Origin of the sequence: Gardnerella sp. KA01000, assembly GCF_049244035.1 — a bacterium.
Classification (GTDB): domain Bacteria; phylum Actinomycetota; class Actinomycetes; order Actinomycetales; family Bifidobacteriaceae; genus Bifidobacterium; species Bifidobacterium leopoldii.
The window spans coordinates 1,268,770-1,499,455 of the sequence record NZ_CP058367.1 but is presented as its reverse complement, the minus strand read 5'-3'; the positions used below and the strand labels follow the sequence as shown (position 1 = coordinate 1,499,455).

Sequence of the window (230,686 nt, the reverse complement as noted above, 5' to 3'; positions counted from 1 at the left end):
CTGAATACAGGAGCATTAGTTATGAAGAGGACATTTCAGCCGAATAATCGTCGTCGTCACATGAAGCACGGCTTCCGCGTTCGCATGCGTACGCGTGCAGGTCGCGCAGTAATCAATCGTCGTCGTGCCAAGGGCCGCAAGTCACTGTCTGCCTGAGTTAAGGTAGCGTCGTAAGGCATGGAAAGGCTGAAAAGCCACCGTGATTTTGTTGCGGTGCTAAAAAAACGGCGCAAGGTGAGTTCCCGGGATATCGTCGCGCATTACATTATGCGTGACGATATAGCCGTGCAGAGCACACTTAACGAAGATAGAAGTGCAAGTTTAGATTATATTGCCACGGGTTTTGAAAGTGATACTCCCGCGGCATTTTCTGGTACCTTCTTACATGATCAAAAATTTGAACATGTAAAGAGGCTAGGTCTTGCTGTATCTAAATCAGTGGGGAAAGCTGTAGTTCGCAATAAGGTAAAAAGACGTCTACGAGTAATCGCAAAAAATTATGAATCTTTATTACCTGCAGGTTGTGATGTGGTGCTAAGAGCAAAACCTTCTGCAGCTCAATCTTCATTTGATTCATTACAATGCCAGATACAAAAGCTTTTTGGCAAAATTAGTGCAGATTTATGTTCTACACAAAATTGCAAAATGCATGAGAATAATCAGAATCAAGGATAATTGAAATATATTATTTTGAGTAAATGGTGGTTATTGTTATGCGTAGTAAAAAAAGTTTAAGCTCTAAGTTTGTAATTAGTGCAATTAGATGGTATCAGCGCACGATTTCTGCAAATAGACCAGCTTGCTGTAGATACTATCCTACGTGTTCGCGTTATGCTATTGAAGCAATTGCTAGATATGGCACGTTCAGAGGTGGTATTCTTGCATTATTACGCCTTCTACGCTGTAGACCTTGGACAAGCTGCAGTATTGATGATGTGCCACGCAAATATTCAATTTTTTACAGATGTGCTTGGTCTAAGGCACATGAAGAGCCACGGCTAACTCCCTTGGCTGAAGAAGACAAGGAAAACTAATGTTTAATCAAGATAACTTCATACTTGATAATGGATTCTTGGGATGGTTTTATAAAATCTTGACGCCAGTTGAGTGGCTTATGACTCAAATTATGTCATTATTCCACAAGTTATTAACTCTTCTTGGAATGAATGAAATTGGCTTTTCATGGGTTTTTTCCATCGTATTCTTGGTATTAGTTGTGCATGCGTGCATTTTCCCTGCATTTATTAAAAGCATTAAAGGCATGCGCAAAATGCAAGCTATTGCGCCTAAGGTTAAGAAAATACAGCAGAAATATAAAGGTAAAAATGACCCTGCAAGTAAAGAAGCTATGCAGCGTGAAATGATGAAGCTTTATCAAGATAACAAAGCTAATCCTGCTGGTTCGTGCTTGCCTATGATGATTCAGGGTCCTGCATTTATGAGTATTTGGTATACGCTTTCCGTTATTCCTTTTATTGCTCGTGGTAAGCATGCAGCTCTTGGTGCCTTTGATATTGCAACAGCACAGCAATTCGTTAAAACTCGCGTATTTGGGGTTGGTGTTGCAGATACTTTTATGACAACTGCTGGCGCAGGTAAAATTGTTATAGTTATATTTGTTGTACTTATGTGTGCTGCAATGTGGTACATGCAATTCAATAATATTCGTAAGAATCTTCCGCCTGAGTCTAAGCAGGGTAGCCAATATACTGTACAAAAGCTCATGATGTGGGGATTCCCGTTGATTTACGTTTTCTCTGCGTTTGCTATGCCGTTTGCAATGTTGGTTTACTGGTTAGTAAACAATGTTATAAATATGCTGCGTTCAATTTGGCAGGTTTATGCATTCCCAACTCCTGGATCTCCTGCAGCTGAAGAAAAAGAAAAGCGTGATTATCAAAAAGAAACTGCTCGGCGCGAGCGCGAAGGTTTGCCTTCTATTGAAGAAGAGAATCTTCAAAAAGCTCGTGAAGAAGCTGAGCGTAGAGAGATTGAGGGATTCCAACGCAAGCAGCCGCAACGTAAGCGTAAGGTGGCAAAGCGCTAATATTTAGATACATTTTGCGGATATATAAAGTCATTTTTATGACTTTAAAATAAGTTAGTAACTTGGCTTTATTATCCGCTAAACTAGACTTCAGAAATTTTTAAAACGTGAATTTTCTCACGATAAGGAGTAATTAATGGTACAAGATGAGAAGAGGACGGTTGATCAACTCAATGAAGAAGCTGATATTGCCGCAGATTATTTAGAAGGCTTACTCGATATTGCTGATTATGAGGGTGATATTGAGATGGGTGTGCGCAATAATCGCCCAATGATTCAGATTGTTGCAGATGATGACACTGATATTAAGAATTTAATTGGTCGCAATGGTGAGGTTGTCGATGCCTTGCAGCAATTGAGCCGTCTTGCTGTTCAGCAAAAAACCGGTGATCGTTCGCATCTTATAGTTGATGTAGATGGATTCTTAAAGCGTAAGCGCCAGCATTTGCGCGATATTGCGTTAGATGCTGTTGATGAGGTGCGTGAAACTGGTGAACCTGTGAATTTGAAGCCAATGAATTCTTTTGAACGCAAAGTTGTTCATGATACTGTACGTGACGAAGGTTTGCGTTCCCGTTCACATGGTGAAGAACCACACCGCTATGTAACTGTTTACATGCCTTCAGTTGCTTCTGAAGATGAAAATATTGACGAAATTGACGATGTAGACGGCGAATATTCTGAAGAATAATTAATTTTTATTTAATTGTTTCTTTTCAAAGGAAAAGAGAAATAAAATGAAAAGTAACACAATGAAACAAAAAATGTTTTGTTGTGTTACTTTTTATTTATTTTTTATTATATTTCTTTTATTTGTTTTGGGGAAAATATGGAAGCTAGTTTAGATAAAAAATATGAGGAAGATGCACAAAAAGTAGCGGACGAATTAGAAGGATCCCCATTGTTAAGTGAAGTTTTAGGTGAAGCATTAGAAAAGTGCAAGCTGTTTCACGTGAAACTTCAGCAAGAAGGATTAGTAAGAGGTCTTATCGGTCCTAGAGATATGAATATTCTTTGGGAAAGGCATATATTAAATTCTGCAGCAGTTGTTCCTTTTATTAAAGAAGCAGTAGTTGGTAGGAAAAATAAAAGAGTTGCAGATGTAGGTAGTGGCGGAGGTTTTCCTGGTCTAGTTTTAGCTGCGTGCTTACCTGATTATGACGTTACTTTGATTGAACCTATGGAGCGTCGTGTTGATTGGTTGTGTGAGTGCGTTGCTCTTATGAAATTAAAAAATGTTACTATATTTCACGGCAGATCAGATGAAGTTATTGACAAAATTAAGTCACATGAAATTCCAGCGTTTGATGTAGTAACATGCAGAGCCGTAGCTCCTATGACGAAATTAGCTGGATGGACTATTCCTCTATTGAATAAGCACGGGAAATTAATAGCATTAAAAGGTAAATCTGCTCAAGCAGAAGTAGAAAAAGCTGTAAAAATGATTCGAAAAGCTGGTGGCACAAATCCTCGCATTCTTGAAGCGCCAGTTGCATCTGGTTTGCAGCCGACTACAGTCGTATTAATCGATAAGGCCTAATTTTTAATTAAAATTTGTGTTTGCGCGAGTTATCGTTTAATGTGGCGCGAGTTTTGGGCTGGTGTTTGGCTGGCGGGTTTCTGAAGTGGCTGTGTGAGATAGGAATTACTAGCGCGACGACCTGCTTTCGCGCTCAGAGCGTAGCGCGCGAAAGCAACTCGGAGCGTGAGCTTGTTCAGACGGAAAGTCCAGTGGACTTTCCGTGCAAGCTCAGCCGAATGGCGATTAGCCATGAGGACAGCGCTCCGCTCTTATACCTTATTTGGACTTAGCGGTTGTGTAGTTAAGTTTAGTTTTTTTTACTTACTTTTTCTGCAAAAATAGTATTCGTCAATAAGATTATTACTATCGTTCCGCTTTTATATTGCTCGACAAGCAATTCCTATCTCCCATACGTTAATTCCAATCACAGTTGTTTTTGGTACGGTAGGAGTGCCTGGTATGGCGTGTGCAGCAGCAATGGCGCTAGTGTTCTTTGGACAGTAAGAAATCAACGTCTGCAGAGCAATACTGTTAAAGCTCACTAAGCAACAAATAATCGCTGTTAGCAAAGCATTACTGCAAAGCTTCATGAACATGCAAGATTTAATCAGTGCGAAAAATCGAAAAAATACGTAGTTAGTTATGGAATAAGGTGTTGATGTTTCATGTGAAACATCAAAAAAATTTGTGCTTTTTATGTCCATAGAAACGACGAAACTTAAAACACGATATTTTATTTTAAGAGTTTCGCATATTTAATTGGGGGTGATACATCGTGGAATCAGCTGCTGAAACGATTCAACGAATTTTTGGAGATTCGAAATCCTCCCTAGGTATTGAATTGGCAGATTTGACATCTCGTTTTCATTCCATTGAACAGGCGAAATATCCTAAGCCTAAGCAAACGCGTTTTATTGCTGTTGCTAATCAAAAAGGTGGAGTAGGAAAAACAAGTTCTGCTGTAAATCTTGCTGCAGCTATGGCTGTGAGTGGATCAAAAGTACTTCTTATTGATATGGATCCACAGGGGAATGCATCAACTGCATTAAATGCTCCTCATGCTTCTGGTAATTTGTCGGTTTACGATGTTCTTGAAGGGCGAAAAAGTATCGCTGAAGTAAAACATGCTTGTCCAGATATTGAGGGACTTGATGTTGTTCCAGCATCTATTGATTTAAGCGGTGCTGAATTAGAGCTTGCAGATATGGATAATCGTAATAATCTGTTAAAGGATGCCTTGCAAGAATATCTTGATAATAGCAGCGAACACTATGATTATGTTTTTATCGATTGTCCTCCGTCGCTTGGCTTATTAGTTATTAATGCAATGTGTGCAGCACGTGAAATGCTTATACCAATTCAAGCTGAGTATTATGCTCTTGAAGGTTTAGGACAGCTTATAAGAACTATTGGTTTGGTCCAGCAACATTACAATCCAATTTTAGTTGTTTCTACAATGCTTGTTACTATGTTTGACAAGCGAACTTTATTAGGCAGAGAAGTTTTCCAAGAAGTTAAAAAACATTATCCAAATATTGTGCTTGAGACTACGATCCCTCGTACTGTGAAAATACCTGAAGCGCCAAGTTTTAACCAAAGTGTTATTACTTATGATCCTCATGGATCAGGAGCGATTTCTTATCGCGAAGCTGCGTTGGAAATTGCGAAAAGATCTAAGACTGTATTATCTGTTATTGCAGCAAAGCAAGATGCTAATCGACAAGAACAACAACAGGAGAATAAATAATGAGTGGAAATAAGTCTCGCCTGGGTAAAGGTTTAGGCGCTTTGTTCCCAGCTTTGCCTGGCGAGGATGCGCTTGCCGATGCGTCTAATAATTTGCAATTTAATGTTTCGCATGAAACAGAAAAATCCGAATCTGTGGATAGTCAATTAGAAAAACAAGCAAAAGTTTCACGTGAAACGTTACATAAAGATAATAATCAATCAAAAAATGTTTCACATGAAACAAAGGTCCCTAGTATGAGCAATTCAATTGCTCCTCATGTGGATAAGAATAATAACAAAATAAAGAATGTTTCACGTGAAACCGTGCCGTCAATTCATACTAACAAGCATTCTCACAAACGTTCAACTATGCCATCTCTTGGAGATGTCACTAGACCTATGGATTTCTTTTTTGGAGATTCAGCATCGACTACATTTATGTCATCTAAGACAAAAAATAATGAAGAAAATGCTTTTGGCGAAAAAAATAAAGCTGTTGAAAAATCGAATAAAACCGCAAAAAATGAGCCTTTGAAGCCAGTAAAAGGCGGATATTTAGCTTATCTTAAGCCGCTAGATATTGTTCCTAATGCGCATCAACCGCGAACAATTTTTGATGAAGATGAGCTGCGAGAACTTGCATCATCTATTAAAGAAGTTGGCGTTTTACAGCCTATAGTTGTGCGACCTATTGTTGATGCCGATAAAAATGATGAACAAATTGCACATTATGAACTTATTATGGGTGAAAGAAGATGGCGTGCTTCTCAGCTAGCTGAACTTGATACAGTTCCAGCGATTGTGCGCACAACTGCTGATGAAAATATGTTAAGAGATGCATTGCTTGAAAATCTTCATCGCGTTGCTCTTAATCCTCTTGAAGAAGCGGCAGCATATTCTCAGATGATAGATGATTTTGGTTTAACACAGATTCAGCTTTCTCAGTCTGTATCAAAATCACGTCCACAAATTGCTAATACTTTAAGACTTCTCAATCTTCCTGCTAGCGTGCAAAAACATGTCGCCTCAGGCGTGCTTTCTGCAGGTCACGCACGAGCACTACTTGGCTTGGAAAATCCAGAAGATATGGAAAGTCTAGCTAAGCGCATTATTGCAGAAGGATTGTCAGTTCGTAGTACTGAAGAGATTGTTTCGTTGAAGAATGAAGATACATCTCATGGAGCAGTACGTACGCGTGTGCGTCGCAATAATCAGTGGTCTTCTTCGCCTGTGCGCAAGCAGCTTGAGGAGCATTTTGCTACCAAAGTTTCTATTAAGGGCACAGAAAATCATGGTCGCATTGAAATCGTATTTTCTTCTCCTGAAGAAATGCAACGAATTATTGGTTTACTTGTTGATGGGAATGGTAAAAACTAGAACCAGATTTGAAGAGCATGTAGCACAAAATATAACAGTAAGTAAATTGCGCTAATATTCCTATCTCCGCAGTTTATGGACGGAATAAATTTATGCAATGAGTAATTGCATCTCTGTCAAGAACTATTAAGAAATAAATATCGGAGTGTGCAAATAAGTTGCTCAGTAGTAGCAACGTAATTAGGATGGCATGTATAAGAATAGCATGTGAAGTAAGTAAAATAGGAATATCAAATCCAATATTATGCATAATGCTTGATTTTTGATCGGTTCGTATATAGCCTAATGTTTAGTGTTATCCGATATTTAAAACAGATAACGCTCATTCGCATAAATGGTGAATAATATTTGCAAAAATGCATATATAGAAGAAAGGGAAAGATATGTTAAATAAGAAAGTTGCTAAAACTTTTGCTTTTAGTGTAAGCGTGGTTTGTGGGCTAGTTGTTTCTGGATTATTTGCATCCAGTGCTCATGCATGTGTTTTTGATGATGTTGATCATAGTGTTTATACCAATCCTTCTAGTTCTTACCTGAGTAGTTTAGACTCATTTGATAATCTTTATTCAGGTAAAAAGGTTTCAGTTGAATTATTGAACAAGTGTGATTATATGACTGGTGGAGATTGTGCTCCGCTTCCGCCTTATGCTTCTATTCTTGACGGTGTCGATTCTGATACCTATGTCAATCCTTCTTCTTATCACTTGGGTGATTTAGACTCATTTGATAATCTTTATTCAGGTAAAAAGGCTTCAGTTGAATTATTGAATATGGGTGATTATACAACTGGTGGGGATTACACTTCGCTTCCATCTTATGATTTTACTTTTGACGGTGTCAATCTCGATACTTATGCTAATCCTGGCAACACTAACATAGATGATGACATCAGATTGGATGAAGTAAATGCTTACGACACGATCAGCTCGGATTCAGAAATTGAAAATGAGTTGCTAGAGAAACATAAAGAATTAGTCGAGGCAAAGTTGAATGCTAAGATTGCTCTTCCTGTGCCAGGTTCTCAGCATAACTAAATGCTAACTAATATATCTATTAGATAAAATCGTTTTTCGGCTGAGCTTGTTTCACGTGAAACTTACTCAGCCGAAAATACTTTAATAATATTTTAATAATAAAATTTAGTAATTTAACAAATATAAAAGCTGGAGTTTATATTATGATGCTTAGCTATATTTTTCGTTGAGATAAGTTTGAGCATCAAGAGCTGCTCTGCATCCCATTCCTGCTGCAGAAATTGCTTGACGATACATGTTGTCGACAACATCTCCAGCAGCAAAAACGCCTTCAACAGAAGTGCGAGTAGTTGCGCCATCAACAACAATCGTTCCATCTTCATTAAGCTTTAATTGGCCGTTTAAGAACTTTGTTGCAGGAGTGTGACCAATTGCCACAAACAATCCGGCTGACTCAACTTCTTGAGTTTCTCCCGTAATAACATTGCGAACAGTGAGTGAAGTAGCTTCTACATCGTTGCCGTGCACTTCATCTACAACGCTATTTGTAATAAATTTGATTTTTTCGTTCTCTTTTGCTCTGTCAACCATAATCTTTGAAGCGCGGAACTCATCTCTGCGGTGAATTAAAGTAACAGAAGAACCAAATCGTGTGAGGAACAATGCTTCTTCAAAAGCAGAATCTCCCCCACCAACTACAGTAATTGGTTTTCCTCGGAAAAAGAAGCCGTCGCAAGTTGCGCAATAAGATACACCTCTGCCGGAGTACTCGAGTTCTCTCGGAACGCCCAATTTGCGCACTTGCGAGCCCGTAGAGACAATAACTGCGTCGGACCCATAAGTTATACCGTCATCGGTAGTAACGAGCTTTACAGCGCTCTTAAAGTCTACAGAAGTGACATTGTTCAACAATACTTCTGCGCCAAACTTTTCAGCTTGTTTTTGCATAGATTCCATTAAGTCAGGGCCTAAAATACCTTCTGGGAATCCTGGATAATTCTCTACTTCCGTTGTGTTCATCAATTGACCGCCTGGAGTAAGAGCTCCAGCAATAACAAGTGGTTTGTACCCAGCGCGACCCAAATATATTGCAGCAGTGTATCCTGCAGGTCCGGATCCAATTATGATAACTTTTCGAAGTTTATTTTCCATTACTTATTTCCTTAAAGCACTTATTATAAGAGATTCAGTACAGTTTTACAGAATTGATGTACAAACTGTTCTTAGGCATGCTATCTTTTGGAACCCATAGCATGAAATCTTGAGATTTTACAATCTTCTTAAGTTTTACATCTGTTGTTCCACTTTCGTCGAATGTAAATTCTGCTACTTGAGTTCCCTTAGTTGGATTATCTTTAGTATCTGCCAACAAATATGCGTGACCTCCAGAGGAACGTATCGAAACAACGAAGCGATACACAGTTTGTGGTTCGGTTAAGTGAATATAGTATCCATATCCAGCTTGATTAGCTGGGAAGCTTAAGAATTGATAACGATCAGCTTCGTAAGCAACGTTATTAGTAGGAATTTTAGGCTTAGGCACAGGTTTTACTTGCTTACGACCCATATTTTTCTTAGCAGGTTGTTTTTCTTGAGGAAGAATACCTTGGCTGCCAAACGGAACATTTTCTAGACTAGTGCTATCCCATGAGCCGTTGTTTCCGAAGCTATCTGTGCTTTCATGATTTCCAAATAAACCATGTAATGCCAAAGCTAATCCAGCTACAAGGAGTAACGAAACAGCACCGATAGCAATAACTTTGGTTGAAAGACCCCACCAAATTTTAGCATCTGCAATAGTGTTGTTATTTTGTGTATTCTGCTTTTGTTTGTGCAAAGTAGCAGCTTGTTCCAGAGGCTGGAAGCTTGGCGGCAAAGAAGGTGCTCCATTTTCTTGGATATCGTCGTTTTGGTCACTGTTTATTTCGTCTCTAAGTGCTCTTGCTGATTCCTCTCCAGGAGCTACAAATCTTCCGTGAGAATCAACAACAGGAACGCGACCAGTAGATTCGCCTTCTGAAGTTAAGTTTTGTGGTCTTGACATTAATTCTGTGTGCTGATTATTTTCAGTAAGAAGATGCCCAAAATCAAAACTACTAACTACGCCTGTTTCGTTAATAGTATTTTTGGAAGTTTGATTTCTCGTATTTTCAACGTGATCAAAAATATTTTTAGACGTAGCAGTATCAGGAAAATGTTTATATGAAGCAGACAATGTTGGGAAAAGAGCATCGTCTGTATCAAGTTCTGTAGGAGCGAGAATGCTAGCCATTTCTGCTGCTGCAATATCATGAAAATCTATATCTGTATTAGTGTTAGTTTCGTCACTAAAACTATTGTTACCAATGCCTTCAGAATCTGAGTTAGTGTTGCTTCTTTTAAGAAGAGATCCTAATGTTCTCCCAGCATTTTTGAAACTATTACTTAATTTAGCGGATCCATTTGTATTGTTTGAAATAGTGTTGGCTGAATTAGTTGAAGAAAAATCGTTAGAATCCTGATTATTTCTTTGCATTAATTGTGCATCAAATTCTTCTTCACTTTGTGAAAGACCTTCAGGCAAAGGTAATATAAAATCATCTTTTGCTTCGCGAAGTCGAACATTGCTAATAGAAGCAGCACTTGTTTTACCATCAAGCACAATATCTTTTGTTGTGAGCTTCGATAAAGGCGTGTATGAACCTAATAATGCTACTAATTCTGCAATAGACGCCATAGGTATTACGTTGTTATTTTTATTTGGAGCTAGGCTTCTTGTGCAAATCATCCTAAATTCTGAAGGAGTATTATCTGGCAGAAGAGACGCATCAAAACGAGCTTGTATTCGAGAAGAAGTTTTAGTAATCAAAGTGTATAACAATGACGCAAGTTGCTTAGTTGCAATATGTTCAACATTTTGCCTTGGAATTTGATCATCATCTTTTTGAGTCACATCTTCCAAAAGAGGACTTACTGGAGTATCTGCTAACTCAATTCCTGAAGAACTTATGCGAACAGTGTCACTAGAAACAGCGTGGTGAGTGATATTGCTAGCAAGTAATCTGCTTAAAGCTTGTGCAGTTTCTGCAACAATAGTTCTTATTGCTTCGTAGCTTAAAGGTGCTTTTTTAAGAGCCAAATAATCATTGATAGTAATACCGCGATCTAAAGCTGTAACAATAATTGCAACAGAATCATGATGCCGTAATTGAAGTACTTGCGTAAACTTGCGGCTATGCGATAAAGCCAAGGTTGATGCAATTGTATTTACTTGCGGCAAAAAACGTGAATCTCGTACAATAAAAAGCTGGCAATCCTGCGTAAGTATGCGGTCATTAGCTTGCCATACTTGCAAGCCTGCTTCGTTGCGCAAAAGCGATACTAATACGTATCGATTTAGTACAATATCTCCTAACCGAGGTTCCATTTGTTCCTCATCTTCCTACGCATGTGCAATAAGTAACTTAACATTTTTTACTAACACATAATTGTACTGGTGAGCCGTCATGTTATGTACAGCATTTTGCTGTTATTGAAATAATTTCCCAAATAATCACATATTTTAAGGAAAAGCTCAATATGAAACTACGCTCTTAGAAGTTTTTGCCGTTAGAAGAATCATGATATTTTGCATCGGATTGTATTCTACGTGGAATTCTAAGATTTTTCTGTTCGCGTTGTGATTGACTTTTTGCAGTTTCTTCAAAAATTTTAGCAAGAGGAATAAGAGCAGGAATCTTTTGGGCAAGCTTACTAATTATTGGAGCAGACAAATCTACAAGTTCTCTGGTCCTCAAAAGTAAGAGTGCTGACAGATAAACAACAGCAATAATAATTGTTGTTATTGCGCAAATAAGTATTGCGTATACCCACCTTAATACTCCATGCATATGTGGGGAATTGAAGTTTAAAACATGCAATAGCGGTTTACTCACTAAGAAACCAACAACAATAGATACTATTGAAGCAATAATAATTTTTATATGCGTAATTATAAGATTTCGATCATCTAAGTCATTGTTGAAACGATTTCGAAGCATATGAACAAGTGATGGGAAAGTCAAGAAGTAGCTTATTGAAACTGATGAGCCTAAAGCTGTAACCCAATAAGTAGGTGACAGTACATTAATGCAACCGATAAAAGCGAAAAGCTCAGTAAAAAGTTGCGCTGCTGCGAAAATAAAAGGACTTTTACCGTCTTCAAAAGCAAAGAATGTGCGTTGAATAATCAAATAGCTACTAGTTAAAGGCAAGCCAAAAGCTAGCATCATTAGAGGTGCGGACATAAGGTTTGCTTCTTGAACACTTATTGATGGTATTAAAGCTAACGAAATAGGTGTTGGAATAACAATAAAAATGACTGTAAAGAAGCACATAATTATGCTTACATGCCTGAGTGCTTCACTTAAGTCATTGCGCGCGCTATGTAAATCGTGAGATGCAATAGAGCGTGAAATTTTAGGGAAAATTGCTGTTGCAACAGATACTGCAACTAAAGAGTATGGCAATAGGAACATTGTGTAAGCGTTTTGATAAGTAGCATTACCTGCTACTTCAAACTGATCTAATCCTAAACGTTTTTCAGCAACAAATGGGACGCTTGTTGTTATATGCGTAGTAATCATTACAACTATTTGTGTAACAATAACAATGCCCATGCTCCATGCAGCAACAGGGCCCATTGATCTTAAACCGATATCTCGTATACCAAAACTTGGCTTGTAGTGTATTCCGCATTTTATAAGAGGTAGGAATAACACTAAAGCTTGTGCTGCTACGCCGATAGTCCAGAATCCTGCAGTGAGCAAAAGAGTATTGCCATTCCAAAAACTTAGTGGCATCCTATTTGCTTTACCAAAGATGATGATAAAAACGCCAAAGCCTAGGCAACTAATAATATTTGCTGCAACTGAACTCCACGCGTACATGGCAAAATGCTCTTTTGCTGCCAAAACTTGCCCAAGTACTGTATAAATACCGTAAAAGAAAATTTGAGGCATGCACCATAAAGTAAATGAACAAGTTAATGTTTGCATTTCGGCGCTTCCGCCGGCGTATAGCATAGTGAGCACAGGTGTTGCTATAGACATAAGAACTGTTAGCGCGAGAAGCAGAAGAATTGCAAATGTAATAAGTTTATTTAAGCGTTCCTCGGCATTTTTCTTTTCGAGAGTGCGAACAATTTGCGGTACTAATACAGCGTTGAAAATTCCACCTGAAACAAGCGTATATATTAGCTGTGGAATCATAGATCCAGCTTGATATGCGTTTGCTGCCAAACCTGTTGTTCCAAGGGCTGCTGCTAATAAGATAGTACGTATTTGACCTGTAATGCGTGATGCGGCTGTTCCGCTAGCCATAATTACAGAATTTCGACCTACTGAACTCATTCGTCTGGATCCTTCTTACGGTGGAATTGCCTCCAAAGGCCAAGAAGACCAAGAATGAAAGCAAATACTATAATAATCGTACCGCTTTTATCACTAATTTGCAGTGTACTAGTAATAAGTGTGCTCTGTTCTTTTGCAAATACGCGATGCTGATTGTCTTCAAGCACAAAAGTAGCTTTTGTGTGAATTGATGTAGTAATTCTCAACGGTAAAGTTACTTGAGTTTCGCTATTAGCTGGAATTTTTACTAAAGTTTTACGGCGTGTAACAATTTCCATAGCATGAGTATTTGCAGATAAATACACTTGCACAGGGTAAGAGTATGTGTTGCTTATCGTAATAGGCATGCTTGCTGTTTCGCTTACGGCAGTAATATCATGCGGTGGGATTATGCGAATGCCATTCATCAGTGTATTTGCAAAAGTCTTAGCAGTATTTTTACTTATACAAGACTTGTTATTTTTCTTGCTGTGTGCAGTAGTTTTAGCTGAATTTTGCTGCTTGATTGTATTATTGGTAAATTCATGCAACGAAATATCGTCGTATAAGCGTAATAGATACTTTTCTAAGTCTTTTATGCTAATAAGTTTTTTTGTTTTGGCTGTTTGCTTTGCAAGTGCTTGAGCGTCACCTTCAGTATTATGAGGATGCTTAGCGGCACTATAGTCGAGAATATTCTTAGTAAAACGTAAAACGTCTTTCCTTGAATGTGACAAATCGTTTAGGCAAGAGCGTCTTGTTTTAGTAATATTCGCGCTTATAGAGCTGTTGCGAGATATTTCACGCATTATGGAATTTTTCTTCCAGTCAGGCAAGGCATTTTGCTTCGTATTTGCCATTGTTTGCAAGTCGCTTAACGACAGCCAAGGAGATTGTTCTAATGCGTTCATAACAGCATCAATATTTGAATTAGATGCATTATTCGAAAAAGTAATAAGAATATGCCTATCAACATACGGCTGTTCCATTTGGTAGAACGCGCTTTGTGCCACTAAACGATTAATGCGCCCAGCCTGAGTTCGTTCGCTTGTTGCGTTATCGCTTGTAGGCTTTCCATTTGCTAGAAGAGTAAGCACTGATTGAGGTGACAAAACTCGCACATTCCCTGCAGGCGTATCTATATCGTATATGCCATTTCTAACAGCAAACTGTGAAGCATTATTGTCAAATTCGTCTGTTGCAATAACAGTTTCATATCCATTACGTTTTGCTTGCTCTAGTGCATGAATAGTCCACTTGCCATATGTTTGCCATGCATAAGCTTTATTTAAATTATGATTAGCTGAGTCGGTTTGTTTTGAATTATTTGCTTTAGTAATATTTTTCTGCGATTGCGAATTTTTTGCAGACCATTTTTCTTTAGTAATTCCTGCCGATTTATACAAATCGTCATTATTGTCATCTGCATAAGCACTGATATCAAAACCAGATTGTTGCATATAAGCGCTTGGTTTGAGTGTTAAATGCGATGCTTGTATTGTGCTTAAATCTGCGATTGTTTGTAATTTTGAGTGTTTATTTGCTAAATCAGCTTTCCCAATAATGTTGTGAATACTATCTTTGTCGGCTCTAAGTAGCGTTTCTAAATGATCGCTAGGCTGAATGTTATTAGTTTTAAAATTGCGTAAATCGTTTTGTGTACGAATTAATATTGGCATAAGCGCAGTAAGTTTCATCGCTGGTAAGCTAGCTGAGTGCATGCCAATATTTGCTCTTGTCAAAAAAGAATGTATCGATTTGTATTTTGAATAATTTTGTGAGAAATACGTAATTTTTAGTGGTTTTGGACCCCAATTCAGGATGGAACGTAATTCTTGTTTATCTGCGGGTATGTTAAAGCTAAGAGTGCACGTGTGACCGGAAGCTAAACTTGGAGTTTTTACGGAATCTAAAATTTGAGGAGTTGGTATAAGAGATTCCTCTTGCGACCAATTTTGCACGTCCGTGCGCGAAACAAAAGTGTAATTGGAATTTATAGAAAGTTGTAAAGTGCCTTCTGGAAGTGCCGTTTTTACGGCTTTTAGTGTTGCAGTAAGGTGGTATCCGCTTTTATCTGTTACTACAGGCGTTGCTTGAGTTATATCTATTTCAATGCCCTTGCTATGCGGATTCTCATACGTAGATTGTTTTTTATTTTGCCTTGTAGAAGTTTTGTCAGATAAATCTGCTTTTTTCGTGTTTGCATATGCATAATTTACTAATCCTGCATATTTTGCTGTTGGAAAAGCAAAAATCGTTGCAAATACTACGAATAATATAAAAATAAAACGTGCAGAAATTAAGCAAGTCTGTAACGTAATTCGTAATAAAGAAAATACGTATGAAAGTGATTTCTGCTTTAGAGCAGTAGACGCATTTGTGGTCTGATGTTTACGCGTGAGTTTCTTCACTGTTAGACCGCCTATGTGCTTTTTTGGCATAAAGCCATGCAATTTTACGTTCATTTGGATAGCTTAATATTGCATTAAGTTCTTTAAAATTCACCCATATTGCATCTTCTGCTTCGTGATCAGGATCTCCTAATACAGATAAGTCGCCACTTACATAACGTAACGCAAAATGGTGCACTAGCTTGTGTACTCTATGCGTTGTGCCTGTAAACCAATAGTCGATTGTGGCAATCGAATCTACTACTTCGCCAACTATACCCGTTTCCTCATGAATTTCGCGAACTGCTGTTTCTTGAGGTGTTTCACCTTTTTCTATATGTCCTTTTGGTAGACACCATTCAAGGTGTCCGCTTCTCGAATGACGAGCAATAATTGCGACACGCCCAAGAGAGTCAAATACTAAACCGCCTGCGGAATATTCTCGAATAATTGGCAAGTCTTGCGCATCTAAAGAAGCAAAAGTTGTAGGAGTATCTGCCTGTCTACGTGGTGGCATAAGTGCTGGAGATACGCCTGAGAAAGAAGATGTTTTTTGAAGATTATCTTCCGGCGATTCTGAGTCTTGCGCAGTACCGTCATCCTTAGAAAACAGCGGAATATCAACAACATTTTGCTCTTCGCAACTGTCTTGTTGCCAAGACTTTTTTCTATGCATTTTAGCTAAATCAAGTGGTGTAATAACAGGAGCAGCTTGATTTTGGGCATGATTATCCGCAAGCTTGGCGAGTGTACGTCGTAAATCTGCAGGAGTAATCATATAGTCAACATTACTCAATCCGCTGTGCATTGGGGTAACGGTATGCTGGAATATAGATTGATTTTTGCTGAAAGGGTGTCGGTAAGGGTGACTGAGAACTTCGAAGTTTGGCCTGAAGCTATAGAGTTGGGGCGACTTTTTGCTGAGCGTCATTATGAACTTGCATTAGTTGGTGGTCCTGTGAGAGATATGCTACTGCATCGCGTGTCGCATGATCTTGATTTTTGTACATCAGCTCGACCTGAAGAGTTTGAACCTATTTTGCGTCGTTGGGGACATGATGGTTTTTGGGATATGGGTCGTAAATTTGGCACGTTGGGAGCTATGCGTCGGCGTGCTGATGGTACAGAAGTAAAAGTTGAAATTACTACATATCGTTCTGATGTGTACGATCCAGATTCTCGTAAACCTGAAGTGCAATATGGCGATACTTTAGAAGGTGATCTTTCTAGGCGTGATTTTACTGTCAACGCAATGGCGTTGCGCGTGCCAGATTTAGAGTTTGTGGATCCTTTTGGCGGTGCTAGTGATTTAGCTAAAGGCGTGTTGCGAACCCCGGTTGATCCTCGTCAATCTTTTGATGACGATCCTTTGCGTATGATGCGTGCAATTCGTTTTGTTGCGCAACTTGGGTTTAGTATCGAAGCAAATACTGCTGAAGCGATTGTAGACATGGCAGATAGGTTAGATATTGTTTCTGCTGAAAGAATTCGCGACGAAATTACTAAAATGTTACTTTCGGACAGACCTCGTAAAGGATTAGAAGCTCTTGTTGAATCTGGTATAGCTCAGCGTGTTCTTCCGGAAATTCCAGCTTTACAGCTTGAAATTGACGAGCATCATCGTCATAAGGACGTTTTTGAACACACAATGATGGTTCTTGAGCGCGCTATAGCTTTGGAAACAGATCAAGAAGGTCCAGTGCCGTCTCCAGATTTAACATTGCGCCTAGCTGCTTTATTGCATGACATTGGGAAGCCAAAAACTCGAAAATTTGAAGATGGAGGGAAAGTTAGTTTCCACCACCATGATGTTGTTGGCGCAAAAATGACTCGTAAACGTTTGAAAGCACTGCATTTTGATCATCATCTTATCGACGATGTTACTGAATTAGTGAATTTGCATTTGCGTTTTCATGGGTATGTTGATGAACCGTGGACTGATTCTGCAGTTCGTCGTTACGTAAAAGATTCAGGACATCTGTATGAGCGGTTGAATCGACTTACTAGAGCAGATGCAACCACTCAGAATCGTCGCAAATCGTTAATGTTTGAGCATGCGATGGACGAGATGGAAGAGCGCGTAAAAGAGCTTAAAAAGCAGGAAGATTTTAACGCTATTAGACCTGATGTAGACGGTAATGAAATAATGCAATTATTGCATTTGCAACCAGGTCCAATAGTTGGTGAGGCTTATAAGCATATGCTTGATTACCGTCTCGATAATGGTCCGGTAGACCATGATATTGCTGTAGAAGAATTACAGCGATGGTATGAGGAAACGTACAAAAAGTAAAAGTTTCTTCACTTAAATAAAAGAGTAGCAGTAAAATATTTTATACTGCTACTCTTTTTTATCTAACTTCCTTATGCTGATCTGCCTTAGGAATGTTTTTCATAAGGTCAGCTCTTATACATCCTTGCACTTCATGTATTGCTGCGCCTGCTGCTGGAACATCTACTTTAGGGCGAAGATTATTAAAAGTAGAGCCAAGCACAATATCGACGAGCTTATCTTTTCTATCATCCATTCGCATAATTGCATCGGTAAAATTAGCGTTTACTGTATAAGCTTCATTAATAGCGTTTTTTCCAAAGTAAATGATTGTTCGTTTAATATTACTTGATTTGTTATTGTTAACCTCTGTTAAGTTAAATCCACGAGCGTTTAAAGCTTCGCCAACAGCGCGAGCAAAACCGCGGAACTTTGTGCCGTTTAGAACTCTGATTGCTACAGCTCTATTATCTACGTAAGGGGCTTTGGCTCCTTCTTTTCCTATTATTGCGCATGGAGCTGGAACACCATAATTTGGGTTATCTTTTGGAGCACGCACAGAATTTATACCAAAAGCGTGGAATTGCACAAGTAAAGCAAATATAAAGGTGACGCCTAGGCCTACGCCCACTGTGGTGAGTACAGATCTTTTTCTTTGATACATGAAAGCTTTACGAGCAATACGTTCGTCGTATTCTTGCGTCATGTTCACTTCCGATCTGTGGTTTGTAACTTTGTTAGCAGCAAGTTTACACAAGCTGCAGAATATACGTAATATTTCATTGCGTAATATTTTATTTTGCATATTTATTCAACGAATAAATATGCGTTTTATTTATAGTTGACAATCTTTGCATGCGCGATACAAAGCAATAAATTCATCGCAAGTAAGCGTCTCGCCGCGTCTAGTTGGGTCAATTCCAGAATTTTTATATGCTTCTTCTGGAACTTGATTTTTAAGAGCTGCGTGCAATGTCTTACGTCGTTGCTGGAAGGCTGCATCAATGAAAGCGAATACTCCCTCACGCTCATTGTTGTCACCTTTGCTTGTGCAATCGCGAGTAAAAGAAACTAATGCTGAATCAACGTTTGGCGATGGCCAAAACACATTACGACCGATAAGCCCTGCGCGCTGGGCTTTGCCGTACCACGCCAACTTAACACTTGGTGTGCCATATACTTTATTCCCAGGTTGTGCGCATAAACGATCTGCTACCTCTTTTTGAACCATAACTAGAAAATTCTGTAAGTTGCTAAATTTTTCTAGCAAAGTAAGAATAATAGGCGTCGCAACATTGTATGGCAGGTTTGCAACAAGAGTAAATTTTTTAGCCTGTGCAATTTGTGGAACATCATCGGCATTTACTGTTAAAGCATCTTTTAGAATGACATTAAACTTTTGCATTGCTTTAGGCATAAATTCTTCTACAGTATGCGGCAATCGTCGAGCTAGCGGAGGGTCTATTTCTACTGCAGTAAGCTGTGCTCCTGTTTGCAATATTGCAAGAGTAAGAGAACCAAGACCAGGCCCTACCTCCATAACGATATCGCCAGATTTAACGCCAGCTGCCGCTACTATTTTTCGCACTGTACCAGGATCAATAACGAAATTTTGACCAAACTTTTTGGTAGGAGTAATGCCTTCCTCGGCAGCAATACGTCTAATATCTGCTGCACCTAAAAGCTGACCTTCATTTTCAATGCTGATTTCTGTCAAAGTTTTACCATCCAAATTTCGTAACAATTAATCTGTTGCACCAAAGTGCGTTAAAACACGCTGCTGCCTTTTAATACCAGCCAATTTCGCGCGAATGCTTTACTGCTCCACTAGGTGTTTTATATTTGCCCTTAATGTAACTTAGACCCCAGCTAATTTGTATTGCGGCATCTTCATGCCAATTAGCTCCTGCGCTGCTCATTTTATTTCCAGGAAGAGCTTGAGGAATGCCATAAGCGTGTGAGCTAGGATTTTCTGCGTTCCATCTCCATCCAGATTCCTTATTCCATAACCATAAAAGATCTTCCCATTCTTTACCGGTCCAACCCATTTGCGCAGCCGCGCCCTGAGCAAATAGTTTAGCTTGTTCTGGAGTAGCATGTACAAGGCTATCGGGATTAGAGCTTGGAGCGGGTGCAGGTGGATTAGCTGCAGGTGCGGGGGCAGCAGATGCGGTTTGTTGTTGAGTTTGTGATGTTTGCGCACCATTGTTACCATTCTGGTCTTTGCTTTGAGCCTGATTTTGCGTTTTCTGATTTTGTTGAGTTTGCTGTTGGCTGTTTTTCTTCTCCTGTTTTGCAGGCTGCTCAGTATTCTGCTTTTTGTGTTGAGAGTTTGTTTGTTGTTTGGATTGTTTTGACTTTTGTGTATTTGTATTATTTTTGTGAATTGGTGCGGGAGCAGCCTTACCTACAGCAATAACTTGATTAACTGCAGGCTTTACCAAATTTTGCGAAACTAGAGTTGCGCTTTCTGCTTTGCCATCTACGTATGTAACGTTATAAACATCTTCCCGCTCACCATTCACGCCAACTTGTTGTACAACGCGAGAATTTGCTGGAAGTTTAGGATCTACTACAGTTTGTGTGGCAAAAGGTAATGAAACCGTACGAGTTTCTTTGCCATGAGTAACTCGAGAAACACGTAAAACAGTATTTCCATCATCTTCTTCTACGCTTACGCGATCTTCCTTGCCGAGCACTATACCTTGAGAATCAAGAATTGCGCTCGCAGGTAAGTCTCCATTTTGCACAACGCGTGTTTTCCCGTCAGCGATAACGCTAATTGGACCTTTTTTATTAATCGATAAGCCGCAAGTTAGTTTATCGTAAATATTTTGCAAATTTACTGTAATTCGTGAAGCGTTCTTAGCATTAGCTTTAAAAAAGCCGATTAATTGATCGACACTAGTTGCAACAGTCCAGAACGGTATAGTTACTCCATCTACAGTGATAGAAGTTTGATAAGCACTGCGAACTGTTACAGTAGAATGATTTGTGAGAATATCTCCAGAAGAAGAAATAATTTGATCGTGAGTTTTTACTGGCACGTGTTGTTCTTCCAATAAACGTATTGGATTTGTTGAATAAGTGCTTACAATACGCGTTTTTCCATTTACGATCATTGCAACAGATTTTTTAGCTGTAAATATAAACAAGCTTGTTGCTGTGAGTGATATAGATAAAACGCAGGCGATTATTCTTGCACGACGCATCACTATTAATCGTCTAGGCGTCCATCGACGTGCCATACAATCACTCCCTTCGCAATAATGCTAACTTTTCTATTATACCTTCAGTTTGGCATTCAAAATCGAATGCAAAACAAAATAAAAGTGGGGGCGGGAGAGAAGGGGATATTCCCGCCCCCTATGAGGTGGAGCTGGTTGGGGGACGCTCCACTCTCACCTCGGAAACCCTGAGTTGGGGGAAGGTTCCCGAGTTCTTACTCGCGAAAAGTTTTTTGTTATAAAGATGATCATGTGCGCAGATATAGATTTGTCATTTTCATAATACGCCATAATTGGCACTGTATATGAAAAATAGAAATCTTTTCTATTTTTGAATAGTTAATTAGCCACTATCCCCTCTGCTTTAATCATTTCACGTCATTATATGTGATACGAAAGATAACAAAACTATAGTTCTGGAATATGTGAACAAAAAATAAGAAATACTCACGAAACGAGTGGAATAAAAATGGAGCCTCCTGCCGGGATCGAACCGGCGACCTGCCGCTTACAAGGCGGCCGCTCTGGCCATCTGAGCTAAGGAGGCGATGTTTTCTCGTTAGCATAACAAATCATGCTAAGTAGAACAATTGATTAGTGTACCATATGCCACGTCATTACAAAATTACGGCGATGTTGAATATAGAAACGGCGTGTTTTTTGTTGTTTATATTTGTGTATTTGGCAATATAAGGCATTAACATAATGCAGTATGGAAGATACAAGCATGTTCGATTTGCAGCCAGGGAATAATGTAGGCGGATACACGCTTATTTCTAGGCTTGGCGGCGGCGCAATGGGGTCAGTTTGGCGCGTTAATGACGATGGCGGCAATCAATATGCTATGAAAATATTACGTGCTTCTGTTCGTACAAAACAGAGTGAAGATGAGGATTCTGAGCAGGAACGTGCTCGAATGCGTTTAAAACGTGAAGCTTTGGCTTTGCAGAGGATTCATCATCCAGGTGTTTGCGCGATAGTGGATATGGAATTAGATGCTTCAATCGCTTTTATTGTGACAGAATTGATTGAAGGACATAATTTGCGCGAAGACGTGGATGAGAATGGGCCCTATATTGCAGATGATTTAGAGCGTCTTGCGCATAAGCTTATTGAAGCTGTTAAGGCAGTTCATGAAGCTGGTATTGTTCATCGTGATATTAAACCAACTAATGTAATGATTTCTGCTACTGGACCAGTATTAGTAGATTTTGGTATTGCGATGGGTGAAGGTGAAAGCCATGTTACTCGCACGGGATTAGTGATGGGCACTCCTGGTTTTATTGCTCCAGAAATTATTGAAGGCGGAGATTCAGATGAACTTACAGATTGGTGGTCTGTTGCTGCTGTGCTTGCATTTGCGGCTACCGGTAAGCCTGTTTTTGGCACAAAGCCTATGATGGCGGTTTTGGAGCGTGCTGCCTCAGGCAATGCAGATTTAACTGGGTTGCCTCCTAGAACAATGGCTGCTTTTCGTAAGGCGTTGAATCCGATTCGAGAACAGCGTTGCATGCTATCTGATTTAGAAAATGCAATTAGTCAAGATGCTATGGATCCTTTAGCCTGGCCGGAGGTGAACCGCCCTTTTGACCGTAATGCCACTAACATAACTATGCGTAAAATGTGGCGTGAAACGAGTCGTGAAACAAAAGAAAAAACTGCTATACTAACAAATTCTCGTACCTGCGATGCAGCTGGTACAGCTGGCATAACAAATCTTAACTCTGATGGAGAAACGCCAACCGTAACTGTTCGTTCTACTACTGTTATGCCGCATTCATTAGATAGTGAAGACGATAAAACATTTTGTGTAGATGAAAAAACACGAATTAATGCGTTAAACGATGTCGATTTACAGCATATACAGAACGACAATTCAAACAATTCACGTATTGCACAATCTTCAAAACTTATTCATGCTTCTAATAACGTTTTTGATAATGACAATATTGAAAATGAAGCAGGCGATTCCCTTCATGTTAAAAGTGATGAAGTGCCTTCTGTTGATCATACTCTTAATCAACATGATTATGTGCGTAAAGGAACATGGATACTGCTGATTTGTATAATTCTTCATTTAGCCATTGCTTGCTTAAGCATTCTCGATTCTATTGGTTTTGCGATGGTTTTTATGTGGATTAGTGCAACATCCGGCTACAGTATTTCATCAAGCTTGCGAAGATGGCAACTTAACGATGGAATAATTCCTCGTCATGATTCTGTAGTGCGTATTGCAACTTTGCCATGGCATATTATTCGAGGATTCGTCTACATGCTTCCACGAGTTATAGCTATTGTGATTTCTGGAGGTATTGGAGCTGTTATATATCCATTTCTCTGTGGTGATAATCCTGAATTACTTTCTATAGATGTTGGATCCTTGCGTATTCTTTTGCCAGCTTACTCACCTAATATTTTTTCAAATACTGCATTTGGATATACTCTAGGATTTATTGTTGCATGGGTTGTTTTTGCTGTAGTTAAATGGACTACAAAATTCCGTTTAGGATTAGGTGCGTTATTTTATTCTGGAAAATCATTTGAAAAATAAAAATAGTACGATACGTAATGTGTATTTTCCGTTGATGCCATCTACTAAACTGTGGTGAGGTTATTATTTCATTAGCAAGAATGCTGCTAGGAACTAGTCTTAGCATGCGAAATAAAGGGTTGAAGGATAACAATGCCTAAAATTCAGATGCGTGATAATAAGCAGGGAGATTCATCTGCTACTCGCCTACAAAGAACCATAGAAAATCGCGAACGTGCCGCGCGTGAGCGTCGTCAGCAAGCAATTATCGGCGTTATTGTAGTAATTATTGTTGCGGCTATGTTGGCTGCTGTAGGCATTACTGCGTATCAGGCAGCTTACGTTCAGCCTCAGAAAAAAGTAGAGCAATCTGCAAAATCTAATCATAATTTGGATAATATTGATCCAAGTATTCGTCCAAGCGGTGTTAATTCTAAGAATGGAATTCTTCTTAGCAAGGATGGGTACGGTAAGCAAGCTGCTGGTGCTCCTACAGTTGCTACTTATTTTGATCCTTTGTGCCCTGGCTGTGGAAACTTTAATCGTACTGTTGATGAAACTTTAATTAAAATGGTTGAAGCAGGTCAAATTAACCTAGAACTTCACCCAATGTCATTCTTGGATGGACTTTCTACTGACCATTACTCGACTCGTGTTTCTAGTGCTATTGCTTATATCGCTTCATATGATAACGATCCAAAGCATTTGCTTCAGTTTATCAATGGTATTTTTAACGAAAAATTCCAGCCGGAAGAAGGCGAGGGATATAAGCCTGTAAGCAATAAAGAATTGATTAAACTGGCTAAGAAATCTGGAATTCCAAACGAAATTGCAAGTAAAGCTTTTAACCGCCAATATTTGAAGTGGCAGCTGCTAGTTAATAAATACACTCCTGATCGTAAGGAATTGTGGAATGTCAGCGGTTCAAATAAAGGATCTATGACAACTCCAACAGTAACTATTAACGATAAATTGCTTGATATGAATGCCATTAATGAGAAAAAAATGAAGGTGCTTGATGCTCTGCTTCATTGCATTGGCTTGGATAAAAAGCAAGTTGGAGTTGCAGGTCAGATGCCTAAAGTGTCTGACACTAGTTCCCCTATTGCATTGTAAATAAGCTAAATTATAGAAATATAAATTATTAAATAAAAACGGACGTTGAGTGTATTCTTAACGTCCGTTTTAGTATAGAAATTACTTAATTTTATTTATAAATCAAGCGGCTTGCTCTTATATGTAACTTTTGGCATATGGCCAGATTTGCCAACATGTTCTTTATCGATTCCCAAAGACTTTAATATAGCTTCCAAAGGATCCATCTGCTTTTCAGAAGCTGCATTGAGATCTACTAGCTTACCATTAATTGTTACTGTTGGAGTTGTCATAGCGCCTTTATTAGAGCCAGAAACATTCCATAAAGCTTTTTCTTCTGGAGTATTCTCATTAATAACTTCTTGCCACTTAACATAGTGTAGGTTAAAGGCTTCATTCGCAATCTTATTTGCAACTCCAGCATCTTCAGCTAAATCAATAAGAGCTTTATTCGGTGTTGCTTGGTATCCATCGCCTTCTTCCGGCTGGAATCTTTCACTAAAGATGCTATTGATAAACTGAAGCAAATGCTTTGGATCGTTATCATATGAGGCGATATAAGCAATACCGCTTGAGACGCGATAAGAATATTGATCTGAGCTAAAACGATTTAAGAATGACATAGGGTGAAGTTCTAGGTTAATTTGACCTGCTTCAACCATTTTAATTAAAGTTTCATCAACAGTACGATTAAAGGATCCGCAACCAGGGCACAAAGGATCAAAATAAGTAGCAACTGTAGGAGCACCAGCAGCTTGCTTGCCGTACCCATCCTTGCTAAGAAGAATTCCGCCTTGTAAATTAGATGCCGGTGGGATGTCAGAAGAAGGCAGTTTTTTAATCTCTTTGGCTATTTGGGAGTTTGCTGTATCCTCAATTTGTGTATCTGGCTTATTGGTTGTTGGATTTTCAATTTTTACTTGTGGTTTATTGATTGAATTGTAATAAGTCATAAACCCAGCTCCTGCAGCGAATGCAAGAATAACTAGTGCTATTACGATGCCAATTAAGCTTTTACTATAAGGGGTATTTGATTTTTGCATTTCATTATTTGTTGTTTCTTGTTGTTGATCCATAGTTATTCTCCTTTTGTGCGTCTTACTCGACACGCCGAGTTTATGCAAAATACTGATTTTTTGCTGTTTTTCTAAGATAAACATGATATATTAAGGCATGGCTCAACGAAGAGAACCTTCAATGGACCAGGTAAGTAAACTGTGGACGATTGATACCCGCCGATGTAGGAATTGGGGTCATGAGTGCACACCCTTCACTACGGATCGTTCGGCACGTACCTGCCGATGAAAGGACATATCATGGCAGAAGTTGTATTTGATCATGTGACTCGTATATACCCGGGCAACGATAAGCCTTCGGTTGATGACTTGAACATGACTATTAAAGATGGTGAGTTCCTCGTACTCGTTGGTCCATCTGGTTGCGGTAAGTCAACTACTTTGCGTATGTTGGCAGGTCTTGAAGAGGTTAACAAAGGACGTATCCTCATCGGCGGTCAAGATGTTACTACAATGCAGCCAAAGGATCGCGATATTGCAATGGTCTTCCAGAATTATGCACTGTATCCACACATGACAGTTGCTGATAACATGGGCTTTGCTTTGAAGATTGCTGGTGTTCCTAAGGAAGAAATTCGCAAGCGTGTTGAAAAAGCTGCAGAAGTGTTGGATTTGACAGAGTATTTGGATCGTAAGCCAAAGGCTTTGTCTGGTGGTCAGCGTCAGCGTGTTGCTATGGGTCGCGCAATTGTTCGTGAACCAAAAGTCTTCCTCATGGATGAGCCTCTTTCCAACCTCGATGCTAAGCTCCGCGTTCAGACTCGTACTCAGATTGCTGCTTTGCAGCGTCAGCTTGGTGTTACTACTCTGTACGTTACCCACGATCAGACTGAAGCTTTGACCATGGGCGATCGCATTGCAGTGATTAAGCTTGGCGTATTGCAGCAGGTTGGAGCTCCTACTGAGCTTTATGACCGCCCTGCAAATGTATTCGTTGCAGGCTTCATTGGCTCGCCATCCATGAATATCAATCAGCACCCAGTTGTAAACGGTCGAGCTCAGATCGGTGAGGATTCTATAGTTCTTCCAGCTGAGGCTGTTGACAAGCTCACTGCAGAAGATAACGGACAGATTATTGTTGGCTTCCGTCCAGAAGATGCAAGCTTGGCAACATCCGATGATCCAAATGCGTTCTCCTTGAAGGTAATGAACGTGGAAGATCTCGGTTCCGATGGCTATATCTACGGCAATATCATCACCGATGGTTCTCCTGAGGAAGCGTCTACGATGATGTCTGATCAAAACAAGCTCACGACTATTCGCGTGAACCCACGTGCTCTTCCAAAGGTTGGCGACACTGTGAAGATCAAGATCGATCCATCTAAGATGCATCTGTTCGCACCTTCTACGGAGTTGCGTTTGAACTAAAAGTGTTGGTTTGCCTGCTTATATGAGCTAGTAAGCAAACTTTCGGTATAAGGTATAGCGGGGTTCGCAGTATGACGCGAACCCCGTTTTTGGCACAAAAAAGCAGCATAATAAGTGTGCAATAATACATCATTACAATGCATCGCTTATTATATATAGTTGTTATCAATAATTCGTCGGTGGTTGAGCTGTGTTTATCTGGAATGCAGTGATATCGTTGGCATGAGCTTGATTGGTAAATAAACTTTATGGAATGGAATGACGCTCCTCAATTAGACCCGCGTGCTGTGCAAGCAACTTCGGTATCTGCACAGGACGAGAATGCGTCGTCTCAAGAGCCGCAGGCACTGAAGATTACTGCGGCTAGTTCAGATCCAAAAATGTTTACACTGCCTTGGGAATTACCACTTTCTCAATGGCCTGCTGATTTATTCGTGAATTTGCCGCGTGGTATTTCTCGTCACGTTGTGCGATTTGTTCACGTTGGCGATGAAGTGTATGCAATGAAGGAAATTACTCGTCAAGTTGCAGAACGTGAGTATGAGCTTTTGCGTAGGCTTCGTAAACTTGAGTTGCCTACAGTTACTCCTATAGCTGTTGTTGCAGGACGCCATGACGCTAATGGTGAAAAGCTTGAGGCAATGTTAGTTACGAAACATTTAAAGTTCTCACTACCATATCGTGCATTATTTGCTCGTACGTTGCGTCCGGATACTGCAGAGCGCCTTATCGATGCGCTTGCTGTTCTTATGGTGCGCTTGCATCTTTCTGGCTTCTATTGGGGCGATGTATCGCTTTCCAACGTGCTGTTTTTGCGAGATGCAGATGCTTTTTCTGCATTCCTAGTTGACGCAGAAACTGGTGATTTGCATGGAAGTTTAACAGAAGGTCAACGAGAATACGATATCGATTTAGCTCGAACCAACATTATTGGTGAGCTTATGGATTTGAGCTCCGGTCAGCTTTTACCGACAGAAGTAGATGAAATCAGTATAGGCAATCGTCTAGTAGATCGCTATCATTCGCTTTGGAGTACGCTTACTGACGTTGATAAGTTCAGTCCTGATGAGATGTGGCGAATTGAACGTCGTGTTAATCGTCTAAATGAGCTTGGTTTCGATGTTGATGAGTTGGAGATGAAGACTTCAGAAGATGGTCGAAGGGTTTTGGTTCGACCTCGCGTTGTGGATGCTGGTTATGCTTCCCGCAAGCTTCTTCGTCTTACTGGATTGGACGTTCAAGAGAATCAGGCTCGAAGGCTTCTGAACGATTTGGATGCGTATCGCACTTCTACATGGCGTCAAGGTGAAGAGCTGGAAATCGTCGCAACTGATTGGATGCGTGAAATTTTCGAGCCAACAGTTCGTATGATTCCTCCTGAGTTCCGTTCGCAAATTGAACCAGCTCAGTTCTTCCATGAAGTGTTGGATCATCGTTGGTTTATGGCAGAAAAAGTTGGCCATGACGTTGCTATGCAAGATGCTGTAACTAGCTATATTAAGAACGTATTACCACAGTACAAAATGGATAAGCATGTTCTTGCTGCTATTAATGCAGATGCTGATTCTGGCGTTGTGGATGATGAATACACGTATTCTTCTCCAGCACCTGTAGGTCACGATATAGTTGAAGATGATCAAGATGCTAGTGTTTGGGCGAGTTGAGTATTGCGTTATATAAGTAATTAGCTAATTCTCAACAAGTATGGCATTGATTGTCGTTTTTGATCTTAAGTGAATTTTTCGTAGGGGGAGCTTCGACTCCCCCGTTTTTTATTGCAGTTTACTCGCTTACCCTAAATTTGGATATAAAAAAGTGCCCCCTGTGGGACTCGAACCCACAACCCAAGACTTAAAAGGACTCTGCTCTGCCAATTGAGCTAAAGGGGCAACAAATGCCAAGTATACTACATTCAATCGACGAAGTGAATATCGTGTGAACTTATGCGTGTTATATATATTTATTGCAGTATTCCGAGTGACTCCAGTTTTGCTTTTATTTGTGTTGCAGATGGCTCAACCATAAAAGTATTATCCGCAAAAGTAACAACTGGAATGTGCTTTTGATTGCTAATTTCAATCGCTTTTTCTTCAGCACCTTCTTCTGTTTCAATATCGTGCCAAACGAATGCCACACCATACTGGGTTAGCGCAGCTTTTGCACGTTTGCAATCTCCACACCAATCTGCACCGTATACATTTACGGTAGGCTGATCTGACATAAAATCCTCCTTAATGATTTTGTGAATTCAAATTTTGCGTAATAATAGCTCGTGCTATTTATTACTACTTTTATTAGTGTAATAGATGCAGATGTACTTAAGCATATTGACGTTGAAGTGTGACAAAGATGAGAAAAAATAGTGAAATGTATTGCTAGTGTCCCTTGACTTTCATAGTCTTGATGTCATGAATATGGTTATGGATATGAACATGCTAATTTGGTTTGCGGCTGCGGCTGTTGTTATTGCCATCTTATTAGTAACAGTTGCAGTGATTTTGCGCATTCACAGCAATAGTCATGGACCAGTAATTCCTGAAAGCGTTGATAGTTCAATCGATACAGGCAAAACTAAAGCGCGTGGAACAAAAAAATCTGGAAAACAGATAGAAAGTAACATAGCTGTTATACCTAATGAAGAAGTAAAGTCTGAATTATTGCCAGAAAGTACTTCTTCGCGTATTAAACGTCTTCGCGAACGTTTGGCTCATAGTGCAAATCCATTTGGTCGTGCATTGTTTAATATCATAAGCAAGGACCATCTTTCGGAAGAAGATTGGGAAGATGTAGAAGATACTCTTCTTATGGCCGATGTTGGCTCTCGAGCTAGTGAAGAATTAGTAGAAGATCTACGCAAAGATGCACGCATTGCTGGTACTTCTAGTTCAGAAGATGTGCATTCAGCATTGCGTACGAAACTATTGAAAATAGTAGATGAAGACGCTGATCGACGCTTAAATGCAGATAAATCAGATGCGCATCATCCTAGCGTTATTATGATGGTCGGCGTTAATGGCACCGGTAAAACCACTACTGCTGGTAAATTAGCGCGATTGTTTATTGCCCAAAAACGTTCAGTAATGTTTGCTGCAGCAGATACTTTTCGTGCGGCTGCAGCTGATCAACTTGAAACTTGGGCGTCTGCAGTAAGCGTGCCAGTTGTTCGTGCAGATAAAGATGGTGCTGATCCTGCTTCTGTTGCTTTTATTGCTGCGAATAAGGCAAAAGAAGAACAAACTGATTTATTGATTGTAGATACTGCTGGTCGTTTGCAGAATAAAGCAAATTTAATGGAAGAGCTTGGCAAAATTCGTAGGGTTATAGAAAAAACTATGCCTGTTGATGAAGTATTGCTGGTATTGGATGCTACTACTGGTCAAAATGGCATGTCTCAAGCAAAAGTATTTGCTGAAGCTATTGGCATTACGGGCGTAGTCCTTACTAAGCTTGATGGTTCCGCTAAAGGTGGAATTGTTATAGCTGTACAGCGTGAACTTGGTGTGCCGGTTAAGCTAGTAGGTCTTGGCGAAGGACCAGATGATTTGGTCCCGTTTGATGCTCAAAGCTTCGTAGACGGTCTGCTCGCTTAATGCTGAGCATTGATGTAGCTGCATGAGTGGTAGTTTTTAATCTTCCGCTAAAGTCTTTATGAGTTTTGGCTATAAGAGTTTCTCGGTACAATAGTTATATAAAGTAATACTTAAGCTGCAATGATGTTATTGTTGCGCTGTTTCAAATAATTGAGGTGAAAAATGACCACAATGGATCCGCAATGGGCATTGTTGGCTGGCGCGTTGGTGTTTATTATTACGCCGGGTATTGCCCTGTTCTATGGAGGCCGTGAACGCGCTACTTCCATGGTGAATATGATGATGCTTTCAGCTGGCGCTATTGCTGTAACTACACTGGTTTGGACGCTGTGGGGATGGTCGTTAGCTTTTGCTGGCAAAGATATGGCTGGTGGTGTTATAGGTGATCCATTGAGTGGTTTGCTATTCCGTGATTCGATGGTGGCAGATCATGGTGTGTTTACGTCTATGGACGCAAATTCCGGATTATCTGGCGGCATTCCTGCAGCTTTTCGCTTAGCATGTGCTGTTGTTGCAGTAGCGCTTATTACTGGAGCTCTAGCCGGTCGAGTGCGTTACGCTATTTGGCTTATTTTCGTAGCTGTGTGGATTACTTTAGTATTCGCTCCGTTAGCGCATATGGTGTGCGGTGGTGGATTGCTTTCGCCTAATGGTGCTATTTCACAGGCGTTAGGTATTTCAGTGCATGACTTCGCGGGTGGCTCTATATTGCATATTGCTGCGGCTGTTTCGGCTTTTGCGATTGTTATGATCATTGGCGGACATGCTCACTTCCCTCTTAAGCGTTTTGTTTTGCATATTAAGAATGTTGCGCATACGAGTGGCAACGCTAATTCTGGAGCTACTAATTCGCGTAATCCTAAAAGTCGTTTATCGCGCGCATTGTGGGCTGATGTTGAGCATGCTAAAAATGCCGCTAGTGAGACTGTTGTCTCTCCAGTTGCTACAGTAACTGAAGTTGCTGCAGAATCCACTGCAACGCAGTCAGCAGTTGAAAATGGTGTTGCTGCTCGCCAACCGCATAATGTTCCTTTCGTTATGCTTGGCGTTTTCTTGATTTGGTTCGGTTGGCTTGGGTTAATGATTGGTTCTTCTGCAGGCGTTCCTGGAGTTGCAGGTTATGCTTGGGTGAGTTCCACAATAACTGCTTCTGCTTCAATGCTTGCCTGGGGTGTGACTGAACGTTTACACTCTGGATGCTTTACTGCTTTGGGAGCTGCGTCTGGTGTTATGGCTGGATTAGCTGCAAGTGCTGCAGCCGCGGATGTTATTGCTCCATTGTGGGCTTTAGTTTTGGGTGTTCTTTCTGGTGTTATTACTTCTCTAGTGACTCACTCTCGTACTTTTGTGCGCTACGATGGTGCCTTGCATGTAGTTAGCGTGAATGGTGTTGCTGCGCTTATTGGTGTGCTTGCAGTAGGCTTATTTGCTGATGGCTCTGGATTACTCGCTGTTGGTGATTGGCATCAGTTAGTTGCACAACTGTGCTTGATTGGGATTACGGTGCTTTATGCAGGTGCTGTAACTGCAGTGCTAGCTTTTGTTCTTGAAAAGCTTTTTGGATGGCGAATCTCGGAAGCTAAGGAACGTAAGGGCGTTGATTTAGCTGATCAAGGAGAGCGTGCTTACGATTTTTCTTCTATTGCACAAAGTCATGATGGCGCTGTAGTTGCTGTTGCAGATGATGATGCAAATAAAACTCAAATGGCTGTTCTTACTTCTGTTGATATTGATATGGGTGAAAACGAGGTTGAACAATCTGATTTTATGGTTGATCAATCTGAGGCAAATCCTGAGCAAGGCGATTCTGAGGTTGATGATACTAAATCTGAAGTTGAGCAGAAAGAGTCTTCTTCTGAAAAAGAGTCTGAAACTGTAGAAAAAGATAAATCAGCGCAGAATAATAAGAAAATAGGAAAACGAAATAATAGTGCTAAAGAATAGAAGCATGTGCGTAAGCGCTATTGTTTAGCAACAAGTTCTAGTTATTTTGATATAAACCGCATGTCTTATCTAAGATATGCGGTTTTGTTATTTTTGCTAATTTAAAATCAAGTTTTTAATTAATAAGTTATTTTTAATGAATAAGTTATTCATATGACACGCACGAATTGCTTGATGTGGATAAAAAAGATAAGTTATCCACATTTTAGGCGTGTCTACGTGGATATCACACAAATTTATCCACATAGTGGGGATAACATTGTGGATATCCTGCGGATAACTTTTTAAAATAATATTTTTATTTGCGATTTACGCATATTTGTGTTACTTCACTTGCAATTGTTTTTGCATAAAATTGTTAGCAATTGCAATCTTCTTTTATACAAGCGTGACAAAGTAGCGGTAGAATGAAGCATTATGACAAATCAAAAGTTGGACAACCAGAACAAAAAAGACGTACTGCGCAATATTTGGCTACTAGCCGTACCAACTTTTGGACAGCTCATATCTGAGCCAGCATTTGTACTTATTGACACTGCTATTATTGGCCACATTGGCAAAAGTGCTCTAGCAGGTCTTTCTATTGGATCAACGGTACTTCTTACTACTACAGGTCTTTGCTTATTTTTGGCTTACAATACAACTTCACAGGTTGCGCGTCTTTTAGGCGCAGGTAAGCGTCGAGAAGGTTTTAGCATTGGCATGGATGGGTTGTGGCTTGCATTATTGCTTGGCATAATTCTTACAGTCATACTTATTTTTGCCGCTGAACCGTTATGCTACGCAATAGGCGCGCATGGCTCTACGTTGCAAAATGCTATTGTGTACACACAAATGGTTATGCCTGGATTGCCTGCGATGCTACTCGTATATGCAGCAAATGGCATATTTCGCGGTCTTTGCAACGTGCGCATAACATTATTTGCTGCTGTAAGTGGAGCTGTTCTAAATACAATTCTCGATATAATCGCAGTATTTGGTCTCAACATGGGAATTGCTGGCTCTGGTATTGCAACAATGATTGCGCAATGGTATATGGGACTTGTTCTCACTATTCCTGCAATTATTTGGGCTACTCAAAGTGGTGCGCGTCTCAAACCGCATTTCCAGCATATTCTACATTCTGCTGGAACTGGTATGCCTTTGTTTGTTCGTACACTTGCATTGCGCGTGTGCATGGTAGCTACGGTTGTTACTGCGACTCATCTCGGTACCAATACTCTCGCTGCGTATCAGGTTGCTAATTCTTGCTGGAATTTTGTTATGAATATTTTAGATGCAATTGGTATTGCTGCGCAGACTATTGTTGCTGCAGCGCTAGGTGCAGGCTGTCGTAAGCGCGCAGGAATGATTACGCGTATTTGTGCTCAAGTGGGAGCTGTAAGCAGCGTAGGAGTCGGTTTATTCATGATTTTCGTGGGTTGGAGTTGCGCGCCACTATTTAGTCAGCATACAGATATTCAGTTTTTAATTTCTGTAGGTATGACAATATTAGGATTGTTCTTGCCTCTTGCTGGATGGATGTGGGCACTAGATGGCGTATTGATTGGCGCAGGTGATCATCGCTACTTGGCAAAAGCTTGCTCAGTAATGGCTGTCGTATATTTAACATTTTTGGCGCTCACAAGCGTTTTTGATGTCATCGTTGATGCTAATGACGTGATAAGAACTATTACTTTGTGGGTTGTTTTAAATGCTGTTTATATTGGGGGGCGTGCAATAGGCAATAGTTTGCGCATAAGAAATGATACGTGGATGGATTCTGCGCTAAAAATGTAGATAAAGTTTTGTGTTAATACATTTACGTTTTTCATAATACGTGCGCGCGTTTATACTCGTTTTTATGGCAGATAATGATATGTGGCAATCTACTAAAGGCAATGTTATCCGCGCAGGTAGCAATCATGGTGGCAATGGTGACGCCTCTGCATATGGTTCTGGCGTTGCAAATCGTGGTGCCGAAGTAGGTGCTACATTGTTTGATCGTGTGCCTCCTCACGATGTTGATGCAGAAATGGCTGTGCTTGGCGGAATGCTCATGAGCAAAGATGCTATTGGCGAAGTGTCTCAATTACTTGAAACATCAGATTTTTATTTACCGCAACACCAAACAATTTACGATGCTATTCTTACGCTTTTCGCTGGCTCACAGCCTGTTGACGTTGTGCTTGTAGCTAACGAATTAATGAAAGATGGAAATCTCGATAAAGTTGGCGGAGCTGACTATTTGCACAGCCTAGTAGCTTCTGTGCCAACAGCCGCAAACGCAATGTACTACGCAGATATTGTGCATCAAAATGCTGTTCTTCGTAACGTTATTACTGCTGGCACAAAAATTGCACAAATGGGCTATTCTGCTTCCGGAGCGCAAGCAGAAGATATTGTAAATCTTGCGCAATCAGAAGTGTATGAAATGAGCGCCGGTAAAGTGCGTCAAGATTACGTTGCTATTGGTCCAGTTTTGCAAAATACACTTGATCAGTTAGATAAAATGCAAAATCATGAACTTGAACAAGGTGTGCCGACTGGATTTAGAGATATTGACGAAGTTACGCAGGGTTTGCAGCCTGGTCAAATGATTGTTGTTGCTGGTCGTCCGGCTATGGGTAAGTCAACACTTGGCATTGATTTTGCGCGCTCAGCAGCACTACACCACAATATGACGTCTATTGTGTTCTCTCTAGAAATGAGCAAAGTGGAATTAGCTCAGCGCATTATTGCTGCAGAAACTAATATTCCGCTCGCTGCTATGCGAAGAGCGGAAGATATTACTCCAGATCGTTGGAATACTCTTAATACTTTTTGGACAAAAATGCAAAACGCCCCGCTTTTTATTGATGACAGTCCAAATATGAGCTTGATGGAGATTCGCGCAAAATGCCGCCGTTTGAAGCAAACAAATGATTTGAAGCTAGTAGTTATCGATTACCTTCAGCTGATGAGTTCTGGCAAGCGTGTGGAAAGTCGTCAGCAGGAAGTTTCGGAATTCTCGCGTGCGCTGAAGCTTCTTGCTAAAGAGCTTGAAGTGCCAGTTGTGGCTTTGAGCCAGCTTAATCGTGGACCGGAAATGCGAAACGACAAGAAACCACAGCTTTCAGATTTGCGCGAATCTGGTTCTATTGAGCAGGATGCTGACGTTGTGTTCCTAGTGCATCGCCCTGATTTTTACAATAAGGAAGATCGCCCAGGCGAAGCAGATATTATTATGGCAAAGCATCGTAACGGCCCTACTGACACGTTTAATCTTGCCTTCTTGGGTGCAACTTCCAAGTTCATGGATATGCCGCAAGACTACCAGCAATAAGGGGTGTGATTTAGTATGTCAAGCCGCGACCATGAATCGCATAAAAAGTTGCGCCAAAATTTGCATAAGCATTGGTACAGTTTTGCCATGCCTGCTGTAGGAAAGCTTGTTTGCGCTCTTTCTAGGGTGCTTCACCATGGCGGAAGCGCATTGCCTGGGAAAGTTATTGAGAGCCTCGATTCTGGCTTTTTAGCGCGCACTCTTGCCGCATTGCCGTACGGAATAGTGTTGATTTCTGGCACCAATGGCAAAACTACCACAACGCGTATGGTAACTTCTATGCTGCGCGACGCAGGACTTAACGTATTTACTAATCCAACCGGTTCAAACTTTACTAGAGGAGTAGTGGCAGCCCTTGCAAAAACAATGCCTGCTTTTGGCACAAAACTAAATGCGGATATTGCAGTTTTAGAGCTCGACGAAGCGTACGCAGTGCATTTTGTAAATCAAATCAAGCCTCGCTACTCTTTATTGCTAAACGTTATGCGAGATCAGCTTGACCGATTCGGCGAAATTGACACAACTGCAAAACTATTAAGCAACGTGGCTGAAGCAACCGAAGGAACGGTAGTGCTAAACCGTGAGGATCCACGTATTTGCGCGCTTGCAAAAGTTGTTCCTTCCGGGACTTGTGTGCGGTATTTTGGTTTGGATGACGCTGTAAAAAGCATGTTCCCGACGGATGATGATTTGCACAATAGTTCCGAAAAAAGCGAAAATTGCGAAGATGCTGCAGAAAGCAAGGCTAACAATCTTCCTAAAGCAGACGTTGTGCTTTCAAAAGTTGGAGACCATGAGGCTGAGTTTATACTTGATGGCAAGCGTAAAACCACATCTGTAAAACTTGACGGTGCTTACAATATTTTCAACGCTGCTGCTGCAGCAACAGTAGTTCGCGCTATCTTGGCGGACGCTGCAAAACAAAATTCTGCGCTGCAAAAATTTGATGACGATGCGCTTATGGAAGCGATTTCGCACGTAACTCCTGCTTTTGGTAGAGGCGAAGTAATTGAAGTTAATGGTGCTCCTGTTGAGCTTGTTTTAGTGAAGAATCCTATTGGTTTTAGGCTTGCAATCGCTTCGGATCATCCGCAAAATCACGATACTATGATTGCAATTTGTGACGAATATGCGGACGGTAGAGACATGAGCTGGCTGTGGGACGTTGATTTTGCAAGCTTTAGCGGCACTGGAGTTGAGTGCGTTTCTGGTACTCGCGCATGGGATATGGCTTTGCGTCTGCAATACGATAAAGTCTCGGCTCGCAATGTGAATACGGATTTGGAAGAAGATGCTAAAGCTTTTGTAAACGGCGATTTTAGTGGCAACGCTAAAAATGCTAAACGCATATATTGCACATATACTGCCATGCTTCGCGTGCGCGCGGCTTTAGCGCAACTTGCGGAAGTTAAAGACGTTGGAGTTGGGAAGTAATTGTCATGAATGGTTCCAGTGATATTAGTAAAGCAAATGCTACTTTTGAAAACGAAAATCGCGTGCTACATATTGTGTCGCTATATCCAAAAGACATGAATATTTACGGCGACTACGGCAATGTGCTTACGATTATGCGCCGAGCGGAATTGTACGGTTACAAGCCAGTGCTTCACGAGTACAACGTTGGCGATTTATGGCCAGAGCGCGTGGATATGATTCTTGGCGGCGGTGGTCAAGATCATGGGCAAAGCAGAGTTACTGAAGATTTATTTGCGCGCGCGGACGCGATTCGTGAGCTTGCAAAAGATGGCGTTCCAATGCTTATGATTTGTGGACTTTACCAGCTTTTTGGAGAGTATTTTGAAACCGTTGAGGGTCAAAAGCTTAAAGGAATTGGAATACTTGGTGAGCATACGGTTGGTCAAGATGTGCGCATGATTGGAAATCTTGTGGAACATAGCGACGATTTTGGCGATATTGTGGGCTATGAGAACCATTCTGGACGAACAAGCTTGGAGGGTGATACTCAGCCACTTGGCTCGGTTGATAGTGAAAATTGCGGTAATAATGGCAAGGATCACACGGAAGGAGCGCGCAAATACAATGTTATTGGCACTTATATGCACGGCTCAGTTTTGCCAAAAAATCCGCGTCTGGCTGACTTTTTAATCCGTACTGCTGCGCAAAATCGTTACGGCGAATTTTCGCCAAAGCAGACTGATTCTCAACGCGCGGAAATTGCTAAACTAGACGAATTAGCAGAGCGCGCTCGCGAAGTGGCCGTAACTCGTCCGCGGTAAAGAGATTTATCTGCGCAAAATTTGTCAACGCTAAACACAAAAGCCTGCTGAACTTGCAAAGTGTTGCAAAATCAGCAGGCTTTTTGTAGTTTTTGATTCTAGCTTTCGCTTGATTTGGTTAGTAACTATTAGTCAATCAAGCCATACAAGCGATCGCCGGCGTCGCCAAGACCTGGAACGATATAAGCTTTGTCGTTCAAATGCTCATCAACAGCGCAAACAACAACCTTAAAGTCAATAGAAGGATCAATCTCCTTCTCCAGGCGTTCCAAGCCTTCTGGAGCTGCCAAAATGTTAATAGCAGTAACGTCCTTAGCACCGCGCTCAGCCAAATAGTGTGTAGCAGCAATAAGAGTGCCACCAGTGGCAAGCATTGGGTCAAGAAGGAAGCACTGACGGCCAGTTAAATCTTCTGGTAAACGGTTGGCATAAGTGATGATATCGAGCGTCTGCTCGTCGCGCTTCATGCCAAGGAATCCAACCTCAGCGGTTGGAAGAAGGCGAGTCATGCCGTCGAGCATGCCAAGACCAGCGCGCAAAACCGGCACAACCATTGGGCGTGGGCGGTTCAAATGCTTGCCAGTCATCTTGCAAATAGGAGTTTCAATCTCGCGATCGCTAACTTCCAAATTGCGGGTTGCTTCGTATGCTTCGAGGGTTACCAATTCGGAAACCAACTCGCGGAAAATGTTAGAAGGTGTATTCTTATCTCGCAAAACGGTGAGCTTGTGGTCCACCAGCGGATGATGTAAAACATGAAGATCCATACCTTCTAGATTAGTGCAAGCATTGCACGTTAAGCTAGCGGCGTGCCGTTATTTTTGCGCGAAATATAAACAAATGTTGAGTAAAAATATATTTTATTTAAACTTATCTAACAAAATTAAAATCTAAAATTCAAAAACAGAAACGATACTGACTTGCGAAAGCGCCTGTCGGCGCAAACGCCGCTCGCAGCGGCAAAAAATGGAGCCCGGGGCTTAAGCACAAGCCAGCATCATTTTGAGTATACCTTGTTTTCTGTTTTCACGCGCCGCACAATTTTAATCGAAAATAATTTATTCCAACTTTCCTGCGCGCCACAATTTCGCTCCATGAGCAAAAGATAACGAGAGTGCGTGCATATTAGCGGATACGTGCAAAACTTTTGCAATTTTCTGCGTATGTATTGTATTTGCTTGCTCGTCTAACTTTTCTGCGTAAACTCGCATTCCGCGTGCAATAATCGAAGTAAAAGCTGAAGATCTGTAAAGCGCTACAGCAAAATCGCCTGTAAAAGCACCGGAAAGAATAGAATCTGCAAGTCGTGCAATATCCTCTCCTGTAGGAGCTTCGTCAATTCCTGTAATAGCTGAAGCGCTCGTTGCTTCAGGCTCGCCAAGGCGCCAATACTCAGCGTAAGCTTCGCGCTGTTTTCGTAGCGACATGCGCAATAAATACAGTCGCCACAACATTCCAGGAAGAGACTCAGCTTCCGCGTGACTCCACAAATCTGCAATAACTTCAATTCCTTCATTCTCAACCAAATTCAGCACGCGCTCAACGATTTCCGGCGACTGCGTTCTATGAACGCGGTTAAGTAAAACAGCGGCTGAAGTGTGGCTAATTTCGTTTACAACCTGCGGATCTGTGCCGCCTTCAATCTGCGCGAGCATCGCAGGATCCATTTGTGCAGGTCTGCTAGGACGGGCGGCTCCTGTGGGGCTTGGCATAAAAGCAGATCTGCTTGAATGAATAGAACTCGATTGCGAATTTAAACTAGTAGACACTTGGAAGAACCTTTTCAATATCGATAATGCGAGCGCCTTTAGGAGTATTAATGATGTGCAAAACTATTGCGCTTCCTGTAGGCATGTATGGAGATTTTTGGCTGAGTATGCGTTTGTGTGCTCTAGGTTTTGTTATTTCGCATAAATAATCGAAGAAAGTGCCGATAACTGGGCGGTGCAAGCACATGACGGTTGCGTTGTTGACTGTGCTTGCATTTTGTTCATTTTGCTCAATATTTTGTATTTCTCTTATAAGCACAGACAATGTAGATTTTGGTTTTTTCTCGTGACAATCTTCTGTAAGTTCCGCAACCTGTTCGATAGAAAGCGAAGAGTCGTGCGCAAAAGCCGCAACTGTTTCTAAGCAACGCTTCCAAGGAGACGATATGATTTTATTCGGCGTGTAGCAGGCAAGCTCGCGGCCTAAAGCGTATGAAGCGGCAGCACCTAGAGGCGTGATTGGTCGAGTCGCTTCGCTTCCTTGCCAAGTTTTTCGAGACTCAGCTTTTCCGTGACGCACTAAAAGCAACGTGCTATATTCTGCTTGACCTTCGTGTAGCTTCTCTAAGAAAGCATCTAGCACTTCGCGGTCACTATCGTGCGTAAGCTTTTTTCGTGCTTGAGAAGGAGTAAGCCATAACACATTGCCGATTTCAGTGGGTTTAGCAGGCTTAATTGGTCCGAAAGCAGGAAGACGCTTTGCTGCGGTTGGCTTATCGATTAAGCGCATCATCCAGTAGTGGATTCGCTTTATGACTTCCGGCTGGGGATTGCGATTTTGGTTGCTATTTGATGAGCTGTTCTTGGAAGATTTTTTGCCTTCGCGTTCAAGCGGATACTCTATTTTGGCGATGTGCGGGCCGAGTACGACTGAATATCCTGTTTCTTCTCCAACTTCGCGCACAGCTGTGTGACGATGCGATTCTTTTGGCTCGTTCTTTCCTTTCGGCCAGCTCCAATCGTCATATTTAGGACGGTAGACTAGGCAAAGTTCAAAATCGTCGTCGCTAAACTTTATTGCGTCGCTGCTTGTTTTTGCCTCTCCACTTGCATTTGAGCTGTTGGTAATATTGCGCTTGCGATAGATTATTCCGCCAGCTGCTTCAACGTATTGCGTCGTTACTGCACTCATATTCACTATTTTAGCGGTTTTCTTTCACAACTTTTAGTTGTGCCGTAATCTTTTACTTTTGTCACAGTCATAACAGTAACAAATTGTTTTATAATCCTTAAATTTGCCAAAACTGATAAATAATTACTTAAAAAACTTCCTAAAACTGGCAAATGGTGCTGTAGAAGATTTCGACTATTGCTGGAACGCTTGAGATTTAGTCAGATTAGAAGTGGTAATAAACACAAAAAGAGCCAGAAACATGTTACTGAATCTGGCTCTTACTTATCGTTTATTTAGTTGCTTGCGATTAGTTCGCGCCGCGAGGCTTACGCGTGTGAGTATGAATCAAGTAAGCCTGGCTGTCAACGAGCGGACGACCTTCCTTATCGCGAGAATGCAAGGTATACGTGCCGTCACCATCCATCCACCACGAAACAGTAGAATCAGCCATTTGCAAATCAATGTACTGGATTAAAGCTTCAACCTGATCAGGCGCACTGATACGAACCAGCGTCTCAACGCGGCGGTCAAGATTGCGGTGCATTAAATCAGCCGAACCAATCCACACTTCTGGGCCGCTTGCAGGACCGTCGCCAATCTGCGGACCGCAAGAGTTAGCAAAAGCGTAAATGCGGCTGTGCTCAAGGAATCGGCCAAGAATAGAACGAACGCGAATATTGTCGCTCAATCCTTCAATGCCAGGCTTAAGCGAGCAGATACCACGCTCAACAATATCAATCTTTACTCCAGCTTGCGAAGCTCGATACAAAGCGTCAATAGTCCGCTCGTCAACTACAGAATTGACCTTAATCTTAATCCATGCTTCTTTACCAGCAAGAGCTGCAGCTTCCTCGCGCTGAATTCGCGCAATAATACCTGTGCGAACTGTACGAGGGGCAACAAGCAGGCGGTGGAAACTAGACTTCGGCGCGTAACCAGAAAGCTGGTTAAACAAGCGAGTCAAATCCTGGCCGACTACAGGATCGCAAGTAAGCAATCCCAAATCCGTGTACAAGCGAGCAGTCTTAGGATTGTAATTACCTGTACCAACGTGGCAGTAGCGGCGCAATCCTTCTGCTTCCTGACGAACCACGAGCGAAAGCTTGCAGTGAGTTTTCAAACCAACAATGCCGTACACAACGTGAACGCCTGCGCGCTCAAGCTTACGAGCCCAAGCAATATTTGCGTCCTCGTCAAATCGTGCCTTAATTTCAACCAGCGCAAGTACCTGTTTGCCAGCGTGAGCTGCGTCAACAAGAGCGTCAATAATTGGCGAATTGCTAGACGTACGGTACAAAGTTTGCTTAATTGCAAGCACTTTTGGATCCGCAGCAGCCTGCGCGAGGAATGCCTGTACAGAAGTAGAGAACGAATCGTAAGGATGATGCAACAAAATGTCATGCTCGCGAATAGAAGCGAAAATATCTTGCGCGTGGCTAGTTTCAACTTCCGCAATCTGACGGTTTGTAGTAGGAATGAACGGACGATACTTCAAATCAGGGCGGTCAAGCGCTTGCAATTCAAACAGTACCGTCATATCAAGCGGCGAAGGCAAGCGATATACTTCCTCAGGGCTTACGCGAAGCTGATTTGCAAGAAGCTGAGAAAGGAATGGGCTGGCCTCGTTAGAAATTTCCAAACGAATTGGCGGTCCAAAGCGGCGGCGAAGAAGTTCCTTCTCCATAGCGTTGAGCAAGTTTTCTGCGTCATCTTCCTCAACGTCAATATCTTCGTTACGCGTAACTCGGAATGAGCGGGCTTCCTTAATAATCATGCCTGGGAAAAGCGATTCCAAGTGTGCTGCAATCAGCTTTTCCATAGTAATGAAGCCGTAACGCTCTTCGCGACCTTCCTCGTCTGTTAAATCGTCAACTGGTACAAGGCGATTCAAATTATCTGGAATCTTTACACGAGCAAAATGCGACTTTCCAGAATTTGGATTTTCGACGATAACAGCCAAGTTAATAGACTTGCCGGAAATGTACGGGAATGGGTGCGCAGGATCCACTGCAAGAGGCGTAAGAACAGGGAAAACTTGCTTTTTGTAGTAATCAGACAAACGTGCTTTTTCTGATTCTGTAAGCTTATCCCAGCTGAGCAAAACAATGCGCTGTTTGGCAAGCTCAGGAAGAATGTGCTCAATAACATAGTGAGCGTGCTCATCTTGACGGCGGTGAGTTACCTCACTAATAGCGCGCAACTGCTGGCGAGGGCTTAAGCCGGATGCTGCAGTTACTGCTATTCCAGAATCTATTCTGCGCTTTAATCCTGCAACTCTAACCATAAAGAATTCGTCGAGATTTGACGCAAATATAGCAGCAAAATTAGCGCGTTCAAGAAGTGGCAAATCTGTATTCTGAGCCAACTCAAGCACGCGACGATTGAACTTCAACCAGCTTAATTCTCGGTCGAAGAAACGATCTTTTGGCAACGGTAGCTCACCCTCACGAGCTTCACGCTTTTCTGCCTTTTCATCTTCGGCGATATGCTCTGCAATTTGACCGCGCAGAATCGCCTTTGAGGGAGCGTCAAAAATTTGTACCATATTCTGTAATTGTATGCGTTGTAAGGGAAGTGCGCGAATGAGTGTCGATTTTATTTGCTTGCTTCGCGCTCGAAAAATATCTTGCGACACGCCGGAGTGTGTCTCATGCGAACGTAATTTAACATGATAACCTTTGCATGTTCACAAAAGGCCGCAAGAGTTACGATTTTTCGTGTGCAATTGAACAGTAGTGACAATATGTTAACAAAGGCTAATTTGCTCTTTACTATTAGGTAAAAAACGATGATAATAATAATTACAAAAACAAAAAAGAGATAGCGGTAACCCACAAAAGTGTATGGATATGAAATCCGTGGACGTTGGACGGGATATTTAAGACTTTAACCGTTGCAACGAGGATGTTGTGAAGATGAAACCGCAGATATTGTTTTTGTAGATAAGAGGCTCGCCAAAGTGGCGGGCCTCTTTTGATGTGAGGGCGATTTTACTATTTACGCAGACTGTCGCGCGTATAAGGGAAACTATCAAAGAATAAATGTTGGAATTCATTTTCTTAGCTTCTTTGAAAATGAGAATATATTGTGTTCCATGCTGTGCTAATCGCAATTGCGAGTTGTTGGACGATTGTTAAGTGACGAGTCGTTATTTATGCGCGTGATTACGTGTGTGGAGTTTGAAACAGGTAAGAAGGATCGAAGGACCATGCAACATTCGTTTATGGCAATGTTGGCTGCAGAATTTATTGGCACTGCTATTCTCATGATTTTCGGAAACGGTGCTGTAGCAAACGTTGAATTAAAAAATACTAAAGGGCACCATGCTGGCTGGCTAAATATTGCTATGGGCTACGGTTTTGGTGTTATGTTCCCAGTGCTCATGTTTGGCGGAATTTCCCACGCGCATATCAATCCTGCTATGACAATTGCGCAAGCTGTAAACGGCATGTTCCCATGGGCTAACGTTGTGCCTTATATTGTAGCTCAGCTTTTAGGTGCGCTGGTTGGTCAGCTTATTGTGTACGTAACGTATTTGCCACACTACAACGAAACTGAGGAGCCAGAAGCAATTCTTGGCACTTTCTGCACTACGGATGCGTATAACAACAAGCTTAACTACTTCCTTAACGAGTTCTTCGGCACACTTGTGCTTGTTCTGGCTGCTCTTTGCTGCCTTACCTCTCCATGGGGTGAGAAGAATTTGGCTGGCGCTTCAATCGTTGTCGGCTTCGTGGTTTGGGGTTTGGTGACTTCTATGGGCGGACCAACTGGTCCTGCTTTGAATCCTGCTCGTGATCTTATGCCGCGTTTGCTTCACGCAATTTTGCCAATTCCGCACAAGGGATCTTCTCGCTGGGGTGAAGCGTGGATTCCAGTTATTGCTCCTATTGCCGGCGCAATCTTGGGTGTGGTTATGTATAAGTCGTTATTTGCATAAAGTAGTTGCTTTTAGCTGTGCTTGATTGCGATTGTAAGAAGCGCGTAATGCTAGTATGAATGCGTTACGCGCTTTTTATTTTGTAAGCTTATGCTTTGCAAGTTTATGCTTATTAATTAAAGATATTAAGAAAGACTAAATCATGTTTTCGAAGTCAACTATTGCAATTGGTCGTTTTGCGCCTACTCCTTCCGGGCGTATGCATATTGGCAATATGGTAGCAATGTTGGCTGCGTGGCTCTCTGCAAAATCGCAAGGCGGACACATGCTTTTACGTCTGGAAGATCTTGATATTGCGCGCATGCCAAAGGATGCTAGCGCGCGAGTTATTGACGATTTGAAGTGGGCTGGGCTTGATTGGGTCGGCGAGCCGACTTATCAGCATGAACGCACTGCAATTTACCAAGAAGCTCTTGATGCGTTAGAATCTTTGCAAGACGAAGACGGGAATTCTCTAATCTACCCATGTTTTTGCTCGCGTTCCGATATTCGCGCAATCGCAGCTCCGCAGGAAGGCGACGGTTTTATACGCTACCCGGGTACGTGCAGAAATCTTCGTAAAAACGCGGAAGGTCTGGCACAAATCGAAAAGCGTTTGCAAAATAATCAGCAACATTCTTTAAGGCTTGCTGTTCCCTCGGCTGATTCGCCGCAAGCAAATGTGAGTTTTGAAGATGCGATTTTTGGTGCGCAATCGTTTAACATTAATCGCGATTTGGGTGACATGGTGATTCGCCGCGCGGATGGCGTTTTTTCGTACCAGCTTGCGGTTGTTGTTGACGATGTTCTGAGCGGAGTAAACGACATTGTGCGCGGCCGCGATTTGCTTCGTTCTGCGGCGCTTCAAATTTGGATTGGTGAGCTGCTTGAAAAATCAGGATTTTTTGCGGCTCACGGTACGCATTATGTGCGTCCGCAATTTGCGCACTTGCCGCTAATTGATAACGCTCAAGGTGAGCGGCTTGCAAAAAGTAAGCACTCGCTAGACGTCGGTGCGCTTCGAGAATCTGGCTGGAGTGCCGAGCGCATGATTGGCTATTGTATGTATCTTCTGGGATACAAAAAGCATGGTCAAAATCAATCGGTAGATATGAGTGCTGCCGATGCGCTTGCGTTGTTTGAAAGCCTTGACACGCCGTGGGATTCTGTTCGCGCAAACCTAGCCGACAAATCCGTGCCCTTCCTTGACTAAACTATGTAGTTAGGTTTGATAGATTGGGGCATAAATGGCATATATGACGCAAAAAGATTTAGCGAATACTGAAGTCGATTGTGTTCGTGCGTGTCAAATTGCCGACGGCGTGCACAGCGTGCAAGACGCCATTGCTCAAGCCGAATTGCATTATGGTCGCAAAGCTGAGTCGGTTACGCTACTTGCCGCAACTAAAACGCGAGATGTTGGCGAAATCATGGCAGCGCTTAAAGCTGGAGTGCGAGTAGTTGGGGAAAATCGCCCACAAGAAATCGTTGCAAAAGCCGAGATTTTACGCGCACAAGCTGCTAGAGAAGGTTTAAGCGTTGGAGTGAACGGTGAAATTCCACTCTACTTAATCGGTCAGCTGCAAAGCAATAAAATAAATAAAGTTTTACCACTTGCAAATGGTATTCAGTCGGTTGACGGCATTGAACTTGCGCAAAAAATATCTACGCGCGCGCAAAATTTGGGACTTTGCACAGACGTTATGTTGGAAGTGAATGTTTCGGGAGAAGCTACGAAATCGGGATGCGCGCCAGAACGTGCGATTGATGAAGCGCTCGCTATATCTAGTCTTCCGGCGCTTAATTTGCACGGATTTATGACGCTCGGAGCGCGCGTGGATGATGAAAAAATAGTGAGAAGTGGTTTCGCAAAATTGCGAGAAATTCGAGATTGTGTAAGTGGACAACTCGCGCAAGATTATGATGGAAACTCTGCAAAATTAGAGCTTTCGATGGGAATGTCCGGCGATTTTGCGTGGGCGATTGCCGAAGGCTCGACGATGGTTCGAATCGGTTCGGCAATCTTTGGCCCACGCGCATTTGTGTAGTTTTAAGTCAAAGTTTAAGCCAAATTGATGATTGTAGTTACGCATGCACAATCACATTGCGCAGCGAACCGATGCCATCTACGTGTACAATCGCTTCGTCACCCGCGCGTAAAGTCCCAGCCGGGTATGGGGTTCCTGTCAAAATCACGTCTCCTGGAAGAAGCGTTGAGAAGCTTGAAATCGCTGCAATTTGCTCAGGAATACTGTGAATAAGTCGAGCTGTAGTGCCGTCAGCTTCCGGCACATTTTCACCATTAAGCGTAAATGAAATATGTGCATCGCGCCAATTTAGCTCGGTCGTAATCCAAGGTCCAAGTGGGCAAGAAGTGTCGAAACCTTTTGCGCGCGTCCACATTGGGTCGCTTCCTGCGCAATCTCGTAAAGTTACGTCATTTACACAAGTAAAGCCAAAAACGTAATTCATTGCGGTAGCTGCAGTCACATTTTTGGCGATTTTGCCCATAACAACTGCCACTTCTGGCTCAAAATTCATGTCGTTTGAGCAAGCAGGAATCACAATCGGATCGTCCGGACCAATTACAGAAGTGCTCGGCTTTGTAAAAATAACCATATCTGCAGCGGTATGCGAAGAAGCCGCAGGAGAAGTAGCGCGCTCGTCATCGGAACGCGTATCGTAATTTTTTGCCAATCCGTAAACTTTTGAAGGAATTACAGGCACAAGCAAGCGCACGCCATCCGCATCCAACGCGTAACGTTTACCAGTTGGCTTAACTCCTTGCGGGCTTAAAGGATGCCCTTCAAGTGCTACTAAATAATCTTTACCGTCGGTTTCGTCTTTTTGAACGAAAGCGTATTGCGGAACTTCATTATACGAAAAACGTGCAATTCTCATGCTTTTAAGATTACGACATATTTGCTACTTAATTAAGCATTGCTTGATACTTAACTAAACTTTGCTTGCTGCTTAATTAAATTATTTGCGTAAATTATTTGCGATTGAAAGTTCTTGAAAACAAAACTTGAGTCTAGTACACTCAAGTTTTAGGAATAAAGTTATAGGAAAATCTGTTATACGTATCAGATACATGAAAGTGAAAGCTCGTTAGAACTCAAAAGTATCGTCAAAAAGCTTGAAATTGCAATAAAAGTTGCAGCGATTTGACTTAACTGAAATGTGTTTTAGAGCTTTCGTGGAAATGAGGTAGATATGGAACAAAAGTTTACAACCTTAGCGCAAGACGCATTAAGCGACGCTGTGCAAAGTGCAGCGGCTGCTGGCAATGCGCAAGTTGACACTCTGCATTTGGCGGATGCTTTACTCCGCCAAGAGCAGGGCGTCGTTCGCGCGCTTATTGCTCAGGCGGGGGCGGACGCGCAACAAATCGGTGCTGAAATTCGTAACGCATTAGTGGCATTGCCTTCATCTACTGGCTCAACTACAACTAAGCCAGATGCAAGTCGTCAGCTTTTGGCTGCGCTAAGCCAGGCAGAAAAAGAAATGCGCGCAATGGGAGACGAATACGTTTCTACGGAACACATGCTTATTGGCATGGTTGCTAGCGAACCAAACGCTGTTGCGGATATTTTCAAAAAGCACAACGTTTCCGCAGACGTGTTGCGTAAGGCTGTGCCAACTGTGCGCGGTGGCGCAAAAGTGACAAGTCCGGATGCTGAAGGCAACTACAAAGCGCTCGAAAAGTATTCTGTTGATATGACTGCGCGCGCTCGCGAAGGAAAGCTCGACCCAGTAATTGGGCGCGATCAGGAAATTCGTCGCGTGATTCAGATTCTTTCTCGCCGCACGAAGAACAATCCTGTGCTAATTGGCGAGCCGGGCGTTGGAAAAACGGCAGTTGTAGAAGGATTGGCTCAGCGAATTGTGGCAGGAGATGTGCCTACGACTTTGCAAAACAAGCGTCTTATAAGCCTCGATTTGGCTTCGATGGTTGCAGGTTCGAAGTATCGCGGCGAGTTTGAGGAACGCTTAAAGGCAGTGTTGAAGGAAATTCAGCAATCGGACGGTCAAATTATTACGTTTATTGACGAAATTCACACTGTTGTTGGCGCAGGATCTGCAGAAGGTTCAATGGATGCTGGGAATATGCTTAAGCCAATGCTTGCGCGCGGTGAGCTGCGCTTGGTTGGTGCAACTACGCTTAACGAGTATCGCGAGCATATTGAAAAGGATTCCGCGCTTGAACGCAGATTCCAGCAAGTGTTTGTTGGCGAGCCATCTGTTGAAGATACGGTGACGATTTTGCGTGGACTTAAGCAACGTTACGAAGCGCACCACAAGGTGACGATTAGTGACGATGCAATCGTAGCTGCAGCAACGCTTTCAAACCGCTATATTACTGGCAGACAGCTTCCAGATAAGGCGATTGATTTGGTGGATGAAGCGGCAGCTCACTTGCGTATGGAACTTGATTCTCAGCCAGAAGAGATCGACGAATTGCAGCGCAAAGTTACGCGTCTTGAAATGGAAGAAATGCAATTAAAGAAAGCGGAAGATGCTGCTGCGCGCGAACGCTTAGAAAAGTTGCAGGAAGAATTAGCTAACTCGCGCGAAAAGCTTTCTGGATTGAAAGCGCGTTGGGATGCGGAAAAGGCTGGCCATAACAAGGTTGGTGATTTGCGAGCGCAACTCGACGCTAAGCGCGTAGAAGCCGACAAATTCACACGTGAAGGCAACTTGGAACAAGCAAGCCGTATTTTGTATGGTGAAATCCCAAGCATTCAAAAAGCTTTGGAAGAAGCGGAGTCTGAGGCCGCTAATGCTAAAAGTGAAGCGAAAGAGCCAATGGTTCCGGATCAGGTTGATGCTGATTCTATTGCAGGAGTCGTTAGCGAATGGACGGGCATTCCTGTTGGTCGCTTGATGCAAGGCGAAAATGAGAAGCTGCTCAACATGGAAAAGGAGCTTTCTAAGCGTGTGGTTGGTCAAAGTGAAGCAATTCAGGCTATAGCAGATGCTGTGCGCAGAAGCCGTGCTGGAATTGCAGACCCGAATCGCCCAACTGGTTCCTTCTTGTTCTTGGGTCCTACTGGCGTTGGTAAGACGGAGCTTGCTAAGGCTCTTGCTGACTTTTTGTTTGACGACGAGCGTGCAATGGTTCGCATTGATATGAGCGAGTACATGGAAAAGGCTTCCGTTTCGCGTCTAATCGGTGCTGCTCCTGGTTACATTGGCTACGAGGAAGGCGGCCAGCTTACTGAAGCTGTGCGTAGACGTCCGTATTCTGTAGTGCTTTTTGACGAAGTTGAGAAGGCGCATCCAGAAGTATTCGACGTTTTGTTGCAGGTTTTGGACGATGGTCGTTTGACTGACGGTCAGGGTAGAACGGTTGATTTTACGAATACGATTTTGATTATGACATCAAACTTGGGTTCGCAATTCCTTGTGCAAGAGGGCTTGGACGATGCTGCTAAACGTAAGGCTGTTATGAACGCTGTTCACGCTGAGTTTAAGCCAGAGTTCATCAACCGTTTGGATGAGCTTGTTATGTTCCATCCGTTGAGCCGCGAAGAGCTTGGTGGAATTGTGGATATTCAAGTTCGTCAAGTGGCTGCACGCTTGAGCGACCGCCGCATTAGCTTGGATGTGAGCGGTTCTGCTCGCGCTTGGCTTGCGGAGCATGGCTATGATCCAGTTTATGGTGCTCGTCCGTTGCGTAGATTGGTTCAAACGGAAATTGGCGATCAGCTTGCTCGATTGCTGCTTTCTGGCGATGTGCATGATGGCGCTCGCGTAGTTGCGGATTGTGAGAATACTAGCGACCATGTGACCCTAAAGATTGCGTAGTTCCTGCATTCTTCAATGTAGTCAAATAAAAAAGCGTGCTGTTTATTGGATTATTTTCCAGTAGACAGCACGCTATTTTGTATTAGGTAATGCACGTGTTTAATTATGTTTCAAAAGTCAACTCAATAGTGTTTAATAGAACGTATGTTCGATAATATTGTGATGTTTGTTTTAATGGTGGTTGCTGTTGTAATAACCGCCATTGTTGTGCTGGCTATTGTTAAGCGCAACTCTGGAACGCAAGGCGCTAATGGCGTAAACCAGCGCGAATTTAACGAATTGCGCTCGCAGTATGAACAAGCGCGCGCTCAAGCTCAAGAAAATGGTAATCAGGCTATACGGTATCGCACGCAAGCAGAGCAGCTTGCTGAACGATTAAAGTTTGTTGAAGCAGAACTTGCTAAAGCGCAGCAAGCAGAGCAATTGCGAGTGAATCGCGAAGAGCAATTGCGCGCAGAGCGAGAAGAACGCGAACGGTTAAATCGTGAGAAAACTTTGAAAGAACAAGGTAAAGTTTTGGAAGCGCTTGCTCCAGTAAAAGACAATCTCGAAGCATTGAAGAATAAAGTTTCGCAGATTGAAGAAGGGCGTAAACAAGAAATGGGTGTGCTGAGCACTCAGCTTAAAGGCTTAAGTGAGCAGCAAACAAGGCTTGACCGCGAAACAAGTTCGCTTTCTGCAGCATTGCGAAATAATAAGGTTCGCGGAGCTTGGGGCGAGGCTCAACTAAAGAATATTGTTGAATCTGCAGGCTTGCTTGAGCATGTTGATTTTGATACGCAGGTTGTTGTAACTGGAGTAAATGGCGAACAGCAGAGGCCAGATATGGTTGTGCATCTGCCAGGAGGCAAAACAATTCCAGTTGATGCAAAAGTTCCGTATGCGGATTATCAGCGTGCTTGTGAAATCCCAGATAACGCAAGTGACGAAGAATTAGCTAGAAGGAGCGAGCTTCTAAAAGCGCACGCTAAGGCTTTGCGAGAGCATGTTAGAGTATTAGGAGCTAAAGCGTATTGGCAGGCTTTTGAAACAGCACCAGACTTTGTAGTTGCATTTATTCCAAACGAAGCATTGCTTCAGGCGGCTCTTGAAGCGGATCCAACGCTTATGGATGATGCTTTTGCACAAAAAGTAGCACTCACTTCACCAGTTACTTTGTGGGCTGTGCTTAAGTCTGTTGCGTACGCATGGCAGCAGCAAAGTCTTACAGATGATGCAAAAGAACTTTTCGATTTATCTAGAGAATTGTACGATCGCTTTGCGGTTCTTGGAGAAAATGCTTCAAAACTTGGCGTATCTTTGGCAAGAACAGTTGCAGCTTACAATAAGTTTGCTTCCTCACTTGAGTCTAGAGTGTTGGTAACAGCGCGTAAACTTCAGAAGTTAGATCAAAGTAAGGTTATTGCTTCAATAGATCTTATAGATTCCGATAAAGCTGATGTTAAAGAGCTGAGCGCTCCAGAAGTATCAGTAGAAGATCGTTAAGCATAAAAACATCAAAGCGTCAAAAATTGAACAGCTCTAAACGCTAAGGAGTGCAAAAATGGCAGAATTACAAGAGGAACGCGCGGAACTTAAGCGCATGCTTTGTGCGGATATGAGTGCGAAACCATTTAGCGAACTGTTTTCTGTTACATTTGCTCAGCGCGGCTCTAAGCTGGTTGGAGATGTTCTTTTTGATGCAATTGAGAAAGCTGGGTATTCGTTAGAACGCGATGTTGACGCTATTGGTGCGTTAACTGCTGCTGCAGTGCCGATGGTTTTTGCGCTTATTCATGCTGCAGAACGTAAAGGAATTGCACTCGACGGCTTTGTTATGGATTTTGTTTTTCCTGCAACAAAAGGTCCGTCAGTTAAAGGCAAGCGAGTATTATTGCTTGACTCTTGGCTTTCTGAAAAATCGTATGTTCAAACTTCTTCGCTTGTGACTTTACGACACGGCAATGAATTAAGTCTTGATTTTGGCATTGTTAATCAGCAAGGCGCGCAAATTCTTGCTATAGTTGCATTAATTGGTGGTGTTGACGCCGACGAACAAGGCATGAGGCATCTTCAATTAGTAAATCCAATAAGTGAGGAGAGTACTAAAATGGCATTTGTTCAAGCTTTCGATGAAGAAGAATTACGTGCAGATGCAGATCACGAAGATTGCTGCAACGACAACTGCTGCGGTGGTCATTGTGAGGTTAAATGCACTGGCGATTGCGCTAACGATGGTTGCACTGAGCCTTGCTGCGAGGATAACTGCTGCGGTGGTCACTGCAAGGTAGAGTGCACGGGTGATTGTGCTCATGACGGCTGCACAGAGCCATGCTGTGAAGATAATTGCTGCGGCGGCCATTGCAAAGTAGAGTGCACTGGCGATTGTGCTCATGACGGCTGCACTGAGCCATGCTGCGAGGACAACTGCTGCAGAGGCCACTGCAAGTCAGGTTGCACAGGAGATTGCGCAACTGACGGCTGCCAAGACTAGCTGCAATTACTAGCTGCCAATACTAAGCAAAAGTATTAAACGGAGCAAAACTCACACATGCACGAACCGAATCCAATTACTTTGGCTGCAAAAGCTTCCGATGAGCCAGAATTTCGACCTATAGGAGTTGGCCCATGGGAAGAAGAACATCCAGGTGAGCCTCGTCCAGATAATCCAGAATCGCCAAATTACGATGCGCGGTTTAGCACTGAATTACTAGACGAAGGCGACCAGCGCAATGTTCTAGACCGCTACCGATACTGGAAAGTAGAAGCTATAAAAGCGGATCTCGATTCTAAAGGACGCCACGAGTTTGAAGTAGCTGTAGAAAATTGGACTCACGATTTCAACATAGGCTCTATGGTTCGCACTGCAAACGCGTTTACTGCGAAAAAAGTGTATATCGTAGGGCCTCATAAATGGAATCGCAAAGGCTCGTTAATGACTGAGCTTTACCAATACGTTGAATGCTGCCCAACTATTGAAACTCTAGTAACTAATTGGCGCGAAAATATAGCTCGAGAAACAGAAGAAGCGCATCAACTTTTGCTTAAAGCACAAGCAGAAGGCAATAAAGAAGCAGAAAAAATCGCAAATATTAAGGAACAAGACGCTAAAAACGCGCGCGTTATAGCGCTAGATATTATTCCAGGCGCAGTCGCTATGGAAAACTACAAGTTCCCTAAACGTTGCCTTATGCTTTTTGGTGCGGAAGGTCCAGGTCTTTCTAAAAAAGCACTAGAAATGGCGGATGACGTTGTTTACATTTCGCAATTTGGCTCTGTTCGCTCGCTAAACGCAGGAGCAGCCGCAGCTGTTTCCATGCACGCGTGGATTGCGCAACATGCAGCACCAAATTGCTGAATCTTAATAAGCGATTAATTAAAATTTCAGCAGCAAGATCTCAACAAAAATATTAATAAAAATGCAATAGCATGTACTCATAAACACTTACATTTTAGGTGTATTTTTTTATTTGTGATATTGTTAATTTATGTTAGAATTTCAACATATTACAAAGCGTTTCGGCGCAAAAACAACGCTTAACGACGTTTCTTTCGTCGCCGAAGACGGTAAAGTCACGGGCTTTTTAGGTCCTAACGGCGCTGGTAAATCTACCACCATGCGTTGTGCGTTAAATCTTATTCATGCCAATAGTGGCACTTCTCTTATTGACGGCAAACCTTACGCAAAAATCGCCTCTCCAATGACGGAAGTTGGAGCAGTTCTTGATGCAAAGTCTGCTCACAGGGGCCGTACGGCTTACAATCACCTGTATTCATTGGCTTTAACTCATGGAATATCAAAAAAGCGCGTTGACGAAGTGATTGATATTACTGGATTATCAAGTGTTAAAACCCGCAAAGCAGGATCTTTCTCGCTTGGTATGAGCCAGCGTCTTTCCATTGCGGCGGCACTTTTAGCAAATCCACACAATCTCATTTTGGACGAGCCAATTAACGGCTTAGACCCAGAGGGCGTTAAGTGGGTTCGCGAATTATGCAAGTATTACGCGAGCGAAGGCCGAGCAATACTACTTAGTTCGCACTTAATGAGCGAAGTTGCACTAACTGCAGATAACCTTGTGATTATTGCTCATGGCGAAATTTTGGAGCGCACAACAGTACAAGATTTTGTTGACGCACATTCTCAGCACGCTGTGCGACTTGTAACTCCAGAAGGCGAAAAACTAAAGTCTGTGCTTGCTCAAAACAATCCTGAATGCAAGATTTTGCAAGATACTCGCACTCCTCAAGACGTTCAAGAAGGCGAGCTTTTTAGAATAACAGGATGTGAGCTTAATCAGCTTGCTCGCGAAATTGCGGATAATCAAATTTTGGTATATCAGCTAAATCAAGAGCACGCATCACTTGAGGAAGCATATTTGGCTCTTACGCATGGCCAGGAGCAGTACGTTACTAAGACTGTTCCTAGCAGCGATTTAAAGCCAGACAGCAAGCAGCATGCAGAGCAATCTAACAATAAGGAGAGTGCAAAATGAGTGAGCAAGTAGCAAATCAACAAGTGCAATCTTCTGAGTCCAACGCACGCCAATCCAACGCGTACAAAACAGGCCGCAGCATGAACGCTCAGCACTTACGCCTTACATTCATGCACACGCTTAAATCTGAGATTGTTAAGTTGCGCGGACTTTCATCCACCTGGTGGTGCATGGCATTAGCTATTGTTTTGCCAGTAATCTTTAGCTTTATTATCGCGATTGTGCAAAAAGCAATGTCTAAAGTTGACATTAAGAATGGAGCAAATCAAGGTAGATCAAGCGCTGCAATTACTGTTGGGCCGAGCAATAAAAGTGACCTTATTGCATCTCAAGAAAGCATTTTCCGCTTAGTTATTAGTTTTGCTTCTGTATTTTTGATTGTTTTGTCGATTTTTGCAGTGCTCGCTGTAACCGCGGAGCATTCTACAACTTCGATTCAGGCTTCTCTTACTGCTGTACCTAGAAGGGGTATGTTTTTTACGGCTAAGTTTATTGCTGTTGCAATCTACGTTTTTGTGGTTCAACTTATTGCAATGGCAGTTTCGTTAGCTGCTGCAGAATTAGCTTTTATAGGAGACAGCACTTCTGGATTATCTGGAAGCAACGCGTGGAAATTGCCTCTTACGCTGTTCCTTGGCTCTCCTGCAATTATGGTTGTTGTAGCAGCAATGGCGTACGGTTTTGGCATGATTTGCAAGTCAACTGCTGGCGGAATTATGTGCGTTATTGGAGCCGTGATGATTTTGCCTAGTGTTCTTAGCATTATTATGTTTGCAAGCAATTTCGCGAAGTGGAATTCAATACTTATACAGCTTTTGCCAGCCACAGCGGTGGGGAAATTCTTGGGCGGCTCACCTAATTCGGGTGCACAGCTTCCACCAAACGCATATATTTTCACATGGTGGCAATCAGGCTTGGTGGTTCTCGCTTGGGGCGTAGTCATGTATGCAATTGGCCACGTTGTTGAAAAGCATCGCGATATTTAAACATAGTAAGTATAAATAAAAAATAAGCCCCGTTCGATTGCAATCATTACTGAGCAAACGAGCGGGGTTTATTTATTGCAACTTTTGCCGATACTAGTTTTAATTCTTTTTGCTAGAAGTAAAGCGCCCACTGCAAATAGCATAACGCCCCGAGCAACCATAGCAATAATAGATGGCACTAATTCTGGCACTAAGCTCATTGTGCATTTTCTTGAGAATCCTGATCGTTTTGTTTCTTTTTAGCAAATTGAGGATGAGCATACTCTGGCCCAATATATGAAGTATCAGGCAATGGTAGCTCGGTAGTAGGCTTAGCATACTGAGGTTGCGCATACTGCTGTTCACAATGCTGTGGTTCAGGATACTGATCTTGTTGCGCATACTGCTGCTCATAGTATGGTTGCTGACTGTATTGCGGATTGTAATATTGTGGCTGCGCGTACGGCTGTTGTCCGTACGGCTGTTGTGCATACGGCTGACCGTATTGGATTTGTTGCGGTTGCTCATATTGTTGTTGCGCATACTGATTTTGTTGCGCGTATGATTGTTGTGCGTACGGCTGCTGTGCGTACGGTTGTTGAGCGTACTGTTGTTGAGCGTACTGTTGATCGTATTGGATTTGTTGTGGCTGTTGAGCGTACGGTTGTTGCTCATATTGAGCATACGGTTGCTGTGCGTACGGCTGCTGAGCATACTGATTTTGTAAGTATTGTGGAGTCTCCTGCTGCGGTTGAATAGGTTGTGCCTTTTGAGCTGGCAAGTCAGTTTGAGAGGCTTCCTCTATTACGTTGGCGTGTAGCACAGGTGCAGGTTGTGGTTCAGTCTCAGGCTTGGCTTGAGGCTCAGGCTTGGCTTGAGGCTCAGGCTTGGCTTGTGGTTCAGGTTCAGGTTCAGGTTCAGGTTCAGGTTGTGGCTCAGGTGTTACTTGCACAGCAGGCTCAGGCGCTACCTTTGTTTCATGCTCTGTCATTTGCTGCGTATCAAGCTCAGGAAATACCTGTGCTTCAGGCTCAGTAGTCACATGCGTTTCAACCGCAATTGTTGCCTGAGGTTCAACTGCCTTAGGTTCTGCAACTGCTTGAGGTTCTTCCGCCAGCTGAGGCTTTACTTCTTCCTTTACCGCTGTCTTTACTTCTTCCTTTACTGCTGTCTCTACTTCTGCCTCCACAGTTGTATTCTCTGTTGTTAGTTGAGGTTCAGGAGTCAATTGTGGCTCAGGCTCATTTAACAATTGAGTATCTACTGCCGCATCTTGCGTTAATTGTTGTATTGAATTTAGCTGAGTCGTTTCATTGTTGACATTATTAGGGATGTGTTCCTGAGCATATGCTTCTGTAGAATTTTGGTATTTTTGTACATTGTTATAAACATATGGAGGTTTGGACACATATGCTGCGTTGTCTCCTATTGCCGCCATATACGCATCTTCGAGTGAAACGCATTCTTTACTCAACTGATATGTAAGTAATTGTTTATCGTTAAAGAATTGCGCCAAATCTGCAATATTTGCATTATTTATAACGAAAGCTGCGCCTTCCTGCACGTCTTCGTTTTTGTGCTCAACTTGCATAATAGAGCATTCACTATGCTGCGATTGCATAATGTCAAATAGCTTTTCTGGTTCAGGAGTAACAACTCGTACAGTGTTCTGAGAATATGCAGTAAGCAAATCTGTCACGCTTGTTTTTTGTAGAATTTTACCATGTGCAATAATAACAAGATCGTCTGCAATAAGAGAAAGCTCACTAATGTTATTAGTGCTGATAAGTACCGCACCACCGCGTTCTGCATAGTATTTGCAGATATCGCGCATCCATCTAACTCCTTCAACGTCTAAGCCATAGAATGGATTATCGAGAATAAGATTATGAGGATCTGCGAGAAGTGCTGCAGCAATCTCAAGTCGTTTGCGCATGCCGGTTGACATTTCTTTAATTTTCATATTTTGTATAGAGCTGATTCCGGCAATATCCATAATCTCCGATACGCGCGTTTTTGGAATTTTGCAATACTTCGCGACGAATGTGAGCTTTTTTATAGCACTAGTATTTCTATAATTAGCTTTTAAATCTAATACTGTGCCGACTGTTTCTATTGGGGAATTGAGTTTTTTGTATGGGACGCCGTCGAATAATGCTTCACCTCCATTGGCTTTTATGAGTCCCAATGCGCAATATAGTGCAGTTGATTTTCCGGAACCGTTAGGTCCAACAAAACCTGTAACTTTACCATCTTCTGCTACAAAAGAAATATTATTTAGTACTTGCTGTTTTTTATAGTACTTAGATATATTTTGTATCTCTAACATAACTAAATCCTACTGCTAAAAATGTAATAAAAAAATCCTATTTGTGTAAAAAATTAAGGACTTCATCTCATAACTGGCTATAAGATAAAGTCCTTAATTTTTCAGTTTTATTTATTTATGCTCAATTGCAATATGAGTTCAGTCATTCTTTACAGTTTCAGCAACGCGAGGCCACAAGGTTGTGCCCCAGTTCTTGATTGTGCGCTGGCGAACCAACGGCAAATCAGTACGGTTGTACACTGTACGCCATGGTTCCCATACTAAGCCGGTCTTTTCTTCCAACTTAATGCGAAGATTGCGCACATTGCCCTTGAACTGAATCGTTGTGCTGAAGTGAGCGGTACGATACTTGCCGTTTCCTTCCCAAGCGCGAGAACGTACGTATGGAGTTCCGTCGATATCAGTGCCGTACTCATCCCAGTAGACGTAGTAGCGAGCTACATAAGCTCCACGGTGATCCAAGGTCAAATAACCGTCACGGTAAGCAGAAACCTTAGTCTCAACATAATCGCTGTTGCTCTGGAGAGTTGCTACTTCGTTATCTTTTACGAAGGAAGTAGTGTAAGCGATTGGAACAGCTGGGCTAGAGGTGCTCAAATTTGCACCTTCCTGAATCAAAGCCTTTAGCGTATCGATATTGCCGGTAATAACCTTTGCTGCACCGTTAGCGCTGCCGCCGAGAATCACTGCAGTAACAGAAGTATTCTGGAGAATGCGATGGAATTCGGTGTTTGGCTTGATTTCTACGCCCTTAATTGCTGCTTCTACTGCAGCCTGGAAATCAGTGCTCTTGCTGGTGGTATCGAACTTTACGTACATTGAGCGACCATAAGCTACGTTTGACACGTAAACTGGTGGGCGTTTGCTGTCAACGCCACGGTTCTTCAAGCTTTCTGGCGTGGTGCATGGAGCAAAGAAATCTGCTGGGCTATCTGGAGCGTCGACGCTTACTGTGTAGTAAGTTTGCTTGAAGTTCACAATTTGAGTCTGCTTCTCACCCTTGTGTACCGCATCGAAATCAATCTTCAGCGGTACGCCAATCTTTGCAAAATCAGCACCAAACTTAGCCTTGAGCTGGTTCATGCTTTGTGCGCTTGCGGAATCATACTGCATACGAGCTGCTACATGATGGCTTGCTGCATATTGTGCATTCCATTTAGAAACTAAACCGTTAACTGCTGAAGTAACGGAGCTCTTGGTTGGATGTTGCACAGTTACAGCACTCTCGCCGCCGTGGAAGCCTGGCAAATCAATGCTCAAAGTTAATGGTGCGCGATTTGCTGAAATCAAGCTTGGCATGTTATCCATCAAATTCTGGTCAGCGCGGAATAATGCACCAGGATACACGCGATCATTGTTGGCCGAAGTTACCGACAAGTTTGACGTTGTATTGGTGATGTTCTTCTTCTGATGCTCAACAACAACGAATTCGCCGTTCTTGTTGAAGCTGTCGCTGGAGAATTTATTGTTAATTGTTTCGCCGTGACGTGCGAGAATATTTGTTTTATCGTAATGCAAATCCCACAAGTAGTTGTTCAGCGAGTCCTTGCTAGCTGCGCAAGATGCAGCTGGTGCAGAAGGCTTTGCGGAAGAATCTGCCATTGCTGGAACTGCTAAGCATTGTGGAATAATAGTCGCGCCCGCGAGCAACAACATTGCTGCATTACGGTAGAACTTTGTGCTCTTCATATGTATCCTTCGATTTTTATTAGATTTTATTTCAAATTATTTTTCAGTGAGATGCCGCAAAATACGTGCTTCAGTGCATATATATGCTTCAGTGCATCAGCTTCAGCTTCTCACATCACATGATTATTACACACTTTTTATTTATGCGATAATTGTTTAAAATAATTTTTTTAAGTTTCAAACAAAAGTTTAAATAATGCTGAAATACCAACACTTTTTGGTTACGTCAGTTTTGTTGTTTCGGCGTGTTGACAGATAAAATGAACGGATTTTACGTATTTTGATTCGTGATAATTTTGTGAAAATATATGCAAAATATTTGTGCAAGTATTATTTAGTGTTACGCATGCGCAATTTTTAATTGCTGCAGTCTCAAAAAATTAATTCCTAACACTTTCTCAATAAAACAAAAATAATCAACAAATAACTCTCATAAAGCTTTTATCCACATTGCTTTTTTCTACTAACGAAGGTCACGTATCACACATATAGTTGAGGTTATGCCTACATTCACACGCGAAGAAATTGAGCATTTGGGCGTTTTGTCCCAGATTGCTTTAAGCGACGAAGAAATCAGTCGCTTGCAAGGCGAATTAAACGTCATTGCAGAATCTATTAATAAAGTGCAGGAAGTTGCTGGCGAAGATGTGCCACCTACTGCAAATCCAGTGCCTTTGGAAGCTTATTTGCGTCCAGATGAGCCTGCTACACCTTTGACTCAAGAAGAAGCTCTTTCGGATGCTCCTAGAAGTGAGTCTGGCATGTTTGTAGCGCCTCGAATTTTGGGGGAGGAATAAAACATGACTAATACTCAAGATTTGGTAAAACTTTCTGCTGCCGATATGGCAAAGGCTGTAAAAGCTAAAGAAGTTTCTAGCCGTGAACTTGTTGAAGCTCACTTGGCAGTCATTGAATCTGCAGAGCCAGAAATTAAGGCATTTTTGCATGTTTCTGCAGATATTGCTCTTGAGCAGGCAGATGCTTTTGATGCTAAGAACGCTAAGGGTGAGACTGAAGGATTGCCTGAGTTGGCTGGTGTGCCGATTGCCATTAAAGACATGATTGTCACTAAGGGCATTCCTACTACTGCAGCATCGAAGATCCTCGAAGGCTGGGTTCCACCTTACGATGCTACTGTTATTGAAAAGCTCAAAGCAGCTGGCATGCCAATTCTCGGCAAGACTAATTTGGATGAGTTTGCTCAAGGTTCTTCTACAGAACATTCTGCTTATCAAACTACTTGCAATCCTTGGGATACTGAGCGTGTTCCTGGTGGTTCCGGCGGCGGTTCAGCTGCAGCTGTTGCTGCATTCGAAGCTCCTATTGCTTTGGGTACAGATACTGGTGGTTCTATTCGTCAGCCAGGTGCTTTAACTGGTACAGTCGGCGCAAAGCCAACTTATGGCGGTGTTAGCCGTTTTGGTGCAATCGCTATGGCAAGCTCTCTCGACCAAATTGGACCTGTTTCTCGTACCGTTCTTGATTCTGCGCTTTTGCAGGAAATTATCGGCGGTAACGATAGGCGCGATTCTACTTCTATTCCAGCTCCTGTTCCTCCAATGGCTCAAGCTGCTCGTGAGGGCGCTCGCCGTGATTTGAAGGGCTTGAAGGTTGGTTTAGTTAAGGAGCTTAGCGGTGAAGGCTTCCAGCCAGGCGTTGAAGCACGCTTTAATGAAGCTGTGCAATTGCTTAAGGATATGGGCGCAGAGGTTACGGAAGTTTCTTGCCCTCACTTCCCTTACTCTTTGGCTGCTTATTACATTATTATGCCTTCAGAAGTTAGCTCTAATTTGGCTCGCTACGACGGTATGCGCTACGGTTTGCGCGTCATGCCACCAGCAGACAAGCCTCAGACTGCTGCAAATATGATGGCTGCAACTCGTGAAGCTGGTTTCGGTGACGAAGTAAAGCGTCGTATTATTCTCGGCACTTACGCACTTTCCGCTGGCTACTACGATGCTTGGTATGGCTCTGCACAAAAAGTTCGTACGCTTATTATTCGCGATTTTGAAGAAGCGTTTAAGAAAGTAGATGTTCTTGTTTCTCCAACAAGCCCTACAACGGCATTTAAGTTTGGCGAGAAGATGGATGATCCACTTTCTATGTACATGAACGATATTGCTACAATTCCTGCAAACATGGCTGGAGTTCCTGCTTTGAGCCTCCCAGCTGGCTTAAGCGACGACGGTTTGCCTGTTGGCATTCAGATTATTGCTCCGCAATGCCACGATGAAAAGATGTACAAGCCTGCAGCAGCGTTGGAAGCAGCGCTCGAAGAGCAGTGGGGCGGTCCAATTTGGAAGTCGCTTAAAGCTGGTTGGCTCGATTCATTGGCTAAGTAAAGTGAAGTAAAGCTTAAGTAAGAAGGATATCTAATGGCTGAAAAACTTATGAAATATGCCGATGCTGTTGAGCAATTCGATCCAGTATTCGGTTTGGAAACTCACGTTGAGCTTTGCACTCGTACGAAGCTGTTCTGCCCAGCAGAAGTATCTTTTGGCGGTGAGCCAAATACTCAGCTAACTCCTGTAAGCCTTGGTTTGCCAGGCTCTTTGCCAGTTGTAAACAAGACTGCAGTTGATTATGCAATTAAGCTTGGTTTGGCTTTACATTGCGAAATTGCTGAGTGGAGCCAGTTCGCTCGTAAGAACTACTTCTACCCAGATATGCCTCGCGATTATCAGATCTCCCAGTACGATAAGCCTACTAATGGCAACGGTTACTTGGATGTTGAGCTGGAAGACGGCACCGTGTTCCGTGTGCCGATTGAACGTGCTCACATTGAGGATGATGCTGGTAAGAATACTCACGTTGGCGGCGCTGACGGCCGTATTGAAGGCGCAAATCACTCTTTGGTTGATTACAATCGTGCAGGTGTGCCTTTAATCGAGATTGTAACTAAGCCAATCGAAGGTGCAGGTAGCCGCGCTCCAGAAATTGCTGGTGCTTATATGCGTGCTATTCGCGATATTGTTCGCGCTCTCAACATCTCTCACGCTCGTATGGAGCAGGGCAATATGCGTGCTGACGTGAACGTTTCGCTCCGTCGCAAGCCAACCGATCCATTTGGTACGCGTTCAGAAACTAAGAATGTGAACACATTCCGCGGTATTGAAAAGACGCTCCAATATGAGATTCGTCGTCAGGCTGCTATTTTGAGCGAAGGCGGCGAGATTTTGCAGGAAACTCGTCACTGGGATGAGGCAACTCAGACCACTGCTGGTGGTCGTGTGAAGTCGGATGCTGACGATTATCGCTACTTCCCAGATCCTGATTTGGTTATGCTTCACATCACTAAAGAGCATATTGAGCGAATGAAGGCGCAAATGCCGGAAATGCCTCGTGAGCGCCGTAACCGTTTGCAAAGCGAATGGGGTATTAGCGATCTTGAAATGCGCGATATTTTGAACGCAGATGCTCTTGATTTGGTTGAAGAAACCGTTAAGGCTGGCGCAAGTGCGGCAGGTGCTAAGAAGTGGTGGCTTGGTGAGCTTGCTCGCGAAGCAAACACTCGTGGCGTGACTTTGGAAGAATTGCCTATTACTCCGCAAGATGTGGCTGAAGTTGAAAAGCTAATTGCAGACGGCAATCTTAACGATAAGCTCGCTAAGCAAACTGTTGCATGCGTTTTGGCTGGCGAGGGTAAGCCTGATGAAGTTGTTAAGAAGCACGGATTTAAGGTTATGAACGACGACGGTGCTTTGGAAGCTGCTGTTGACGCTGCTCTTGCTGCTGATCCTGAAGTTGCAGAAAAGCTTAAGGCTGGAAATATGAAGCCGATGGGTGCAATTATTGGTGCTGTTATGCGTGCAACTAAAGGTCAGGCTGATGCTAAGGCTGTTACTAAGATTGTGATGGCAAAAATCAAAGGCTGAAAAGTGCCGTAAAGGCTGAAAAATTTAATATTTGATAACGCTAATGTATAAACGTAAAAGCGTAATCAATATTCAAAAGTAAGTGCTGCGTACTTGCTGCATACTCAAATCAGATTTGTTTGTGTAGCAGGTGCGCAGAATTTACTATTTATCAACATTGCGAGGCATTTTTCGTCTTCTGGATTATCATATATTATGCGATGTGAGAATTATGCGAAGGGCTTAATTTTCAAAGGCACAATACAAGTAGGTGACTATGCAACAAACCAATGATGGTGTTATTAACTCTCGCGAGTTACCAAAATCTATAGTAATTCCTCAAATTCGTGGAGAGATGGCGCACCTTCGTCCAGCTACGTGCGATGATTTTCAAAGAATGGATGATTTGTGCGCATTTGATGGTGCTGCAGTTATTACTGGAAAGGATGCTAATTCAGAGCGTTCTATGGTTCATTCGTGGGTTGAAAGCTCAATGCAATGGACTAAAGATAGTCTTATTGGTGAAAATCCTTCTGAATCTTGTCGTTTTGCTGGCGATGTTCAATTGCGTCACACTATTGCGTGGGCGATTGTTCCTGATGTTTTGGATGATTCAAATAACGCTTCTGGTGACATTATTGGCATGATTTTCCTTATAGATATTGACGGATGGTCTCGCAGTGCTCGAATTCAAGTTGTTTTAGGCAAAAATTATCGAGGAAGAGGCTATTCGCGCGACGCAATGCCTAGAGTTATGACTTATGCTTTTGCATCAGAGCCGACTGGTCTAGGGTTGCATAGAATTTGGGTTGGAGTTCCGGCAACTAATACTCGCTCACTTTCTGTGTATCAATCTCTTGGATTTGTAAAAACCGGCACTGCGCGAGACGCATTATGGGATGCTCAAAATCAAAAATATCAAGATTTTGTTGTAATGGACACTCTTGTAGATGAATATGATGCCATTCGTTCGCTGGATGCGTTTGGTCTACACGTTATTGAAGAAAATCCTGGTGTAATCGAAGCTTTGAGCGCGCATGAACATTCTGTGGCTATACCTGTGCATCGTGATAATCTTGATGAAGCATGGCCGTACAATGCAAACGTCTCTGAAGGAAGTTCATCAAAAAAAGCTTGGTGGCGCATTATAGGTCGTGGACGCAAACGTAATACGGAAGGTAAGTAATGAGCGCCGAAGATCTCGACAACTATGAAACCGATGCAGAACTTGCGTTATATAAAGAATACCGTGATGTTATTAAGCTTTTTACTTATGTCGTAGAAACAGAGCGACGATTTTATTTAGCCAATAAAGTCGATTTTAATGTGCGTTCAGCAGGTCAGGATGTTTATTTTGATGTTCAACTTACAGACGCTTGGGTATGGGATGTTTACCGCCCTTCGCGTTTTGTTAAAAATGTCCGAATAGTAACTTTTAAAGATGTAAATGTTGAAGAAGTACAGAAAACAGACATTGACATTCCTGAATCTATCGCGTGATGCGCGTATGCTCAATAAGGATATATAGAAATTGCTTACCTAGCACGCAAAGTGTTTTCGTAAAAATTTGATGTATTAAGATGGAGGACAAGTGACGGATACACAATCCCCAAAGGAATCTGTGGTAATTATTGGTGGCGGTCCGGCAGGGTTGACGGCAGCCTGGGAACTCGTTAAGGATGGTGGATCTAGCCGCTACGACGTAACAGTGCTCGAAGCCACGCGTGAATTTGGCGGTATTTCGCGTACTGTGAAGTATAACGGCAATCGTATGGACATCGGCGGTCATCGTTTCTTCTCAAAAGATGACCGTATTATGCAATGGTGGCGTGAAATGCTGCCTCTCCAGGGTGCGCCTTCATATGATGATAAAAAGCTTGGTCGTCATCACGATTTGGAAGCAGGTGGACCTGATCCTGAAGTTGAAGATGAAGTGATGTTGAAGCGTCATCGCGTTTCTCGTATTTTCTGGAATCATCATTTCTTTGATTATCCAATTTCTCTTTCTGCAGCAACCTTGCGCTCTATGGGCTTTATTTTGACAATGAAAGTTGGCTTCAGCTATTTGTGGTCTATGATTCACAAATTGCCAGAAACTAATCTTGAGAATTTCTACATTAATCGTTTCGGCAAGAAACTTTATTCCATGTTCTTTGAGGGCTATACAGAGAAGCTTTGGGGTAGGCATCCAAGCCAGATTTCTGCCGATTGGGGTGCTCAGCGCGTTAAGGGTTTGAGCATTGTGGAAGTGTTGAAGAATGCTTTTTCCAAGCTTTTCCCTAAGAAAAAAGGCAAGAAGAAGGAAGTAGAGACCTCATTAATTGAGGAATTCTGGTATCCAAAGCTTGGTCCTGGTCAGTTATGGGAAACAGTTGAGCGCCGTTGCCGCGAAAACGGTGCTACTGTGCGCACAGACGCAAAGGTAGTTGCTATTAAGCAAGCAGACGGAAAGATTTCCAGTGTTGTAGTTGAAGATGCAAATGGAGAGCGTTCAGAATTGCACGCCGACCAGTTTATATCTTCTATGCCAATTAAGGATTTGGTAGCTGCTCTTGAGCAGGGTGCAGATGGTGACGAAAAGGCTGAAGTTCCAGCAGAAATGCAACGCGTTGCCAAGGGTTTGCCTTATCGCGATTTTGTGACTGTAGGCTTGCTTGTTAAGCGCGTGCGTCTGCGTAATACTACCACTATTCCAACGCTTGGTAATCCTCCTATTGTTCCTGATTGCTGGATTTACGTGCAGGATCCTGGATATAAAGTCGGACGTTTGCAAATCTTCAACAACTGGAGCCCATATCTCGTTAAGGATGTTGATAACACTGTTTGGATCGGTCTTGAGTACTTCTGCGAAGAAGGCGACGACTTCTGGAATATGAGTGATGATGATGCTCGTAAGATGGCTATTGACGAGTTGACTCGTATGCAGGTTATCAATGGTGAGGAAGACGTTCTTGATTCTCATCGTGAGCGAGTGCCAAAGGCATATCCTGCTTACTTTGACACATACGCTCAGATGCCTGAATTGATTGATTATCTTGATGGCTTCGGCAATTTGTATTGTGTTGGTCGCAATGGACAGCATCGTTATAATAACCAAGATCATTCAATGGCAACTGCTATTGAGGCTGTAGAAGATATCCGAACTGGAGAAACTTCTAAGAAGAACGTGTGGTCTGTTAACACTGAAAAGTCGTATCACGAAAAGAAGTAGTAATTAATTCTCGTATAAATTTGAGCGTTTGATTTTAAAGCGCAAATAATTTAGCGATATAGCGTCAATAATACTGGGTGTTACCCATATTATTGGCGCTTTTTGTTTATTCTAATATCGCTTTAAAAGCTTTATAAAAATTGTAATAAAAAATACTAAATACTATGGCGCGTCGCGTTGTACAGCGTCGTATAGCTGTAGTAGCATACATAATGTTCGTTGTTATGTACATATGAATTGTTATGAAATGGCAGCGAGTTCGTGACGGATTTTTCCGTAATCTTCCATGTAAAGACTTGCCGGGGCTCTATTCCGTGTGAGTTAAGGAAAGGTAAAATTGTGGCAACAGGCCAGAATCTTGAAAAAATGAAGCTTTCAGAATTGAAAGATCTTGCAAAACAGATGGGTTTGCGCGGAACATCTACAATGCGTAAGCCTGAGTTGGTGGCTACACTGACGGCTGCTCGTAATGGGGGAGAAGCGCCTGCAGGTGTAAGTGTTCGTGTTCCTCGTGATGTTGTAAATCCTAATAAAACTGCAGATACTAGTACAGATATAGAAGATGCTGGATCATCGAAAGACAATAGTGATTTAGAAGCATTAGAAGTTTTGGTTCCCAATGCTACTTCAGATCGTCGCTATAGAGACGAAGAAGATTTTGGGAATAAAAATTATCGACGCGATGCGAATCGTAATAATACATTCCAGCGTCGTCGTTCCTCAGAAGATCGTAATGATAATCGCGATCGTAGAGAAGATGGTATGGACTCGCATGAGTTGGATCAAATTTTGGCAACATTGCCTGGTGAAGATTCTCATGCAGAGGGTGAACCGCGTCGTCAGCGTGTAGCTTCTCGTGACTTTGATAGAGAAGAACAACAAAATCGTGCTGATCGTTTCCAGCGTCGTATGCGCGGTCGTGCACGTGATTACGATGAGTCTCGTTCAGATTATTCAGATCGGCAGAATCGTTCAGAACGCATGGATCGAGTAGAACGTGAAGATCGTGATGAACGTCGTGCTGAGCGTGGAGAACGTCAAGATCGTAACGATCGCAATGTTCGTCTTGATCGCGATGCACGTGATGCGCGCGATGCTCGCGAAGAGCATGATTTACGCGAGCCTCGTCGTGAAGAGCCTCAGGAAGAGCTCGTGCCAGTAGCTGGAATTGTTGATGTCTTAGAATCTTACGCATTCGTGCGCACTTCTGGTTATTTGCCTGGTCCTAACGATGTTTATGTTTCAATGAGCCAAATTAAAAAATATGGCTTACGTAAGGGTGATGCAGTTCAAGGCTCCATTCGTGCTCCTCGCGAAGGCGATCGTCGAAATCAGCGCCAAAAGTTTGTTCCTTTGCAAACAATCGATAGCATTAATGGAATGAGCGTTGAAGAAGCTCAGTCTCGACCGCAATTTGCTAAGTTGACGCCGTTATATCCGCAGGAGCGTTTGAAGCAAGAAACTACTCCGAATCGCATGTTGGGACGTGTTATTGATTTAGTTGCCCCAATTGGTAAAGGCCAGCGCGGTTTGATTGTGTCGCCACCAAAGGCTGGTAAAACCATTACTCTTCAGAATATTGCAAATGCAATTACTACAAATAATCCTGAAGTGCATCTTATGGTTGTGCTTGTAGATGAGCGCCCAGAAGAAGTTACCGACATGGAACGTACTGTGCAAGGCGAAGTGATTTCTTCTACATTCGATCGTCCTGCAACAGATCACACTACTGTTGCTGAGCTTGCTATTGAGCGCGCTAAGCGTTTGGTTGAGCTTGGCCAGGATGTTGTGGTTTTGCTTGATTCTATGACTCGTTTGGCTAGAGCTTACAATATTGCAGCTCCTGCTTCTGGTCGTATTCTTTCCGGTGGTGTTGATGCTCAAGCGTTGTACCCACCAAAGAAGTTCTTCGGTGCTGCTCGAAATATTGAAGACGGCGGCTCTTTGACGATTATTTCTTCTGCATTGGTTGAAACTGGCTCTAAGATGGATGAAGTAATCTTCGAAGAGTTTAAGGGCACTGGAAATATGGAATTGCGCTTGAGTAGAGATTTGGCTGATAAGCGTCTCTTCCCAGCGGTAGATATTAATGCTTCTGGAACTCGTCGCGAGGAGTTAATTACTCCAGCTGCAGATTTGCCAGTTATTTATCGTTTGCGCCGTCTCTTTGGTGGTCTTGAGGCAGAGCAAGCGTATCAGACTTTGATTCCTCGATTGAAGAAAACTGCTTCAAACCGTGATTTCTTAGCTGCTATAACTCAACAAACTGGCACTGCTACGAATAATTCTTCTTCTACGACTATTGCGTAGTTCTTATTTCGTAAGGAATTAAAATTATTGCCCTTTGGATTATCTACCAAGGGGCAATAATTTTATTTATATTTATATTTATTAATAACTAATATTTTATGCAGCATGTAAAGCTTGTTGCGCAAGTGCAAATTTGCTTATGCGCGCTACGCCTTCTTTAAGTTCTTCTGCTCTTCCAGCGTAAGATAGTCGCACGAATCCGCTTCCTTCTGCGCCAAAGGCTTCTCCTGGTACAACAGCAACTTTTTCTTCATCTAAAAGTTTTTTGCTAAATTCTTCTGAACTTAAACCAGTTGGTCGAACGTCAACAAAAACGTAGAATGCACCTTGAGGCTCTATAAGACGCAATGCATTGCAATTTGCCAATCCGTCTATAACAAGCTGACGTTTTGCGCGATATTCTTCTCTCATTTCGCGCACGTGATCTTGCGGACCTGTTAATGCAGCTACGCCGCCATATTGTGCGGTAGAATTTACAGAAGAATGCATCATTTCTGCAATTTTGCTGGTTTGCTCAATAACTTGACTTGGTGCAAGAATATATCCAATTCTCCAGCCTGTCATGGCGTAAGTTTTCGATAAACTTTCTACAATAATGGTTCGTTCGTGCATTCCTTCAGCTGCTGCAATAGATGGTGCTACAGCATTTCTGCAAGGTTCAGTTTCTGGATTGCTTGCGAATACGAATGGATGGTAGACTTCGTCAGAAATTACCCAAAGATCAAATTCTTGGCATAATTTTGCAATTTTTTCGAGTTCTTCTGCGGTTGTTACTGCACCGGTTGGGTTGCATGGAGAATTGATAATGATGGCTTTAGTGCGTGGTGATATAGCTTTGCGTATTTCTTCTGCATTAATATGCATTCCATGTTCTGGCTTAAGGGCTACAGTTACTGGAATTCCTTCGCACATTAGCACTTCTGCATCGTATGATGTGAAGTATGGAGATGGAATAATAACCTCATCTCCCGGATCTATTACTGATTTAATAGCTAAATATAATCCAATAGTAGCGCCGTCAACGGCTTGAATTTCTGTGTCTGCGTTGTAGTTTAAACCTTTTACTCTATTCGTATAATTTGCAGCTGCCTCGCGGAATTCTGGTATGCCTAAAACGTCTGTGTATTTTGTTTTTCCCTCTCGTAATGAGTTGCACGCGGCTTCAACAATGTGTGAGGAAGCAGTTTCGCCTGGTTCTCCTAGGCATAGTGAAATAGCGTCTGGTATTTGTTCTACACGGTCAAATACATCTCTAATACCTGAACGAGGTATTGAAATTGCATGTTTCGCTACTTTTGCCATGCTGTGCTCCTTTTTGATTGTTGGTTTTGATTTTATAAGAATAATCTTTAAAGGTTATAGGTTTCGTTTATACGCTTATTATGCGAATTGTACAACACTATTACGGCTGATGTTAAAAGAAAAAATTATTTTTAACGTAATAATTTGTATTTTTTATTATTTTTTGAATAAATTTGTTCTTTTTCTGTAAAAAATACTGTACCATAAAAGAGACTGCAATGTGGCGCTACATAGATTCGTTTTAGATTCTCAATTCAGCGTCGACTGGAGAATGGAGGACGTATGGCTGGAAATCCTCATAAAGCTGAAACTAGTATAGCTATGGATTCAACTGATGCAATCATTGTTGATATTCTCGAGCATGATGGCCGAGCGACGTTAACTCGTTTGGCTAAGGCTTCGGGTTTGTCTGTTTCTGCGGTTCAATCTCGAGTGCAAAAGCTTGAGCGTAAAGGTGTTATTACCGGTTATCGCGCGTTAATTGACTATGAGCGTCGTGGTTTACCTGTAAGTGCATTTGTGTCTGTTACGCCACTTGATTTTGGGCAGGAAGCTACAATACCTAACAAATTGCGTGATATTTCTGGTATTGAAGCTTGCTATTCGATTACTGGTAGTCCAAGTTTTATGCTGGTAGTGCGTGTTGCTACGCCAAGCAAATTGGAAGAACTTATTAATACCATTCATCGCATAGTCCCTGTCAGTACAGAAACAACTATGGTTCTGCAAACATATTTCGATTAAATAATATGTGTGATTTTTCTGAAACAACGGTTGACGCGCGCGATACATCTCTTACGACATGTTGCAAAGTTGCTGCCGAGGAGATTATTGTGTTGCGTCAATCTGTTGATAATTTTGATAATGCAATAATTGCGCTGCTTGCTGAGCGGTTTAAAACTACGAAACGAATTGGTGAGTTGAAGGCTGAAGCTGGATTTGCTCCTGAGGATTCTAAAAGAGAGCAGCAGCAAATAGAAAGTTTGCTAAATATTGCGGAAAATGCCGGATTAGATTCTTCGATTGCGTTGAAATATCACGAGTTTGTTGTTACTGAGGCTAAAAAACGTCATCAGCAAATGCAGTTTTGAGATTAGATGTTTCTGTTATTTTAATTGAGCTGAACTATAGAATCACAATCAGTTTGTAGATTTTGAAGATAGATTTTCGCATACCAGTATGTAATGTTTTTGTGCATATGCATAGCTATCTGAGTAATAAAGGCGGATAATACAAGTATGACTATTGCAACTGTTGAACGTTATGCGCATATGCTTGATGCTGCAAGTCGAGGTGGCTACGCATACCCTGCTATCAATGTTACTAGTACGCAAACTCTTAATGCAGCTTTGCAGGGGTTCGCTCAAGCTGAATCTGATGGCATTATTCAAGTTTCTGTCGGTGGTTCTGCTTATTTTTCAGGTCAATCTCTCAATAATCGTGTTGTTGGTTCAATAGCATTTGCAAAGTTTGCGCACGAAGTGGCAGCTCAATACCCTAATATTACTATTGCGCTTCATACAGATCATTGTGCTGAGCGATATTTAGATGGTTGGATTAAACCACTAATTTCTTATGAAACAGAACAAGTCAAAAAAGGCGAAGAGCCGTTATTCCAGTCGCATATGTGGGATGGTTCAACAGTGCCTTTGCAACATAATCTAGACGTTGCAGAACAGTTGCTTGACGCTTCGCAAAAATCTCGCACAATTCTTGAAATTGAGATTGGTGCTGTTGGTGGAGAAGAAGACGGGCATCGTGCTGATATTGACGAGAGATTGTATTCTACGTCTGAAGATGCTTTGCGTGTTGTAGATAAGCTTGGCTTGGGTGAACGTGGCAGGTATATGGCAGCGTTTACTTTTGGCAACGTTCATGGAGCCTATAAGCCTGGCGTTGTAAAACTGCATCCTAAATTATTGCAAGAAATCCAAAAAACTGTATATCAGAACTATCAAAATATTTGTGATACTCGCACCTTTGGCGCTTCTAAAAAGCCGTTCCTGCTGGTATTTCATGGCGGATCTGGTTCTACTGCTCAAGAAATTGCTGAAGCTGTGCGCTACGGCGTAATTAAAATGAATATAGATACTGACACTCAATATGCTTTTACTCGTGCAATTGCTGGTCACATGTTCAGTAATTATGACTCTGTTCTTAAAATAGACGGAGAAGTTGGCGAAAAGAAGTTATATGATCCTCGATCTTGGGGTCGTGAAGCCGAAAAAGCCATGGCTCAGCGTGTAGTAGAAGCTTGTGTGCAGTTAGGTTCTGCTGGTAAAGCACTGAAATAGTAAATTTTTTAATTTTATATATTTCTTTTTCTTATTCGGTAGTGGCATAGAGATAGTCTTAACAGGTAAGAATTGTGCTTATTTGAGCAGCGTTAGCTCAAAAATGGAGGTGCGGCATGCCTGGTATTGTGCTTATTGGAGCTCAATGGGGTGACGAAGGTAAAGGCAAAGCAACAGATTTAATTGGTTCAAAGGTTGATATTGTCGCACGTTTTAATGGCGGTAATAATGCCGGACACACTGTTGTTGTTGGCGATAAATCTTATGCATTACATTTACTTCCAAGCGGAATTATCAGCCCTAATGTTACGCCTGTAATTGGTAATGGTGTTGTTGTTGACCCAGAGGTATTGCTTGAAGAAATTGACGCTTTGGAATCTCGCGGTGTAGATTGCTCGCGCTTGCTTGTGAGCGAAGCCGCGCATGTTATTACTCCGTATCATCGAGTTATTGATAAAGTAACTGAGCGTTTCCTTGGTAAACACAAGATCGGCACGACTGGTCGTGGTATTGGACCTACTTACGCGGATAAAATTAATCGTGTTGGTATTCGAGTGCATGATTTATTTAATGCTGATCACTTGCGCGACAAAGTTGAAGCAAGTTTGCATCAAAAGAATCAAATGCTTGTAAAACTTTATAATCAACATCCTATTGATATTGATGCAGTTACCGCTCAACTTGTGGAGCTTGGCAAACGCTTGAAGAAATATGTTGCTGATACTTCATTAGTATTGAATGAAGCAATGGATGAAGGCAAAACTGTGCTGTTTGAAGGTGGACAAGCCACAATGCTTGACGTCGATCATGGCACTTATCCGTTTGTAACTTCTTCAAACCCTACTGCTGGTGGCGCTTGCACGGGTACTGGTGTTGGTCCTACTCGTATTACGCGCGTAATTGGAGTAGCGAAAGCGTATATTACTCGTGTTGGTGAAGGTCCATTCCCAACTGAACTTTTGGATGAGCAGGGTGACTGGTTGCGTGAGCAAGGCCATGAATATGGTGTTACAACTGGTCGTCCTCGTCGTTGTGGATGGTTTGATTCTGTAGTAAGCCGTTATGCAACTCGCGTAAATGGTTTGACGGATATTGTTCTTACTAAGCTTGACGTTTTGACTGGTTTGAAGGAAATCCCAGTTTGCGTGGCTTATGATGTGGCTTTGTCTGATGGAACAGTTCAGCGTATGGAAGAAATGCCTGTAGATCAATCACTATTTGCTTCTGCGAAACCAGTATACGAGATGCTTCCAGGCTGGAATGAGGATATTTCTCAAATCCATAAGTTTGAAGATTTGCCTCAAAATACGCAAAGTTATGTAAAGCGTTTGGAAGAGCTTTCTCATTGCCGTATTTCTGCTATTGGAACTGGTCCGCAGCGTGATCATATCATTAGTGTTCACTCACTAACTGACTGAAATTGTTTATTATTTTATGATCAACTTAGCAAAACGGCACTTCTCGATTGGGAGTGTCGTTTTGGTTTATGACGATAATTTCAAAAAGAGTGAAAATGAGTAAAATAAGCGGAAAAAATAAAAAAAATAATTGTCGATTATACTTTTTAGTTTTTATTGGTGGTACATGTGGAGCTTTCGTGCGCGCAGTAATTTCTTCTTATGCGCACACGATTCACCAAGTAGACGGACAATCATTTATATTTGGCCAGCTTACTTTAGGGACTTTTTTGTCAAATATGATTGCATGCTTTATTTTTGCTCTTGTTACTGCAATATCTGTTAAAGCTTTAACGCAAGAAAAGCAAACTTTGTATAAATATGCGCTAGGAACAGGCTTTTGTGGCGGATTGTCGACTATGTCTACTTTCGCGTTTGAAAGTGCAATGTCTTTCATGGCTCCACGCATGACGCTTGTTGTTTTGGGCATGCTTTTTTCGCTGCTTTTTGGCGTTTTTATGGCTTTTGTTGGTAATTGGGTTGGAGCAGGAATTGCGAATTGCATGAATAAAAAGCAAAGTCGATCTGTTGCAGAAGCTAATACTAAGGTGATGAAGTGATGAATTCTTTATACGTTTTTATTATGTTTATTTTGCCTTGCTTTTTTGGCGGTTTAGGTGCTGTTTTAAGATGCGCAATGACTAAAAAAATTTCAGCTGCTCATAAAAGCGAAGTTCCAGTTGCAACGCTATTTATCAATTGCGTTGCTTCATTTGCTATAGGTGTTGTGTCTAATGTTTTCATGGTTGCAGCTGCAATATGTGGAGTACGTTTTGCTTATTTGATGATTTTGGGATTTTTGGGTGGATTTTCCACGTTTTCTACTGCAATTTTTGAAGGTGTGGATCTTATTCAAAGAAAGCGCATAAAAGATGGAGTGTTCTTGCTTTTTGCAGAACTTATTGTTCCATTCTTTGCTGCTTCTGTTGGGTATATTGTTTCGCAAATATTGTTACTGCACGTAATTTAGTATTTAGAAGTTAAGTGTTGTGCGCAGAATCGAGTTGTAGTGAAGTTTAAGAATGCATTGAGCTTTTTAAGCAATAAGTTAAAGCAAATATCAAAAACTTTTTGCCAGCTTCGTTGGAAAGTAATATTAGCTGGGATATTTGTCGGCGCTGTTTCTGGTTCATTAGTAGCTTCTTACAGGCTTGGTATTGAATACGGTACGGATTTTGCGCGTTGGATGTATTTACAAATCCGGCATAACGCATGGTGGATTTTGCCATGTTTAATTTTTGCTGTAATTGCAGGTCTAATTATTGGCTGGATGAGTCGTAAAGAAAGTATGGCTTCTGGAAGTGGTATTCCTCAAGTCGTGGGGTATGTTAATCGCGGTTTGAATATGCGATGGCACACGATTCTGCCAGTGCGTTTTGTTGGCGGTTTACTTGGTTCTTTATTTGGATTGTCTCTTGGACGTGAAGGTCCATCTATTCAAATAGGTGCATGTGGTGCTCAGATGTTGTCTCGAATTTTCCGTAAAGGTAGGCGTGACGATATTAAAGAGCATTATGTGGTAACTGCTGGAGCTGCAGCCGGCTTATCTGCTGCGTTTTCTGCGCCACTTTCTGGAGTTATGTTTGCTATGGAGGAGATTCAGCACGGCTTAACTTCAATTGTTCTTATAGGAGCTGCTGCAGCTGCTTTATGTGCTGATTTTGTTTCGCAAACTTGTTTCGGATTGCGTCCAGTTCTTGATTTTGGTCAGATTCCAGATTTGCCGATGAACTTGCATATTTGGATTATTCCTCTTGGTATTTTTGCAGGTTTTGTAGGCTCGATAATGAATCGTTCGTTACTTGGTTTGCAAACATTATACGGATATTTGCCAAAGTGGATGCCTGTTGCTATTGCTTGCTTAATTGCAATACCAGTTGGCTTGTTCCTGCCTGAAGTTCTTGGTGGCGGATCTAATTTAGTGCGACTTTCTGAATATGGAAAAGCAAGTCTTGCAATGCTTTGTTTGCTATTTGTGGCAAAAATGTTGTTTACTTCTACAAGTTTTGGCTGTGGTGCTCCTGGCGGTATTTTTATGCCTATTCTTGCAGTAGGTGCGCTCGCAGGTGGTGTTGCTGCGCGCTGGATTACTAGCGTTTCAGCATTTGGCATTGATACAAAATTTGTATCTGTGTTTGCAGTTTGCGTTATGGCTGGTACGTTGTCTGCATCTGTAAAAGCTCCACTCACTTCGATTTTGCTTACTGTTGAAATGTCTGGAACTATGATTCATACGCTCCCAGTTGCAGCTTCTGCATTTATCGCATTGCTTATTTCAGATATTCTAAAAACTAAGCCAATTTATGGTGAGTTACTTGAACGCTATATGAAAGTTAATAAAGATTTAGTATTGCCATCTGTAAATTCTGTAAAATAGATGTTTTTATAGATAATTTTTGTGCAATATTTGCTTATTCTTAATATTTCCTGAGCTTTTAACCACATTGCATGAATATTGTTGAAAACTCATTGCTATATGCGTTTCAATAGGCGCATGAGTATGAATATGAGTGTAAACAATAAATCAATTGGCGTTAAGCAGATTGATAAGAATTATAACAATGGCGAAGCTGTAGGCGCATTTAGAGATGTTAAACGTTATGTTTATCCTCCTCAAGTTGCAGATAAATCTATATACGAATCTGTGTCTAATGGTGTAAAAATTGCGCCATGTATAGCTGACGATCATACTGTTATGACTCTTTTGCCTAAGAGTTCTCAAGATGTGGAGAGTTTTCAAAATACTGAACGCTCGCAAGATATTTCTATTAAGCATAAATCTCGTGTGTTTAATAATGCTGAAGAAGATAATCTTATTGCGCGTGATTCTTTAGATCCATTGCCTAAAAATATTTTGGTTGGAATGTCTGCTGCAGATGGCATTGGGCTAAGCACTTCTCTATCTATTCTTTCTCGCTATATAAGTGAACAAGGCCATAGTGTTGCTCTTGTAGATGCTGATTTGACTCATGGCGGTTTAGACGTTCTGCTTGGTTTGGAATCAGATGAAGGTCGCAGGTTGCAAGAAGTTGATGCTCCCTTAGGTAGATGCGATGGCTATGTGTTGCGCAATGAGCTATTGCATTGGGATAATGTGGATGTTTTAGCATTTTCTCCATGGCATGGTAAATATCCTGAACCTTGGGTTTTAGAGGCTGCTATTAGAGGTCTAGCTGATGCTGTTGATGTAGTTATTGTAGATATAGGTTCTGGCGAGACTGCTATGAAGTCTTACCGTAATATTCCGCAATTTATTGACAGTGCGACTCTTGCTGCGGTTGAGCTATCTGTGCTTGATTTAGCAAGGTTTAGAGCGTTGCTACAAAAATTAGATACTTTGTGTGATTCTGGCGTAAAGTTCAACAAATTTGCTGTTGTGGGATTGCCTCCTCGTGGTTTAACGCAAAAATCTTATGTTTTAAGTATCGATGAAGCTTCTGAATATCTATCAACTACATTTCTTGGTTCTTTGCAACACGATGCTCGCATGTACACCGACATTATAGGGGGCTACGGTATTCGAAATGTGCCATCTTCAATGAAGGAAACCATGAAACGCATAAATAATTGGCTTATCGGAGATGTTATATCAAATACAAAAAATGCTGTAACTAAATATCGTCGTTCGCAATATCGTCGTTCGAAATACTCAAGAGGTAAATATGATCGTAAATAATATTCGTGATATCGATTTTGGAATTCTGCAGGAATTTGCCAATGACGTAAGAGTCACAGACATGGTTGTAAGCGAGTCTGGTCGTGTGTGGGTAGATTGTGGACAAGGTCTTAAGGAACGCGCAACTCGAGTTCCGCTTAACAACCCTGCTTTGTTAAGAGAATATGCTGTATGGCTTTGTGCACAATTAGGCAAAAGACTGGATGATGCGTGTCCTATTGCTGATGCTTCAAGTACTTCTGGCATTCGCATACATGCTGTTTTAGCGCCACTTGTATCTCAAGGAGCAGCATTGTCAATTCGTTTTCCTTCAATTAATCGTTATGATCTTGTTTCTTTGAGTGATCAAGGCATGTTTCCAAAAGAATTGTCTTGTATTCTAAGCGTTCTAGTTAAAAAGCGAGCAAATATAATGATCACTGGAAGTACTGGATCTGGGAAAACCACACTTATGAAGGCTTTGTTGGCTGCTGCTGATTGCGAAGATCGTATTGTATCTGTTGAAGAAATTAGAGAGCTTGGCGAGTTGACACAAAATCATGTTTCGTTAAGTGCGCGAGAAGCTAATGTAGAAGGTGTAGGAGAAATTGGCTTATCTCAATTAGTAAAAGCAACATTAAGAATGCGTCCGGATCGCATTATTCTTGGTGAATGTCGTGGGGAAGAAATTGCTGATTTGTTGAGAGTATTTACTTCTGGTCATAAGGGTGGAATGACAACTCTTCATGCAGATGAAATAGAGAAAGTTCCCGCTCGTCTTATGGCATTAGGGTTATTGGCTGGGTTGGAGCCTGCAGCTTTATGTGCTTTAGCTGCTGGAGCATTCGATGTTGTTATTCATGTAGAGAGATCCTCTAACGGGTGTCGAATGATCAAAGAACTCGGTATTTTGCAATACGTTTCTAGCGCTTCGTTGCTGTGTGGCGTTCCAGTTTTGCAATTATCTTGTGGAATTGACGGCAGTATTGTCATGAAATTTTTGCCTGCATGGGTTAAGTTTTCAAATTATTGGAATCTGCCCGAAAATATGGCCAGCATATGTGTTGACAGTTCAAATAATTAGTAGTCGATTGTGTTGCTTGGAGCATAAAAATGGATATTGAAGAAGTTCTTGCTGGAATGATTGCTGCATTACGTTCTGGTTCTACTTTTGCAATGATTGTTCACAGTGACTCTAAGTCTCAACAATGTATTTGCAGTAGTGCAGTTAATACAAAAATTATTTATAAATGGCTTTATGAACGTTGTTTTCCAAAGAAGCGCAATATGAATAAGACTCAACGTCGTCAGCTTGAAAAACATATGCATACTGTTTCTGAAAGTCTTATGGCTTCATATGAATTGAGTAATACTCTTGGTTGCGCTATGGCAGAATGTGTGGAAGCTACGGCAGCGTCATATCATGCTCAGAAGCGTGCAGAAGATTTACGTGCTGACGTAGCTGCAATGCCAAAAGCAACAATAAAATTACTTACTGCTCTACCTATTTTGGCTCTTTTTGCTGGTGAATTACTAGGTGGGCACCCTATTTTGATGTTAATTACAACAGTAAATGGATGGATTTTATTAACAATAGGTGGAATATGTTATGGATTGGGTTTGGCGTGGGTTAGTTCTATGTTGCAAATATCTCAGCATGCAATGGATGCTGCTTCTCTGGAAGGATGATTTATGGAGTCCACAAAGCAGCTTTTGTTTATTGTTCCATTGTTTGTTGTAATTGTTTGGCAATGGGTGAGTTTGAAATTAGAGTGCGATTCATTAGATAATCGTATGCGCTTTAACAGTAAAATTATGCTATTTAAATACGAATGGCGTAATTCAAAAGTTTCATATGTAGATCCTCTTCTTGGTTTACATATGATTATTGTTTCACTTCGTAGTGGTGTTGCTATTACTAGGGCTCTTAGTGCTGTTGGGCAAGTGTTTCCTTGCGGTCAAGGCATGTGGCTTTGCTCTGTTTCCAATGCTTTACTTGCAGGAGATACGTGGCATGAAGCATGGTCTTCTACTTATACTAGACAAGATAATTTTGAATTAGAAAATAAATCAAAATTTACTAATCGTAAAAACTTAGATTCTTCAGAAATATTAGCTAGATGGTTAATGACATCTTTAAAAGAATCATGGTGTTATGGTTCATCTCCAGTTCCTGTATTGTCTGCACTTGCTCAACATTATGAGAGAAATATGGCCAATATTGCTAGACAAGAAAGTTCTAGGTTGTCTGTGCGATTGCTGCTTCCTGTTGGATTATGTTTTTTGCCGTCTTTTATATGCATAGGAATTTTGCCAACAGTTATGTCGCTTATGCGCTAGCTTTTTAAAAATAAATTTCTAGAAAAATAAATTAGCTTTTATCCACAATGCAATTTTTTTATTTTCATTCGCAAAACAAGTTGTAATAATATTTCTATCCGAAAATTTCGGATAGTTTGAAGTGAAAGGTACAAGATGATGGTTGGGATAATGCAAAAACTTGTTGCACGATGCTCTGTGTCTATGCTTCAAGTAAATGAACAATTAGTGAATATTGAGTCATGTTTGTGTCAAAAAAGAAAATTGTACGCTGACGGTCTTAAAAATAAGGATTCTGGAGCTGTAACAGCTGAATATGCAGTAGTTATTATTGCTGCCACTGGTTTTGCTGCACTGCTAGTTGCTATTTTGAAATCAGATACGGTTCGCACAACGTTGACAGATTTAGTTAAAAAAGCATTGAAAATCGGCTAACGGCATGCTTTAGCGGATGAAATGAGCTTATGATGCGGAAAGTTATTGTGTGCAAAAGGTTGTTGCGCAAAATTAGTGATTATGACAGAGGGACGGTAACTGCTGAATTTTCTATTGTTTTACCTTGTGCATTAATACTGTTATTTGTATTGATTGGCATAGGTAGAGCAGTTGTATGTACTATGAATTGTCATGATGCTGCTGCGCAAGTTGCGTATTATCTTGTGACTCATAAGGACGATAAAGCTGCCGCAAGTATCGTGCAGTCGGTCGCAGGTCAAGGAGCGTCGGTGAAAATAAGTCGTAGCAATAATATGGCGAATATTGTTGTTAAATGTCCTCTTATTCCTGATCCTCTTCATATTTTGCCGCCTCTAGTGGAAAGTCATGTAAGCCAGGTTTTAGTATGAGTAGGCGCAAGAATTTTGTGAAGCATTCAATAAATTTCATTCATAAGCGATGTAAGGGCATCGACTGCGGTTCTGGCACTATGCTTGGCATTATGCTAGTGATCGCAGTCTGCTCAATACTAGTGCTTTCTGCTATTTTATGTAATGTTCTCGGAGCTAAACATCAAGCTTATGCTGTTGCAACTTCTGCTGCTTTATCCGGTGCTTCTGCGTTGCAAAGGATGGAGGATAATGCGTGTGAGGTTGTTGCGCGTACTGTTGCTTCAAGCAATGCTTTTTTGAAATCTTGCAACTCTACTAGTAATGATGTAACTGTTCGTGTTTCTGTTGGGCTGAATATTCCATTTGCTTCTAACGTGGAAGTTTCTGCTAGAGCAGGACTAGAAGATTGCAATAAGTAGTAAGTAGCAAAAACGAATATAAATATCAGCAGTCGGGTGGCGGCTGCTGATAGTCTTAACTAAGATATATCGGGGAAATAGTTAGGTCGCGGTAGGTTAGGAAACATGGCACTTGCACTGTATCGTAGATATCGTCCTGACACGTTTGATGGTGTTATTGGGCAGGATCAGGTTACCATACCTTTGTCTAGAGCATTAGACCAAGGGAAAATAACGCATGCATATTTATTTTCTGGACCACGTGGATGCGGTAAAACAAGTTCTGCGCGAATTTTAGCTCGCTGCATTAATTGCGAAAAAGGACCAACTTCGCACCCATGCGGAGAGTGCCAAAGCTGTAAAGATTTAGCTACTGGCGGTGCAGGTTCTATCGACGTTGTAGAGATTGATGCTGCAAGCCATAACGGTGTCGATGATGCTAGAGAGTTGCGTGAGCGTGCTGGTTTCGCTCCTGCTCGTGACCGTTATAAGATTTTCATTCTCGACGAAGCTCATATGGTTACACAGCAAGGTTTTAATGCTTTGCTTAAGATTGTAGAAGAGCCGCCTGAGCATGTAATGTTTATTTTTGCTACCACTGAGCCGGATAAAGTTATTGGCACTATTCGCTCGCGTACACACCATTATCCTTTCAGACTTGTGCCTCCAGAGGTAATGTCTCCATATCTTGAAGATATTTGCAAAAAGGAAGGTATTCTGCCGCAGCCGGGAGTTCTTCGCCTTGTTATGCGCGCTGGTGCGGGATCAATGCGAGATACGTTATCTGTGCTCGATCAGCTTATGGTGGGTGCTGTTGATGGTTCAATTTCTTTGGATTCTGCGGTTGCTTTATTAGGTTTTACGCCTAATTCATTGATTAGCGAATTCATTGACGATCTTATTAATCATGATGGTGCTTCGATATACGATGTAGTTCGTCGCGTTATTGTTGGAGGTTACGATACTCGTAAGTTTGTAGAAGATTTATTAGGTAGAGTTCGTGATTTGTTGCTTATGGTATCTGCAGGTCCTAAAGCGGCTTCAAGCTTACTTAATGATGTTTCTCCAGAAGATTTGGAAATATTGAATAAGCAATCTGCAAGCATGACATTGCATGATTTAGCACGTATGGCTCAAACAATTAATGATGCTTTAAGTGCAATGGCTAGTGCAATTTCTCCTCGCATGAATTTGGAAATTTTAGTTGCTCGTTTGCTTGCAGACAGCGAAACTTCAAATACTGTTGCAACTAATTTGCGCATCAATAACGTGCAACAACAAAATATTTCCACTTCTACGCAGAATATTCAAAATAAAGTATCTTCTGGTGCTCATTTCGTAGGTTCTACAAGCAATAAGAAATATGTTTCTGCAGATAGTGAGAATAATAGTACTTCAAATTCTTCACTACCTTCTGAAACTACAGCATCTCCTATTGCTAAAGCAGAAACGCAATCTGCTACAAACACAAAAGAAACGGAATCTAAAAAAGTGTTTTTGAACGATGCGCATAATGCTAATTCAAAGAATGATTCCATGGATACTGATGCAATGTGGGATAAAGTAGTTTCAATATTGCCTGATGACGTACGTGAGTATGTAACTCGTGAGTATGTTCCTACAGTGCAACTTACTTCAGCACAATCAGGTCGACAGCGTCTTATTTTGACTTTTAATGAGCCTATGAGTCAACATGCGTTTGCGCTCGCAGTATGCACTACTTCTCCATATGATGGACAAAAAGTGCCAAAAGTAGTAATGAATGAAGTGCATGAGATATTTGGCACGCAAGTAATGATTGCTCCTGCACCAGTTGCTGCTAATGGTGAACAAGTAGAATCTGTTGCTCGAATGGATCCGCAGAAGCTTGCAAAAGTTAAGCGCGATATTTTATTGCGTAAAACAGGTATATCTGCTGGTTTTAGTAATAAAACTGATTCTGATAGCAGCGGAATAAATAAAAATCCTACTAAAAAAGAATCTTCGGGTTTTAGTGGCGCTGATGGCTCCGCAGCATCAGTAGCTTCTGAAAATACTGCGGATGAGTTAAGTGATGTTGCGAATGCGGATGATGATGTTTGGGCAGACATGTCGTCTATGCCTATGTCGGATGTGATTGCAATGCCAGAAAACTCTTCTTCTGAAGAGTCTTCTTCTAAAGGCTCTTCTATTGAAGATGAGCCTATGAATCATGATGACGAGATTACAATACAGAAGAGTTCGCATTCTCATAACCAAGATGAAGCTATTTCTGGTGTCTTGGATCAAGATAAACTACAGTCTCAAGTTCAGAATGCAACTAATACTTCAGAATTGTCTGCTGAATCAATTCAGACTACTGTTTCTCCTACGAATGGAGCTACTGCTGACGAATGTTCAATGGACGATGCTTCATTAGAATCAGCAACATCTGTAAGCACTGATGAGCTTAAACAAATTTTTGAAGTTAAATCTGTTGAAGAATTTGCTTCCACTGATCCTAAAAATCCTAAAAATGCGATTATGAGCGTTAAGAAAAAGCAAGAGGAGTAGTTTACAGTGCATAATTCATCGTCATATGATGGAGCAATTGGTCGCTTAATTGAAGCATTTTCAAAGCTTCCAGGGATTGGACCTAAAGGCGCTCAGCGTATTGCGTTTTACTTACTTTCTTCCTCGGATAAAGATGTTCAAGAGCTAATAGACGCAATTAATAACATGAAAGAAAGTGTGCGTTTTTGTGATGTATGCGGAAACGTATGTGAGCAGAGTCCTTGCATAGTATGCGCAGATCCTCGGCGTGATCATAGCAAAATTTGCGTAGTTGAAGAACCTAAAGACATTATGAGTATTGAGCGAACTCATGAGTATTCAGGTGTTTATCATGTTCTTGGTGGTGCAATTAACCCAATGGCAAATGTTGGGCCTGGGGACTTAGCAATTACGCAATTACTTGAACGTCTTAAAGATGCAAAAGTTCAAGAAATTATTCTTGCGCTTGATCCTGATATAGAAGGTGAAGCGACTGTTACGTATTTGGCTCGATTGCTCGATCCTCTAGGAATTAAAGTTACTCGCTTGGCAAGTGGATTGCCTGTTGGTGGAGATTTAGAGTATGCGGATGAGATCACTTTAGGTCGTGCATTTTCTGGCCGTCAATCTGTGTAATTTTGAATATTGTTTTTATGTGCACAAATTATTATCAATAAATAGGGCATAGTTGGTAGTCTGATATCGAAGCCATTATTCGGCATATCCTGTGCGTTTATCAATATTGACATGAGCAAGGGGTAAAAATTGGCGCTTATCGTACAGAAATACGGTGGTTCTTCTGTAGCGGATACGGATTCCATACAACGTGTTGCCAAACGCATTCTTTCTACAAAAGCAGAAGGCAATGATGTTGCTGTTGTAGTTTCAGCGATGGGAGATACAACTGACGATTTAATTGATCAAGCAATGAGTGTAAATACTCATCCTCCTGCTCGCGAAATGGATATGCTTATGACAGCAGGCGAACGAATTTCTATGAGTTTGCTTGCAATGGCTATTCATGCTCAAGGATCTCATGCTTATTCTTTTACTGGTTCTCAAGCTGGATTTATGACAGATACTCAGTTCGGAGCTGCGCATATTCGTGCGGTTAAGCCTGATCGTGTCAGAAGAGCTCTTAGCAAAGGCAGTGTTGCAATTGTTGCCGGGTTCCAAGGAATTAACGAAGTTGGAGATGACACGACTCTCGGTAGAGGTGGTTCGGATACTTCAGCTGTAGCTCTTGCGGTTGCTTTAGGTGCTGATATATGTGAGATTTACACGGATGTAGATGGAGTATTTACTGCAGACCCACGTATTGTGCCAACTGCAAAACGTATTCCTGTAATCGATTATGATTCGATGCTTGAAATGTCATCTTGTGGTTCGCGCGTACTTGCGTTGCGTTGTGTTGAGTACGCTCAGCGTTTTGGTATGCCTCTTCATGTTAGAAGTTCATTCTCACATAGGAACGGAACGCTTATAGTTCCAAATAATATTAATCCGAACGATTTGCCTAATCTGAGTTAGAAAATACGAAACTAAATATTAATAGATAATGTCAAATAATCTTCGAGCTTAAAGGCGGTAACAATGGTAAACCACGATATTCTTTCGACTATGGGCGATTTATTTCCTGATTTAGGTCCGGAAACTCCTGTTATTTCTGGCGTTGCTCATGATCGCAGTGAGGCAATGATTACGGTTCGCGGTATTCCAGATATTCCTGGTATGGCTGCGAAAGTATTTACAACTCTTGCAAAAGCAAATGTAAATATTGACATGATTGCGCAAGCAAGTGCTTCTACTGGTACAGCAGATATTTCTATTACTGCTCCAGGAGCGTCAATGGAAGCAGTCCGTAAAGTTCTAGAAGAAGCGCATGATGAATTGAAATTTACTTCTATGGATGTCGTTCCAGTAGTAGGAAAAGTAGCTGTTGTTGGCGTTGGTATGAAAACACATTCAGGTCTAGCTGCTACCTTCTTCACTGCGCTAAGTGAACATGGTATAAATACTTTGATGATTTCTACTTCGGAAATTCGTATTGCTGCCATGGTTCCTGTTGAACAAATTGATGAAGCTGTTCGTGCTTTGCATACTGCTTACGGTTTGGACGCAAGCCAAGTTGAAGCAGTGGTGTACGGTGGAAGCGGGCGCTGAAGCAATTTAAATTATTAAATTATTAAATTATTAAATTAACTAAATTGTAGAATTGTAAAAACTGTAGAAATTATACGTACTTACTTTTAGGGGAGTCTCGATGACAATTATCAACGAAAAAGGCGTGAACGTGGCAGTGCTCGGCGCAACTGGCCAAGTTGGTATGGTAATGCGTCGAGTGCTTGACGAGCGCGATTTTTCAATAAAAGATTTACGTTTTATGGCTTCCGCTCATTCTGCTGGCACAGTTTTGCAATATCGTGGCAAAGACGTAGTCGTAGAAGATGTAGAAAAAGCAGATTTGCACGGAATTGACATAGCTATTTTTTCTGCAGGCGGCGGAACTTCAAAAATTTGGGCTCCGAAATTCGCTGAAGCTGGCGCAATTGTAGTAGATAATTCTTCGCAATGGCGTATGCATAACGATGTGCCTTTGGTAGTTGCGGAAGTAAACCCTGAAGATTTAGATACTATTCCAAGAGGAATAGTAGCAAATCCAAATTGCACAACTATGGCTTGCATGCCTGTATTAAAGCCGCTTGCTGATGCTTTTGGATTAAAACGTTTAATAGTTTCGTCTTATCAAGCTGTTTCTGGCGCCGGTCGAGCAGGTGCTTTGCAACTCATGAATGAGGCTCAAGCTGCATTAAACCAAGGAGCAGATAAACTCGTTTTCGACGGTAGTGCAATAGATTTCCCTGAACCTACAAAAGTTGCTCGTACTATTGCTTTTAATGTAGTGCCTTTTATTGGTTCAATAGTTGATGACGGTTCTGAAGAAACTGACGAAGAACAAAAATTGCGCAATGAAAGCCGTAAGATTTTGCATTTGCCAAATCTTGCAGCCTCATGTACTTGTGTGCGCGTAGGTGTTTTCACTGGTCACGGCATGAGTGTAAACGCTGAGTTTGAGCATGATGTAACTCCAGACATGGCTCGCGAAGTATTAAGCAAGGCTGAAGGAGTTGAGCTTAACGATATTCCTACTCCTCAGCTAGCGGCAGGAAAGTCTGCAAGTTATGTTGGTAGAATTAGGCAAGACCAAGCGATCGATGGAAATAAGGGATTGGCACTTTTCATCACTAACGATAATTTGCGAAAAGGTGCTGCACTAAATGCTGTGCAATTGGCTGAAATTATTGCTAAAAAGCGTAATTTCCTAAACTAATTATGGTTATATTGCGCTCGCGATTATGTAAGATTTTGCGTAAACTGGAATTATGTCAATAGCATCTGAAGAAATACAGCAGCAACTCGATCGTATAGTGGCACTTGGGTATCCAGATGTGGCTGATATGAGTGCCGATGCTTTTCGTAAGTTGGCAAATCCTATATTGTGTGCGCTTGAAAATAGTAGTTTAGGTGCGAATATTTTATTGGTTCCTACGCGTGAATTAGTTTCGCCTGAATCGTTGATTTCTCGTACGAGTATTAATCGCATGGCTGGATTCACCACTATGCCTCCGCGAGATATCATAAGTTTTCTTCCCAAAGACGGGTATGAGTTTCCTAAAGGCCCGTTCTATATAGTCGTCGATCCACATACTGGCTCATCGTATTTGAATCGAGAGCCTGATGTCGCTCGTAAGCTTATTGATTCTGATGAACGTTTGCCTCTTACTCTTGAGGAAGGGCTTGCTATTGCAACACAGCATCCAGATTGGCTTGAAAGCAAGAATGGATTTAATTTGCTTGGTTCGCAAAGCGCAGATGGGCGTGTGCCAAGTATATGGATGAGTCAGTGTGCTCCGCGTTTAGGTGCTGTTTGGCCAAATTCTCGTCATACTTGGCTTGGTAATGCATATTGCATGGAAAGATGTGGAGTGTCGTCGCTGAAGTAAGTTAGCGAATTTTGCGCTCATTTAGTAAAATAGTACGAAATATAACGGTAGATAATACAAATAAAGAGAAGTTGAATTTTTATAGTTTCTCATATTGTGAAGGTGCATTGTGGCATATATAACTTTTGATCATGTAGTGAAAGAATACCCATCAGGTTCTGGTGCTGTGCGAGCTTTAGATGATGCCAGTTTTACTGCACAAAGCGGTGAGCTTACAGTAATCTTAGGTGCATCTGGCGCTGGAAAAACTACAGCATTAAATATTTTGGGCGGTATGGATACTGCGACAAGCGGTCGTGTTGTTGTTGGCGATTGCGATGTTACTAAGCTAAAAGGTCGTAATTTGGTTCGCTACCGCAGAGAAGACATTGGTTTTGTTTTTCAATTTTATAATTTAGTTCCAAATTTAACTGCTCTTGAAAACGTAGAGCTAGCTTCGCAAATTTGTGCAGATCATTTTGACCCTGCTCAAACGCTTATTGATGTTGGCTTGAAAGAAAGGCTTCATAATTTCCCAGCGCAACTTTCTGGCGGTGAGCAGCAACGCGTATCTATTGCGCGCGCTCTTGCTAAAAAACCTAAACTATTGCTATGTGACGAGCCTACTGGTGCTTTGGATTATGAAACAGGTAAGGCAGTATTGCAATTATTGCAAGATATTTGCCGAACTGAAGGCATGACAGTGCTGATTATTACTCATAATGCTGCCATTGCTCCGATGGCTCACAAAGTTGTTCGTTTCCGTTCTGGAAAAGTTGTAGACGAAACTGTGCAAGAACATCCTATGGCTATAGCCGATATTGAGTGGTGATTAGGTGGTTGTTATGCGGAAAGTAGCAGCAGTTTCAAAGCAATCTGATAATAAAAATGCCAATAATGGTGGTGAAGTTAAGCGCATGCATTCGTTGCTGCCAATAGTATTTATTAGCGCAATTAGAATGTGGGTTCGCGAATGGCGCCGCTTTTGCGTTCTTGCGGTTATTGCAATGCTTGGCGTTGCTGTTATGACTGGTATTTATGCAGGATGCAACGACATGTTTCTCGCTACTAACGATATGTATGCGAAATTGCATGCTTATGATTTGCAAATCGTATCTACTCTTGGTTTAACTAAAGACGATGTTGCAGCATTACGCGCGTTGCCAAGTGTGAGTGAAGTTGAAGCAGAGCGTTCTTGGAAAGCAACAGCGCACGCAACAGATGATGCAAAGTCTTCATACGCAATGAATTTCGTGCATTATGTAGAATCACAAAAAATCTTAATCGCTTGCATTTGCTTAAGGGCAACATGCCTAAAAATAATAGTGAAGCTGTTGTAACTCAGCGATTTTTACACGATAGTGGATTGAGCATTGGCAATGTGATAGTAGTCAACGTGCAGCAAAATGCGGGCGTTGGAAGTCTTGGTTCTTCTAATTCAAAGTCTAAAACTTATCGTTTGCGCATAACTGGTAGCGTGCTAGATAGCAACGATTTAAACAATCCTGATGGCTATCAATCTAAAGCATTTCGTAACTCTGTGACGTCTAGATACCCAATATTTACTTCTGCTGCTCCTGATAACGTGACTAGCTTGCCGTATACAGCAATGTCGGTGCGTTTGAATGATGCTCAACGTGTCAATGTTTTTTCTAAAGATTATCGTGGCATTGTTGACGATGCATCTGAACAGATTCAGGAACTCGTGCAATCTAAACGCGAAAAAGCTCGACGTAATCAAATTATCGACAAACAAGTTAATTTAGAATTAAAAAATATTATTGCAAATGATCCTAGGCTTCAGCGCGCTCCAAATTTTGTTAAAGAGCAAGCAAAAAAGCAAATTTGTAAACAAATTAAGTCAGAGATTCAAAAACGTGTTCCTCAAGCTCAATGGCATATATCTACTCGCATAGCTAACGATAGTTATGCAAGTTTGCGTTCTGACGTTGCTTCAATACAGTCACTTGGATACGCTTTCCCAGCGGTATTTCTTGTTGTAGCAATGATGATGAGTTTAACTGCTATGGCTCGTATGGTTGAAGAAGAGCGAGGGCTTATTGGTACATACTTAAGTTTGGGATACGGTCGTTCTACTGCAGTAACAAGACATGCTTTCTTCGCGATATTTGCGTGCTTTGTTGGCGGCGGAATTGGCGATATTATGGGTTTTCTTGCAATCCCTTCACTTTTACTAAAAATCTTGCGTGGTTTATACGCTGTGCCAGACGTTAGGTTGAAGTATGACTGGCTATATGGCTCTTTGTGTGTGCTAGCATTTGTGATTCCTGTTGCAATATGCACAATCGTTGTTAGTTGGCGAGAAACAAAGCAAGTTCCTGCAGCTTTGTTAAGACCAAAAGCTCCAAAAGCTGGTTCTCGCGTTCTTCTTGAAAGGTTGCCTTGGATTTGGAAGCGAATGAGTTTCTTAAATAAGGTTACCGTTCGCAATTTGGCGCGATTTAAAGGCAGATTGTGCATGACTATTGGTGGAGTTGCTGGTTGCACAGCGCTTATTGTTTGCGGTCTTGCTTTGAACGATACTGTTGCGACCTTGGGTATTCGCCAATACGAGGGAATTTATCGATACGATATGATTTCTATCTCGGCTCCAGGATCTTTCCAAAATATGAAGAAAAGCGTTGAGCAAGACAAGTCAAACAATAAAGTAGAAACTATACTTCCGGCTTATGTGGGCTCTGGAGAAATAGCTAAAAGCCAATCAAATAAGTCGAATAGTCGTCATGTTGAGGATGCGGAAAGCGTGCAGTTGATTGTTGTAAAAGACACAAAAGCTTTGTCTCATCTTGTAAATTTGCAGGATGTGAACAATAATTTGCAAACTATTAAACTTACGGATGAAGGTCCGTTGCTTTCTCAAAGCGCTGCTGCATCTCTGGACATTACTCGTGGTAGCGAAATTAATGTGACGAATACTAGTTTTAAACGTGCGAAGGTTAAAGTTAAAGCTATTGTTCGTAATCTTATCGGTTCTAATATTTACATGACTGAACGTTGCTACGAACGCTTATTTAATGGTGAAAACAGTAAGCTTCTGAAACATAATGCGTTAATTTTGCGTTTGCGCGGTAGCGATAATAATAAAATTAAATATGCTGACAAGGTTTCTGAACGTGACGGTGTGCTTGCTGTTATGAATATTACGCGTATGAAGCATGCTTTTAGTTTTGATCTTATGAATGCTGTTGTTGCTTTAATCGTAACTTTGGCTGCTGGCTTAGCTTTAGCTGTGCTTTTTACTCTTGCAAGTACTAATATTTCGGAACGTACTCGCGAAATGGCTACGCTGAAAGTTCTTGGTTTTTATCGTAGAGAAGTTCATTCCTATGTGCATAAAGAAATGCTTACCTTAACTGTTATCGGTATTGCAGTTGGATTGCCATTAGGAAGGCTTATTGCAGGATTGTTGACTAGCGCGCTTCGTATGCCGTCTTTGTATTTTGAAGTTGAAGTAGCTCCTTTAAGCTATTGCATTGCTGGCGTTGCAACACTAATTTTTGCGTTAATTGTGCAATGGGCTACCAACCCAGCTTTGGATCGCATAGATCCAGTAAGCTCACTTAAAAGTGTGGAATAGTTGCGCGAATTGTGGAATGCGTAATGAATAGTTAAGGGTTCCTATAAAATTAGAAATTCGTGGCTATTAAGGAACGGAGTTGTAATAATGAGTGAGACTGTGAATAGTGACATTAATGTAGGTTCTAAACAAACAGAATCTACAGAGACGCACAATAGCACATCTTCTCATAATCAATCTTCTAGCGTATCTGCGCAAGAAAATGCAAGTAGCAATACAAACCAAATGGAGCGTAGTCTTACCAAGCGTCATGTGCAATTTATTGCTATTGGCGGCACAATTGGAACAGGTTTGTTCCTTGGTTCTGGAAAATCAATTAGCTTAACAGGTCCGAGTATTGTATTCGTTTACATTATTGTGGGCTTGATTATGTTCCTGCTGATGCGTGGTATTGGTGAGCTAATGTACAAGGATCCAAACCAGCATACTTTTATTAGTTTTATTACGCGTTATCTTGGCAGAGGTTGGGGTAATTTTGCTGGATGGTCGTATTGGTTTGTGCTTGTACTTATTGGTATGAGCGAAATTACGGCAGTTAGTACGTATTGCGTCACATTCTTCCAAACTTTCGATATTGACGTAAGTCATTGGAAATGGCTTATAGAAGTAGTATTTTTAGCGGCTTTAGTGTGCATAAATTTGGTAGCTGTAAAGCTATTTGGGGAAACTGAGTTTTGGTTCTCAATGATTAAAATCACGCTAATTGTTGCTCTTATTGTTACAGCCGTAGTTATGGCTTTAGTTGGTTACCATTACTCTGCAGCTCCTTTGCATGGTGGCGTAATAAGTCCTGCTGGTCACGCTGGATTAGATAATATTTTCAACAATTTTTCGCTTATGCCAAACGGATGGCTTTCTTTCTTAATGAGCTTCCAAATGGTGTTTTATGCGTACCAGCTTATTGAGTTTGTTGGTGTGACTGTTTCGGAAACTAAGAATCCTCGTCAGGTTTTACCAAAGGCTATTAACGAGATTATTGTGCGCGTACTAGTTTTCTATGTTGGCGCTCTTATAGCGATTATGCTTATCGTGCCGTGGCAACAGTTTAAAGCTACGAATGCGGAAGGCGTATTTATGTCACCATTCATTATGGTGTTCCAATACGCAGGATTGCATTGGGCTTCTGCGCTTGTGTTCTTTGTGGTTATTACAGCTGCTTCTTCTGCGCTTAATTCTTTGCTGTATTCTGCTGGTCGCCACATGTATCAGATTGCGCTTGAGTCACCTTCGCCTCTTTTGGGTAAGTTGCGTAAGGTTTCACGCACGAAGGTTCCTGCTCGCGCGATTTTGTTCTCGTCTGCTTTGATTCTTCTTTCGCCAATTATTAATTCGATCCCTGGCATTCATGGTGCGTTTATTTTGTTTGCTTCGGCTTCTTCTGCAGTGATAATCATGATTTATATTTTGATTATGGTTACGCATCGTAAGTACCGTGAATCTGCTGATTTTATGCCAGACGGTTTCGTTATGCCGCATTATAAGCTTTTGAATTCTATTACTATAGCGTTCTTTGCTTTTGTGTATGTGACTTTGTTTATTAGTGACGATACACGAGCTTCTGCAATTGGTGGACTAGTGTGGCTCGTATTGTTCGGCGGATACTGCGCCTTACATCAGCATTGGCAGAATCGCGATTTAGCTGAAGCTTTGGGGAAGTAGGGTACTTCTTTACTTGATTTCTGTTATGCTTGCTGTGTGCGAATTATTGTTGCAGATTGCAGTGCAGAGTATACAGGTAGGTTAAATGCCACGCTTCCTTTAGCTAAGCGAGTGTTGCTTATTAAAGCAGATGGCAGCGTACTTATTTTTTCTGAGCTTGGTGCGTATAAACCTCTTAATTGGATGGTAGCTCCTTGTACTATGCGTGTTTTACGTAAAGAAGATAGCGGCGAATCCGATGCTGGCATTGTTGTAGATGGCTGTATTTTGCGTGTTGCTGCTGCTAAAAGCGATGATTTGCTTATGATTTCGCTTGAGCATGTTTATAGTGATAATACTTACGATTTGGGTGAGGATCCTGGCTTAGTTAAAGATGGTGTTGAGGATCATTTGCAACGTTACTTGGCTGAGCAGATTGAACGAATCGGCGATGGTGCCACGTTGGTGCGCCGTGAATATCCTACGGCTATCGGCCCAGTGGATATTATGGCTCAGGACGCGGATGGTGTACATGTCGCTATTGAGATTAAGCGGCATGGCGGTATCGACGGCGTTGAGCAACTTACGCGTTATTGTGAGTTGCTGAATAGAGATCCGTTACTTAAGCCGGTTAGAGGTATTTTTGCTGCGCAAACTATTAGTCCACAAGCCCGTGTTTTGGCTGAGGATCGTGGATTTACTTGCTTAATATTGGATTACGATGAAATGCGTGGAGTCGAGTCCAACGATCTTCGTCTGTTCTAAATATGTGTTCTAAATATGTAAAAACCCCTCGGGAAGGAGGGGTTTATTATTTATGAATCGCTAGTTAATTTTGTAACAGTTTGCAAAATTACAAATCTCACGAAGCATAAAGAATATCGACTACAAAGTACAGTGTGGCATTTGCAGGAATAGTTACGTTTCCGCGCGCATCCTTCTTTTCTTCTTTACCATAGCCATCTTCTGGTGGAATTACCAAAAGAACTTGGGAACCAACTTTCTTTCCAGTTAAGCCTTTAGTCCAACCAGGGATTACTCCTCCAGCAAGTTGGAAGTCTGCAGGTATGCCACGAAGCCAAGAAGAATCAAACTGATGAAGTTTGCCGTCTTTATCGGCAGTCCAACCAGTGTAATGAGCGGAAACTGTGTCTTTTGCAGTTACTTTTTTGCCGGTTCCTTCAATCAAAGTCTGAGAAACAAGCTTTCCGTCTGGAACGTAGTTATTTTTATCTAAGGTTGGTGCTCCAGATTTATCAAGAGTTACCTTCGGCAAATTTGCGGGAATATTCGTAACAGCTTTGCCTGTTGCTCTAGTTAGAGATTTTGATCGCGAAACCATTGTAAGAACCATAATATATGAAGGATTTTTGGCTCCTCCGCTTACGCCCAAAGCAATAGTCGTATTAATTTTTTTGCCCTTAATTAAAGCGTAATATGGTCGGCTTGTAGAGTTTTTATTAATGGAAATTGAGCAATCAACTTTGCCTTCTTTCCAAGTATTCATAAGCTCTTTGCCGGTTTTGGAGTCGAACACAATGCCCTGAGAGCATACGCGATCGCCTTCTTTAATTGTTTCTCCGTTGCCTCGTTGCAAAACGGCATAAGTATTTTGCTTTACTTTTACAGGCGTTTTCAGCGTTATTTTAGGCTTTTTGCCCAGCTCTCCCGATGCGCTTACGCCTTCCAGCAACTGCATTCCAGCTTTTTGAGCGTTTTCATCAGTTAAATTGTTATTGTCAGAATTTTCTCCGCATGAAGCAAGCACTACGCACATTGCTACTGCGCTAATAGTTGCGAAAGCGCGAAGTAAAAGAGATTTTTGTCCTAATGTTTTGATTTTTTTCATAGCCTCACATTACCGCTTGACGCTGATTTTTACATCAAAACATGCAAGTAATATTAAAAGACTGTAGAATGGTATCGTTATGACAAATATAGAAGATGCTTCTGATACAGAAGGACGACCAATGCGACGACCAATGCGACGGCTCACTTTGCGCAGTAAAATCATGCGCGGCGTTGTAGCTCCATTTTTTGCTTTGCTTGCAGTATTAAGTGTTGTTCTTGGTGTTGCCAACTCAACATTTTGGAAGCCTAGTAATGTGGTTATTGCGTACGCTAAAGTATCTGGAACTCGTTATATTGTCACTGATCCTGGTGTTTTGAATCTTGTAGATAACAGGGTTCGTATTAGTGTCGCTGCTTTGCATACGCGTAAGCCTATTTGTGTTGCTGTAGGTTTAACGAAAGACGTAAGAGGCTGGGTGGCAGGTTCTCCAGTACAAAGAATTACTGGTTTGCGTGATTGGAATAATCTTTCAGTTTCTGAAGTGTCTGGTAGAACCTCTGTGCAAGCGGGTGACTCTGTGGACATTAAGGATCCTGACGTAAAATTCCAAGAATCTAATTTATGGCCTATAGTTACATGCCAGCTTGGTTTAGCGAAATTGGCAATAAATACTGCAGATTATGTTCAATCTTCTGGTTCTGCGTCATACGATCATGCTGTTGCAAACGGCACAATGTCTAAATCAGGCACTCGCTCTAGTAAGTCAAATAGCTCTGATACTGCTTCTTCTGCACTGCGTTCGCAGGCTGCTAGACGTGTTTTGCTAATTGATTTGGGGGATAATGTACCGGAAGCTTCCATAGAATTGCGGTGGCGTCGTAATCAAATTCCAGATTTTGCAACGCCTTTATATTTTGTAGGAGCACTTTTTGCAGTATTAGCTATACTTTCTGCAACTATTTTTGCAATGGCTCCGCATCGTCGTCGTAATAAGCAATTAATAGCTAGCCGTTCAGGAGCGTTGGCAGTAAAGTCTGCACAGCGTGACGAAGTCACCTTTGCTGAGGCGATTTCTGGAACCATGTCTGGTATTTTTGGTCACAAACGACACAAGAAGGATTCTGGAAGTCACGCAAGGCATGGGGGTCATGCACGTCGTCGCAAAGATTCAATGCAAAGCGGCGACTCAAATGGTATGCAAACTCGAATTGCGTCTGCTTCTACAGCGGTTGCATCTACTGATTCTTTGGCTGAAACTACTGTTATTGCACAAGATGAAATGCTTGCGTTTGCCGCGCGCTTTATGCAGCAACATGACGATAATTCTTATTTAGATGACTTAGGCAATGTTGATGATGAATTTAATGATTTGCACAATCAGGATGCTGCGGCAAACGGGGAAGATTTAGCAAATGCGGAAGATATAGGAAATGCGAAATATTCTGGAAATTCAGCAGAATCAGCAAATTCAGAAAATAAGCAATATAAGCGGAATTCTCAGAATATTAAGACTCCGCGAAATAAGAAAAAATCTTACGAAAGCGCGTCGGATGGCAATAGTCTGAACGATCATAAGGATAAGCATCAGCAGCAAAATAAGTATGCACAGCAGAATAACAAGAGGCGTAACCGTCAGAACGATAGAAACAATGCTAATAATTCTGAAAAGTTTGCAAAGAAACGTTTAGAAACGGTCAAGCCTTCAGATAGTAATAGCAAGATTTCACATGAATCTAGTAAGAAAAAGCTTAATGATCACGAAAACTATCGCAACTCAGAATCAAACAAACGTCAAAATTCGTCTAAAAATAGCAACGATAAGCAGTCTCACATGAAACGAAATGGGTTTAGAGGAGACGGTGGTAACGGTCGTTACAGAAAAAATGGGAAAGGCTACCGCGGTAATTCTTCAAGTGAGCGAGGAAATGAGTAAAATGCGTAATACTAATGTCGATATTCACCGCGTAAACAGTAAAAATAGAGGCGTATTGCGCAACAACATAGTCACATTAATAGCATGTGTTGTATCAACGGTTATGGTAACCGGATTATCTGCTTGCGATGGGCAGGTGCCGAAACCTGCTGAAGCGCGTAGTAATCAAGAGTTGCCTAATGTGACTATGCTGCAAGAAAAAGATATCCGCTTGGGGTTGCTTCGCACTCTAGAAAAGGCAAACGACGAAAAAGATGTGGATTCATTATCTCAAGCAGTTTCTGGACCTGCTCTCGATATTCGCACGAGCGAGCTTACGATTGCAAACAAAACTGGAAACTTAGATCCTAAGACCACTATTCCGCGTGAAGCCGCGCAAACTATTGTGCCAACTAATTCTGGTTGGCCAAGAGATTTAATGACTATTACAACTACTACTAAAGATCAACAGTCAAAACGTTTGCTGGTTTTACGTCAACAGAGAGCGCGTTCGAATTATAAACTTTGGGCTGTTGCGCGCTTATTCCCTGGAGTGCATCTTCCTAAATTTGCTGTGCCAAGTATTGGTTCTTCAATGGGTAAATCTAATGATACTGGTTTGGTGATGACTCCAGATGAAGCGGTAGCTGCGTATGCAGACGTTTTACAAAATGGTGAAAACAGCAAGTACGCGAAGCATTTTGCTGACGATTATTTGCGTAAAAAGTTAGTTGAACTTTCTAAAGCAGTGCAAGCTGGAATGGAGCGAAATAAAGGCTCTCAAGAACAAATCTTTACACCAAATCTCAAACAAATAAGCATTATGCGTTCAAGCGATGGAAGCGATTTGGTTGTTGCGCGCATAGATTCTGTGTGGACTCGTAAAGCTGGTGAAGGGCGTGAATCTCGTCCTGCTTCTGATGAAGAAAAAGCATTATTTGGCGATGGTAAAGCAAAAGGTACTATGCGAGTAACTTACGTAAATGTTATTGCTCTAGTAGTTCCTCCAGCTAGTTCTCATATGAAGATTATTCCTGTTGGTGCTGAGCGTCAGCCTATTAAGGTAGAAGCTTTATAAATTTTGTAAGTACAATTTAGTGTGCTTGGAAAAGAGGAAAAATGGTGAGTAGTAAAGCGCAAGGCATGAATCCTGGCGGATTTTCGCTTGCTGGGGCTGTAGATTTAGAAGGCGTAAAGCGTCGCGTAGAAGCTCAAGCTAAGCAAGCTGCTAAAGCTGCATCGGGCTCTACTGGTTCTTCTGCTCCAAAAGCTGGCGGCTATGTAATCGATGTTAATGAGCAGTCTTTTCAGGCGATGGTGCAAACGTCTGTAAGTTTCCCAATTGTTATTTTGCTTTGGCAAGCTAATGACGAGGCCTATTATGATGTGGCACAGAAATTAGCGGATGCTGTTAACGCGCTTGACGGTCGTATGCAGTTAGCTCGTATCGACTCTGATGAAAGCCCAAGTATTGCTCAAGCATTGCAAGCGCAGCAGCTTCCTGCAATTTACGGTTTAATTGGCGGACGTCCTATGCCTATTGCGCAAGGTTTACCTAGCGACGAGGAATTACAGCAGATTTGTGGCACTATTTTGCCGCAATTGGTTCAGGTTGCTGAACGCTCTGGTGTTGCTGGAACTGCTCCTTTTGTGGAATCCTCGGTTGAGAAAAAGTCTGAAATGTCTAAAGACTCAGATCAAGATAGTTCCGGGAATAACTCTGTTGAGAATGTTCCGCCTGCTCATGAGCAAGCTCATTCGCTTGCTATGAAGGGTGATTATGAAGGTGCTGCACGCGAGTATGCAAAAGTAATGGAAGCAGATCCTCATGATGTGCTTGCATCGCGTGAACATGCAAAAGCTTTGTTGCTTTCGCGTAATACTAATACTGATGTTGCTGCGGTTAGAAAGGCTGCTGGCGATAATAAGGATGATTTAGATTCGCAGCTTGCAGTAGCAGATGTAGATATGATTGACGGTCATATTGATGACGCTTTTGGGCGACTGCTTGACTTCCTTGCATCTGGTCATAAGAGTGATGCGGATGCTATTCGTTCTCGTATGCTTGAGTATTTTGCCATACTTCCTGCAGATGATGAGCGTCTTGCGCGCGCTCGTCGCCGTCTTGCAATTCTTCTTTATTGATTATTGCGCGATGACGCTTTTGGGCGACTTATGTAGTATTAAACAAAAAAGCCAAGAACCACAACAATCGTGAGAAATTTGTGTGATTCTTGGCTTTAGTAGCGGGGCATGGATTTGAACCATGGACCTCTGGGTTATGAGCCCAGCGAGCTACCGAGCTGCTCCACCCCGCGTCGGCTACTTTTAGCAGCTCTATCTACGATAGGTGCAAATTTAAATTTGTCAACTTTCGGGCGTGTCTCGCTGTATTTGGTTAGAATTTTACGATTCGTGCACATGAGTGGCATAGACACAATAAACATAAACAAGTGTGGGGTATAATAAACACATGCCTATTAAGATTCCTGAAGGATTGCCAGCGCGAAGCATATTAGATGCTGAGCGAATTTTTGCATTGGAACGCCCAGAAGCAGAACAGCAGGATGTTCGACCACTTCGTTTGTTGATTTTGAATCTTATGCCCAAAAAAATCGAGACAGAAACTCAGCTTTTGAGACTCATCTCTAAGTCTCCTTTGCAAGTCGACGTCGATTTTATGAAAACTTCTACGCATGTATCGACACACGTTAGCGCTGATCATTTAGTAAAATTCTATGAAAATCTTGACGCACTTCGTAACAACTACTACGACGGATTTGTTGTGACGGGCGCTCCTGTTGAGCATATGGAATTTGAGGATGTCGATTACTGGCACGAATTTACGCAAATTCTTGACTGGGCATCAACACACGTCTTCTCAACAATGTATTTGTGCTGGGGCGCAATGGGTGCGCTTTACTATCGATATGGCGTAAAAAAGCATATTCTCAGCAAAAAAGTTTTTGGCGTGTTCCCGCAATATTTGCAGGATGAGTACTGTTTTCTTACAAATGGTTTTGATGAAATCGCTTTACAACCGCATTCTAGAATAGCGAGTGTTGATGTTGACAGCATTTCTGCAGATCAGCGTTTACAAATTCTTACGTATGGTCCCGAATCTGGTCCGGGCTTAGTTGCTACGCGTGATTTTTCTGAAGTTTTTGTGCTAGGACATTGGGAATATGGCAAAATGACTCTTGCGCAGGAATATGAGCGTGACATGTTAAAAGGTTTGAGCAACGTGCCATTCCCTTACAACTATTTCCCTCATGACGATCCAAAATTAGAGCCACTATTTTCTTGGCGTGCGCACGCGAATTTGCTTTGGCGCAACTGGCTTAATTGGGTGTACGAAACTACGCCTTACAATCTTTCTGATATTCCTCATTTAAGAGCTGCTGGAAGGCTTGGAACTGAACGTTCTATAAGGCATGAGCCGGCTTCTCCGCGCTCCGATAATTTTTATCCATTTGACGGCATTAAGTACGGTATGAACAAATAAATTTTGAAGTTGCGTAATTATGTACAAGCAAAGAGTACAATCAGCAATTAGATATATTTTTCGTTTCGTGCCCCGCGCCTTACGAAATATGAAACATATGATCTAGTTGATATATATGCCGCGAGAATGATTGAATTGAGTATGTGAGTGAGCGGCACTGAATTGAGGCGTGTGAACGGATTGCTATAAGGAGGCACTTATGGATGTGATGGTTGATGTTTTACAGAAGACCACGACTGTAGCTTCTACTGTAGCTTCGAATAAACCAGAGCTACCTGATATTAGTGAGTTTTTGCCTCCAGAGATTTTGTTCCAAGGCACTCCATTTGCCATGAACCGAATTGTTATGGTGCGTATTATTATGGCCGTAATCGTTATGATTATTTTTGGCATTGGAGCAGCTCGCGCAAAAGTGGTTCCAGGAAGATTCCAAAGCGTGCTAGAAATTCTAATGGACTTTGTGCGATTTAACATTGTGTACGAAATGATTGGCGAAGAGCGCGGCAAGCGTTATGTGCCAATGATAACAACTCTTTTTATAACAATATTTTTCTTTAATCTTTGCTCAGTTATTCCAGGCTTAAATATGGCTGCAACAGCAACTATTACAGGGCCATTAGTGTTTGCTCTTTGGGTTGTATGCCAATACTTAATAACTGGAATTAGAGAAAAAGGATTCCTAACGTTCTTCCGCGAATCCTTGTTCCCAGCAGGCGTGCCATGGCCAATTTACTTTATTCTTACGCCATTGCAGCTTCTGGAATTGTTGATTGTGCGACCACTTTCGCTTACAATCCGTTTGTTTGCGAATATGATTGCTGGCCATTTGCTGGTGGCCACTTGTCTAGTATTCACCAACTTCTTTGTGGTGGATTCCAGCAATAAACTCCTTGCCTTAGGCGGTGCATTATGGCTGCTTGGTGGCATTCTGTTTACAGTATTCGAAGTAATAGTCGCAGGCTTGCAGGCGTTTATTTTTACCGTTCTTGCATCTGTGTATATTTCGGAAAGTTACCCCGAGAAAGAAGAAAAATCTGCTGTTGCTATTGCATAAATAGGTAAAACTAATTAAAGCTAGTTAAAGCAAACAGATAGAACAGGTTTAATAATCTTAGGGTTTATAACTGGTTACTGTTCCTAAAGAAAGGAAACCAATGAATAGTATCATCGCTCTCGCAGGATTGACGGGCAACCTTAGCATTCTCGGCTTTGCCGTTGCTACTCTTTCCCCTGCTATCGGAATGGCAATGGTTGTATCCAAGGCTATGGAATCCACTGCACGCCAGCCAGAAGTCGGCAACCGTATTCAGTTGTTCATGTTTATTGGCTTGGCATTCATTGAGGTTCTGGGCTTGCTCGGATTCGTTGCCTACATTATGGGAAGCTGAACCGAACGAAACAACTCGTTCCAACGCATACAAGTGTTGAAAGAATAGAAAGGACAAGCCATGGCATATGCAGCCGAAACTAATAAACTGGCGTTGTTCTTGCCGGAGCCTTACGACGTTATATGGTCGCTGGTTGTTTTAGTTGTTCTTGCAGTGTTTTTCTACAAGTTCGTTATGCCTAAATTCCAGGCAATTCTTGATGAGCGTGCAGAAAAAATTGAAGGTGGAATGGCTAAGGCTGCTAATGTTCAGCGTGAAGCAGACGAGTTAAAGAGCCAGATTGAAAACGAACTTTCTCAAGCTCAAACTGATGCTGCAAATACTCGTGAAGAGGCTCGGTCGGAAGCTTCAAAAATTATTGGCGAAGCTAGACAACGCGCTGAAAAGGATGCTGCGAAGATTATCAGTGAAGCACAGCATTCTATTGAGGCTCAGCATAAGCATGCCATGTCCAGCCTCCAAGGAGAAGTATCGGTTCTTGCAGCAGCTTTAGCTGGCAAGATTCTTGCATCCAAATTGGATGACGATACCGTCAGTTCCAAGATTATTGATCATGTGATCGATGAAGTTGGAGACACTAAAAATTCGGATCAAAGCAAGTAAAGTAATGTGCAAAACTGAATAATCGCAAAATAAAATTACGGTTATTTCATTTTGTATTATTTGCGTTACTTCGTTTTTACAGAAACGAGGAGGTAAGAATGCCAGAAAAGGCAGCGCGAGTAAACGATAGTTTGTCGCGTTCTTCGCTTGCTCAGGCCATCTCAGATGCGCACGATGAAGCGCAGCGCATTTCGGACGAGCTTTCGTCAATGATGGACATGATTGATAAGTATCCTGAGCTTTCTGATGCGATTACTGATCCGAATAGGTCTTCGGAAGATAAGTCTCGTCTTATTGACGAGCTTATTGGAGGTAAGGCGCACCCTGTTGTATTGCGCATTATGCATTATCTAGTAGGAACTTGGCACGGAGGTGCCGAAAGCGGTAAAACAGGTAGCTTCGGCGGCGCTTGGTCAGGATTTGAGCGTGAAGCTGGAGAAACATTGGTTACAGTCACTACTGCTCAGCCGCTTACAGATAAGCAAATTAAGCGTTTGATTGAAATCTACAGCGATAAGTTGGGTCATCGTGCATACATTAACCCAATTGTGGATCCAAACGTGCTTGGTGGCATGCGTATACAAATCGGTGATCAAATAACCGATCGCACCATGTTGATGCAGCTTAAGCAGTTGCAGCGTTCTGCGCGAAATGGTGCTTGGACACAGGCAGTGAAGTAGTAAATTAAGGAGAATTATGGCGGAACTATCTATTGATCCCGCCCTGATACGCAAGGCACTCGACGGGTTCGTTGACTCGTATAAGCCTGCAGACATGCCAACGCAAGAAGTTGGCTATGTTGTTACGGCTGGTGACGGCATTGCGCACGTAGCTGGATTGTCCGGCTGCATGGCAAACGAGCTGCTCACATTCGAGAACGATACCTTGGGTCTTGCGTTCAACCTTGATGCACACGAAATCGGCGTTGTTATTCTCGGCGATTTTACAGGCATTGAGGAAGGGCAGGAAGTATACCGCACAGGCGAGGTGTTGTCTGTGCCGGTTGGTGACGCTTATCTTGGTCGTACCGTTGATCCGTTGGGTAATCCAATCGATGGTTTGGGTGCGATTGAGTGCAATGAGCGTCGTATTCTTGAAGCCCAGGCTCCAGACGTTATTCACCGTCATCCAGTCGATGAACCATTGTCTACTGGTTTGAAGGCTATTGACGCAATGACGCCAATAGGTCGTGGTCAGCGCCAGTTGATTATTGGTGATCGTCAAACAGGTAAGACTGCAATCGCAATAGATACGATTATTAACCAGCGGGCTAACTGGGAAACTGGAGATCCAAAGAAACAGGTTCGCTGCATTTATGTAGCAATCGGTCAAAAGGGTTCCACTATTGCTTCAGTGCGTCAAAGCCTTGAAGAAGCAGGAGCTATGAAGTACACCACAATCGTGGCAAGCCCAGCTTCTGATTCTGCAGGTTTTAAATACATTGCACCTTACACTGGTTCTGCAATCGGTCAGCACTGGATGTACAACGGCAAACACGTTTTGATTGTTTTCGATGATTTGTCGAAACAAGCAGAAGCATACCGTTCAATTTCCCTGCTTTTGCGTCGTCCACCTGGGCGTGAAGCTTACCCAGGCGACGTGTTCTACTTGCACTCTCGTCTGCTTGAACGTTGTGCTAAGCTTTCTGACGATTTGGGTGGCGGTTCTATGACCGGTCTTCCAATTATCGAAACTAAGGCAAACGATGTTTCTGCATACATTCCAACCAACGTGATTTCTATCACCGATGGTCAGATCTTCTTGCAGTCTGATTTGTTCAACGCAGGTCAGCGTCCAGCAGTAGACGTTGGTATTTCCGTGTCTCGTGTTGGTGGCGCAGCTCAGGCTAAGGCTTTGAAGAAAGTCTCCGGCATGTTGAAGATTTCCTTGGCTCGTTACAAGTCTTTGGAATCCTTCGCAATGTTCGCTTCTGATTTGGATGCAGCCTCAAAGGCACAGCTTACTCGCGGTGCTCGTTTGACTGAGCTACTTAAGCAGAAGCAGTTCTCTCCTCGAGCAATGGAGCAAGAAGTTGTTTCTGTGTGGGCTGGTACTCATGGCAAGCTTGACGATATTCCTGTGAAGGATGTGTTGCGTTTCGAAAGCGAATTGTTGGATTACTTGGATAAAGGAACCGACATTTTGCAAGTAATTCGCGATACTGAAGACTTCACTAAGGAAACTGAAGCTAAGCTTGATGCAGCCATTGATGATTTCCGTAGGACGTTTAAGACATCTGCTGGCAAACCTTTGATTGTAAAGGATTCTTTGCCGCCGGCTGAAAACCCTGCTCCTGTTGAGAAGGAACAGCTTGTAGCTAAGCCAAAAGCAGACAGTCGCGAGCCTGAGGGGAAGTAGCGTATGTCCTCCCAACTTGCATTGAAATCGAGAATTATTTCCACACAGTCTTTGGGTAAAATCTTTAAGGCTCAGGAAATGATTGCGTCTTCTCATATCGCTAAAGCGCGAGATATTGCGCTTAATGCTAAGCCTTATAGTGACGCAATTTTCGATGCCGTGCAGGCGTTGGTAGCTCATCACGAAGCAAATATTAAGCATCCTATTTTTGGTAAAGAGCATGCCGGCAATCGCGTAGCAGTTTTGGCTCTTACTTCTGATCGTGGTATGGCAGGTGCGTTTACGTCTTCGATTATTCGTGAGACTGAAGCACTTCTTGCAAAACTCGATGCAGAAGGTAAGCATGCAGAACTGTACGTGTACGGTCGACGTGGTGCAACTTACTACAAGTATCGCAATCGCGATGTGGCAGGTACTTGGGAAGGTTCTACTGACCATCCTGACGTTACTATTGCTGAAAAGATTTCCGATACTTTAATGGACGCTTATATGACGCCGGAAGCGGAAGGCGGAGTTTCGGAACTGTATATTGTGTTCACTGAATTTATAAATATGGTGAGGCAAAAAGTTCGTACGTTACGCATGCTGCCAGTTGAGCTGGTTCCTTTGAAGGACGGTGAAGAGTTTTCTATGCATCGTCCTGACTATGAAGCAGCATCTGGTCCTTCAGCAGCGTTGTCGTCTACGAGCGCAGTTTCGGCTCGTGAAGAAGCAGTTAGCCGCAGTAATCCAGAAGCTGTGGAGTATTGCTTCGAACCAAGCCCGGATGAAGTATTGGATGCTGTTTTGCCGAAGTATATTCAGTCTCGTATTCACGAGTGCTTACTTACTTCTGCTGCTTCCGAAACGGCAAGCAGACAGAACGCTATGCATACGGCTACAGATAACGCCCGCAATTTGGTGGATGATTTGACAAGAAAGCTTAATGCTTCTCGTCAGGCATCCATTACTCAAGAACTTACCGAGATTATCGGCAGCGCTGATGCGCTGAATAATGAGGAGGATTAGGAGCATATGGCTGAAAATCAGACCACAGCGCCTCCAGAAGCTGAGCAGGAGGTCGATCCAACAGCTGGTCGCGTAACCCGCGTTCAGGGTTCCGTGATTGACGTTGAATTCCCGGTCGGCTATCTGCCGGATATTTACAATGCTCTCAAAGTCGATATTGCTACCGTTGGTAACACGGAAGGTGATACCGTTCACGAGATCACGCTGGAAGTTGAGCAGCACCTTGGTGATTCGACTGTGCGTGCAGTTGCGTTGAAGCCTACTGACGGTTTGGTTCGTGGTGCTTTAGTGCGAGATACTGGCGGTCCAATCTCTGTACCTGTTGGTGACGTTACTAAGGGTCACGTGTTCGATGTTACAGGCAACATTTTGAATGCTAAGCCTGGCGAGCACATTGAAGTAACTGAGCGTTGGCCAATTCACCGTAACCCACCTGCTTTTGATCAGCTTGAGTCTAAGACTCAGATGTTCGAAACTGGTATTAAGGTTATCGATTTGCTTACCCCTTACGTTCAGGGCGGTAAAATTGGTTTGTTCGGTGGTGCAGGCGTTGGTAAAACTGTGTTGATTCAGGAAATGATTCAGCGCGTTGCACAGAATCACGGTGGTGTGTCTGTGTTTGCTGGCGTTGGCGAACGTACCCGTGAAGGTAACGATTTGATTGGCGAAATGGCTGATGCTGGCGTTTTGGAGAAAACAGCGCTTGTCTTTGGTCAGATGGATGAGCCTCCTGGGACTCGTCTTCGTGTGCCTCTTACCGCTTTGACTATGGCTGAGTACTTCCGCGATGTGCAGAATCAGGATGTGTTGCTGTTCATCGATAACATATTCCGCTTTACTCAGGCTGGTTCTGAGGTGTCCACTTTGCTGGGTCGTATGCCTTCCGCAGTTGGTTACCAGCCAAACTTGGCAGATGAAATGGGTGCATTGCAGGAGCGTATTACTTCTACGCGCGGTCATTCCATTACGTCACTTCAGGCTATTTACGTGCCTGCAGATGATTACACCGATCCTGCACCTGCAACAACCTTTACGCACTTGGATGCAACTACTGAGCTTTCACGTGATATTGCAGCTAAGGGTATTTACCCAGCTGTGGATCCTTTGACTTCTACTTCTAGAATTTTGGATCCGCGTTACGTTGGTCAGGCTCATTATGATTGTGCAAACCGCGTTAAGGCTATTTTGCAGCGTAACAAGGAGCTTCAGGACATCATCGCTTTGATTGGTATCGATGAGCTTGGTGAGGAAGATAAGACTACTGTGAGCCGCGCTCGTAAGATTGAGCAGTTCCTTGGTCAGAACTTCTATGTGGCTGAAAAGTTCACTGGTCGTCCAGGTTCTTATGTGCCAGCAGACGAAACCATTGAGGCATTCACTCGCATTTGCGATGGTGTTTACGATGAGATTCCTGAGCAGGCATTCTCTGGTATTGGCGGCATTGATGATCTTGAGCGTCGTTGGCACGATATGCAGCAAGAGTTTGGTGCGTGATTATGTCGGAGAAGCAAGTAAAATCGCTGCACGTTAGTGTGGTGGCAGCCAGGCATCCTGTTTGGGAAGGTGACGCCAAGTTCGTGGTTATTCCTTCTGTGAATGGCGCTATGGGCGTGCTTCCTGGACATGAGGCTGTGCTTGCGTTGATTGATCACGGTTTTGTTAAGGTTGACGATTTGAAGGGTGTGCGTCACGTTTTTAAAGTGACAGACGGCTTCTTCTCTGTTGATTCTGATCATATTACTATTGCTGTTGAGCATAGTTGTAACGTTGATAAAGACGGCAACGTGCTGCCTAACGCTAAGGTGATTTAAGGTTGCTTTTGTTGCTTATGTAAAGTTTGTAAACTTGCGCAAGTTAAGTAATCTCTTTCAGGGCAGGAGTTTGGATATCCAAGCTCCTGTCTTTTGTTTTTGGCGCGCTTGTAAAGTTTCTGCCGTTTTTCTGCTATTTCGCGACTGTTTCTTTACATGACTGTAAAGTTTCTGCCGTTTTTTGGCGCGCAAACGACTTTTTCTTTACATGACTGTAAAGTTTCTGACGTTTTACAGCCTTAATCCGACCGAAACTTTACTGCGTTGTAAAGTTTCTGCCGCGCAGGGGCGCAAGGTTTGTTAGGATCTTTGGCTTTTTTGGTTTGAGCCTTGGTTTCGGTTTGAGCTTTGGTTTGAGTTTAGGCTTTGGTTTGGGTTTTGGGATTGTGTTGGCGATAGTAGCAGTATCGCGCTCCAATTTGGGATCATCGTTAATTTTGTTTTCAGAATCGCAGTATGCAGTATTTTTCACTTTTGAAAATAGATGCGTATTTTCACTTTCAAAACTGTAATATTTTTTCACTTTTGAAAGTGAGTGCCTATTTGCGTTCGCGTTCGCTTATTTGTTTTCTTGCTTGCGTTCGCGCGAAGGCTCTTTTCTTTATGCATTTTCCGATTGCGTTCTGTTTTTTGTGTTTTGCGGCTTGTGCAAATATCATCTGACTTCGCAAAATTAAAAAATTTTCAAATTTGCGAAGTGGGATTTGCTTAGTTTTAAAGTGCGTAAATCATGTTGCACCGAAACTAGTGGCGTTATGTTGCCGATGCTGGATTCGTCAAATCGCAAAATGTGCTGTAAGTAAAATGTGTTGTAATTGAATATGCTGTAATCAAAATGTATTGCACATAGTAAAATAGTTAATAGTTGTTTTTGATTTGGGTGCGTGTGTTGGCAGGGAGAAGAAATGATTGATAAAGAAACGCAACGTAGGCGTCAAGAAAATTTGGGTCTTGCAATAGCTTCAGGCAGACTTGAAGGCAATTCGCCTTCAAAAGAGTTTCTTTATGACGCAAATCAATATGCTAAAGGTCTTATAACCAGTGACGAATTTGTTGCTAGAATGCGTTCTAGATATGGCGTAATGGATTAAGTTATTGGGTTGTGTGCGTCGTGGAAACAGTTTTTGACCCTTATCTTATTCCTCACACAAGGGTATTGAAGAACAAATCTAATATAAATAATCAGATTGAATTAGATAAATATGAGAACGATGCTGTTCTCACAAGATGTTCTATTTTGTACGAAAATTTGCCGCATGCTGAAGGAACTGTTAAGCAATTGCAGTGGATTCATCATTATCTTTTCCAGGATGTTTACGATTGGGCTGGTCAGATTCGCACTATTGACATGTCTAAAGGCGGTGGCGAGCCGTTTCATCCGCTTGAATATATGGGCGTTGGAATTCGCTACTGCGAGCAAACGCTTAAAAATGATAATTTATTACAAGGTTTATCTATTGACGAGTTTATTAGTAAGCTAAGCGTAAATTACAATAATTTTAATGTTTTACACCCATTTCGTGAGGGCAATGGTAGAACGCAACGCGTTTTTTGGGATATAGTTGCGCGAGATGCTGGATACCATTTCGATTGGGGATTAATAACGCAGCGTGTTAACGACGAAGCTTCGATCCAGGCTAAAGATACTAACAAGACAAAGCTTCTTGAAGATATGTTCCACATTATTACAAAGCCTTTGCAGGTTGAGCTTTTAGCTCAACAGCAGTTTGCTCATCTTGTTGAAGAAGAATACGAATACGCGCCGAATGTGGCTAGTGTTTTGCAAGATAAGGATTACGCTGCGTATAAAACGCGTTATGGTATAGATTGAATCTAGCAATTATGTATCGCTATAGTGTGCAATCTAAACTTGCAAAAATACAAAGTTTGAGTTATCAATAACTTAAACTCACGAAAAAGAAAAGTTTAGGTCATGAATGACTTAAACTTGTAAAAGGTGGATTTTGTTGCGACTTCTGCTTGCGAAAAGCTTTATATTCAAGTAACTGAAAGCATGATGGATGAGTCTATGCGCGAGCGAGAGTTAAAGCCGCTTCGGAAGATTCAGAATAATTATGAAAAGCTGGTTATTACTTTGAGTAAGGCTTTAGATGATGATTACGACGGCATTCGTGTTGAAAACATTGTTGATTGGTTGCTTAAGTAGCGTTGTTTATTTGTTTCTTAGCTAGTTGTTATGGGTATTCATTAAAACGCGTAAATCGTGCTACGCAGAAACGAGTTGCGTTATGTTGCCAGTGCCGTAAATATTTCTATAATGCGTTTTTGCAAAAATTTTGGTATAGATGAATATTTTTTGCACGCTATGCCTTCATTTTGCCAGAATGTAGGTATAGGCGAATGTTTTTGTGTGCTATGCTGCTATTTTTTAAAAATGTCGGTATAGAATGAGACTGTCTGTAAACTATGTCGACATTTTGCTGTTTTTGTTGTTTTGTTGCGGATTTTGACGAGTAACAGAGAGTTTTGACTTAGGGATTGAAGCAAGCGATGTTTAGGAATGTTGTTGCGATTGAGCGCGCGCTTGGAACGGGGATTATTATTTCCAGTAGCAAGCCGATTCCGCAGGGTGTTGAGCAGCGGATTCACGCTTTTGTTGAAGAGTATGAGCGCACTCTTTCGCGCTTTCGTGAAGATTCGCTTGTTTCGCGTATGGCTTGTGCGGAGCATGGCGGCGATTTTGAGTTTCCGTCGTGGGCTGGGTCGCTTTTTGCAATTTACGACGAGTTTTACGATGCCACTCGCGGAGCTTTCGACGCTTGTATTGGCGCGGATCTGCTTGCGCTTGGCTACGATAATTCTGTGCAATTCGTTCCGGAATCTACTGTTAGCGCGAGCGAGAATAGTGGCAGTGTCAGCGGCAGCTGGAGCAAATATCGCCGCGCTTTGCCAGTTAAGTGGGCAGATATTTCTCGAGATGACAGCGGCACAACGCTTCACACAAATCAGCCAGTGCAGCTTGATTTTGGGGCAGCTGGGAAGGGTTATTTTGTAGATCTTGTAACGAATATTCTTAAAGACGAGCTTGGTGACGATTCGCTTTCGGATTGCGATTTTTTGGTAAATGCCGGCGGTGATATGCGCGCTTGCTTTAGCGATGAAGATTACCAAATAAAAGTTGCGCTGGAAAATCCTTTTGATACAACGCAAGCAGTTGGAGTGGCATCAATTGCAAGCGGAGCGTTGTGTGCTTCGTCTGCTGCAAGAAAGCGTTGGAAAGTAAAAGACGCAAATTGCCTTGCAGACAATGCTTTTGAATCTAATTTAATTGCAACTCATCTGATTAACGCTTTAGACGGCGTTCCTTCGCAAAAACTTTCTGCAAGCTGGGCGTATATTCCTGCTAAAACTTGCGCTTTTCCAACTGCTTATGCCGACGCGCTCGCAACTGCGCTTTTTGTTTCGCAAGAAAACGATTTGCAAAAAATTATGCAAACTGCCGGCGCTGAGTTTGCTGTAATCTCGCCAAATTATGCGCTTCGCAAAACGGCCGCCTTTCCAGCGCACTTTTTTGCTGCATAATCGCAAAAAGATTGATAATTATCGTTATCAATATCATTTTTGTAATATTTGCGTGTTTTTTGCGTAGAACTATATCAATCTACATGATATGTCGATATTATGTACCTGTGGGGCCTTTGTAATGGCAAGTTTTAGTTGGGTGCGCTCAATTTGGGGTAGAGCGCGTAGATATGCAGAAATGCGTTAACGCAAAAGGCGTAAAACGCGTGAGAAGTGCGGAATCGCAAGAAGACGCGGAAGAACGCGAGGAGATGTTATGCGCGCGTATGTAAAAGTGCGCCGAATTATTCGTGACTCGGCTGCGCTGATTCTGGCTGTGTGCATGTTGGTAGGTTGTATAGTGAGTTCGTTCGCTACAACTATTCCAGCTTTTGCAACAGATGCGGATCGTTCATATACTAGCTGGACAGAAGTTTCTAAAGCAATTAATAAAGAATTGCTACAAGGTCAATCAGAATACAATAGTGGCAATAATTCTGGAGCTGCAACTCGATTTGAAGCAGCATACAATTCCGTTTATGTTGCTTCTAACATGATTACGGTTGTGCGAGATGCAATCGGGCAGAATAAAGTTCAGGCACAAACTGATCAATTCCAGCAGCTACAAACGCTTGTATACCAGCAAAATCAAGGTTCGCAAATAAGTGCTGTTTCAACGGCTCTTTCAGTGGATGTTGCACAAACTGCATCTAGTCTCGATGCCAACTTAAAAGTGGATAAGCCAAATGTTTATGCACAAAAGTTGCGTGCGCAAATTAAAGCAGAGCGCAAAAAGCTTGATGCTGCAAAAAAGAAAAACCTCGGGCGCAATGGTCGTACGTGGGGTCAAGTTGCTCGAGAAATGAACGTTATTCTCGACAAGTCTGTTGCAAAATACAAGTCTGCAAAAGGTAATAAAACTCAAGTAGCATCTGCAGTTGATTTAATTAACGAAGCCTATTACCAGTATTACGAAAAGCTTGGTTTCGAGAAGAACGTGATGAATGCAATAAGCGGAAGTCGCGTTTCGACTGTCGAGTATCAATTCAAAGAGTGCCGCCAAACAATGAACAACGGCGGAACTATTGAGCAAGCTAAAAAGTTCGTAACGGATCTTAAAGCGATGCTTATTGAAGACGCAGCAAAATTAGACAAAGGCGCATCTTCAAGCGCAAATCCATTTATGCAATTCATAACTAGCTCATTCGGTCAGGCTTTCGTAATTTTGCTTCGTGAAGGTTTGGAAGCGTTGCTAGTTGTTGCAGCAATTATTGCTTACCTTGTTAAATCTGGTCACAAGAATATGGTGAAGTATATTTACCTAGGTATTGCGGCTGGAATTGTGGCATCTCTTGCTGTAGCTGCACTATTCGGCTTGCTATTTAATGGTTCTGGTCCGCAGCAGGAGATTACAGAAGGCGTTGTTGCATTGTTCGCAATGCTTATGCTGCTTTACACGAGTAATTGGATGATTTCTAGATCTTCAGTGCAAGCATGGAATAAGTATATTAGTGAGCAAACAACGGCAGCAGTTTCTAAGGGAAGTTTGGTTTCTTTAGCGTTATTGAGTTTCCTTGCGGTGTTCCGCGAAGGTGCTGAAACTGTAATCTTCTATCAAGCAATCTTTGCAGTTTCAAACGGAGCTGACTCTATGATTTGGGGAGGCTTCATTTCCGCTGCTGCAGTTCTTGTAGTGATATTCTTGCTGATTCGTTTCGCATCTGTGCACATACCAATTCGCCCATTCTTTACTGGAACAAGTGCTCTTATGTCTGTTCTCGTAGTGATTTTTGCAGGCGGTGGTGTGCACGCGTTAATCGAGGGCGATGCTCTCGAAGGAATGTATATTCAAGGCTTGCCAACTAACGATTGGCTTGGGTTCTATCCGTATGTTGAGACGATTGTTGCTCAAATTGTGGCAGCAATTGTTGTGATTTCACTGCTTTGCGTATCTATTGCGCGAAGTCGTGGGAAACGCGCGATAGAAAATAAATAAGCAAAACAACAAATAACCAACTAATAAATAATTAATAAACAACCAATAACAACAATTAAATAAAAATAACTAACAACAAACACAGAAGGTTAGATATGAAGAATAATAAAATGACAGCAATTGCAGCTTTAGCTCTTGCTGGACTGCTTGCGCTCGCTGGATGCGGTTCCAATGGCAATTCAGCTAAAACTGATGCTAAGTCACAAGCAACCGAGCAGAAGTCTGATAACAAGTCTGATGACAAGGGCGGCGATAAGGGCTTTGAGGAGGTTCCAGTTGGTCCTCACCAAGATCAGAACATTGGACCTCTTACTATTGGTGCCGTGTACTTCCAGCCAGTTGATATGCTCCCAGCCGGTATGGGTTTGAAGGCAAGTGAAGCAAGCTTCCACCTTGAAGCCGATATCCACGCTAACCAAAAAGGTACAAAGCTTGGCTACGGTAAGGGCGAGTTCATTCCAGATTTGACTGTGAATTATGAGATTGTCGATAAGGCAAGCGGTGAATCCGTTGGCAAGGGTACTTTTATGCAGATGAACGCTTCCGATGGCCCTCACTACGGTGCAAACGTTAAGCTTGACAAGGCTGGAAATTACAAGCTCGTGCTTTCTATTGAATCCCCAGAAAAGAAGGGTTGGATGCTTCATGTCGATCCTGCTACTGGCGTAACCGGTCGCTTCTGGACTGAGCCAATTAAGGCAACCTTCGACGATTGGAAGTACACTCCTCGTCAGTGGTAGTGATGGCTAGTTAATAATTAGCGATTAATTAATAATTTTAGTAAATAATAAGTAATAGCAAAGGAGGGAGTTATGCTCAGACTGTTTGTGGCAGTTATGCCTGGGCTGCTCCCTCTTGCGCTACTCACAATGGGATTAAGCACATCGCTTACTGTTGGCGAGGGGCGAGATAAGCCTCTAAGCGCACGCTGGAGATTGTATGGGCTGTCTGCAGGCACAGTTGCAGCTCTTATTTTTGCTATACTTCGCGCATCTGTGGTAATTAATCAGCGAAACTTTGTTAATATGCCGGCGTTGTGCATTGCTGTTCCGTTTGATATTGCTGCAATTATTGTGGTTATCTTTTCACACAAAATAGTAAGAAATTGGCGTAATTGCCCGCTTTTAATGCACATAAGTAACGTGATTGGTGCATGTTGTTTAGCGTTTACTGTGTTTTATGCTTTACCAGATGTTATTTTGCAGCTTACTATTTTCGTAGATTCAAGCACTCCGCCTTTTACATCAGACATGTTGCTTCGCGCGCTTGGTTTTGTACTTGGCGTTATTGCTGCTATTTGCTTAAGCCTTATGGTTCGTTCTTTGCGCACTACATCTGACGCTATTTGCTTCAAAATTGCTGTAGTTTTGAGCATGATTATTTTGCTAGTGCAACACATAACTTCACTTTTGCAGATTATGCAAGGAAGCATTCTGCTTTATATGGATGACTTTTCTTTCAGCGTGCTTGTTTGGCTAATTAATAACGCTCCGTTAATGATTATGGCGCAAATTAGCGTGTTTATGATTCCTGCTGCTGCATCCGTAATAATCGGCTTTAAAACGGCTGTAGTTGGTGAAAATGCTGCAGAAATTCGCGCGAAGCGAGCGTTTAAAAGGAAATCTCGAAAGTCTGCGCTCGCAGCTCTTTTGGCTGCTATCACAGTAATACTTACGCTTACTGTAGGCGTATCTATTATGAATATTAAACCAACTCTTACGCCTCCAGAACCGTACGAATTGCACGATGGTGTTGCGACTATTAATTACGTTCAAGTTTCAGATGGTCATTTGCATCGCTTCCAATACAAAGCAAAAGACGGCACTGTTATGCGCTTTATAATCATTAAAAAGAATGGTGGAGCGTATGGCGTTGGCTTGGATGCTTGCGAAAACTGTGGAGATGCAGGCTACTATGAAAAAGACGGTAAGATTATTTGCCGTAAATGTGACGTAGCAATTAATTTGGCAACTATCGGTTTTAAAGGTGGTTGCAATCCGATTCCGTTCCCGTATAAGGCTGGGCATGGCAAAATCACAATTCATACTGCTGATTTAGACGTGCTCAGTTCGCATTTTAAGTAAGGGAGAGTTGCTATGTTTATGATGCGCATGGTTGCTCGATCTCTTGTGCGGCAATTGAAAAAGCGTGTGTTAATTGCGCTCGTAGTGTGCTTAAGCGCGTGCGTTAGTGTGTCAATGCTTAGCGTTGTGTATGACGTTGGAGACAAAATTAACGCAGAGCTTAGTTCATATGGTTCAAATATTGTGGTTCAGCCAAAATCTAGCGCTGTTGTAAATGATTTGTATGCTTCTCGAGAGCAGATTGATACTAATGGTTCTGGGAGTTTAAAGGCTGCGGAAAGTCACGAGTCTACTGCTTCGCTAAAAGAATCTGATGCTGCAAAAATAAAAATGATTTTCTGGGCGTTTAATATCACTAATTTTGCGCCGAAAATAAAAGTTCACGCAAATCTTGAAGCGAAATCTTCTGGCGATTTGGTAGTGCCTATTATTGGAACTTGGTTTAATCGTAAGCTTGCGCTCGCTTCCGGGGAAACAACGGTTGTTGGTGTTAGGGGTTTGCGCTCTTGGTGGAAGATTAATGCAGGTCGTTGGGCAAAAGATAATAAATCTGAAGCAATGGTAGGTGCGCAGCTAGCTGAGCGTTTGCACTTAAAAATTGGTCAGCGTTTGCGTTTGATTCGTGACGGGCGCGAGGTTTCGTTGCGCTTGGTTGGCATATACGATTCTGGCGACGACGATAATAACGCAATCTACGCAAGTTCTAGCGATGCTCAAAGCCTTGCAAATAAGCCGAATAAGGTTGATTCGATTGAAGTAAAGGCGCTTACTACTCCTGAAAATGATTTAGCGCGCAAGGCTGCTAAAAATCCGGCAGCGCTCAGCCAGGAAGAGTGGGAAACTTGGTATTGCACGGCTTACCCGAGTTCGATTACTTACCAAATTGAGGAGGTAATTCCTGGAGCTGTTGCAAAGCAGGTTCGTCAAGTTGCAGCTCTTCAGGGTAACGTATTAAATAAGACGCGAGCTGTTATGGTTTTGATGACTGCGTTGAGTTTAATTGCTGCGGCTGTTGCTGTGGCGAATCTTATGGCTGCTTCAATTTCTGAGCGTTCCGGTGAGCTTGCATTGCTTAAGGCTTTGGGTGCGCGTGATGGTGCTGTTGCTCGTCTTATGCTTATGGAAACTGCGGTTATTGCGTTTGGTGGAGCGTTACTCGGCATGGCTTTGGGATTTGCAGTGGCGCAGATTATTGGTTTTACAGTGTTCGACTCTGCGATTTTGTTCCGACCGATGGTATTTGTTCTGGTGTTCGTGCTGCTTGCGTTGACTGTGCTTGCTGCTGCAGGCTCGTCGATTCGTTCGATTTTGAGTGTGCGTCCTGCGGAGGTGCTTCATGGCAGGTAAATCTTATATGACTTCCAACAATTCTATGTTTATTACCATGCTATTTAGCGCGGTATTTCGTAGAAAATCGCGTGCTTTGATGGCTGTTATTGCAACGCTTGTTGGTGCTGCCACGCTGTTTTGTTTAGCTGCAATCTGCCTTGTTGTGCCTCAGCAAATGAGCGATGAAATGCGTGCGTATGGAGCGAATATTATCGTAACTCCAATTGAGGGCGAGTGGAAAAACGGTATTGATCGCGCAATGGTTTTGCACACAAATGATATGGTTCTTGCAAAAGGTGCTATGCGCTCTGCTACGTATCGTTACGAAAACGTGCGTATTAACGCAGCTCCGTATGTTTTAGCAGGAATAGACGTTCGTCCAGTAAAGTCGCTTAATAAGCATTGGAATGTAGACGGCTCTTGGCCTAGCAGTGGAAATGTTATGGTTGGGCGAGATGTAGCTCTTGCGATGGGCTTAAAAATAGGTTCTCGAATTGCGATTGCGTATAGATCCTCGGATAATACTGCCGGCTCGCATAAGCCAGCAGAGAAGTCTGAAAATAAGGCTGCAAATAAATCTGCAGATAAACCAGCGCAAAATTCTGTTGCAAATTCTTCAGAAGAATCTGCACAAAATTCATCTCAACAAAAGCTCGTTGAAGGCAGAGTCTCAACAGATATTATGGATACTCACGGCACAACTTTCCGAGTTTGTGGCATTTTGGACACAGGCGGCGCAGAGGATTCCATGTTATATGCGCTAAACGCAGATGTAAATTCTCTTACAGGAGTTAAGCGTGGTACGGATGTTATTGCTTACTCGTCTTCTGCTCCTAGTGTTGATGCTGTTGTGAGAAGTATTAACGACATGACTTCTATGCGTGTGCGTGCTCAGCAAGTTACTAAAGTTACTGCTGCTGACACTGGTATTATCACTATGCTTCGCAGCCTGTTCTGCATTGTATCGCTAGTTGTTCTAGTGTTGATGATGGTTGGTGTGAGCACTACTATTTCTTCGATTGTGCAGCAGCGTCGAAATGAAATTGGTTTGCGCAAAGCTTTGGGTGCGAGCGCACGGAGTATTGGCGTGGAGTTTACTGCTGAAGCTGGATTATATGGCTTCGTTGGTGGCGTTGCTGGTACCGCAGTAGGGTATGTGTTTGCTCGTTTGCTTGCAGCAATGGTGTTCTCTAGAGATTTGGGCGTGAATTGGTGGCTTGTTGCGTTCTCGGTGGCGTTTAGCATTATTGCATCTTGCGTTGCTGCGTTGCCGCCTGTTTTGCGCGCTTCAAAGATCGATCCTGCGATTGTGCTTCGAGAAGAATAATTTTAAGCGTAAATTTAGAGATTGTTTAAGATTTGAGTTAAGGATTTAATATGACAGAGAATATAGAAAATAAGTTGGAAGGCGCGGAGTCTAAGCCAAAAATGCTGTTGACTTTGGATCATATTTCCAAGATTTACGGATCTCTTCGCGCGGTTGACGATTTGTCGCTTACTGTGCCAGAAGGTGAGTGGCTTTCTATTGTTGGCTCGAGTGGTTCTGGCAAAACAACGCTAATGAACATTATTGGCTGCATGGATTCTCCGTCCAAGGGTTCCGTGTCTTTGCAAGGTCGCAAACTTGAGGATTTGAACGCAGGTCAGCTTGCTGACGTTCGTAAAAACGTAATCGGTTTAGTTTTTCAAAAGTTTTATCTTGTGCCGCATTTAACGGCAGTTGAAAACGTGATGGTTGCGCAATACTATCATTCTGTTGTTGACGAAGCTCAAGCAATGGACGCTTTGGATCGCGTGGGCTTGAAGGATCGCGCTCATCATTTGCCAAGCCAGCTTTCTGGCGGCGAGCAGCAGCGTGTCTGCGTTGCTCGCGCGCTTATTAACTGTCCGAAGTTGCTGCTTGCGGATGAGCCGACTGGTAATTTGGATGAAAAAAATGAGCAGATTGTGCTCGATTTGTTTAAGCAGCTGCACAATCAAGGGACTACGATTATTGTTGTAACTCACGATTCTCTGGTTGCTCAATGCGCGGATCGCGAAATTATGCTTAATCACGGTGTGCTTGTTGGTGAGCGTTGGAATAATGAGAGTGCGCGCAAAGCGTACGAGGCGATTGGTGGCAAGCCTGCGTTTACGAGTGCTCACGTTGATGAAAGTGTTGTGGAAGCTTTGCAAGACCATGAGCCTACTAAGTCGCCTAAATTAGCGAATTTAGATGATTAGTTGCGCAAGATTTTAAAATATACAAGATTTAAAGGCGATGATTTTATGATTTCAGATAATATGTTTCACGATGTTTCACGCGATGATTTGAAATCCAAAAAAGTTGCAAAAACCGTTGCTACGCTTGCAATTGTAGCTGCATCTTCTGCTATGTTGTCGGCTTGCGGTGAACCTAGTGCTGTGCCAATGAATGATGAGTTTGCAGGAAACTCTGGTCAAAGCTCGGATGATGGTGGTAATCCTTCTGGAAAGTACGATGCTGGCGCTCAGCAATCTAAGTCTTCAGCTCAAAGTGAAGATTCTGGGGATTCTAAAAACCAGTCTAAAACTGATACTGGCAATTACAAAGATGGTGACTACAAAATCAAATCCACGTATGGTCCGGTTTCAGAAGACAGTTTTGATGTACGCTTAAGCGTTGCAAATGGAAATGTTAGCGATGTGCAAATAACGCCTCATCCGTTTACGCCGATTTCAAGAGGTCATATGGATGCATTTTCAAAGGCTATACCTGGAAAAATTGTTGGAAAGTCGTTGAAAAATTTGCATATTTCGGTTGTTGCTGGAGCAAGTTGGACTAGCGATGCCTTCAACAAAGCGCTTGATGTTGCTCGCCAAGAGGCCTCAATTCAATCCGTGCAATAAATGTACTCAAAAGTTAGTGCTCAACGTAATGGTAGATTGCCAATAAGTTTAAATCCTTAAAAATCGCTTTTATCCGTAGGGTGACCTTGTGGGCGCTTTATGACTCGACACAAAATCACTAATGCTAAGACACCATTTGCAATTCCGTAGTAATAAATCCAAGGAACGTGAATAAGCCCACAAATAAAGCATGTAATAATATTTGTTAAATTATTTGAGTAATTGTTAAGTATTTGCTTATTTTGCAATTCGACTTTTTTGCGTTTTAGTGCGACAACTTTGTTTTCTTCGGCACTTTCGCTTTTGTCGTTTTCTGAGCCGTAGCTGTTTTTAACATTGTTGTCATAGTTATCGCAATTATCGCAGCTATCGTAATTTTCAGTATCGCAAGCCTTTTTGCTGCCTGTGCTCTTAAGTTCACTATCTCTACTTATACTGTTAGTGTTATCGCTATCAAGCTCAGCTATATTATTTGTGTTACTTGCATTTTCGCCTTCAAGAACATTCTTGCGCAAGAAAAAATATGCATAAGAATACATTGCAACAGAAAGAAGTCCTAAAACAAGCCACAAAACAAAAAAGCCAAAACTACGCATAAAAGCAGCTGCCGAGGCAAACGCCATCGCAGCTACTTCTGCGGAGTGCAATACTACTAATCGTTTTGTCATATAATCCTGCTGCAATCATTATTGAAAATGAGTTTTCAACGCAACCAAAAGTCGCATACTGTCACTTATTATAATCACATTTGACTTACATGCATTACTTGTAATCATTTCTTGCTACACAATTTGCTCTATTTTGTGCGCACTTATAAAGTAAAATATAAGAAAAGTAGCGTGAAATTGCAAGAAAGCCATTATGCCAAAAACGTATGCAATAGTAGATAACGATCCATTAGTTTTAGCGGTTATGCGAAACGTGCTCAGCAAGCTTTTGCCAAGCGAGTACGCGTGCAAATGGTGCGTAAAATCTGGAGCGCAAGCTTTGGAATACTGCCAAGTAGCAAAAACTACTCCGGATTATATTTTGATTGATATGTCAATGAAAGACATGTCTGGAGTAGACGTAATACGCGCAATTCGTGAGAAAAACAATAGCATTATTTTAATTGGTATGACTTCGTATGACTGCAGATCCTATGCTTCGTCAGTAGCGCAAGTTGGTGGGCAGGCAATGGTTGCTAAAGACAATTTCAAAGGTTTGGCAGAAGCTTTGCAATATTGCGATAATCAGCACGTGTATGGCTGCCGTTGCGTTAAAGACGTTGCTTACGATTTTGCTACACCGCAAGAATCTTTTATTAGGCTTTCTAAATCAAGATCGCGTAGCGTTTTGCCGCCTCAAGAACTAAAAATCATGGATCTGCTTGCTAAAGGCTACACAACGAATCAGATTGCGGCTCAACTTGGTCTTATGCCAAACACTATTAACACGCATATTCATAGAATTTACAAAAAATTGCATGTTTCTAACCGAGTGCAAGCAATATCCGCATTTGCTGCAATGCAAAATCGTGAGCAAAATAGCAATCTGTCGTATGCTTATAATTCGCCGCAGAATCATCCGAATTTTTTGCAAGAAACGGATAGTGCATGTTAATGAACACATTTTCGCGCGTTATTGAGTTGGTTAAAAGCTGGAAAATTCAGCGAACTTTATTCATAATATTGGCGATTCTTGTAGTATCAATGGACGTGCAATCTTGCAATACAGCTGGTTTGTGGCACAATCCATTACAATCTGCGTGCCAATACGTTTGGATGTTTGCAACTTTTCTTATGATTGCTTTTCCGCGTCAAATATCACTCGTAACTCCGATTTTTTATTGCGTAACGTTAGCAGTACCAGGCGTAAATGCAACTTGTGTGCTTTTTGCGCTGCTCGCTGGCATGCTTGTTGCAGGCTTTTACGATTCGTGGAAGTATTTGCTTTGCGCTTACATAGTTTCGCTTAATATTATGTACTTTGCAAAAATGGCGTACATTCCGCTTACTTTTCCTTGTTTTGTTCTTATTTCTATGATTTGTGGCTACGCTTTGCACAAATATTTGAACATGTTGGAAGAAAATAATCGCGCAAAAATGGATATTGTACGAAGTAAGTTCCAGTCTTATATTGCGTCTGTTGCGTTGCAATTGCATGACGATGTGAACAATGAGATTACTGATATTACGTTGCTTGCGACAGATGCTTTATATGTTGAGAACAATGAACATACAAAAGAATCGTTAGAGCAGATTATTGAACATTCGCGTAATGCACTTTCCAAAGCGAGACTTGTTATCAGCCTGCTTGAGCAAGCTGAACAAAAGTATGATGATTCTTTAGATTCAAATATTGCTAGTACGCAGTTTGTTTATGGTTCTAATAGCAATGATTGCATGAATTTGACTGATTTTTTATGCAATATTCGTGCGCGTTTACAGGCTGAACGGCAAATTTGTGAGCAGCTTGGGTACTATGGCTCTTTAATAGTGGTTGATAAAAGTTCGGGGAGTGGTGATTTTGCTGCATCTGCAACTGTTAGTACTGAAAAAGCTCAATGTGCTATTCGCATGTGCAGTGAGTTGCTTACTAATATTCGTAAGCATTGCAGTACTAGCGTTGACTTTTCTATGAACGTTACTGTTGATGAGCGAGAATGCAAAATAATGTGCATGAATTCGTTGTCGAATAAGTTTGGTGGAAGGCTTGTTTTTGGCAAAGGGTTACTATTCCACAAAAAATCTGTGGAACGTTTAGGTGGATCTTTAAACGCGCAAAAAGATGATGACACTTGGCTGGTCAATGTTGTTATTCCACTAAACTAGCAGCACTTAAACTCTCGAGTTATCGTGGCAGTTTTTGCGAATTTTGCAATTTTTGCCACGATAACGTGTGATTTTTGTGTTTTATAAGTCTTGTAATACAATTCTTTTATCTTCTGCAGACTGCTTAGATGACTTATCGTCTTTCTTAAGAGAATGCGCATATCGAATAAGACTTCTTGCAATAAAGAACACTAATACGCATATAACAAGTGCAATAAGAATGTCAATTATTGGACCAAATAATGCATAGCTCATGATTCATCCTTTCTTTTTCTATATTCGTTTATGAGTGTTCGAGCTGTGTCAACATCGTATTTATCGTCAATAGCAAGACTCTTTACTAAAAGAACGAACGGGTCTTCTGGTTCATTGTCGCTTATGCGCAGCTTTTCAATGAGTCGGTTAAGCCTGATTCTCATCGTTGGGTAAGAGACTTGATACATTTGCGACATTTCTTTTAACGATCCAGACGATAATACAAAGTTCTTTATAAACGACATATCTTCGTCTGTGAGATTAGCCATCCATTTTGGAATATGATCCATATCACCCCTTTCGTCAACCTATAAAACTTTAATTAAATTAAACTTTTATTAAAAATATTAAAGTTGTTGTATGAGTTTGTCAAGAATAAACATGAGAGATATGACACAAAGCGGCATTTTTATGTCGCCAAAATTGTCGCTTTGTCGCCAATGGATACAAAATTTAGTCATTTTGCTTAGAGCTAAGAACGTTCAATAAGTTTATAATTTCATCAAGTTCGCTTGAAAATGTTATTCCTTTTGTATAACTATATTTTTTAAGCAAGTTATCGTGGCAAAAATTGCAAATCTAACAAAAACTGCCACGATAACGTGTATGACATAGCAACGAAACAGCATTCTGCATTGCAAATTAACCGCTTACTTGCATCTTCTGTGCAAAGCTTCGTCCAAATACTCGATTAAAACGTGTCCAAATACTCGATTAAAGCGCAAGAAAGCACAATGACTATTTCTCTACATGAAGTGGAACATGTACATTAATAATCCACGAATCGCCATCTTCAATAACTTTAAAAGTTCCGCCAACTCGTTCCGCAAGCATCTTATGAAAACGCAGTCCATATCCTAATTGCAAGTTAGCAAGAACGCCTCGTTGCGCACTATTTATACACGTAATATGACATTCATGGTCATTAAGCATTACATTCATGGCGTATTCTTTAGGTTTTGCAGCATGCTTTTTTACATTCGCAAGCAGTTCTCGGCAAATATACTCAATCTGAGCACATTCTTCAAAAGGCAAATGTGCTGATCTCGAATTTTCAGTAGCTAAATCACTACTCAAATCAATGGAACCAATATAGCCAAGCTTTTCAAATGACTTTTGTTCACCGTCAAATAAAACACGTAAGCCTGTGCAAAAATCTTTATAACATGTAGTCGATTGCATAACATCGCCAGTGCCTGCAGTTGCAGCATTGTCAAGAAGAGAAATAATATTACGTGCTCTATGAACAGTTGTAGTAGCACGTTGAAGAATCTCTCGCGAATTTTCATGCTCTTGTTCATGAGTTGTTTGAGGTTCAATAGATTGTTGAGCCATCATCATAATGCTGGAAAGCTCATTAGTTACTTCATCGTGCATGCGAATTGCTGCAATAGTGGCATATTTTTGAAAAACGTTGTAACGCTGTGCAAATAACTGTTCCTGCTGTTGGTGAATAGTGGAAATATAGTATTTTACGATTGCGCTAGAAATAAGAGTGATAAGAAGCCACCACGCTAACACATAAGCGTTTTGAAAATCGCAGATAATAAAGAACCATGAAGAAACTCCGCAAGAAGAAAGCACAGTGTACCAAGGTTGAGTAATTACAGCTATTGCTAAACAAATCAATATGGTAAGCATCATAGATGAGTAGTTGATATTTGGCGCAATAATTACCAACGGCATCCAAATAAGCACAATAAAAGATGCTTTACGAGGCCATATTGCAATACATAAGCAGATTACAATCCATACTATTTCAACCGTAATTGCATGCCAATTAGAGTAGTAATGAAGATTATTATAGGAACAAATTTCAAGAATCAAAGTACAACTTATGATTGCGCCAATTCCAATTTTCTGCCAGGCATCATGCGGCAAAAAATTGATCATACGCGTTAATAATTTCATAACTACCTACTTTTACATGTTAATTTCTTACACGTTATATGTCATGCGAATATTTTGCGAGCGCAGCGAGCGCTTGCATACGACTTTTAACTTGAAGTTTTCCATAAATACGCCGTAAGTGCGTGTTGACTGTTGAAACTTTCACATTAAGCTGATCTGCAATCTCTTTCGTAGAAGATCCCTGTTTGCACAAGCGCATAATTTCCGATTCTTGAGGAGACAAAACTGAAGTCTTCGGAAGTTGAGAAATCATATTGAATGATTCTTGCGGAGTGTGAAAATAGTCAATATATTGTGGCAATTCTGGGCAACCGTAGCTTGTTGTGCGCGATTGAATAGCTGCAACTATGTCTGCTAAATTGTCTTTATGTACTAGCGCTTGACCACCCGACTTAGCAACTTGCAATACGTATTCATCCAGCATGTAGGAAGTAATGCCAATCAAAACAATATTGCTATTGCGCTCGCGAATTGCCTTAATTACATCAACACCACTCATTTCTCTCATTGACATATCTACTAAAAGTATGTCAGGAGTATTTTCTGTAACGCAACGATGAATAGCTTGTTTTGCAGAAAAACACATCCATGCACAAACAAAGTTTTCAGGCAAACGACTTTTCAGAAGAAGTTGCATATATCGCAATACAAGCGTGTCATTATCAACAATTGCGTAAGTAGTGTTCATACAATATATGGTATCTTGTTTTGGAATCCGCTTATCAAGAGATGTGCGATTGTATTGTTTTTCTCAAATTATCAAGATTGTACACATTAAAGTGCCATACGCTAGCACTTTCCGTTGGCACACTCCATTCTTCGGTTTTACCATTCGCAGTAAAGCGAATTATTTGAGTTGTTGGCTTATTTATAACTTCAAAATTAGTGAGTTGATTCCACGGAATGCGATGAAGATGCTTATCGTCTAATTTAGCTAGATTACCCGAGCCTAAAATGGTATTCGGATTAACAACAATAAACTCATTATTAGTGGCAGCAACAATACGCGCATCAACACTTTGCGCTACATAGAATAATTTAGGTAACAAAAATAGTTTGAGTAAATCTTTCCACCAAGGGTCGTATTTCATGGTAAATACATACGTCTTATCAACTGAAAGATTGTGATCTTTAAAGTACTTGACGATATCTTCTTCTCGTATACCGCGCAAAGGATTGGTCATAATAAGCACCTCCTTGTGATTCTTGTTTTGTAAATTACCAACATACTAACGTTCAAATTTTATCTACACAAATAGGCGTACTTATTTTTAACGATAGCGTTTTTAGAAAACTTTTTAAAACTTTTACGATTAGCAGTTTGTATGTTCTCAACAATCAACATTTAAGAACATTTCCGTTTTGGAACCATTCTTAAATAAAGACATATTTATGGAGTTATCGTGGCAAAAATTGCAAATCTAACAAAAACTGACACGATAACGGATGTGTTTGGGTTGATTTTTGCAGCATAAAAATTTCTACTGAGCCCAAAAATAACAATCACAAGTATTGCCAATTTTACTGTGTCACTAAATATAGTTACAGCTGATTACATGACAGTATTTTTTTATTACACTGAGAGCCATTGCACAATTTATTTGTACAGCAAAATAACGTTTTAAGGAAAGGAATTATGCGGTGAAGCGCTTAGCAAAGACAGTGTTAAAGAAACTCGGTGGTTCTGTTGGTATTGCATTTCAATTGGGTATTGCGCATGGCAATGTCGTGACCAGTGGGGTAGGTGAATCATTATGAAAAAGCAAATTTTGGCTTATTTTAAGCGACTTATCAAACGAGAAGCTACTTATATGCCGTTGACATTTATTGGCTTGCTTGGAATTTTTGCAATATTTAGTGGCAATACAATTGCTTACATTTCATCTCCAAATAGGTGGATTGAAACATTTGTTTTTACACTTATTGTTGCTTTTGCACGTGCCTTCATACCTGATGATCGTTATTGAACAATTTATTTCATAAAGATTAGCGAAATGCACACAGCACTTCGCTAATCTTCTATTTCATATTTTCTAAGTTATATTACGGTAGATTTTAATCCTATTTAGTTGTTTTTTATTTATCAGTAACTTTTTGGTTGCTGTCTAGGATGCTAATATGCAATATTCATAGATTACATTAAGAAGAAGGAATATCATGAGTCAAGATTTTGGAGTAAAAAATTGGAATCCATCTGCTGCAGCAAATACTAGTGACGATGACGATGAGCTTTCTGAAGAAGATTTTGATAAATTGGCTGCAGAGCTTGAGCAATTCTTTACCAAGTATGTAGTGTTAGAAAATAATAAGTTTGTAGTTCATGACGATGCGATTATTGCCGATGGTTATGGAGAATATTTAGAAGGCTTTCACATCTTAGCAGAAAAATTCACTGCTGGTCTTGAAGAGGACAGATAGCGTAAATTAACCACGATAACGCGTATAACATAGCGACTGTGCAATTAAAGTTATACGATACAGTCGCGTAATCAGTTAAAAAATATTGCCTGTTCATCAACGATATTGATTAACAGGCAATATTTTCAAAACAACAAAATTTGGCAAATAGCCTAAATTTTGTGGCTAAACCATTTACTATTTTGTTACGTCAAGAACTACTAAACGTTGTCCGCCATAAGTTCTGGCATCAAGACAGGTTTGAATAAAGTAAGCAGATTTAGGGAATTGCTCAACATATCCTTTGAACTGGCTTAACAATTTATCCGCGCTGCCTCCTCCTTCAAAGTCTTTATAATCTGCCACTTTATAGTCTTTGCCGTTTAATTTAACTGGTGTGCCCTTTTGAAGTTTCTTTAATAACATTCCTGAAGTATTTAAACGGTCGACGACCATGTAGTGACCAGTAATGACTTGGAACCAGTCGTCTTGAAGTGTCCAATGATAAAAAGCATCTTTCACGTAGGCCAACTTATCAGGATAAGCGTCCCAAATAACGGGTTTAGTTTCACCTAGTGCTTCAAAAGTTCCTTTTTCGCCTTTCACAAAAGCCTCAGGAACGTTCTTTTCTGAAGGTTTTTTGATTGATTTTGAATGTTTTTTAGTTGACTGATGGGTTATTTTCGTAGACGCTGAATTGTTTGCTTTGGAGCTACCGCAGGCCGCTAGCCCCACCAGCGAACTGAATAGCACTACAACACAAAGTACTTTTTTATAAGTCATTTTCCCCATAACTGACCTTCTTTCTTCGTATAGATGTGACTAACAACTGCTAGGCATCCTTATCAATTTGGATTCCAAACTTGAGCGCCTGCTCAGTTCAGCCCAAAACGCTTAGTTTAAACGGAGGATGAATTGATAGTCACTGCTGATTTTTGCATAAAGGGATTAACAAAACCAGTTTCTTTTCCATAGTGTACCATAAAGGCTGAGGGGGCTCATGTTACTTTCTAATTTTTCAGTTTTTATGTATACGATATTTTGGTTCAATAATTGACTTAGATAAATTAAATTGGTTAACTAATTAAATTAATTAGTTAACCAATCGAACAGTCAGTTAATCAAATAAACAATCAATTATGCGACTAGAAGTCCCAATCGTCGTCGTCGGTTTCAACAGACTTTCCCATGATGTAGCTGGAGCCAGAGCCGGAGAAGAAGTCGTGATTTTCGTCGGCAGCAGGAGATAGAGCTGCGAGAATTTCTGGGCTTACGTGAGTTTCTTCTTCGCTGTACTTAGCAGGATAGCCAAGATTCATCAAAGCCTTGTTAGCGTTATAACGAACGAAGTCAAAAACGTCATCGTGGAAGTCAAATCCTTCGTAAATCTGACCAGAATACTCAACTTCCAAATCGTACAAAGTATCGAGCAAGTTCATAGTGAACTTTTCAAGATTCTTCTTATCGTTCTCGCTTCTAAGCTCCAAACCGCGCTGGAACTTGTAACCAGAATAATAGCCGTGAATCGCCTTATCGCGCAAAATCAAACGAATCATATCGGCAGTGTTCATCATCTTTCCGCGAGAAGCAAAATAAAGCGGAAGGTAGAATCCCGCGTAAAGAAGAAGTGAAGAAAGCATAGTTGCAGCAATCTTGCGTTTAAGCGGATCTTCGCTCTCGTACTCGCAAAGCACAGTGGTGACGCGCTGCTGCAAAACATCGTTGCCAACAGCCCAACGGTAAGCTTCGTCAATTTCCTCGCTAGAGCAAAGAGTAGAGAAAATAGAGGAGTAGGAGCGCGCGTGAATCGACTGCATAAAAGCAATATTCGTGTAAATAGCCTGCTCGTGCTCAGTGCGAGCGTGCTCAATCTGGCAAAGCTCGCCAATAGTTGCCTGGCTAGTATCAAGCAAAGTCAAGCCCGTAAAAACGCGAGTAGTGGTCTTGCGTTCAAGATCGGTGAGGGAACGCCAAGAAGGAATATCGTTGCTCAGCGGCACTTTTTCAGGAAGCCAGAAGTTAGCAATAAGACGATTCCAAACGTCCAAATCCTTGTCGTCAACAATATTATTCCAATTAACTGGGCGTACACGCGATCCGTGATGGTAGCGGTACTGAGATGGTGTGATAGAAGCTGCCATCATAGCGTCATCTGCGATTACGCGATTTGTGCCGAAAGGCTTATCGAGGCTACTGCGCAATGCTGTTGGATCGAGCGCAGTTGTATCGAGTTCTGTCATAATTACTCCTGATCTTGTGTTTACGTTTTACAAAATTTTTAAGTTTTTTTATTTAATTTGGAAATATCTACGTAGCTAAAATTTTTATCACTACTACTTATAGTGTGCAGCTTACGCAACCTTCAATTTCCGTACCTTCCAAAGCTTTCTGGCGAATACGAATGTAGTAAAGAGTCTTAATGCCCTTGCGCCATGCGTAAATCTGAGCCTTATTCAAATCGCGAGTAGTCGTAGTGTCTGGGAAGAACAAAGTAAGCGACAATCCCTGATCCACATGCTGAGTTGCTTCAGCGTAAGTATCAATAATTGCCTTCCAGCCAATCTCGTAAGCATCCTTAAAGTACTGCATATTGTCGTTCGTCATGTATGCTGCAGGGTAGTAGACGCGACCAACTTTGCCCTCTTTACGAATCTCAATGCGAGAAGCAATTGGGTGGATTGAACTCGTGGAATGGTTGATGTAAGAGATTGAGCCAGTTGGAGGAACAGCCTGCAAATACTCGTTGTAAATGCCGTCGCGCAAAATCTCGTCGCGCAGTTGCTCCCAGTCTGAAACACTTGGAATCGCAACATTGAAACGAGCAAACAAATCGCGAACCGCTTGAGTGCGAGGCTCAAGAGAACGACTTCCATCAGTGTATTTATCGAAATAGTTGCCTTTTCCTGCAGGCTTAGCGTAGGCACTCGTTTTAAAGCTTGCAAAAGCGTGTCCGCGCTCTACAGCCAAAGCGTGAGAAGCCTTATAAGCGTGGTAAGCAACAGTCATAAAGTACATGTCTGTAAAGTCAAGAGCTTCCTCGCTTCCGTACTGCATGTGCTCGCGAGCAAGGAAACCGTGCAAATTCATTTGACCCAAGCCAATAGCGTGACCTTCTGCGTTTCCGCGACGAATCGAAGGTACAGAATCAATCGAAGTATGCTCAGAAACAGAAGTGAGCGCACGTACCGCCAAATCAACGCTTGCACCCAAGTCACCATCCATTGCCTTAGCAATATTAAGAGAGCCGAGATTGCAAGAAATGTCGCGGCCAACGTGACTATAAGATAAGTCAGCGTTATAAGTGCTTGCTTCCTGAGTTTGCAAAATCTCGGAGCACAAGTTGCTCATAGTAATGCGACCCTTAATAGGATTTGTGCGATTCACAGTATCCTCAAACAAAATGTAAGGGTAGCCAGACTCAAACTGAATTTCCGCAAGTGTCATAAAGAATTCGCGAGCGTCGATGTACTTCTTGTGAATGCGAGGATTTGCAACCATCTCGTCGTAATGTTCAGTAACAGAAATGTCTGCAAAAGGCTTGCCATATTCGCGCTCAACATCGTAAGGGCTAAACAAAGCCATCTTTTCTTTGCGCTTAGCAAGCTCAAAAGTAATATCTGGAATAACAACGCCTAAAGAAAGCGACTTAATACGAATCTTCTCGTCCGCGTTCTCGCGCTTAGTGTCGAGGAAACGCATAATATCTGGGTGGTGAGCGCTAATATACACAGCACCAGCGCCCTGACGAGCGCCAAGCTGATTAGCGTAAGAGAATGAATCTTCCAAAAGCTTCATAACAGGTACAACGCCACTCGACTGATTTTCGATGCGCTTAATAGGAGCGCCAAGCTCGCGCAAATTCGTAAGCAAAAGAGCCACGCCGCCGCCTCGTTTAGAAAGTTGCAAAGCAGAATTAATTCCGCGCGCAATAGACTCCATATTATCTTCCAAACGCACGAGGAAGCAGCTCACAGCCTCTCCGCGCTGAGCTTTACCAAGATTCAAGAACGTTGGAGTGGCTGGCTGGAAGCGACCTGCAAGCATTTCGTCCAAATAGTTGAGCGCTGCTTTTTCGTCGCCGTCTGCGAGTTCCAAAGCGACTGCAGCTGCGCGTTGAGCGAAGTTTTCCAAATACTGTTTGCCGTCGAAAGTCTTTAAAGCGTAAGAAGTGTAGAACTTAAAAGCACCTAAGAATGTGCCAAAAGTGTGGTGAGCGGCTTCTGCATGCTCGTAGAATTTATCGAGAAACTCATCGCTGTATTTGTTGAACACGTTGCCGTTGTAGTAATAGTTGTCAATCAAATAGTTCAAGCGTTCGCGAGTTGAAGCAAACTTCATGCTGTGTTCTTGCACGTAATCCGAAACGTAAAGCTTTTCTGCTTCCTGATCTTTATCAAACTGAATGCCTTTTTCTGGGTCAAAAAGACCGAGCATAGCGTTAAGAACGTGGTAGTCGCGGCTGTTGCGAATGCGCTCTGCTGTTGTGCTGGCAGTTGTGCTTGCAGAATCAGTGTGATCAAGATTAAGCGAAGTAGATTCGTTCATCGGATCTGTGCTATTCATGGGGTTTGTTCCTTTCTTCATGCGTTATTTTTGTTTTTCAAACGCTGTTTGTTTTGTTTCTTTTACTTATTTCGTTTATTTCGTTTGTTCTGTTTCTTTGAGTTGTTTTAAAAATCTCGGTATCCCATGCGCTACTTTTTCTATATCTTCTGCAGTTCCCGTGAGTTCAAACGAGTACATATTTGGGATTTTGCACTTTCCTGCAATTTGACCGCCTGCAGCGCAATATGCTTCTCCAAAATTTGTATTTCCGGAAGAAATTACCCCGCGAATAAACGAACGATTTTCGCGATTATTTAAGAATTTGCGAACTTGCATTGGTATTGCTTTCGCAATATTTCCACCGCCGTAAGTTGGAACAATCAAAACGTACGGTTCGCGCACGTTTAATTCCGGCTCTTTAGGGCGAAGTGGTATGCGGTACACGTTTACGTTATTGCTTGGAAAATCGCAATTTTGCACAAATCTTAACGTGTTTTCGGAAACTGAGGAAAAGTAGACTACAGCTCCGATTGATTCGCCTTGTGCGCGCGATTCAGGCTCGCTTTGTTGTGTTATATTTTCTTGCTCACACATTTCTTATGCTTCTTTTGCTGCCTCTGCGGAAGTTCCGAGTTTATCCGCAATTTGCGCAATTAGATCTGGACGGTACCCACTCCAGGATGCGTCGGGAGCAATGACTACTGGAGCTTGACGGTATCCGGCATTTCTTAACTGTTCGAGTGATTCAGGGCTTTTTGACAAGTCTACTGTTTCAAAGTTCACGCCAAGTTTTGTGAACTGTCGCTTAGTTGCATCACACTGTGGGCAATGAGGTTTAGTAAACACTGTGATAGTCATTTCAATCTCCTCTGGTGATGGGGGAATTTTGCAATTCCGTGTTGTATCGACAAAAGCCAAGTAGTTAGCTTACTCTGAATAAGCACTATTTATAGTGGTGTGTCGACTGTGTAAACACTATATATAGTTATTATTTAAAATAGCTAAAAATAGCGTGTTTGTAAGCGTGTCGTGTTTTATGAAGTGAATATGAGCTTAGTTTTAACGATTAAAAATGTAATCTATTTCACAGAATTTATATTTGGAACTACTTAACTTGCATATTGTTAAGCCTTGTGCATATCCGCCTATAAAATTATTAAGTGCGTTTCTTGAAGGGGCGTAACGCAAAATAAAAAGTTGTGCATTTTGTAGATAATGCAGATTGCTTGGGTGCGCAAAGCATGCGTGCAAATAACAAAACAAGTACAAGATAAGAGGTGTCATTATGACTCAAGCTCAGGCAAATATTGGTGTTGTTGGTTTGGCTGCCATGGGTTCGAATTTAGCGCGTAATCTTGCGCATCATGGAAATACAGTAGCTGTTTATAATCGTCATTATTCGCGCACTGAAACTTTAATGAATGAGCATGGCAGTGAAGGTGCTTTTGTGCCTTCAAAAACTGTTGAAGAATTTGTGGCTTCTCTAAAGCGTCCGCGCACCGCAATAATTATGGTAAAAGCTGGTGCTCCTACTGATGCTGTGATTGAAGAACTTGCAAATGCTATGGAGCCTGGAGATATTATCGTCGACGGCGGAAACTCTTATTTTGAAGATACGATTCGCAGAGAGCGTGACATTCGCGCGCGTGGTCTTCATTACGTTGGTTGCGGTGTTTCTGGCGGCGAAGAAGGTGCTTTGCGTGGTCCTTCGATGATGCCTGGTGGCACTGAGGAATCTTGGAAGACTCTTGGTCCTATTTTGAAGTCTATTGCTGCTGTTGCTGAAGGTGAGCCTTGCGTAACACATATTGGTACTGACGGCGCTGGTCATTTTGTGAAGATGGTTCACAATGGCATCGAGTACTCGGATATGCAGCTTATTGCCGAAAGCTACGATTTAATGCTTCGCGGCTTGGGCATGAAATCCGACGAAATTGCAGACGTGTTTAGCGAGTGGAATAAGGGCGAACTTGATTCTTATTTGATTGAGATTACGGCTGATGTGCTTCGCCAGAAGGATGCTAAAACTGGTAAGCCTTTGGTTGAGATGATGGTGGATCACGCTGGCATGAAGGGCACTGGTACTTGGACTGTACAGTCTGCGCTTTCTCTCGGAATACCAGTTACCGGTATTGCTGAAGCCGTGTTTGCTCGCGGACTTTCCAGCCAGGTTGCTTTGCGAGAAGCTGCTGAAAGCCAAGGTTTGACTGGTCCGGATGTGCATTTTGATTTGAACGATGCTGAGCGTAAGGCGTTTATTGAGGATATTCGCCAAGCTTTGTACGCTTCTAAGATTGTTTCTTATGCTCAGGGATTCGACGAGATTGCTGCTGCTGCAATTGAGCATGATTGGAAGATTGACCAGGCTGCGGTTGCTCGCATTTGGCGTGGTGGATGCATTATTCGCGCTCAGTTCTTGAACCGCGTTTCTGAGGCTTTTGAGTCCGGTGAAGCGAGCGTTTCTTTGCTTTTTGCACCGTACTTTAAGGATGCTATTGAAAAGTCGCAGGCTGCTTGGCGTCGTGTTATTGCGCGTGCAGTTGAGCACGGGGTTCCTGTGCCAGCATTCTCTAGCTTGCTTGCATACTACGATGGATTGCGTTCCAAGCGTTTGCCAGCTTCGCTTATTCAGGCTCAGCGTGATTTCTTCGGCGCTCACACTTACGGTCGCATTGACGAGCCAGGCGTATTCCACACTTTGTGGGCAGAGCCTAATCGCCCAGAAGTAAAGCAAGATTAAAACAAATAATATTTAGAGATAACAGACCTTTGCATTATTATGCAGAGGTCTGTTATTTATTGTTCTGAGTATTATGCATGTTGCTAGAAAGCTATACAAGTTACTTAATAGCAGCTTGCAAAGTTTCCGCGGTGGTTAGCCAAGAGATTTCGTCAGTTCCGTTTGCAAAAGACGCAGGATATTCTGGATTATTATCACCAGAAAGTACATTCATTAAAGCAGCGCCTTTTTCTACTCCGGCAGTCAAGAACCAAGTGCGGTGGCTGTGAGCCAGCACAGGAACTGTAAGAGACAATCGCATTGGCGGAAGTTTAGGGGAGTGATTTACTCCAACAACAATGCGATCGCGATTATTAACCTGCGGTAATCCTGGGAAAAGTGAAGCCATATGCGCATCCGGCCCCATGCCAAGAATTGCTAGATCAAACACTGGCTCTTTGCCAAGTATGCTCACGATTTCTTCCTCATAGTCGCGCGCTGCAGCGTCTAAAATAGCGTCATTTTCAGCGTCGCTGGCTGCTACAATTTCCTCCGCATTACGCTCATCTGCAGGCATTTCGTGAATATGAGATTCTGTCAAAGCTTTGTTAGAAGTAAGTAAGTTAAGAAACATTTCGCGAGCCTTGCGCGCATTGCGATCCTCGCTATCATAAGCTACGAAACGCTCATCTGCCCACCAAATATGCACTAAATTCCAATTAATTGCTGGTAAAAGCGGGTTATTAGCAAGCATTTGGAACATGCGTATTGAATCTGTGCCACCAGTAAGTAATAAATGAAATGGTTTATTGAGATTTTGCACATCATTCTGTGATTCCATAATAAGCGTTACTAGACGTTGGGCTGCAACGGCTGCAAGCACATCGCGATTATCGTATCCGTAAATACTTGCGTTATGTGCAAAAGTAACTTCATTATTTGTCATAGTTGTTCCTTTTATGCAATTAAAAATATTTCACGAATTGTTTCACGTAATGTTTCACGCATTTTCTGAAGGATTATCTCGCACCAGCTGCGCATAAATTTCGTCAGGATCAATGCGTCGCAATTCTTCGCTTAAGCAATCATCCAGAGTGCGAATAGGAAGCGCAATAGGTTGTGCAGCCTGTCCAGGCAGGCTAATCAAAGCTTGATCTCCGCCAGCAGGGCGAGTGAGTGACAATGTGCCATCCTTGCGTTCTAAAGTTACGGAAGTAATAGCTTGAGCTTCAGGATTTTCAACTATTTCTACAGGAACGTGCAAGCTACTCTTAATCCAAGCTGCTAGTAAATGCAGAGATACGTAATGAGTAGGACCCACAACCTTCGCGCTAAGAATAGGCAAATGTGGAGGTTGATCGAGCATAGAAGCAAGTAACGCGCGCCAAGGAGTTAAACGCGTCCAAGACAAATCTGCATCTTGCGGAGACCAGTTTTTACGCAAGTTTTGCACAGTTTTAAGAGTATCGTCTGCTCGCTGTGCGTCAGTAATTCTGCTACTTGCCATAGCTCCAAGCAAATCGTGAGCAGGATCTTCCGGAGCGTTTGTTGGCCACCATGCAACAACCGGTGCATCTGGCACAAGTAGTGGAATGACAAGCGTATCCGGATGACGAACTAAACCGTTGTGCGGATACAAAATAATAATTTCGCCAGCTCCAGCATCTGCCCCAAAACGTACTTGAGCATCGAGATTCGGCACAACCTCACCGCGCTCAGCAGCGTGCTCGCTAGACCAATCTCGAACCATTGCAATAACTCGGCAAGGATGCTCGCGGCTAGCTGTGTTTGCTGCATCAAGTGCATGCTCTAACTCTTTAAGAGTTGTATCAATAAGCAAAGTGAGCACTCGACCAGTAGCAGATTCGCCGTGCTCTTCGTGCAATTCGTCGATTTTTGCTGCAATTTTGCTTGTATTAGTATCAGGAAGGTTGATAATCATGGCAGCCTCCAATGGCGATTATCTCGAGCAAGCATAGCATCAGCTTCTGCTGGACCCCATGTTCCAGCGCGATATGGTTGCGGTTGTGTGCCAAGCGAACTCCAGAATTCCTCAATAGGGTCAAGAATTTTCCAACTTAAATCTACTTCTTGCGTAGTTGGGAATAGCGGTGGTTCGCCAAGAAGTACGTCAAGAATCAAGCGCTCGTAAGCTTCAGGGGAACTTTCAGTAAAAGAGCGTCCGTAACTAAAGTCCATAGAAACGTCTCGAACTTCCATAGCAGTTCCGCCAGGGACTTTCGCACCAAAGCGCATAGTAACGCCCTCGTCTGGTTGCACTCGAATCACAATAGCATTGCTACCAAGCTCTCGAACTGCAGTAGACTCAAACGGCAAATGCGGAGCACGCTTAAAAATAACAGCAATTTCCGTAACGCGCTTGCCTAAACGTTTTCCGGTTCGCAAGTAGAACGGAACTCCAGCCCAACGGCGAGTATCAACGTCAAGTCGCACTGCAGCGTACGTTTCAGTAGTGCTTTTAGGGTCGATTCCTTGCTCTTCCAAGTATCCAACAGCTTTGTAAGAGCCTTGCCATCCTGCTGCATACTGTCCTCGAGCAGTATTGGCAGCCAAGTCTTGAGGTAGTCGGATTGCGGATAGAACTTTCGTTTTTTCAGCAGTCAAATCGCTAGCGCGGAAACTTACAGGCTCTTCCATAGCAGTAAGCGCCATAAGTTGAAGCAAATGGTTCTGAATCACGTCACGTGCAGCACCGATTCCGTCGTAGTATCCGGCTCTTCCGCCAATGCCAATATCTTCAGCCATCGTAATTTGCACGTGATCGACGTAATTTGCGTTCCAAATCGGCTCATACATTGCGTTAGCAAAGCGGAAAGCCAGCAAATTTTGCACAGTTTCCTTGCCTAAATAATGGTCAATTCGGAACACAGAATTAGGATCAAAAACTTCAGAAACGACGCGATCCAATTCTCGTGCGCTCGCTAAATCGTGGCCAAAAGGCTTTTCAATAATTACGCGTCGCCAAGCATGCTCAGAAGAGTGCGAAAGACCTGATGCTGCAAGCTGTTGGGCAACAACTGGGAAGCTGGAAGGCGGAATAGACATGTAAAAAGCGTGATTTCCGCGAGTACCTCTGTCTCGATCAAGTTCGTTCACTGTTTTGCTTAAACGCTCAAACGCGGACGCATCGTCAAAGGTGCCGCGTACGAAACGTATGCCTTTAGCGAGATTAATCCAAGTTGACTCACGAAATGGCGTTCTGCAATGCTGCTCAATATTTTCGCGCACAAAGTTTACGAAATGTTCATCCGTCCAATCGCGTCTCGCAAAACCAGTTAAACCAAATCCTGGAGGCAAAAGCCCGCGATTAGCTAAATCATATACTGCTGGCATAAGTTTTTTGCGTGCTAAATCGCCAGTAATGCCAAAAATTACTAGGCTGCACGGACCCGCAATGCGAGCTAAACGCAAATCACGTGGATCGCGCAAAGGATTCGTCCAAGTAGATACGCTTTCCCCAGCGTCTTGCAAATCACGTAGTGTCCTCAACTCAGTCATAGATACTATCGTAATATTTCGTAGCTATTTTCACCACGCAAAACACAATTTATTATGCTTAATAACAGTATTAAAAAGTTTTAGCGCGTTATAACTCTAATTTTCAGCCGCCGCATACAGCTAAACGAATCATCTTCGCGTATTGTGGACCGCCAATTGGAGTTAAGTGAACTCCATCGTCAGTCAAATATTCCGAGTGACCATTACTCAAACCATGCCAGTCTATAATGCCAACATTATGATGAGTTGCTGCGAACTTGCGTAAGCTATCGTTCGTTGCATCCTGCCAAGGTTGCGGAACTCGTGTGGTAACGAAATAAACAGGTCTACCTTTTGCGACATCAACCATGTGTTGAAGCACGCTATCGTCATGAGGAGGACCGTTGGTTCCAAGAGCGAAAATCACCACATCTCCAGCGTGTTTTGCCGAAATATCTTTCTCGTATTCATCAGCTCCGTGGAAAATTTGTCTACTCACTTTTCCATCTATATAAGCGTTAGGCATAACTTGCATCAAATATGGTTTAGCGCCTTCAGTAATGGAATCTCCAACCATAGTTAAGTTTACGGAACAAGTATTGCGTCGTTTGTCGATCCGCGTATGAGTAGTAACAAGATTTCGTGGAACTTTTTCTGCAATAGGGAAGAGAATACGATACTTCGATGGTGTAGGTGGAAGAGACTGTTTTACTACATTCTTTTGCACACCTTTTGGAACTGCTTTTTCTTTTGTTTCTTGCTTAGAATTAGTTTTGTCAAAAGCAGTAGGTTTTTTATTTGACGATGAAGATTGCTCTACTTGTGCTGTCAATTCTGGGCGAAGCTGCATTGACCTATGCTTGGCTATATCCTGCCAATTTACTGGCAAGATAATTAACGACACAATAATTATGCAGCACAAAGTTAGTGAGACAGAGCGAATAAGCTTAAATAATTGTTGATCTTTTATTGGCTTTTCAAATAACTGATACAAGCATTCTGCAAGTGCAACTATTACTAGTGCTTGCAAGATTTGCTCTCCTGTAGAAATAGCAGTTGTTCTATTTGCTGGGTTGAATAATTCAAGAACAGGGAAGTGAACTAAATAAATTGCAAAAGAGCGTCTGCCGATATAGGCGAGTGGAGTCCATGCAAATATTCTTGAGCAAATATTATCAGTTTGCGTGCAAGACCATAGTATTAGTGTGCAAGCGGCTGCTGTTATTGTGTATCCGCCAAAAACAAATACTGAAGATGTGCCTTCTGCATACACGAAGCAGTAGCACAACACAATTGTTGCCAATAACCCAACGCAAGATCGCTGCCATGCACGAAGTGGATTATAAAAAACAGTTTTTGGCTTATTGAATGCGTTATTTGGAAGTTCTTGTATATCTGGAGTTACGCCATTATCTGATAAATCAATTTGTAATCCTTTACGCAAGTCAGCAGGTATTCCATCTTCAATAAACTCTTTTTCTTTATTTGCGCAGGATTTATCTGATTTTTTCGTTAGTGCTGAATTATCTACACTACTGTCTAACTTAACTGATGAAGCTAAGCTGACCGATATGTTCTTTTTGCCCATTAGCAAATGTAATGCATGAATAAGCCACGCGTGGAATGAATGTTTGACAAACCAAGCACCGTACATTGCTAGCATTGCACCCATTAAGAATTCTGATGCTCTCGTATCTAGAGAATAGTAGACGCGAGCTGGAGTTGTGTAATTGTTAAATAAGTAGGCAAAAGTAAAAGTAAGAATAGAAGAAAGTATGGCTAAGCCTGCTGTGATATACATGCGTATTAGCTTGCTACGCACGAATTTAATAAGTGCAGCAAGGATAATAGGCCATATAACAAAAGCCTGCATTAAAAGTCCGAGATACCAAAGATGTTTGATAGGAGAAGGTAGTCCGGACTGTTCAAAATATGAAAGTTTACGGGCAACATACATTATATTGCTAAAGAATCCGGAGCCTGAAAGAGCATCCGCTTGTAACTTTGGTAGTAGACTTGGCGAAAAAAGCCACATAATTGGTGCTGTTATAGCGATAATTCCAAGTGTTGACGGCCAAATTCTTTTTACGCGCTTTAGTAAATACTCCCAGTAATGCTTGATTCCTTGAGTATTTTTATTATTATCTCCGATATTTTTTGTATTTTTTGCGTTTTCATCTGCGTTTAAATAGCGCAGAACTGATCTCGTACAAAAATATCCTGCCAATACCAAAAATAGTGTTACTCCAAGGAATCCTCCCATAAGAAGGCTTGGACGCATATGAAAGCATACAATACCAATAATTGCTAAAGCTCTTAAACCGTCTATTGCTTTATTTCGCTTCGAAACAGTATTTGTAGGTAAAGTAGATGATTGTTTATTTTCAGCTTTTGCGCTATGAATAGTTTTTTCTACGGTATTATTTGCGTTTGCTGAAAGATTAGTTGAGGTCGTTTTACTAGCATTTTTTTCTGCAGGAACCTTCTTTGTTTTGAAGGATTGATCTGCTTGTGAAGCAGTGGAAGTGTTCACGCATCTCTTTTTTGTCATCTTGCCTACGCTTCGGTAACCATACTGGTATGTATGCAACATATCGTGTGTAAAACGTAGCAATAGTAACTGTGTATTAAGACACTTTTATAGCTTAAAGCGTGTCTTGTTGCTATGCCTAGGATGTGCTAGAAATATGTGATTTTATGCTACTTCTGTAAGTGATACAAAACGTTTATCATTTAACGAAATTTGTTAACAAAATTTTGTTTTATATGCTCTATTGCTGTCGTTCGTCGGTGCGCGCTAAAGTGAGATAGAACAGTTATATGAATTGTTATTAAAGTTATCAAAGGAGCCAATATGGCAGAAACTTTTAACGTTGTGGTAGAGATTCCACGCGGTTCTAAGAACAAGTATGAAGTGGATCACGAAACTGGTCGCGTATTCTTGGATCGCACCCTTTTCACAGCTATGGGTTATCCAGATGATTACGGTTATATTGATGGCACTTTGGGCGAAGATGGCGATCCACTTGACGCTCTTGTTATGATTCCAAATTCTGTGTTCCCAGGATGCGTTGTTGAGTGCCGCGCCGTTGGCTTGTATCACATGGTTGATGAAGCTGGCGGAGACGACAAGGTTTTGTGCGTTCCAGCAGACGTTCGTTTTGACGACATCAAGGATATCGATGACGTGAACGAGTATCATAAAGCTGAAATCAAGCACTTCTTCGAGCAGTACAAGGCTTTGGAGCCAGGTAAGGAAGTTCTTCCTGGTGACTTCTGGGCTGGTGTAGAGCAGGCTGAGAAGGAAATCGTCGCAGCTCGCAAGCGCTTGGAAGAAAGCGAAAAATAAGTTTCGCTTTTAATGAGTAAAACAATAAAGATTAAAAGCTAATAAATAAAACGTCGAAGACACATACCGTGTTTTTCGACGTTTTTATGTAAGTGCGTGCTGCTTTCAAAAGTAAATTAAAATGTAACGTTGCATACGCTTTTAAATAATTTTAAGCAGCTACTAGCATTCCAAGGCCTGCAATATACACGAGCATTCCTGAAAGCATTATTGGCAATATAGAAATGGCGATATCGTGCGAAACTATTCCAGTTTCGTATTCTTCATAATTGTTGCGAACCCACAAATATGAAAGTCCTGATAGCGCGATTAGCATAAATATGCACAGTACTATAACGAGTATTCCACCGTCTAAATTGCGAAGCGATGGCATAAAGCTAATAATTGACGGCAAAAATAGCCAACCCGGAAGTGCTGCACAAGCAATACTTGCAGTAAGCGTGTGCGAAAGATTTCGTACTAAATTTGTGCGATTCTCGCGCAGCATTTGCCTCAAGAATGTTACAAATGTTGCTGCTACAAGAATTAGAGCAAAAGATACAGCCCAGCGTTCGTAAGGGTGAATTGCAGCAATGAACTTACTCATCGACACAGTTTCGTTATCAATAATGACGCTTTTTGGTAGCCATCCCTTTAATACTCCGGTTGCAAACCATGTAGAAGCAATTCCTGCGCATAATGCAATAGCTCGGTCAATTACATTTCCGTGCAGTGGCCACAACGCTATAAATGTAAGCATTATGATAAGGCATAATATAAGTGTTATTTTTGCTGTTGCGATTGGCAATATTGCTGCAATTGCGAGAAGTACTACAACAAAAATTTGGCTTACAAACATCGCTAATGCGTTCATGCTAGGTATACGGGTATGTTTTTGAACATTTACGCAAGAATTATCATTTTTCTGCATCTTATTATTGCAGATACGTGTTTCATTGCTCATACACACTCCCTAGTGCTGTAAGTTTTATATTTATAAAGCGTAATATGTTCATAAAATATTAACAAATTACTTTGTTTATTTACTAATGTAGCCTATAACCTGCACTGCGCTTTATTGTGTTGATATTTTTTATCTTTAGAAGATGCAAGTGTTGCAGTTGTCGCTATTTTTCGCAGTATGGTTTACAATTCCTGTAAAGGCTGAATTTGCTACTACATCAATTGTTTGTTGGAGGCATCATATGACTGATATCACATTGATGACTTCGTGTGCTTCTCCTTCTTCAGTTTTACCTTCACTTACTTTGTTATCTCATAAAGTGCGTTTACTTTCTTTGGATACGTCAAGTTTGGCAAAACTGCCCGCACAAACCATTCTTTTGCTTGATGCGCGTGAGGATTTAGCTCTCGCTAAATCAATGTGTTCTTCTCTGCGTGTTGCAAATATTACGGTTCCTGTCATATTAGTTATAACTGAGGGTGGTTTTACTGTAGTAAATCCTTCGTGGAACATTTCTGATGTTGTGCTTACTAATGCTTCTCCGGCAGAAGTAGAGGGTCGTTTGCGTTTGGCTTCTTTGCAACACGGATCTTCTGATGATTTGTTTGTGCATTCGCAAGGCTCTGAAATTGATGATTCTTTCAATTCAGACAATGGAACTATGCGTTCTGGAGATCTTGTTGTAGATATGCGTAGCTACACAGTGAGTTTGCATGGTCATCCTGTTGATTTAGCTTATAAAGAATTTGAATTGCTGAAATACTTTGTGCAGCATCCGCGCAGGGTGTTTACTCGTGCTCATTTGTTGCAAGAAGTATGGGGTTACGACTACTACGGTGGCACTCGTACTGTAGACGTTCATATTCGTAGGCTTCGTGCAAAACTTGGTGTTGAATATGAACATCTAATTGGCACAGTGCGTAATGTTGGCTATCGCTTTGATCCTTCGGAGTCTGATGAGAATAGCGAAATTTCCGAAAGCAGTGTTGAAGATGATTCTGAAAATGATGCAGATAAGCAGTCTGCGCAATAATGATTTATCGAAGCTCTAATATGCGAGAATCAAAACAAGCGAAATTAGCTCGTATTTATGCAGAGTACGATTTATTGTGCAAAGAAATACCGGAGCCGAAGTGTGCATTAAATTTCAAAAATCCATTTGAGCTACTAATCGCTACTGTATTAAGCGCGCAAACTACGGATAAGCGCGTGAATATCGTGACGCCTGAACTCTTTTCTATTTTTCCCAACGCGAGTTCCTTAGCTGCTGCTCCTGTATCTCAAGTTGAGTCAATTATTTACCCTCTCGGATTTTATAGAGTAAAAGCACAGAATATTATTTCATTATCTGCATGTTTGCTTAATAATTTTTCTGGTATAGTGCCATCAAATATGGAAGATTTAATATCGTTGCCGGGTGTTGGTCGTAAAACTGCCAATGTTGTTCTTGGCAACGCATTTGGATTACCGGGGTTTCCTGTAGATACTCACGTAATACGTGTTACAGGTCGTCTTGGTTGGCGTAAGGTTCAGAATCGTCCAAATCCTGTTGCTATTGAGCGCGAAATAACTGCTTATTTTGCTCCTAAAGAGTGGACTAATCTTTCTCATAGACTTATTTTGCATGGCAGAAAAATTTGCACTGCTCGGAATCCAAAATGTGTTTCATGCCCTTTAAATACAACATGTCCGTCGGCAATTATTTAAAGCGTGTTGTTTCCAATTCAGATATTGATATAGACTGTAGGTTATGTCAAGAACAGGCAAATATGCGTATCGCACTTCCAGGTCAGCTCATGCTCGCACTAATGCAGACTGGATGCCATGGGTTGTGTTTGTAGTTGTGTCTGTAATAATGAGCGGCATTTTGTGGTGTGGATGGCAAATATACCAGGGTCATTCGCCTTTTGCTGCAATAATGCATCCAGCTAGTAACTCAGTGCTAAAAGTTGGTTTACGTACTGCTCCTGAATCTCTTGATATTAGAAACGACGACAGTGACGCTTTACAGCAAGCTTTAATTGGTAATGTTTACGAAACTCTTGTTAAACGTGGCGATGATAATAGTTTGCAACCAGGTCTCGCGAAGTCATGGGATATTTCGAAAGACGGCTTAACATATCGTTTTAATTTGCGTCAAGGTGTGCGTTTCTCTAACGGTAGTGAGATGACTTCGACTTCCGTATTACAATCTTTGAAACAAGGCATCACAAATAATTATCCTGGTTATAGCGCACTTACAAATATTAAAACTGTTAATAATCCGGATGATTACACTTTAGTAATTACACTTAATAATCCAGATGCGTTACTTTTACGTCGTCTTGCTGGACGTGTTGGCATTGTCTATGACACAAAATCGATGATCGACTATGCAAGTGCTGCTCTTGGCACAGGTCCTTTCACTGTAAGTGACTACAATAAAGGCAATTCTTTAGTATTACTTCGCAACGATAAATACTGGGGAACCCCTGCTTCTTGTGCAAGTATTACTTTGCAATATTTCAATAGCGATACTGCTCTAGCTGAGGCAATGGAAAAGGGCAATATTCAAATGGCAGTTCCGCTTGAAGGTAACGAAAATAAGCGTCTTGCTGCTGTTGCTAATACGCAAATGGTAGAGGGTCAGAGCACAAGAGTGCGATTTATTGCAATAAATACAACAGTTTCATCGATTTTCTGCGATGAGCAGGCTCGTAAAGCTGCGAGATACGCTTTGAATGCGCAAACTGTACTTGCAGCTGATGGCAATGGTGGTGTTCCAGTAGGAGGACCTATTGATCCTCTTTCAACTGGTTATGAAGATTTAAATGGATTGTATCCTTATAATCCAGGCAAAGCTGCTCCCTTGTTCCATTACTTTAGCGCAAGCTATTTAGGAACTATTAATTTTCTTGTTCCACAGGGCGAAGGTGGAGTTGGGCGCGAGCTTTCAAAACAGATTAGTTCCGTGAGCGGTTTTAAGGTCAATCTTGAAGAAGTTGATCAACAAACTATGCGTAAGCGTATTAGTGAAGGTAAGTATGATCTTGCGCTTACTACGAGCAATCGTACTTTAGATGAAGGCATGTTTGCAGAAAGCGGTTCTCCGTTCGTTTTGCAAGACGCGCGTGCTCAACAAGCTTGGGCCGATGCGGTTCATTCTAAGAATGCAAACGAATATGAGGCAAATGCTCGTGCATATGCGCGCGAAGTAAGCAATAATGCTGCAGCTCACTGGTTATATGCTCGAAAGAGCATTATGGCTGTAAAGTCTAATGTAAGCGGCTATACGAAAAATATGACGGATCAGCTTCTGCCATTGCAGAGCGTAGTGGTGAAATAGAAAAGCGTAAGATTTGCGTTGTCGCGCTGAGTTTCTAATATTCAGTTCATGAGTGAACAGGATAATAACACAGTAAAGCACGCACATTTAACGCCTCTTCCTAACAAAGTTGGCGTTGATGGTCTTGAAGACAAGTGGCGTAGCAATTGGGACGAAGCTAAAACTTACGCATTCCATAATTCTCGCGACCGTAAGGCCGTATATTCTATCGATACTCCACCTCCAACCGTTAGTGGCCACTTGCACGTAGGTCACGTATTCTCTTACACGCATACGGATGTCATTGCGCGATATAAGCGCATGCAAGGCTTTGACGTGTTCTACCCAATGGGTTGGGATGATAACGGCTTGCCAACAGAGCGCCGCGTACAAAATTATTACGGTGTGCGAGTGGATACTTCGTTGAAGTATGACCCTGATTTTAAGCCGCCTTTTGAAGGCACTGAAGGTAAGAAGATTGAAGCTAAAGATCAGGTTCCTGTAAGCCGACAGAACTTTATTGAGCTTTGTGAGCGTTTGACTTCTCAAGATGAGAAGCTTTTTGAAGCATTATGGCGCAGACTCGGCCTTTCTGTAGACTGGTCGCAAACTTATCACACTATTGGCGAGCAGCCTCGCCGAGTTGCACAAAAAGCATTCTTGCGCAATCTTGCTCGCGGAGAGGCTTATCAGAAGGATGCTCCTGGTTTGTGGGATGTGACTTTCCAGACTGCAGTTGCACAAGCAGAGCTTGAATCACGCGAATATCCTGGTTTCTATCATAAGATTGCGTTCCGTTTTGAAGATGGTACGCCAATTTATATTGAAACTACGCGTCCAGAATTGCTTGCTGCATGCACTTCTTTAATTGCAAATCCAGAAGATGAGCGTTACAAGAAGTACTTTGGTCAGGAAGTTTATTCGCCACTGTTTAAGGTGAAGGTTCCGATTTTGGCGCATTCTGCTGCTCAAATGGACAAGGGTGCTGGCATTGCAATGTGCTGTACTTTTGGTGACGTAACAGACGTTGAGTGGTGGCGCGATTTGAATTTGCCAACTCGACCAATTATTCAGCGTAACGGTCGCATCGTTATGACGACTCCTGATTGGATTACAGATGAATCCGGCCGTGAAATGTTCGAGAAAATTGCCGGCAAAACCACGTTCTCTGCTCGTAAGGAAATTGTTGAAGCTTTGCAAGCAGCTGGAGACATGGAAGGCGATCCAAAGCCAACAAAGCGTATGACGAACTTCTACGAAAAGGGCGATAAGCCTTTGGAAATCGTCACTTCTCGCCAGTGGTACTTAAAGAACGGTGGCACAGACGAAAAGCTAAACACTGAGCTTATTGAGCGCGGCAAGGAACTTAACTTCCACCCAGACTTTATGCGCGTGCGCTATGAGAATTGGGTTCACGGCTTGAATGGTGACTGGCTTATCTCTCGCCAGCGCTTCTTCGGTGTGCCATTCCCACTTTGGTATCCAGTAAACGAAAATGGGGAGGTGGATTACGAGCATCCTTTGACGCCTAGCGAAGATCGTTTGCCAATCGATCCAACTATTGACGTTCCAGAAGGATTCGATGAATCTCAGCGTAACCAGCCAAATGGCTTTACTGCTGAGCAAGACATTATGGACACTTGGGCTACATCTTCCTTAACTCCACAAATCGTGACTCGTTGGGAAGAGCCAGGTGAGGAAAATCAAGCTCTGTTTAAGGCTACTTTCCCAATGGATTTGCGTCCACAAGGCCAGGATATTATTCGTACTTGGCTGTTTAGTACTGTTGATCGCGCACATCTTGAAAACGGCTGCTTGCCTTGGAAGCATGCTGCACTTTCTGGCTGGATTCTTGATCCTGACCATAAGAAGATGTCTAAATCTAAAGGCAACGTGGTTGTGCCAAATAAGCCAATCGAAGAGTTTGGTGCTGATGCTGTGCGCTACTGGGCAACTTCAGCAAAACTTGGCTTGGATGCAACTTACGACGAAGGCCAAATGAAGATTGGCCGACGCTTAGCTATTAAGCTTTTGAATGCTACTAAGTTTGCGCTCGCAATTGGTCGTGAAGATGATGAGCATCAGGTTCTTGAGTCTGCTAGTGCGGATTGGGATTTTGCAGACGTTACGGAAGTTTTGGATCGCTCTGTTATGGCAAAGCTCGCATCCGTTATTCGTACCGCAACTGATGCGCTTGAATCTTACGAGCATTCCAAGGCTTTGGAAGCAATCGAAACATTCTTCTGGGAGTTCTGCGACGACTATATTGAGCTTGCAAAGAATCGCGCTTACGGTACTGCAGAATCAACTGGACGCACTCCAAGCGAAGCTGCTGTAAAGTCTGCTCGCACAACTCTTGGCCTTGCACTCGATGCTTTGGCTCGCTTGCTTGCTCCTTACTTGCCTTACGCTACTGAAGAAGTGTGGAGCTGGATGCATGACGGCGAAGGCTCTGTGCATCGTGCTAGCTGGCCATGCGCTAAGGCGTATGAGGCTGCTGCAAACGGTGTTTCTGCAGATACTTTGGCTTACGCGGGTGAAGCTTTGGCTACTTTGCGCAAGATTAAGTCTGAAGCAAAAGTTTCTATGAAGACTCCTATTTTGCAAGTGACTTTGAACGTAGCAGAAAATGCTTACAAGGCTGTCGAGGAGACTTTGGATGACGTTGCTGAAGCTGGACGCGTTACTGGAGAAGTAAATCTTAACGCTGTTAAGGCAGCAGTTGCTGGAGATTCTTCTGATTCTGCATCTGATTCCGCGGAATCTGATGCAGCTAACGTAAACGTTTCTGTTGCTCAAAGCGAACTCGGCGAAGCTCCTGCAAAAAAGAAGTAGCTGTAAGTAGTTGCAAGTAATCGAAAATAATTAATCGCAAAACAAAAGCGCTGGAAGTCAATCTTCGACTCCAGCGCTTTTTGTGTATTGTAATCGCGAAGCATCGCGCGGTAACGCTAGACTGTAAACCATGAATCCAGAAAGCTTAAGTGAATTAATTGAAAAAATTGCTAAAGATTTAGTAGCAAGCGGTAAAGCTGGCAGTCTAACAGAAGATTTGATTCCTGCTGCCGAAAAACTTGCAGTTATGCGACCAAAGGATCGCGCACACGGTGATTGGGCTACGAATGTTGCTATGCAGCTTGCTAAAAAAGCTGGTATGAAGCCTAGTGATTTAGCCGAGCTTTTTGCTGAGAGTTTGCAAGAAGCGGAAGGTATTGCGTCTGTAGAAGTTGCAGGTCCTGGCTTTATTAACATAACGCTTGATTCTGCTTCTGCAGCGGCAGTCGTAGACGAGGTCTTAAAGCAAGGTGCTGATTTTGGCAAAAATACGCACTTAAGCGGCAAAACTTTGAATCTTGAGTTTGTTTCCGCAAACCCAACTGGTCCAATCCACATTGGTGGAACTCGCTGGGCTGCAGTTGGTGATTCCATGGCTCGAGTCTTGGAAGCGAACGGCGCAAAAGTTGTGCGTGAATACTACTTCAACGATCATGGCGAGCAAATTAACCGTTTTGCAAAGTCTTTAGTTGCTGCAGCTCATGGCGAAGAAACGCCTGCAGATGGTTACAAAGGCGCGTATATTAACGAAATCGCAGACGCTGTTATAAAAGAAGCGCAAGCAGACGGCGTTGATGTTTTTTCTTTGCCAAGAATTGATCTTGGAAAAGACGAGGAAGGTTTGCCTCTTGGCGAAGGCGATTCCGAGCAGCGCGAAGAGTTCCGCAAGCGCGCAGTGCCAATGATGTTTGCCGAAATCCGTAAGTCCATGCGCGATTTTCGTGTTGATTTCGACGTGTGGTTCCACGAAAACAGCCTGTACGAGGATGGCGAAGTTGAGCGTGCTATTGCAGATTTGCGTTCTCGCGGAGACATTTTTGAAAAAGATGGCGCAACTTGGTTCGAATCCACTAAGCATGGCGACGACAAAGATCGCGTAATTATTAAGTCTGACGGCAATTACGCTTACTTTGCTGCAGATATTGCGTACTATCGCAACAAGCGCCATCGCGAACAGAATCCTGCGGACGTAGCGATTTACATGCTTGGTGCGGATCATCACGGCTATATTGGCAGAATGATGGCAATGTGCGCGGCTTTTGGAGACAAGCCAGGCGAAAACATGCAGATTCTTATTGGTCAGCTTGTAAACGTTATGAAAGATGGCAAGCCTGTACGCATGAGCAAGCGCGCAGGAAACGTTATTACGATTGACGATTTAGTTGATGCAATTGGTGTTGATGCTTCACGCTACTCGCTTGCTCGCACAGATTACAATACGAGCGTTGATATTGATTTGGATTTGCTTGCTTCTCACAGCAACGATAATCCTGTGTATTACGTGCAATACGCTCACGCACGCAGCTGCAATGTGGCTCGCAATGCTGCGGACGCTGGAATTACGCAAGATGGTGCTGATTTAAGCTTGCTTAATACCGAGGCTGACGGCGAAGTGTTGGCTGCTTTGGCTCAATGGCCTGCTGCTTTGGCTCAAGCTGGCGATTTGCGCGCTCCTCACAGAGTTGCGCATTACCTTGAGGATTTGGCAGCAAGCTACCACAAGTGGTACAACCTTGAGCGCGTTGTGCCAATGGAGTTAACCGACCCTGAAAATCGTTTGCCAGAAGCCGAGCGTGAAGCTCAGCGCATTGCAAAGTGCCCAGAGCCAGCTCGTGCTGCAGCTCGCTTAAAGCTTAACGCTGCTGTGCGCACAGTTATTGCAACTGGTCTTGATTTGCTTGGAGTTTCTGCTCCAGAAAAGATGTGATTTTGCTTATTTTATATAAGATTTAGAGCAAAGCTATAGAGCATTTTTGATTACATAGGACGTTGGTGGTTTGCCAGCGTCCTTTTTATTTTTTATTAGAGACACGCACGAATTATAAGTTTCTATCGATTAAGTACATGCAATTTATTAATATACCCTCTAATATTATTTTCGCTTTAAATCCACAAAATTACAAAGTAAGAGATTTAGCTGAATAGTATATAAATACAAATTTATCCTTATGGGAGGTGTAAGCATGAGCGTCACAACACAAAGTGTCAGCACAGATAGTGCCCCGAAAAAAAGGAACTTGACCATTATTGAGTCCGCGTACGTGGCGGTCATGTTGTTTGGTATGTTCTTTGGCGCAGGAAACCTGATTTTCCCTGTGTTCCTTGGAGCTAATGCAGGAAACAATTCCGCTCCTGCAGCATTAGGCTTTATTATTACCGGCGTTGGTTTGCCATTGCTTGGTGTTACGGCTCTTGCGATGAGTCGCGCAAACGGTCTTTTTGAACTTTCTAGTAAGCCGAGCAAAAAATACGGCATGTTCTTTACCTGTGTGCTGTATTTAACAATCGGACCATTCTTTGCAATTCCTCGCTGCGCAACAACTTCGTACACTGTTGGTTTGGAGCGCGTTGTTCCACAAGACGGAAACGGTCAATTGTATTTGTTCTTGTTCTCTGTGGTTTTCTTCGCGTTAGCATTCTTCTTTGCTATGAAGCCTAGCGGAATACTTACATGGGTTGGTAAAGTTCTTACGCCGATATTCCTGGTTTTCTTAGGTATTCTGGTATTTACTGCACTGTTTTCTCCTGTAAGCGGCGCTTCTGCGGATGCTGCTCCTATAGGGAAGTATGTTAATGAATCATTCTTTACAGGATTCTTAGATGGCTACAATACAATGGATGCTTTAGCTAGCTTGGCTTTTGGCATTATAGTTGTTAGTACTATTCGATCCTTTGGCGTAAAAGACCCTAAAGATGTGGCAGTGAATACTGTGCGATCTGGATTCTTTAGCTGCTTGCTTATGGCGTTGATTTACGTCGCAATTGTTGTTGTCGGTGTGCGTAGCCGTGCACTGTTTAAGCCTGCTGAAAACGGTGGCGTAACTTTGGCGCAAGTTGCACGCTACCATCTTGGAAACGTTGGTTTGCTTGTTCTTGCTGCAACTGTTACTCTTGCATGCTTAAAGACGGCAGTTGGTTTAATTGTAAGCTGCTCGGAAACCTTCTCTAAGTTATTCCCTAAGGGTCCTAGCTATCGCGTTTGGTCTGTGTTGATTACGCTTGTTTCGTTTGGCCTTGCAAACTTTGGTTTGAGCACAATCATCGAATATGCAGTTCCAGTATTGATGTTCTTGTATCCACTGTCAATCGTATTGATTCTTTTGGCTTTGTGCGGTCGACTTTTTGGAAATTCCAAAGTCGTGTACGCTTGGACACTTGGTTTTACTGGTGTTGCAGCTGTATTTGACTTTTTGAATAGTTTGCCAACAGCTTTGCGCAACGCATTGCATATGAACGATATGTTGGTGGTTGCTCAAAACTGGTTGCCGTTCTCGGAATTTGGCATGGCTTGGGTTTGCCCTGCTGTTGTTGGATTTGTTGTTGGCTATGTCCGCATGGTTTTATTTGAAAACAAGGACATGGAAGAGGTGGCTCGTCTAGCTGCTGGTCCAGATCTTGAAGGCAGTGTTGCTAGTAGCGATGATTCTATTACTGATGAGTCATAGTCTTGTGCGTAATTCTCGAGAGTAATATTTACTTGTATTGAAAAAGCCTACAGTATGTTTTCGCGTACGGTAGGCTTTTGTTTTGGTTATTTGTTAAAAAAGATGCGCAAGTGTGACGATCAGTTAGCTGCCTACGTGGGGACAAATTGTCCCCTGGTGTATATTGGTGATAGCCTGCATGGTTTGAAGTTGTGTTAGGAAACGCTTGCAGGAAAGATTGATGTGATCTATATAGACGAGTAAGTAACGGATATACAATATATAAAGGCTAGTCAATATAGATTTTTTCTTGTACAATTAACATGAAAGAGATTAGCATAAAAGGTTGACAAGCCATGAAAAAACTGACAAAATCCTTGACAGACAGACAGACAGACAGACAGACAGACAGACAGACAGACAGACAGCATAGTTCTGTCTCTTTTCACGTAGACTTTTTTAATTGGCAGAAATACATGCCTGATGGATAGGTATGTGTTTCTGCCTATTTTTATTCAATTTTTCAAAACAATAAAAAGAACATTATTAGATTAATAAGGAGGAAAATATGAAAACATTAGTAAAAAAGACAATGGGTCTATTGATGGCAACATTAGTAGCATTTGGTGTAATGGCTGGAACTACACAGGCATTTGCGGCTGGAAGTAATGTAACAAGTGAATATGATCAAGTTGCAAAAGATAAGATTGTAGGAACAATTACTATAACAGATGCATTACAAAATGCAGGTAAGGATGTTAATAAAGACGGTAATCTTTACTATGAGGGTGTTGTTTCAGGATCTGTCGAAACAAGCGATCTGTTAGAAGGTGCATACCAAAAATATATTAAAGACTTTAAGGGGAAGACTGATTCTCATGGTAGAGCTTTTGAGAATTTGGTTATGTTTGATAAGGGACAAAATTTCCCAACAGCTAAATATACTGTCACTTTCCCTAAAAATTTCAACGTTAATTTAGAAAAGGTTTCTTGCTCTGCAAACACTTCTATGATTAGTGAAATCAAAAAATCATACGATAAAGACGCCAATTCGGTAACTTTTACTTTTAGTCTTGGAAACTGGAACGACTACAAGGGCTTCTTTAATCTATACGAAAATGAAAGAAAAGCAGGTATGACAGGGCATCCTATTTCTATCAGCATTCCATATTCTGTAGAAGTTAAAGACGATTCTGTTAAGAATTTAGGACAGATAACAGCTGAAGGCAAATGTGAATTATTTTATAAGAAGTTCATTTTCCAAAAGCAAATTGTTGATATTAAGACTAATAAGGCAACCGTTAATGTTGTGCGCTAATAGGAGTATTTTATGAAGAAAGTTTTAAGCATACTATTTTCAGCGTTGCTCCTTTCCACATTCTCATCGGGTGTAGCGCATGCGGAAGTGGCTGAAGATTTTAGCTCCATGAAATCAGGAAATACTTGGATTGAACTTGAAGAAGCGAATACAGATATTTTTGGCGATTCAAAAATTGCAGCCGTCCCTAAAGGTGTTTTGAAACCTGAAGGAACTAAAATTCGTGATGCAATTAAAAAAATAGGTGGTCAGGATGCTGTTGATCAAACTCAGTATTTTAGCTATTCAACAGGCATTCATTCAGATGATGGAAAACCTGCACTTTCTCCGCTTTTGAAGATGCTTAAAGAGTATAAGCCTGAAAGTGCAACGGATGATCCAGCTGTTCCGATGACAGATAATCCAATGTTTTATGGAGATCTTTCCTATAATGATGACACAACGTCAAAAAATGTAAAGATTTCTGCTGGTGATAATCTGTCAAGTTTGAAATTAACGCTCTCAAACATGAACTGGTTATCTCAGCCGATTTTCTCTGAACTTTCTGGTCATGACATGTATAGGAGCGAAAAGGCTAACGGAACATTACGCTTTTTAACGGATTCACAGCTTGTTTACACCATCAAGTTTCCTAAGGGATTTGATATATCTAAAGCAACGGCAACATCTGATGCATCTTCTGATTTGCTAACGCTCTCCACTTCTGTAAGCGGAGAAGTTAAAACCGGTATGACACTTACCGTTACGCTAAGAAGAAAAGGTGCTGGAGAAACGTTCTTAACGGAAGACCAATTTAAGAATGAGTTAAATTCTCTCAATACAATCTCTGTATCTATGAAGGATATAGCTATTACTAAAGATGCCGTGCAAGGTAAGAATGTTGTTACTGGTTCCATCGGTGGTTTCCTTGAGTATATGAATGTTGGAGGATCCACCTATGACGAAGTTAGACAGAATAAAGGTCTGACGTGGACATATATACATTACTTTGCAGCCCCTCAAGAAGCTAGCGGTAAAGATAGCAATTTAACTGCTAACGACAGTCAGTATAAAATCCAATATACATTTAATGTTGTTAAGCCTGCTCAAAGCACGGTTACTTTCAAGGACGGCGATAAGACGCATGCAACTGTGAAAGTGGAAACTGGTAAGGCTATTGATACTGATGCGTTGACTGATGAGTCTATGCCGAAGAATCCAACGAAGGCCGGTTATACCTTCAAGGAATGGAATACAAAGGAAGACGGTAAAGGTACTGCGTTTACGGGAGCAAGCATAGTTAATAGCGATATGACTGTGTATGCTATTTACACGAAAGATCCTGTACCAACTCCGGATCCAACTCCGAATCCTCCGGCACCAAATCCGGATCCAACTCCAAACCCACCAGCTCCAACACCGGAACCAACGCCTAATCCACCGACTCCGGAACTTAAGCCAAATCCTCATACACCGGCTCCTGGGCCTGAAACGCAGCCAGAATCTACACCGACACCGGATTCTGAGCCTGAATCGCAGTCAGAATCTGTGTCAAATACTCCTGTAAAGAAGCATGGTGAAATTCCTAAGGCGGGTGAATCAACAACTCTTCCGTTCGCATTAACGGCATTAGGGCTTGGTGTTGCAGGCTTAGGAATTCTTCGCAAAAAGAGAATGATGAAAGAAAACATCAAGTAATTTTTGCCGATTGCCCTAACACCTATTGGGTGTGACAAAGCCTACCGTGCTTGTTTGCGGTAGGCTTTTGTTTAGGTTATTTGATGGAGATTTTATGCGACTTTCGACTTGCGATCAGAAGTTAGTTGCCTCGTGGGGACAAATTGTCCCAAGCTCGGAGGCTTGCGACTAGAAGTTGCCGCCGTTCCAACCCCAGTCAGTAGTTGCAGTGTAACGAATATAAGTGCGATCCTGTGGAATCCCAAGCTCTCGCTCTAAAGCTGCCATAATCTGCTCAGTTAACTTTTCCCAAGCAGACCCTGGCACGCTGGAACCAAACACGTTCACCTCAACGTAAGCTGCAGGCTTGGAATCGTCTCCTGCAAAATAAATCGGCATATTGTCCTCGAATGGGCACATGAGCCAATGCTCGCTTTTTCCTGGAACTGCGCTAATTGCTTTGCCATAAGCAGTTTTTAATGCGTCACGCTGGGCAGGTGTTGTGCTTACAGAAACATGAGTATGAATAACTGGCATAATCGCTCCTTTGCTAAATTTAGTAAGCTTTATTACGTAACAATTATATGTTATTTGTTAGCAGCCGCGTGTTTAATGGATATTATGAAAAAGCTTATTGAACAGGTTGTAAAGTTTGGAATTGTGGGCATTATTGCCCTTATTATTGACGTTGCGCTACTCAATTTATTAATGCTTGCGCACTTAAATAATGTGGTTGCGGGTACGATTTCTTTCGTAATCTCACTTATCTTCAACTATATTGCCAGTATGAAATACGTCTTTAAACATCGTGAAGATATGGCAAAGTGGATGGAGCTTCTGATTTTTGTTATTTCCGCAGTCATAGGTTTGCTTATAAACGATTTGATTATTTGGGCTAGTACGTTAGGAATGGCTGAAACTTTACGCGGATCTGCAGTATACGTTTTGCGCACAAATATAGGAAAACTTGTAGCTACTGTTGTTGTTGCTGTGTGGAATTTTGTTATACGAAAGTGGCTGCTCGATGATACTAAATCTCAACAGCCTGGGTATGTTGCGCAAGAAGATACTAGTTTTGCTCACCGCTTGGGAATGTGGTCGCTTAATCATACAAAAAACCGCAAGTAATTGTTTTAATGTTTTAAACAGAAAGTAGAACGCAATGCCAGCTACGACAATTCATTTTGTGCGTCATGGAGAAGTTGATAATCCAAATCACGTGTTGTATGAGCGTCTTCCTGGATTTCATCTTTCGGCTCGCGGAGTGAGGATGGCGCAAGCTACAGCAAAATATATTGCCACTGTTCCGCAAATGCGCGGAATTACTGCAATTTATTCGTCTCCTCTTGAGCGGACTCGTGAAACAGCGCGTGAAATCGAAAATGCTTTGCGCAATATTGCAGATTCTGCCTATGTAAAAGCGCACTGTGATGAAGATTCTGCGCAATCTTCTGTGCAATCTCAAGAAAGCGACATTATTTTAGATAAACGCTTAATTGAAGCTGGAAATAATTTCCGCGGAAAACGCATAGGCTACGGTGAAGGCGCGCTGTGGAAAAACGACAATTGGAAGCTTGTTGCGAATTTGTGGAAGCCAAGTTGGGGAGAAAGCTACCGCAGTATTGCTACTCGCGTTGGTGATTTTGCGCGCGAGCAGGTTCGTAAGCATCCTGGTGAGCAAATCGTTGCAGTTACTCATGAGTCGCCAATCTGGTCTTATAGACACCTACTGGAAACCGGTCACGCTGAACATAATATGCTTCTTCGTCACACGGCTTTAGCTTCGATTACTTCTATTACTTACGATTGTGAGACTTTGCGTGTGCTTTCAATTACGTATGTTGATCCTGCTGGGCGAGTGAAGTAAGTAACATATAATGCGAAGGAGCATTGAAATGGTTAATTCTGTTGATTCTGTCAAAGATTCTGAAGATATTAAAAATAATGAAAAAAGTATGCTAATGCTGAATGATGCAGCGCAATCTGCCGCAAAACTAACAGAATTATGGCCATTGACGGAAGCGCGACACTTAGATAACGACGCAAAATATGCGGAAAATCTTGAGGTGCGCTCAATGCGAGCAATAGCACGAATACTCACGAATCTTGACGTTACCGTTCCGGATGCTGAATTTGTGTATGAAGGCGCGGATGAAATTCCTGGACGTCCGCAAGAAATAGTAGACGCGCTACTTGCTGCCGCCGATGCTTACGACAATATGGATTCATGCTATGAGCCTAACTATGATGAAGCAGAAGAAGAAATACTAGAAAATAGTAATAATATAAATTCTATTTTTAGTAAGATTGCATCTCATTCTGCCGAAGATTCTAATGCAATAAATGCAGCAGCCGATACGTTAAATGTTGAAGGTAATTGGAGTATTAACAATATCGACTTTGCAATTAATTATGCGAAACAAATGGTTTCTTGTTATGAAAATAAATCATTGGAAACGCAAAAAATTATTGTAGTTTTAAGCTTACTAACAAATCTAATTAAAAAAACTAACGAGATTTGCGAAACTTTACCAATCTTCTTATATATTAACGAAATATGTGAGTGTGCTGGTTTGCCGCGAATGATGTTCAAGGATGCTCAATGGCGTGAGATTGTTGATTGTGTGCGCAATTCTAGTGATAAGTGTAATTGTGATATAAGTGCGTTGGTCAATTTTATTTCGCCGCTGCTTATTTCAGAGTGGGAAAAGCATCGTGAAGACGTGCTGTGGGATCCTGAAGTTGCGAAGAAGCTCGCAAAAGAAGAGGATGATAGAAAGTCCCGCGAGGCTCTTGCTGCGAAGTTTGCGCACGTTGAGGGTAATAAAGAATCTACGCAGGCGCTTGATTAGTTTTTAGGTTGACTTATGTTTGATGCGAATGCTGCACGTCCGTAACGCGCGGCACAATGGAACCTATGACTGATATCGAGGAAACTCAAGAAGTTGCTAATAATGCAACAAAATCCGCAAAGCCTGAACTTCCAAAGAATGTTCGCGTGCGTTTTTGCCCTTCGCCAACCGGTACACCTCACGTAGGTATGGTTCGTACCGCGCTATTTAACTGGGCGGAGGCTCGCCATACTCACGGCAAATTGCTGTTCCGTATTGAAGATACCGATAATGAGCGCGATAGTGAGGAAAGCTACCAGCAGATTATTGAGGCTCTTCGTTGGCTCAATATTGATTGGGACGAGGGCATTGATGTTGGTGGAGATAACGGACCGTATCGCCAGTCCCAGCGCATGGAAATTTATAAAGACGTAGCACAAAAGCTTTTTGAAGCAGGATACGCTTATGAATCCTTCTCTACTCCTGAAGAAATTAAGGAGCGTAATATTGCTGCTGGTCGTCCTGCTGAATTTGGTTACGATGGCTACGATCGCAATCTTACGGAAGAACAGAAGCAAGCTTTCCGCGACGAAGGCCGCAAACCTGCACTTCGCTTGAAGATGCCAAATGAAGACATTACTTTTAACGATTTAATTCGTGGCGAAATCACCTTTAAAGCTGGATCTGTTCCAGATTATGTGATTGTGCGCCCGAATGGCGATCCACTTTATACGCTTACAAACCCTGTTGACGATGCGTTAATGGATGTGAACGTTGTTTTGCGCGGTGAAGATATTCTTAGCTCCACGCCTCGTCAGATTGTGCTTTACCGTTACCTTATGGAGATGGGCATTGCTAAGGAAACTCCACTTTACGGCCATATGCCTTACGTTATGGGCGAAGGTAAGAAGAAGCTTTCCAAGAGAGACCCTGAGTCCAACTTGTTCTTGCATAGAGATAACGGATTTATTCCAGAAGGCTTACTGAACTACTTGGCTTTGCTTGGCTGGTCGATCGCTCCTGATCGTGACGTGTTCACTATGGACGAAATGATTGAAAAGTTCGATGTGCGAGACGTTAAGGCAAATCCTGCACACTTTGACTTAGACAAGGCGATTTCCATCAACGCTGAGCATATTCGTATGCTCGATCCGCAAGATTTCTTGAACCGTTCTGTGCCTTACTTGCATAAGGATGGCGTAGTTAGCGCAGATAATTGGGATGCGTTAACTGACCGCGAGCGTGAAGTACTCACAGCTGCAGCTCCTCTTGTACAGCCTCGCGTGCGTTTGCTTGGTGAAGTCGCTGGAATGGTTGGAAGCCTGTTAAGCGAAGATGGCTACATTGTTCCAGATGACGACGCTCGTAAACAGTTGAAGGAATCTGCAGGCGAGGTTCTTGACGCTGCGCTCGCTGCTTTGAAGGGTGTTGATGCCGCTGATTGGCACACTGATTCCTTGCATGAGCTTTTGAATAAGAAGCTTGTTGAGGAAGCTGGTTACAAGCCGCGCTTGGCATTTGGTCCTGTGCGAGTTGCACTTTCTGGCCGTCGCGTTTCTCCGCCACTGTTTGAGTCCATGGAAATCGTGGGCAAAGACGTGACTTTGGCGCGTTTAGCTGGATTGCGTGAGCATTTGTAAATCACCAATAATTTATAAGCTCAAATAAAATTTGAACAAGGTGGGAACGTGGCACTATTGCTACGTTCCCGCTTTTTTATTTGTTTTATGTTTCGTTTAATATATTTTCGACACGCCGCGGTTGCGTATTGAGTTGTTATGTTGTAAAGTCGCTATTTGTTGCGTCAAGAGGCGTAGCTGATAAATGAAAGCCCCCGTCGTCTAGCGGTCTAGGACTACGCCCTCTCACGGCGCCAACACCGGTTCAAATCCGGTCGGGGGTACGAAGACGGAACGGTCCCAAGAGCCGCGAAGCCTGCCAATTGGGGTATGGTGTAATTGGCAACACAGGTGATTCTGGTTCATCCATTCTTGGTTCGAGTCCAGGTACCCCAGCGAATAGCTCTCGTAGAACGAGGGCTTTTTTGTTATCTATCTGTATTCCTGCGATTTGCCTCAGCGCGCGACCTTTTCTTTACGCGGCTGTAAAGTTTTGGTCGGATTAAGGTGATAAAACGGCAGTTTCTTTACATGCGTGCTCAGTTTTTGCCGTTTACCGCGCTTGTACACGCTTATCCCGTTTACTACGCTTGCCGCACGCTTCTTATGCAGCCTTAAAATCAAAAACCCCGGTGCGTGACCGGGGTTAGAGAAAGAAGAGAAGAAGAGAGGTTTAAGTTATTAAAGTCAAATTCAACTACTTGCTTGTAGTTTATTTCCTTTTGATGTATATATAATAACCACCTTATGCTGAGTGCAGTAATGCGATTACCTGTGAATTGTCTGTGAATTTGTAACTATTTTACTGAAATTGCACGTTTTTATCGCTTTTGGGTTATTTCTTATCAGTATTTGCTTAATTTAGTATTTTTGAATGTAAATAATTTATGTAAACTTGCGAACAAAATTGAGTGAGTCGCGGCATATCTGCCGTATGCTTAAAGTATGACTGATTCTGCACAATCCGAAGCTAATGCATCTGCGGCACTTCCTTTATCTGTTTCGGCGCGTTTAGGACGTTTGCAGTTCCATCTTTCTGGTAAATTCCGAGTGCTTCAGTGTGCAGATGTTCAAGATGGGTTACGTATTTCACAAGACACCATTCGACTTATTGCTTCTGCTTGCGATGCTGTGCGACCAGATCTTGTAGTTTTTAGCGGAAACCAGATTGCAGGTTATGAAAAAGTATTTGCAAAAACTTTTCAGCGTAGACGCTGGCAGGAATCTTCCAATATTTCGTCTTCTGATAAGAAGCAATTGGTTGATAAAGTGCACGAATTCGTTGCTAAGTTAATGAAGCCGTTAGAAGATCGCAGTATTCCATGGGTTGTTACTTATGGTAATCATGATTTCCAGTGCGGTCTAAATAATGAAGAGCTTGATAAGATATATCAAGATTTTCCATGTTGCATGAATCGTAGTGCTTCTAGTACATCTTCTGCAAGTGCTATGCAATCGACAAAATGTGTGTTGCCAAAGCAGATTATTTTTACATGCGAGCCTGGTACTTTTGCCTTACCTGTTATGGATGAAAAGCATGAAAAGGTTGTTTTTTCAATAGTTTTAGTTGATTCTGGAGATTATGCTAAATCAGGCGGCTATGGTAGCCCTTCTAAAAAAACTATCGAGTTTATTTCTGGTCTTTCTTCTTATTTGCCTGAGCATATTTGCGTTTTTCAGCATTTTCCATTGCCGCAATATTATCGTGTTCTTCGCGAAGTTCCGCAAGAACTTGCTGCGCGCGAACATGCTATCGAGGGGTATCGTACTTTTGCTGGCCGCTATTATGCTCTTGACGAAAAACATGTTCTGCCAGATGGGTATTTAGGTGAAGGAATTAGCTGCCCTGACGTCGATAGTGGCGAATATGCTGCTTTGCTTGATGCCGGAGCTTTTGCGCTAATTGCCGGTCACGATCACCGCAATTCTTTCGCAGCTAAAGATCCCGAGAGTAATATGCTATTTGTTGCTACTCCTACATGTGGTTTTGGATCTTACGGTCCTGAACCTGCTAAAAGAGGCGTGCGCTTGCTCGAATTTGATATTCGTCATCCGTTTGAACCGCGTACGCAAATGCTTGAATTTGGGAATCTTGTTGGCAAACCTTCTTCCAAAAAAGCCTATACTTATGCTCTTACAGCTGAGTCTGAGCATGAATTGCCAGAAGTAGATTTATTGCGTAAACCATCATTGCTTACTAGATTGATTCGTCGATGGCGTCAACGATCTACGCGCTAATTTAATCAGTTTTAATAGATTGCATGAGCGCGTTGGCAAATATGCCGGTATTATAGTGAATAGTGTTTTAGCGCGAACGAAAGAGGTAAATGTGTCCGCACACAATACGGCTGAACAGAACAACAATAGTGGCATTGACGCTGCAGATGTGTTGCATGTAGAAGGTGGTAAGCCGCTTAATGGCACTATTAAAGTGCGTGGCGCAAAAAACTTTGTTAGCAAAGCTATGGTTGCAGCTTTGTTGGCACCAGGTAAGTCTGTTCTAAAAAACGTTCCTGAAATTCGCGATGTTCATGTAGTTTCTGATCTGTTGCGTTTGCATGGTGTTGACGTTGAGGTTAATGGGCCTGAAGGCATTGTGACAATTGATGCCACAAAAGTGCAGCTCGCAGATGTAGCTGACGTCGACACTCTTTCTGGTTCGTCTCGTATTCCAATTCTTTTTTCTGGTCCTCTTCTTCATCGTCTTGGAGAAGCGTTTATTCCTGCGCTTGGAGGATGCAATATTGGTGGTCGTCCAATTGATTTTCATCTTGAGACGTTGCGTAAACTTGGTGCAAATGTAGATAAAGATCATGAGGATGGTATACATATTACTGCACCTAATGGCTTACATGGCACTAAAATTCATTTGCCTTATCCTTCTGTCGGTGCAACCGAGCAGACTTTGCTTGCAGCGGTTCTTGCAGAAGGTCGTACAGAGCTTTCCGGAGCTGCAATTGAGCCAGAAATCATGGATTTGGTAGCCGTTTTGCAAAAGATGGGTGCGATTATTTCTGTAGACGTTGACCGTACTTTCCGTATTGAAGGAGTAAAAGAGCTTCAAGGATACACTCATACGTCATTAACTGATCGCATTGAAGCAGCTTCTTGGGCTTCTGCTGCTCTTGCAACACACGGAGATGTGTTTATTAAGGGCGCAACTCAGCCAGAAATGATGACTTTCTTAAACGTGTTCCGTAAAGTTGGCGGACAGTTTGATGTTACAGATAAAGGAATTCGTTTTTGGCATCCGGGTGGGGATTTGCATCCTGTTGCTATTGAAACCGATGTACATCCTGGTTTTATGACTGATTGGCAGCAGCCTCTTGTTGTTGCGCTTACTCAAGCGAAGGGCTTGAGTATTGTGCATGAAACTGTTTATGAAAATCGTTTTGGCTTCACGAAGCCACTTGTGCAAATGGGAGCTATGATTCAGCTTTATCGTGAATGCTTAGGTTCGCTTCCTTGCAGGTTCCAGCAGCGCAATTACAAGCATTCTGCAGTTATTTTCGGGCCTACTCCGTTGACTGGTCAAGATATTGACGTACCTGATTTGCGCGGAGGCTTTAGTCATTTAATTGCAGCTCTTACTGCTCAAGGTCCGTCGAATGTGCGCGGAATTTCGCTAATTGATCGAGGATATGCAGATTTTAGAGGCAAACTTTTAGCTTTGGGTGCTAATATCGACTGATATATTCTTCTACTTCTTCTACAAAACGTGAGTTTTGTAGGTTTATAAGCTTTTATCCACAATGCTATAAAAAGCTTTTTTACGCATAAATTTATCGGTACAGTAGTCGCAACTGTAATTCAATTACTCAAAAAATTAACTGAAATATTTGATGAGTAGTTGTAGTTTTCAATATTGCGGAGGCGTAACGATGGTTTGTGTAGGCGGACGCTATCAGCTGCTTGGTGAGCTGGGGCGTGGTGGCACTTCAACAGTCTTTCTTGCTGTTGACACCGTTTTGCACAAGCAATGGGCTGTTAAAGAAACGCTTTTGCAAGGAGACGAAGAGTATCAACAGCATATTATTCAATCCTTACGCGCTGAAGCGAATGTTTTAAAGGAATGCGATCATCCAGCTATTCCGCGAATTGTTGATTTTTTTGAAGAAAATGGTAGAGCTTATGCTGTTCGCGATTATGTAAAGGGGCGTTCTTTAAAATCTATTGTAGAAGAATCTGGATTGCAAAATGTTGAAACTGTTCTTGATTTAGGTATGCAACTTTGCTCAATACTTTCTTATTTACATTCGCATTATCCGCCAATTATATACGGTGATCTTAAGCCTTCTCAGGTTATGATTTCAGAAGATGGCACAGTCCGTTTGGTTGATTTTGGTGCTGCAACGCAATTATATGCAAACGGGGGAGTGCTTGATTTACGCACAATAGACCAGTGCGACGCTCGATTTGCTACTAATATTTTTACTGCTCCTGAAATTTTGAATGAAAACTCTGCAGCAACTACTTCAAGCGATGTGTATTCGATTGGAATGACATTGCGTTACGCATTATTGCCAACTGAAGTGTCTAAAACAGACGTGCAATCTGCTGTACTATTGCCTCACGAGAATCGTGAAGTAGTAGAACAATTAGTGTCCGTGCTCGCAATAGCTACAGCTACTAAACCATCTCATAGATATAAAGATTGCGAAGAAATGTTTTCTGCACTGGAAGCGTGTGAGCATACAGAAAAACATTCACAACAATGCGACACCTCTACGAATGTATTGCGACGTAAACAATGCAAAAATAGTTCTAAGCCTGGAAAAAAGCGCTATGCAATTACGGCATTAATTGTTATAGTGCTAGTTTTTATAGTAATTTTATTCAACTGCTTAGGTTTATTTGTGGGGAATGCTTTTGTAAATCGAAATAAGCAATCTTTTAATGGTGAGCCAAGTAGTAAAAGAATTGAAGCAATACGCAAAAATAATAAAAGTTACGATTCTTACATGCAATTAGCTGAGCGTGAAAGCAATTCGGATATTGCGTGTCGATATATTTCTCATGCAATGCAAGTGCAAAATAGCATGCGCAATAAGAAATATATAAGCAAAATGTCATTTAAACCTCTCCAAATTTTATTGCAAATTCAACTTGCAGATCAGCAATGGAGTGTCAACGAAGAGCAATGTTTTGTTGGTTTGATTAATAAATACGAGCAAAACTTGCGTCCTGTAAATAAAGATTGGTCGAATATTTCTATAGAAATAGGCAAAGCGTATTGGTACTATTTTGCAGGATTTTCTGGAAAAATTTCGCAAACAGAACGATTATCTCGTATGCGAGTAGCAAAAGTATGGTTCCAAGAGGCTCAAAAATATGAGAAGGATGCGAATGAAACGTCTTCGCAAACTGTAGAAACTAATTCTGATGACATATCGCATACTGTTTCAAATCAAAAATGTTAAGCGCGTACATCGCTATTTCTGACGCTTATGCGCAACTTGTTGATGTTTCTAAAGATTGTGCAAGCGTAGAAAGATATAAAAATTATGTGAATCAATTACAGCAGTTAATGCAAATTGTTGAGAAAGATCACGGAGACGTCTTATTCGTGGATACTGGAGAACTAGTTTTGCAATCAATTCATTCGTGGTTGCCAATGTTCCTAGAAAGTGGATCCAGTAAACAAGAAATTCAGCAAATGTGCGACAAGGCAGAATATCTTCTTAAACAAGCGCATGTGTCAAATGATGAAGCTGTAAGTAGAAAGAAAAACGCAATCGACAGTGTCAAAAAAGTTCAAGACGAAATTAATCTAGCTTTTTTGCAAAAGAAATAAAAGAAATAATAAAAAAGGGGGGAATAAATGTGTAAACAAAGAAATTTGGGGGATATGTGTTTTTTCAAGCGACTTAAATGCGGTTGCGCTCGCATTGGTGTCTATATTGGGATTATTGCATTTATTAGTGTTGCTATAGTTGCTGCATTATTGCCACTTAATTCTATTGCGTATGCGAAAAACAGCTATAACGCAGCCAAAGGATTGCATATAGCAAATGTTTCTGTTATGACAAAACAGAAAACTGTTCGCACTCAAGGCGAGTACATGTTTACTAAACGTTCTGCTTCGCTACTTATAACTTTTGATGGATTGGACGCTTCGGAAATTAGGAACGCGCATAAAGCTACTGTTAGCGTTGGAAGATATCAAATAGTGAGTGCCAAAGCTGATTTAGCTAAGATTGAGGCGGTGTCGTCGCTAGTTAATATTCGTTATAAGATCCGACCTCGAGTATTAGGAATAGTAAGAGTTGAATTGCAAAAAGAAGGAATATATGATTTGCAAGATATCTCTATAAGACTTGCTGCTGTAACAATGCATCCTAAACGCATATGGGGAGGAGTTGACTCTAATCCTCATGTTTCAAAGCAAACTAACTATATTTCTAATGAAAATAGACTTTCTGGCAACAAATTGTGCTCTCGTAAGCCAATATTAAGCATTCCTGATTCAGTTTTGAATGCCTCAGATTTAACAAAAGATAACTCTTATAGCAAGCGTTCACGATATATTGTTATTGATAAAATTGCTCCTCGCTTGAGTGTTAGCTATGATAACAACGCATCGTATGAAGGCAAATATTTTCGTAATAATCGAGCTTCAAGAATATTAATACAGGATGATTCGTTCGTTTTCTCGTATTTGCTTCATGATTCTTATCCTATTGCGAAAGTTTTTGCTGATGGTAAACAGGTTATGGTACTTACAGCTAAAAGCTTTAAAAACGATGGCGTGCATACAAATATGTGGTATGCTGATGTTTCTTTTTCGGGGGATGCTTCTTGGGATGTTCGCTATTGTGTTGAAGATCTATCAGGTAATGTGAGTTCTTCTATCAGTAATAAATTCATTATTGATACGCTTGCGCCAACTGTTTCTATTACTGGAGTGCAACAAGGCGGAGCATATTCTCATGCTGTAGTTCCAACATTAGTTATAAAAGATCGTTGGTTAAAACCTGAAAGCGTAACGTATTCGCTGAGAAGAATGCGATATGCTAAGGAATTGCATTCTTTTGTGCCTAAAAAAGCTGATTCGCAAAGCGTAAGTGTGCAATACGCAGGTTTTTATAATGGAACTCAAGACGATGACGTGTATCAACTTCAGTGGAGTGCTAAAGATTTAGTAGATCATGTTATTTCTGGTAAGTTGCAATTTTCTATAAATAGAAGCGGTTCATCATTTAGTATAGATAGTTCCACTAAAGCAATGAATCGTAAACAATTGCAAAATGCTAAAGATATTCATATTGAAGAACTCAATCCTAGCGGATTGGCAAGTCCTGCAAAAATTAGTGTTATGCGAGACGGTGTAGAGAAGATTTTGTCAAAACAGGATTTTTCTGTAAACAGTCGCATAGATCATGGCTGGCAACGATTGACTTACACTATTTTCAAACGGAATTTTGCCGATAATGCTCATTATCGTGTACGTGTTATGTCAGTAGACAAAGTAGGAAATCATTCTTGTAGCGAAAGTGCAGTTAGCAAAAAAGAAGGAATGTTGCAATTTGCACCAGCTTCCGTGCAATTTACAGTAGATAATCTTGCTCCAATCGCAACAGTGTTTGATATGCAAAATAATTCTACTTATCGCACTAATAAAGAAGGAAAAACTTTACGTATTAGTGCAAAAGATAACATAGCATTGCAATATGTAACAATCGATGTTGATGGTAAAACAAATCGCATTTGGAACGGTAAAGATGTGAATAAATCAGTTTTATCTACAAAACTAAAACCAGACGGTTTTACTCATGACGTATTAGTAAAAGCTGCAGATTATGCGGGAAATATAACAATTTTGCAATATAAAAATGTAAAAATTGTTTCTATTGCAAATAAGCTTGTAAAAAAATCTGAAGCAGATAAAAAATCTAAAAATAGCGAGAGTAAAGACACTGATAGTTCTGATGATGGTTCAGATGATGGCTCCGACAATAGCTCCGATAACGATGATTGGATAGCTCGTTCGCAAGTGAAAAAATCGGAAAAATCTTTTGAAAATGCTGATTCCTTTAAACGAAACTCGGTAAATTATATAGGAATTGTGGCTTATATTTGTGCTGGAATTATAGCAATTCTTTGTGCTGTATTAGGAATTAGCATTATTTTTAAAAAGAAAATTAACGTAAGTAAGCTGTTTTAATAGTTTTAATGGTTTTGATAGTTTCGATAGATTTGATAGGCATTGTGCAAGAAAATAAAAAGCCCACTGCGGTGGAATGAATGCAGTGGGCTTAGTGGAGCTAATGGTAATCGAAACCACGACCTCTTCGATGCGAACGAAGCGCTCTACCAACTGAGCTATAGCCCCAATGTCTAAGACAAATCATCTTACGACAACTCTGCACACTGTACTACAAAGCTTGTATAAAAACAACATTTCTTGTAGTGCAGCGTGCTTGAGTGTCGTAAGTTAAAATACTAGTTTATTTGTTTTCTTTATTAAGTTTTGCTGTTTTCTTTGCTTTGTGTGCTTTGTATAAACCAATAAAAGTTGGCACAAGCGAAATAAGCAAAATTGCAACAATTACTAATTCAAAATTCTTCTGTACGAAATCAATCTTGCCGAAGAAATATCCAAGAAATGTGAAAAGCGACGACCAAATGAGACCGCCTAGTACAGAAAATGGTGTGAAGCGTATCCAACGCATTCCAGAAATTCCGGAAATAAACGGCATAAAAGTGCGTATGAATGGGAAGAATCTACCCAAGAATACTGCCAGCGGACCCCATTTATCAATCATTTTTTCGGTTTTTGCAACTCGTTCTGGAGTGAGCGCTTTTACTTTCCCAGATTCTACAATCTTTCGTCCGAAGAAATGACCAATAAAGTAATTGCACTGATCGCCAATAATTGGGGCTAGCCACACTACGGCAAGTAATAGTGGAAGTGGAAGCGCGCTATGACCTGTTTGAGCGTCAGGAGCTGCAAAAAAGCCTGCTGCAAAAAGAAGTGAATCTCCTGGGAGGAATGGGAAGAATACTACGCCTGTTTCAATAAAAACAATGAGAAAAATAAGGCCTAATGCTGGAGCTGTGCCCATTGCAATCCAACTTGCAATAGCTGAGCGTGGATCCTTGAGTAGGTTAACAATAAAATGAATAAATCCCATAATGTCCTGTCATAAATTTTGCGTATTTAGTGACGCTTGTTAATTAAAAATCAAGCGAAACAACTGTTATTTTGAGCCTAGCAGTCGCCATAAACGGTTGACACTTTTTGTGCACACGCTATCAGTTAATTGCGTTATAACATACAATAATAATTAGTAATGTAATGTTGCATGGTTAAAACTTGAGAAATTGCTTGGCGATTAAAGATTGGCAGGAGAAGTAACGCATGAAGTTAAATGATGAGCATGATGGTGAACATCCACAAAGTTTTGCTCCGCTAAGGCCTAGGAAACGTTCTGCTCGCGTAATCAATGCTAATGAAGTTCCGAAAAAGAATGATGATTCGAAAAGCAAAATTCCTGACGAATATGTAAACATTGGTTTGCCGGAAACAGACTTATCGATTGCTGATTTTTCTCGTAAGCATTCTAATCCAAAGAATTGGTGGATTTATTTTGGCGTTCTGCTTGTTGCTATTGTTATTCCGTATTGGATTGGTCGCACTATGGCAGCTCGTCATACTTCGTGGGTTATTTCGCATTGCTCTGGATTATCTTCGCAAGGTGTTGTTTTTATTTCGTGGGTAATCACAGTGTCTGCTTTTACAAGTCTTGCTATGGCGTTAATTGACACTCATCGTTGGATTTGGCGGATAATGTTTGCTGTTTTTCTGGCTTTAGAACAACTTATTGCCGGATTATGCATGCTAAACATGAGCTTTTGGTATTCGACGTATGTGGTTTATGGTCACGCTTCAGGTTTAGCGAATGCGGCAAATCTTGGCATTATTTCTGCAGGTATTGGAGTAGCTGTATTTGCTGTCATTTTTGTTGGTTTGCTTGTCATTGTTCCTAAAACCTCGGCTTTGAATGTTCTTACGCGTAGTTGGGCGTCGTTCATAATGTTTTATGCAATTGAGGTTTTGGCAATATTAGCGGTTATTTTTGGTGGTTTTTTGACAGCAATGTAATATTTAGATTTTGCGAAAATGAGTTGTTTGCAAGTGGTTGTACAATAGATATTTGGCGTGTAACGCCCGCGGATTGAGAGCGCTACAGCAGAAGGTTGTGGCACCGCGCAGTGATATTAAGGAGGACGCCGTGGCATTAACGGCTGAAGATAAGAAGAACATTATCAACGAATACGCGACGCACGAGGGTGACACGGGTTCCCCAGAAGTGCAGGTCGCTTTGCTTAGCAAGCGCATTGCTGACCTTACTGAGCACTTGAAGGAGCACAAGCACGATCATCATTCTCGTCGTGGTTTGTTGCTCATGGTTGGTGATCGTCGTCGTCTTCTCGATTACTTGAAGCGTGTTGATATCAACCGTTATCGTTCTTTGATTGAACGACTCGGCTTGCGTCGATAGTCTTATTGCCCGGGCTTAAGCTCGGGCTTTTGTATTATTTATACGTTTTGCTTAATTGTTAAATGCATAAATTGTTCACTCATGCGCAATATTTGGGGAAAGTGTAGTGGGCAATATTTAAAATTTATAACTAAAAAGTAATTTATAACTAAAAAGAATTAACAAATAATTCAACACATAATTGAAAATTGAAGCATAACTTAATACGGATGATTGAAGTAACCGAAACAAAAAACACTACGAAATATTGACGTAACGCAAGTGTTGCAAAGAGTGCAAATGTTCGCATATAGGTAATAATGCGAAGTCGTCAATGTTATTACGCATGTTGGTTGATTAGGTAAGTTAAGAAAAGGAGGAACCCGTGGAGGGTCCCGAAATTAAGGCTGTAGAAGCCGTTATTGATAATGGTTCATTTGGTAAGCGTACGCTACGCTTTGAAACTGGTCGACTTGCTCAGCAAGCAGATGGTGCTGTTGCCGCATATTTGGATGACGATTCCATGATTTTGTCGACGACGACTGCAGGATCTAGCCCGAAGGAAAATTACGACTTCTTCCCATTGACTGTTGATGTGGAAGAAAAAATGTATGCTGCTGGAAAGATTCCAGGTTCGTTCTTCCGCCGTGAAGGTCGTCCTTCTAACGAAGCAACGTTGGCATGCCGTATTATTGATCGCCCGTTGCGTCCATTGTTCCCACACACTTTACGTAACGAAGTGCAAGTTGTTGAAACAATTTTGGCAATTAATCCAGATGATGCTTACGATGTTATTGCTTTGAATGCGGCGTCTGCATCTACTATGATTTCTGGCTTGCCATTTGAGGGTCCAGTTTCCGGCGTTCGTTTGGCTTTGATTGATGGCCAGTGGGTTGCTTTCCCACGTTGGAGTGAGCGCGAGCGTGCAGTATTTGAAATTGTTGTGGCTGGTCGTGTGATTGAAAATGGCGATGTTGCTATTGCAATGATTGAAGCTGGTGCTGGTAAGAATGCTTGGAATTTGATTTACAATGATGGTCAAACCAAGCCAGATGAGCAAGTTGTAGCCGGAGGTTTGGAAGCTGCAAAGCCATTTATTAAGGTTATTTGCGATGCTCAAAATGAGTTGAAGCGTATTGCAGCTAAGGAAACTAAGGAATTCCAACTCTTCCCAGAATATACTGACGAACTTTATGCTCGTATTGACGAGATTGCTCATGCTGATTTAAATGAAGCTCTTTCTATTGCTGAAAAGCTTCCTCGTCAAGATCGTATCGCTGAAATTAAAGAAGGCGTGCGTGCTGCAATCGCTGAAGAATTCACTGATATGGACGAAGCCGAAAAGGAAAAGGAACTCGGCAATGCGTTTAAAGAATTGCAGCGTCAAATTGTTCGCCGTCGTATTTTGACTGAAGATTATCGTATTGATGGTCGTGGTTTGCGCGATATTCGTACGCTTTCTGCAGAAGTTGATGTTGTGCCTCGCGTGCACGGTTCTGCACTCTTCCAGCGTGGTGAAACCCAGATTTTGGGTGTGACTACTTTGAATATGCTGAAGATGGAGCAGCAGGTTGATGCGCTTTCTGGTCCACAGACTAAGCGTTATATGCACAACTACGAAATGCCTCCATACTCCACTGGTGAAACTGGTCGCGTTGGTTCTCCAAAGCGTCGTGAAATTGGTCACGGTGCTTTAGCTGAGAAGGCTTTGGTTCCAGTATTGCCTGGACGCGAAGAGTTCCCATACGCTATTCGTCAGGTGTCTGAAGCTATTGGTTCTAACGGTTCTACTTCTATGGGTTCCGTTTGTGCTTCTACGCTTTCTTTGCTTGCTGCTGGCGTGCCTTTGAAAGCTCCAGTTGCTGGTATTGCTATGGGCTTAGTTTCTGGCGATGTTGATGGAAAGCATATCTTTAAGACTTTGACTGATATTCTTGGTGCAGAAGATGCATTTGGTGATATGGACTTCAAGGTTGCTGGTACTTCTGAATTCATCACTGCTTTGCAGCTCGATACGAAGCTTGACGGTATTCCAGCTGATATTTTGGCTGCCGCTTTGCAGCAGGCACATGAAGCTCGTACAACGATTCTTGAAGTTATTAACGAGTGCATTGATTGCCCAGCTGAGATGAGCCCATTTGCTCCACGCATTATTACAACCACAATTCCTGTAGACAAGATTGGTGAAGTAATCGGACCTAAGGGCAAGATGATTAACCAAATTCAGGAAGAAACTGGTGCTGAAATCGCTATTGAAGATGACGGTACTGTTTACATTTCTTCTGAAGGCGGCGAAGCTGCTGAGAAAGCTAAGGGAATCATCGATTCTATTGCAAATCCTCGCGTGCCAAAAGCTGGTGAAACTTTCACAGGCAAGGTTGTTAAGACCACAAGTTTTGGAGCTTTTGTGAATTTGACTCCTGGAACTGACGGTTTGCTTCACATTTCACAGATTCGCAATTTAGCAAATGGTGAGCGCATTGACACTGTTGAAGATGTGCTGAAGGAAGGCGATAATGTTGAAGTTATCGTACAAAGCGTAGATGAGCGTGGCAAGATTTCTTTGGCTATTCCAGGTTTTGAAGATCAAGAATCTTCTGCTCCAGCAGTGCGTGAAAATCGTTCCCGCGGTTCTCGCGACGATCGCGATTCTCGTGATTCTCGTGGCGATTACCGTCGTTCTCGCCGTGACGATCGCGATAATCATGATCGTGCGGATCGTGCAGAGCGTCCTCGTCGCCGCATGCGCGATGATCGTGACGATCGAGATCGCATGGATCGAAATGACCGATACGCGGATCGCGATAACCGTTATGATGACCGCAGCACTCGTCGCGACGACCGTCGTGCGGATCGTGATGACCGTTACAGTGATAACGATTTTGATGAGCGTCCTCGTCGCCGCATGCGCGATGATCGTGACGATCGTTACGAAAATCGCGACGATCGTGAAGAGCGTGCAGACCGTGACGACCGTGAAGATCGTTCAAATCGTCGAGATTCAGAAAATCGTCGCGTATCTGATCGAAAGCCGCGTTATGCAGCTGATGACGATCACTATGACGAGTATCGTTCGGCTCGTGAAGAGCGCGCAGAGCGTCCTCGTCGCCGCGTGCGTCGCGATTTTGATCCATTTGAGGAAGATTAATCGCGCAAATAGTATTAAAGCAAAATTATTGCTAGATACTAAGTAAAAAATAAATATTCGTAGAAATGCCTTCAAGCTGCGTTTGCGTTTGGAGGCATTTCTTTTAGATAGCTATTTAAATGTTTTATGTAATCTGTGCAATAAAATAAAATATAAAAAGTAGTAAAATATTGTGACTGCGTAAAGTAGCGTAATGCAATAATAAATACTTACGGAAAATATAAAACTTACAAAATAGGGGTGAAATATGGTCATGCATCGCGCATTAGGTTCGTTTGATACAACCGCTATTGGTTTTGGCGAAATGCCATTGACAATAGAAAATAATCTTGGTCACGATATGGGAATTAAGACAATTCACGCAGCTCTTGATGCAGGTTGTACGCATATTGACACAGCTTGGGCATATTACTGCTCTGGCGGCGAGGAACAAACTGGTGAAAAGCTTGTTCGTGAGGCTTTAGAAAGCTGGAAAGGCGACAAATCTTCTATTTTAGTTGCAACAAAAGTCGGTCACTTCCGTAACTTTACTGACGGACGACCAACGTGGGGTAAGGATGGTAAGCCAGAGCATTTGATTCGTCACGCTAAAGAGTCTGCAATGGCTTTAGGCGTTGACACTATTGACTTGCTTTACTTCCACAGGCCAGATCCGGAAGTTCCATACAATGAGTCTATTGAAGCAATGCAACAGTTGCTTGACGAAGGTGTGGCTCGAGAAATCGGTATTTCTAACGCTTCTGTAGAGCAAATCGATATTGCACGCAATATTTTAGGAGAAAAGCTAGTAGCAGTGCAAAATCAATATTCTCCAGTTCATTTAGAGAATGAAGATACGTTGCAATATTGTGAAAAGCTTGGAATTGCTTTTGTTTGCTGGAGTCCTCTTGGTGGATTCCGTCATCCTTATGACGAGCATCTTTTCGATCCATTCCGCAAAGTTGCAGAAAATCATGGCGTAAGCTATCAGCAAGTAGTTTTGGCTTGGGAACTAGCTAAAGGCGATCACATATTCGTAATTCCTGGAGCTCACAGACCAGCTACAATTTTAGATAGTTTGAAAGCTTCCGATTTGCAATTAAGCAATGAAGAATTGGCTTATTTAGGCTGAAAGAAAACAATAAAATGCAAGAAACAAGCGTAACTGGTATGCCGTTGCCTCACGAAGATGAGGACGGTACGCCAATTCCTGTGACTATTCCGGTGGCTTTAGGAACTCACACTCATGCAGTTTTTACTACTAGATTGGGTGGAATTTCTGAAGGCTCATTTGCTTCACTTAATTTAGGCGGACGCGCAGGAGATAGTGAGGAGGCTGTAGCAAGCAATCGCGCAGCTTTACAAAAAGCTTTGCAAGCTGACTTGTCGCTTGTTGCTCAAGTTCATAGCAGAGAAGTATTTGACGCAGATAGTGTAGTAGATTCATGGAATACTTCTTACGGCTTTGATGCAACAGGTTTTGCGGATTCGCAATTGAGAATTGAAGCAGATGCGCAAGTTTCAACTGCGTGCTCGCTTGCATTAGGAATGTTTGCTGCAGATTGTTTGCCAGTTTTACTTGCGGACGACGAAGCTGGAGTAATCGCTGCAGCGCATTGTGGGCGAAAAGGATTGATGGCTGGAGTGCTTGATGCTGTTATCGAAGCAATGTGCGAAAAGGGAGCTGAGCGTTCTCGTATAACAGCAGTGCTCGGTCCATGTATTTGTGGAGATTGCTACGAAGTTGGTGAGAGTATTGCGCGCGATTTTGAAAAACGTTACCCGCAAACTGTAACAAAAACTCGTTTCGGTGGAATCGGTATTGATATTGCTGAAGCTGCTCGCATTGATTTAGCACTCGCAGGAGTTGCGAATATTGTTGACGCTTTGCCGCGAGTTACAGCTGCAACGCAATATTTATCTGAAGATGAGGAATTGCGTACGATTTGCGAAGTAGATGGGGAAGGTGAATCTTTGCCAGAACGTTTGCAAAATTTGCAAAACCCAATGTGCACTTTGGAAAATCCACTCTGGTATTCTCATCGACGTGCTAGTTTAGCTGGAAAATCGCATGAAGGTAGACTTCTTGCTTTAGTAATTCGCGACAAATAATCACATATGCTATATAAACAGTACTGTATTTGAGCTAGGTAGTAAGTGCAGTTGTGTGAGCTTAGCAAAAACGTGCGCAACACACGAGTGTTTTTTGCTTGTAAGTGATAGCGTTGATTCTGATGGTGTAGCACAGCGTTTTGTGCAGCTGTGTGGGGGCTTGTGAAAGGAATATTATGGTGGCTGATTTATTCCCAACCGCGTTGCGTGGGTACGATAAAGACAAGGTAAATGAAGCATTTGCAAACTATGAGCGTACTATTTCTCGTCTGCGTGAACAAGTGCGTTCAAGTGATGAATCAATTTTGCAATTACAAGCGCAATTGCAAGAAGAAAAAAATAATGTAAAACGTGCCAAAAGCGGAAATACTTTTGCGTCTTTAGGTGCAAATGCGCAACAATTGCTGGCATCTGCAGAGCAAACTAGTTCTCAATTGCTTGAGCGCGCTAAGCAAGATGCTGCATCAATTAAAAAGAATGCACAAGCACAAGCCGGAACTTTGCTGAACAATGCAAAGCTGGATGCTGCACATTTAATGCAAGAAGCACAAACTAAAGCAGACACAATGCTTTCCAATGCCACGCAAAAGTCGACACAACTTATGCAAGCTGCGCAAGAAGATTCTGCACGTTTGCGCGATACTACTGCTAAAGATGTGCAAGCTCAAAAAGACGCTGCAGAATTAGCTTTACAAAACGCTCAAGAAGAACATACAAAGCGTATGGCTTCAGAGCGCGCGCAACAAGAAAGCAGTATTTCGCAACTTAAGTCGGAAGCTGCTCAAAAAATTGCTGAGCAGCGTGCGGCTGCAAACGAAGAGATTGCGCGTGCTAAGGCTGAAACAAACGATCAGATTGAATCTGCTCTCGCTGAAGCAAATAAAAAGCTTGCTGATATGCGCGAACACGCTTCGAAGATGATGGCTGACGCACAGCGCAAAGCTGGCGAAATTACGGATGCTGCTGCCGCTAAAGCTCAAGAAATTGCAGATGATGCTCAAGTTGAACGTACGCGTACGTTAAGCCAAGTTAGTGCAGAAGTTGAGCAGATTCGCGCAGATATTGCTGCTCAACAGGAGGAAGCTACAAAGAAAGTCAATGCCTTGCTTTCTGGCTTGAAAGAGAAAGAAAGTGCAGCTCAGGAAGAAGCAGATGCTTTGGTTGCTCGCGCAAAAACTGTTCATCAAGAAGCTGACGAATATGCAGCGCAAACGCATCAGGCTGCGGATAGTCAGGCTGCTGATATTGTGCGCAAAGCTATGCAGGAGGCGACTGCTCAGGTTGAAGAGCGTAGAGCTGCAGCACAACAAGAGCTTGATGGCATGACGACTCGATTAACCCAATTGCAGCATCGTGAGGCAACTATTACGCAGCGAGTTACGGAATTGCGCTCGCTGTTTGCGAATGCTTTCTCTGGATTTGATTTTGGAGATGCTCAACAAAACCAACAAGTTGCGCAAGCTTCTGACGATAATGAGGATTCGGCGAATGCTCAATCTTCTGCGGATGCGAAGCAGGCTCAGCGAGATGTTCAAGCTGCGTTGGCTGAATCTGAGGAAGCTAGTGAAGCTAACGAGTCTCAAGAAAACCAAGACACAGATAATCAATAAAGAAAATATTATAAAATTTGTAGATTGGCTTAAGTATCGTACGTTAGAATGTGCTGGTATTTGAATAAATATTTGAAATAAATATTGATAATTAACAGGAAAGGTAGCATTGTGACTGAAATCACTGCTCTAACTGATGAAAAATTACAAGGTTTGCGTGAGGATTTTGACGCAAATCCTTTAAACCGTTTAGCTATGAATGGTGTGACTGCTGCTGGTATTGATAAAGTCGCGCGTAATTATGATCGTGCGCGCTTATTGCAGCGTCGTTTTTCTACCATTGTTGATAACGGAGATGCAACACATCAGGATCGTTCTGGCCGTTGCTGGCTGTTTAGCTCGTTGAACGTGGCTCGTTTCATTGCGAAGAAATCCCTTGGATTGAAGGAATTTGAGTTTTCTCAGAACTACGCAATGTACTACGACAAGCTTGAGCGAATTAACTACTTCTTGAAGGATGTTGCTGCTTTGGTGCGTGCAGGTGAGCCTTCAGATTCTCGTTTGATTCAGCATTTGTTGCATGACGTTATGGGCGATGGCGGTCAGTGGACCATGGCTATGAACGTTTACAAGAAGTATGGTGCTGTTCCTAAGGATTTGTTCCCAGAAACCGCTTCTTCTAAGAATACTGGTGCTATGAATACGCAGTTGCGTGCGCTTTTGCATACTGCTGTTGCTCATATGTATGCGAATGCCACTGAAATTGATGAGATTATTGCGGATGCTACTGCTGCAGGTCACAGGATTTTGACAATTCACTTGGGTGAGCCACCTAAGAGCTTCGATTGGGAGTGGACTGATGGCGACGGCAAGTTCCATCGCGATGGTGAGATTACGCCAGTTGAGTTCTGGAAGAAGTACGTGAATGCTGGTCTTGAGGATTATGTGTGCTTGGTTGACGATCCTCGCGCTGAACATCCTAAGGGCAAGAAAATTGCTATTGAGCACTTGGGTAATGTTGCTGGCGGAGACGCAACCGAATATTTGAACGTGCCAAACCAGTTTATGAAGGATTGCGTGCGTAAGATTTTGGTTGAGAAGGGCATTCCAGTGTGGTTTGGTGCCGACTGCCATCCTATGATGGATCGCGAGAATGGCGCTTGGGCTACTGATTTGTTCGAGTATGGTCGCGTTTATGGCGTTGATTTTGATTTGGATAAGGAAGCGCGTGTGCGTTTTGCTGATTCTGCCATGAATCACGCTATGGCTTTTGCTGGTGTGGATGTTGCTGACGATGGCACTACTACTCGCCGCTGGCGCGTTGAGAACTCTTGGGGCACTGATATTGCAGATAAGGGTTACTTTACGATGAGTGACGATTGGTTTACTGAGTACGTGTATGAGGTTGCAGTGCCGAAGAATCTGCTTCCGGAAGAATATCGCAAAGCCCTAGAAGAACCAGCAATTGTTTTGCCGGCGTGGGATCCAATGGGCGCTTTGGCTTAGCTTAAGCGCATTGGGCGCTTAAGCTAAGCCAAAGCGCCGCGCTCACTATTGCGAAAAGCACAGTGTGCTTTTCGCGTGAGCGCGGCGGTGCTTGCATCTTTATTCAAGATGCAAGCACCGACCACATCAAATGTGGTTGTGCTTTCAACGCAAGCTCGGCGGTGTTCTCGTCTTTATCTTAAGACGAGAACACCGACCACACCAAGTTAGGTTAACTCTTTGCGCAAGCGCGGCGGTGCGCGTTTTGTTTTATAGGATGGTGACAAATGTCTTCTGCAGCTGAGCAGCGTACTTCCCGCGCGGTAAAGAAGGAGGTTGAGGAGGGGCGCAACCCTCTTAACTCTGCGAAGTTCCAGCGCTGGGAGGACCAGGTTGGTGTGGATCGCATTATTAACCGCCGCGTGCTTGAGCTGGAGCCGCTGCCGACTCCTGCTCAGGTGCTTGGCGAGTTGCCATTGTCGTCGTATGCGCAGGATATTGTTGCGCAGTCGCGTGATGAGATTCGTGGCTGTTTGAATGGCGACGACGATCGCCTTCTTGTTATTGTGGGCCCGTGTTCTGTGCATGATCCTAAGGCTGCTCTTGATTATGCGAATCGTTTGGCTAAGTTGCGTTCGGAGCTCGAAGATGAGCTTCTTATTGTTATGCGCGTGTATTTTGAAAAGCCGCGCACAGCTCTTGGCTGGAAAGGTTTGATTAACGACCCGGATATTGATGGAACGCATGATATTCATAAGGGTTTGTTGCTTGCGCGTAAGACTTTGCTCGGCGTGTTGGATGCTGGTTTGGCTGCTGCTACTGAATTTTTGGAGCCGACTAGCCCTCAGTTTATTGCGGATGCTGTGAGCTGGGGTGCGATTGGTGCGCGTAATACGGAGTCTCAGATTCATCGTCAGCTTGCTAGTGGTCTTTCTATGCCGGTTGGTTTTAAGAATGCTACGGATGGTTCCGTTTCTGCGGCTGTAAATGGCTGCTTAGCTGCGAGCCAGCATCATACGTTCTTTGGTATTGATCATCTTGGTCGCGCTTGTGCTGTGCAGACTCTTGGCAACCCTGATTGTCACGTGGTTTTGCGCGGTTCTAGTAAAGGTCCTAATTATGATGCTGCGTCGGTTGCTTCTGCTGTTGCTTCGATTCGTTTGCGCTTGGGCACTGGTTGTATGGCTTCTAACGGCGTGGTTGTGGATTGTTCGCATGGTAATTCTGGCAAGGATGAGCGTCGCCAGATTGAGGTTGTGCGTGAGATTGCAGATCGTTTGGCTGATGGCGAGCAGGGTATTAAGGGCGTTATGATGGAGAGCTTCTTGCAGGGTGGCAATCAAGATCCTGCTCCTCTTAGCGAGCTTGAATACGGCAAGTCTATTACAGATCGTTGCATTTCTTGGGAAGATACTGCCAATTTGCTAAGAATTTTAGCTAAATCTGTAGCAACTCGCCGTAGAGCTTAGAGATTAGAGATTGTAGTAAGATAATCTCAATTAATTTCTACTTGGCTTATATTCCTTACTGTATTTGCCGCCTATTTTTGCATTATATTTTGCGTACAAGGGAGTGTGTTGAAATGTATAACAAAGACTTGAATAAAGCTAATAAAGCGAATAAAGGTTTTATGTGTAAAGCATTACCGGTGGTGCGTTATATATTGTTAGCTTTGATTTACAACGGTGTGCTTTTGTTGGCTCTTGCATGGTATCGTGGCACGCATAGCGCTGGGTATACGCTTGTTACGTTTTCTGCTTTGTGGTTTAGCGTTTTTATGCCGTTTGTAACTGGAATTGCTTTAATTGTTTTTGCTAGCGGATGGCGTCGCATTGTTGGTACTTTAGTTTGTGTGCTTCTTATAGCTGGATTTTTTGCTTTTCTTGCTTTGCAGGATCAAATTATTGCGTTTTTCAATGTTCCTGTTGTGAATCCTTGGTTTGATTTTACGTGCGGAGCATTGCTGAAGATTGCGACTTTGACTTTTGTTATTATGACTTTAGTATGCGTGTTTTTGGTTAAGAATAACGATAAATGCGTAAGTAGCGAAGTAAAAAAGGATGATTCTGCTAATGCCTAGTACTGAGAAAATTACGAAAGTCGCTGTTGTCGGTGCTTTAGAGGAAGAAGTTGCACATATTGCTAGCGCGCTTGAAAACGTGACTCACGATAAGTCTGCAAGTCTTGATGTATCTTGCGGCACTCTTGACTCGGCGAATGGCAGTAAAATCGAAGTTGCAGCTACGGTTGGCGGAATGGGCTTAGTAAATGCTGCTGCAACTGTGCAGTATCTTATTGACACATACAATCCTCAAGCTGTAATTTTTTCTGGAATTGCAGGAAATCTTAATAAAAATTTGCATACGAACGATGTTGTTCTTGGAAAGACTGTAAAATATCTCGATACTGATATGCGTCTAATCGGTCAGTGGAAGCCGTTTGCAAGCGAATTTCATTCGGATGATTACTTGCTTAAAGTAGCTAGCAATGTATTAACTGACATGAAAATCACGCATATTGCTGGAACGATTGCGTCCGGCGGATATTTTGTTGATTCGCAAGAAAAAGTTGCGGAAGTAATTGCAGCTACTAAAGCAGATGCAGTTGAAATGGAAGGTGCTGCTGTCTTGCATGTTGCTGCTCGTAATGACGTTCCTGCGCTTATTGTGCGCGCAATGAGTGATAATGCAGACACTGAATACGAAACTTTCCGCGCTTTCGATATTTCCGAATACGCGGACACTGCTGCAAAAATTACTGTAAATATAATTCGCAATTTGTGACATTTCGACACGCCGATGTAGTCGCCGACCTTCATTTTGCTTAGGTCGCGTCAAATATAACGCCAAATACCGCCGTTTTTGATACCCACTTTATTTTTGCCGGTGAGGTTTTACCCACCTGTTTACGATGGTTGCGTTAATAAAAAAAGATAGGGATTAATTAAGAAAATGCGCCCAATTCGCAATACGGCTATAGGAACGCGAAAATGTGGTGGGGCGCAAGGCAATTCTTCGCGAAAGGAAAGAAGAATATGCGTAACGATATGAATAAGTCAAATATGAATAAATTTAATATGAATAAAAGCGCACTTAAGTTCCGTAGTATTGCTGCTGCGGCGCTCACTTTCGGCTTGTGCGCAACTTGCGCTGCTTGCGGCGACAATAGTCCAGCGGGCAGCAACAACGCAACCGGAGCGCAGAATGCAAAAATTTCCGGCAATTTCCAAGGCTCGGGTGCTTCTTCCCAGCAGGTTGCAATGGAAGCGTGGATTGCAGGATTCCAATCTAAAAATCCGGGTGCAAAAATTGCCTACAATCCAACCGGTTCTGGTGCTGGTGTTACCACTTTTATGACAGGAGCCACGGCTTGGGCTGGTTCAGACAAAGCGTTGAGTAACGACGAAGTTGAAAAGTCTAAGTCGGTTTGTGCTCATGGAACTACGGCTTTCGACGTGCCTGTGTATGTTTCACCAATTGCGATTATTTTCAACCTTAAAGGTGTTTCTGATGCTGGCAAGCATATTAATTTGGACGCTTCGACGATTGCTAAAATTTTCGACGGAAAAATTACGCGCTGGAATGATGACGATATCAAGAAGCAGAATCCTAAGCTAAAGCTTCCAGACACCCCGATTACTGTTGTTCACCGCTCCGATAAGTCTGGCACAACGCAGAATTTCTTAAGCTATGTGAAGGATGCGGCTCCAGACGATTGGTCGCACGATCTTAGCGAAAACTGGCCAAATAGCGTCGGTCAAGGCGCAAAGGGAACTTCGGGCGTTGTATCTACTATTCGCATGGCGAATGGTGCGATTGGTTACGCTGATTTTTCACAGGTCGGTAAGCTCGGCACTGTTGCAGTGAAAGTGGGGGATACTTACAATGAGATTTCTCCGGAAGCTGCTTCTAAAACTTTAGCTGATTCTGAAATTGACGCAGACGCTTCTGCAAAATATCCTAATCGCGTTGTTATGAAAATTAATCACAATACGCAATCTAAGGGCGCTTATCCAATTGTGTTAGTTTCTTACGATATTGCTTGCCCGGTTTATAAAGATGCAGGAACTGCTCGATTTGTGAAGTCTTGGCTGAGCTACGTAACTAGCGCGGAAGGGCAGAATGCTGCTTCTTCTGCTGCTGGAACAGCTCCACTTCCACAAAATTTGGTAAGCAAAATTAACGCATCGATTAAGTCTGTTAAAACAGGAAAATAAAAACTTTACAAACTGGTATTATGAACGTATCGGTTATAAAGGAGAATGATTGAGTTCTACGAAAAATGCGAAAGCAGTCGCGAATAGTGCAAACGAAACTGCTAAAATTTCTGAGAGCAATAGAAAAAATTATGTTGGCACTCATCTTGCAGACCGTCTTTTTAAAGGCGTGGCTGCAGGCTGCGGCATGCTAATTTTGCTTGTTCTTACGGCAGTTGCAGTATTTCTGCTGTTTTGTGCTTTGCCGTTAATAAGTGGAAATCACGATCAAGTAAGTCATGTGTTTGCTGATTTTACTGGTGGTAAGGCACATGATTTTATAAGCTATGTGTCTCCGCTTATTTTTGGCACAGTGCTTATGTCTGCGCTCGCGCTGCTGTTCGCATTTTTTGTGGCAATTGGTATTGCTCTATTTATTTCTTATTATGCACCTAAAAAAATTGTTCTGCTTTTCAGTGGAGTAATTGATTTGCTTGCGGCAATTCCATCCGTAATCTATGGTTTGTGGGGCGGATTGGTTTTGGTTCCAGCTATGTATCCTTTCTGGGATTGGGTTTCTAAACTTTTTGGCTGGATTCCGTTATTTTCTGGTCCGGCGGCTAATCCTTCTCGTTCTGCTGCTACAGTTGCATTAGTTTTGGCTGTGATGATTTTGCCGATTATTACTTCTATGGCTCGCGATATTTTCCAGCAGGCTCCGCGTTTGCAGCAAGAAGGTGCGCTTGCGCTTGGCGCTACAAAGTGGGAGATGATTAGATTAGCGGTTCTGCCGTTTGCAAAGTCTGGTATTGTGTCGGCTTCTATGCTTGGGCTGGGTCGTGCTTTAGGCGAAACGATGGCAGTTTTGATGATTTTGTCTCCTGGATTTACTTTTGGTATCAATATTTTCAAGGCTTCTCAAAATCAAACTATCGCAGCAAATATTGCAGCGCAGTATCCGGAAGCAAACGGACTTGGCGTAAGTGCGCTTATTGCAACCGGCTTAGTTTTGTTCGTTATTTCTTTTGCAGTCAACTTTATTGCTCGCAAAATCACAGGAAAGGCGGGCGCATAAATGGGGAATCAAATTAATAATATTGAAGTGCTTAGCGAGAATACTTTTGCCGAAAAGTCTGTCGAAAGTTCTGTTGAGAATTCCGCAGAAAATTCCGCAGCTCCGGTTATTGACTTCAACAAATTCCGCCCAACTCGCTCACACATAGCTGCGCGCAAACGTAAAGACATGCTTATGCGCGTGCTGATTTTCTTATCTTTTGTTGTGGCACTTATTCCGCTTATTTCTTTGCTTTTAACAACCATTATTAATGGTATTAAGCGCTTGAATTTTGATTTTCTCACTCATAACATGACTTACGTTGTGGGCGGAAATGCTACTGGAACTGGCGGTTATGGCGGAATTTTGCACGCGATTATTGGAACTCTTGAAATAACGCTAGGAGCTATGGTTATTTCAATTCCGATTGGTTTAATGTGTGCTGTTTATTTGGTTGAGTATTCTCGCGGAAACAAAATTTCGCGCATAATTAATCTGCTTGTTGACGTTATGAGTGGTATTCCGTCTATTGTTGCTGGCTTGTTTGCGTTTTCAATGTTTGCTTTTCTTGCTGGCCCAGGTACAATCAATGGTTTTGAAGGATCTGTGGCTCTTTCTCTTCTTATGATTCCAACAGTTGTGAAGTCTTCTCAAGAAATGCTAAAAATTGTGCCTAACGATTTGCGCGAGGCATCTCTTGCTTTGGGAGTTACTCAGCAGCGCACAATTACAAAAATCGTTTTGCGCACTGCTCTTCCGGGAATTGTGTCTGGATGTATTCTTGCGGTTGCGCGCGTTATTGGTGAAACTGCGCCACTTCTTATGGCTTCAGGCTTTATTGCTTCAACGAATCTCAATTTATTTGACGGGCAAATGACGACTTTGCCGGTGTACGTTTACCAAGAATATTCCAAACTTTCTGCGAATTGCCCAGCTAATGCGCCGACTTCTTGCATAACGTCAATTCCGATGGAGCGCTCGTGGGCTGCAGCTTTAACGCTTATTGTGTTGGTGTTGTTGCTAAATATTTTGGGGCGAATTGTAGCTCGAGTGTTTTCTGTAAAAGCGAGATAAAGCGAAATAAAGTAAAGCAAAGCGAAGCGAAATAAAGCAAAGCAAAACGAATTAAATTTTTAGAAAGTGAGCATAAAATGGGTCAGCGAATTGATGTGAAGCATCTGAATATTTATTATGGCGATTTTCTTGCTGTAGAAGATGTGAATATTAATATTGAGCCAAATAAAGTGACGGCTTTTATCGGACCTTCCGGATGTGGAAAATCAACAGTTTTGCGCACCTTAGACCGCATGCACGAAATCACTCCGGGCGCGCGAGTAGAAGGACAGGTGCTTCTTGAAGGCCGCGATTTATATGGCAAAGATGTGGATCCTGTGGCTGTCCGCCGCGATGTTGGCATGGTTTTCCAGCGCCCAAATCCTTTCCCAACAATGTCTATTCGCGAAAACGTGCTTGCTGGAGTTCGTTTGAATAATCGTAAAATTGCTAAGAGTGATGCTGACGATTTAATTGAGTGGGCTTTGCGAGGCGCGAACTTGTGGAATGAAGTTAAGGATCGCTTAGATAAGCCGGGTATTGGTCTTTCTGGCGGTCAGCAGCAGCGACTTTGCATTGCTAGGGCTGTGGCTGTGCATCCGCAAGTTTTACTTATGGATGAGCCTTGCTCAGCTCTTGACCCTATTTCTACGTTGGCTGTAGAAGATTTGATTAATGAGCTTAAAAACGATTACACGATTGTGATCGTGACGCATAATATGCAACAGGCTGCGCGTGTTGCAGACTACACTGCATTCTTTAATTTGAAAGCTGTCGGGAAACCAGGTCATCTGGAATACTTCGCAGACACGACTACTATGTTCAACAATCCGCGCAACGCTGAAGCTGAGCGTTATATTTCCGGTCGTTTTGGCTGATTTGTTATATACTTTTTTGATTTCGGTGTATTTCCTTGGTCAGCACGTGCGCGTAAGGTCAGAGCTGTTCGGTTGTTCAAAGGTTTCGCAATTTTCATAATTTTATGTGAGATTTTGTGATGCCTTCGTTCATTCGACGAGTCGCAGTAACCTCTGCGTGAATGCCCAAATGTAATTGCGTACGCGATTGCTCAAGTGCTTTCGCCGCGCTTTTCTGGTCTTTTGCGCTTGTAAACCAAGGAACAGAGAGTTTATGGAAAAGTTCTTCCATCTCAAAGAAAACGGCACGAATGTATCAACGGAGATCACTGCAGGTCTCACTACATTCTTCGCAATGTCGTACATTATCATCGTAAATCCAAATGTATTAAAAGAAACTGGTATGCCATGGGGTGGCGTGTTCTTAGCAACAATTATTGCTGCTATTATTGGCACGCTTGTTATGGGCTTATTTGCTAACGTGCCTTATGCTCAGGCTGCTGGTATGGGCTTAAATGCATTCTTTACGTTCACAGTCGTAAAAGGCTTAGGCTTTAGTTGGCAGCATGCAATGTGCATGGTGTTCTTATGCGGTTTAATTAACATTATTATTACCGTTACTAAAATTCGTAAAATGATTATTCGTGCCATCCCGACTTCGTTACAACACGCAATCGGCGGTGGCATTGGTTTATTTGTGGCTTATGTTGGCATGGTGAACGTTGATTTGATTAAGTTCACTCCAAAGGATGACAAAGCTGCAAAAGTTGCGTCTCATTTTGGTGCAGCTCCTGCAATTCCAGGTCTTGCTGTTTTAAAGAACCCAGTATTGTGGTTGTTCCTCATTGGATTGCTTTTGGCAATCGTGCTTACTGTGTTGAATGTTCGTGGATCTTTGCTTATTTCCATTGTTGTTACTGCATTAATCGGTATTCCAATGGGACTTACAACCATGAGCAATTCTGTTTCAGTTTCAGAAGCTTTTAATAATTTGCCAACTACTTTCTGCGCAATATTTAGCGACAAAGGCTTCTCAACGCTGTTTGCAGACCCTTCGCGTGTTCCGCTTGTTTTGATAACGATTTTTGCATTCTCAATGTCTGATACTTTCGACACCTTGGGTACCTTCATTGGCACTGGTCGTCGTACAGGTATCTTCTCTGAGGCTGACGAAAAAGCTCTTGAAAACGGATCCGGTTTTAGTTCCAAGATGGATCGCGCTTTGTTCGCTGATTCCATCGCAACTTCTGTTGGTGCAATTTTCGGTACTTCTAATACCACTACTTATGTAGAGTCTGCTGCAGGTATTGGTGCTGGTGGTCGTACCGGTTTGACTTCCGTAGTTGTGTCTATTTGCTTCGCGCTTTCTATAGTGCTTGCTCCTGTAGTTTCCGCTGTTCCTGCTGCTGCAACTGCCGGTGTGCTTGTGGTTGTTGGTTGCATGATGGCAAGCTCTTTGAAGGAAATTGCTTGGGATGATATTTCTGAGGCAATTCCTGCATTCTTCGCTGCAGTGTTCATGGCATTCTCTTACAACATTTCTTATGGTATCGCCGCCGGCTTTATCATGTACTGCTTGGTGATGACTTGCAAGAAGCGTGCTAAAGAAGTTCATCCAATGCTTTGGATTGTTTCTTTGCTGTTCTTACTTGATTTTGTTGCTAATGCTGTGCTGTAAATGTGCATTTAATGTAAGGGTGCATTTTACAAGTAGTGAACTTGTGAAACAAAAAATATAAAAGTAAAAATTAAAAAATTAGAGGGTATGTAAATTACATGCCCTCTTTTTTATTTCTATAATATTTCTCTTGACATTGTCCTAACAGCGTATTAAAATTACCCAACGTAAACCACAGACCGTTGGTGGGATCGCGAGATTCCTGAAATTGATGTGTCATGCCAGCACAGGTTGAGCGAGGATTTATAGCGGATCTCGTTATGAGTCGAAAATTTAGCACGCTTTAGTGCTTCTTATGTTGCTCTGCCAGTGCGCAGGGCTTTTTTTATTGCCCTGTTTAATTAAGCTTGATGCGTTTCTTTCACCTACGGCCAATTTAGGAAGGAACGCCATGAAGAGGCCCGAAAAGGAAGCGGTAGTTGCCGAGCTTACGGAACTTTTCCGTAATGCAGACGCTATCTACCTCACCGAGTACCGCGGGCTTACCGTTCCGCAGATTTCTACTCTGCGCGAAAAGCTAGGCCGCGATACTTCCTACTCTGTGGCTAAGAACACGCTTGCTCGTATTGCTGCTAAGGAAGCGGGCATTGAAGGTCTCGACGAGCTTCTCGCCGGCCCAACTGCAGTCACCTTCGTTAAGGGTGATTTCATTGAGGCTGCTAAGACCTTGCGTGATTTTGCCAAAGAGAATAAAGCCCTCGTCATTAAGGGCGGTTTCGCAGATGGAACCGTTTACGATGCCGAAGGTGCAAAGCAGCTCGCCGACTTGAAGTCGCGCCCACAGTTGCTTTCCGAAATGGCCGGCGCGCTCAAGGGCACCATGTCCAAGGCCGCTTGCCTGTTCAACGCATTGCCAACCAAGGCAGTTCGTACAATCGACGCTTTGCGCGAGAAGCAGGAAAAGGCCGCTTGATTCCCTTGCAGCTTGCTGCATGAGACCAACCAAATATAAAAATGTTATGGTCGTAAGGCATAAAGTATGCCCGGCCAAGTAAGAAAGGAAGCCAATTATGGCTAAGCTCACTAACGAAGAGCTTCTTGAAGCTTTCGGTGAAATGACCCTCGTTGAGCTCTCTGAGTTCGTCAAGGCATTCGAAGATAAGTTTGATGTCGAAGCTGCTGCTCCTGTAGCCGCTGTTGCTGCTGCTCCAGCTGCTGCTGGTGCTGCTGAGGAAGAGAAGGACGAGTTTGACGTCGTTCTCACCGCTGCTGGCGATAAGAAGATTGCAGTCATCAAGGCTGTGCGTGCTTTGACCAGCCTCGGCTTGGCTGAAGCTAAGGCTCTCGTGGACGGCGCTCCAAAGGCTGTTCTCGAGAAGGCTAAGAAGGAAGATGCTGAGAAGGCTAAGGCTGCCCTCGAAGAGGCTGGCGCTTCCGTTGAACTTAAGTAGTTCTAACTTTTTGTTGCTTTGCGCGTAACGCAGTTTTATGCGTGTGTGCATAGTGAAAATTAGGCGGTAGGATTATTCCTGCCGCCTTTTTTGTTGCGTCCCAACCTTTTCTTTACTCGCGCGTAAAGTTTTTGCCGCTATTTCGCACGCAAACGACCTTTTATTTACACCGCTGTAAAGTTTTTGCCGCGTGTGATACGCGAGAAGCGGGTTGTCGGCGTGTCGCACAAGAGTGGCTATATTGCAACGGTTTTGCGGCTGGTTGGGGGAGTATTCAAGAGTTTCCTGAGAGTTTTCTGAGAAAAATCTTTAAAAACCTTGAAATTGACATTTTTACGAAAAATAACGCATAATACTGTATTTTTTATTCTTGAAAATAGTTTGACTGAAATATTTTTATAAAAATATGAATGTTTTTTGTTAATGAGTTGTGTGTTGGCTCTTGACTTTTTCGAACGGGGGGGGGTATGTTAATAGCAAACGCCGGTCGGTCCTAGTTTGACGGGCGTGTGTGGCTCCGTTTGGAGTTGCACAGCAAATTTTTCTTCGTGTACCTAGCACGAAGGAGAAGAAGAAAGGAAATTATTATGTTGAATAAGAAGGCTATCGCCGCATTTGCTGCTGGCGCCACCCTCCTCTCCGGTTTCGCTTTTGCTGCCCCAGCAATGGCTGATAGTGCGAATTTACCTCAAACAGCTATTGAGAATGCTAAGAAGCAGGAAAAGGCTGATGCAGCTGAGTTGGCTAAAAAAGTTGAAGAGAACAAAGCTAAGGAAAATAAGGCAGTTTTAGATAATCTCGATAAGTCCAAGGCTTTTGACAACTTCCTTAACGGTTCCGAAAAGGGAGACATTGTAAATGGTTCTTTGGGCACCTTGAATGGTCGTGGTGCTGCAGAGGTTTCAGCAGCTAGGTCCAAGGCTAATGAAGCTACTGCTGCTTTGAATGCTTTGAAGGCTAAGTGGGCTGATATGTTGGCTCAGGCTGATTATCTTGACGCTGAAGGTGAACATGAAGCTGCTGCTGCTTTGCGTAAGGCTTACTACACTAATGTTCCATTCTTAGATAGTATTTCTGCTGCTACTAAGAATGAGAAGGAAGCCAAGGATGAGCTTGCTAAAGCTGAGAAGGCTTACAAGGAAAGTAAGGAACGCTTTGCTAAGTTCTTGAACAATCTTGGTGGCAAGAAGGCTGATGTTAAGAAGTCTGATAAGAAGTCTGATAAGAAGTCTGCTGCTAAGACCCCAGTTGCTGCTGCTCCATTGGCTAAGACCGGTGCTGCTGTAGCTTTGGCTGCTGTTGCTGCTTCCGTGCTTGCTGGCATGGGTGCTGCTCTTCGCAAGATTCGTCACTAAGCTGTTAGCACATTAAGTGTGTTGATTGTTTAATGATTTGTGAGCGTGCTGTATGTAAGTATGGTGCGCTCACTTGTTAAATCTTTCACTCAACGTGCCGTAAATACTGTTCAGTGTTTTGCGGCGAGTTGCTTGTAGGCTGTTTCATAATTTTACTGTTTTGCCAGATCTCTTTCTTGACAGTGGGATTGTGGTATGGTTTGTGAGTGGGACTGTTGAGTGTAAGGCTGGTTTATTTTTAGGGAGATAGGCCAGTTTATTAAGGGCTTGGGTTTAGTGCTTTTATTTGGTACTTATTCTCCGAGCCCTTTTCTTTGTATTTACGTACTTATTTACTTACTTGCTTACCTACCTATCTACTTAGACACTTACTCTTTTTGCTTTTCCTATTCTTTCTTATACTTGAATCATTAAAGGAAAATAAATAGTTTTCTTAGTTATTTAGATTATTTTGCTTATGGATAGGTGGTGTTTCATGTTACAGACAGAGCAACTTATAGATAAGCTAAAAGGTAAGGGTGTTACTTTTCAAAAATGTACAATTAAGGATGCTATTTCATTTTTGAATGAGCATAATTATTATGTTAAGGTCACTGCCTATAAAACCAATTTTCATAAGCATAATGGTAAATATGTGGGTCTTGATTTTATGGCTCTAAAAGATTTATCTACTATTGATATGTATTTACGACGTTGGATTATTAGTGCAAGTCTTAGCGTGGAACATTCTTTAAAAGTTAATATATTAAAAAATATACAAGAAAAAAATATTGATGAATTCAGTATAGTAAGTGAATATATCGCAAAGTATCCACGCATTATAACAGAGCTTAATAACAGACGTTCTACTGCGTATGTAAAGACTATATTGGGTAAATATACTCACCCCAAGTATCCTATATATGTTTTTCTGGAAGTGATTCCATTTGGAGAATTTGTTAATTTTTATAAGTATTACTGTTCAAAGTATGAATATAATGAATTTAATTGTACATTGTTGGATAGCATAAGGAATATACGAAATGCTGCCGCTCATAGCAATTGTATTATTCATGATTTAACGAATAAAGATGGTTTTTACAATAGTTATTTAGCTTCTAGACTTGTTGAATTATTGCCTGATATAAGAAAAAGGACTATTCAAAACCGATTAAAAAATAACTGTGTGCAAGATTTTATTTCGCTGCTTATTGCGGTGGATGATGTTATAAAAAGTGAGGATTTGAAGAATCATTGTTTACAGGAAATCAAAGAATTGTTTGACGGTAGGATGATTAGTAATAGGGACTTGTATAAGTCATCTACATCAGTGCAACAGATGTATACTTTTTGTAAAGAGATTGTATATAATGTACAGCCATCATAGTAATTTATTAGATACGATTTGAAAACGAAAGTTTTGCGGGCGATGCATTTATGCGTCGCCCGATTTTTTTTATTTGCTGGGTTATAGGCCAAGAAGCGGTATTGTTTTTGTATGAACGTAGAGGAACTGCCGCGCGCGTCATGTAAAAGTGGGTTGTTGGCGTGTCGCGGGGGAATGGCGGTTTTGCAACGGTTTTGCGGCTGGTTGGGGGAGTATTCAAGAGTTTCCTGAGAGTTTTCTGAGAAAAATCTTTAAAAACCTTGAAATTGACATTTTTACGAAAAATAATGCGTAATACTGTATTTTTTACTTTTAAAAATAGTTTGACTGAAATATTTCCGTAAAAATATAAATGTTTTTTATTAATGAGTTGTGCGTCTGCTCTTGACTTTTTCGAACGGGGGGGGGGTATGTTAATAGCAAACGCCGGTCAGTCCTAGTTTGACGGGCGTGTGTGGCTCCGGTTGGAGTTACACAGCAAATTTTTCTTCGTGTACCTAGCACGAAGGAGAAGAAGAAAGGAAAATATTATGTTGAATAAGAAGGCTATCGCCGCATTCGCTGCTGGCGCCACCCTCCTCTCCGGTTTCGCTTTTGCTGCCCCAGCAATGGCTAATGTTAACGTTCCAGATTGCCCAGTAAATAGGGAAGAATGGAATCTTAAGAGCAAGAATGAGTCTATCGCTGCTCTAGCTCTTGATGAGTACAATACTGCTAAGGCTGCTATTCCAGCTGTTCCACAAGAGCCACAAGAGCCAACTAAGGCTGAAGTTAAGGCTTTGTACGAAGCTGATGGCAATGCTGGCAAGCTTAAGATGAAGACTCCTCTTCCTAATGGCACCAAGCCAGAAGATGCTGCAGCTGCTCAGACATATGTAAATCTGAAGAACAAGTATGTTGAAGACAAGGCAACCTACGATGCTAAGGTGACTGATGCTAATAATGCTCATGCCAAGTATCTCAAGGCTTTGGACAACGTTAATAACTGCTCTAACCCAGATCCAACTGAGGATCAGATTAAGAGGGCTCTTATTAACAAGGTTCGTCTTGCTAAGATGAACTTGGACAATAAGGATGATGAACTTGCTGTTGCTAAGAATAAGTTCAATGATGCTTATAAGGCTTTGGTTGCTGCTCTTGCTGAGTTCAATGCACGCGTGAATGCTTTCAATGATGCTCAGGAAAAGCTCAATGCATTCTTGACTTCTGGTACGAATGATTCTGCTACCGAGACTCGTTTGCGTGATGCTGTGGACCGCGCTAAGGCTCATCTTGTCCGTGCAATGAATGCTCTTGACAAGGCTACTGCCGACTATAATGCTGCTTTGGCTGCTGCCAAGGCTGCTGTAAAGGCTTATAATGAGGCTTTGGCTCTTTACAAGGCTGTTTACAATGAGGCTGTTGCTGCCGGTGTGAACCCATCTTTGTTGCCACCAGTTGTGACTTCTGATCCTTTGGCTCCAACATTCCCAGCTGTTCCTGGTTTGAAGCATGCTTATGCTTCTGCTATGAGCGGTAAGTTTGGTAAGGAAGTTCAGGCTGCTGCTAAGCAGGGTCAGAAGGGTAAGGATACCAAGGCTTCTGCTCAGCAGAACAACAATGCTAACGGTGCTGCCGCTGGTGCTAATGGTGCCGCTGCTGCTGGTTTAGCTAAGACTGGTGCTGCTGTAGCTATGGCTGCTGTTGCTGCTTCTGTGCTTGCTGGCATGGGTGCTGCTCTTCGCAAGATCCGTCACTAAGCTAAAAGCTGATTCAGCGATGAATCATTTGGGCTTTAGCTTATTGGTTGATTGCTGAGTCGGTTTTACTGTGAATTACTTAGTCTAGTGTGCTAAAAGGTGCGCTAGACTAAGTGCTTTTATAAAAATTTTGTGCTTGGCACGCTGTGTAGATCTTTTAGTTTTATACAGCAATTACTTGGTTTGCGTTTGCTTGTTGATATGGTTTGCCAAATTTCCTTTTTTACTATTGATTCAGGCTTCGTTAACCGATTAATGCTGAGCGCTTTGCGTTGTTGCTTTCCGCTAGGGACGGTTGGCAATATCGCAAGTTTCGAGGCTCGGGAGTTTCTTCCGAGCCTTTTGTTATTTTTATGCTTAAAATCAACAAATACTAGCGCAATATACACAAAGCATGACACAATAGTAGGTAGTATGTTTTTTGAAGGGAGCAGATCACGTGAGTGAGCGACAAACCGTGCAGCGCTGGATGATTACAGTTGGTGGTGTCGAGCAGGCACGTGTGGGTGCAGGTCAGTCTGTAGAGATTGGTCGAAAGCCTATACGCCCGTTGCGTGAAGATGGTTTCGCGCGCGTCGACATAGTAGATAACAAACGTTCTATGTCAAAGAGGCATGCGCTGCTAATTGTAGACATGCGAGGCGTGGCAACAATACGAGATTTGCATTCAACTAACGGTACGTATTTAGTCAGCGAAAATGGTGATTTGCTGCGTCTAGAGCCTGATGTTGATTTTCAGCTTCCAGATAACTTAATGCGCATGCAATTCGGTGATGTTCCTGTTGATTTTGTGCGTGTAGAAGAAGAATCTGCTGAAGTTGAAAAAGATAACGCAGTGCGTAATCTGTTCTCTTATGCTACAGATGAATCGCATGATGAGCCTGCAGCTTCAGATTTATCGGTAGACCAAATTCTTGATTTGCGCGCTGGTGAGCCAACAGGTGTTTTCCATGCTCAATCAGTTTCGCATCCTGGGTTGTCTTGGAAACAAGGCATGCAAAATCAAACTCAGCTCAATGATGATTCGCAAACAGATGTTGCTCCAATCAATCATGATGTAACTTTGCCTGTTATGCGAGAGCAGCAGGAGGCTCCTGTAGAGCCGCGTAATTTATTTGCAGATGCGCAAGCAATTCAGCAAGAAAGTGCGACTAAAGAAGAACCTTCTCAACAAGATTCTGTGGTTTCTGCAGTTGATTCGGTTTCTGCAGTTGATCAAGCTGATTCGGTTGCTCAGGTTTCTTCGGTTACGCCAGTTAATTCGGAAACAAATGTATTGCAAAACGAAAGTTCTCAAGAATTTCCAGTATCTCCATTAAATTCAACTGAAACTTTTGCTGAAAATATTGTCAATACTTCAGCTTTTAATAGTGCAAATACAGGTTCTAATAATCTCGATATTAACAGTTTTGGCTCTACAAATCTCGGTACTACAAGTCTCGACTCTAATAATCTCGATATTAACAATTCTGATGCGGAGTACACACCTGCATTTGAGCCAGGCTCCGTATTTGAAAAAGTATCAAAAGGCGAATTTGACTCTCAAGAAAATGTAGTGGAAGCCGGCGGATTCACGTCAAAAGAAGCTGAAGAAAGTAGTGATTTTTCAAAGCAATTTGAGATGGCGCAATATTCGCAGTTGCTTCCGTTCTTGGCTGCAAACACTGGGTTATACGATGACTTATACGCGTGGCTCGCAGCTCAAGGTAATTCTGAAGTAGATGCTGCACTAGCTAGAAACAGCGGTTATAGTGCATATCGCAAAGCTATTGAACAGTAAGCAAGTAGGGTGGGAATATGAGTGATACAAACAACGTGGAGCAGGATTCGTCAGAGCAAGTTTTTACTGATGCAGTAGTTGAAAATACTACGTCAGAGGATGGTTCTTTAGAAAAATCTGGCTCTAATAATACGAACAGCGCTCGTACTAACGCTTTACAACATATAGTTGAGTGGAAGCAGCAATATCAGGCTCAGCTATCTCCTTCTCCACTAGAAGATATAACGCAACTTGCTGCTCAATTAGAGTTGACGCATGCTCATCCTTCCGGAATTGCGCAACTTTTTGCAAGCGGAAAAGTAACATTAAAATCTTTATTCCGGGACGCTGGAATGTTGCGAGCTGCTGGGCGAAGGCTAGATCGAGTTTTTGAAGATAGAGACGCAAAAGCGCACGAAAGTGGTGTTTCCGAGCTTTCTTTAATAGTCGGTGTTGCATCGTGGAATGGCAACCATGTGCCTGTTCTTACGTATCCTGTGAAAGTTGTTCGTGACACTAATCAAGATGAAACCTCCGCCACTATTTATTTCTCTGGAAGTGTTGGGCTGAACAATTCGCTTGTGTCGCGTTTAAGTGAGCGTGGTGTTCAACTTAGGGAAGATGTTTTATTCGACGGATCTCAATATGAAAGTGGAACGCCAGAAACTTCTGTAGTGTTTGATGCTATTTGTAAGCAAGCTCGCTCAGCTTTTCCAGATTTTGATATTGAGCGCGATATTATACTTGGCTGCTTCACAGATGCTGGTTCGCGTTTCGTAGCAGAAAGTGAACAAATTATTAACGCTTTGCAATCTGGCAATGTTGGGAATGCAATGATTGACGCTATGGCTGGCGATGATCGAGCTATTCATAAGCTTCAGTCTGCAAATAAGCCAGAATATAGTCCTTTCGACGCAGATCCTCATAGCGAATGCGAAGTTGGTGAAGTAGATAACGTTGTGCGTTATGCAGCGGAGCTTGTTGCTTCTGGAAACTCTCTGTTCGTGGATATTGATTCGGGATCGGATTCAGCTGCGATTGCTGCTGCGATTGCTTCTCGTTCTGTGATTGCAGGACGTTCTGTGTTGTATGTGCCTAATGTTGTTGAACAGCAGAGGCGTTTCCGTTACACGTTGAATACGCATGAAATTTCCTCATTAGCATTAGACGTTGCGGATGGTCATATTGCTAAGCATGTCGATGCGCAGTTGATTGCAGCAGTTGGCGCTAGACATAGTATTGCGACTTCACGATTTGAGCAGGTTGCAGATGAGTTGGTTGGAGTGCGTTCTCGCCTTACTCGTTATTTAGGTGATCTTCATGGTATCAACGAAACTTGGGGAGTATCTGCATATCAAACAATCCAGAATCTTGCAGCAATTGCAATGTTCCCAACCCATCCGTCTACGCATGTGCGTTTAGATGTTGCCGCAGCGCACGCTATGACCGGTCATATTGAGGAGTGGTCGAAGAAATTCCACCAAGCCGATGAACTTGGAGAGTTTAGGATAAATCCTGAAGATACTCCTTGGTTTGGCGCGTCGATATTTGACGAAAATGAAGCTATATCTGTATATCAGCGTGTTGTAGACGTGCTTCTTAAGCTTCTTCCAGCAACTCGAGAACAAGTTAAAAGCACTGTGCAAAGCTGTGGTTTCCCTGTGCCAACAACAGCTCGTGAGTGGAGTCGTCAAGTTACAGTTCTCAAAAATTTGCGACGTGTACTTGACGTATTCCAGCCTGAAATTTTTGAGCGCGATTTAGATGCAATGATTGAAGCGAGTAAGCCGAAAGCTCAGCGTAAAGCCGAAGGCACAATTATGGGCTTCTGGGAACGTAGACATCATGTTCGAGAAGCGCGCAGCTTGCTAAGAGTTGGAGCTAAAGTCGATGATTTGCATGAGGCATTAAAGATTGTTGCGCAGCAAGCAGCTCAGTGGCGTACTTTCGTGCCTCACGGCGGATGGCCTGTTTTGCCGCCAAAATTGGATGATATTGTAAATACTCAAGAATTATTAGCAAGGCATTTAGTTGCTCTTGATGCAGTGTTAGCAACAACTCTTAAGGGCGCAGATCTTGAAAATATTGAATTTGCGCAGCTCGAAGCTCGTTTGCAAGATTTACATGACGACAGAGCATCTCTAGATACTCTCCCTGGTCGTTGCAATTTGGAACGCGAGTTCAGCAAAGCGGGCTTATCTGATTTAGTCAGCGATTTGCGTCGTCGCAACGTTACAGGTAATGCAATTGACGGTGAGTTGCAATTAGCTTGGTGGACTACTGTTTTTGAAGATATCGTTAATTCTTCTGCAATTATTTCTCACCAAGATGGCTCAGCAATGCAAGATGCTTCTGATCGATTCGTGCAAGTTGATACAGAACATGTGCGTTCAATCGGTCCAATGGTTCAGCAAGAAGCTATGAGGCATTTGTGTGATTTATTGTTCTCGCATACGCAAGAAGCTAATCAGTTACATACTATGCTTGCCGGAAACCGTTCTGGAATTACTTTTAATAAATTATTGCGCAATTATGCGGAACTTGTTTTGGCTGCGAAACCAATACTTGTAGCTATGCCATCTACTCTTACTATGATGACTCCATTGAGACCTATTGCAGATACTGTAATAATTGATTCGGCATCTCATATATCAAATATTGAGTTGCTATCTATTTTGTCTCGTGCTCATCAAGTAGTAGTTTTAGCACATAAGCAAACAATAAGTTCTGAAAGCTTGCGTTCGCTTATTTCATTACTCCCATCTGTAACAGTAGTTTCTAGAGCAACAAGGCGCTCGCTTCGTTTAGCGCGATTCTTGGAAGAACATGGTTACGGAAAGTTGCGTCACGACGTTCCTGTTGAGCGTTTGCAAGGCAAAGTTCGTTTGCATCAAATTGAAGCAACTGGAGTTCCAGTAATGTCTTCTGGGCTTATTGAAAGCAGCCAGCGTGAAATTGATGAAGTAGTTGAGCTTATTCGTCAGCGCGCAAATACGTTTACGGTTGTTCCTTCAAGCTATGTGCTTGTCGTAGTTACGTTGACAAACGTGTTCCGTAGTCGTTTGGGAGCGGAGTTGAAGTCTTTGTCTATTAAAGACGAAAACATGGCTAGATTCTTGCGACATGTGAGACTTTTGGGCGTTAATGAAGCTTCTGGAGCAATAGCAACAGATGTAATTATGTCGCTTTGCTATGCAAAGACATCTCATGGCAGACTTCTTCAGCAGTTTGGATTGCTTGAAGAAGAAGGTGGAAGCAGTATGCTTCTTGACGCTTTGGCTCTAGCTCGTCGTCATCTAGATATTGTTAGTGCGTTTACATCTAAAGATATGGAAGATGAGCGTTTGCACCAAGATGGTCCAAAGCTTTTGAAGAGTCTTTTGCAATGGGCTGAGAAGTTAAGTGATAAGCCGCTTCGTCCAGAAGATGCTAACGATGTTGAAGCGCAAATTGCTGCAGAAGCTGCGCAAAGGAATGTGCTATTTACTGATTTAGCTGAGCGTATTCGCTCGCGTGGATTAAAAGTTGCAGTCAACTATGGCTTCGATAATGGCGTTAGAATTCCTCTAGTAGTTGGACTTGCGGATAAGCCATTTGCTGTTGCTGTGCTTACGGATGATGCGCAATTTATGAGCGTGCAATCAACTCGTGAACGTCATCGCATGATTATTCAGGATTTGGAATCCTTGGGCTGGTCAGTTATGACAGTGTGGAGTGTTGGAGCTTTTGTCAATCCTGAAAAAGAGGTTGATCGTGTTGTTTCTCGTCTCGGGGAATTGTATGGTGACAACGAATGAGTAAATACGATCCCAATAGAAGATCTCCCCGCAGGTCGGTTAGGGTTGTTCGTGAAGGCTCAGAGCTTTTTGATGCAGATGGCGTTAAACTCGAGCCTTCTGACGAGCTTACTTTGCAACAGCGCAATCAAGACGACGATAATCGCATTTTAAGCGAATTGCCGCCTCACTGGGCTGTATTTTCCGAGCGTATGAGTTGAGCTTGAAATACGCGAGAAGTAGCAGAATGATTTATTCTTGTTGCTGACTGGCTATTATCGCTAATTGCTAGTAATTACCGCTGATTTCTACTAATCGTGTACGTATTCCATGACGGCAATCTCATTGTGACAATTTCATGGCAATAATTGCCAAAGAGGGGTTTGCAGACTGAGCTTGTAATAATCGCAACGCATCTGCAGCAGGCATAGCAAGAGTGGTAGTATTCTGCTGATTTTGTGAAGCTTGAGTGCTTTGAGTTATTTGCATTACCATAACATTATGAACTACGCTAACATAGCGTTCGTCAATTTCTGCAATATTGTTTTCTTCAATATCGTGGTTTTTGTTTTTATCGTTATTTGTCACAGTGTTGCTTTTGGATTTTTCGCTGTTGTGGATTTCTGCATTTTGAGAGTTAGAAATTTCTTCATCTTGCACAGGCTTGCTAAAAGCTAAATCGATTTTTTCGCCAGGAAGCAGTGTGTGATCTGCACTAGCTAAATGAATGGTAATAGAAGTGAATCCTTTTGGAATGCGCGGAATTTTACTTAATAGTGTTTGCAAAATTGGCATGCCTTTACGTATTTCACATGTTGCAACAATAGAAGCATTCGCGCTTATATTATTGGATAGCGCTTGATTAAATACTTTATGCTTAGGCACTCGAACGTATGCAATATCGTTTACGCTAACGCGTGAACCTTGCTGAATATTGTGTTTAGCTACTGCTATGACTTGAGTCTCTTGTGAATCAATAATAGTTGACACAACGAGTAAAGCCATCATTCCAGCACATAGCACAATAATGATTTTCCGCACGAAAGCGCGTTGCCTTCGCTGCAATAACGCACTATTTTTTGCGTTATTTTGAGATTTAAATAAAGAAAAATTTATGCTCATACTTGCATTTTGAAATATAAAAAATGCAAGAGCAAGAAAAATTGCGCACTGTGGATAAAACCTATTAGCGCGCAATATTTAAACAATAATTAATATTTATAATTTTACAAAATCATTTATCGGTTCGATAAAAGCCTTTGCCTTTAAAGTTGATTGGAGGAGCGGAGTACACTTTGTGCACTGCATCTTTCCCGCACTGAGGGCAAATGGTAATAGGGTCATCTGAAAATGATTGATGTTCTGAAAAATCGTATCCGCATTGCTTGCAACGATAATGATAAGTAGGCAAAAGTCCCTCCGAAGTTACACGAGCACGTAAGTAGAAACTTACTGTTCCTCCACATATCCTAGTACATACTATGACAGTTATTATAGGTGTTAAATTTGCTTAGTGAATGATTGCGGCACAGCATATTGTGTGATGGCGCGTGCAATAATCCCACATTTTGGCGACACGCCGAAATGTTTATGTTGCTACACATCCTATGACTTCCTTATATTAATAGTTATGGGTTATGAATCGGTGAGTGCGGTACTCGTATTAGTCATCCTCGTAGCCTTATGGTTCGGGTGGTTGCCTAAACGCACGGTTAACGGCATGAAGTCTATGCTTGAACATCGCGAGGATAGGTTTTCACCAACACTTCATCTTGTAGGTGAGTGGAGTACTGCGCGTATTTGCGACGGTACTAGTATGTTGGCAAAAGGGGCTTGTATGCAACCGACACAACAAAAACGAACATTAACTCCTGAATATATTGCGCGCATTCGCGCTGCTAGGCGTGCTGCGATACGCCGTCGTTGTGTGTTGGTAGTTGCGCTTGCTGTCTTGACTTTTGTCGTATTCTTAGCAGGATGCTCTGGTATATTTTCTCCAGTTTTTGCTCTTATTCCTGGAGCTATGTTGGCAGTAGTGCTTTATTTTGGAGCTCGTGCTTCTAAGCATGCTCGTGCTTGGGAGGCGCGTATTGCAACAATGCGCGCTGCTTCGAAACGCAAAGCTGAGGATGAATTATGTGAACGCCGCAATAGTGCTGTTATACGTCAGTTGAAAGATTATTCTTCTGCATCTGATTCTGATTTTAATGGAGAAATCAACAGTAGTGATGCGATTTCCCAAAACGACAGTGCTGAGTATTCTGTATCTCAGACTGTAGTGCCTGTTCGAAATGGCGCATCTCGTGACAATACTGAAACTTCGGTTATGGAGCAGAGCGAAATTCGTGTTGCGTTACATCGTGCGGAGCAAGAGCGCAATGCAGCGTTGCGTGAGCGTTCGTATAAAGAAGAATCTGAATCTAAAGAATCTAATATCGTTGAAGCGGAAAATAAAGACGCATACGATTCTTCTAACGCTTCTGTGGTTTCGGAGCAAAACTATCAGTCTAATCAAGATTTAATTTCGTTCTCGCTTGATTCACAAACTAAGTCTGATTCAAGTAATGCTAATTTGGCATCTCGTACTCCAGAAAGTTTGGAAATTAAATCAACTAAGCAAGTAGTTAAAGCTGTACCAGTTGCTAACGCTGATAGTGCTGCTGCCGCTACTAATTTTGTTGCTGCAAACTCTTCTCAGTTCCACGAAAAAGAAAAAGTAAGCGAAGTGGATGCTCCAGAAAGTTCTGAAGACTCACTTGGTGTGGCAAATTTGCATGATGTTCTTGCTCGTCGCAATGCCTGATTTAAGAGTTTTCTAAAAATTTTCTTAAAAGATTAGCACTCGAGTTGTTAGAGTGCTAAATTCGCGCTATTATGAGGCACAGAGCGTAAGTGCGGTTGCGGACGTGATCGTCAGCCTCGTCGGATTGTTTCTTGCGTACGAAATTAATATCTCTTATGAAAGGGGTGGCAACAGTGTCGATTAAGCTCACACCGTTGGAGGATAAGATTATTGTTAAGCAAGCTCAAGCGGAAACTCAGACTGCTTCTGGCTTGTATATTCCAGATAATGCCAAGGAAAAGCCACAGCAGGGTGAAGTTCTTGCCGTAGGTCCTGGTCGTCGTGACGATAAGGGCGAGCGCATTCCTATGGATGTTAAGGTTGGAGACAAGGTTCTTTATTCCAAGTACGGCGGAACTGAAGTGCATTACGAAGGTGAGGACTACTTAATCGTGTCTTCTCGTGATGTGCTTGCGATTCTTGGCTAGTATTTAGCCGGTTGAAACAATAAAACTTACGCTGGAAATGACGGAAACGTTATTCCCAGCGTTTTTTATTGCGGTACGTAAGAATGTGCCGTGAAATATTTGGATAGCTGGCAGAAACTTTACGCGGTTGTAAGGTTTTGGTTGGATTTTGGCTTGGAAACGGCAGAAAGTTTACATGGCTGTAAAGTTTTGGTCGGATTAAGGCGATAAAGCGGCAGTTTCTTTACATGCTTGCGCAATTTTAGTCGGATTTTCGCTATTGCACAGTTAAGGTATGTGTAGAGTATGATGGAGAAGTATGACATACAAACACCGCAATATTGTAGATACAATTCCTAGCTACAAGCAGGGTAAGCCAGCTCCTAAATTGGACGGCATTCGTGCGTATAAGATTTCTAGTAACGAAAATCCTTATGAGCCTTTGCAAAGCGTAAAAGAAGCAATCTCAAATCGCGCGCTTAATGTAATAAACCGTTATCCTAATATGCGTGGCACAGAAGTTGTTGAAGAACTTGCTAAGCGTTTTGGTGTGACTGCAGACGAAGTAGTGCTTGGTTGCGGCTCTACGGAAGTTATTACGCAGCTTGTTGACTTGGTTGCAGGTCCGGGAGATGAGGTCATATATCCTTGGAGAAGCTTTGAAGCTTACCCGATTATTGTAACGGGAGCTGGTGCTACAAGCGTTCAGATTCCTAATCGTGCCGATGGTTCTCACGATGTTGACGCTATGATTGCAGCTATTAACGATCGCACGCGTTTGATTATTTTGAATAATCCTAATAATCCAACTTCTGCTTCACTTAGCGAGAAGGAAGCTCGCAAGGTGTTAGATGCTGTGCCAAGCGACGTTCTTGTACTTATTGACGAAGCTTATGTGCAGTTTAACACAGCAAAAGGCACTGCAAATGGCATAAAGCTGTACCATGAGTATCTAAATGTAGTTGTTGCTCAAACGTTCTCCAAGGCTTATGGATTGGCAGGTTTGCGCATTGGTTATGGTATTGCTCCGGCTGAAGTCGTAGAGGGTATGCGTAAAGTTGCTGTGCCATTTGGAGTGTCTCAAATAGCGCAGGTCGCAGCTTTGGCTTCTTTGGAAGATGACGCAAGCAAGGAGATGAGTACTCGTGTTGCATCTCTTGTTGCTGAGCGCGAGCGCATTGTTGAAGCTTTACGCGAGCAAGGCTGGAATATTGAGGATGCGTACGCAAACTTCTTCTGGATGCCATTTGGGGCAGATACTGAGAAAGTAACAGAACATTTTATTGCTGCAGGATTGTCTGTTCGCGCTTTTGCTGGTGAAGGTATTCGCATTAGTATCGGCGAGCGCGAGGCTAATGACAGAGTTTTGACAGTTTGCGAAAATTTAAAAAAAGAGGGTTTTTCGCTAAATAACTAGCTTTTTTGCATAAAAGTTTTGCTTTCGGCGTGTCTTAATCTTGCATTAGTCGCGATTTCGTGGCAAAATAACAAAGTTGCCGTTTGAAGTTCACTTCTTACGGAGACTGCTGGCGGGTTTCCCAAGTGGTCAAAGGGAGCTGACTGTAAATCAGCCGCTTCGTGCTTCAGTGGTTCGAATCCACTACCCGCCACGCCTCGATAGCTCAGTGGTAGAGCACTTCCTTGGTAAGGAAGAGGTCGTGAGTCCGATTCTCACTCGAGGCTCTCTGGCGGGGTAGCTCAGCTGGCTAGAGCGTACGACTCATAATCGTAAGGTCAAGAGTTCGAGTCTCTTCCTCGCTACAACGGCCAGTAGGAGACTGGCTGGCCAATAATGAATTGTAGAGGTGAACGAAATGGCAAGCAAGAGCGCCGACATCCGTCCGGGCATTACGATGGCATGCACGGAGTGCAAAGAGCGTAATTACATCACGACGAAGAATCGTCGCAATACGCCTGATCGTCTTGAGTTGAACAAGTTCTGCCCACGCTGCGGCAAGCATACGCTTCATCGCGAGACTCGCTGAATTTTCAGCTTCCTGCGCTCACGATTTCGGCTTGTTTAAGCTTGTTGCTAGTTGCGCAGATTTTATTCTTATTACCCCGCTTAATGCGGGGTTTTTGTTATTTATTGCTGTTAATATTTAAACCATGAGTATGCAAGCATCTTTAGTAAATAATCCATCATTTGCAGATATAACAACTGTTGGCGTAGGTGGCAAAATTGCGCGTTTTATAGAGCCAAAAAGTCGCGTTGCTGTTATTGAAGCGGTAGAAGATGCTGATGAAGCTGGTTTGCCTTTATGTGTTATCGGTGGCGGCTCTAATATGCTTGTTAGCGATGAGGATTTCAACGGCGTTGTTGTGCGAGATGCTAGACGTGATATTCATGTGCTTGATGAAGCAGCACCTTCAGAAGATGGCATTGATTTGCAAAGTGGTGCTCATTTAGTGCATATCAATGCTGAAGCTGGTTGTAATTGGGATGATTTTGTTTCACATACGATTTCTCTTGGCTTAGAGGGTGTAGAAGGTCTTTCTGGCATACCTGGCACTGTTGGGGCTTCTGTTGTACAAAATATTGGCGCTTATGGTCAAGAAGTATCTCAAAGTGTTACTTCCGTAGAAGTTTGGGATCGCGAAACAAAATCAACTATGGAGTTGCAAAAGGATGCTTTAAATTTTGGGTATCGCACTTCATTGCTTAAAAAAAGCATGTACTCTTCAGTAGGAGTCCCTGCGGACTCGTATTTTCCCACTCCTCGTTACGTTGTACTGTCTGTTACTTTTTGTTTGAAGCATAATTCAACCGGCGTTGTTTCTCATTCGCAATTAGCTAATGCTTTGCACGTAGAATTAGGCGAGCGCATGCAAACAGCAGCAATACGTCGTGAAGTTTTGCGCGTTCGTGCTTCTAAAGGCATGCTTGAGGATGCTTCTCGTTACGATAAGCTGTGGATGCGTGGTACAAAGTGTGCTGAAGGTGTTGAATTTGCTTTGCGATTGCAAAGTGAAGACTATGTTACTGGTGAATTTTTAGAGGGCGATAATATTTACAGTGATCGTCATAGTTGCGGTAGTTTCTTTATGAATCCAATACTTAGTACTAGTGAAGCCGATACTTTGCCAGAAGATGCTCCTAAATTTGATGCAATTATGCAAGATGGATCGCATGGTATAAAAACTTCTGCAGCTTGGCTTATTGACCATGCTGGATTCCATAAGGGTTTTAGGCTTATAGAAAATGGGAAACCTTCGCCTGCAGGTCTTTCTTCATTGCATACTTTGGCGCTTACCAATCGTAATAATGCTTCTTGTGACGACATTGCAAATTTGGCAAAAACTATTATCCGTGGTGTGCAAAGTAAGTTTGGTGTAACGCTTATTCCTGAACCTGTTGTAATAAATATTTCTATAAACTGAAAATTTTACGAATATAATATGTTTTATGCAGTAATATATAAGTTTATTGTTTAAATTTTCACAAATAATAAAGGAACACACGGTAAAACTACCGTGTAAGCAATGTTTTGTGTAATATTTACCTACATTATCTATATAAATTTTTTATTTAATTACATTTACAGGAATAAATAAAGAAAATTAAGTAGAAATTTTATATAGGTGAAGTCGCAACTGTTTCGCAAATTTATTAATTCGCTTCTGATTGCGGCATACCTTTATACCTATACCTCAACGAAAGTGCGTTTATTATGCAAATATGGAGAAAAAAGTCTGTTGAACAGACTATCGCTGAGACTATGGATGGTGAACGCCATCTTAAACGTACATTAAATGCTTGGGATTTGGCAGTTATGGGTGTTGCTGTCGCTGTTGGTGCCGGTATTTTCTCTGTCGGCGCTCAGGCTGCAGCATTCCATGCTGGTCCTGCTGTAATTATTAGCTTTATTATTGCAGGCATTGTATGCGGTTCTGCTGCAATGTGCTACGCAGAATTTGCTTCAATGATCCCAGTTGCTGGATCTGCTTATACGTTTACATATACTACAGTTGGTGAGCTTATTGCTTGGATTATTGGCTGGGATATGATCCTAGAAATGCTGATGGCTGGCTCAGTAATTGCAAAGTATTGGGGCGTTTATCTTAACGATTTAATGAAGCTTTTCGGTTTGAATATGACCACCAGTTTTAACGTAGGTGGTTTCACTATTGATGTTGCTCCAATTATAATCGTTGCATTCTTTACAACTATGCTTGTCCTTGGAACTAAGCTTTCTGCACGCTTTGACGGCGCTTTAACAATCTTGAAGATTGGTATCGTTCTGTTCGTGGTTGTTGTGGGCTTCTTCTACATTAAAGCTTCCAACTTTACGCCATTTGTGCCACCTGCAACTGACGCTGCAAGTGTAAAGGGAATAGAAGTCTCTGGGGTTATGGCACAGCCTTTGTGGCAGTGGGTAACAGGCATGCAGCCAGCTGTTTATGGCGTTCCAGGTATTCTTTCTGGTGCTGCACTCGTGTTCTTCGCGTTTATTGGTTTTGATGTTGTGGCAACCACAGCAGAAGAAACTAAGGATCCACACAAGAACATTCCACGAGGCATTGGTCTTGGATTGTTTATTGTTACTGTTCTTTACATCCTCGTCGCAGTTGTAACAACTGGTATGGTTTCCTATAAGGATTTGGCAAAGCAAGCCGCTCCTTCGCTTTCTACAAGCTTCGAACTTGTGGGTGCTACTTGGGCTGCAAAGATTATTTCCCTCGGTATTGTTATTGGTTTAACAACCGTTGTGATGGTGCTTTTGCTTGGTCTTACGCGCATTATCTTCGCTGTTAGCCGCGATGGTCTGCTCCCACGCAGCTTCTCTAAAGTGAGCAAGCGTGGTATTCCTGCAAGACTTCAGATTGTTGCTGGTATTGTTGTGGCAGTCGTTGCTTCCACTCTCGATATTGGCATTCTTTCCGACATGGTGAACATTGGTACGCTTTCTGCATTCCTGCTTGTTTCTGCTGGTGTGCCGATTATGCGTATGCGCAGACCAGATTTGCACCGTTCATTTAGCGTTCCTGGTAATCCATGGCTTCCGCTGTTTGCAGCACTTTCTACATTCTGGCTCATGCTTAACTTGTCTGTGCTTACGTGGATTCGTTTTGCAGTGTGGCTAGCAATTGGTTTTGCGGTGTACTTCGGTTACTCTTACCGCAATTCTTTGCTTGGCAGGCAGTTGCGTAAAGCTAAGCAGCTCGGTGTTCCGGTTGAAACTTTGTTTGCTCAAGATGCCGCTGCTGCAGCGAAGGTAGCTGAAGGAGAAACAGAGGAGCAGGCTCGTGCAGAAGTTCAAGCTGAGGCGTCTGCTGCGGCCTCGCAAAATAATCAAAATTAATAAATTATTTATTTAGCAAGAAGTCGGCATACGATTATATTCGCATGCCGACTTCTTGTGTTATAGACTTTTCAAAAATGTTCTATAATAGAAAAGTTGCATAAAAGCAGAAAGGAGGGCATTATGCCATATGTAATCGCAGAGCCTTGCGTTGATGTAAAAGATAAAGCGTGTGTAGATGAATGCCCTGTAGACTGCATTTATGAAGGTGATCGAACGCTTTATATTAACCCGAACGAGTGTGTGGATTGTGGAGCTTGCGAACCGGCTTGCCCAGTAGAAGCTATTTTTTATGAAGATGATTTGCCAGAAGGCTGGGAGTGGTATCGCGATGCTGCGGTTGATTATTTCGACAAGCTCGGAGATTTGGGAGGAGCTACAGATGCTGGAGCTTCCGGATGGGATGAAGCTCGCGTTGCAGCCTTGCCTCCGCGTTCAGATAAAGCAAGTAATTAATCATTTGAAAAAGTATTGTTTAATGTGGCGCGAGTTCATAATCCAATATGAGCTGCGTTGTTGCCGTATTTTTTGCGAACGGCATCTAAAGCGTGTTCTGCGTGACGCAATCTAGTATTTTTATTCATTGCGGACATGCTGTTTTGTGTAGGATTTTTAGATTCGCGAGTATTTTCCTCCAGAATATCGTTTAGAGAAGGCTGAAGTGAAACCTTATTTGTTGGCACAAGATTATTCGCTGTAACACCAGCTAAACGAACTGGGCTTAAAAGCTTTGTATTATTGCCTCCAAGAATGTAATTATGCACAATTGGATTAGCTTTAGAAAGCAAAACAACGACATGCTCGTAAAACTCGTGTGTTGAATCAGTTGCGTTTTGCAAAGTAGAAGATCTAGTAACATAATGCAAGTCGCCAAAGCGTAGTTTTAACGTTATAGTGCGTGCCATAAGTTTTCTGTTTCGCAACTGTTGAGTTACTTCGCTGCAGCATTGCTGTAGTAATTGTTTAACAGCATTCTCGTCCGTGGTATCTGTATCAAGAGTTCGCTCACTTCCAATGGATTTTTCAGGGGTATGTGCAGTTACAGTGCGCTCGTCTATGCCCCTAACTGATTGATATATCATTCTTGCTAAGATTTGCGAACCTGTTATGCGAGTAAGCGTTGCTTCGTCAACATTTTTAAGCGACGTAACAGTAGATAAGCCCCAATCCTCAAGCTTATGTATTAAAGATGAGCCAATTCCTGGTATTGCGCGCAATGGCATTATTGATACAAAATCTTCATTGCATTTTTGCGGAATAAGAAGCATTCCATTAGGTTTTGCATTAGTGGAAGCCATTTTTGCAATAAGTTTATTGTTAGCAATACCAACTGAACATGTGATATGATACTTTTCAAATACTTCTTTTCGTACCCAAGTTCCAATATTTACAGGCGATTTCCACTGTAATAAAGCCGATTTAACATTCATATAGCATTCGTCAACAGAAACTTTTTCAACTTGATTAGTAATATGCAAAAAAATATTTTCAAAAATACTTTTGGAAACGCTTGAATAATAAGGAATGTCAACTGGCAAGAAAACTCCTTGTGGACAAAGATTTCTAGCTTTAACAACGGGCATAGCGGAATTAACGCCGTAAGCGCGCGCTTCGTAACTTGCTGCAGAAACAACAGCACGATTGCCTGTGCCAATAATAAGCGGCTTTCCTTTAAGCTCCGGATGTCTTGCAACTTCTAAAGAAGCATAAAATGCATCCATGTCGACGTGAAGTATGTTACAACCTGAGGTGTCGTGCCCCCAATCACGTTTCGCTGCTTGTACTCTCGGTGCTGTACTCATAAGTTTATAATAGAACAAACGTTCGATTTCATGGAAAAAATTTGTGGATTAAACTAATGTTTTTGTAAAAAAGCGTATGTCGGATCAATATTCATGTAGGGTTGTTGCTATGAAGCAATTTGTCGTCAATCTTTTACATCGCATGCCTGTGCTGCTTATTATCGTCATTGAGGCTTCAATGGTGTATACAGCAACTTCTGTTGCAAAAGTAGCTTTTAGCCAATTGGATCCTCTGTATGCAGTGTGGTATCGAGTAGGATTTATGACATTGTTGCTTTTGGCTTGGAGAAGACCATTTTCTCGCAGCAAACGTAGTCTTTTACCAAAAACGCTACGAGAATGGGGGATTGTTGCAGCTGTTGGCGTGTCGTTAGTTGCTATGAACACTATGTTCTATGTTGCTATTAGTTGCATGGCTGTTGGCGTTGCGGTAACCATAGAATTCATAGGCCCCTTGCTTGTAGCTGTTATTACAGGTCATGAATGGCGAGAGCGTGTGGGAATTGTGATTGCTGTTTGTGGCATTATGCTGTTAGCTAGTGCTTCTATACATAGTTCAGTAAGCCCACATTTTCTAATTGGGTTATTCGCCATTCTTGTTGGCGGTTCAATGTGGGGTCTATATATTGTTTCAGGTCGCATGTTGGCAAAAAGTTCACACGCTATTGATCGTGTAAGTGTTGCAGCTCTTATTGGTTGGCTGCTGCAGTCTGTTGTTCTTGCTGTTCCTGCAGTGCAGCATGTTATTTCGCCTAAACCAGAAGCTACTTGGGCTGCTCGCCCTGGTGGTTCTTTTGCTTTACTTGCGTTAATGTTGGTTATTGCAATATGCGCTTCTTTCTTCCCAACTTTGCTTGATCAGGTTTTATTGAAACGTGTTACTTCTGCAAAATACTCTGTTATGCAAGCGTTGTATCCTGCGATCGCGGTTATTATTGGAATGGGATTTGGTGAAATTCCAACATTGACTGATATTGCAGGAATAATTCTTGTTATGTTTGCTGTAGTCGTAACGTTTTCTGGAGATCATAATCCTGTGTAGCACTGGATATTGTTATATTAATGTTATCTTAAAGTGTGTCGCCAAGCTTGTTTACAGTCCTTAAGAGGTGCTATAGTGTCAATCTGTTGCTGTTATGTACAGTAAACAAGTGGAGTCATGCCTGAGTGGCCGATAGGGGCACCCTGCTAAGGTGTTAGTCGTGTAAGCGGCTCGAGAGTTCGAATCTCTCTGACTCCGCGGGTTACTCCGGATTGCTTTTCGCGGTCCGGAGTTTTTGTTTTTGTTTTATCAATTACGTATAGAAAACGTGCAGTATGCAATTAAAATACGCTTATTTTACACTTTAGAAATAAAAAATAATATATCAAAAGAAGAAATTGTGGATTTGTGAATAGCTCCGTAATTTTACTCAAGCTTTTAACCACAATAGTAAAAAAATATTTACTCATACTTTCTTTAAGCTCATAGTTGACTCATGAATGCTTATTAAAAGTGTTCAAAATAATATTTAAAGGGTTGGGCTAAAGGAGATTTTTATGAAAAAGTATGGAGGGAAGCATAATAGTGCTCGTAGCGATAACAATATGCGCGCTAGTATGAAACGTAAAACTATTCGTAGTCTGTCAGCATTTTTTGCTTCTATTTTTGTAATTCCTGCTATATTCTGCACGCAGTCAGCTTTAGGTTATTATGATGAACCTGGTGTATTTTATAAGGTTTCAGACAAAATAGAATGGCTTAAAGATCATACTCTTCGCACAAAGCTTGGTCCTACACCAAGTTATTGGGGCAAGAAACATATATCTTATTGTATTGAATCAAGTGTAGATTTTGGTCGCTCATCAGGTGATTGGAAGCAAGAACTCGACAAAGATTATCGCATTGCTGCAGAAATGATAAAAACTTCTAGTAATAATGACGATTTGCTTACTCAAACATCTATAGCTTTCGCAATGCACGATCATTTTGATCTTAAAAAAGATGAGTGGAAAAGAGCTGTAGATAATGGTTTTGAAAAAATCTCTACTGAGGATTTGAAAAAAACATCTAAGAAATTGTGGGAAGAAGCCGAAAATAATACTCCTATGAACTTAGAAGTTAATCAAGAGTATACTTCAGGAAAGCATGCTGGAGTTGTGCATGTAAGGGTGAAAAATATCAAGGGCTATGCTCTTAAAGATGTTCCTATTAGGCTTGAATCTGAAGATGCTTTAGTTGAGTTTAATGATGGTAAACAATCTGTTGAATTAAAGTCAAAAGATGAAGTAGTGAATATTCCTTGGAGTTCTAAGAGGAATGGTACTGCCATCGTTAAAATTGGATTTTTAGCTCCTAAAGCTGAAAGATATTATTCACCTGAATATCAAGACGAGATACGTTCCATAAACGATGCTGAATATAGTGAAAAACTTGCTTTCGGAGTAAAAGACAGTTTCCAGCCGACTCTTACTTCAAAAGTTGCAAAACATGAGCTGCATGTGGGCGAGAAGGTTGATAGCACGGTAACCAGTGGAGTGTTGGCAAAAGATAGTTGGTTAAATGGAGTTACTTTGCGTGCCCAAGGATATTATTTCGTTGGATCTGCTAAAGATATTTTGCAAATTAGGCAACGTAACAATGGCGAATCTGCAGTTCAATACCTGAAACGTATTAGAGCTTTGCCAGATTTGCGACAGGTTGCTGCAGCAAAAGCTGACTTTTCTAAAGCTAACGAAAGTGTGAATGCTAAGGCTAAACGCGCAAATGGCGATATTAGTGCATCAGATTTGAAGGAAGCTGAAGATTACAAAGTCGCTGATAATGAAGCTGGTCTTTTTGGCACATGGGTTTGGATTATTTCTCGTGATGCGCAGAAAAAAGAAGATGCAGATAAATTAGATGATGAAGTTGTGAAAGTATTTGGTTCTGCAGATTCTACTTCTGTATACCAAGCAACTATAAGTTCTGATGTTGTTACAAAGCAGAAAATTGTTGGTATTGGCACAGAAATTGTTAGTGAAATCACTGTAAGAGGTCTTCCGGAAACATATGGATCGTTTAAAGGTAATGAAACATATGGTTTTAATGCCGACAAGAAGGCACACATTCGCGTTTGGTGGGCTGGAGAAGGCAGTGAAAAAAGCACTAAAAAAGATAATGAAAAATATATGCCGGGATCTAAAGGTGAAGCAGCCGAGCAAGAGCCAAAAGAAGATGCGCATCATCATTTAATTGGTAATTGGGAGGTTCCAGCAGTAAATGGAGTTTATAAGGTTGGTAATGGAAGCATTACAATGCGCCCTATTGCTGGAGTCAATAAATCTTCTTCGGATCCGAAAGTTTTGAAAGATAATGTGCATATTCGCGCCAATAAAAATAGTGAGTCAGGATGGTATGTGTTTGTTTATGATTTTCCTGGTTCTTCGCGCGCTTTAGCTCATAAATCTGCGTATAACGGATTGTGGAGTCGTGCCTTAGTTGAACCGAATGTTTTAACTACTCCTGTATCTGTTACAACTAGAGTAAGCGATGAAAAGGTTAAGGCTGGTGAAAAGTTCCACGATAATGCTCGTATTACTGGCACGTTGCCAAAAGGCAGTTACGTAGTGTTTAGTGCATACGAGTATGAAGATGGTAAGGAAAATAAGAGCGATTGTGACGGAGCTAAATGTAACGATGCTAAGGATGGCGACGCTAAGAATAGTGAAACTAAAAATAGCGGTACAAAAAACAGTAATTCTGAAACTAAGGAAACTAAGGAAGCTAAAGAAACTAAGGAAACTGCAATATCTGTTGAAATTGAGAAAAAAATGCCTCAATCTCGCGTAAATATTACAGATAAGCAGGCTGAAGAAAGTAAGAAGTCTTCTATTTCTGTAAGTTCTGCAGATATTACATTAGATCATGAAGGAACTATTTATTGGAAAGCTGAAGTTTACGATGCTCAGGGTAATCCTTTAGCAACTCATGTATTGGGTGTAGAAGGAGAGACTGTGCAAGTTTCCGGCGGCGAGGATCGTTCTAAGAATGATAAGAATGATGGAAATGATGAGCATGATGCAAATGATGAGAAAAATGAAGAAACTTTGAGTAATGAAACTGATGGAAAAAATAGTAATGAAAATAAGGAGAATGGTAAAGAAAGCAAAGAAAAAGTAGAAGAAAATCATAGTAAAACTGGTAGTGATGAAACGGTTAACAGTGATGATTTAACTGATTCAAAAAATGATGGGAACGATCATACTTCCAATCAACATGTCGGTACGAATAGCAACGAAAATGCTAGTAAGAATTATGTTAATCAAAGTAATACAATTCCAACATCGCTTGCTGTTACTGGCGCTTCTTCGGTAACTGTGATACTTCTTGCTGTTATTATGTTAACCTTTGCTTCAGGTTTATCGTTAGGTCGTTTTTCAGCTATAGTTCCTAAACATGGGAGAATGTCTACTGGGGCACGGCATAGCGAAATTCCTCCAATGAGGCGTAGATTAGTGCAATAATATGTTTTGATATAGAATATTTGACGCGTTAGTCTATTGAGATCTTTTTGAAGTAGATTAACGCGTCATTTTGCAATAAATAATACGATGATGCATAATATAGATACAACGATTTATTGTATTAATTTGTATATGATGTTATAACCTTTGTGTGGTTATGTAATTGATAAATCGGAGTAATGATGAAAAGTTATGATATTGATAAAGAAAAACTGATAGTACGCATGCATCGAGTACAAGGTCAGCTTGCAGCAGTCAATACTATGATTGAAAACGATGCGAAGTGTCAAGATGTTCTTATGCAGCTTTCCGCTGCAACTGCTGCTTTACATTCTTTAGCAGTGATAGTGGCAAGGGAACATGTCAATAAAGAAATACATGAATCTGTAAAAATTGGTACCGAAGGAGGTGCCGATGCAGCAATGGAAGATATTTCTGGTATCATTGACAGGTTATTGCGTTACGAAAAAGCGTAGTATTGGTAGTATCTAGTGATTAATTCGCATAATATTCTGCACACTGTTCGTCAATTGCAATCGCAGCCTTTCGAGGCTTCTTTCGTAGAGAAAAAATCAGAGTTTATTGGATGTATTTGTCATATTGACAATCTTGACGATGCTGTGGAATTTATGCAATCAGTGCGTTTTAAGAATCCTAAAGCTCGTCATGTTGCTTATGCTGCAATTTGTGGCTCATCGAAAGCTCAATTGCGTGAGCGCATGAGTGACGATGGTGAGCCAACTGGGACAGCAGGAAAACCAATATTAGATGTACTTAGATCGTCAAATTTAACAGATTGTGTAGTAACAGTAACGCGATATTTTGGCGGTATTTTGCTTGGAGCTGGTGGTCTAACCAGAGCTTATGCGCGTGCAGCAAGTATGGCAGTAGAATCTGCGCAAATAGTTGATATTATTACGTGCACTCGTTTTACTTGCAAGTTGCAATATCAACAATTGCGAATGTTGCAGCATATTGTAAGCCAAATGGAAGGCATAATTGACAACGAAATTTATGGTGCTGAAATTTCTCTTAATATTGCTATTCCAACTTTAAAATCACAAGAATTTCTTGATATGGTTCAGAATGCTTTTTCTGGAAGCGTTGTGCCGGAAGCAGATGGTACTCTAAGTAATAAGCTGATAGATACTAAGCGTTAAAGGTGATTTCATGGAAAAGACTAATGAAAAAACAAACACTACTGACGATTCATCTTATGAACCTTTAACTGCTGTATATGAGCATTTACGACATAGCGAAGATTCAGCTGAGCTTCATGAATTTGCTAGGAGAGAATTACCGGATCGATCAGATCAAGCGGCATTTTCTAGAGCCACTTCCTTGCTTGAAGCAGTTGCAGGTAATATCAATACTCCAGAAGAAGACCGTATTTATTTAGCTACAGAAATGCCTTTTCCAAACATATTAGTGAAACTTTCTGAAGATTCTGCTGATAAAGTGCGTTTGGCTGTTGCTGAAAATAAAAATGCTAAAAATTGGTTAGTTGGAAGACTTACTAAAGATTCATGTAATGCAGTTCGAAATGCTGCATTATGCAATCCAAAAGCTTCTTGGAAAATGCGTTTAGAGGGTGCGCAATCGGATGGCATAAGTGCTGAAACATTGAAATATTTGGCCTCCCTTGGTGTTAGTGCAGAAGAAAACGCTCCAACTGTATTAGCTTCCATGGTACGAAGAGCTGTTGCGTTAAATCCTGGTGTTCCACAAAATGTGCTGCAAGAATTATGTAACGATAAATCTGAAGATGTATCATCAGCGGCGCGCAGTCGTTGCTAACGCGAATAATGGAGCGTATGGATAATACAACAGATGAAGAAGTAGCAATGAAGCCATTACACCGTCTTGCTGAATTAATGGGCGTTGGCGTGAGTTTTATTGGTTCAGATAATCAAAAACACGAGATTCAAGATAACGTATTAGTTTCGGTTTTAGGCGCATTAGGCGTGGACGCTTCGACCAATGAGGCAATAGAAAAATCTACAAACGACGTTTTAGCGTATCGACATGGACGCATTATTGCGCCAACTATTTTGCACACTGTTGGCAAATGTGATGAAGTTACAGTTAATACGGGAATATTAGAATACCCAGTTGCAACATTGACATTGGAAAATGGTGAACAATATAAAGGCGATTTAACTATTGTTCCTAACGAAAATGATGTTGCATACCCTGTAAATGGAAAATTTGTTGCAACATCTCTTATAAAAATTCCTGAAGATGTGCCAATGGGTTATCACACATTGCGTGTGACGGTTGGTGAGCGTCAAGAAGAGGCAACACTTATTAGTGCTCCAGAAAGCATTGATACGCTTAATTCCTTGGAACCAAATGGAGAACAGCTTTGGGGATGGATGGCACAACTTTACTCAATCCGTTCTTCAAAGTCTTGGGGCGTTGGTGATTTTGCTGATTTGGCGACTCTTCTTACTGAAGCTAAGCAAAAAACTGGTGCTGACTTTGTGCTAATAAACCCAATGCATGCAGGTGAGCCTATAACTCCGCTTACTCCATCTCCATACCTGCCGGTTGCTCGAGGAATGGTAAATGTAACGTATATTCGCCCAGAAAGTATTCCTGAGTACGAAACGTTAAACGATAAAACTCGCAAAGAAATTGAAAAGCTTCATGGACAGGTTGAGCCGCTTAACAATGACGCGCAAATAATAGACCGTGATTCCATGTGGCGTGTAAAAATGCGTGCATTGTGGCTGATTTTCAAGGCTGGTATGTCTGAAACTCGCGCTCGCGTTTTTAATGAGTTTAAGCAGGAGATGGGTGACAGGCTTGAATCTTATGCTACTTGGTGCTTGTGCTATGACAAGTGGGGTGCTCCAAAGGGTGACGATTGCTGGGAGAGGACTCTTACTAAGGATTCTGATCAAGTTCGCGAATTAGCTAATCGTTTCCCAGATACTCTTGAGTTTTATCGTTGGCTTGAGTGGGTTGCTTTTACGCAATTGCATGATGCTCAAGTTGCTGCTCGTAACGCTGGTATGAAAATCGGCATTATGTCTGATATGGCTGTTGGCGTGCATCCTGCAGGATCTGAAGTTTGGTGGAATCCAGAGCGATTTGCTAACGGAGCTACTGTTGGTGCTCCGCCTGATTACTTCAATCAGCAAGGTCAAGATTGGTCTCAGCCACCTTTGCATCCATTTGAGCTTGAGCGTACTGGTTTTAAAACATACCGAGATATGGTTCATGGAATGTTTGCTTCAGCAGGCGCTGTTCGCATCGACCATATTCTTGGACTTTTCCGCTTATGGTGGATTCCAGAAGGTTCAGCTCCAAGTGGCGGTGCTTATGTTTACTACGATGCTGATATTATGCTTGGCATTTTGGCAATTGAAGCCGCTCGCGCTCACGGTGTAGTTGTTGGCGAAGATTTGGGTGTTTTGCCTGCAAATGCTTTGGAAGTGTTGCGCAAGAAGGCTGTGCTTGGTTGCACGGTTGAATGGTTCGAAGAGCGTGACGGCGAATTCCGCACTCCAGACAAGTGGCGCGAAATGACGCTTGCATCTGTAAATACGCATGATTTGCCTCCTGCTGCCGGCTATTTGCGCTATGAACAGGTTAATATTCGTGAGCGTTTGCACTTGCTTACTGGTTCTGTTGAAGAATTCCGCGCTGGCGCTGAGGCAGAGCATCGCGCTATGATGCGAATGTTGGTCAAAGGTGGTTATTTGGATGCTCAGTTGCTTGAAGATGAGGATGCTCATACTCAGGAGATTATTGAGGCATTGTATCGCGCTTTGAAGGATGCTCCTTCGCGTTTGCTTGCTGCTTCTTTGGTTGATGCAGTTGGAGAGTATCGTACGCAAAATCAGCCTGGAACGAATGACGAGTATCCAAATTGGCGTATTCCGTTAGCTGATGGTGAAGGCAATCCTGTGTCTTTGGACAATATGTTTGATTTGCCTAGAGTGCGGTCGCTTTCAGCAATTATGAACGCGTGACGTTTTGCGATTCGTTTTGCGATTCGTTTTGCGATTCGTTTTGTAATTCGTTTTGTAATTCGTCGCAGCCTTATATAAAATATACATTTGCAAGTAGTCGCCACTTGGCGATATACTTGCAGATTGTTGTGTTTCCCTAAGGGGTCCTTCAAAGCGCTTTTCCCACTCGCCATCGAGGACTTTCAGGGAGCCCACGGATTATGAGTAAAATATTTTCTATAAACCAAGAAAATATACGCTCGAAACACAATAGAGAAAAGGTACGATTGTGAAGACTTTCACACCGAAACCAGCAGATTTAACTCATGACTGGTACATCATCGATGCCACTGACGTGGTACTTGGTCGTTTGGCCTCTCAGGTAGCAATCTTGCTGCGTGGTAAGAATAAGCCAACGTTTGCTCCTCATGCTGATTCTGGCAATCACGTTATTATTATTAACGCTGAAAAGATTGCTTTGACTGGCAATAAGTTGAGCAAGGAACTGTATTCCCACTCTGGTCGTCCAGGCGGCCTTCGTCGTGATAGCTATGCAGAGCTTTTGGAGAGGAATCCAAAGCGTATTATCATGACTGCCGTTAAGGGCATGCTTCCAAAGAATCGTCTTGCTAAGGTGCAGCTTGACCGTCTTCGTGTGTTCACCGGCGCTGAGCATCCGCACACTTCGCAGAAGCCACAGGTCTTCGAGATCGCTCAGGTCTCTCAGCAGGCTAAGTGAGATCAAGGAGAATAGATATGGCAGAAAATAACAACTCCGCGGTTCTTGAGAACGAAGAAGAACTGACTAGCTACACCACTGAAACCAATGCTGGTGCAGGCACTGGTACTTCCGCCATCGAGCCAGGCTATGGCACTGGTCGTCGTAAGGAAGCTGTTGCTCGCGTGCGCTTGGTTCCTGGCTCCGGCAAGTGGACTATCAATGGTCGCACTTTGGAGGAGTACTTCCCATCTCGTTTGTTGCAGCGCGAAGTGAATTCACCAATCGTGTTGCTCAAGCTTGAAGGCAAGTTTGATGTTGTAGTCCTCGTTGACGGTGGTGGTACCACTGGTCAAGCTGGTGCTATTCGTTTGGGTGTTGCTCGTGCATTGAATGCTATCGATCGCGATGCAAACCGTGTTGCTTTGAAGAAGGCTGGCTTCTTGACCCGCGACGCTCGCGTTGTGGAACGCAAGAAGGCTGGTTTGCACAAGGCACGTCGTGCACCTCAGTTCTCGAAGCGTTAAGTTTCGCGAATTTATATTTGCAAATGGCTCCTGGTTTTGCTGGGAGCCATTTTTTGTATTTTTTATTATTTATTAAATTAAATTAAATTTGTTGAGTAAATGTTATAAATAGTGTGCAACTAGCCGTTAAAATTGACATTCTAGAAAAATTTATCTATTAATCGAACATAAATCATTACAAATAAGAACAAATAACGAACAATAGAGGATAAAGCTCGCTCATAAATAGCGCAACTCGCTTCAAAGATGCGAAAGTACAGCAAAGAGGCTAAATTGTGACTTGTATCACATATTTAGCGGTGAATACTAAATTAGTCTGCTCATAAGTCTATTGATACCGCTGGTGGAACTATCGAGGAGGATACTCATGGTTGAGGCACAACACCAAGCCGAGACTGGCAAAACTGCTAGTGCTGATGACGTTGCGTTAGCTGCTCAAAATGAAGTTGATCAACTTGTTGAAAAAGCAACTGTCGCTTTGAATGAGTTTGAAAAGCTTAATCAGCAGCAAATCGATCATATTGTTGCTAAAGCTTCAGTGGCAGCGTTGAATAAACATTTGGTTCTTGCAAAGATGGCTGTTGACGAAACAGGTCGTGGCCTAGTAGAAGACAAAGCTACAAAAAATATCTTTGCATGCGAACATATTACGCATTATCTAGCAGGTCAAAAAACAGTTGGTATTATTCGCGAGGACGATGTTCTCGGAATTGACGAAATAGCTGAACCGGTTGGTATTGTTGCAGGCGTAACTCCAGTTACTAACCCAACTTCTACAGCTATTTTTAAGTCGCTTATTGCACTTAAGACTCGTTGTCCAATTATTTTTGGATTCCATCCTTTTGCGCAAAGGTGCTCTTCTGAAGCAGCTCGAATTGTTCGCGATGCTGCTGTGGCTGCTGGTGCGCCAAAAGATTGCATTCAGTGGATTGAGCATCCTTCAATTGAAGCTACCGGTGCATTGATGAAACATCCAAAGATCGCAACTATTCTTGCAACAGGCGGTCCTGGAATGGTTAAGGCAGCGTATTCTTCAGGAAAACCTGCTCTTGGTGTGGGTGCAGGAAATGCTCCTGCATATGTCGATAGTGACGTTGATATTGTGCGCGCTGCAAACGATTTGATTCTTTCAAAGCATTTTGATTACGGAATGATTTGTGCAACAGAGCAAGCAATTATTGCGCATAAGGATGTGTATGAGCCATTACTTCGCGAATTGAAGCGCAGGAAAGCATATTTTGTTAATGCTGACGAAAAAGCTAAGCTTGAACAATATATGTTTGGGTGCACTGCATATTCTGGAAATACACCAAAACTTAATTCCGTTGTTCCTGGTAAGTCTCCGCAATATATTGCACACGAAGCTGGATTTGAAATTCCAGAAGATGCTGTGATTTTGGTTGCAGAGTGCAAAGAAGTTGGCGAAATGGAGCCGCTTACTATGGAAAAGCTCGCTCCTGTACACGCAATGCTTCGTGCAGAAAATAAGGAACAAGGCTTCAAGATGTGCGAGCAGATGCTTGTACATGGAGCTGGTCACACTGCTGTAATTCACACAAATAATCAAGATCTTGTGCGCGAATATGGTGTTCGCATGCATGCTTGCAGAATTGTTTGGAATTCTCCTGGATCTCTTGGTGGTGTTGGAGACATTTACAACGCGATTGCTCCTTCGCTTACTCTTGGATGCGGATCTTATGGTGGAAATTCCGTTTCCGGCAACGTACAAGCTATAAATCTTCTTAATATTAAGCGTATTGCACGAAGGAATAATAATATGCAATGGTTCAAGATTCCGGCTAAAACTTATTTTGAGCCGAATGCTATTCGTTATTTGAGGGATATGTACGGCGTTGAGCGCGCAGTTATTGTGTGCGATAAGGTTATGGAGCAACTTGGCGTAGTCGATAAGATTGTTGATCAGCTTCGTGCTCGAGATAATCGCGTTAGCTTCCGTATTATTGATTACGTTGAGCCTGAGCCAAGCGTTGAAACAGTTGAGCGTGGGGCTGCAATGATGCGTGACGAATTCCAGCCAGACACAATTATTGCTGTTGGTGGTGGTTCGCCAATGGATGCTTCTAAGATTATGTGGCTTATGTATGAGCATCCGGAGATTTCTTTCGCTGATTTGCGAGAAAAGTTCTTCGATATTCGTAAACGCGCATTTAAGATTCCGCCTCTTGGCAGCAAAGCTAAGCTTGTTTGCATTCCAACTTCTTCCGGAACTGGTTCTGAAGTTACGCCTTACGCTGTTATTACAGATCACAAGACTGGATACAAGTATCCTATTACGGACTACGCTTTGACTCCAACGGTCGCAATAGTCGATCCTGTTTTGGCTCGTACGCAGCCGCGTCGATTGGCATGCGATTCTGGTTTTGATGCCTTAACTCATGCTATGGAAGCTTATGTTTCTGTTTACGCAAATGATTTTACGGATGCTATGGCTTTGCATGCTTCGAAACTTATTTGGGAAAATCTCAACGATTCTGTGAATTGCGAAGATTCTCAGCGCAAGGTTGAAGCGCAAGAAAAAATGCATAATGCAGCTACTATGGCTGGAATGGCGTTTGGTTCTGCATTCTTAGGAATGTGCCACGCTATGGCTCATACTATTGGTGCTTTGTGCCACGTTGTACACGGTCATACAAACGCAATTTTGCTGCCTTACGTTATTCGCTATAACGGTCAAATTCCGCAAGAGCCAACTAGCTGGCCAAAGTACAACCGCTATATTGCTCTTGAGAGATATCAGGAGATCGCTAAGAATCTCGGTGTAGATCCTGGTAAAACCCCTGAAGAAGGCGTTGAAAATCTTGCTCGTGCTGTTGAAGAGTATCGAAATGAAAAGCTTGGAATGGACGCTTCGTTTAAGGCTTGTGGCGTAGACGAAGAGTACTACTGGTCGATACTTGACAATATTGGCATGCGTGCTTACGAAGATCAGTGTGCGCCTGCAAATCCTCGTATTCCGCAAATTGAGGATATGAAGGATATTGCTATTGCTGCATATTATGGTGTTTCTCAAGAAGAAGGCCATCGCATGCGTTTGGAGCGTGAAGCGGCGTAATTATTTGCGTATTTAGTTAATAATGGCAGAAGCTCAACTAATTGTAGTTTCTGCCATTTTTTGTTGGAAAATAGCCGACACGCCCGGTTTTTAATAATCGAAGGTTGATGGTTTAATTACTTAGTTGCCTGTTTTAAGGCTCGCATATTGTAATTAAAAAAAGCGAGCGCGGAAGCAAAAACTTTGAATCGAAATCTTTTTGTATGAATAGGTTTTTGATGCCGCGCACTGATGTGGAATTACCCTAGGGGTTTATTCTCGCCGGTGCCCTTGAATTCAGGTTGGTAAACAGTAAACGAATCGCTAGAAAGGGCGGACGGCAATGGCGGGACAGAAAATCCGCATCAGGCTTAAGTCCTATGACCATGAGGTCATCGACCAATCGGCGAAGAAAATCGTCGAGACGGTGACGAACGCGGGCGCCACAGTAGTGGGTCCGGTTCCTCTGCCGACCGAGAAGAACGTGTTTGTTGTTATCCGTTCTCCTCATAAATACAAGGATTCTCGCGAGCATTTCGAGATGCGCACTCATAAGCGCCTCATTGACATCGTAGATCCAACGCCAAAGGCTGTGGATTCTTTGATGCACATTGACCTGCCTGCGGATGTAAACATCGAGATCAAGCTGTAGGAAGGGGGAGAAAGTAATGTCGCAGAATAAGAATCGCACTGCATTGCTCGGCCGCAAGCTGGGTATGTCGCAGGTTTGGGATGAAAACGGCTTCTTCGTCCCCGTAACTCTGGTTGAAGTTGCTACTAACGTAGTTACCGCTGTAAAGACTGTAGAGTCTGACGGTTATTGCGCAGTACAGCTCGGTTATGGCCAGATTGATCCTACCAAGGTGACTAAGCCATTGGCTGGTCATTTTGCAAAGGCTGGTGTAACTCCTCGTCGTCACCTCGCTGAGGTGCGCACCGAGAACGCAGCAGATTATCAGCCAGGTCAGGAATTGACTGCTGAATTGTTCGCTGAGGGTTCTGAAGTAGATGTCACTGGCACTACCAAGGGTAAGGGCTTTGCTGGCACTATCAAGCGTTGGGGCTTCAAGTCCTATCGCCGTACTCACGGCTCGCACAAGAACGAACGTCGCCCAGGTTCTGTGGGCGCTTGCGCAACTCCAAGCCGCATTTTGAAGGGCAAGCGTATGGCTGGTCGCATGGGTCATGTGACTTCCACCGCGCTTAACCTCACAATCGTTTCTTCGGATGTCGAGAACGGCATTCTCGCTATTAAGGGCGCTGTTCCAGGTCCTAAGGGCGCAATCGTTCTCGTCCGTTCGGCAGTGAAGGGAGCCTGATAATTATGGCAAACGTAACTCTGAACGTCACTGATACTAAGGGCAATGCAAGCGGAACCGTTGAAGCTCCTGCTGAAATTTTCGGCATCTCCAACGAAGACGTTTTAGCTCACGGTCCACTGGTTCATCAGGTCGTAATCGCTCAGCTTGCTGCTGCTCGTCAGGGCACCCATGCTGTGAAGAATCGTGCTAATGTTTCCGGCGGCGGTAAGAAGCCATGGAAGCAGAAGGGCACCGGTCGTGCTCGCCAGGGTTCCATTCGTGCTCCTCAGTGGGTACATGGTGGCGTTGTTCACGGTCCAGTTCCTCGTAAGTACGATCAGCGCACCCCGAAGAAGATGAAGGCAGCTGCTCTTCGCTACGTTCTTTCGGATCGTGCAAATGCTGGACGTATTGCTGTAGTTGACTTTGGTATTAAGGATGTTCCATCCACCAAGACAGCTGTTGCAGCACTTACTCCTGTGACCAATAACCAATTCACTACTGTTGTTCTTTCTCGTGAGAACATCAATGAGTGGATGTCTGTACGCAACATTCCAACTGTTCACGTGATCTTCGCTGATCAGCTCAACACTTACGATGTTGTTACAGCTCAGTACGTCGTCTTCTCCAAGGAAGGCTTCGAAGCCTTCGTTGCTGCTAAGACCGAGCCTGTCGTTAAGGAGGCCTGATTTAAATGGTCGCAGTCCATAACCCAGCACATGACGTAATTCTTAAGCCAGTTGTTTCTGAAAAAAGTTACGCAGCTTCTGATCGTGGTCAGTACACTTTCGTAGTGGCTCCAGATGCTAACAAGGTTCAGATCAAGCAGGCTATCGAAGAAATCTTCAAGGTCAAGGTGACAAACGTTAACACTTTGAACCGCGCTGGCAAGTTGAAGCGCTCTCGCACCGGTTTCGGCCGTCGTGTGAACCAGAAGCGTGCTATTGTCACCGTGGCTGAAGGTCAAACGATTGACATCTTTGGTAACTGAAGGCTAGCCGAGAAAAGTAAAGGAATACTATATTATGGCTATCCGCGTTTATAAGCCGACGACTGCAGGCCGTCGTAACGCTTCGGTTTCGGATTTTGCCGAGATCACGCGTTCTACGCCTGAAAAGTCGCTGGTACGCAAACTCAGCAAGACTGGTGGTCGTAACTCTTACGGCCGCATGACTTCTCGCCATCGCGGCGGCGGTCACAAGCGTCAGTATCGTCTCATCGACTTCAAGCGTTGGGACAAGGATGGCGTGCCAGCAAAGGTCGCTCATATTGAGTATGACCCTAATCGTTCCGCTCGCATCGCTTTGTTGCATTACGCAGACGGTGAGAAGCGTTACATTATCGCTCCTGAAGGCGTTGCCCAGGGTGATGTTATTGAGACCGGCGCTCAGGCTGATATTAAGCCAGGCAACAACCTGCCTCTGAAGAATATCCCAACCGGTACCGTGGTTCACGCAATTGAACTTCGTCCACTTGGTGGTGCGAAGATTGCTCGTTCCGCTGGTGCCGCTGTTCAGCTCGTCGCTAAGGATGGTGCTTATGCGCAGTTGCGTATGCCGTCTGGCGAAATTCGTAACGTGGACGCTCGTTGCCGCGCTACTGTTGGCGAAGTAGGTAACTCCGATCACGCCAATATCGAGCTTGGTAAGGCAGGTCGCGCACGTTGGCTTGGTCGTAGACCAATCACCCGAGGCGAATCCATGAACCCTGTGGACCATCCACATGGTGGTCGCACCCGTGGTGGTAAGCCACCAGTTTCTCCATGGGGCAAGGGCGAGGTTCGTACACGTCGTCCAAAGAAGGCTTCGAACAAGATGATTGTTCGTCGTCGCCCGAATGGTAAGAACCGCAAGTAAGGGAGTGTCGAATAGATGACTCGTAGCATCAAGAAGGGCCCTTTCGTCGACGCCCACTTGCAGAAGAAAGTCGACGAGCAAAACGACAAGGGTACGCACAATGTCATTAAGACTTGGTCGCGTCGTTCGATGATCACTCCTGATTTCATTGGACACACCTTTGCCGTACATGATGGCCGCAAGCATGTGCCGGTATTCGTTACCGAAGCCATGGTTGGTCATAAGCTCGGTGAGTTCGCCCCGACCAAGACCTTTAAGGGTCACGTGAAGGACGACAAAAAGGCACGCCGCTAAAGGAGAGTTAGGACACATGGAAGCTAAAGCAATCGCTCGTCACGTCCGCGTGACGCCGCGCAAGGCTCGCCGCATGGTCGACCTCATCCGAGGCAAGCGTGCAAGCGAAGCTATTACCATTTTGAAGTTTGCTCCTCAGGACGCATCATTGCCGGTGCGCAAGGTTCTTGAAAGCGCGATCGCTAACGCTCGCGTTAAGGCTGAAAAAGCCGGTGAACCATTCCGTGAGCAGGACTTGGTCATCAAGGAAACCTATGTGGACGAGGGTGTAACGCTTAAGCGTTTCCGTGCTCGTGCACAGGGTCGCGCTGCGCGCATTAACAAGCGCACAAGCCATATCACTGTTATCGTCTCGCTTAAGGAAGGAGCCCGCTAAAGATGGGTCAGAAGATCAATCCTTTCGGCTATCGCCTGGGCATCACCGAGAATCATCGCTCTAAGTGGTTCTCTGACTCCAACAAAGCTGGCGAGCGTTATCGTGACTTCGTCCTTGAGGATGACAAGATTCGCAAGGAAATGAGCCATGACCTCGAGCGTGCTGGCGTATCTCGTATCGTTATCGAGCGCACTCGTGATCGCGTTCGTGTAGATATTCACACTGCTCGTCCGGGTATTATCATCGGTCGTCGTGGCGCTGAAGCTGAGCGCGTTCGCGCAAAGCTCGAGAAGCTCACAGGCAAGCAAGTACAGCTCAACATCTTCGAAGTGAAGAATGCTGCACTTGACGCTCAGTTGGTTGCTCAGGGAATTGCGGAGCAGTTGACAAACCGTGTTACATTCCGTCGTGCTATGCGTAAGGCACAGCAAGATGCAATGCGTGCAGGTGCCAAGGGTATCCGTATCAAGCTCTCCGGTCGCCTTGGTGGCGCCGAAATGAGCCGCTCTGAGTTCTATCGCGAGGGTCGCGTTCCACTGCAGACTCTTCGTGCCTTGATTGATTACGGCTTCTTTGAAGCTAAGACCACATACGGCCGTATCGGCGTAAAGGTCTGGATCTACAAGGGTGATATGACCGAGCGTGAGTTCGAAGAGCAGCAGGCTCAGCAGGGTAAGCGTGAAGGTCGTCGTGGTGGCGATCGTCGTCCACGTCGTGGCGCACGTCCTGCTAACCAGCAGAAGGCTGCTGAAGCACAGGCTGAAAAGCCAGCTGAAGCTGCAGCTGCTGAAGCTCCTGCCGCAACGGAAACGAAGGAGTGAGCAGATGCTTATCCCAAAGAGGACTAAATATCGTAAGCAGCACCGTCCTACCCGTAGCGGCATGTCTAAGGGTGGCACCGAGATCGCTTTCGGCGATTTTGGTATTCAGGCGCTGGCTCCGGCTTACATCACTAACCGACAGATCGAGGCAGCTCGTATCGCAATGACTCGCTACATTAAGCGTGGCGGTCGTGTGTGGATTACGATCTTCCCAGATCGTCCATTAACCAAGCACCCGCTTGGTGCGCGAATGGGTTCCGGTAAGGGTGCTCCAGAATTCTGGATTGCCAACATCCACCCAGGACGCGTAATGTTCGAGATCGGTGGTGTTTCTGAGGACATCGCTCGCGAGGCTTTGCGCCGCGCTATCGATAAGCTCCCAATGAAATGCCGTGTTATTGCGCGTGAAGGCGGTGACATCTGATGCCAGTCGGAACTGCAGACTACACCATCAAGAATTTGAACGAGAAGACAAATGCTGAGATCGAAGGCTTCTTGAAGAAGTCTAAGGAAGAGCTATTTAACTTGCGCTTCCAGGCAGCAACTGGTCAACTCGAAAACAGCGCTCGCCTCAAGGCGGTCAAGCACGACATTGCCAGGATGTATACTATCCTGCGTGAGCGTGAACTCGGCATCAGCCAAGAGCCTGGCGCCACTGAGGTCAAGGAGAAGTAAGCATGGCTGAGAACCAAGAGCGCAACTTCCGCAAGGTTCGTCGCGGCTACGTCGTGTCCGAGGCCATGGACAAGACAATCGCCGTTGAGCTGGAGCAGCGTTCGACACACCCGCTTTACGGTAAAGTCGTTCGCTCCACCCGCAAGGTCAAAGCCCATGATGAACACAATGAGGCACATATTGGCGACCTCGTGAGTATTATGGAAACTCGGCCACTGAGCAAGACCAAGCGTTGGCGTCTCGACTCGATTATCGAGCGCGCCAAGTAAACAAGTTCGGCAAGGCTCCGCGCTTCACCTGTGTCTGCTACTGTGGTAGACACAGGTGAGTGGGGAGAACCAGCTCGGCTAAGGAGAATCAATGATTCAGCAGGAAACGCGGCTTCATGTCGCCGACAACACGGGTGCTAAGGAGTTACTTGCCATCCGCGTGCTCGGTGGATCGAAGCGACGCTATGCCGGCATCGGCGACATCATCGTCGCCTCCGTCAAGGACGCGATCCCTGGCGGGTCGGTCAAGAAAGGCGACGTAGTTAAGGCTGTCGTCGTCCGTACTGTCAAGGAACATCGCCGTGTCGATGGTTCCTATATTAAGTTCGATGAGAACGCCGCCGTAATTCTCGGCTCCGGTCGTGAACCAAAAGGCACTCGTATCTTCGGACCAGTCGGTCGTGAATTGCGCGATCAGCGCTTCATGAAGATTGTGTCCCTTGCTCCGGAGGTGATCTGATATGGTAGCCAAGATTAAGTCCGGCGACCAGGTGAAGGTCATTCGCGGCAAGGATCGCGGTAAGGAAGGCAAAGTAGTTCGTGTACTAGCCGATGACCGTTTGATCGTAGAAGGCGTTCAGGTCGTTAAGAAGCACGTTCGCGCCACCCAGCAGGGTCAGCAGGCGGGCATTGTTTCGGTTGAGGCTCCAATCCATCGCTCTAATGTGATGGTTATTGATCCAGAGACCAAGCAGCCTACACGCGTTGGCGTGATTGTTAAGCAAGAGGCTCGTGACGGCAAGGTTAAGACCGTGCGCGTGCGTGTCGCCAAGAAGTCCGGAAAGGAGCTGGCATGACCGATACTACAGTTGAGTTGCCGGCAACTCCGCGCTTAAAGCAACAATACAAGGATGAAATCGTACCAGCCTTGGAGAAAGAATTCGGCCACACTAATCCTATGCAGGTGGCTCGCGTGCAGAAGGTTGTCGTCTCTATGGGCGTCGGCGCTGCAGCTCGTGATTCTAAGCTCATCGAAGGTGCGATTAAGGATCTCACTTTGATTGCCGGCCAGAAGCCAAAGGTAACTAAGGCAAAGAAGTCTGTCGCTCAGTTCCATTTGCGCGAAGGTCAGGCTATCGGTGCTTACGTAACTCTTCGTGGCGATCGTATGTGGGAATTCTTGGATCGTTTGCTCACTCTGGCTTTGCCTCGTATCCGCGATTTCCGTGGTATCAATGGCAACCAGTTTGACGGTCAGGGTAATTACAACTTTGGTCTTACGGAACAGTCTATGTTCCATGAGATCGATCCTGACTCGATTGATCATCAGCGTGGTATGGACATCACCGTGGTGACTACCACCAAGGACGATGTGGAGGCCAAGTCTTTGCTTAAGCACCTCGGTTTCCCATTCAAGGAGAACTGAAATGGCAAAAACCGCTCTGAAAAACAAGGCGGCCGCCAAGCCGAAGTTCAAGGTACGCGCTTATACGCGTTGCCAGGTTTGTGGTCGTCCTCACTCCGTGTATCGCAAGTTCGGTCTGTGCCGCATCTGCCTTCGTGAGAAGGCTCATCGCGGTGAGTTGCCGGGTGTTACGAAGTCCAGTTGGTAAATATCGACGCTGAAGGTCCACTGCTTGAAGACAAAGTTCTCATATAGAGGCGGTGGAAACCACGGCGAGAAAGGGCGTTAGCCCACATGACAATGACAGATCCAATCGCAGACATGTTGACACGTCTGCGTAATGCGAGCGCGGCAAAGCACGATACCGTGGAAATGCCGTACTCCAAATTCAAGGCGAATATCGCCGAGATTCTGAAGCACGAAGGCTATATTAAGGACTTCGCTGCTAAGGAAGCTAAGGTTGGACAGACGTTGGAAATTACGTTGAAGTATGGCTCCAATGGCCAGCGTTCTATCCAAGGCATCAAGCGCATTTCTAAGCCAGGCTTGCGTCGTTACGCAAAGTCTGATGCTTTGCCAATGCCTCTTGGTGGCCTCGGTATTGCTATTATCTCGACCAGCTCGGGATTGTTGACTCAGAAGGAATGCCTCGATCGAGGCATTGGCGGCGAAATCGTCGCCTACGTATGGTGAGAAAGGAGAGCTGAAGATGGCATCGCATATTGGTAAGCTCCCCGTCGACATTCCTGCAGGCGTGGAAGTAAAGATTGAAGGTCAGTCCTTCAGCGTCAAAGGCGCTAAGGGTTCTGATTCTTATGAAATTCCAGAGGGAATCACCGCAGCAGTCGCTGACAATCAGATTGTTCTGACTCCAGTTGACGATTTGCGCCCAACTCGTGCAAAGCATGGTTTGGCTCGCGCAATTGTTGCTTCTATGGTGAAGGGTGTGCATGACGGCTACACCAAGACTTTGGATATTGTCGGTACCGGTTATCGTGCAGTGATGAAGGGCAAGGGCATTGAGTTCTCGCTCGGTTATTCTCACACTATTACCGTTCAACCACCGGCAGGTATTGAGTTCGAGTTGCCAAATCCTAACCAGGTAATCGTAAAGGGCACCGATAAGCAGACTGTTGGCCAGGTTGCTGCTAACATTCGTAAGCTTCGTGCTCCAGAACCTTACAAGGGTAAGGGTATTAAGTACACCGATGAACGTATCCTGCGCAAGGCTGGAAAGGCTGGTAAGTGATATGAGCGTTAAGATTTTCGGTAAGGGTACCAAAGTCGCACGTTTGCGTCGTCACGCCCGTCTTCGTAAGCACATTGCCGGCACATCTGAACGTCCTCGTTTAGTTGTTTCCCGTTCTAACCGTCATATGGTTGCTCAGATTGTGGATGATACCAAGGGAATTACTTTGGTAAGCGCTTCCACTTTGACTGCTGACTTCGCTGGTTTCACTGGCACGAAGACTGAAGCTGCAACCAAGGTTGGCGAATTAGTAGCGGCTAAGGCGAAGGAAGCGGGTATCACCGCTGTAGTCTTCGACCGTGGCGGTAACAAATATCATGGTCGCGTCGCAGCAGTGGCTGAAGGCGCCCGTCAGGGAGGTCTGGCACTGTGAGCGACAACGAAAAGGAAACCCAAGTGGCTGAAGAAACTCAGAACACTCAGGCATCCGCTGAGGAGCGTAACGATGATCGTCGTTCTCGCCGTAACAAGGGCGAGGGTAAGCGCGGCGAACGTCGTAATCGTCGTGAAGAAAACCGTGGCGAAGAGCTTCTGGATCGCGTAGTTACTATTAACCGTGTTTCCAAGACCCACAAGGGTGGTCGTACCTTTAGCTTTGCAGCACTTGTTGTTGTTGGCGACGGTAAGGGCACTGTTGGTGTTGGTTACGGCAAGTCTCGCGAAGTTCCAGCTGCTATTGCTAAGGGTCAGCTTGACGCTAAGAAGCATATGTTCACTGTTCCACGCATTCGTGGTACCGTCACTCATCCAGTGCTCGGTCACGATGCTGCTGGTACTGTGTTGCTCCGTCCAGCTGCTCCAGGTACTGGTGTAATTGCTGGTGGTGCTGTGCGCGCTGTTATGGAATGCGCCGGCATTACGGACATCCTCACCAAGTCCATGGGCTCTGCAACTGCTGTAAACGTAGTGCGTGCTACTGTGGACGCTTTGAAGAAGCTCGAAGAGCCAGAAGAGATTTCTGCTCGTCGTGGTCTTTCTCTTGAGGAAGTCGCTCCTGATGCTTTGCTCCGTGAGCGTGCTGCCGGCATTGCCGAAGCTCGCAAGGCTCGCGAAGAAGCTCAGGCCGCCAAGGCATCTGAAGCAAAGGATGGTGAGTGATGTCAAATTTGAAGATCACTCTGGTGCATGGTTTAGTTCATACAACTGAGCGCCAG

At 42.5% G+C, this 230,686-nt stretch carries 204 protein-coding genes, 10 tRNA genes and 1 pseudogene (1 of these 215 cut by a window edge); 171 read left to right on the top strand and 44 right to left on the bottom strand.

Translation table 11 applies throughout. The features are described 5' to 3' along the window. Nucleotides 1-21 precede the first annotated feature (21 nt). From rpmH to HXT58_RS05850, 9 genes are all read left to right on the top strand, one after another. On the top strand, nt 22-156 hold the full coding sequence (gene rpmH, locus HXT58_RS05890) for a 50S ribosomal protein L34 (protein WP_004106067.1): 135 nt from the start codon (nt 22-24) through the stop codon (nt 154-156). Between the two features lie 21 nt (nt 157-177). After that, the gene (gene rnpA, locus HXT58_RS05885; protein ID WP_004119708.1) at nt 178-675 is read left to right on the top strand and encodes a ribonuclease P protein component; all 498 of its coding nucleotides are present in this window, start codon (nt 178-180) and stop codon (nt 673-675) included. Nucleotides 676-713: 38 nt separating this feature from the next. After that, a complete protein-coding gene (gene yidD / locus HXT58_RS05880) occupies nt 714-1,034 on the top strand; it encodes a membrane protein insertion efficiency factor YidD (RefSeq protein ID WP_004119706.1) in 321 nt (106 codons plus the stop codon). Next, the gene (gene yidC / locus HXT58_RS05875) at nt 1,034-2,047 is read left to right on the top strand and encodes a membrane protein insertase YidC (protein WP_004106059.1); all 1,014 of its coding nucleotides are present in this window, start codon (nt 1,034-1,036) and stop codon (nt 2,045-2,047) included. The genes yidD and yidC overlap by 1 nt, the downstream gene beginning before the upstream one ends. Before the next feature lie 136 nt (nt 2,048-2,183). Continuing rightward, nucleotides 2,184-2,738, top strand: coding sequence for a protein jag (locus tag HXT58_RS05870; RefSeq protein ID WP_004106048.1), 555 nt, complete (start codon nt 2,184-2,186; stop codon nt 2,736-2,738). A 138-nt stretch (nt 2,739-2,876) separates the two neighbouring features. Continuing rightward, complete coding sequence (gene rsmG / locus HXT58_RS05865) at nt 2,877-3,587, top strand: 16S rRNA (guanine(527)-N(7))-methyltransferase RsmG (protein WP_004119703.1); 711 nt, start codon at nt 2,877-2,879, stop codon at nt 3,585-3,587. 757 nt (nt 3,588-4,344) lie between these two features. After that, nucleotides 4,345-5,316, top strand: a complete 972-nt coding sequence (locus tag HXT58_RS05860; protein ID WP_004106046.1) for a ParA family protein — start codon at nt 4,345-4,347, stop codon at nt 5,314-5,316. Beyond that, nucleotides 5,316-6,674, top strand: coding sequence for a ParB/RepB/Spo0J family partition protein (locus tag HXT58_RS05855; protein ID WP_004106045.1), 1,359 nt, complete (start codon nt 5,316-5,318; stop codon nt 6,672-6,674). Before HXT58_RS05860 ends, HXT58_RS05855 begins: the two co-directional genes overlap by 1 nt. 383 nt (nt 6,675-7,057) lie before the next feature. Beyond that, nucleotides 7,058-7,708, top strand: a complete 651-nt coding sequence (locus tag HXT58_RS05850) for a hypothetical protein (protein WP_421775629.1) — start codon at nt 7,058-7,060, stop codon at nt 7,706-7,708. Between the two features lie 150 nt (nt 7,709-7,858). Here HXT58_RS05850 and trxB read toward each other — a convergent pair whose 3' ends face one another. The 5 genes from trxB to HXT58_RS05825 form a co-directional block, all read right to left on the bottom strand. Continuing rightward, nucleotides 7,859-8,800: a thioredoxin-disulfide reductase gene (trxB, locus tag HXT58_RS05845; RefSeq protein WP_415705755.1), complete on the bottom strand. Its 942-nt coding sequence runs from the start codon at nt 8,798-8,800 to the stop codon at nt 7,859-7,861. A gap of 34 nt (nt 8,801-8,834) precedes the next feature. After that, nucleotides 8,835-11,054, bottom strand: coding sequence for a kinase (locus tag HXT58_RS05840; protein WP_116442560.1), 2,220 nt, complete (start codon nt 11,052-11,054; stop codon nt 8,835-8,837). Between the two features lie 166 nt (nt 11,055-11,220). Further along, on the bottom strand, nt 11,221-13,017 hold the full coding sequence (gene murJ / locus HXT58_RS05835; protein WP_116442561.1) for a murein biosynthesis integral membrane protein MurJ: 1,797 nt from the start codon (nt 13,015-13,017) through the stop codon (nt 11,221-11,223). Next, complete coding sequence (locus HXT58_RS05830) at nt 13,014-15,437, bottom strand: DUF6049 family protein (RefSeq protein WP_004105811.1); 2,424 nt, start codon at nt 15,435-15,437, stop codon at nt 13,014-13,016. The genes murJ and HXT58_RS05830 overlap by 4 nt, the downstream gene beginning before the upstream one ends. Continuing rightward, complete coding sequence (locus HXT58_RS05825; protein WP_004105813.1) at nt 15,388-16,164, bottom strand: NUDIX hydrolase; 777 nt, start codon at nt 16,162-16,164, stop codon at nt 15,388-15,390. Before HXT58_RS05825 ends, HXT58_RS05830 begins: the two co-directional genes overlap by 50 nt. A gap of 42 nt (nt 16,165-16,206) precedes the next feature. Between HXT58_RS05825 and HXT58_RS05820 the strand changes: the two genes are divergently transcribed. Then, nucleotides 16,207-17,679 (top strand): CCA tRNA nucleotidyltransferase, encoded by a 1,473-nt coding sequence (locus HXT58_RS05820; RefSeq protein WP_050397226.1) that lies wholly within the window; start codon nt 16,207-16,209, stop codon nt 17,677-17,679. A 58-nt stretch (nt 17,680-17,737) separates the two neighbouring features. Here HXT58_RS05820 and HXT58_RS05815 read toward each other — a convergent pair whose 3' ends face one another. The 4 genes from HXT58_RS05815 to HXT58_RS05800 all read right to left on the bottom strand — a co-directional run bounded on the left by HXT58_RS05815 (nt 17,738) and on the right by HXT58_RS05800 (nt 21,432). Further along, a complete protein-coding gene (locus HXT58_RS05815; RefSeq protein WP_004105817.1) occupies nt 17,738-18,364 on the bottom strand; it encodes a LytR C-terminal domain-containing protein in 627 nt (208 codons plus the stop codon). A gap of 129 nt (nt 18,365-18,493) precedes the next feature. Next, a complete protein-coding gene (gene rsmA, locus HXT58_RS05810) occupies nt 18,494-19,390 on the bottom strand; it encodes a 16S rRNA (adenine(1518)-N(6)/adenine(1519)-N(6))-dimethyltransferase RsmA (protein WP_116442562.1) in 897 nt (298 codons plus the stop codon). Nucleotides 19,391-19,445: 55 nt separating this feature from the next. Then, on the bottom strand, nt 19,446-20,906 hold the full coding sequence (locus HXT58_RS05805; RefSeq protein ID WP_004119612.1) for a G5 domain-containing protein: 1,461 nt from the start codon (nt 20,904-20,906) through the stop codon (nt 19,446-19,448). A 449-nt stretch (nt 20,907-21,355) separates the two neighbouring features. Beyond that, nucleotides 21,356-21,432: transfer RNA gene (locus HXT58_RS05800), tRNA-Thr, on the bottom strand. A gap of 165 nt (nt 21,433-21,597) precedes the next feature. Between HXT58_RS05800 and HXT58_RS05795 the strand changes: the two genes are divergently transcribed. Together HXT58_RS05795 and HXT58_RS05790 are read left to right on the top strand one after the other, a co-directional pair. After that, entirely contained in the window at nt 21,598-23,436 is a 1,839-nt protein-coding gene (locus tag HXT58_RS05795) for a serine/threonine-protein kinase (protein ID WP_004119604.1), read from the top strand. A 132-nt stretch (nt 23,437-23,568) separates the two neighbouring features. Beyond that, nucleotides 23,569-24,531 (top strand): DsbA family protein, encoded by a 963-nt coding sequence (locus HXT58_RS05790; RefSeq protein WP_004105824.1) that lies wholly within the window; start codon nt 23,569-23,571, stop codon nt 24,529-24,531. 95 nt (nt 24,532-24,626) lie between these two features. Here the strand turns inward: HXT58_RS05790 and HXT58_RS05785 are convergent, their stop codons facing one another. Next, the gene (locus HXT58_RS05785; protein WP_116971242.1) at nt 24,627-25,586 is read right to left on the bottom strand and encodes a DsbA family protein; all 960 of its coding nucleotides are present in this window, start codon (nt 25,584-25,586) and stop codon (nt 24,627-24,629) included. Nucleotides 25,587-25,826: 240 nt separating this feature from the next. Between HXT58_RS05785 and HXT58_RS05780 the strand changes: the two genes are divergently transcribed. Beyond that, nucleotides 25,827-26,954, top strand: coding sequence for an ABC transporter ATP-binding protein (locus tag HXT58_RS05780; RefSeq protein WP_004105828.1), 1,128 nt, complete (start codon nt 25,827-25,829; stop codon nt 26,952-26,954). A gap of 248 nt (nt 26,955-27,202) precedes the next feature. Continuing rightward, on the top strand, nt 27,203-28,618 hold the full coding sequence (locus tag HXT58_RS05775; protein WP_004105830.1) for a DUF4032 domain-containing protein: 1,416 nt from the start codon (nt 27,203-27,205) through the stop codon (nt 28,616-28,618). Nucleotides 28,619-28,770: 152 nt separating this feature from the next. Here the strand turns inward: HXT58_RS05775 and HXT58_RS05770 are convergent. Together HXT58_RS05770 and HXT58_RS05765 are read right to left on the bottom strand one after the other, a co-directional pair. Next, nucleotides 28,771-28,843, bottom strand: a tRNA-Lys gene (locus HXT58_RS05770). Between the two features lie 71 nt (nt 28,844-28,914). Continuing rightward, the gene (locus tag HXT58_RS05765; protein ID WP_004105832.1) at nt 28,915-29,175 is read right to left on the bottom strand and encodes a glutaredoxin domain-containing protein; all 261 of its coding nucleotides are present in this window, start codon (nt 29,173-29,175) and stop codon (nt 28,915-28,917) included. A gap of 187 nt (nt 29,176-29,362) precedes the next feature. Between HXT58_RS05765 and ftsY the strand changes: the two genes are divergently transcribed. The 6 genes from ftsY (at nt 29,363) to HXT58_RS05735 (ending at nt 38,029) form a co-directional block, all read left to right on the top strand. Continuing rightward, nucleotides 29,363-30,544 (top strand): signal recognition particle-docking protein FtsY, encoded by a 1,182-nt coding sequence (gene ftsY / locus HXT58_RS05760; protein ID WP_101885826.1) that lies wholly within the window; start codon nt 29,363-29,365, stop codon nt 30,542-30,544. A gap of 162 nt (nt 30,545-30,706) precedes the next feature. Continuing rightward, nucleotides 30,707-32,488, top strand: coding sequence for an ammonium transporter (locus HXT58_RS05755; protein WP_064340658.1), 1,782 nt, complete (start codon nt 30,707-30,709; stop codon nt 32,486-32,488). 417 nt (nt 32,489-32,905) lie between these two features. Further along, on the top strand, nt 32,906-34,267 hold the full coding sequence (locus HXT58_RS05750; protein WP_064340666.1) for an MATE family efflux transporter: 1,362 nt from the start codon (nt 32,906-32,908) through the stop codon (nt 34,265-34,267). 64 nt (nt 34,268-34,331) lie between these two features. Beyond that, nucleotides 34,332-35,792: a replicative DNA helicase gene (gene dnaB, locus HXT58_RS05745; RefSeq protein WP_004105840.1), complete on the top strand. Its 1,461-nt coding sequence runs from the start codon at nt 34,332-34,334 to the stop codon at nt 35,790-35,792. Between the two features lie 15 nt (nt 35,793-35,807). Further along, nucleotides 35,808-37,226, top strand: coding sequence for a Mur ligase family protein (locus HXT58_RS05740; RefSeq protein WP_064340665.1), 1,419 nt, complete (start codon nt 35,808-35,810; stop codon nt 37,224-37,226). A gap of 5 nt (nt 37,227-37,231) precedes the next feature. Next, nucleotides 37,232-38,029 carry a type 1 glutamine amidotransferase gene (locus HXT58_RS05735; RefSeq protein WP_064340664.1) on the top strand — a complete coding sequence of 266 codons (798 nt, stop codon included), beginning with the start codon at nt 37,232-37,234 and terminating at the stop codon, nt 38,027-38,029. A gap of 128 nt (nt 38,030-38,157) precedes the next feature. Here HXT58_RS05735 and upp read toward each other — a convergent pair whose 3' ends face one another. The 4 genes from upp to HXT58_RS05715 all read right to left on the bottom strand — a co-directional run bounded on the left by upp (nt 38,158) and on the right by HXT58_RS05715 (nt 43,457). After that, complete coding sequence (gene upp, locus HXT58_RS05730) at nt 38,158-38,796, bottom strand: uracil phosphoribosyltransferase (protein WP_004119581.1); 639 nt, start codon at nt 38,794-38,796, stop codon at nt 38,158-38,160. A 291-nt stretch (nt 38,797-39,087) separates the two neighbouring features. After that, nucleotides 39,088-39,741, bottom strand: a complete 654-nt coding sequence (locus HXT58_RS05725; RefSeq protein ID WP_101892194.1) for a thymidine phosphorylase — start codon at nt 39,739-39,741, stop codon at nt 39,088-39,090. A 46-nt stretch (nt 39,742-39,787) separates the two neighbouring features. Continuing rightward, nucleotides 39,788-40,930, bottom strand: a complete 1,143-nt coding sequence (locus HXT58_RS05720) for an NUDIX hydrolase (protein ID WP_064340418.1) — start codon at nt 40,928-40,930, stop codon at nt 39,788-39,790. A 289-nt stretch (nt 40,931-41,219) separates the two neighbouring features. Continuing rightward, a complete protein-coding gene (locus tag HXT58_RS05715) occupies nt 41,220-43,457 on the bottom strand; it encodes an RNA degradosome polyphosphate kinase (RefSeq protein WP_064340417.1) in 2,238 nt (745 codons plus the stop codon). A 663-nt stretch (nt 43,458-44,120) separates the two neighbouring features. Between HXT58_RS05715 and HXT58_RS05710 the strand changes: the two genes are divergently transcribed. From HXT58_RS05710 to HXT58_RS05700, 3 genes are all read left to right on the top strand, one after another. Beyond that, nucleotides 44,121-44,852, top strand: coding sequence for an MIP/aquaporin family protein (locus tag HXT58_RS05710; protein ID WP_032842372.1), 732 nt, complete (start codon nt 44,121-44,123; stop codon nt 44,850-44,852). Nucleotides 44,853-44,994: 142 nt separating this feature from the next. Further along, the gene (locus HXT58_RS05705) at nt 44,995-46,044 is read left to right on the top strand and encodes a glutamyl-Q tRNA(Asp) synthetase (protein WP_004119568.1); all 1,050 of its coding nucleotides are present in this window, start codon (nt 44,995-44,997) and stop codon (nt 46,042-46,044) included. A 34-nt stretch (nt 46,045-46,078) separates the two neighbouring features. Then, entirely contained in the window at nt 46,079-46,879 is an 801-nt protein-coding gene (locus HXT58_RS05700) for a YggS family pyridoxal phosphate-dependent enzyme (RefSeq protein WP_004119565.1), read from the top strand. Between the two features lie 37 nt (nt 46,880-46,916). Here HXT58_RS05700 and HXT58_RS05695 read toward each other — a convergent pair whose 3' ends face one another. Next, nucleotides 46,917-47,732: a fumarylacetoacetate hydrolase family protein gene (locus HXT58_RS05695; RefSeq protein WP_004136519.1), complete on the bottom strand. Its 816-nt coding sequence runs from the start codon at nt 47,730-47,732 to the stop codon at nt 46,917-46,919. A gap of 315 nt (nt 47,733-48,047) precedes the next feature. Here HXT58_RS05695 and clpB point away from each other — a divergent pair, with 315 nt between their 5' ends. From clpB to HXT58_RS05665, 6 genes are all read left to right on the top strand, one after another. Further along, nucleotides 48,048-50,642: an ATP-dependent chaperone ClpB gene (clpB, locus tag HXT58_RS05690; protein ID WP_004119561.1), complete on the top strand. Its 2,595-nt coding sequence runs from the start codon at nt 48,048-48,050 to the stop codon at nt 50,640-50,642. Nucleotides 50,643-50,786: 144 nt separating this feature from the next. Beyond that, entirely contained in the window at nt 50,787-52,127 is a 1,341-nt protein-coding gene (gene rmuC / locus HXT58_RS05685) for a DNA recombination protein RmuC (protein ID WP_064340416.1), read from the top strand. Between the two features lie 58 nt (nt 52,128-52,185). Then, nucleotides 52,186-53,115: a hypothetical protein gene (locus HXT58_RS05680; protein ID WP_064340415.1), complete on the top strand. Its 930-nt coding sequence runs from the start codon at nt 52,186-52,188 to the stop codon at nt 53,113-53,115. Nucleotides 53,116-53,172: 57 nt separating this feature from the next. Further along, nucleotides 53,173-53,979, top strand: coding sequence for a TrmH family RNA methyltransferase (locus tag HXT58_RS05675; RefSeq protein ID WP_064340414.1), 807 nt, complete (start codon nt 53,173-53,175; stop codon nt 53,977-53,979). 130 nt (nt 53,980-54,109) lie between these two features. After that, a complete protein-coding gene (locus HXT58_RS05670) occupies nt 54,110-55,117 on the top strand; it encodes an ATP-binding cassette domain-containing protein (protein WP_064340716.1) in 1,008 nt (335 codons plus the stop codon). Then, complete coding sequence (locus HXT58_RS05665) at nt 55,114-56,103, top strand: ABC transporter permease subunit (RefSeq protein WP_064340717.1); 990 nt, start codon at nt 55,114-55,116, stop codon at nt 56,101-56,103. Before HXT58_RS05670 ends, HXT58_RS05665 begins: the two co-directional genes overlap by 4 nt. A gap of 196 nt (nt 56,104-56,299) precedes the next feature. On the opposite strand, the gene HXT58_RS05660 is transcribed toward HXT58_RS05665, so the two are convergent. Together HXT58_RS05660 and vly are read right to left on the bottom strand one after the other, a co-directional pair. After that, nucleotides 56,300-58,411 (bottom strand): ATP-binding cassette domain-containing protein, encoded by a 2,112-nt coding sequence (locus HXT58_RS05660; RefSeq protein WP_101892178.1) that lies wholly within the window; start codon nt 58,409-58,411, stop codon nt 56,300-56,302. A 138-nt stretch (nt 58,412-58,549) separates the two neighbouring features. Further along, nucleotides 58,550-60,100 (bottom strand): cholesterol-dependent cytolysin vaginolysin, encoded by a 1,551-nt coding sequence (gene vly, locus HXT58_RS05655; protein WP_004110067.1) that lies wholly within the window; start codon nt 60,098-60,100, stop codon nt 58,550-58,552. Between the two features lie 500 nt (nt 60,101-60,600). Here vly and gatC point away from each other — a divergent pair, with 500 nt between their 5' ends. The 7 genes from gatC (at nt 60,601) to rho (ending at nt 69,475) form a co-directional block, all read left to right on the top strand. Continuing rightward, complete coding sequence (gene gatC, locus HXT58_RS05650; protein WP_004105888.1) at nt 60,601-60,897, top strand: Asp-tRNA(Asn)/Glu-tRNA(Gln) amidotransferase subunit GatC; 297 nt, start codon at nt 60,601-60,603, stop codon at nt 60,895-60,897. Nucleotides 60,898-60,900: 3 nt separating this feature from the next. Beyond that, entirely contained in the window at nt 60,901-62,442 is a 1,542-nt protein-coding gene (gatA, locus tag HXT58_RS05645; protein WP_004105890.1) for an Asp-tRNA(Asn)/Glu-tRNA(Gln) amidotransferase subunit GatA, read from the top strand. 33 nt (nt 62,443-62,475) lie between these two features. Continuing rightward, entirely contained in the window at nt 62,476-63,975 is a 1,500-nt protein-coding gene (gatB, locus tag HXT58_RS05640) for an Asp-tRNA(Asn)/Glu-tRNA(Gln) amidotransferase subunit GatB (RefSeq protein WP_064340578.1), read from the top strand. Nucleotides 63,976-64,231: 256 nt separating this feature from the next. Further along, nucleotides 64,232-65,140, top strand: a complete 909-nt coding sequence (locus tag HXT58_RS05635) for a GNAT family N-acetyltransferase (RefSeq protein WP_064340577.1) — start codon at nt 64,232-64,234, stop codon at nt 65,138-65,140. After that, on the top strand, nt 65,140-65,454 hold the full coding sequence (locus HXT58_RS05630) for a DUF2469 domain-containing protein (protein WP_004105898.1): 315 nt from the start codon (nt 65,140-65,142) through the stop codon (nt 65,452-65,454). Before HXT58_RS05635 ends, HXT58_RS05630 begins: the two co-directional genes overlap by 1 nt. A gap of 91 nt (nt 65,455-65,545) precedes the next feature. Continuing rightward, nucleotides 65,546-67,165 (top strand): NAD(P)/FAD-dependent oxidoreductase, encoded by a 1,620-nt coding sequence (locus HXT58_RS05625; RefSeq protein ID WP_032835339.1) that lies wholly within the window; start codon nt 65,546-65,548, stop codon nt 67,163-67,165. 339 nt (nt 67,166-67,504) lie between these two features. Further along, complete coding sequence (gene rho / locus HXT58_RS05620; RefSeq protein ID WP_004574201.1) at nt 67,505-69,475, top strand: transcription termination factor Rho; 1,971 nt, start codon at nt 67,505-67,507, stop codon at nt 69,473-69,475. Between the two features lie 96 nt (nt 69,476-69,571). Here rho and HXT58_RS05615 read toward each other — a convergent pair whose 3' ends face one another. Beyond that, entirely contained in the window at nt 69,572-70,777 is a 1,206-nt protein-coding gene (locus HXT58_RS05615) for a pyridoxal phosphate-dependent aminotransferase (RefSeq protein WP_415705762.1), read from the bottom strand. A gap of 282 nt (nt 70,778-71,059) precedes the next feature. Here HXT58_RS05615 and HXT58_RS05610 point away from each other — a divergent pair, with 282 nt between their 5' ends. The 24 genes and pseudogenes from HXT58_RS05610 to nucS all read left to right on the top strand — a co-directional run bounded on the left by HXT58_RS05610 (nt 71,060) and on the right by nucS (nt 94,222). Then, nucleotides 71,060-71,521: an Lrp/AsnC family transcriptional regulator gene (locus HXT58_RS05610; RefSeq protein ID WP_004105907.1), complete on the top strand. Its 462-nt coding sequence runs from the start codon at nt 71,060-71,062 to the stop codon at nt 71,519-71,521. Nucleotides 71,522-71,526: 5 nt separating this feature from the next. Then, nucleotides 71,527-71,868 (top strand): chorismate mutase, encoded by a 342-nt coding sequence (locus tag HXT58_RS05605; RefSeq protein WP_004574199.1) that lies wholly within the window; start codon nt 71,527-71,529, stop codon nt 71,866-71,868. 147 nt (nt 71,869-72,015) lie between these two features. Then, complete coding sequence (gene fbaA, locus HXT58_RS05600; RefSeq protein ID WP_174164293.1) at nt 72,016-73,071, top strand: class II fructose-bisphosphate aldolase; 1,056 nt, start codon at nt 72,016-72,018, stop codon at nt 73,069-73,071. A 116-nt stretch (nt 73,072-73,187) separates the two neighbouring features. Then, on the top strand, nt 73,188-74,489 hold the full coding sequence (locus tag HXT58_RS05595; protein ID WP_012913739.1) for an adenylosuccinate synthase: 1,302 nt from the start codon (nt 73,188-73,190) through the stop codon (nt 74,487-74,489). 95 nt (nt 74,490-74,584) lie between these two features. Next, on the top strand, nt 74,585-75,088 hold the full coding sequence (locus tag HXT58_RS05590) for a fluoride efflux transporter FluC (RefSeq protein WP_004574196.1): 504 nt from the start codon (nt 74,585-74,587) through the stop codon (nt 75,086-75,088). Further along, the gene (locus HXT58_RS05585) at nt 75,088-75,498 is read left to right on the top strand and encodes a fluoride efflux transporter FluC (protein ID WP_004574195.1); all 411 of its coding nucleotides are present in this window, start codon (nt 75,088-75,090) and stop codon (nt 75,496-75,498) included. Before HXT58_RS05590 ends, HXT58_RS05585 begins: the two co-directional genes overlap by 1 nt. 39 nt (nt 75,499-75,537) lie before the next feature. Further along, a complete protein-coding gene (locus HXT58_RS05580) occupies nt 75,538-76,905 on the top strand; it encodes a ClC family H(+)/Cl(-) exchange transporter (protein WP_012913741.1) in 1,368 nt (455 codons plus the stop codon). Nucleotides 76,906-77,028: 123 nt separating this feature from the next. Further along, nucleotides 77,029-78,204 (top strand): ATPase, encoded by a 1,176-nt coding sequence (locus tag HXT58_RS05575; protein ID WP_116442571.1) that lies wholly within the window; start codon nt 77,029-77,031, stop codon nt 78,202-78,204. Continuing rightward, the gene (locus HXT58_RS05570; RefSeq protein WP_174164289.1) at nt 78,191-79,267 is read left to right on the top strand and encodes an ATPase, T2SS/T4P/T4SS family; all 1,077 of its coding nucleotides are present in this window, start codon (nt 78,191-78,193) and stop codon (nt 79,265-79,267) included. Before HXT58_RS05575 ends, HXT58_RS05570 begins: the two co-directional genes overlap by 14 nt. A gap of 29 nt (nt 79,268-79,296) precedes the next feature. Continuing rightward, complete coding sequence (locus tag HXT58_RS05565) at nt 79,297-79,872, top strand: type II secretion system F family protein (RefSeq protein ID WP_004574191.1); 576 nt, start codon at nt 79,297-79,299, stop codon at nt 79,870-79,872. A 3-nt stretch (nt 79,873-79,875) separates the two neighbouring features. Beyond that, entirely contained in the window at nt 79,876-80,523 is a 648-nt protein-coding gene (locus tag HXT58_RS05560; protein WP_004574190.1) for a type II secretion system F family protein, read from the top strand. A 138-nt stretch (nt 80,524-80,661) separates the two neighbouring features. Then, a complete protein-coding gene (locus HXT58_RS05555; protein WP_004574189.1) occupies nt 80,662-80,937 on the top strand; it encodes a DUF4244 domain-containing protein in 276 nt (91 codons plus the stop codon). 29 nt (nt 80,938-80,966) lie between these two features. Beyond that, the gene (locus HXT58_RS05550) at nt 80,967-81,347 is read left to right on the top strand and encodes a TadE/TadG family type IV pilus assembly protein (protein ID WP_032835337.1); all 381 of its coding nucleotides are present in this window, start codon (nt 80,967-80,969) and stop codon (nt 81,345-81,347) included. Further along, nucleotides 81,344-81,748, top strand: coding sequence for an Rv3654c family TadE-like protein (locus tag HXT58_RS05545; protein ID WP_004574187.1), 405 nt, complete (start codon nt 81,344-81,346; stop codon nt 81,746-81,748). Before HXT58_RS05550 ends, HXT58_RS05545 begins: the two co-directional genes overlap by 4 nt. 105 nt (nt 81,749-81,853) lie before the next feature. Further along, nucleotides 81,854-84,259 carry a DNA polymerase III subunit gamma and tau gene (locus HXT58_RS05540; RefSeq protein ID WP_415705765.1) on the top strand — a complete coding sequence of 802 codons (2,406 nt, stop codon included), beginning with the start codon at nt 81,854-81,856 and terminating at the stop codon, nt 84,257-84,259. 6 nt (nt 84,260-84,265) lie between these two features. Further along, a complete protein-coding gene (gene recR, locus HXT58_RS05535) occupies nt 84,266-84,874 on the top strand; it encodes a recombination mediator RecR (RefSeq protein ID WP_004105782.1) in 609 nt (202 codons plus the stop codon). A gap of 129 nt (nt 84,875-85,003) precedes the next feature. Further along, nucleotides 85,004-85,768 (top strand): aspartate kinase, encoded by a 765-nt coding sequence (locus HXT58_RS05530; protein ID WP_004105780.1) that lies wholly within the window; start codon nt 85,004-85,006, stop codon nt 85,766-85,768. Nucleotides 85,769-85,831: 63 nt separating this feature from the next. Further along, the gene (locus HXT58_RS05525; RefSeq protein ID WP_004105778.1) at nt 85,832-86,401 is read left to right on the top strand and encodes an ACT domain-containing protein; all 570 of its coding nucleotides are present in this window, start codon (nt 85,832-85,834) and stop codon (nt 86,399-86,401) included. 100 nt (nt 86,402-86,501) lie between these two features. Then, nucleotides 86,502-87,569, top strand: coding sequence for an aspartate-semialdehyde dehydrogenase (locus HXT58_RS05520; protein ID WP_101885840.1), 1,068 nt, complete (start codon nt 86,502-86,504; stop codon nt 87,567-87,569). 52 nt (nt 87,570-87,621) lie between these two features. Next, nucleotides 87,622-88,242 carry a DUF5701 family protein gene (locus tag HXT58_RS05515; protein ID WP_004105772.1) on the top strand — a complete coding sequence of 207 codons (621 nt, stop codon included), beginning with the start codon at nt 87,622-87,624 and terminating at the stop codon, nt 88,240-88,242. Nucleotides 88,243-88,351: 109 nt separating this feature from the next. After that, entirely contained in the window at nt 88,352-89,053 is a 702-nt protein-coding gene (locus HXT58_RS05510) for an ABC transporter ATP-binding protein (protein ID WP_004105770.1), read from the top strand. 85 nt (nt 89,054-89,138) lie between these two features. Further along, nucleotides 89,139-91,819, top strand: a pseudogene (locus HXT58_RS05505) (FtsX-like permease family protein). 225 nt (nt 91,820-92,044) lie between these two features. Beyond that, nucleotides 92,045-93,478, top strand: a complete 1,434-nt coding sequence (locus HXT58_RS05500; protein ID WP_100066591.1) for an amino acid permease — start codon at nt 92,045-92,047, stop codon at nt 93,476-93,478. Nucleotides 93,479-93,514: 36 nt separating this feature from the next. Next, on the top strand, nt 93,515-94,222 hold the full coding sequence (gene nucS / locus HXT58_RS05495; protein ID WP_004105764.1) for an endonuclease NucS: 708 nt from the start codon (nt 93,515-93,517) through the stop codon (nt 94,220-94,222). Nucleotides 94,223-94,319: 97 nt separating this feature from the next. Here nucS and HXT58_RS05490 read toward each other — a convergent pair whose 3' ends face one another. Then, the gene (locus tag HXT58_RS05490; protein ID WP_064340281.1) at nt 94,320-95,306 is read right to left on the bottom strand and encodes an FKBP-type peptidyl-prolyl cis-trans isomerase; all 987 of its coding nucleotides are present in this window, start codon (nt 95,304-95,306) and stop codon (nt 94,320-94,322) included. A gap of 79 nt (nt 95,307-95,385) precedes the next feature. Between HXT58_RS05490 and HXT58_RS05485 the strand changes: the two genes are divergently transcribed. From HXT58_RS05485 to HXT58_RS05475, 3 genes are read left to right on the top strand one after another with little or no spacing between them, the layout of a single operon-like run. Beyond that, entirely contained in the window at nt 95,386-97,182 is a 1,797-nt protein-coding gene (locus HXT58_RS05485; protein ID WP_415705767.1) for a hypothetical protein, read from the top strand. After that, a complete protein-coding gene (locus tag HXT58_RS05480) occupies nt 97,175-98,239 on the top strand; it encodes a hypothetical protein (RefSeq protein WP_254596775.1) in 1,065 nt (354 codons plus the stop codon). Before HXT58_RS05485 ends, HXT58_RS05480 begins: the two co-directional genes overlap by 8 nt. 41 nt (nt 98,240-98,280) lie before the next feature. Next, nucleotides 98,281-99,306 (top strand): tetratricopeptide repeat protein, encoded by a 1,026-nt coding sequence (locus HXT58_RS05475; RefSeq protein ID WP_004574175.1) that lies wholly within the window; start codon nt 98,281-98,283, stop codon nt 99,304-99,306. A 99-nt stretch (nt 99,307-99,405) separates the two neighbouring features. Here HXT58_RS05475 and HXT58_RS05470 read toward each other — a convergent pair. Continuing rightward, nucleotides 99,406-99,479 (bottom strand) — tRNA-Met (locus tag HXT58_RS05470). Between the two features lie 155 nt (nt 99,480-99,634). Between HXT58_RS05470 and HXT58_RS05465 the strand changes: the two genes are divergently transcribed. The 20 genes from HXT58_RS05465 to HXT58_RS05370 all read left to right on the top strand — a co-directional run bounded on the left by HXT58_RS05465 (nt 99,635) and on the right by HXT58_RS05370 (nt 119,633). Then, entirely contained in the window at nt 99,635-100,666 is a 1,032-nt protein-coding gene (locus HXT58_RS05465; RefSeq protein WP_415705769.1) for a homoserine O-succinyltransferase, read from the top strand. Nucleotides 100,667-100,865: 199 nt separating this feature from the next. After that, nucleotides 100,866-101,720, top strand: a complete 855-nt coding sequence (gene atpB, locus HXT58_RS05460; RefSeq protein WP_004105753.1) for a F0F1 ATP synthase subunit A — start codon at nt 100,866-100,868, stop codon at nt 101,718-101,720. Nucleotides 101,721-101,820: 100 nt separating this feature from the next. Next, the gene (atpE, locus tag HXT58_RS05455; RefSeq protein ID WP_004105752.1) at nt 101,821-102,054 is read left to right on the top strand and encodes an ATP synthase F0 subunit C; all 234 of its coding nucleotides are present in this window, start codon (nt 101,821-101,823) and stop codon (nt 102,052-102,054) included. A 60-nt stretch (nt 102,055-102,114) separates the two neighbouring features. Next, nucleotides 102,115-102,657: a F0F1 ATP synthase subunit B gene (locus tag HXT58_RS05450; protein WP_004105751.1), complete on the top strand. Its 543-nt coding sequence runs from the start codon at nt 102,115-102,117 to the stop codon at nt 102,655-102,657. Between the two features lie 98 nt (nt 102,658-102,755). Then, nucleotides 102,756-103,337 (top strand): F0F1 ATP synthase subunit delta, encoded by a 582-nt coding sequence (locus HXT58_RS05445; RefSeq protein ID WP_004105743.1) that lies wholly within the window; start codon nt 102,756-102,758, stop codon nt 103,335-103,337. A 16-nt stretch (nt 103,338-103,353) separates the two neighbouring features. Then, nucleotides 103,354-105,015: a F0F1 ATP synthase subunit alpha gene (atpA, locus tag HXT58_RS05440; protein WP_032842365.1), complete on the top strand. Its 1,662-nt coding sequence runs from the start codon at nt 103,354-103,356 to the stop codon at nt 105,013-105,015. 3 nt (nt 105,016-105,018) lie between these two features. Then, the gene (locus HXT58_RS05435; protein ID WP_004574170.1) at nt 105,019-106,023 is read left to right on the top strand and encodes a F0F1 ATP synthase subunit gamma; all 1,005 of its coding nucleotides are present in this window, start codon (nt 105,019-105,021) and stop codon (nt 106,021-106,023) included. A 6-nt stretch (nt 106,024-106,029) separates the two neighbouring features. After that, nucleotides 106,030-107,517, top strand: coding sequence for a F0F1 ATP synthase subunit beta (gene atpD / locus HXT58_RS05430; RefSeq protein WP_004105740.1), 1,488 nt, complete (start codon nt 106,030-106,032; stop codon nt 107,515-107,517). Between the two features lie 2 nt (nt 107,518-107,519). Then, nucleotides 107,520-107,834 (top strand): F0F1 ATP synthase subunit epsilon, encoded by a 315-nt coding sequence (locus HXT58_RS05425; RefSeq protein WP_032835331.1) that lies wholly within the window; start codon nt 107,520-107,522, stop codon nt 107,832-107,834. A gap of 905 nt (nt 107,835-108,739) precedes the next feature. Then, nucleotides 108,740-108,925, top strand: coding sequence for an antitoxin VbhA family protein (locus tag HXT58_RS05420; RefSeq protein WP_004105736.1), 186 nt, complete (start codon nt 108,740-108,742; stop codon nt 108,923-108,925). Nucleotides 108,926-108,945: 20 nt separating this feature from the next. Continuing rightward, nucleotides 108,946-109,665, top strand: a complete 720-nt coding sequence (locus tag HXT58_RS05415; protein WP_415705771.1) for a Fic/DOC family protein — start codon at nt 108,946-108,948, stop codon at nt 109,663-109,665. A 126-nt stretch (nt 109,666-109,791) separates the two neighbouring features. Next, complete coding sequence (locus HXT58_RS05410; protein ID WP_004574165.1) at nt 109,792-110,001, top strand: ATP-binding protein; 210 nt, start codon at nt 109,792-109,794, stop codon at nt 109,999-110,001. 344 nt (nt 110,002-110,345) lie between these two features. Continuing rightward, a complete protein-coding gene (locus HXT58_RS05405; protein ID WP_174164281.1) occupies nt 110,346-111,377 on the top strand; it encodes an FAD:protein FMN transferase in 1,032 nt (343 codons plus the stop codon). 256 nt (nt 111,378-111,633) lie between these two features. Beyond that, complete coding sequence (locus tag HXT58_RS05400; RefSeq protein WP_174164279.1) at nt 111,634-113,352, top strand: FTR1 family protein; 1,719 nt, start codon at nt 111,634-111,636, stop codon at nt 113,350-113,352. A gap of 95 nt (nt 113,353-113,447) precedes the next feature. After that, on the top strand, nt 113,448-114,092 hold the full coding sequence (locus tag HXT58_RS05395; RefSeq protein ID WP_004105701.1) for an iron transporter: 645 nt from the start codon (nt 113,448-113,450) through the stop codon (nt 114,090-114,092). A 72-nt stretch (nt 114,093-114,164) separates the two neighbouring features. Then, the gene (locus tag HXT58_RS05390; protein WP_415705773.1) at nt 114,165-115,436 is read left to right on the top strand and encodes a Fe-S-containing protein; all 1,272 of its coding nucleotides are present in this window, start codon (nt 114,165-114,167) and stop codon (nt 115,434-115,436) included. Between the two features lie 12 nt (nt 115,437-115,448). After that, nucleotides 115,449-116,783: an ABC transporter permease gene (locus HXT58_RS05385; RefSeq protein ID WP_004105697.1), complete on the top strand. Its 1,335-nt coding sequence runs from the start codon at nt 115,449-115,451 to the stop codon at nt 116,781-116,783. Continuing rightward, on the top strand, nt 116,773-118,092 hold the full coding sequence (locus tag HXT58_RS05380; protein ID WP_032842352.1) for an ABC transporter permease: 1,320 nt from the start codon (nt 116,773-116,775) through the stop codon (nt 118,090-118,092). Before HXT58_RS05385 ends, HXT58_RS05380 begins: the two co-directional genes overlap by 11 nt. 50 nt (nt 118,093-118,142) lie before the next feature. Further along, a complete protein-coding gene (locus tag HXT58_RS05375) occupies nt 118,143-118,988 on the top strand; it encodes an ABC transporter ATP-binding protein (RefSeq protein ID WP_415705775.1) in 846 nt (281 codons plus the stop codon). A gap of 45 nt (nt 118,989-119,033) precedes the next feature. Then, complete coding sequence (locus tag HXT58_RS05370) at nt 119,034-119,633, top strand: FMN-binding protein (RefSeq protein ID WP_410297148.1); 600 nt, start codon at nt 119,034-119,036, stop codon at nt 119,631-119,633. 56 nt (nt 119,634-119,689) lie between these two features. Here HXT58_RS05370 and HXT58_RS05365 read toward each other — a convergent pair whose 3' ends face one another. After that, nucleotides 119,690-120,301 carry a hypothetical protein gene (locus HXT58_RS05365; RefSeq protein WP_004105689.1) on the bottom strand — a complete coding sequence of 204 codons (612 nt, stop codon included), beginning with the start codon at nt 120,299-120,301 and terminating at the stop codon, nt 119,690-119,692. Between the two features lie 193 nt (nt 120,302-120,494). Here HXT58_RS05365 and HXT58_RS05360 point away from each other — a divergent pair, with 193 nt between their 5' ends. Together HXT58_RS05360 and HXT58_RS05355 are read left to right on the top strand one after the other, a co-directional pair. Continuing rightward, nucleotides 120,495-121,235 carry a LuxR C-terminal-related transcriptional regulator gene (locus HXT58_RS05360; protein WP_415705777.1) on the top strand — a complete coding sequence of 247 codons (741 nt, stop codon included), beginning with the start codon at nt 120,495-120,497 and terminating at the stop codon, nt 121,233-121,235. After that, the gene (locus HXT58_RS05355) at nt 121,229-122,446 is read left to right on the top strand and encodes a histidine kinase (RefSeq protein ID WP_415705779.1); all 1,218 of its coding nucleotides are present in this window, start codon (nt 121,229-121,231) and stop codon (nt 122,444-122,446) included. The genes HXT58_RS05360 and HXT58_RS05355 overlap by 7 nt, the downstream gene beginning before the upstream one ends. Before the next feature lie 81 nt (nt 122,447-122,527). Here HXT58_RS05355 and HXT58_RS05350 read toward each other — a convergent pair whose 3' ends face one another. The 5 genes from HXT58_RS05350 to HXT58_RS05330 form a co-directional block, all read right to left on the bottom strand. Continuing rightward, a complete protein-coding gene (locus HXT58_RS05350; protein WP_004105682.1) occupies nt 122,528-122,701 on the bottom strand; it encodes a hypothetical protein in 174 nt (57 codons plus the stop codon). Further along, complete coding sequence (locus tag HXT58_RS05345) at nt 122,698-122,991, bottom strand: DUF2089 family protein (RefSeq protein ID WP_004110367.1); 294 nt, start codon at nt 122,989-122,991, stop codon at nt 122,698-122,700. Before HXT58_RS05345 ends, HXT58_RS05350 begins: the two co-directional genes overlap by 4 nt. Before the next feature lie 448 nt (nt 122,992-123,439). Beyond that, nucleotides 123,440-124,612, bottom strand: coding sequence for an exodeoxyribonuclease V (locus tag HXT58_RS05340; RefSeq protein ID WP_101885855.1), 1,173 nt, complete (start codon nt 124,610-124,612; stop codon nt 123,440-123,442). A gap of 34 nt (nt 124,613-124,646) precedes the next feature. Continuing rightward, nucleotides 124,647-125,300 (bottom strand): LuxR C-terminal-related transcriptional regulator, encoded by a 654-nt coding sequence (locus HXT58_RS05335; protein WP_415705781.1) that lies wholly within the window; start codon nt 125,298-125,300, stop codon nt 124,647-124,649. A gap of 34 nt (nt 125,301-125,334) precedes the next feature. Continuing rightward, nucleotides 125,335-125,796: a hypothetical protein gene (locus tag HXT58_RS05330; RefSeq protein WP_004574152.1), complete on the bottom strand. Its 462-nt coding sequence runs from the start codon at nt 125,794-125,796 to the stop codon at nt 125,335-125,337. Nucleotides 125,797-126,366: 570 nt separating this feature from the next. On the opposite strand from HXT58_RS05330, the gene HXT58_RS05325 reads away from it, so the two are divergent. Both HXT58_RS05325 and HXT58_RS05320 read left to right on the top strand, forming a co-directional pair. Continuing rightward, entirely contained in the window at nt 126,367-126,579 is a 213-nt protein-coding gene (locus HXT58_RS05325; RefSeq protein WP_004105675.1) for a hypothetical protein, read from the top strand. A 190-nt stretch (nt 126,580-126,769) separates the two neighbouring features. Next, a complete protein-coding gene (locus HXT58_RS05320; protein ID WP_004105674.1) occupies nt 126,770-127,030 on the top strand; it encodes a hypothetical protein in 261 nt (86 codons plus the stop codon). 177 nt (nt 127,031-127,207) lie between these two features. Here HXT58_RS05320 and HXT58_RS05315 read toward each other — a convergent pair whose 3' ends face one another. The 5 genes from HXT58_RS05315 to nrdH form a co-directional block, all read right to left on the bottom strand. Beyond that, nucleotides 127,208-127,801, bottom strand: a complete 594-nt coding sequence (locus HXT58_RS05315; RefSeq protein WP_421775628.1) for a hypothetical protein — start codon at nt 127,799-127,801, stop codon at nt 127,208-127,210. 353 nt (nt 127,802-128,154) lie between these two features. After that, nucleotides 128,155-129,249 (bottom strand): class 1b ribonucleoside-diphosphate reductase subunit beta, encoded by a 1,095-nt coding sequence (nrdF, locus tag HXT58_RS05310; RefSeq protein ID WP_004105670.1) that lies wholly within the window; start codon nt 129,247-129,249, stop codon nt 128,155-128,157. A 97-nt stretch (nt 129,250-129,346) separates the two neighbouring features. Beyond that, a complete protein-coding gene (nrdE, locus tag HXT58_RS05305; RefSeq protein ID WP_415705783.1) occupies nt 129,347-131,572 on the bottom strand; it encodes a class 1b ribonucleoside-diphosphate reductase subunit alpha in 2,226 nt (741 codons plus the stop codon). A 75-nt stretch (nt 131,573-131,647) separates the two neighbouring features. Next, the gene (gene nrdI / locus HXT58_RS05300; protein WP_064621463.1) at nt 131,648-132,148 is read right to left on the bottom strand and encodes a class Ib ribonucleoside-diphosphate reductase assembly flavoprotein NrdI; all 501 of its coding nucleotides are present in this window, start codon (nt 132,146-132,148) and stop codon (nt 131,648-131,650) included. A gap of 3 nt (nt 132,149-132,151) precedes the next feature. After that, nucleotides 132,152-132,412 carry a glutaredoxin-like protein NrdH gene (nrdH, locus tag HXT58_RS05295; protein WP_004574150.1) on the bottom strand — a complete coding sequence of 87 codons (261 nt, stop codon included), beginning with the start codon at nt 132,410-132,412 and terminating at the stop codon, nt 132,152-132,154. Nucleotides 132,413-132,839: 427 nt separating this feature from the next. Here nrdH and gndA point away from each other — a divergent pair, with 427 nt between their 5' ends. Then, nucleotides 132,840-134,294: an NADP-dependent phosphogluconate dehydrogenase gene (gndA, locus tag HXT58_RS05290; protein ID WP_004574149.1), complete on the top strand. Its 1,455-nt coding sequence runs from the start codon at nt 132,840-132,842 to the stop codon at nt 134,292-134,294. Between the two features lie 100 nt (nt 134,295-134,394). On the opposite strand, the gene pgl is transcribed toward gndA, so the two are convergent. The 4 genes from pgl to HXT58_RS05270 form a co-directional block, all read right to left on the bottom strand. Next, the gene (gene pgl, locus HXT58_RS05285; protein WP_004574148.1) at nt 134,395-135,219 is read right to left on the bottom strand and encodes a 6-phosphogluconolactonase; all 825 of its coding nucleotides are present in this window, start codon (nt 135,217-135,219) and stop codon (nt 134,395-134,397) included. Nucleotides 135,220-135,273: 54 nt separating this feature from the next. Next, nucleotides 135,274-136,215, bottom strand: a complete 942-nt coding sequence (locus tag HXT58_RS05280) for a glucose-6-phosphate dehydrogenase assembly protein OpcA (protein ID WP_421775627.1) — start codon at nt 136,213-136,215, stop codon at nt 135,274-135,276. Next, nucleotides 136,212-137,792 (bottom strand): glucose-6-phosphate dehydrogenase, encoded by a 1,581-nt coding sequence (gene zwf, locus HXT58_RS05275; RefSeq protein ID WP_004105660.1) that lies wholly within the window; start codon nt 137,790-137,792, stop codon nt 136,212-136,214. Before zwf ends, HXT58_RS05280 begins: the two co-directional genes overlap by 4 nt. Nucleotides 137,793-137,895: 103 nt before the next feature. Next, entirely contained in the window at nt 137,896-140,304 is a 2,409-nt protein-coding gene (locus tag HXT58_RS05270; RefSeq protein ID WP_112928861.1) for an acyltransferase family protein, read from the bottom strand. A gap of 321 nt (nt 140,305-140,625) precedes the next feature. On the opposite strand from HXT58_RS05270, the gene HXT58_RS05265 reads away from it, so the two are divergent. Beyond that, complete coding sequence (locus HXT58_RS05265; protein WP_004105658.1) at nt 140,626-141,120, top strand: inorganic diphosphatase; 495 nt, start codon at nt 140,626-140,628, stop codon at nt 141,118-141,120. Nucleotides 141,121-141,271: 151 nt separating this feature from the next. Here HXT58_RS05265 and HXT58_RS05260 read toward each other — a convergent pair whose 3' ends face one another. Continuing rightward, a complete protein-coding gene (locus HXT58_RS05260; RefSeq protein WP_004574144.1) occupies nt 141,272-142,063 on the bottom strand; it encodes a hypothetical protein in 792 nt (263 codons plus the stop codon). Between the two features lie 241 nt (nt 142,064-142,304). Here HXT58_RS05260 and HXT58_RS05255 point away from each other — a divergent pair, with 241 nt between their 5' ends. The 8 genes from HXT58_RS05255 to HXT58_RS05220 all read left to right on the top strand — a co-directional run bounded on the left by HXT58_RS05255 (nt 142,305) and on the right by HXT58_RS05220 (nt 154,841). Further along, nucleotides 142,305-143,096 carry a response regulator transcription factor gene (locus tag HXT58_RS05255; RefSeq protein ID WP_032835323.1) on the top strand — a complete coding sequence of 264 codons (792 nt, stop codon included), beginning with the start codon at nt 142,305-142,307 and terminating at the stop codon, nt 143,094-143,096. A 20-nt stretch (nt 143,097-143,116) separates the two neighbouring features. Then, entirely contained in the window at nt 143,117-143,770 is a 654-nt protein-coding gene (gene nth, locus HXT58_RS05250) for an endonuclease III (RefSeq protein ID WP_032835362.1), read from the top strand. Nucleotides 143,771-143,882: 112 nt separating this feature from the next. Beyond that, nucleotides 143,883-145,388, top strand: coding sequence for an ABC transporter substrate-binding protein (locus HXT58_RS05245; protein WP_064340652.1), 1,506 nt, complete (start codon nt 143,883-143,885; stop codon nt 145,386-145,388). 48 nt (nt 145,389-145,436) lie between these two features. Continuing rightward, nucleotides 145,437-148,202, top strand: a complete 2,766-nt coding sequence (gene valS, locus HXT58_RS05240) for a valine--tRNA ligase (RefSeq protein WP_415705786.1) — start codon at nt 145,437-145,439, stop codon at nt 148,200-148,202. Between the two features lie 130 nt (nt 148,203-148,332). Then, nucleotides 148,333-150,129, top strand: a complete 1,797-nt coding sequence (gene argS / locus HXT58_RS05235; RefSeq protein WP_410295692.1) for an arginine--tRNA ligase — start codon at nt 148,333-148,335, stop codon at nt 150,127-150,129. Nucleotides 150,130-150,385: 256 nt separating this feature from the next. Beyond that, nucleotides 150,386-151,867 (top strand): branched-chain amino acid transport system II carrier protein, encoded by a 1,482-nt coding sequence (gene brnQ, locus HXT58_RS05230; RefSeq protein WP_174164266.1) that lies wholly within the window; start codon nt 150,386-150,388, stop codon nt 151,865-151,867. A gap of 547 nt (nt 151,868-152,414) precedes the next feature. Beyond that, nucleotides 152,415-153,164 carry a hypothetical protein gene (locus HXT58_RS05225; RefSeq protein ID WP_004574138.1) on the top strand — a complete coding sequence of 250 codons (750 nt, stop codon included), beginning with the start codon at nt 152,415-152,417 and terminating at the stop codon, nt 153,162-153,164. Nucleotides 153,165-153,176: 12 nt separating this feature from the next. Next, nucleotides 153,177-154,841 carry an InlB B-repeat-containing protein gene (locus tag HXT58_RS05220; RefSeq protein WP_415705790.1) on the top strand — a complete coding sequence of 555 codons (1,665 nt, stop codon included), beginning with the start codon at nt 153,177-153,179 and terminating at the stop codon, nt 154,839-154,841. Nucleotides 154,842-155,009: 168 nt separating this feature from the next. Here HXT58_RS05220 and HXT58_RS05215 read toward each other — a convergent pair whose 3' ends face one another. Beyond that, a complete protein-coding gene (locus HXT58_RS05215) occupies nt 155,010-155,357 on the bottom strand; it encodes a phenylpyruvate tautomerase MIF-related protein (RefSeq protein WP_064340643.1) in 348 nt (115 codons plus the stop codon). Between the two features lie 84 nt (nt 155,358-155,441). On the opposite strand from HXT58_RS05215, the gene HXT58_RS05210 reads away from it, so the two are divergent. From HXT58_RS05210 to HXT58_RS05160, 11 genes are all read left to right on the top strand, one after another. Further along, complete coding sequence (locus HXT58_RS05210) at nt 155,442-155,948, top strand: GtrA family protein (protein ID WP_032835361.1); 507 nt, start codon at nt 155,442-155,444, stop codon at nt 155,946-155,948. 34 nt (nt 155,949-155,982) lie between these two features. Beyond that, on the top strand, nt 155,983-156,687 hold the full coding sequence (locus HXT58_RS05205; protein WP_116971203.1) for a histidine phosphatase family protein: 705 nt from the start codon (nt 155,983-155,985) through the stop codon (nt 156,685-156,687). Between the two features lie 28 nt (nt 156,688-156,715). Next, nucleotides 156,716-157,672 (top strand): hypothetical protein, encoded by a 957-nt coding sequence (locus HXT58_RS05200; RefSeq protein ID WP_101892184.1) that lies wholly within the window; start codon nt 156,716-156,718, stop codon nt 157,670-157,672. A 56-nt stretch (nt 157,673-157,728) separates the two neighbouring features. Further along, a complete protein-coding gene (gene gltX, locus HXT58_RS05195) occupies nt 157,729-159,291 on the top strand; it encodes a glutamate--tRNA ligase (protein WP_415705793.1) in 1,563 nt (520 codons plus the stop codon). Between the two features lie 190 nt (nt 159,292-159,481). Continuing rightward, nucleotides 159,482-159,554, top strand: a tRNA-Glu gene (locus tag HXT58_RS05190). Nucleotides 159,555-159,594: 40 nt separating this feature from the next. Further along, nucleotides 159,595-159,666: transfer RNA gene (locus HXT58_RS05185), tRNA-Gln, on the top strand. A 549-nt stretch (nt 159,667-160,215) separates the two neighbouring features. Then, nucleotides 160,216-161,508, top strand: a complete 1,293-nt coding sequence (locus HXT58_RS05180; RefSeq protein WP_004105623.1) for a metallophosphoesterase — start codon at nt 160,216-160,218, stop codon at nt 161,506-161,508. A gap of 91 nt (nt 161,509-161,599) precedes the next feature. After that, nucleotides 161,600-162,961, top strand: a complete 1,362-nt coding sequence (gene murA, locus HXT58_RS05175; RefSeq protein ID WP_004109784.1) for a UDP-N-acetylglucosamine 1-carboxyvinyltransferase — start codon at nt 161,600-161,602, stop codon at nt 162,959-162,961. Nucleotides 162,962-163,151: 190 nt separating this feature from the next. Then, nucleotides 163,152-164,690 carry a serine/threonine protein kinase gene (locus tag HXT58_RS05170; protein WP_421775626.1) on the top strand — a complete coding sequence of 513 codons (1,539 nt, stop codon included), beginning with the start codon at nt 163,152-163,154 and terminating at the stop codon, nt 164,688-164,690. Continuing rightward, the gene (locus tag HXT58_RS05165) at nt 164,684-165,064 is read left to right on the top strand and encodes a hypothetical protein (protein WP_421775625.1); all 381 of its coding nucleotides are present in this window, start codon (nt 164,684-164,686) and stop codon (nt 165,062-165,064) included. The genes HXT58_RS05170 and HXT58_RS05165 overlap by 7 nt, the downstream gene beginning before the upstream one ends. 54 nt (nt 165,065-165,118) lie before the next feature. Next, nucleotides 165,119-167,434 (top strand): hypothetical protein, encoded by a 2,316-nt coding sequence (locus HXT58_RS05160; protein ID WP_415705797.1) that lies wholly within the window; start codon nt 165,119-165,121, stop codon nt 167,432-167,434. A gap of 95 nt (nt 167,435-167,529) precedes the next feature. On the opposite strand, the gene HXT58_RS05155 is transcribed toward HXT58_RS05160, so the two are convergent. Continuing rightward, nucleotides 167,530-167,602: transfer RNA gene (locus tag HXT58_RS05155), tRNA-Ala, on the bottom strand. A gap of 115 nt (nt 167,603-167,717) precedes the next feature. Then, a complete protein-coding gene (locus HXT58_RS05150; protein ID WP_004105614.1) occupies nt 167,718-168,404 on the bottom strand; it encodes a DedA family protein in 687 nt (228 codons plus the stop codon). A 227-nt stretch (nt 168,405-168,631) separates the two neighbouring features. Between HXT58_RS05150 and HXT58_RS05145 the strand changes: the two genes are divergently transcribed. From HXT58_RS05145 to HXT58_RS05035, 23 genes are all read left to right on the top strand, one after another. Beyond that, nucleotides 168,632-169,375, top strand: a complete 744-nt coding sequence (locus HXT58_RS05145; RefSeq protein WP_004105612.1) for a hypothetical protein — start codon at nt 168,632-168,634, stop codon at nt 169,373-169,375. Nucleotides 169,376-169,505: 130 nt separating this feature from the next. After that, nucleotides 169,506-169,775: a 30S ribosomal protein S15 gene (gene rpsO, locus HXT58_RS05140; RefSeq protein WP_004109774.1), complete on the top strand. Its 270-nt coding sequence runs from the start codon at nt 169,506-169,508 to the stop codon at nt 169,773-169,775. Between the two features lie 364 nt (nt 169,776-170,139). Then, the gene (locus tag HXT58_RS05135; RefSeq protein WP_064340706.1) at nt 170,140-172,902 is read left to right on the top strand and encodes a polyribonucleotide nucleotidyltransferase; all 2,763 of its coding nucleotides are present in this window, start codon (nt 170,140-170,142) and stop codon (nt 172,900-172,902) included. Nucleotides 172,903-173,149: 247 nt separating this feature from the next. Continuing rightward, complete coding sequence (locus HXT58_RS05130; RefSeq protein ID WP_064340693.1) at nt 173,150-174,013, top strand: aldo/keto reductase; 864 nt, start codon at nt 173,150-173,152, stop codon at nt 174,011-174,013. 14 nt (nt 174,014-174,027) lie between these two features. Then, on the top strand, nt 174,028-174,993 hold the full coding sequence (locus HXT58_RS05125; RefSeq protein ID WP_004105603.1) for a polyphenol oxidase family protein: 966 nt from the start codon (nt 174,028-174,030) through the stop codon (nt 174,991-174,993). Between the two features lie 176 nt (nt 174,994-175,169). Next, entirely contained in the window at nt 175,170-176,603 is a 1,434-nt protein-coding gene (locus HXT58_RS05120) for a hypothetical protein (protein WP_004574116.1), read from the top strand. A gap of 111 nt (nt 176,604-176,714) precedes the next feature. Continuing rightward, complete coding sequence (locus HXT58_RS05115) at nt 176,715-178,049, top strand: C1 family peptidase (RefSeq protein ID WP_101885870.1); 1,335 nt, start codon at nt 176,715-176,717, stop codon at nt 178,047-178,049. Between the two features lie 266 nt (nt 178,050-178,315). Further along, nucleotides 178,316-179,497: a 3-deoxy-7-phosphoheptulonate synthase gene (locus HXT58_RS05110; protein ID WP_004574114.1), complete on the top strand. Its 1,182-nt coding sequence runs from the start codon at nt 178,316-178,318 to the stop codon at nt 179,495-179,497. A 113-nt stretch (nt 179,498-179,610) separates the two neighbouring features. After that, on the top strand, nt 179,611-180,108 hold the full coding sequence (locus tag HXT58_RS05105) for a hypothetical protein (protein WP_004105595.1): 498 nt from the start codon (nt 179,611-179,613) through the stop codon (nt 180,106-180,108). Beyond that, nucleotides 180,101-180,811 (top strand): 5'-methylthioadenosine/S-adenosylhomocysteine nucleosidase, encoded by a 711-nt coding sequence (gene mtnN, locus HXT58_RS05100; protein ID WP_004105593.1) that lies wholly within the window; start codon nt 180,101-180,103, stop codon nt 180,809-180,811. The genes HXT58_RS05105 and mtnN overlap by 8 nt, the downstream gene beginning before the upstream one ends. A gap of 206 nt (nt 180,812-181,017) precedes the next feature. Then, a complete protein-coding gene (gene pstS, locus HXT58_RS05095) occupies nt 181,018-182,244 on the top strand; it encodes a phosphate ABC transporter substrate-binding protein PstS (protein WP_064340545.1) in 1,227 nt (408 codons plus the stop codon). Between the two features lie 106 nt (nt 182,245-182,350). Then, nucleotides 182,351-183,298, top strand: coding sequence for a phosphate ABC transporter permease subunit PstC (gene pstC, locus HXT58_RS05090; protein ID WP_410295785.1), 948 nt, complete (start codon nt 182,351-182,353; stop codon nt 183,296-183,298). Further along, nucleotides 183,299-184,351, top strand: a complete 1,053-nt coding sequence (pstA, locus tag HXT58_RS05085; protein ID WP_004574111.1) for a phosphate ABC transporter permease PstA — start codon at nt 183,299-183,301, stop codon at nt 184,349-184,351. 77 nt (nt 184,352-184,428) lie between these two features. Next, the gene (gene pstB / locus HXT58_RS05080; protein WP_410294590.1) at nt 184,429-185,208 is read left to right on the top strand and encodes a phosphate ABC transporter ATP-binding protein PstB; all 780 of its coding nucleotides are present in this window, start codon (nt 184,429-184,431) and stop codon (nt 185,206-185,208) included. A 253-nt stretch (nt 185,209-185,461) separates the two neighbouring features. Further along, a complete protein-coding gene (locus HXT58_RS05075; RefSeq protein ID WP_004105579.1) occupies nt 185,462-186,865 on the top strand; it encodes an NCS2 family permease in 1,404 nt (467 codons plus the stop codon). A 391-nt stretch (nt 186,866-187,256) separates the two neighbouring features. Next, nucleotides 187,257-187,778, top strand: a complete 522-nt coding sequence (gene rplJ, locus HXT58_RS05070; protein WP_004105577.1) for a 50S ribosomal protein L10 — start codon at nt 187,257-187,259, stop codon at nt 187,776-187,778. 97 nt (nt 187,779-187,875) lie between these two features. Continuing rightward, complete coding sequence (gene rplL, locus HXT58_RS05065; protein WP_004105575.1) at nt 187,876-188,256, top strand: 50S ribosomal protein L7/L12; 381 nt, start codon at nt 187,876-187,878, stop codon at nt 188,254-188,256. A 587-nt stretch (nt 188,257-188,843) separates the two neighbouring features. Beyond that, complete coding sequence (locus tag HXT58_RS05060) at nt 188,844-189,611, top strand: hypothetical protein (protein ID WP_004574110.1); 768 nt, start codon at nt 188,844-188,846, stop codon at nt 189,609-189,611. Between the two features lie 475 nt (nt 189,612-190,086). Beyond that, nucleotides 190,087-190,977, top strand: a complete 891-nt coding sequence (locus HXT58_RS05055) for an Abi family protein (protein ID WP_100066575.1) — start codon at nt 190,087-190,089, stop codon at nt 190,975-190,977. A gap of 530 nt (nt 190,978-191,507) precedes the next feature. Next, nucleotides 191,508-192,716: a hypothetical protein gene (locus HXT58_RS05050; protein ID WP_004574108.1), complete on the top strand. Its 1,209-nt coding sequence runs from the start codon at nt 191,508-191,510 to the stop codon at nt 192,714-192,716. 439 nt (nt 192,717-193,155) lie between these two features. Continuing rightward, nucleotides 193,156-194,496: an FHA domain-containing protein gene (locus HXT58_RS05045; RefSeq protein ID WP_004574107.1), complete on the top strand. Its 1,341-nt coding sequence runs from the start codon at nt 193,156-193,158 to the stop codon at nt 194,494-194,496. Between the two features lie 17 nt (nt 194,497-194,513). Beyond that, the gene (locus tag HXT58_RS05040; RefSeq protein WP_004574106.1) at nt 194,514-198,272 is read left to right on the top strand and encodes a hypothetical protein; all 3,759 of its coding nucleotides are present in this window, start codon (nt 194,514-194,516) and stop codon (nt 198,270-198,272) included. Continuing rightward, complete coding sequence (locus HXT58_RS05035; RefSeq protein WP_004105564.1) at nt 198,269-198,472, top strand: hypothetical protein; 204 nt, start codon at nt 198,269-198,271, stop codon at nt 198,470-198,472. Before HXT58_RS05040 ends, HXT58_RS05035 begins: the two co-directional genes overlap by 4 nt. A 121-nt stretch (nt 198,473-198,593) precedes the next feature. On the opposite strand, the gene HXT58_RS05030 is transcribed toward HXT58_RS05035, so the two are convergent. Together HXT58_RS05030 and HXT58_RS05025 are read right to left on the bottom strand one after the other, a co-directional pair. Continuing rightward, nucleotides 198,594-199,373, bottom strand: a complete 780-nt coding sequence (locus tag HXT58_RS05030) for an SAF domain-containing protein (protein WP_004105562.1) — start codon at nt 199,371-199,373, stop codon at nt 198,594-198,596. Nucleotides 199,374-199,485: 112 nt separating this feature from the next. Continuing rightward, nucleotides 199,486-199,662 (bottom strand): FmdB family zinc ribbon protein, encoded by a 177-nt coding sequence (locus tag HXT58_RS05025; protein WP_004574103.1) that lies wholly within the window; start codon nt 199,660-199,662, stop codon nt 199,486-199,488. A gap of 426 nt (nt 199,663-200,088) precedes the next feature. Between HXT58_RS05025 and HXT58_RS05020 the strand changes: the two genes are divergently transcribed. From HXT58_RS05020 to fdxA, 10 genes are all read left to right on the top strand, one after another. Beyond that, nucleotides 200,089-201,054 carry a hypothetical protein gene (locus tag HXT58_RS05020; RefSeq protein WP_415705801.1) on the top strand — a complete coding sequence of 322 codons (966 nt, stop codon included), beginning with the start codon at nt 200,089-200,091 and terminating at the stop codon, nt 201,052-201,054. 173 nt (nt 201,055-201,227) lie between these two features. After that, nucleotides 201,228-201,521, top strand: a complete 294-nt coding sequence (gene groES, locus HXT58_RS05015) for a co-chaperone GroES (RefSeq protein ID WP_004114319.1) — start codon at nt 201,228-201,230, stop codon at nt 201,519-201,521. 298 nt (nt 201,522-201,819) lie between these two features. Continuing rightward, a complete protein-coding gene (gene hisC, locus HXT58_RS05010; RefSeq protein ID WP_415705802.1) occupies nt 201,820-202,917 on the top strand; it encodes a histidinol-phosphate transaminase in 1,098 nt (365 codons plus the stop codon). A 111-nt stretch (nt 202,918-203,028) separates the two neighbouring features. Further along, nucleotides 203,029-203,110, top strand: a tRNA-Tyr gene (locus HXT58_RS05005). Between the two features lies 1 nt (nt 203,111). Next, nucleotides 203,112-203,183 (top strand) — tRNA-Thr (locus tag HXT58_RS05000). Between the two features lie 4 nt (nt 203,184-203,187). Then, nucleotides 203,188-203,261: transfer RNA gene (locus HXT58_RS04995), tRNA-Met, on the top strand. 53 nt (nt 203,262-203,314) lie between these two features. Then, complete coding sequence (gene rpmG / locus HXT58_RS04990) at nt 203,315-203,485, top strand: 50S ribosomal protein L33 (RefSeq protein ID WP_004105548.1); 171 nt, start codon at nt 203,315-203,317, stop codon at nt 203,483-203,485. Nucleotides 203,486-203,609: 124 nt separating this feature from the next. Beyond that, entirely contained in the window at nt 203,610-204,881 is a 1,272-nt protein-coding gene (locus tag HXT58_RS04985) for an FAD-binding protein (protein ID WP_101885880.1), read from the top strand. A gap of 290 nt (nt 204,882-205,171) precedes the next feature. Beyond that, nucleotides 205,172-206,803 (top strand): APC family permease, encoded by a 1,632-nt coding sequence (locus HXT58_RS04980; protein ID WP_064340729.1) that lies wholly within the window; start codon nt 205,172-205,174, stop codon nt 206,801-206,803. A 123-nt stretch (nt 206,804-206,926) separates the two neighbouring features. Then, nucleotides 206,927-207,259 (top strand): ferredoxin, encoded by a 333-nt coding sequence (gene fdxA, locus HXT58_RS04975; RefSeq protein WP_004105541.1) that lies wholly within the window; start codon nt 206,927-206,929, stop codon nt 207,257-207,259. A 35-nt stretch (nt 207,260-207,294) separates the two neighbouring features. Here fdxA and dinB read toward each other — a convergent pair whose 3' ends face one another. Further along, nucleotides 207,295-208,605, bottom strand: a complete 1,311-nt coding sequence (gene dinB / locus HXT58_RS04970; RefSeq protein ID WP_415705804.1) for a DNA polymerase IV — start codon at nt 208,603-208,605, stop codon at nt 207,295-207,297. A gap of 109 nt (nt 208,606-208,714) precedes the next feature. On the opposite strand from dinB, the gene HXT58_RS04965 reads away from it, so the two are divergent. The 30 genes from HXT58_RS04965 to rpmD form a co-directional block, all read left to right on the top strand. Further along, nucleotides 208,715-209,647: an EamA family transporter gene (locus tag HXT58_RS04965; RefSeq protein WP_004105538.1), complete on the top strand. Its 933-nt coding sequence runs from the start codon at nt 208,715-208,717 to the stop codon at nt 209,645-209,647. A 111-nt stretch (nt 209,648-209,758) separates the two neighbouring features. After that, nucleotides 209,759-209,845 (top strand) — tRNA-Ser (locus tag HXT58_RS04960). A gap of 299 nt (nt 209,846-210,144) precedes the next feature. After that, entirely contained in the window at nt 210,145-213,090 is a 2,946-nt protein-coding gene (locus HXT58_RS04955; protein ID WP_421775624.1) for a peptidase, read from the top strand. A 182-nt stretch (nt 213,091-213,272) separates the two neighbouring features. Beyond that, a complete protein-coding gene (locus HXT58_RS04950) occupies nt 213,273-213,566 on the top strand; it encodes a metal-sensitive transcriptional regulator (protein ID WP_004574096.1) in 294 nt (97 codons plus the stop codon). Between the two features lie 15 nt (nt 213,567-213,581). Then, complete coding sequence (locus HXT58_RS04945; protein ID WP_004574095.1) at nt 213,582-214,250, top strand: YigZ family protein; 669 nt, start codon at nt 213,582-213,584, stop codon at nt 214,248-214,250. Nucleotides 214,251-214,260: 10 nt separating this feature from the next. Continuing rightward, nucleotides 214,261-214,887, top strand: coding sequence for a hypothetical protein (locus tag HXT58_RS04940; protein WP_004105530.1), 627 nt, complete (start codon nt 214,261-214,263; stop codon nt 214,885-214,887). Nucleotides 214,888-214,895: 8 nt separating this feature from the next. Then, nucleotides 214,896-217,070 (top strand): 4-alpha-glucanotransferase, encoded by a 2,175-nt coding sequence (gene malQ / locus HXT58_RS04935; RefSeq protein WP_100209130.1) that lies wholly within the window; start codon nt 214,896-214,898, stop codon nt 217,068-217,070. Nucleotides 217,071-217,338: 268 nt separating this feature from the next. After that, complete coding sequence (rplM, locus tag HXT58_RS04930; protein WP_004574093.1) at nt 217,339-217,788, top strand: 50S ribosomal protein L13; 450 nt, start codon at nt 217,339-217,341, stop codon at nt 217,786-217,788. Nucleotides 217,789-217,805: 17 nt separating this feature from the next. Further along, on the top strand, nt 217,806-218,294 hold the full coding sequence (rpsI, locus tag HXT58_RS04925; protein ID WP_004105525.1) for a 30S ribosomal protein S9: 489 nt from the start codon (nt 217,806-217,808) through the stop codon (nt 218,292-218,294). A gap of 367 nt (nt 218,295-218,661) precedes the next feature. Continuing rightward, nucleotides 218,662-221,367 carry a bifunctional acetaldehyde-CoA/alcohol dehydrogenase gene (gene adhE / locus HXT58_RS04920; RefSeq protein WP_415705808.1) on the top strand — a complete coding sequence of 902 codons (2,706 nt, stop codon included), beginning with the start codon at nt 218,662-218,664 and terminating at the stop codon, nt 221,365-221,367. 322 nt (nt 221,368-221,689) lie between these two features. After that, entirely contained in the window at nt 221,690-221,998 is a 309-nt protein-coding gene (gene rpsJ / locus HXT58_RS04915) for a 30S ribosomal protein S10 (RefSeq protein WP_003808013.1), read from the top strand. A gap of 16 nt (nt 221,999-222,014) precedes the next feature. After that, nucleotides 222,015-222,665 (top strand): 50S ribosomal protein L3, encoded by a 651-nt coding sequence (gene rplC / locus HXT58_RS04910; protein WP_004105519.1) that lies wholly within the window; start codon nt 222,015-222,017, stop codon nt 222,663-222,665. A gap of 5 nt (nt 222,666-222,670) precedes the next feature. Continuing rightward, complete coding sequence (gene rplD, locus HXT58_RS04905) at nt 222,671-223,336, top strand: 50S ribosomal protein L4 (protein WP_004105517.1); 666 nt, start codon at nt 222,671-222,673, stop codon at nt 223,334-223,336. A 5-nt stretch (nt 223,337-223,341) separates the two neighbouring features. Beyond that, nucleotides 223,342-223,638, top strand: a complete 297-nt coding sequence (rplW, locus tag HXT58_RS04900) for a 50S ribosomal protein L23 (RefSeq protein WP_004105515.1) — start codon at nt 223,342-223,344, stop codon at nt 223,636-223,638. Between the two features lie 34 nt (nt 223,639-223,672). After that, a complete protein-coding gene (gene rplB, locus HXT58_RS04895; protein WP_004574091.1) occupies nt 223,673-224,503 on the top strand; it encodes a 50S ribosomal protein L2 in 831 nt (276 codons plus the stop codon). A 15-nt stretch (nt 224,504-224,518) separates the two neighbouring features. Further along, a complete protein-coding gene (gene rpsS / locus HXT58_RS04890; RefSeq protein WP_004114357.1) occupies nt 224,519-224,797 on the top strand; it encodes a 30S ribosomal protein S19 in 279 nt (92 codons plus the stop codon). A 16-nt stretch (nt 224,798-224,813) separates the two neighbouring features. After that, nucleotides 224,814-225,173 (top strand): 50S ribosomal protein L22, encoded by a 360-nt coding sequence (gene rplV / locus HXT58_RS04885; RefSeq protein ID WP_004105510.1) that lies wholly within the window; start codon nt 224,814-224,816, stop codon nt 225,171-225,173. 2 nt (nt 225,174-225,175) lie between these two features. Then, the gene (gene rpsC / locus HXT58_RS04880; RefSeq protein WP_004574090.1) at nt 225,176-225,994 is read left to right on the top strand and encodes a 30S ribosomal protein S3; all 819 of its coding nucleotides are present in this window, start codon (nt 225,176-225,178) and stop codon (nt 225,992-225,994) included. Nucleotides 225,995-225,998: 4 nt separating this feature from the next. Beyond that, nucleotides 225,999-226,418 carry a 50S ribosomal protein L16 gene (gene rplP / locus HXT58_RS04875; RefSeq protein ID WP_004109684.1) on the top strand — a complete coding sequence of 140 codons (420 nt, stop codon included), beginning with the start codon at nt 225,999-226,001 and terminating at the stop codon, nt 226,416-226,418. Continuing rightward, nucleotides 226,418-226,669, top strand: a complete 252-nt coding sequence (gene rpmC / locus HXT58_RS04870; protein ID WP_004105502.1) for a 50S ribosomal protein L29 — start codon at nt 226,418-226,420, stop codon at nt 226,667-226,669. The genes rplP and rpmC overlap by 1 nt, the downstream gene beginning before the upstream one ends. A gap of 2 nt (nt 226,670-226,671) precedes the next feature. Beyond that, a complete protein-coding gene (gene rpsQ / locus HXT58_RS04865; RefSeq protein ID WP_004114365.1) occupies nt 226,672-226,938 on the top strand; it encodes a 30S ribosomal protein S17 in 267 nt (88 codons plus the stop codon). Nucleotides 226,939-227,029: 91 nt separating this feature from the next. Further along, entirely contained in the window at nt 227,030-227,398 is a 369-nt protein-coding gene (gene rplN / locus HXT58_RS04860) for a 50S ribosomal protein L14 (protein ID WP_004574089.1), read from the top strand. A gap of 1 nt (nt 227,399) precedes the next feature. Further along, nucleotides 227,400-227,735 (top strand): 50S ribosomal protein L24, encoded by a 336-nt coding sequence (rplX, locus tag HXT58_RS04855; RefSeq protein ID WP_004105501.1) that lies wholly within the window; start codon nt 227,400-227,402, stop codon nt 227,733-227,735. After that, nucleotides 227,732-228,304 carry a 50S ribosomal protein L5 gene (gene rplE / locus HXT58_RS04850; RefSeq protein ID WP_004109679.1) on the top strand — a complete coding sequence of 191 codons (573 nt, stop codon included), beginning with the start codon at nt 227,732-227,734 and terminating at the stop codon, nt 228,302-228,304. Before rplX ends, rplE begins: the two co-directional genes overlap by 4 nt. 1 nt (nt 228,305) lies before the next feature. Beyond that, entirely contained in the window at nt 228,306-228,491 is a 186-nt protein-coding gene (locus tag HXT58_RS04845) for a type Z 30S ribosomal protein S14 (RefSeq protein WP_003808046.1), read from the top strand. 86 nt (nt 228,492-228,577) lie between these two features. Beyond that, nucleotides 228,578-228,976 (top strand): 30S ribosomal protein S8, encoded by a 399-nt coding sequence (rpsH, locus tag HXT58_RS04840; protein WP_004105495.1) that lies wholly within the window; start codon nt 228,578-228,580, stop codon nt 228,974-228,976. A 16-nt stretch (nt 228,977-228,992) separates the two neighbouring features. Beyond that, nucleotides 228,993-229,532 (top strand): 50S ribosomal protein L6, encoded by a 540-nt coding sequence (rplF, locus tag HXT58_RS04835; RefSeq protein ID WP_004105494.1) that lies wholly within the window; start codon nt 228,993-228,995, stop codon nt 229,530-229,532. Between the two features lies 1 nt (nt 229,533). Next, the gene (rplR, locus tag HXT58_RS04830) at nt 229,534-229,905 is read left to right on the top strand and encodes a 50S ribosomal protein L18 (protein WP_004109670.1); all 372 of its coding nucleotides are present in this window, start codon (nt 229,534-229,536) and stop codon (nt 229,903-229,905) included. Continuing rightward, nucleotides 229,902-230,630, top strand: a complete 729-nt coding sequence (rpsE, locus tag HXT58_RS04825; protein WP_004574087.1) for a 30S ribosomal protein S5 — start codon at nt 229,902-229,904, stop codon at nt 230,628-230,630. The genes rplR and rpsE overlap by 4 nt, the downstream gene beginning before the upstream one ends. Beyond that, on the top strand, nt 230,630-230,686 hold the beginning of the coding sequence (gene rpmD / locus HXT58_RS04820) for a 50S ribosomal protein L30 (protein ID WP_004105491.1). It continues 126 nt past the right edge of the window; the window shows 57 of its 183 coding nt (coding positions 1-57); its start codon is at nt 230,630-230,632; the stop codon falls past the right edge of the window. The genes rpsE and rpmD overlap by 1 nt, the downstream gene beginning before the upstream one ends.

Coding starts and splice junctions, on each gene's coding strand:
- rpmH (WP_004106067.1), top strand. CDS start 22: ATGAAGAGGACATTTCAGCCGAATAATCGTCGTCGTCACATGAAGCAC.
- rnpA (WP_004119708.1), top strand. CDS start 178: ATGGAAAGGCTGAAAAGCCACCGTGATTTTGTTGCGGTGCTAAAAAAA.
- yidD (WP_004119706.1), top strand. CDS start 714: ATGCGTAGTAAAAAAAGTTTAAGCTCTAAGTTTGTAATTAGTGCAATT.
- yidC (WP_004106059.1), top strand. CDS start 1,034: ATGTTTAATCAAGATAACTTCATACTTGATAATGGATTCTTGGGATGG.
- HXT58_RS05870 (WP_004106048.1), top strand. CDS start 2,184: ATGGTACAAGATGAGAAGAGGACGGTTGATCAACTCAATGAAGAAGCT.
- rsmG (WP_004119703.1), top strand. CDS start 2,877: ATGGAAGCTAGTTTAGATAAAAAATATGAGGAAGATGCACAAAAAGTA.
- HXT58_RS05855 (WP_004106045.1), top strand. CDS start 5,316: ATGAGTGGAAATAAGTCTCGCCTGGGTAAAGGTTTAGGCGCTTTGTTC.
- HXT58_RS05850 (WP_421775629.1), top strand. CDS start 7,058: ATGTTAAATAAGAAAGTTGCTAAAACTTTTGCTTTTAGTGTAAGCGTG.
- trxB (WP_415705755.1), bottom strand. CDS start 8,800: ATGGAAAATAAACTTCGAAAAGTTATCATAATTGGATCCGGACCTGCA.
- HXT58_RS05840 (WP_116442560.1), bottom strand. CDS start 11,054: ATGGAACCTCGGTTAGGAGATATTGTACTAAATCGATACGTATTAGTA.
- murJ (WP_116442561.1), bottom strand. CDS start 13,017: ATGAGTTCAGTAGGTCGAAATTCTGTAATTATGGCTAGCGGAACAGCC.
- HXT58_RS05830 (WP_004105811.1), bottom strand. CDS start 15,437: ATGCCAAAAAAGCACATAGGCGGTCTAACAGTGAAGAAACTCACGCGT.
- HXT58_RS05825 (WP_004105813.1), bottom strand. CDS start 16,164: ATGATTACTCCTGCAGATTTACGACGTACACTCGCCAAGCTTGCGGAT.
- HXT58_RS05820 (WP_050397226.1), top strand. CDS start 16,207: ATGCTGGAATATAGATTGATTTTTGCTGAAAGGGTGTCGGTAAGGGTG.
- HXT58_RS05815 (WP_004105817.1), bottom strand. CDS start 18,364: ATGACGCAAGAATACGACGAACGTATTGCTCGTAAAGCTTTCATGTAT.
- HXT58_RS05805 (WP_004119612.1), bottom strand. CDS start 20,906: ATGGCACGTCGATGGACGCCTAGACGATTAATAGTGATGCGTCGTGCA.
- HXT58_RS05795 (WP_004119604.1), top strand. CDS start 21,598: ATGGAAGATACAAGCATGTTCGATTTGCAGCCAGGGAATAATGTAGGC.
- HXT58_RS05790 (WP_004105824.1), top strand. CDS start 23,569: ATGCCTAAAATTCAGATGCGTGATAATAAGCAGGGAGATTCATCTGCT.
- HXT58_RS05785 (WP_116971242.1), bottom strand. CDS start 25,586: ATGGATCAACAACAAGAAACAACAAATAATGAAATGCAAAAATCAAAT.
- HXT58_RS05780 (WP_004105828.1), top strand. CDS start 25,827: ATGGCAGAAGTTGTATTTGATCATGTGACTCGTATATACCCGGGCAAC.
- HXT58_RS05775 (WP_004105830.1), top strand. CDS start 27,203: ATGGAATGGAATGACGCTCCTCAATTAGACCCGCGTGCTGTGCAAGCA.
- HXT58_RS05765 (WP_004105832.1), bottom strand. CDS start 29,175: ATGTCAGATCAGCCTACCGTAAATGTATACGGTGCAGATTGGTGTGGA.
- ftsY (WP_101885826.1), top strand. CDS start 29,363: ATGAATATGGTTATGGATATGAACATGCTAATTTGGTTTGCGGCTGCG.
- HXT58_RS05755 (WP_064340658.1), top strand. CDS start 30,707: ATGACCACAATGGATCCGCAATGGGCATTGTTGGCTGGCGCGTTGGTG.
- HXT58_RS05750 (WP_064340666.1), top strand. CDS start 32,906: ATGACAAATCAAAAGTTGGACAACCAGAACAAAAAAGACGTACTGCGC.
- dnaB (WP_004105840.1), top strand. CDS start 34,332: ATGGCAGATAATGATATGTGGCAATCTACTAAAGGCAATGTTATCCGC.
- HXT58_RS05740 (WP_064340665.1), top strand. CDS start 35,808: ATGTCAAGCCGCGACCATGAATCGCATAAAAAGTTGCGCCAAAATTTG.
- HXT58_RS05735 (WP_064340664.1), top strand. CDS start 37,232: ATGAATGGTTCCAGTGATATTAGTAAAGCAAATGCTACTTTTGAAAAC.
- upp (WP_004119581.1), bottom strand. CDS start 38,796: ATGGATCTTCATGTTTTACATCATCCGCTGGTGGACCACAAGCTCACC.
- HXT58_RS05725 (WP_101892194.1), bottom strand. CDS start 39,741: ATGCCAAGCCCCACAGGAGCCGCCCGTCCTAGCAGACCTGCACAAATG.
- HXT58_RS05720 (WP_064340418.1), bottom strand. CDS start 40,930: ATGAGTGCAGTAACGACGCAATACGTTGAAGCAGCTGGCGGAATAATC.
- HXT58_RS05715 (WP_064340417.1), bottom strand. CDS start 43,457: ATGGTACAAATTTTTGACGCTCCCTCAAAGGCGATTCTGCGCGGTCAA.
- HXT58_RS05710 (WP_032842372.1), top strand. CDS start 44,121: ATGCAACATTCGTTTATGGCAATGTTGGCTGCAGAATTTATTGGCACT.
- HXT58_RS05705 (WP_004119568.1), top strand. CDS start 44,995: ATGTTTTCGAAGTCAACTATTGCAATTGGTCGTTTTGCGCCTACTCCT.
- HXT58_RS05700 (WP_004119565.1), top strand. CDS start 46,079: ATGGCATATATGACGCAAAAAGATTTAGCGAATACTGAAGTCGATTGT.
- HXT58_RS05695 (WP_004136519.1), bottom strand. CDS start 47,732: ATGAGAATTGCACGTTTTTCGTATAATGAAGTTCCGCAATACGCTTTC.
- clpB (WP_004119561.1), top strand. CDS start 48,048: ATGGAACAAAAGTTTACAACCTTAGCGCAAGACGCATTAAGCGACGCT.
- rmuC (WP_064340416.1), top strand. CDS start 50,787: ATGTTCGATAATATTGTGATGTTTGTTTTAATGGTGGTTGCTGTTGTA.
- HXT58_RS05680 (WP_064340415.1), top strand. CDS start 52,186: ATGGCAGAATTACAAGAGGAACGCGCGGAACTTAAGCGCATGCTTTGT.
- HXT58_RS05675 (WP_064340414.1), top strand. CDS start 53,173: ATGCACGAACCGAATCCAATTACTTTGGCTGCAAAAGCTTCCGATGAG.
- HXT58_RS05670 (WP_064340716.1), top strand. CDS start 54,110: ATGTTAGAATTTCAACATATTACAAAGCGTTTCGGCGCAAAAACAACG.
- HXT58_RS05665 (WP_064340717.1), top strand. CDS start 55,114: ATGAGTGAGCAAGTAGCAAATCAACAAGTGCAATCTTCTGAGTCCAAC.
- HXT58_RS05660 (WP_101892178.1), bottom strand. CDS start 58,411: ATGTTAGAGATACAAAATATATCTAAGTACTATAAAAAACAGCAAGTA.
- vly (WP_004110067.1), bottom strand. CDS start 60,100: ATGAAGAGCACAAAGTTCTACCGTAATGCAGCAATGTTGTTGCTCGCG.
- gatC (WP_004105888.1), top strand. CDS start 60,601: ATGCCTACATTCACACGCGAAGAAATTGAGCATTTGGGCGTTTTGTCC.
- gatA (WP_004105890.1), top strand. CDS start 60,901: ATGACTAATACTCAAGATTTGGTAAAACTTTCTGCTGCCGATATGGCA.
- gatB (WP_064340578.1), top strand. CDS start 62,476: ATGGCTGAAAAACTTATGAAATATGCCGATGCTGTTGAGCAATTCGAT.
- HXT58_RS05635 (WP_064340577.1), top strand. CDS start 64,232: ATGCAACAAACCAATGATGGTGTTATTAACTCTCGCGAGTTACCAAAA.
- HXT58_RS05630 (WP_004105898.1), top strand. CDS start 65,140: ATGAGCGCCGAAGATCTCGACAACTATGAAACCGATGCAGAACTTGCG.
- HXT58_RS05615 (WP_415705762.1), bottom strand. CDS start 70,777: ATGGCAAAAGTAGCGAAACATGCAATTTCAATACCTCGTTCAGGTATT.
- HXT58_RS05610 (WP_004105907.1), top strand. CDS start 71,060: ATGGCTGGAAATCCTCATAAAGCTGAAACTAGTATAGCTATGGATTCA.
- HXT58_RS05605 (WP_004574199.1), top strand. CDS start 71,527: ATGTGTGATTTTTCTGAAACAACGGTTGACGCGCGCGATACATCTCTT.
- fbaA (WP_174164293.1), top strand. CDS start 72,016: ATGACTATTGCAACTGTTGAACGTTATGCGCATATGCTTGATGCTGCA.
- HXT58_RS05595 (WP_012913739.1), top strand. CDS start 73,188: ATGCCTGGTATTGTGCTTATTGGAGCTCAATGGGGTGACGAAGGTAAA.
- HXT58_RS05590 (WP_004574196.1), top strand. CDS start 74,585: ATGAGTAAAATAAGCGGAAAAAATAAAAAAAATAATTGTCGATTATAC.
- HXT58_RS05585 (WP_004574195.1), top strand. CDS start 75,088: ATGAATTCTTTATACGTTTTTATTATGTTTATTTTGCCTTGCTTTTTT.
- HXT58_RS05575 (WP_116442571.1), top strand. CDS start 77,029: ATGAATATGAGTGTAAACAATAAATCAATTGGCGTTAAGCAGATTGAT.
- HXT58_RS05570 (WP_174164289.1), top strand. CDS start 78,191: ATGATCGTAAATAATATTCGTGATATCGATTTTGGAATTCTGCAGGAA.
- HXT58_RS05565 (WP_004574191.1), top strand. CDS start 79,297: ATGGATATTGAAGAAGTTCTTGCTGGAATGATTGCTGCATTACGTTCT.
- HXT58_RS05560 (WP_004574190.1), top strand. CDS start 79,876: ATGGAGTCCACAAAGCAGCTTTTGTTTATTGTTCCATTGTTTGTTGTA.
- HXT58_RS05555 (WP_004574189.1), top strand. CDS start 80,662: ATGGTTGGGATAATGCAAAAACTTGTTGCACGATGCTCTGTGTCTATG.
- HXT58_RS05550 (WP_032835337.1), top strand. CDS start 80,967: ATGATGCGGAAAGTTATTGTGTGCAAAAGGTTGTTGCGCAAAATTAGT.
- HXT58_RS05545 (WP_004574187.1), top strand. CDS start 81,344: ATGAGTAGGCGCAAGAATTTTGTGAAGCATTCAATAAATTTCATTCAT.
- HXT58_RS05540 (WP_415705765.1), top strand. CDS start 81,854: ATGGCACTTGCACTGTATCGTAGATATCGTCCTGACACGTTTGATGGT.
- HXT58_RS05525 (WP_004105778.1), top strand. CDS start 85,832: ATGGTAAACCACGATATTCTTTCGACTATGGGCGATTTATTTCCTGAT.
- HXT58_RS05520 (WP_101885840.1), top strand. CDS start 86,502: ATGACAATTATCAACGAAAAAGGCGTGAACGTGGCAGTGCTCGGCGCA.
- HXT58_RS05515 (WP_004105772.1), top strand. CDS start 87,622: ATGTCAATAGCATCTGAAGAAATACAGCAGCAACTCGATCGTATAGTG.
- HXT58_RS05500 (WP_100066591.1), top strand. CDS start 92,045: ATGGAGCGTAGTCTTACCAAGCGTCATGTGCAATTTATTGCTATTGGC.
- HXT58_RS05490 (WP_064340281.1), bottom strand. CDS start 95,306: ATGAAAAAAATCAAAACATTAGGACAAAAATCTCTTTTACTTCGCGCT.
- HXT58_RS05485 (WP_415705767.1), top strand. CDS start 95,386: ATGACAAATATAGAAGATGCTTCTGATACAGAAGGACGACCAATGCGA.
- HXT58_RS05480 (WP_254596775.1), top strand. CDS start 97,175: ATGAGTAAAATGCGTAATACTAATGTCGATATTCACCGCGTAAACAGT.
- HXT58_RS05475 (WP_004574175.1), top strand. CDS start 98,281: ATGGTGAGTAGTAAAGCGCAAGGCATGAATCCTGGCGGATTTTCGCTT.
- HXT58_RS05465 (WP_415705769.1), top strand. CDS start 99,635: ATGCCTATTAAGATTCCTGAAGGATTGCCAGCGCGAAGCATATTAGAT.
- atpB (WP_004105753.1), top strand. CDS start 100,866: ATGGATGTGATGGTTGATGTTTTACAGAAGACCACGACTGTAGCTTCT.
- atpE (WP_004105752.1), top strand. CDS start 101,821: ATGAATAGTATCATCGCTCTCGCAGGATTGACGGGCAACCTTAGCATT.
- HXT58_RS05450 (WP_004105751.1), top strand. CDS start 102,115: ATGGCATATGCAGCCGAAACTAATAAACTGGCGTTGTTCTTGCCGGAG.
- HXT58_RS05445 (WP_004105743.1), top strand. CDS start 102,756: ATGCCAGAAAAGGCAGCGCGAGTAAACGATAGTTTGTCGCGTTCTTCG.
- atpA (WP_032842365.1), top strand. CDS start 103,354: ATGGCGGAACTATCTATTGATCCCGCCCTGATACGCAAGGCACTCGAC.
- HXT58_RS05435 (WP_004574170.1), top strand. CDS start 105,019: ATGTCCTCCCAACTTGCATTGAAATCGAGAATTATTTCCACACAGTCT.
- atpD (WP_004105740.1), top strand. CDS start 106,030: ATGGCTGAAAATCAGACCACAGCGCCTCCAGAAGCTGAGCAGGAGGTC.
- HXT58_RS05425 (WP_032835331.1), top strand. CDS start 107,520: ATGTCGGAGAAGCAAGTAAAATCGCTGCACGTTAGTGTGGTGGCAGCC.
- HXT58_RS05420 (WP_004105736.1), top strand. CDS start 108,740: ATGATTGATAAAGAAACGCAACGTAGGCGTCAAGAAAATTTGGGTCTT.
- HXT58_RS05405 (WP_174164281.1), top strand. CDS start 110,346: ATGTTTAGGAATGTTGTTGCGATTGAGCGCGCGCTTGGAACGGGGATT.
- HXT58_RS05400 (WP_174164279.1), top strand. CDS start 111,634: ATGCGCGCGTATGTAAAAGTGCGCCGAATTATTCGTGACTCGGCTGCG.
- HXT58_RS05395 (WP_004105701.1), top strand. CDS start 113,448: ATGAAGAATAATAAAATGACAGCAATTGCAGCTTTAGCTCTTGCTGGA.
- HXT58_RS05390 (WP_415705773.1), top strand. CDS start 114,165: ATGCTCAGACTGTTTGTGGCAGTTATGCCTGGGCTGCTCCCTCTTGCG.
- HXT58_RS05385 (WP_004105697.1), top strand. CDS start 115,449: ATGTTTATGATGCGCATGGTTGCTCGATCTCTTGTGCGGCAATTGAAA.
- HXT58_RS05380 (WP_032842352.1), top strand. CDS start 116,773: ATGGCAGGTAAATCTTATATGACTTCCAACAATTCTATGTTTATTACC.
- HXT58_RS05375 (WP_415705775.1), top strand. CDS start 118,143: ATGACAGAGAATATAGAAAATAAGTTGGAAGGCGCGGAGTCTAAGCCA.
- HXT58_RS05370 (WP_410297148.1), top strand. CDS start 119,034: ATGATTTCAGATAATATGTTTCACGATGTTTCACGCGATGATTTGAAA.
- HXT58_RS05365 (WP_004105689.1), bottom strand. CDS start 120,301: ATGACAAAACGATTAGTAGTATTGCACTCCGCAGAAGTAGCTGCGATG.
- HXT58_RS05360 (WP_415705777.1), top strand. CDS start 120,495: ATGCCAAAAACGTATGCAATAGTAGATAACGATCCATTAGTTTTAGCG.
- HXT58_RS05355 (WP_415705779.1), top strand. CDS start 121,229: ATGTTAATGAACACATTTTCGCGCGTTATTGAGTTGGTTAAAAGCTGG.
- HXT58_RS05350 (WP_004105682.1), bottom strand. CDS start 122,701: ATGAGCTATGCATTATTTGGTCCAATAATTGACATTCTTATTGCACTT.
- HXT58_RS05345 (WP_004110367.1), bottom strand. CDS start 122,991: ATGGATCATATTCCAAAATGGATGGCTAATCTCACAGACGAAGATATG.
- HXT58_RS05340 (WP_101885855.1), bottom strand. CDS start 124,612: ATGAAATTATTAACGCGTATGATCAATTTTTTGCCGCATGATGCCTGG.
- HXT58_RS05335 (WP_415705781.1), bottom strand. CDS start 125,300: ATGAACACTACTTACGCAATTGTTGATAATGACACGCTTGTATTGCGA.
- HXT58_RS05330 (WP_004574152.1), bottom strand. CDS start 125,796: ATGACCAATCCTTTGCGCGGTATACGAGAAGAAGATATCGTCAAGTAC.
- HXT58_RS05325 (WP_004105675.1), top strand. CDS start 126,367: ATGAAAAAGCAAATTTTGGCTTATTTTAAGCGACTTATCAAACGAGAA.
- HXT58_RS05320 (WP_004105674.1), top strand. CDS start 126,770: ATGAGTCAAGATTTTGGAGTAAAAAATTGGAATCCATCTGCTGCAGCA.
- HXT58_RS05315 (WP_421775628.1), bottom strand. CDS start 127,801: ATGGGGAAAATGACTTATAAAAAAGTACTTTGTGTTGTAGTGCTATTC.
- nrdF (WP_004105670.1), bottom strand. CDS start 129,249: ATGACAGAACTCGATACAACTGCGCTCGATCCAACAGCATTGCGCAGT.
- nrdE (WP_415705783.1), bottom strand. CDS start 131,572: ATGAATAGCACAGATCCGATGAACGAATCTACTTCGCTTAATCTTGAT.
- nrdI (WP_064621463.1), bottom strand. CDS start 132,148: ATGTGTGAGCAAGAAAATATAACACAACAAAGCGAGCCTGAATCGCGC.
- nrdH (WP_004574150.1), bottom strand. CDS start 132,412: ATGACTATCACAGTGTTTACTAAACCTCATTGCCCACAGTGTGATGCA.
- gndA (WP_004574149.1), top strand. CDS start 132,840: ATGACTCAAGCTCAGGCAAATATTGGTGTTGTTGGTTTGGCTGCCATG.
- pgl (WP_004574148.1), bottom strand. CDS start 135,219: ATGACAAATAATGAAGTTACTTTTGCACATAACGCAAGTATTTACGGA.
- HXT58_RS05280 (WP_421775627.1), bottom strand. CDS start 136,215: ATGATTATCAACCTTCCTGATACTAATACAAGCAAAATTGCAGCAAAA.
- zwf (WP_004105660.1), bottom strand. CDS start 137,792: ATGACTGAGTTGAGGACACTACGTGATTTGCAAGACGCTGGGGAAAGC.
- HXT58_RS05265 (WP_004105658.1), top strand. CDS start 140,626: ATGGCAGAAACTTTTAACGTTGTGGTAGAGATTCCACGCGGTTCTAAG.
- HXT58_RS05260 (WP_004574144.1), bottom strand. CDS start 142,063: ATGAGCAATGAAACACGTATCTGCAATAATAAGATGCAGAAAAATGAT.
- HXT58_RS05255 (WP_032835323.1), top strand. CDS start 142,305: ATGACTGATATCACATTGATGACTTCGTGTGCTTCTCCTTCTTCAGTT.
- nth (WP_032835362.1), top strand. CDS start 143,117: ATGCGAGAATCAAAACAAGCGAAATTAGCTCGTATTTATGCAGAGTAC.
- HXT58_RS05245 (WP_064340652.1), top strand. CDS start 143,883: ATGCCATGGGTTGTGTTTGTAGTTGTGTCTGTAATAATGAGCGGCATT.
- valS (WP_415705786.1), top strand. CDS start 145,437: ATGAGTGAACAGGATAATAACACAGTAAAGCACGCACATTTAACGCCT.
- argS (WP_410295692.1), top strand. CDS start 148,333: ATGAATCCAGAAAGCTTAAGTGAATTAATTGAAAAAATTGCTAAAGAT.
- brnQ (WP_174164266.1), top strand. CDS start 150,386: ATGAGCGTCACAACACAAAGTGTCAGCACAGATAGTGCCCCGAAAAAA.
- HXT58_RS05225 (WP_004574138.1), top strand. CDS start 152,415: ATGAAAACATTAGTAAAAAAGACAATGGGTCTATTGATGGCAACATTA.
- HXT58_RS05220 (WP_415705790.1), top strand. CDS start 153,177: ATGAAGAAAGTTTTAAGCATACTATTTTCAGCGTTGCTCCTTTCCACA.
- HXT58_RS05215 (WP_064340643.1), bottom strand. CDS start 155,357: ATGCCAGTTATTCATACTCATGTTTCTGTAAGCACAACACCTGCCCAG.
- HXT58_RS05210 (WP_032835361.1), top strand. CDS start 155,442: ATGAAAAAGCTTATTGAACAGGTTGTAAAGTTTGGAATTGTGGGCATT.
- HXT58_RS05205 (WP_116971203.1), top strand. CDS start 155,983: ATGCCAGCTACGACAATTCATTTTGTGCGTCATGGAGAAGTTGATAAT.
- HXT58_RS05200 (WP_101892184.1), top strand. CDS start 156,716: ATGGTTAATTCTGTTGATTCTGTCAAAGATTCTGAAGATATTAAAAAT.
- gltX (WP_415705793.1), top strand. CDS start 157,729: ATGGAACCTATGACTGATATCGAGGAAACTCAAGAAGTTGCTAATAAT.
- HXT58_RS05180 (WP_004105623.1), top strand. CDS start 160,216: ATGACTGATTCTGCACAATCCGAAGCTAATGCATCTGCGGCACTTCCT.
- HXT58_RS05170 (WP_421775626.1), top strand. CDS start 163,152: ATGGTTTGTGTAGGCGGACGCTATCAGCTGCTTGGTGAGCTGGGGCGT.
- HXT58_RS05165 (WP_421775625.1), top strand. CDS start 164,684: ATGTTAAGCGCGTACATCGCTATTTCTGACGCTTATGCGCAACTTGTT.
- HXT58_RS05160 (WP_415705797.1), top strand. CDS start 165,119: ATGTGTTTTTTCAAGCGACTTAAATGCGGTTGCGCTCGCATTGGTGTC.
- HXT58_RS05150 (WP_004105614.1), bottom strand. CDS start 168,404: ATGGGATTTATTCATTTTATTGTTAACCTACTCAAGGATCCACGCTCA.
- HXT58_RS05145 (WP_004105612.1), top strand. CDS start 168,632: ATGAAGTTAAATGATGAGCATGATGGTGAACATCCACAAAGTTTTGCT.
- HXT58_RS05130 (WP_064340693.1), top strand. CDS start 173,150: ATGGTCATGCATCGCGCATTAGGTTCGTTTGATACAACCGCTATTGGT.
- HXT58_RS05125 (WP_004105603.1), top strand. CDS start 174,028: ATGCAAGAAACAAGCGTAACTGGTATGCCGTTGCCTCACGAAGATGAG.
- HXT58_RS05120 (WP_004574116.1), top strand. CDS start 175,170: ATGGTGGCTGATTTATTCCCAACCGCGTTGCGTGGGTACGATAAAGAC.
- HXT58_RS05110 (WP_004574114.1), top strand. CDS start 178,316: ATGTCTTCTGCAGCTGAGCAGCGTACTTCCCGCGCGGTAAAGAAGGAG.
- HXT58_RS05105 (WP_004105595.1), top strand. CDS start 179,611: ATGTATAACAAAGACTTGAATAAAGCTAATAAAGCGAATAAAGGTTTT.
- mtnN (WP_004105593.1), top strand. CDS start 180,101: ATGCCTAGTACTGAGAAAATTACGAAAGTCGCTGTTGTCGGTGCTTTA.
- pstS (WP_064340545.1), top strand. CDS start 181,018: ATGTGGTGGGGCGCAAGGCAATTCTTCGCGAAAGGAAAGAAGAATATG.
- pstA (WP_004574111.1), top strand. CDS start 183,299: ATGGGGAATCAAATTAATAATATTGAAGTGCTTAGCGAGAATACTTTT.
- pstB (WP_410294590.1), top strand. CDS start 184,429: ATGGGTCAGCGAATTGATGTGAAGCATCTGAATATTTATTATGGCGAT.
- HXT58_RS05075 (WP_004105579.1), top strand. CDS start 185,462: ATGGAAAAGTTCTTCCATCTCAAAGAAAACGGCACGAATGTATCAACG.
- rplJ (WP_004105577.1), top strand. CDS start 187,257: ATGAAGAGGCCCGAAAAGGAAGCGGTAGTTGCCGAGCTTACGGAACTT.
- rplL (WP_004105575.1), top strand. CDS start 187,876: ATGGCTAAGCTCACTAACGAAGAGCTTCTTGAAGCTTTCGGTGAAATG.
- HXT58_RS05060 (WP_004574110.1), top strand. CDS start 188,844: ATGTTGAATAAGAAGGCTATCGCCGCATTTGCTGCTGGCGCCACCCTC.
- HXT58_RS05055 (WP_100066575.1), top strand. CDS start 190,087: ATGTTACAGACAGAGCAACTTATAGATAAGCTAAAAGGTAAGGGTGTT.
- HXT58_RS05050 (WP_004574108.1), top strand. CDS start 191,508: ATGTTGAATAAGAAGGCTATCGCCGCATTCGCTGCTGGCGCCACCCTC.
- HXT58_RS05040 (WP_004574106.1), top strand. CDS start 194,514: ATGAGTGATACAAACAACGTGGAGCAGGATTCGTCAGAGCAAGTTTTT.
- HXT58_RS05035 (WP_004105564.1), top strand. CDS start 198,269: ATGAGTAAATACGATCCCAATAGAAGATCTCCCCGCAGGTCGGTTAGG.
- HXT58_RS05030 (WP_004105562.1), bottom strand. CDS start 199,373: ATGAGCATAAATTTTTCTTTATTTAAATCTCAAAATAACGCAAAAAAT.
- HXT58_RS05020 (WP_415705801.1), top strand. CDS start 200,089: ATGCAACCGACACAACAAAAACGAACATTAACTCCTGAATATATTGCG.
- hisC (WP_415705802.1), top strand. CDS start 201,820: ATGACATACAAACACCGCAATATTGTAGATACAATTCCTAGCTACAAG.
- rpmG (WP_004105548.1), top strand. CDS start 203,315: ATGGCAAGCAAGAGCGCCGACATCCGTCCGGGCATTACGATGGCATGC.
- HXT58_RS04985 (WP_101885880.1), top strand. CDS start 203,610: ATGAGTATGCAAGCATCTTTAGTAAATAATCCATCATTTGCAGATATA.
- HXT58_RS04980 (WP_064340729.1), top strand. CDS start 205,172: ATGCAAATATGGAGAAAAAAGTCTGTTGAACAGACTATCGCTGAGACT.
- fdxA (WP_004105541.1), top strand. CDS start 206,927: ATGCCATATGTAATCGCAGAGCCTTGCGTTGATGTAAAAGATAAAGCG.
- dinB (WP_415705804.1), bottom strand. CDS start 208,605: ATGAGTACAGCACCGAGAGTACAAGCAGCGAAACGTGATTGGGGGCAC.
- HXT58_RS04965 (WP_004105538.1), top strand. CDS start 208,715: ATGAAGCAATTTGTCGTCAATCTTTTACATCGCATGCCTGTGCTGCTT.
- HXT58_RS04955 (WP_421775624.1), top strand. CDS start 210,145: ATGAAAAAGTATGGAGGGAAGCATAATAGTGCTCGTAGCGATAACAAT.
- HXT58_RS04950 (WP_004574096.1), top strand. CDS start 213,273: ATGAAAAGTTATGATATTGATAAAGAAAAACTGATAGTACGCATGCAT.
- HXT58_RS04940 (WP_004105530.1), top strand. CDS start 214,261: ATGGAAAAGACTAATGAAAAAACAAACACTACTGACGATTCATCTTAT.
- malQ (WP_100209130.1), top strand. CDS start 214,896: ATGGAGCGTATGGATAATACAACAGATGAAGAAGTAGCAATGAAGCCA.
- rpsI (WP_004105525.1), top strand. CDS start 217,806: ATGGCAGAAAATAACAACTCCGCGGTTCTTGAGAACGAAGAAGAACTG.
- adhE (WP_415705808.1), top strand. CDS start 218,662: ATGGTTGAGGCACAACACCAAGCCGAGACTGGCAAAACTGCTAGTGCT.
- rpsJ (WP_003808013.1), top strand. CDS start 221,690: ATGGCGGGACAGAAAATCCGCATCAGGCTTAAGTCCTATGACCATGAG.
- rplC (WP_004105519.1), top strand. CDS start 222,015: ATGTCGCAGAATAAGAATCGCACTGCATTGCTCGGCCGCAAGCTGGGT.
- rplD (WP_004105517.1), top strand. CDS start 222,671: ATGGCAAACGTAACTCTGAACGTCACTGATACTAAGGGCAATGCAAGC.
- rplW (WP_004105515.1), top strand. CDS start 223,342: ATGGTCGCAGTCCATAACCCAGCACATGACGTAATTCTTAAGCCAGTT.
- rplB (WP_004574091.1), top strand. CDS start 223,673: ATGGCTATCCGCGTTTATAAGCCGACGACTGCAGGCCGTCGTAACGCT.
- rpsS (WP_004114357.1), top strand. CDS start 224,519: ATGACTCGTAGCATCAAGAAGGGCCCTTTCGTCGACGCCCACTTGCAG.
- rplV (WP_004105510.1), top strand. CDS start 224,814: ATGGAAGCTAAAGCAATCGCTCGTCACGTCCGCGTGACGCCGCGCAAG.
- rpsC (WP_004574090.1), top strand. CDS start 225,176: ATGGGTCAGAAGATCAATCCTTTCGGCTATCGCCTGGGCATCACCGAG.
- rplP (WP_004109684.1), top strand. CDS start 225,999: ATGCTTATCCCAAAGAGGACTAAATATCGTAAGCAGCACCGTCCTACC.
- rpmC (WP_004105502.1), top strand. CDS start 226,418: ATGCCAGTCGGAACTGCAGACTACACCATCAAGAATTTGAACGAGAAG.
- rpsQ (WP_004114365.1), top strand. CDS start 226,672: ATGGCTGAGAACCAAGAGCGCAACTTCCGCAAGGTTCGTCGCGGCTAC.
- rplN (WP_004574089.1), top strand. CDS start 227,030: ATGATTCAGCAGGAAACGCGGCTTCATGTCGCCGACAACACGGGTGCT.
- rplX (WP_004105501.1), top strand. CDS start 227,400: ATGGTAGCCAAGATTAAGTCCGGCGACCAGGTGAAGGTCATTCGCGGC.
- rplE (WP_004109679.1), top strand. CDS start 227,732: ATGACCGATACTACAGTTGAGTTGCCGGCAACTCCGCGCTTAAAGCAA.
- HXT58_RS04845 (WP_003808046.1), top strand. CDS start 228,306: ATGGCAAAAACCGCTCTGAAAAACAAGGCGGCCGCCAAGCCGAAGTTC.
- rpsH (WP_004105495.1), top strand. CDS start 228,578: ATGACAATGACAGATCCAATCGCAGACATGTTGACACGTCTGCGTAAT.
- rplF (WP_004105494.1), top strand. CDS start 228,993: ATGGCATCGCATATTGGTAAGCTCCCCGTCGACATTCCTGCAGGCGTG.
- rplR (WP_004109670.1), top strand. CDS start 229,534: ATGAGCGTTAAGATTTTCGGTAAGGGTACCAAAGTCGCACGTTTGCGT.